This window comes from Ignavibacteriales bacterium (genome assembly GCA_016709765.1).
GTDB lineage: Bacteria > Bacteroidota > Ignavibacteria > Ignavibacteriales > Ignavibacteriaceae > IGN3.
On the sequence record JADJMD010000009.1, the window covers coordinates 1 to 230,686 of the forward strand.

Annotated in this window: 209 protein-coding genes, 5 tRNA genes and 3 pseudogenes (1 of these 217 cut by a window edge); 108 read left to right on the forward strand and 109 right to left on the reverse strand. The window is 32.5% G+C overall.

Annotated features, from left to right (window positions below; translation table 11 throughout):
* Positions 1-155 precede the first annotated feature (155 nt).
* The 24 genes from IPJ23_03885 to IPJ23_04000 all read right to left on the reverse strand — a co-directional run bounded on the left by IPJ23_03885 (position 156) and on the right by IPJ23_04000 (position 18,042).
* Positions 156-833, reverse strand: a complete 678-nt coding sequence (locus IPJ23_03885; GenBank protein ID MBK7629838.1) for a hypothetical protein — start codon at positions 831-833, stop codon at positions 156-158.
* Between the two features lie 458 nt (positions 834-1,291).
* A complete protein-coding gene (locus IPJ23_03890; GenBank protein ID MBK7629839.1) occupies positions 1,292-1,654 on the reverse strand; it encodes a hypothetical protein in 363 nt (120 codons plus the stop codon).
* Between the two features lie 95 nt (positions 1,655-1,749).
* The gene (locus IPJ23_03895) at positions 1,750-2,100 is read right to left on the reverse strand and encodes a hypothetical protein (protein MBK7629840.1); all 351 of its coding nucleotides are present in this window, start codon (positions 2,098-2,100) and stop codon (positions 1,750-1,752) included.
* Between the two features lie 287 nt (positions 2,101-2,387).
* Entirely contained in the window at positions 2,388-2,675 is a 288-nt protein-coding gene (locus IPJ23_03900; protein MBK7629841.1) for a glycosyltransferase family 2 protein, read from the reverse strand.
* Between the two features lie 12 nt (positions 2,676-2,687).
* Positions 2,688-2,837, reverse strand: coding sequence for an acyltransferase (locus IPJ23_03905; protein MBK7629842.1), 150 nt, complete (start codon positions 2,835-2,837; stop codon positions 2,688-2,690).
* Between the two features lie 95 nt (positions 2,838-2,932).
* Positions 2,933-3,172 (reverse strand): hypothetical protein, encoded by a 240-nt coding sequence (locus IPJ23_03910; GenBank protein ID MBK7629843.1) that lies wholly within the window; start codon positions 3,170-3,172, stop codon positions 2,933-2,935.
* Between the two features lie 262 nt (positions 3,173-3,434).
* Positions 3,435-3,707 carry a glycosyltransferase gene (locus IPJ23_03915; protein MBK7629844.1) on the reverse strand — a complete coding sequence of 91 codons (273 nt, stop codon included), beginning with the start codon at positions 3,705-3,707 and terminating at the stop codon, positions 3,435-3,437.
* Positions 3,682-4,398, reverse strand: a complete 717-nt coding sequence (locus IPJ23_03920) for a glycosyltransferase (protein MBK7629845.1) — start codon at positions 4,396-4,398, stop codon at positions 3,682-3,684. Before IPJ23_03920 ends, IPJ23_03915 begins: the two co-directional genes overlap by 26 nt.
* Positions 4,395-4,622, reverse strand: coding sequence for a hypothetical protein (locus IPJ23_03925; protein ID MBK7629846.1), 228 nt, complete (start codon positions 4,620-4,622; stop codon positions 4,395-4,397). The genes IPJ23_03920 and IPJ23_03925 overlap by 4 nt, the downstream gene beginning before the upstream one ends.
* 95 nt (positions 4,623-4,717) lie before the next feature.
* Positions 4,718-5,005 (reverse strand): hypothetical protein, encoded by a 288-nt coding sequence (locus IPJ23_03930; GenBank protein MBK7629847.1) that lies wholly within the window; start codon positions 5,003-5,005, stop codon positions 4,718-4,720.
* On the reverse strand, positions 4,990-5,175 hold the full coding sequence (locus tag IPJ23_03935; protein ID MBK7629848.1) for a class I SAM-dependent methyltransferase: 186 nt from the start codon (positions 5,173-5,175) through the stop codon (positions 4,990-4,992). The genes IPJ23_03930 and IPJ23_03935 overlap by 16 nt, the downstream gene beginning before the upstream one ends.
* Entirely contained in the window at positions 5,169-5,348 is a 180-nt protein-coding gene (locus tag IPJ23_03940) for a class I SAM-dependent methyltransferase (protein MBK7629849.1), read from the reverse strand. Before IPJ23_03940 ends, IPJ23_03935 begins: the two co-directional genes overlap by 7 nt.
* A gap of 466 nt (positions 5,349-5,814) precedes the next feature.
* Complete coding sequence (locus tag IPJ23_03945; protein ID MBK7629850.1) at positions 5,815-6,177, reverse strand: glycosyltransferase; 363 nt, start codon at positions 6,175-6,177, stop codon at positions 5,815-5,817.
* A 267-nt stretch (positions 6,178-6,444) separates the two neighbouring features.
* On the reverse strand, positions 6,445-6,639 hold the full coding sequence (locus tag IPJ23_03950) for a hypothetical protein (GenBank protein ID MBK7629851.1): 195 nt from the start codon (positions 6,637-6,639) through the stop codon (positions 6,445-6,447).
* A 123-nt stretch (positions 6,640-6,762) separates the two neighbouring features.
* Positions 6,763-7,035: a hypothetical protein gene (locus IPJ23_03955; protein ID MBK7629852.1), complete on the reverse strand. Its 273-nt coding sequence runs from the start codon at positions 7,033-7,035 to the stop codon at positions 6,763-6,765.
* A complete protein-coding gene (locus IPJ23_03960) occupies positions 6,954-7,643 on the reverse strand; it encodes an asparagine synthase (protein MBK7629853.1) in 690 nt (229 codons plus the stop codon). Before IPJ23_03960 ends, IPJ23_03955 begins: the two co-directional genes overlap by 82 nt.
* Positions 7,616-8,110, reverse strand: a complete 495-nt coding sequence (locus IPJ23_03965) for a hypothetical protein (protein MBK7629854.1) — start codon at positions 8,108-8,110, stop codon at positions 7,616-7,618. Before IPJ23_03965 ends, IPJ23_03960 begins: the two co-directional genes overlap by 28 nt.
* A 3-nt stretch (positions 8,111-8,113) precedes the next feature.
* Positions 8,114-8,629: a hypothetical protein gene (locus IPJ23_03970; protein ID MBK7629855.1), complete on the reverse strand. Its 516-nt coding sequence runs from the start codon at positions 8,627-8,629 to the stop codon at positions 8,114-8,116.
* Positions 8,630-8,653: 24 nt separating this feature from the next.
* The gene (locus tag IPJ23_03975) at positions 8,654-9,892 is read right to left on the reverse strand and encodes an O-antigen ligase family protein (GenBank protein MBK7629856.1); all 1,239 of its coding nucleotides are present in this window, start codon (positions 9,890-9,892) and stop codon (positions 8,654-8,656) included.
* Positions 9,892-11,103 carry a hypothetical protein gene (locus IPJ23_03980; GenBank protein ID MBK7629857.1) on the reverse strand — a complete coding sequence of 404 codons (1,212 nt, stop codon included), beginning with the start codon at positions 11,101-11,103 and terminating at the stop codon, positions 9,892-9,894. The genes IPJ23_03975 and IPJ23_03980 overlap by 1 nt, the downstream gene beginning before the upstream one ends.
* A 221-nt stretch (positions 11,104-11,324) precedes the next feature.
* Positions 11,325-12,374 (reverse strand): hypothetical protein, encoded by a 1,050-nt coding sequence (locus tag IPJ23_03985; GenBank protein ID MBK7629858.1) that lies wholly within the window; start codon positions 12,372-12,374, stop codon positions 11,325-11,327.
* A gap of 251 nt (positions 12,375-12,625) precedes the next feature.
* Positions 12,626-15,340 carry an SLBB domain-containing protein gene (locus tag IPJ23_03990; protein MBK7629859.1) on the reverse strand — a complete coding sequence of 905 codons (2,715 nt, stop codon included), beginning with the start codon at positions 15,338-15,340 and terminating at the stop codon, positions 12,626-12,628.
* 384 nt (positions 15,341-15,724) lie between these two features.
* Positions 15,725-16,909 carry a hypothetical protein gene (locus IPJ23_03995; GenBank protein ID MBK7629860.1) on the reverse strand — a complete coding sequence of 395 codons (1,185 nt, stop codon included), beginning with the start codon at positions 16,907-16,909 and terminating at the stop codon, positions 15,725-15,727.
* A 188-nt stretch (positions 16,910-17,097) separates the two neighbouring features.
* Positions 17,098-18,042: an SDR family oxidoreductase gene (locus IPJ23_04000; protein MBK7629861.1), complete on the reverse strand. Its 945-nt coding sequence runs from the start codon at positions 18,040-18,042 to the stop codon at positions 17,098-17,100.
* A 439-nt stretch (positions 18,043-18,481) separates the two neighbouring features.
* On the opposite strand from IPJ23_04000, the gene IPJ23_04005 reads away from it, so the two are divergent.
* Positions 18,482-19,813, forward strand: a complete 1,332-nt coding sequence (locus tag IPJ23_04005) for a pyridoxal phosphate-dependent aminotransferase (protein ID MBK7629862.1) — start codon at positions 18,482-18,484, stop codon at positions 19,811-19,813.
* 69 nt (positions 19,814-19,882) lie between these two features.
* Here IPJ23_04005 and IPJ23_04010 read toward each other — a convergent pair whose 3' ends face one another.
* The 5 genes and pseudogenes from IPJ23_04010 to mce all read right to left on the reverse strand — a co-directional run bounded on the left by IPJ23_04010 (position 19,883) and on the right by mce (position 24,041).
* Complete coding sequence (locus IPJ23_04010) at positions 19,883-21,025, reverse strand: sodium ion-translocating decarboxylase subunit beta (protein ID MBK7629863.1); 1,143 nt, start codon at positions 21,023-21,025, stop codon at positions 19,883-19,885.
* 24 nt (positions 21,026-21,049) lie between these two features.
* Positions 21,050-21,493 (reverse strand): biotin/lipoyl-binding protein, encoded by a 444-nt coding sequence (locus tag IPJ23_04015; GenBank protein ID MBK7629864.1) that lies wholly within the window; start codon positions 21,491-21,493, stop codon positions 21,050-21,052.
* Between the two features lie 10 nt (positions 21,494-21,503).
* On the reverse strand, positions 21,504-21,812 hold the full coding sequence (locus IPJ23_04020; GenBank protein MBK7629865.1) for an OadG family protein: 309 nt from the start codon (positions 21,810-21,812) through the stop codon (positions 21,504-21,506).
* A 116-nt stretch (positions 21,813-21,928) separates the two neighbouring features.
* Positions 21,929-23,489, reverse strand: a pseudogene (locus IPJ23_04025) (acyl-CoA carboxylase subunit beta).
* Between the two features lie 144 nt (positions 23,490-23,633).
* Positions 23,634-24,041, reverse strand: coding sequence for a methylmalonyl-CoA epimerase (mce, locus tag IPJ23_04030; GenBank protein MBK7629866.1), 408 nt, complete (start codon positions 24,039-24,041; stop codon positions 23,634-23,636).
* A 338-nt stretch (positions 24,042-24,379) separates the two neighbouring features.
* On the opposite strand from mce, the gene IPJ23_04035 reads away from it, so the two are divergent.
* The 22 genes and pseudogenes from IPJ23_04035 (at position 24,380) to IPJ23_04140 (ending at position 45,316) form a co-directional block, all read left to right on the forward strand.
* Positions 24,380-24,465: transfer RNA gene (locus IPJ23_04035), tRNA-Leu, on the forward strand.
* Positions 24,466-24,536: 71 nt separating this feature from the next.
* A tRNA-Val gene (locus IPJ23_04040) sits at positions 24,537-24,610 on the forward strand.
* A 138-nt stretch (positions 24,611-24,748) separates the two neighbouring features.
* Positions 24,749-26,670, forward strand: a pseudogene (thrS, locus tag IPJ23_04045) (threonine--tRNA ligase).
* Between the two features lie 45 nt (positions 26,671-26,715).
* The gene (locus IPJ23_04050) at positions 26,716-27,231 is read left to right on the forward strand and encodes a translation initiation factor IF-3 (protein MBK7629867.1); all 516 of its coding nucleotides are present in this window, start codon (positions 26,716-26,718) and stop codon (positions 27,229-27,231) included.
* A 7-nt stretch (positions 27,232-27,238) separates the two neighbouring features.
* The gene (gene rpmI / locus IPJ23_04055; protein MBK7629868.1) at positions 27,239-27,430 is read left to right on the forward strand and encodes a 50S ribosomal protein L35; all 192 of its coding nucleotides are present in this window, start codon (positions 27,239-27,241) and stop codon (positions 27,428-27,430) included.
* Between the two features lie 16 nt (positions 27,431-27,446).
* Complete coding sequence (gene rplT, locus IPJ23_04060; GenBank protein ID MBK7629869.1) at positions 27,447-27,794, forward strand: 50S ribosomal protein L20; 348 nt, start codon at positions 27,447-27,449, stop codon at positions 27,792-27,794.
* Positions 27,795-27,863: 69 nt separating this feature from the next.
* Positions 27,864-28,877, forward strand: coding sequence for a phenylalanine--tRNA ligase subunit alpha (gene pheS / locus IPJ23_04065; protein MBK7629870.1), 1,014 nt, complete (start codon positions 27,864-27,866; stop codon positions 28,875-28,877).
* Between the two features lie 15 nt (positions 28,878-28,892).
* On the forward strand, positions 28,893-31,295 hold the full coding sequence (locus IPJ23_04070) for a phenylalanine--tRNA ligase subunit beta (GenBank protein MBK7629871.1): 2,403 nt from the start codon (positions 28,893-28,895) through the stop codon (positions 31,293-31,295).
* A 3-nt stretch (positions 31,296-31,298) separates the two neighbouring features.
* The gene (locus tag IPJ23_04075; protein ID MBK7629872.1) at positions 31,299-31,610 is read left to right on the forward strand and encodes a hypothetical protein; all 312 of its coding nucleotides are present in this window, start codon (positions 31,299-31,301) and stop codon (positions 31,608-31,610) included.
* 48 nt (positions 31,611-31,658) lie between these two features.
* The gene (locus IPJ23_04080) at positions 31,659-31,955 is read left to right on the forward strand and encodes a cell division protein ZapA (protein ID MBK7629873.1); all 297 of its coding nucleotides are present in this window, start codon (positions 31,659-31,661) and stop codon (positions 31,953-31,955) included.
* 225 nt (positions 31,956-32,180) lie between these two features.
* Positions 32,181-33,743 carry a ribonuclease Y gene (gene rny, locus IPJ23_04085; GenBank protein MBK7629874.1) on the forward strand — a complete coding sequence of 521 codons (1,563 nt, stop codon included), beginning with the start codon at positions 32,181-32,183 and terminating at the stop codon, positions 33,741-33,743.
* 49 nt (positions 33,744-33,792) lie between these two features.
* A complete protein-coding gene (locus tag IPJ23_04090; GenBank protein ID MBK7629875.1) occupies positions 33,793-34,377 on the forward strand; it encodes a dephospho-CoA kinase in 585 nt (194 codons plus the stop codon).
* A gap of 248 nt (positions 34,378-34,625) precedes the next feature.
* Positions 34,626-35,531 carry a proline dehydrogenase family protein gene (locus tag IPJ23_04095; protein ID MBK7629876.1) on the forward strand — a complete coding sequence of 302 codons (906 nt, stop codon included), beginning with the start codon at positions 34,626-34,628 and terminating at the stop codon, positions 35,529-35,531.
* Positions 35,528-36,550: a tRNA (adenosine(37)-N6)-threonylcarbamoyltransferase complex transferase subunit TsaD gene (gene tsaD / locus IPJ23_04100; GenBank protein MBK7629877.1), complete on the forward strand. Its 1,023-nt coding sequence runs from the start codon at positions 35,528-35,530 to the stop codon at positions 36,548-36,550. The genes IPJ23_04095 and tsaD overlap by 4 nt, the downstream gene beginning before the upstream one ends.
* Positions 36,551-36,717: 167 nt before the next feature.
* Positions 36,718-37,446: an NYN domain-containing protein gene (locus tag IPJ23_04105; GenBank protein MBK7629878.1), complete on the forward strand. Its 729-nt coding sequence runs from the start codon at positions 36,718-36,720 to the stop codon at positions 37,444-37,446.
* A 30-nt stretch (positions 37,447-37,476) separates the two neighbouring features.
* Positions 37,477-38,154: a hypothetical protein gene (locus IPJ23_04110; GenBank protein MBK7629879.1), complete on the forward strand. Its 678-nt coding sequence runs from the start codon at positions 37,477-37,479 to the stop codon at positions 38,152-38,154.
* A gap of 331 nt (positions 38,155-38,485) precedes the next feature.
* Positions 38,486-39,889 (forward strand): DUF342 domain-containing protein, encoded by a 1,404-nt coding sequence (locus tag IPJ23_04115; GenBank protein MBK7629880.1) that lies wholly within the window; start codon positions 38,486-38,488, stop codon positions 39,887-39,889.
* Positions 39,890-40,286: 397 nt separating this feature from the next.
* Positions 40,287-40,958 (forward strand): class I SAM-dependent methyltransferase, encoded by a 672-nt coding sequence (locus IPJ23_04120; protein ID MBK7629881.1) that lies wholly within the window; start codon positions 40,287-40,289, stop codon positions 40,956-40,958.
* 132 nt (positions 40,959-41,090) lie between these two features.
* Positions 41,091-41,687 carry a dihydrofolate reductase family protein gene (locus IPJ23_04125; protein ID MBK7629882.1) on the forward strand — a complete coding sequence of 199 codons (597 nt, stop codon included), beginning with the start codon at positions 41,091-41,093 and terminating at the stop codon, positions 41,685-41,687.
* A gap of 99 nt (positions 41,688-41,786) precedes the next feature.
* Entirely contained in the window at positions 41,787-42,389 is a 603-nt protein-coding gene (locus IPJ23_04130; protein MBK7629883.1) for a class I SAM-dependent methyltransferase, read from the forward strand.
* Between the two features lie 124 nt (positions 42,390-42,513).
* Positions 42,514-43,545: an endolytic transglycosylase MltG gene (gene mltG, locus IPJ23_04135; GenBank protein ID MBK7629884.1), complete on the forward strand. Its 1,032-nt coding sequence runs from the start codon at positions 42,514-42,516 to the stop codon at positions 43,543-43,545.
* Positions 43,546-43,618: 73 nt separating this feature from the next.
* Positions 43,619-45,316 carry an Ig-like domain-containing protein gene (locus tag IPJ23_04140; protein MBK7629885.1) on the forward strand — a complete coding sequence of 566 codons (1,698 nt, stop codon included), beginning with the start codon at positions 43,619-43,621 and terminating at the stop codon, positions 45,314-45,316.
* A 55-nt stretch (positions 45,317-45,371) separates the two neighbouring features.
* Here the strand turns inward: IPJ23_04140 and IPJ23_04145 are convergent, their stop codons facing one another.
* Positions 45,372-46,610 carry an imidazolonepropionase gene (locus tag IPJ23_04145; protein MBK7629886.1) on the reverse strand — a complete coding sequence of 413 codons (1,239 nt, stop codon included), beginning with the start codon at positions 46,608-46,610 and terminating at the stop codon, positions 45,372-45,374.
* Entirely contained in the window at positions 46,610-47,167 is a 558-nt protein-coding gene (locus IPJ23_04150; GenBank protein MBK7629887.1) for an SPOR domain-containing protein, read from the reverse strand. Before IPJ23_04150 ends, IPJ23_04145 begins: the two co-directional genes overlap by 1 nt.
* Before the next feature lie 172 nt (positions 47,168-47,339).
* Here IPJ23_04150 and glgA point away from each other — a divergent pair, with 172 nt between their 5' ends.
* The 8 genes from glgA (at position 47,340) to IPJ23_04190 (ending at position 56,257) form a co-directional block, all read left to right on the forward strand.
* Positions 47,340-48,836, forward strand: a complete 1,497-nt coding sequence (glgA, locus tag IPJ23_04155; GenBank protein MBK7629888.1) for a glycogen synthase GlgA — start codon at positions 47,340-47,342, stop codon at positions 48,834-48,836.
* A 3-nt stretch (positions 48,837-48,839) separates the two neighbouring features.
* On the forward strand, positions 48,840-49,424 hold the full coding sequence (locus tag IPJ23_04160; GenBank protein MBK7629889.1) for an HAD family hydrolase: 585 nt from the start codon (positions 48,840-48,842) through the stop codon (positions 49,422-49,424).
* Positions 49,417-50,595, forward strand: coding sequence for a hypothetical protein (locus IPJ23_04165; protein ID MBK7629890.1), 1,179 nt, complete (start codon positions 49,417-49,419; stop codon positions 50,593-50,595). The genes IPJ23_04160 and IPJ23_04165 overlap by 8 nt, the downstream gene beginning before the upstream one ends.
* A gap of 7 nt (positions 50,596-50,602) precedes the next feature.
* Complete coding sequence (locus IPJ23_04170) at positions 50,603-51,853, forward strand: hypothetical protein (GenBank protein MBK7629891.1); 1,251 nt, start codon at positions 50,603-50,605, stop codon at positions 51,851-51,853.
* Between the two features lie 28 nt (positions 51,854-51,881).
* Positions 51,882-53,114 (forward strand): hypothetical protein, encoded by a 1,233-nt coding sequence (locus IPJ23_04175; protein ID MBK7629892.1) that lies wholly within the window; start codon positions 51,882-51,884, stop codon positions 53,112-53,114.
* Between the two features lie 96 nt (positions 53,115-53,210).
* A complete protein-coding gene (locus IPJ23_04180) occupies positions 53,211-54,503 on the forward strand; it encodes a serine hydroxymethyltransferase (GenBank protein ID MBK7629893.1) in 1,293 nt (430 codons plus the stop codon).
* 75 nt (positions 54,504-54,578) lie between these two features.
* Positions 54,579-55,280: a twin-arginine translocase subunit TatC gene (gene tatC / locus IPJ23_04185; protein MBK7629894.1), complete on the forward strand. Its 702-nt coding sequence runs from the start codon at positions 54,579-54,581 to the stop codon at positions 55,278-55,280.
* Positions 55,277-56,257 (forward strand): polyprenyl synthetase family protein, encoded by a 981-nt coding sequence (locus IPJ23_04190; protein ID MBK7629895.1) that lies wholly within the window; start codon positions 55,277-55,279, stop codon positions 56,255-56,257. The genes tatC and IPJ23_04190 overlap by 4 nt, the downstream gene beginning before the upstream one ends.
* Position 56,258: 1 nt before the next feature.
* Here IPJ23_04190 and IPJ23_04195 read toward each other — a convergent pair whose 3' ends face one another.
* From IPJ23_04195 to IPJ23_04210, 4 genes are all read right to left on the reverse strand, one after another.
* Positions 56,259-56,744: a universal stress protein gene (locus tag IPJ23_04195; protein MBK7629896.1), complete on the reverse strand. Its 486-nt coding sequence runs from the start codon at positions 56,742-56,744 to the stop codon at positions 56,259-56,261.
* Complete coding sequence (locus IPJ23_04200; protein MBK7629897.1) at positions 56,728-57,285, reverse strand: cyclic nucleotide-binding domain-containing protein; 558 nt, start codon at positions 57,283-57,285, stop codon at positions 56,728-56,730. The genes IPJ23_04195 and IPJ23_04200 overlap by 17 nt, the downstream gene beginning before the upstream one ends.
* An 8-nt stretch (positions 57,286-57,293) precedes the next feature.
* On the reverse strand, positions 57,294-58,058 hold the full coding sequence (locus IPJ23_04205) for a 1-(5-phosphoribosyl)-5-[(5-phosphoribosylamino)methylideneamino] imidazole-4-carboxamide isomerase (protein ID MBK7629898.1): 765 nt from the start codon (positions 58,056-58,058) through the stop codon (positions 57,294-57,296).
* A 136-nt stretch (positions 58,059-58,194) separates the two neighbouring features.
* A complete protein-coding gene (locus IPJ23_04210) occupies positions 58,195-59,346 on the reverse strand; it encodes an acyl-CoA dehydrogenase family protein (protein MBK7629899.1) in 1,152 nt (383 codons plus the stop codon).
* Positions 59,347-59,497: 151 nt separating this feature from the next.
* Between IPJ23_04210 and IPJ23_04215 the strand changes: the two genes are divergently transcribed.
* From IPJ23_04215 to atpC, 18 genes are all read left to right on the forward strand, one after another.
* Positions 59,498-60,334: a prolyl oligopeptidase family serine peptidase gene (locus IPJ23_04215; protein MBK7629900.1), complete on the forward strand. Its 837-nt coding sequence runs from the start codon at positions 59,498-59,500 to the stop codon at positions 60,332-60,334.
* Positions 60,335-60,353: 19 nt separating this feature from the next.
* The gene (locus tag IPJ23_04220; protein MBK7629901.1) at positions 60,354-62,354 is read left to right on the forward strand and encodes a 4Fe-4S dicluster domain-containing protein; all 2,001 of its coding nucleotides are present in this window, start codon (positions 60,354-60,356) and stop codon (positions 62,352-62,354) included.
* A 28-nt stretch (positions 62,355-62,382) separates the two neighbouring features.
* Positions 62,383-62,574: a histone H1 gene (locus tag IPJ23_04225; GenBank protein MBK7629902.1), complete on the forward strand. Its 192-nt coding sequence runs from the start codon at positions 62,383-62,385 to the stop codon at positions 62,572-62,574.
* A 64-nt stretch (positions 62,575-62,638) separates the two neighbouring features.
* A complete protein-coding gene (locus IPJ23_04230) occupies positions 62,639-63,805 on the forward strand; it encodes a CapA family protein (protein ID MBK7629903.1) in 1,167 nt (388 codons plus the stop codon).
* The gene (locus IPJ23_04235; GenBank protein ID MBK7629904.1) at positions 63,802-64,995 is read left to right on the forward strand and encodes an MFS transporter; all 1,194 of its coding nucleotides are present in this window, start codon (positions 63,802-63,804) and stop codon (positions 64,993-64,995) included. Before IPJ23_04230 ends, IPJ23_04235 begins: the two co-directional genes overlap by 4 nt.
* Before the next feature lie 18 nt (positions 64,996-65,013).
* A complete protein-coding gene (gene dusB, locus IPJ23_04240; GenBank protein ID MBK7629905.1) occupies positions 65,014-66,000 on the forward strand; it encodes a tRNA dihydrouridine synthase DusB in 987 nt (328 codons plus the stop codon).
* A gap of 27 nt (positions 66,001-66,027) precedes the next feature.
* Positions 66,028-66,633: a PAP2 family protein gene (locus tag IPJ23_04245; protein MBK7629906.1), complete on the forward strand. Its 606-nt coding sequence runs from the start codon at positions 66,028-66,030 to the stop codon at positions 66,631-66,633.
* A 34-nt stretch (positions 66,634-66,667) separates the two neighbouring features.
* On the forward strand, positions 66,668-67,579 hold the full coding sequence (gene lipA, locus IPJ23_04250) for a lipoyl synthase (GenBank protein MBK7629907.1): 912 nt from the start codon (positions 66,668-66,670) through the stop codon (positions 67,577-67,579).
* 106 nt (positions 67,580-67,685) lie between these two features.
* Positions 67,686-69,836: a hypothetical protein gene (locus IPJ23_04255; protein MBK7629908.1), complete on the forward strand. Its 2,151-nt coding sequence runs from the start codon at positions 67,686-67,688 to the stop codon at positions 69,834-69,836.
* Between the two features lie 13 nt (positions 69,837-69,849).
* Positions 69,850-71,010: a hypothetical protein gene (locus IPJ23_04260; protein ID MBK7629909.1), complete on the forward strand. Its 1,161-nt coding sequence runs from the start codon at positions 69,850-69,852 to the stop codon at positions 71,008-71,010.
* Between the two features lie 115 nt (positions 71,011-71,125).
* A complete protein-coding gene (locus IPJ23_04265) occupies positions 71,126-71,953 on the forward strand; it encodes a T9SS type A sorting domain-containing protein (protein ID MBK7629910.1) in 828 nt (275 codons plus the stop codon).
* Between the two features lie 99 nt (positions 71,954-72,052).
* Positions 72,053-73,582: a hypothetical protein gene (locus IPJ23_04270; protein ID MBK7629911.1), complete on the forward strand. Its 1,530-nt coding sequence runs from the start codon at positions 72,053-72,055 to the stop codon at positions 73,580-73,582.
* On the forward strand, positions 73,579-76,389 hold the full coding sequence (locus IPJ23_04275; GenBank protein MBK7629912.1) for a TonB-dependent receptor: 2,811 nt from the start codon (positions 73,579-73,581) through the stop codon (positions 76,387-76,389). The genes IPJ23_04270 and IPJ23_04275 overlap by 4 nt, the downstream gene beginning before the upstream one ends.
* A 1-nt stretch (position 76,390) precedes the next feature.
* Positions 76,391-77,368 (forward strand): PorV/PorQ family protein, encoded by a 978-nt coding sequence (locus IPJ23_04280; protein MBK7629913.1) that lies wholly within the window; start codon positions 76,391-76,393, stop codon positions 77,366-77,368.
* Positions 77,365-78,450 carry a hypothetical protein gene (locus IPJ23_04285; protein MBK7629914.1) on the forward strand — a complete coding sequence of 362 codons (1,086 nt, stop codon included), beginning with the start codon at positions 77,365-77,367 and terminating at the stop codon, positions 78,448-78,450. The genes IPJ23_04280 and IPJ23_04285 overlap by 4 nt, the downstream gene beginning before the upstream one ends.
* Positions 78,447-81,713 (forward strand): T9SS type A sorting domain-containing protein, encoded by a 3,267-nt coding sequence (locus tag IPJ23_04290; GenBank protein ID MBK7629915.1) that lies wholly within the window; start codon positions 78,447-78,449, stop codon positions 81,711-81,713. The genes IPJ23_04285 and IPJ23_04290 overlap by 4 nt, the downstream gene beginning before the upstream one ends.
* Before the next feature lie 76 nt (positions 81,714-81,789).
* Positions 81,790-83,199: a F0F1 ATP synthase subunit beta gene (atpD, locus tag IPJ23_04295; protein MBK7629916.1), complete on the forward strand. Its 1,410-nt coding sequence runs from the start codon at positions 81,790-81,792 to the stop codon at positions 83,197-83,199.
* Positions 83,200-83,201: 2 nt separating this feature from the next.
* On the forward strand, positions 83,202-83,609 hold the full coding sequence (gene atpC, locus IPJ23_04300; GenBank protein MBK7629917.1) for an ATP synthase F1 subunit epsilon: 408 nt from the start codon (positions 83,202-83,204) through the stop codon (positions 83,607-83,609).
* A gap of 51 nt (positions 83,610-83,660) precedes the next feature.
* Here the strand turns inward: atpC and IPJ23_04305 are convergent, their stop codons facing one another.
* The 17 genes from IPJ23_04305 to IPJ23_04385 all read right to left on the reverse strand — a co-directional run bounded on the left by IPJ23_04305 (position 83,661) and on the right by IPJ23_04385 (position 97,717).
* Positions 83,661-84,278, reverse strand: a complete 618-nt coding sequence (locus IPJ23_04305; GenBank protein MBK7629918.1) for an LON peptidase substrate-binding domain-containing protein — start codon at positions 84,276-84,278, stop codon at positions 83,661-83,663.
* 61 nt (positions 84,279-84,339) lie between these two features.
* Entirely contained in the window at positions 84,340-84,945 is a 606-nt protein-coding gene (locus tag IPJ23_04310; protein ID MBK7629919.1) for a superoxide dismutase, read from the reverse strand.
* Between the two features lie 131 nt (positions 84,946-85,076).
* A complete protein-coding gene (erpA, locus tag IPJ23_04315) occupies positions 85,077-85,427 on the reverse strand; it encodes an iron-sulfur cluster insertion protein ErpA (GenBank protein MBK7629920.1) in 351 nt (116 codons plus the stop codon).
* A gap of 24 nt (positions 85,428-85,451) precedes the next feature.
* Positions 85,452-85,766, reverse strand: a complete 315-nt coding sequence (locus IPJ23_04320; protein ID MBK7629921.1) for a hypothetical protein — start codon at positions 85,764-85,766, stop codon at positions 85,452-85,454.
* A complete protein-coding gene (locus tag IPJ23_04325) occupies positions 85,766-86,959 on the reverse strand; it encodes a cysteine desulfurase (protein MBK7629922.1) in 1,194 nt (397 codons plus the stop codon). The genes IPJ23_04320 and IPJ23_04325 overlap by 1 nt, the downstream gene beginning before the upstream one ends.
* Before the next feature lie 2 nt (positions 86,960-86,961).
* On the reverse strand, positions 86,962-87,369 hold the full coding sequence (locus IPJ23_04330) for an Rrf2 family transcriptional regulator (protein MBK7629923.1): 408 nt from the start codon (positions 87,367-87,369) through the stop codon (positions 86,962-86,964).
* A 66-nt stretch (positions 87,370-87,435) separates the two neighbouring features.
* Positions 87,436-88,935: an NADH-quinone oxidoreductase subunit N gene (locus IPJ23_04335; GenBank protein MBK7629924.1), complete on the reverse strand. Its 1,500-nt coding sequence runs from the start codon at positions 88,933-88,935 to the stop codon at positions 87,436-87,438.
* A 21-nt stretch (positions 88,936-88,956) separates the two neighbouring features.
* Positions 88,957-90,561 carry an NADH-quinone oxidoreductase subunit M gene (locus IPJ23_04340; GenBank protein MBK7629925.1) on the reverse strand — a complete coding sequence of 535 codons (1,605 nt, stop codon included), beginning with the start codon at positions 90,559-90,561 and terminating at the stop codon, positions 88,957-88,959.
* Positions 90,562-90,592: 31 nt separating this feature from the next.
* Positions 90,593-92,689 (reverse strand): NADH-quinone oxidoreductase subunit L, encoded by a 2,097-nt coding sequence (gene nuoL / locus IPJ23_04345; GenBank protein MBK7629926.1) that lies wholly within the window; start codon positions 92,687-92,689, stop codon positions 90,593-90,595.
* 3 nt (positions 92,690-92,692) lie between these two features.
* On the reverse strand, positions 92,693-93,004 hold the full coding sequence (gene nuoK, locus IPJ23_04350; protein ID MBK7629927.1) for an NADH-quinone oxidoreductase subunit NuoK: 312 nt from the start codon (positions 93,002-93,004) through the stop codon (positions 92,693-92,695).
* Positions 93,001-93,495, reverse strand: a complete 495-nt coding sequence (locus tag IPJ23_04355) for an NADH-quinone oxidoreductase subunit J (GenBank protein MBK7629928.1) — start codon at positions 93,493-93,495, stop codon at positions 93,001-93,003. The genes nuoK and IPJ23_04355 overlap by 4 nt, the downstream gene beginning before the upstream one ends.
* Before the next feature lies 1 nt (position 93,496).
* The gene (locus IPJ23_04360) at positions 93,497-94,072 is read right to left on the reverse strand and encodes an NADH-quinone oxidoreductase subunit I (GenBank protein MBK7629929.1); all 576 of its coding nucleotides are present in this window, start codon (positions 94,070-94,072) and stop codon (positions 93,497-93,499) included.
* Positions 94,072-95,157 (reverse strand): NADH-quinone oxidoreductase subunit NuoH, encoded by a 1,086-nt coding sequence (gene nuoH, locus IPJ23_04365; protein MBK7629930.1) that lies wholly within the window; start codon positions 95,155-95,157, stop codon positions 94,072-94,074. Before nuoH ends, IPJ23_04360 begins: the two co-directional genes overlap by 1 nt.
* A complete protein-coding gene (locus IPJ23_04370; GenBank protein ID MBK7629931.1) occupies positions 95,154-96,302 on the reverse strand; it encodes an NADH-quinone oxidoreductase subunit D in 1,149 nt (382 codons plus the stop codon). The genes nuoH and IPJ23_04370 overlap by 4 nt, the downstream gene beginning before the upstream one ends.
* A gap of 1 nt (position 96,303) precedes the next feature.
* Positions 96,304-96,792 (reverse strand): NADH-quinone oxidoreductase subunit C, encoded by a 489-nt coding sequence (locus IPJ23_04375; GenBank protein ID MBK7629932.1) that lies wholly within the window; start codon positions 96,790-96,792, stop codon positions 96,304-96,306.
* The gene (gene nuoB, locus IPJ23_04380) at positions 96,789-97,280 is read right to left on the reverse strand and encodes an NADH-quinone oxidoreductase subunit NuoB (GenBank protein ID MBK7629933.1); all 492 of its coding nucleotides are present in this window, start codon (positions 97,278-97,280) and stop codon (positions 96,789-96,791) included. Before nuoB ends, IPJ23_04375 begins: the two co-directional genes overlap by 4 nt.
* 5 nt (positions 97,281-97,285) lie before the next feature.
* Positions 97,286-97,717, reverse strand: a complete 432-nt coding sequence (locus tag IPJ23_04385) for an NADH-quinone oxidoreductase subunit A (protein MBK7629934.1) — start codon at positions 97,715-97,717, stop codon at positions 97,286-97,288.
* Between the two features lie 281 nt (positions 97,718-97,998).
* Between IPJ23_04385 and alr the strand changes: the two genes are divergently transcribed.
* From alr to IPJ23_04440, 11 genes are all read left to right on the forward strand, one after another.
* Positions 97,999-99,120: an alanine racemase gene (gene alr / locus IPJ23_04390; GenBank protein MBK7629935.1), complete on the forward strand. Its 1,122-nt coding sequence runs from the start codon at positions 97,999-98,001 to the stop codon at positions 99,118-99,120.
* A complete protein-coding gene (locus tag IPJ23_04395) occupies positions 99,120-99,983 on the forward strand; it encodes a hypothetical protein (protein MBK7629936.1) in 864 nt (287 codons plus the stop codon). Before alr ends, IPJ23_04395 begins: the two co-directional genes overlap by 1 nt.
* A complete protein-coding gene (locus IPJ23_04400; GenBank protein ID MBK7629937.1) occupies positions 99,983-101,050 on the forward strand; it encodes a mannose-1-phosphate guanylyltransferase in 1,068 nt (355 codons plus the stop codon). Before IPJ23_04395 ends, IPJ23_04400 begins: the two co-directional genes overlap by 1 nt.
* Positions 101,051-101,107: 57 nt before the next feature.
* Entirely contained in the window at positions 101,108-101,869 is a 762-nt protein-coding gene (locus IPJ23_04405; GenBank protein ID MBK7629938.1) for a dihydroorotate dehydrogenase electron transfer subunit, read from the forward strand.
* Positions 101,866-102,783 (forward strand): dihydroorotate dehydrogenase, encoded by a 918-nt coding sequence (locus tag IPJ23_04410; protein ID MBK7629939.1) that lies wholly within the window; start codon positions 101,866-101,868, stop codon positions 102,781-102,783. The genes IPJ23_04405 and IPJ23_04410 overlap by 4 nt, the downstream gene beginning before the upstream one ends.
* Positions 102,784-104,046 carry a bifunctional folylpolyglutamate synthase/dihydrofolate synthase gene (locus tag IPJ23_04415; protein MBK7629940.1) on the forward strand — a complete coding sequence of 421 codons (1,263 nt, stop codon included), beginning with the start codon at positions 102,784-102,786 and terminating at the stop codon, positions 104,044-104,046.
* Between the two features lie 155 nt (positions 104,047-104,201).
* Positions 104,202-105,449 (forward strand): transcription termination factor Rho, encoded by a 1,248-nt coding sequence (rho, locus tag IPJ23_04420; protein MBK7629941.1) that lies wholly within the window; start codon positions 104,202-104,204, stop codon positions 105,447-105,449.
* 100 nt (positions 105,450-105,549) lie between these two features.
* Complete coding sequence (locus IPJ23_04425) at positions 105,550-106,830, forward strand: GWxTD domain-containing protein (GenBank protein ID MBK7629942.1); 1,281 nt, start codon at positions 105,550-105,552, stop codon at positions 106,828-106,830.
* The gene (pdxA, locus tag IPJ23_04430) at positions 106,827-107,831 is read left to right on the forward strand and encodes a 4-hydroxythreonine-4-phosphate dehydrogenase PdxA (GenBank protein ID MBK7629943.1); all 1,005 of its coding nucleotides are present in this window, start codon (positions 106,827-106,829) and stop codon (positions 107,829-107,831) included. The genes IPJ23_04425 and pdxA overlap by 4 nt, the downstream gene beginning before the upstream one ends.
* Complete coding sequence (locus IPJ23_04435) at positions 107,809-108,543, forward strand: class I SAM-dependent methyltransferase (protein ID MBK7629944.1); 735 nt, start codon at positions 107,809-107,811, stop codon at positions 108,541-108,543. The genes pdxA and IPJ23_04435 overlap by 23 nt, the downstream gene beginning before the upstream one ends.
* Positions 108,543-109,217: an ATP-binding cassette domain-containing protein gene (locus tag IPJ23_04440; GenBank protein ID MBK7629945.1), complete on the forward strand. Its 675-nt coding sequence runs from the start codon at positions 108,543-108,545 to the stop codon at positions 109,215-109,217. Before IPJ23_04435 ends, IPJ23_04440 begins: the two co-directional genes overlap by 1 nt.
* Here the strand turns inward: IPJ23_04440 and IPJ23_04445 are convergent.
* The 3 genes from IPJ23_04445 to IPJ23_04455 all read right to left on the reverse strand — a co-directional run bounded on the left by IPJ23_04445 (position 109,211) and on the right by IPJ23_04455 (position 110,561).
* Positions 109,211-109,870, reverse strand: coding sequence for an adenylate kinase (locus tag IPJ23_04445; protein ID MBK7629946.1), 660 nt, complete (start codon positions 109,868-109,870; stop codon positions 109,211-109,213). The genes IPJ23_04440 and IPJ23_04445 overlap by 7 nt on opposite strands.
* 72 nt (positions 109,871-109,942) lie before the next feature.
* Positions 109,943-110,416, reverse strand: coding sequence for a nucleoside deaminase (locus IPJ23_04450; protein MBK7629947.1), 474 nt, complete (start codon positions 110,414-110,416; stop codon positions 109,943-109,945).
* Between the two features lie 71 nt (positions 110,417-110,487).
* Positions 110,488-110,561, reverse strand: a tRNA-Arg gene (locus tag IPJ23_04455).
* Between the two features lie 545 nt (positions 110,562-111,106).
* Between IPJ23_04455 and IPJ23_04460 the strand changes: the two genes are divergently transcribed.
* From IPJ23_04460 to IPJ23_04480, 5 genes are all read left to right on the forward strand, one after another.
* Positions 111,107-114,358: a T9SS type A sorting domain-containing protein gene (locus IPJ23_04460; GenBank protein ID MBK7629948.1), complete on the forward strand. Its 3,252-nt coding sequence runs from the start codon at positions 111,107-111,109 to the stop codon at positions 114,356-114,358.
* A gap of 212 nt (positions 114,359-114,570) precedes the next feature.
* Positions 114,571-116,589, forward strand: a complete 2,019-nt coding sequence (locus IPJ23_04465; protein ID MBK7629949.1) for a bifunctional 3-deoxy-7-phosphoheptulonate synthase/chorismate mutase — start codon at positions 114,571-114,573, stop codon at positions 116,587-116,589.
* Entirely contained in the window at positions 116,586-117,665 is a 1,080-nt protein-coding gene (locus IPJ23_04470; protein MBK7629950.1) for a prephenate dehydrogenase/arogenate dehydrogenase family protein, read from the forward strand. Before IPJ23_04465 ends, IPJ23_04470 begins: the two co-directional genes overlap by 4 nt.
* 78 nt (positions 117,666-117,743) lie before the next feature.
* A complete protein-coding gene (locus IPJ23_04475; protein ID MBK7629951.1) occupies positions 117,744-120,164 on the forward strand; it encodes a TonB-dependent receptor in 2,421 nt (806 codons plus the stop codon).
* Between the two features lie 105 nt (positions 120,165-120,269).
* Entirely contained in the window at positions 120,270-121,565 is a 1,296-nt protein-coding gene (locus IPJ23_04480) for a DEAD/DEAH box helicase (GenBank protein MBK7629952.1), read from the forward strand.
* Between the two features lie 42 nt (positions 121,566-121,607).
* Here IPJ23_04480 and IPJ23_04485 read toward each other — a convergent pair whose 3' ends face one another.
* Positions 121,608-122,486: an EamA family transporter gene (locus IPJ23_04485; GenBank protein ID MBK7629953.1), complete on the reverse strand. Its 879-nt coding sequence runs from the start codon at positions 122,484-122,486 to the stop codon at positions 121,608-121,610.
* 29 nt (positions 122,487-122,515) lie between these two features.
* Positions 122,516-124,885 carry a TonB-dependent receptor gene (locus IPJ23_04490; GenBank protein MBK7629954.1) on the reverse strand — a complete coding sequence of 790 codons (2,370 nt, stop codon included), beginning with the start codon at positions 124,883-124,885 and terminating at the stop codon, positions 122,516-122,518.
* Between the two features lie 260 nt (positions 124,886-125,145).
* Between IPJ23_04490 and IPJ23_04495 the strand changes: the two genes are divergently transcribed.
* From IPJ23_04495 to IPJ23_04530, 8 genes are all read left to right on the forward strand, one after another.
* Entirely contained in the window at positions 125,146-129,336 is a 4,191-nt protein-coding gene (locus tag IPJ23_04495) for a response regulator (GenBank protein ID MBK7629955.1), read from the forward strand.
* Positions 129,337-132,243: 2,907 nt separating this feature from the next.
* Positions 132,244-132,834, forward strand: coding sequence for a T9SS type A sorting domain-containing protein (locus tag IPJ23_04500; GenBank protein MBK7629956.1), 591 nt, complete (start codon positions 132,244-132,246; stop codon positions 132,832-132,834).
* 417 nt (positions 132,835-133,251) lie between these two features.
* Positions 133,252-134,211, forward strand: coding sequence for a T9SS type A sorting domain-containing protein (locus IPJ23_04505; GenBank protein ID MBK7629957.1), 960 nt, complete (start codon positions 133,252-133,254; stop codon positions 134,209-134,211).
* A gap of 27 nt (positions 134,212-134,238) precedes the next feature.
* Positions 134,239-135,486, forward strand: a complete 1,248-nt coding sequence (locus IPJ23_04510) for a tail fiber domain-containing protein (GenBank protein MBK7629958.1) — start codon at positions 134,239-134,241, stop codon at positions 135,484-135,486.
* A 38-nt stretch (positions 135,487-135,524) separates the two neighbouring features.
* Positions 135,525-135,995: a T9SS type A sorting domain-containing protein gene (locus IPJ23_04515; GenBank protein ID MBK7629959.1), complete on the forward strand. Its 471-nt coding sequence runs from the start codon at positions 135,525-135,527 to the stop codon at positions 135,993-135,995.
* A 129-nt stretch (positions 135,996-136,124) separates the two neighbouring features.
* The gene (locus tag IPJ23_04520) at positions 136,125-138,512 is read left to right on the forward strand and encodes a T9SS type A sorting domain-containing protein (GenBank protein MBK7629960.1); all 2,388 of its coding nucleotides are present in this window, start codon (positions 136,125-136,127) and stop codon (positions 138,510-138,512) included.
* Between the two features lie 176 nt (positions 138,513-138,688).
* Positions 138,689-139,195, forward strand: a complete 507-nt coding sequence (locus IPJ23_04525) for a hypothetical protein (protein ID MBK7629961.1) — start codon at positions 138,689-138,691, stop codon at positions 139,193-139,195.
* Between the two features lie 356 nt (positions 139,196-139,551).
* Positions 139,552-140,739 carry a class I SAM-dependent RNA methyltransferase gene (locus IPJ23_04530; GenBank protein MBK7629962.1) on the forward strand — a complete coding sequence of 396 codons (1,188 nt, stop codon included), beginning with the start codon at positions 139,552-139,554 and terminating at the stop codon, positions 140,737-140,739.
* 39 nt (positions 140,740-140,778) lie between these two features.
* On the opposite strand, the gene IPJ23_04535 is transcribed toward IPJ23_04530, so the two are convergent.
* The 4 genes from IPJ23_04535 to IPJ23_04550 all read right to left on the reverse strand — a co-directional run bounded on the left by IPJ23_04535 (position 140,779) and on the right by IPJ23_04550 (position 144,268).
* Positions 140,779-140,852, reverse strand: a tRNA-Arg gene (locus tag IPJ23_04535).
* A 98-nt stretch (positions 140,853-140,950) separates the two neighbouring features.
* On the reverse strand, positions 140,951-142,525 hold the full coding sequence (locus tag IPJ23_04540) for an OmpA family protein (protein MBK7629963.1): 1,575 nt from the start codon (positions 142,523-142,525) through the stop codon (positions 140,951-140,953).
* Positions 142,526-142,658: 133 nt separating this feature from the next.
* Positions 142,659-143,732: a DUF814 domain-containing protein gene (locus IPJ23_04545; GenBank protein ID MBK7629964.1), complete on the reverse strand. Its 1,074-nt coding sequence runs from the start codon at positions 143,730-143,732 to the stop codon at positions 142,659-142,661.
* The gene (locus IPJ23_04550; GenBank protein MBK7629965.1) at positions 143,729-144,268 is read right to left on the reverse strand and encodes a hypothetical protein; all 540 of its coding nucleotides are present in this window, start codon (positions 144,266-144,268) and stop codon (positions 143,729-143,731) included. Before IPJ23_04550 ends, IPJ23_04545 begins: the two co-directional genes overlap by 4 nt.
* A 110-nt stretch (positions 144,269-144,378) precedes the next feature.
* On the opposite strand from IPJ23_04550, the gene IPJ23_04555 reads away from it, so the two are divergent.
* The 22 genes and pseudogenes from IPJ23_04555 to IPJ23_04660 all read left to right on the forward strand — a co-directional run bounded on the left by IPJ23_04555 (position 144,379) and on the right by IPJ23_04660 (position 164,978).
* Positions 144,379-145,146: a PASTA domain-containing protein gene (locus tag IPJ23_04555; GenBank protein ID MBK7629966.1), complete on the forward strand. Its 768-nt coding sequence runs from the start codon at positions 144,379-144,381 to the stop codon at positions 145,144-145,146.
* Positions 145,147-145,803: a ribulose-phosphate 3-epimerase gene (locus IPJ23_04560; protein ID MBK7629967.1), complete on the forward strand. Its 657-nt coding sequence runs from the start codon at positions 145,147-145,149 to the stop codon at positions 145,801-145,803. It begins immediately after the preceding gene.
* 76 nt (positions 145,804-145,879) lie between these two features.
* Positions 145,880-146,710, forward strand: a complete 831-nt coding sequence (gene folP, locus IPJ23_04565) for a dihydropteroate synthase (GenBank protein MBK7629968.1) — start codon at positions 145,880-145,882, stop codon at positions 146,708-146,710.
* 6 nt (positions 146,711-146,716) lie between these two features.
* On the forward strand, positions 146,717-147,535 hold the full coding sequence (locus IPJ23_04570) for a TIGR00159 family protein (protein ID MBK7629969.1): 819 nt from the start codon (positions 146,717-146,719) through the stop codon (positions 147,533-147,535).
* Complete coding sequence (locus IPJ23_04575) at positions 147,510-148,049, forward strand: glycosyltransferase family 2 protein (protein MBK7629970.1); 540 nt, start codon at positions 147,510-147,512, stop codon at positions 148,047-148,049. Before IPJ23_04570 ends, IPJ23_04575 begins: the two co-directional genes overlap by 26 nt.
* 136 nt (positions 148,050-148,185) lie before the next feature.
* Positions 148,186-148,641 carry a CHAD domain-containing protein gene (locus IPJ23_04580; protein MBK7629971.1) on the forward strand — a complete coding sequence of 152 codons (456 nt, stop codon included), beginning with the start codon at positions 148,186-148,188 and terminating at the stop codon, positions 148,639-148,641.
* An 18-nt stretch (positions 148,642-148,659) separates the two neighbouring features.
* The gene (locus tag IPJ23_04585) at positions 148,660-149,337 is read left to right on the forward strand and encodes a metal-dependent hydrolase (protein MBK7629972.1); all 678 of its coding nucleotides are present in this window, start codon (positions 148,660-148,662) and stop codon (positions 149,335-149,337) included.
* Between the two features lie 68 nt (positions 149,338-149,405).
* A pseudogene (locus IPJ23_04590) lies at positions 149,406-150,178 on the forward strand (ParA family protein).
* Positions 150,179-150,191: 13 nt separating this feature from the next.
* Complete coding sequence (locus IPJ23_04595) at positions 150,192-151,130, forward strand: ParB/RepB/Spo0J family partition protein (protein MBK7629973.1); 939 nt, start codon at positions 150,192-150,194, stop codon at positions 151,128-151,130.
* Complete coding sequence (locus IPJ23_04600) at positions 151,111-151,599, forward strand: hypothetical protein (GenBank protein MBK7629974.1); 489 nt, start codon at positions 151,111-151,113, stop codon at positions 151,597-151,599. The genes IPJ23_04595 and IPJ23_04600 overlap by 20 nt, the downstream gene beginning before the upstream one ends.
* Positions 151,600-151,611: 12 nt before the next feature.
* Positions 151,612-152,325: a hypothetical protein gene (locus tag IPJ23_04605; GenBank protein MBK7629975.1), complete on the forward strand. Its 714-nt coding sequence runs from the start codon at positions 151,612-151,614 to the stop codon at positions 152,323-152,325.
* A 62-nt stretch (positions 152,326-152,387) separates the two neighbouring features.
* Positions 152,388-154,019: an L-aspartate oxidase gene (gene nadB, locus IPJ23_04610; protein MBK7629976.1), complete on the forward strand. Its 1,632-nt coding sequence runs from the start codon at positions 152,388-152,390 to the stop codon at positions 154,017-154,019.
* A gap of 336 nt (positions 154,020-154,355) precedes the next feature.
* Positions 154,356-154,871, forward strand: a complete 516-nt coding sequence (locus IPJ23_04615; protein MBK7629977.1) for a hypothetical protein — start codon at positions 154,356-154,358, stop codon at positions 154,869-154,871.
* 12 nt (positions 154,872-154,883) lie between these two features.
* Positions 154,884-155,156: a hypothetical protein gene (locus tag IPJ23_04620; protein MBK7629978.1), complete on the forward strand. Its 273-nt coding sequence runs from the start codon at positions 154,884-154,886 to the stop codon at positions 155,154-155,156.
* Positions 155,153-155,578 (forward strand): 3-dehydroquinate dehydratase, encoded by a 426-nt coding sequence (locus IPJ23_04625; GenBank protein ID MBK7629979.1) that lies wholly within the window; start codon positions 155,153-155,155, stop codon positions 155,576-155,578. The genes IPJ23_04620 and IPJ23_04625 overlap by 4 nt, the downstream gene beginning before the upstream one ends.
* A gap of 167 nt (positions 155,579-155,745) precedes the next feature.
* Complete coding sequence (locus tag IPJ23_04630) at positions 155,746-156,138, forward strand: MerR family transcriptional regulator (protein MBK7629980.1); 393 nt, start codon at positions 155,746-155,748, stop codon at positions 156,136-156,138.
* Between the two features lie 4 nt (positions 156,139-156,142).
* A tRNA-Pro gene (locus IPJ23_04635) sits at positions 156,143-156,216 on the forward strand.
* Between the two features lie 256 nt (positions 156,217-156,472).
* Positions 156,473-156,874, forward strand: a complete 402-nt coding sequence (locus IPJ23_04640) for a PEGA domain-containing protein (protein ID MBK7629981.1) — start codon at positions 156,473-156,475, stop codon at positions 156,872-156,874.
* Between the two features lie 23 nt (positions 156,875-156,897).
* Positions 156,898-157,308 (forward strand): hemerythrin family protein, encoded by a 411-nt coding sequence (locus IPJ23_04645; GenBank protein ID MBK7629982.1) that lies wholly within the window; start codon positions 156,898-156,900, stop codon positions 157,306-157,308.
* A gap of 168 nt (positions 157,309-157,476) precedes the next feature.
* Entirely contained in the window at positions 157,477-160,317 is a 2,841-nt protein-coding gene (locus IPJ23_04650) for an insulinase family protein (protein MBK7629983.1), read from the forward strand.
* 223 nt (positions 160,318-160,540) lie between these two features.
* Positions 160,541-162,364 carry a protein-disulfide reductase DsbD gene (gene dsbD, locus IPJ23_04655; GenBank protein ID MBK7629984.1) on the forward strand — a complete coding sequence of 608 codons (1,824 nt, stop codon included), beginning with the start codon at positions 160,541-160,543 and terminating at the stop codon, positions 162,362-162,364.
* A gap of 178 nt (positions 162,365-162,542) precedes the next feature.
* Positions 162,543-164,978: a sigma 54-interacting transcriptional regulator gene (locus IPJ23_04660; protein MBK7629985.1), complete on the forward strand. Its 2,436-nt coding sequence runs from the start codon at positions 162,543-162,545 to the stop codon at positions 164,976-164,978.
* Between the two features lie 2 nt (positions 164,979-164,980).
* Here IPJ23_04660 and IPJ23_04665 read toward each other — a convergent pair whose 3' ends face one another.
* From IPJ23_04665 to IPJ23_04685, 5 genes are all read right to left on the reverse strand, one after another.
* Positions 164,981-165,664, reverse strand: coding sequence for a hypothetical protein (locus IPJ23_04665; protein MBK7629986.1), 684 nt, complete (start codon positions 165,662-165,664; stop codon positions 164,981-164,983).
* A gap of 17 nt (positions 165,665-165,681) precedes the next feature.
* Positions 165,682-167,634 (reverse strand): transglutaminase domain-containing protein, encoded by a 1,953-nt coding sequence (locus tag IPJ23_04670; GenBank protein MBK7629987.1) that lies wholly within the window; start codon positions 167,632-167,634, stop codon positions 165,682-165,684.
* 29 nt (positions 167,635-167,663) lie between these two features.
* Positions 167,664-168,575 (reverse strand): hypothetical protein, encoded by a 912-nt coding sequence (locus tag IPJ23_04675; GenBank protein MBK7629988.1) that lies wholly within the window; start codon positions 168,573-168,575, stop codon positions 167,664-167,666.
* 120 nt (positions 168,576-168,695) lie between these two features.
* On the reverse strand, positions 168,696-169,649 hold the full coding sequence (locus IPJ23_04680; protein MBK7629989.1) for a hypothetical protein: 954 nt from the start codon (positions 169,647-169,649) through the stop codon (positions 168,696-168,698).
* A gap of 250 nt (positions 169,650-169,899) precedes the next feature.
* The gene (locus IPJ23_04685; GenBank protein ID MBK7629990.1) at positions 169,900-171,786 is read right to left on the reverse strand and encodes an ATP-binding cassette domain-containing protein; all 1,887 of its coding nucleotides are present in this window, start codon (positions 171,784-171,786) and stop codon (positions 169,900-169,902) included.
* 153 nt (positions 171,787-171,939) lie between these two features.
* Between IPJ23_04685 and IPJ23_04690 the strand changes: the two genes are divergently transcribed.
* Positions 171,940-173,097, forward strand: coding sequence for a phosphodiester glycosidase family protein (locus IPJ23_04690; GenBank protein MBK7629991.1), 1,158 nt, complete (start codon positions 171,940-171,942; stop codon positions 173,095-173,097).
* Here the strand turns inward: IPJ23_04690 and IPJ23_04695 are convergent, their stop codons facing one another.
* Entirely contained in the window at positions 173,098-174,024 is a 927-nt protein-coding gene (locus IPJ23_04695; protein MBK7629992.1) for an SMP-30/gluconolactonase/LRE family protein, read from the reverse strand.
* 99 nt (positions 174,025-174,123) lie between these two features.
* Between IPJ23_04695 and IPJ23_04700 the strand changes: the two genes are divergently transcribed.
* Positions 174,124-175,143, forward strand: a complete 1,020-nt coding sequence (locus IPJ23_04700; protein ID MBK7629993.1) for an alpha/beta fold hydrolase — start codon at positions 174,124-174,126, stop codon at positions 175,141-175,143.
* Positions 175,144-175,172: 29 nt separating this feature from the next.
* Here the strand turns inward: IPJ23_04700 and IPJ23_04705 are convergent, their stop codons facing one another.
* On the reverse strand, positions 175,173-175,625 hold the full coding sequence (locus IPJ23_04705; GenBank protein MBK7629994.1) for a CoA-binding protein: 453 nt from the start codon (positions 175,623-175,625) through the stop codon (positions 175,173-175,175).
* Between the two features lie 165 nt (positions 175,626-175,790).
* Here IPJ23_04705 and IPJ23_04710 point away from each other — a divergent pair, with 165 nt between their 5' ends.
* Genes IPJ23_04710 through IPJ23_04730 form a run of 5 tightly spaced genes read left to right on the forward strand, consistent with a single transcriptional unit; the run spans position 175,791 to position 183,155 of the window.
* Positions 175,791-177,272 carry an amidophosphoribosyltransferase gene (locus IPJ23_04710; GenBank protein ID MBK7629995.1) on the forward strand — a complete coding sequence of 494 codons (1,482 nt, stop codon included), beginning with the start codon at positions 175,791-175,793 and terminating at the stop codon, positions 177,270-177,272.
* On the forward strand, positions 177,262-181,458 hold the full coding sequence (locus IPJ23_04715; protein MBK7629996.1) for a S8 family serine peptidase: 4,197 nt from the start codon (positions 177,262-177,264) through the stop codon (positions 181,456-181,458). Before IPJ23_04710 ends, IPJ23_04715 begins: the two co-directional genes overlap by 11 nt.
* Entirely contained in the window at positions 181,455-182,024 is a 570-nt protein-coding gene (locus IPJ23_04720) for a CDP-alcohol phosphatidyltransferase family protein (protein MBK7629997.1), read from the forward strand. Before IPJ23_04715 ends, IPJ23_04720 begins: the two co-directional genes overlap by 4 nt.
* The gene (gene ftsY / locus IPJ23_04725; protein ID MBK7629998.1) at positions 182,011-182,940 is read left to right on the forward strand and encodes a signal recognition particle-docking protein FtsY; all 930 of its coding nucleotides are present in this window, start codon (positions 182,011-182,013) and stop codon (positions 182,938-182,940) included. Before IPJ23_04720 ends, ftsY begins: the two co-directional genes overlap by 14 nt.
* An 8-nt stretch (positions 182,941-182,948) precedes the next feature.
* Positions 182,949-183,155: a hypothetical protein gene (locus tag IPJ23_04730; GenBank protein ID MBK7629999.1), complete on the forward strand. Its 207-nt coding sequence runs from the start codon at positions 182,949-182,951 to the stop codon at positions 183,153-183,155.
* Between the two features lie 54 nt (positions 183,156-183,209).
* Here the strand turns inward: IPJ23_04730 and IPJ23_04735 are convergent, their stop codons facing one another.
* The 26 genes from IPJ23_04735 to ssb form a co-directional block, all read right to left on the reverse strand.
* The gene (locus IPJ23_04735; GenBank protein MBK7630000.1) at positions 183,210-185,243 is read right to left on the reverse strand and encodes a chloride channel protein; all 2,034 of its coding nucleotides are present in this window, start codon (positions 185,241-185,243) and stop codon (positions 183,210-183,212) included.
* A gap of 64 nt (positions 185,244-185,307) precedes the next feature.
* The gene (locus IPJ23_04740; GenBank protein MBK7630001.1) at positions 185,308-186,156 is read right to left on the reverse strand and encodes a 3-hydroxybutyryl-CoA dehydrogenase; all 849 of its coding nucleotides are present in this window, start codon (positions 186,154-186,156) and stop codon (positions 185,308-185,310) included.
* Between the two features lie 14 nt (positions 186,157-186,170).
* Positions 186,171-187,349, reverse strand: coding sequence for a thiolase family protein (locus tag IPJ23_04745; GenBank protein ID MBK7630002.1), 1,179 nt, complete (start codon positions 187,347-187,349; stop codon positions 186,171-186,173).
* Positions 187,350-187,410: 61 nt separating this feature from the next.
* Positions 187,411-188,547: a hypothetical protein gene (locus tag IPJ23_04750; GenBank protein ID MBK7630003.1), complete on the reverse strand. Its 1,137-nt coding sequence runs from the start codon at positions 188,545-188,547 to the stop codon at positions 187,411-187,413.
* A gap of 27 nt (positions 188,548-188,574) precedes the next feature.
* A complete protein-coding gene (locus IPJ23_04755) occupies positions 188,575-188,796 on the reverse strand; it encodes a DUF2795 domain-containing protein (GenBank protein ID MBK7630004.1) in 222 nt (73 codons plus the stop codon).
* A 24-nt stretch (positions 188,797-188,820) separates the two neighbouring features.
* The gene (locus IPJ23_04760) at positions 188,821-189,741 is read right to left on the reverse strand and encodes a M23 family metallopeptidase (protein ID MBK7630005.1); all 921 of its coding nucleotides are present in this window, start codon (positions 189,739-189,741) and stop codon (positions 188,821-188,823) included.
* A gap of 61 nt (positions 189,742-189,802) precedes the next feature.
* A complete protein-coding gene (locus IPJ23_04765) occupies positions 189,803-190,816 on the reverse strand; it encodes an HPr kinase/phosphorylase (GenBank protein MBK7630006.1) in 1,014 nt (337 codons plus the stop codon).
* On the reverse strand, positions 190,813-191,115 hold the full coding sequence (raiA, locus tag IPJ23_04770) for a ribosome-associated translation inhibitor RaiA (protein ID MBK7630007.1): 303 nt from the start codon (positions 191,113-191,115) through the stop codon (positions 190,813-190,815). Before raiA ends, IPJ23_04765 begins: the two co-directional genes overlap by 4 nt.
* Before the next feature lie 15 nt (positions 191,116-191,130).
* A complete protein-coding gene (locus tag IPJ23_04775; protein ID MBK7630008.1) occupies positions 191,131-192,012 on the reverse strand; it encodes a tyrosine-type recombinase/integrase in 882 nt (293 codons plus the stop codon).
* A gap of 128 nt (positions 192,013-192,140) precedes the next feature.
* Positions 192,141-192,566 carry an rRNA maturation RNase YbeY gene (gene ybeY / locus IPJ23_04780; protein MBK7630009.1) on the reverse strand — a complete coding sequence of 142 codons (426 nt, stop codon included), beginning with the start codon at positions 192,564-192,566 and terminating at the stop codon, positions 192,141-192,143.
* A 10-nt stretch (positions 192,567-192,576) separates the two neighbouring features.
* Positions 192,577-193,155: a gamma carbonic anhydrase family protein gene (locus tag IPJ23_04785; protein MBK7630010.1), complete on the reverse strand. Its 579-nt coding sequence runs from the start codon at positions 193,153-193,155 to the stop codon at positions 192,577-192,579.
* Positions 193,128-193,940, reverse strand: a complete 813-nt coding sequence (locus tag IPJ23_04790; GenBank protein MBK7630011.1) for a DUF3108 domain-containing protein — start codon at positions 193,938-193,940, stop codon at positions 193,128-193,130. The genes IPJ23_04785 and IPJ23_04790 overlap by 28 nt, the downstream gene beginning before the upstream one ends.
* Complete coding sequence (locus IPJ23_04795) at positions 193,937-195,547, reverse strand: S41 family peptidase (GenBank protein ID MBK7630012.1); 1,611 nt, start codon at positions 195,545-195,547, stop codon at positions 193,937-193,939. Before IPJ23_04795 ends, IPJ23_04790 begins: the two co-directional genes overlap by 4 nt.
* Positions 195,548-195,630: 83 nt before the next feature.
* Complete coding sequence (lysS, locus tag IPJ23_04800) at positions 195,631-197,142, reverse strand: lysine--tRNA ligase (GenBank protein MBK7630013.1); 1,512 nt, start codon at positions 197,140-197,142, stop codon at positions 195,631-195,633.
* A 2-nt stretch (positions 197,143-197,144) separates the two neighbouring features.
* Complete coding sequence (gene dacB, locus IPJ23_04805; GenBank protein MBK7630014.1) at positions 197,145-198,674, reverse strand: D-alanyl-D-alanine carboxypeptidase/D-alanyl-D-alanine-endopeptidase; 1,530 nt, start codon at positions 198,672-198,674, stop codon at positions 197,145-197,147.
* Positions 198,649-199,344: an rRNA pseudouridine synthase gene (locus IPJ23_04810; protein ID MBK7630015.1), complete on the reverse strand. Its 696-nt coding sequence runs from the start codon at positions 199,342-199,344 to the stop codon at positions 198,649-198,651. The genes dacB and IPJ23_04810 overlap by 26 nt, the downstream gene beginning before the upstream one ends.
* Entirely contained in the window at positions 199,328-199,981 is a 654-nt protein-coding gene (gene scpB / locus IPJ23_04815) for an SMC-Scp complex subunit ScpB (GenBank protein MBK7630016.1), read from the reverse strand. Before scpB ends, IPJ23_04810 begins: the two co-directional genes overlap by 17 nt.
* Complete coding sequence (locus IPJ23_04820; GenBank protein ID MBK7630017.1) at positions 199,974-200,693, reverse strand: segregation/condensation protein A; 720 nt, start codon at positions 200,691-200,693, stop codon at positions 199,974-199,976. The genes scpB and IPJ23_04820 overlap by 8 nt, the downstream gene beginning before the upstream one ends.
* On the reverse strand, positions 200,693-201,673 hold the full coding sequence (gene trpS / locus IPJ23_04825) for a tryptophan--tRNA ligase (GenBank protein ID MBK7630018.1): 981 nt from the start codon (positions 201,671-201,673) through the stop codon (positions 200,693-200,695). The genes IPJ23_04820 and trpS overlap by 1 nt, the downstream gene beginning before the upstream one ends.
* A 57-nt stretch (positions 201,674-201,730) precedes the next feature.
* On the reverse strand, positions 201,731-202,252 hold the full coding sequence (locus tag IPJ23_04830; GenBank protein ID MBK7630019.1) for an HNH endonuclease: 522 nt from the start codon (positions 202,250-202,252) through the stop codon (positions 201,731-201,733).
* Between the two features lie 22 nt (positions 202,253-202,274).
* Positions 202,275-202,490 (reverse strand): hypothetical protein, encoded by a 216-nt coding sequence (locus tag IPJ23_04835; protein MBK7630020.1) that lies wholly within the window; start codon positions 202,488-202,490, stop codon positions 202,275-202,277.
* Positions 202,491-202,564: 74 nt separating this feature from the next.
* Positions 202,565-202,942, reverse strand: a complete 378-nt coding sequence (gene acpS, locus IPJ23_04840) for a holo-ACP synthase (GenBank protein ID MBK7630021.1) — start codon at positions 202,940-202,942, stop codon at positions 202,565-202,567.
* Positions 202,943-202,954: 12 nt separating this feature from the next.
* The gene (gene ggt, locus IPJ23_04845; protein MBK7630022.1) at positions 202,955-204,652 is read right to left on the reverse strand and encodes a gamma-glutamyltransferase; all 1,698 of its coding nucleotides are present in this window, start codon (positions 204,650-204,652) and stop codon (positions 202,955-202,957) included.
* Positions 204,636-205,544 (reverse strand): MCE family protein, encoded by a 909-nt coding sequence (locus tag IPJ23_04850; GenBank protein MBK7630023.1) that lies wholly within the window; start codon positions 205,542-205,544, stop codon positions 204,636-204,638. The genes ggt and IPJ23_04850 overlap by 17 nt, the downstream gene beginning before the upstream one ends.
* A 48-nt stretch (positions 205,545-205,592) precedes the next feature.
* Positions 205,593-206,885, reverse strand: a complete 1,293-nt coding sequence (locus IPJ23_04855; protein MBK7630024.1) for an HlyC/CorC family transporter — start codon at positions 206,883-206,885, stop codon at positions 205,593-205,595.
* A 28-nt stretch (positions 206,886-206,913) separates the two neighbouring features.
* Entirely contained in the window at positions 206,914-207,339 is a 426-nt protein-coding gene (gene ssb, locus IPJ23_04860; protein MBK7630025.1) for a single-stranded DNA-binding protein, read from the reverse strand.
* Between the two features lie 368 nt (positions 207,340-207,707).
* Between ssb and IPJ23_04865 the strand changes: the two genes are divergently transcribed.
* From IPJ23_04865 to IPJ23_04875, 3 genes are read left to right on the forward strand one after another with little or no spacing between them, the layout of a single operon-like run.
* Positions 207,708-208,226, forward strand: coding sequence for a hypothetical protein (locus IPJ23_04865; GenBank protein ID MBK7630026.1), 519 nt, complete (start codon positions 207,708-207,710; stop codon positions 208,224-208,226).
* Positions 208,227-208,243: 17 nt separating this feature from the next.
* Positions 208,244-208,840, forward strand: a complete 597-nt coding sequence (locus IPJ23_04870) for a hypothetical protein (GenBank protein MBK7630027.1) — start codon at positions 208,244-208,246, stop codon at positions 208,838-208,840.
* Between the two features lie 11 nt (positions 208,841-208,851).
* On the forward strand, positions 208,852-210,096 hold the full coding sequence (locus tag IPJ23_04875; GenBank protein ID MBK7630028.1) for a hypothetical protein: 1,245 nt from the start codon (positions 208,852-208,854) through the stop codon (positions 210,094-210,096).
* Between the two features lie 58 nt (positions 210,097-210,154).
* Here IPJ23_04875 and IPJ23_04880 read toward each other — a convergent pair whose 3' ends face one another.
* The 14 genes from IPJ23_04880 to IPJ23_04945 form a co-directional block, all read right to left on the reverse strand.
* Complete coding sequence (locus IPJ23_04880) at positions 210,155-210,571, reverse strand: SPOR domain-containing protein (GenBank protein ID MBK7630029.1); 417 nt, start codon at positions 210,569-210,571, stop codon at positions 210,155-210,157.
* Between the two features lie 81 nt (positions 210,572-210,652).
* Positions 210,653-212,089, reverse strand: a complete 1,437-nt coding sequence (locus tag IPJ23_04885; GenBank protein MBK7630030.1) for a hypothetical protein — start codon at positions 212,087-212,089, stop codon at positions 210,653-210,655.
* Positions 212,090-212,110: 21 nt separating this feature from the next.
* On the reverse strand, positions 212,111-213,370 hold the full coding sequence (locus IPJ23_04890) for an outer membrane protein transport protein (GenBank protein MBK7630031.1): 1,260 nt from the start codon (positions 213,368-213,370) through the stop codon (positions 212,111-212,113).
* 70 nt (positions 213,371-213,440) lie between these two features.
* The gene (locus tag IPJ23_04895; protein MBK7630032.1) at positions 213,441-213,944 is read right to left on the reverse strand and encodes a hypothetical protein; all 504 of its coding nucleotides are present in this window, start codon (positions 213,942-213,944) and stop codon (positions 213,441-213,443) included.
* On the reverse strand, positions 213,937-215,430 hold the full coding sequence (locus IPJ23_04900; protein ID MBK7630033.1) for an acetyl-CoA carboxylase biotin carboxylase subunit: 1,494 nt from the start codon (positions 215,428-215,430) through the stop codon (positions 213,937-213,939). The genes IPJ23_04895 and IPJ23_04900 overlap by 8 nt, the downstream gene beginning before the upstream one ends.
* 8 nt (positions 215,431-215,438) lie before the next feature.
* Positions 215,439-217,784 (reverse strand): endonuclease MutS2, encoded by a 2,346-nt coding sequence (locus IPJ23_04905; GenBank protein MBK7630034.1) that lies wholly within the window; start codon positions 217,782-217,784, stop codon positions 215,439-215,441.
* Positions 217,781-218,302 carry a CvpA family protein gene (locus IPJ23_04910; protein ID MBK7630035.1) on the reverse strand — a complete coding sequence of 174 codons (522 nt, stop codon included), beginning with the start codon at positions 218,300-218,302 and terminating at the stop codon, positions 217,781-217,783. Before IPJ23_04910 ends, IPJ23_04905 begins: the two co-directional genes overlap by 4 nt.
* Before the next feature lie 2 nt (positions 218,303-218,304).
* Positions 218,305-218,751 (reverse strand): GatB/YqeY domain-containing protein, encoded by a 447-nt coding sequence (locus IPJ23_04915; protein MBK7630036.1) that lies wholly within the window; start codon positions 218,749-218,751, stop codon positions 218,305-218,307.
* A gap of 75 nt (positions 218,752-218,826) precedes the next feature.
* Positions 218,827-219,240: a biopolymer transporter ExbD gene (locus IPJ23_04920; GenBank protein ID MBK7630037.1), complete on the reverse strand. Its 414-nt coding sequence runs from the start codon at positions 219,238-219,240 to the stop codon at positions 218,827-218,829.
* Positions 219,241-219,255: 15 nt separating this feature from the next.
* Positions 219,256-219,783: a biopolymer transporter ExbD gene (locus tag IPJ23_04925; GenBank protein ID MBK7630038.1), complete on the reverse strand. Its 528-nt coding sequence runs from the start codon at positions 219,781-219,783 to the stop codon at positions 219,256-219,258.
* A gap of 33 nt (positions 219,784-219,816) precedes the next feature.
* The gene (locus IPJ23_04930) at positions 219,817-220,509 is read right to left on the reverse strand and encodes a MotA/TolQ/ExbB proton channel family protein (protein ID MBK7630039.1); all 693 of its coding nucleotides are present in this window, start codon (positions 220,507-220,509) and stop codon (positions 219,817-219,819) included.
* 149 nt (positions 220,510-220,658) lie between these two features.
* Positions 220,659-221,348, reverse strand: coding sequence for an SDR family oxidoreductase (locus IPJ23_04935; GenBank protein MBK7630040.1), 690 nt, complete (start codon positions 221,346-221,348; stop codon positions 220,659-220,661).
* Positions 221,349-221,350: 2 nt separating this feature from the next.
* Entirely contained in the window at positions 221,351-222,394 is a 1,044-nt protein-coding gene (locus IPJ23_04940) for a hypothetical protein (GenBank protein MBK7630041.1), read from the reverse strand.
* Between the two features lie 28 nt (positions 222,395-222,422).
* A complete protein-coding gene (locus tag IPJ23_04945; GenBank protein ID MBK7630042.1) occupies positions 222,423-224,240 on the reverse strand; it encodes a KUP/HAK/KT family potassium transporter in 1,818 nt (605 codons plus the stop codon).
* 201 nt (positions 224,241-224,441) lie between these two features.
* Between IPJ23_04945 and polA the strand changes: the two genes are divergently transcribed.
* Both polA and IPJ23_04955 read left to right on the forward strand, forming a co-directional pair.
* Positions 224,442-227,228, forward strand: coding sequence for a DNA polymerase I (gene polA / locus IPJ23_04950; GenBank protein MBK7630043.1), 2,787 nt, complete (start codon positions 224,442-224,444; stop codon positions 227,226-227,228).
* Positions 227,229-227,298: 70 nt separating this feature from the next.
* The gene (locus IPJ23_04955; GenBank protein MBK7630044.1) at positions 227,299-228,315 is read left to right on the forward strand and encodes a glycosyltransferase family 9 protein; all 1,017 of its coding nucleotides are present in this window, start codon (positions 227,299-227,301) and stop codon (positions 228,313-228,315) included.
* Positions 228,316-228,330: 15 nt separating this feature from the next.
* On the opposite strand, the gene IPJ23_04960 is transcribed toward IPJ23_04955, so the two are convergent.
* Positions 228,331-229,413, reverse strand: coding sequence for a glycosyltransferase (locus IPJ23_04960; GenBank protein MBK7630045.1), 1,083 nt, complete (start codon positions 229,411-229,413; stop codon positions 228,331-228,333).
* Between the two features lie 126 nt (positions 229,414-229,539).
* Between IPJ23_04960 and IPJ23_04965 the strand changes: the two genes are divergently transcribed.
* On the forward strand, positions 229,540-230,686 hold the 5' portion of the coding sequence (locus IPJ23_04965; GenBank protein ID MBK7630046.1) for a homocysteine S-methyltransferase family protein. It continues 860 nt past the right edge of the window; the window shows 1,147 of its 2,007 coding nt (coding positions 1-1,147); the start codon lies at positions 229,540-229,542; its stop codon lies beyond the right edge, outside the window.

Sequence of the window (230,686 nt, forward strand, 5' to 3'; positions counted from 1 at the left end):
AAATATTGATACTTTACACCGGTACCATACATCATCTCTGGGACATTATGTTATCAAATTATTAAATACCATTTAACTACAAATCTTCATTTCAATTTATGGCCTATCTAAGTTATTTATATTCAACAAAATATTTTATTTTCTTATTATTATATCTAAAATAAATTTCGGAGCAAGTTGATAGATCGTTCTTTGACTTCTTTATCCAAAATTGACCAATTAAAAATGTAAGTAAGAATAACTAATGACAATGCTATTCCCCAAATATAATAACTGAATTCAATCCCGAATAGTACAGAGGATGTAAAAATCAGTATGATCAATGGTGCCGCTGTTGCAGTCAAACTTGCTTTGATATCTAAACTTCCGTTAAAAGTATTTAGAATTTTTTGCACATAAAAATAGGGTAATACAATTGAAGAAAATATTTCACTAATTAGAACTGCAACACCAATACCCGTTAAGCCCATAAGACCGGCTAAATAATATGAAAATCCAAATAAAGTAATCACTGTGATCGCACGGAGATTATTTATTCCATAGAGATAATTATAAAGCCCCGCACCGAAATTAATCACTGAGATACTTGCAGCTAGACTAATAAAAAGTTTAAAATCAAAATTTATTATTCCTTTTGTCCAGATTCTAAATATTATTTCAGCAAAAGGGATCACCAATATAATTCCTATATTAACAACTACACCGCTAAAAAACCAATTTGCAATAAACACGGAATTAAGTTTTTCCTTTTCTTTTGTAGTATGGTATCTAACAAAATCAGGTAATATAGAATTTATCAAAAGATTTGTGATTGAAAGGGCGGTATTAGTCATTGTCCTTATCGTAGTAAATGCAGGCAAAACCACAGATGAAAATAGATTAGATATAAGTAGTATGAGCCCATTATTATTTAATTGCAGGAATAAAACTATTTAGCGTGAGTACTAACGAATGCTTAAAAATTTTTAAAGCTGTTTTTAGGTTAGCACCTTGCCACCAAGGATAGAACTCCGGAATTTTTTCTTTATGTAAAGTAAAACCATAAACAATAATTTGTATCAATACAAAAGATGCTGGCTTCTAAAATACTACCGCTAATATAGTTACTATTAAAATTGAAAAGAATTGGCAAAATCTATATAAAACACCCCACCACTGAGCTTGAAAGTGGGAAAAACCACTTGGCACCATAAGTTTGTGTAAAATACCACCAATGCTACCTGAAATAAACCAAAAAGTTATTAGAATAAGTAAACTTGAAGGGACCGCATATTTTGTTAGTACAACTGAATTAATACCATAAAAGCCGGAGGTAATTAAATAGAACTAATAAAATAACCAATAATATTTGTACTACCCCTATGATAACCGCCATATAAAAACTGGATGCAAGAGTATTTTTTAATTCATTTTTATCGACGTGATAAGTAATATTCATTTTATTACCTATAAAATTTATGTGGCCTGAATCCAGGGATTGAAGTAAAGAAAAACCAGCATATAATGCTAACCAAACACCATATTTTTCGTTGCCCCAGTATTTTAATAAAATCGGTACTAGTATTATAGTCTGAGCGAACGAAAAAATAAATGAGATGAATCCAACAAAGGAATTTCTGAATGCGCGGTGTTGTACACTTGAGTTCTTAGACATTATAATAGATTTTATTTTCTATTTAAAGAATAAATTATATTTCAGAATAGTTCTATTAATAAAACCGTTATAGATAGCGTCAATCTTCAAACTAGTTAAACAAAATCTGACAATACTAATAATGAATTTACATAAAATAATTCCAATTTAATGCCACCAGCAGGATAGCATTTTCGTATGTCTTTTATTCTTATAAAAAGAATACCTATACCATTTACTATTTCAAAGCTTACCTTATTTCTAAATACAAACCTCTTTAATTTGTATTGTAAATAATTTGGATAATTATTTCTATTAATATTATTCGAATGTATATCAAATAAGAGAAAAATCCTGTCCCAGGAAAAAGTCGTATAATCTTTTGGATAATCTGTTGGTCTTTCCACCCTAACTTTAATGAGCGGTTCATTTACATATCCGACATCCCATTTTGCGCTTAATCTCATCCAAGGTCGACATCTGCGAGCATTCCAAATTTTTCATCCATTCCACCAATCTCATCATAAAACTTTTTCTAATTAAAGCTGTGCCTCTAACAGGGCAACCCCAATATTTGAGTAAATATTTATTTTAAAAATAAATCACCATTCATAATTTCATTGAATTGATAATTCATTTTTCTATGATAAATGATGTTATTCCCAAGATTATATTCGTTAAATACAAACGCAATATTATTAGATTTATTAATTACATTCATCCACTTTCCAGTAATCTGCTTTCGACCGAATCATCATAGGTGCAATAAAGCTATAAAATCACCTTTTGATTGTGAGATCGCATAATTTGCATTGCCAGCCATTCCAAGGTTTATTGGTGTCTTAATTGCCTTAATATTTTTATGAATAACAGCATACTTTTGAATAATATCCCGGGAATAATCTGTGGAATTATCATCACTTATAATAAATTCAAAATCATTATATGTCTGGGCTAAAATGTATTCGATTATCTCTGCAAGTATATGACCATGGTTATATACTAAAAGACAGACACTTATTCTAACATTGTCATTATACATTAGAAAAATCTATCATCCTCTAAATTCAATTTCTGCTTTTATAATTTTTGCAGGATTACCCCCAACCAATGATCTGGCTGGAACATCTTTTGTGACAACTGAATGAGCAGCTATAACAGCGCCGTCGCCAATTGTTACTCCTTTAAGAATGGTGGCATTCATACCTATCCAGACATTATTACCTATTATCACAGGTGCTGTTTCAATCTGTTGCACTCCTTCTATATATAATTTGTGAAAGTCATGATCACAAATTGTTACACCCCAGGCAATTGCACAATCTTTACCAATTTTAACACTCTCTTTGAGATTATCTTAGAATTTCCGGCGGTGAAGGTATTCCCTTCAAAACTAATTTTACCACCTTCTAATATCCAAATCAGGGAACCACGCCCTATATGATTATATCCATAGATGTTAAGTTCACCACCCATTCTAATGTACATTGAAATACGACCAGCCCAACCTCTAAAACTGCTTCTCTCAGTTCCAAACACAAGAAATCCATTATCATAAAAATTTACTACAGCATTTTTCTCAAATGTAAAATTTGCTTTCCAATTGATATAAGCACATAATCGTAAAAAAGATTTTGAAACTGAATATTTTGATATGAGGTGAAAAATGAAAAATTAAACTACGCAAATTGTATTGGTGCTTCTATTTTAATATGAGCAAACGGATGTTTCATATTTTATTAAATAATATTTTAATAAGGTTAAAAAAAAACACATTTTATAATAAGAACTTTTTAAACTCTTAAAAATATAGTGTTCTCAAAGAATTTATTATTGATGAATAACTATAATTTTCAATTATTTTAAGAGATTCCTTACCAAAACTATCTCTCATATTTTTGTCAAACAATAAAATCTGCATCTTTGTTTTTAAGTCATCAACATTTGAACACTCAAATTGAAAACCATTTTGCCCGTCTCTCAATAAATCATTAGCGCAGCCAATTTGATCTGATAAAACAAGTGGCAGGCTAAAATTCATTGCTTCATTAACTACTAACTCCGCAGGTTTCACCTGCACCAGATGGAAGTACAAAGATATCAGCACAAGCAAAATATTTTCCAATTTCAGTTTGATTTTTAAAGCCTGTTAGATAAACACCTTTTATTACATTTGCTTTAATATACTCTTCCATTTCACTTCTAAGTTCGCCATCGCCTAAGAAAATTAATGCTGAATTTTCATCGCTTAACAAATGATAAGATTTTAATAAATCCATTGGTCTCTTTTTGTATATGTACTTACCTGAAGTGAGGATAATCTTTTGATCAATAGGCAACCCAAGCTCTTTTCTTATTATGCGTTTTTTGTCTTTATTTTCTTCGTATTCATTTTTAAATCTGTCATTATCGACTGCATGAGGTGTGAAAACAAATTTACGTTCAGGTACTCCATAATATTTATAGTATTCTTTATTTTGTTTTCCTACATACAAAAAATAGTCAATGAAACTAAATAATAATTTTCCAAGCAGTATTCTTTTAAATGAAAGAAATATTTTATTCTTTAATATTTCCTGATTGTAAGGGTTGTCACCTCTGATACAGACTTTTAATCCATACATTTTACCAAGAACAATTGAAATCATATTTGTGAAATTATTCCAACCGTGTACAACTAAAAAATTTCCTCTTTCTTTCTTTAGAATTTGGAATATTTCAAAGTTAATTAATCCAAAAAAACCATTAAAGATAGAAGGTTTCAAGAATTATTCTTCAGAAATTTGTAATTGTACTCTTCTAGCAGTGGAACATCCCACTTAACCTCAACACCAAAACCATTATCAATGTGTCCTTTGACATTCTCATCAGAACAATATAGAACAATTAAATCGATATCAGGTTGTTCAGCAATTTTAACAAACAGTGGGGAAAAATACTGTATGGGGTGGCTTAAAAGAAAAATAAATCGTTTGTTGTTATTTGCCATTATTTTTAGCAATTAAGTTGTAAAACTAAAATAATCGAACAACATATTTCCTAATTAATTTTTTTAATAATTTTATTAACAAAAAAGTTCCTTGTTTACGATGTATTTGTTAAAAATCGTGTAATTGAGTTCGGCGTAATATCCATAATTTTATTTTTCAATCTTCCAGCGGGGATCGGAAATAGTTCAGATTTAGAACCAAATATTTTTACATAATTAATTTCAAAAAGATCCTTTACACCATCTTTCCACTCTTTTATAGAGTAATGCCTCGCTGTAAACCCATCTGTTAGATTTTGGACTAAATTTTTTAATGAACCGTATTTGAAGAGCTTTCCTAAAATAATTCCTTGTATAAATCCACTGGCTATGTAATAACCCATATACTCCTATGGTAAACCATAATTATCGCTTCGCCGCCCGGTTTCAAAACTCTTTGTATTTCTTCTAAGATTTTTCTTGTATTAGAAGAATGATGAATAACACCCCAGGACCAAACAAAATCAAACGAATTATCTTCAAATTGTAAAGCTTCAGCATCCATTTTTAATATTTTACCATTAAGTTCAAAAACTTTAAATCTGTTTGAAGCCTTGTAATTGCATAGTCTGTTAGATCAATGCCGGTAAAATCTTTAGCGTATTTTGCTAATAATGCGGCGTGACTTCCATTTCCAACCCCTATTTCAAGAACCTTCTTATTTTTTAAGGATTCAAAATCAATCAATTTTCAAACGGAATTTTTTATAAGGTAAAAATTCAATTGCATTAGAAAAAAACCTCTTCTATCTATTTCCTTATAAAATTCTTTACTGAATTCTTTGTATTGTAATTCTTCATTCCAATCATAACGCATTGGGTGGGTTTCCCACCAGTTTTTATTTTGTTCCTGCCATTTCTTTTCATCTTCCTTATCAAATGGTAAAGCAGTAGGTGAATTTAAGCTTTCTGGCTTTTTTATTAAAATCTTTCATTATCTCTTAACTTTTCGAAATTAACAATTGGGTAATTCCTAATAATATTATTAGTTACTATTTAAAACTTTTGAATATAATATACCATATTGCTCAGCGATATCATTTAGGTTAAATCTTTTAGCATTCTTATAGCCATTATGGATTAAATTGTTTCTAAAAATGTCATCATTAATGATTTTAAGAATACCGCCTCTAATTTCTTCAACGTTAAAAGGATTAACAATTAATCGCATCACCCGCAACTTCGGGCATTGATAGTAAATTAGAAGTAATAACAGGTCTGCCAACAGTGTTTGCTTCAACTATCGGCATTCCAAAACCTTCGTAAGTAGAAACGAATGCCAGCATATCGCAGGCAATATATTGTTCAAATACTTCTTCATCTGACAAGTATGTAAAGTTTGCATAATCAATATTATTTTCATTTAACTCATTTATTACTTCACTCCTAAGCACACCTATGATATGTAGTTTACAGTTTAACCCTGATATAGATTTTATGAGTCTAATAAGATTTTTGTTAGTATCTGTACCTATATGAAGTATTATCGGCTTCTCTTTATTAAATTCTTTATCCACACGATGAAAAACAGGGGATATTGAAACGTGAATTACTTTTATTTTATCCGGATCACATTTTACATATTTAAGAATCTCATCCTTAGTTGCCTGTGAAATTGCTACAACAAACTTAGCCCTTGCAATAGGAATTGAATACCAGAATAATTTTGCTATTTGCAGCTTTATACCAGTTAATCTGTCCAGTAATACACAATCTAGGATTGTTACAATATTTTTATTTTCCTAAAAAATAAATTAAGATAATTTACATCACCTGTAATATGATTAACGTCCATTTGTTTTAAATGCGGCTTCAATCGTGTTGTATAGCCTTTTGAATAGTCCATTGCTATAATAACTGCACTCATTATATTCAATATCAAACTTATCACTTAGTGCATTTCGGACATTTTTATAAAATCCTTCAATACTATAATGGCTGCTTTTTATTACTTTTCTGTGAAAATGAACAACTTGCATTACTAACTATATCTTAATTTCTAAATAAATTTTGAGAGTACATAAAGCGCCCAGAGTCGTGACCAATGAAGCTTGTTAATGTTGAGTGCTGAATGTTTAATCAAGGGGGTTCAGTTTAGAATCTTAGATTTGAATTATTAATTCTTTAAGTTTACCGTTGCTCATCCAATCTGCAAAAGGAAAAGTAAAGCCCATTTTTGGTCTGTTAATCAGTTCTAAAGGAATATCCCCAACTGCATCAACTAACATTTTTTGGATAATTTTATCAAAGGCATTATCAATATAAGGAAGAACAGTTTTATATAGAAGATGGTCTACAAAAGGCACACGAAGTTCCAGGGAATGCGCCATACTAAAACATCGCTGTCGCGCAGTAACTGGTTGCGCATATAGCATGTTGTTTCCATCATAGAGACATATTGAAGGGCGCTTAAATCATTAAGTGGTGCTTGCCGCGCTTCTCCCGCAATGACGGACGTTGATCCCGAAACAAGTTCGGGATGACAAGACCAACCAAGGGTTTTCAGTTCGGCATTTGTGAACAATCCACGCATAAGTTTGTATTCAGCATTTGGCGCATCTGGGTTGTTAAAATACTCAATTGCTTTAGCCGGTAATTTATTTTTAAGCAGTGGCGCAGCAGCTTTCATTAAAATTTTTGCAAAAGGGATATTTTTAATTCTTTGGTATTTTGGAATATTAATAAAAGAAGGATAACCACCGAAAAGTTCGTCTCCTCCTAAGCCGGAAAGCACTACTTTAAGTCCAGCCTGCTTAGCTGCTTTAGAAACAAAGTACGTATTTATGCCGTCGATAGTGGGCTGATCCATTGAAGCCATTATGTTTTCAAAGTCATCAAGCAGATCTTTTTCATAAAAGGGGATTTCAATATGCTCGGTGTTGTATTTTTTGGCTGCGATTCTGGCGTATTTAGATTCATCAAGTTTATTACCGGGAAAAACCATAGAAACGGTTTTTATTTTTTCCTGTCCAACCTGCCGCATAAGCGATACAATTGCAGTGGAATCAATTCCGCCGGATAAAAAGCACCAACTTCAACATCGGATACTAAATGAGAACGAACGGAATCAAGCAGCGCGGTTCTTATTTTTTTCTTTGCATCGTTGTCATACTTTTGTTCAGTGATGAGTGATGAGTGATCAGTGATGAGTGATGAGGAATCAGTGATGAGTGATGAGTGAGCAGGAAACAGTGATGAGGGATCAGTGATGAGTGATGAGTTTTCCGTAAATAAATTATTAAAACTCCAATATTCACTGATCTCTAATTTCTGATCTCTGATTACTAAATAATGTCCCGGAAGAAGGGAAGATACTTCGTTATAAATGGTAAGAGGCGCAGGAACCGAACCTGTTTCTAAAAACGCATCAATACCTTTGCTGGAGATTGTAAGATTATTTTTATAATGCTTTATTGCTTTAAGCTCGAGGAAAAATAAATTCGTTGTCATTATTCAAATAATAAAAAGGTTTGATGCCAAAGCGGTCCCGCGCAGCAAAAGAGTTTTTTCTTTATCATCCCATATAGCAAAAGCAAACATACCGCGCAGCATATTCAGACAGTCTTTGCCGTACTTAATATATAGTTTGAGTATAACTTCCGTATCGCTGTTAGAAAGTAGTGATGAGTGATCAGTGATGGGTGATGAGTGATCAGTGATCAGTAAAGAATTTGATTCGTTCGACTGTTTACTGTTTACTATTAACTGCTTACTAAGCTCTTTGTAGTTGTAAATTTCTCCATTGTAAACAATTGTATATCTGCCATCTTGTGTTGTCATCGGCTGATGAGCAGAAGGGGAAAGATCGATAATTGAGAGTCGGAGGTGAGCTAATGCAACATTGGCATCTTTAGAAATGTAGATCCCTTTATCATCAGGTCCGCGATGAGCAAGAATATCCCTTGCGGCAAGCACTCTGCCTTCATCAATCTTATCTTTAGTATTAATTACACCGAATATGCCGCACATTTTAATCCGCCTCTGTATTGCTTTTTAAGAAAATGTTGATGATAAAGCCATAAACAAAAATATTAAAAAAAGAGGAAATGGTACACTTCCAACACCAACCCACCAGCCTTCAAATTGAGAATGAATGAGCATAGCTGCTAAGGCAGCAGTGAGGAGTGAGCAGTGAGGAGTGAGCAGTTTAAAACGTTTGAAAAGTAATTTTAAGGTAATATAAAATATCGGTAACAAGAAAAGTAGTAATCCTATCAATCCGGTTTCTTCAATTAAGGCTAAAACGGAGTTTCCTTTTTCGCGTATATATCTTCCATCTTCATAGTGGCTTCCGGTTGATATTGGAGTTTTAATGTTAGGAGCACTTACTCCATAACCCAAACCAAAAATACCTCCTAGTTTAGCTGCTTCTAAAGATGGTTCCCATAATATCATTCGCCTGTCAAGTATTCTTCCTCCGTCCTTATTTAATACTTCACTGATTGAATTATGAATTTGGGAAACGCTGAAGTACAAGACAAGTATTACAGTAAAAATCGAAAATAATACTGCAAATATTTTTTTTGATTTTGCAATTAACAGGTATGTAATAATTCCAACAAATAGAGCTAAAATAGCTGCACGGGAATAGGTGAGCAGGAGAAGTAATAGGTTAGAAGTAAGGAGTAAGAAAATAGACACAAAAATAAAATAATGCTTTTTGGAATTCTCTATGCGCTTGGCACTTTGCTCAATGCCCAAAGCAATTATCCCCGGAAGTGTAAAAAGAAGTGCAGCTGCAAGTGCGTTCTGATGCCCGGCAAAGCCCATAAAACCCAAACTGTTGCCGCCACTCCAATTTTCTGTAAGGGTGTTTGTAATTAATGCAGTAACCGAAATAATAATGATAAAGATATTTGCAGGTATTAAGAAACTAATACTTCCATTTGAAGAATTTCTTTTGAATAGGAGCACAGCAGCTAAAATTCCGGTGTACATAAAAATCAGAAAAACTGATCTCTGAAAAGTAATTATAGGATATAAAGACCAGATTGATGCAGCAAGTGTATAAAACGGAAATGCAAATATTATTATTGCCGATCTTAAATTAAGATATTTATATAGCTTAAAGTATATACCTAAGATTATACTAATTAAAAGCACAACGGGCACGATGTAATAAAGTGAACTTAATGCAGGGAAAGCACGGCTGACAATTCCAATGACAGCAAGAGTAAGAAGGTAATAGGTGCATTGCTTAATAAACGTTTTTTTACCGGGTAAATTATTCATCAGGGTAATTCCTGAATCTCTTTAGAAATGATTTCATCGGAAGCAATTAATTCTGCACTTTTATCTTTGAAAATTATAAATGCTTTTACAATCAATAAAATAAAAATGTAAGACCATACTGCTGTCAGGAGCGTACGATAATTGAATTCAGCAGCATAATTTTTTATAAAATAAAAAAGTACAAGAAAAATTAATATAATAACACTATAGTATATTGAAATAATTTTTTGTTTAGATGTATCCACCACTTTAAATAAGTAAGTATTAAGAGGAAAATGAAAAATTACATACAATGAGTAGCCTGTAATCATAAATGTAAAGATACTTGCAAATATTTCTCTTGAAATAGAAGACGGCAGCAGGGAAGGGAATACTTTTACTAATGTAATTATTCCAAAAGTGTATAAAGATATCAGCAGAACAGAAAATAAAAATCCTTTTTTCAAGATACGATTTTTATCCGGTTTAGGTTCTGCGAAGAGATATTTTTCTACGATGTTGCCTATATAGAAAATGGGTACGGTTAAACTCCAGGCAAATGTATATGCATTTGCAATATCCGCAGCAAAAAAATGATTAACGATAAATTTATCCCCTGCTAACGCAAGTGAAACCGCGGAATTAATAATGAATGCTGAAAAGCCTATTTTGTAATATTGAGCAAAACTATATTCATTTGTAAACTCTTTATCAAAAAGTCTATAGACCACAACAAACCAGATTATTATAAGTACCGACAGAACAATAAAAATACTGATATGAAAAAAAATAACTAACGGTATTATCATAAAATGAAAGACCGCAAACAAAAACATTACCCAAAAGTAGGTCTTGTATTTTCCGATAAATAATAATTTAAAGTTCAATACGCCGCCAAGAGCAGTAAAGATGCTATAAACTATAACCGGAATAATCTCACTAATATCGGAAAAGGGGTTTGAAATTAACTGCAGGATTATATATGTAATTACAATGTTAATTATTATAAATATCAGTAGTCGAAAAGTTTTAACAGGTATGCGGGTCTGAGCTATGTCAAATCCCATTGAACCGAAAAGTATAAGCAATGAAGCCGTATAATAAGATTGATTGAAAAGATTATACTGTTCTTTTGTAAATACATAAGCATATACAATTAAGACTGATTTAAACAGGAAAAGGGATAAACCGATAAGAGTAAATTTTTTGATTGTTTCGGGTATTGTTTTCAATTTTTACATACTGCTAATTTACATTTTACAGAATCGTAAGTATTAAATTATATAAAAATCTATAGAGATATTAATGATTAAGAAAGTAAGGGAAAAAAAATAAAGCGGGGCAAAATATTTTATTCCGTACAGGATTTATCATTTCATCCCAAATGACATGGAGGCAATTAAAATTAATCAGAATTTCAATGAGTTAGAATTTTATAATAAATAAAGTGAGTTTAGCCCTTGATCAATTTATAATATTTCAGAAAATCATCCTTGAATAAAAAATAAATACAGCTTAACAGTAAAGAAAAAAACATTATTGTAATTAGTGAAGAAGCTCTTCTTGGACCGGCTTTTATAACCGGATTTTTTGAATACTCTTTGACATTAACTACAGGCGCATCTTTAATCTCATCAATTTTTGCAACCTCAAGCTGTTTAGTCAATTCAATAAATACAGTCTGCAGTATTTCTACATTGCGCATTAAACGACCCTGATCCAATAATAAATTAGGAGATTGTGAAGTCATTCTATTCTGGGCTCTAAAATCCTTTAAGGCATTTTCTGCTGTGATTAATGAATCTTTAATTTGAGCTGTTCGCTTTGCAATATAATAACTCTGTTCCGTAGCGTAAGATTTGCGCTGTGTACGTATGTAAAGATCAAGCGATTTAACAATGTTATTGGCAACATCTGAAGAGAGCTGAGCCTCAGGCATAGTAACCTTAATGTTTAATATTTTCGTCATGCGGTCAACATCAGTGGAGATTATACCTGTTTGAAGAGTTTTAAATAGGCTTAGAAATTTTTTTCGTTTTTCAAGCGCTGAATTATCCTCAGATTTGTCCAACTCAAAATATTTAATCAGGTCAACAGAATCAGAAAACTTTTCGGTTTTATATTTAGCATAAATAACATTCTGTAGAACAGATTCGCTGGATATAAGGTTCTGATAAATCTCTGTGGGTGCTGATTCACCTACTTTTACCCCTGCAATAGATGCTAAGCCGCTAAGCTGACTGAGTATAGAAGATGATTTGCTGCCATACTCAGGTAATATAGTTATGGTACTCTCAAAATAAGGTTTGGTTAAGAATAAAAGATAAGCCAGTGTTAGGATTAAAACTGCGAAGTTAACAATTGCAAAATATTTTCGGTTAGACCATAACTTTGTAAAATATGGTCGTACCTTTTGAATAAAAGATGTAAACTTTTCTTCAAAAGTTCTGGTGTCTTCTTGTTCTTCTTCTTCTGTTTTAGGGTCTTGTATATTTTCTGACATTGTAATGAAATTATAAAATTGAAATATTAAATTATTTAAAGATTAATTTTAAGTACAAAAGATTTTTTCAGCTGCCACGGTCGCACCGTGGTATTATACATTTCTGCCACGGAATAGTCCGCGTCAGCTGGTCTTTCAGATTCCTCTCTTTGTTCTGAATGAGAAAACAGATTCTTCATTTTATTCAGAATGACAAAACAAGATCCCGAAACCAGCCTGCCTGCAAAGCAGATTCGGGATGACAATCTATTTTACTTAAGCTGATTTGCCAGTACAATAATAGTTACGGCGCTTGCAACAATAGCAAAAATATCTTTTATATTACTCCAAAGTGCTGGTCCCTCTTTTTCGGGCGGCGGCGGCGGTTCTTTGGTAACAATAATAACAGAGCCGTCATAAGCAGTCGGGTTACCGGAAAACCATCCGAAGCCAACTTTATTTGTTTCGCCGTTTGCCTTAGTATATAAAATATAATTAGAGCTGTCAGTCTCGCCGCCGGCTTTATCAATATAATCTTTTACATTATCACCAGGTATATATTTATATAAGCCGGGGTTATTAACTTCACCGGTTACAAAAACAGTATTTGGTTGTCTAGGCACAAATATTTCATCAGCATTATTTAAAATTACATCCTGGTCCTCATCTTCACCGTCAAATAATTTTTCCAAATCAATCATTAATCTTTTCCCATCACGCGTGAATGTAGAGCCGAAAAGGAATGCTTCAGTTGTTGGTCCGCCTGCTTTACGTACTAATTCCAGTAAATTTTCTGATTTTCTTTCAAGCACATAAGTGCCGGGGTAATTAACTTCACCCATAATCCTAACAACTCTTTGGGGCGTGTAGTTTGGATTTTTTCTAACCACCACAATGTCTTTATACTGTAATTTAAAATCTGTTTTGGATGTATCACCAAGCTCGCCTGATGATTTAGTAAAAAACAGAGGCAATTGAACGGTATATGTTTCTGAAATTTTGTCACCGGAATATCCGCCGGGTCTAATTCGGTTTACATATACTTCGTTTCTTAAGGATTGTTCATTAAATCCGCCCGCCTGCAGTATCAGATCCATTACTGTCATATTAGAATTTAAAGGAAATTTACCGGGATTGTTTACTTCGCCTTCAATTGTAACATATTTATCCAGAACCTTTTCTACACTTGCGCTGTAAATATAAATCTTATCACCGGGCTGCAGCTGCATATTAAAAGATTGATCGTGTAGAAGTTTTTCCAGATCAAATGGGATGATTCTGGTTGTTACACCATCAGGGTTAACTCTTATCAGGTCACCTCTCAAAGTAAAAGCTCTGCCTCTAAAAAATGGATCCTGCAAACCGCCTGCTCTAAATACCATATCAAATAATGTCAGGCTGTCGGCATAGGGAAGAGTTACACTTTGCTTTACATACCCTGATATTGAAACATTTTTTCTGTCAACAAGTTCATAAATGGAATAGATTTTTACTTTGTCGCGCGGCTGTAGGGTAATATTATTATCAGGATCGCCCTGCAGCGCTTGCGCTAAGTCCACAGATATAAATTCATTACTTTCATCAGGTCTTGTCCTAATAATGTCAACTTTTCCATAATAGGTTTCAGGAAGTTCACCGCCGGCTTTTTTAATCAACTCTTTTAACGATTTAACGGTATTTGATTCGTATGTACCCGGTCTGTAAACAGAGCCTTCAATTGTAACAAAATTTTCCAATTTATTTAGTATGGGAAAAACTGTTATAATATCTTTATCATATAAAGGGATGTCTGCACTTTTATTTATTACAGATGAAATATCCGCATCAATATATTCTCTGTCTATCTGTGTATTTTGTCTTTTTTCAAAAGGAATAATTCTATTTATCTGAACTCTTCCTGTATAAGCCGTTGCATTTAATCCGCCTGCAAACTCAATCATCTTTTGCAGGTTTTCGCCTTCCTTAAGTTCATAAATAGCCGGTCTGAATATTTCACCTGTTATTGAAACTGATTTCTTTCTAGGAGGAATAAAAATCATATCATTATTCTGAAGTCTTACATCACCAATCAGCTGACCTTTTAATATGTAATCGTAAATATCTACAGTAGTAAGCACTTTGTTATTACGTATTACTCTTATTTCTCTAAGACTTCCGGAGGTAAGCGGTCCTCCAACGGAATAAAGTGCGTTAAAGACTGTTGCAAAACTGCTTATATTATATCCGCCCGGCTGCCCAATTTCGCCCGTAACAAATATCTTAATCGGTTTAAGTTTACTAAGAGATATATCCAGAAATATAGTTGGCGGCTCAGATGTTAATCCTTCATAAAATTTAGATAGGTACGCCGTAAGTTTATTCTGCAGGGATTCATAAGTAGTTCCGGAAACAAAAAATTGACCCGCTGTTGGAATAAAAATATTTCCTTGCGGATCGACTGTTAATTGATATTGAAGTTCTGCTGCACCCCATATTGATAAACGAAGATTATCACCGGGCCCAATTATATAACCCGGATCGATAGGCCCTATTTCAGAGGGCTCAAATGAAGATGGTATATTTTTGAAAAGATTATAACCAAAATACTCCAAACCTCCTTCGGTCGGGGCAGGGGATCTATCAACTTTTATTTCTTCAACCGGCGGGTTGTTTTGTTCACCTGAAGTTACGATTACATTAGTAACATTTTTAGTTGAGCTATCAGGTGAATTTGTAATATTGGTAACTGCCGGAGGTAAGGGTGTTGTACTTCCACCCATTATATAAGTAGCAATAAAGGAGTCGTAATCCATTCCATATTGTTTAGCAAGACGTCGTGCATCATCTTCAGTCATATTCCTTTTTTTCAGTTCTTCAACAACATCCTTTTTAGTTGAGATGCCTTCCTGATTAAGTTTCTGCTGTATCTGTTGAGAAGTCTGCGCGGGTAATACAGTAAGAAAACCTAAGAATATAAATACTAATAAAATATTTTTTAAGATGGACATATTTTACTCTTGATGAATTAAAATAATAGACTTTTCTTTGATTTATTTAAAATTAAAGAAATTTTAGTTAAAAATTGAATTTATTTTAAGGGATGTATTTAGAATTTATTGGCTCTTCAGTTGACGCAATTGTAGGATATTTACATGTAGCTAATTATCATATCTAAATATGACTTATATTCGTCTTCTAATGTAGGGATCGATCTCCCGATCGATCCGATAAACGCAAAATGACAATACAAAATGTCGTCATCTCGAAAGCATGTGAAAGATCTTTAAAAAGTTTCTGCAGGTCCAAAGGCCTCCCTCTGAGGATGCCTACGGCAGAAATGACAAGATTCCTCTTATTCACTTGGAATGACAAATAGCAAATTAAAAATTCAATTAAAGCGAACTACCAATCTTAACTCTTAAATTCATAAATATAGAAGTTAAACCTATGCCACCGCTTGAAACCCTACCGACTACAGCACTAGGACCTATTGATATTGTGCTGTACGCCCAGTAATCAAATATCTTCTGAACACTAATATCAATAACAAATTGATTAGGTCTGACAGCACTGTTAAACATATAATCCATTCTCAAATCAAATACACTTCCGCCAAGGGTCATTTCTCTTCCCATAAATCCAGCGTGCATTTCGTCAATAAAGTCAGCTACATAAAACTTGCTCCTTAATGCTCCCATAAATTTAACAGGATACCTGAGTTCCCAATTTAAAAAACCGCCTGTTAGCAAATAAGGCTGGTATTTAATAGAACTATCGGGGTTGAGAATAATATTACCTTTATTTACAGTATTCTTAGTATACCGATCAATTAAAGATTTGTCAAATTCATCCGGGGCACTTAAGTAACCAATTTCAAAGAAATTACCGAAAGGAATCGTATATGATACTTGAAGACCACTAGTTACAAACAGGTTATTATGATTATTTGAACTTTTAAGTTCGGTCATAGCATCTATAGATGTAAAAGCACCTGCTTTAACGCCAAGTATATGAAAATTTACTTCAGCATAATTAGTTTCAAGCGCTCCGGAGTATGGAGTTCCAAATCCTATAGAAATTCCAATATCTTTCTTTAACGGTATTCCGAATCTTTCGCCGCCCATTATTTGAATATAAGGGTTTATATATCCTAAAGTAGGAGAAATCTGAAAAACTGTAGGCGGATTAAGAATATTATTAAATCTTAATTTATCCAAAACTCTGGTAAAGAGACTGCCGTAATTAATAGTTTCTTCTAAATTAAGTTTAAAAGGGTAAGTTATTATTCTAGCACGTATTTCAGGTTTTAGTGCAAGTAAAGGGTATAGACTTCCTTTTACAGAAATTGTTTGGTCAGTCGACTGACGCAAATCAACTACAATCTCAGCCTTAGGATCAGGCGGATCTATAAAAAGCTGCTCCTGTATTTGAATAAACAAACTGTCATCCAGCGGTTCCATCTGGTAATATAATATTTGTTCCTCTTCATCTTGTGCATAAACCAGGTTAAAACCCGGCGCCAAAATGAAGGATAATAGTAAGAAAAAAAACGAAGTGTAAATTTTAATAGATCTCATTTGCCTCTTTTATAAAAATTATTTTAAAATATTACAATTATTTAACCAAAATAAAAACTGATTTATTATCTCATTTTACAGATAAATTATTCAAGATTAGACAGATATTGTAAAAATTATCTACAGGAAGTAAAACTTTACCAATATGATAAAAGTAAGGTGTAAAACCCGGACACAATTAAATTGAATTATTCCGTTATTTTTAATCTTTCCTTAAAATATTCCATCGTTCTTCTAAGTCCTTCAATTCTATCAATTACGGGTTCCCAGTTCAATTTTATCTTTGCCTTAGATATATCCGGCTGCCTTACTTTAGGGTCATCAACGGGCAGCTCCTTGTATATAATTTTGCTGCTTGAATTTGTTATTTGAATAATTTCTTCCGCTATCTGTTTAACTGTAATCTCTTCAGGGTTACCAATATTAACCGGCTCATTTTCATCAGAGAATAGTAACGTTAAAATACCATTAATCTCGTCATCAACATATATAAAACTTCTGGTCTGTTTTCCATCTCCAAATACAGTAATGGGTTCATTAGCCAGGGCTTGAGAAAAAAAAGCAGGAATTGCTCTTCCGTCATTGAGGCGCATACGTGGCCCAAATGTATTAAAGATTCGTACTATTCGAGTACTTAGTTTATGGTATCTCTGATAAGCCATAGTTAATGCTTCGGCAAACCTTTTTGCTTCGTCATAAACTCCGCGAGGACCAACAGGATTTACATTACCCCAATAGTCTTCCATTTGAGGATTTATTAATGGATCTCCGTAAACTTCAGAAGTAGAAGCAAGTAAAAAACGAGCTCCTTTTTCTTTAGCTAATCCTAATGCTTTATGAGTGCCTAATGATCCAACCTTTAACGTTTGTATTGGAAGCTGATGATAATCAATCGGACTAGCAGGAGAAGCAAAATGAAGTATGTAATCAACCTTACCGGGTACGTGTATATAATTTGTAACATCATGATTAATAAAATGAAAATTAGAATTACCAAAAAGGTGCTGAATATTATCCAAACTTCCGGTTAACAAATTATCTATGCATATTACCTGCATACCTTCATTTAATAACTTATCACAAAGATGTGATCCTAAAAAACCCGAGCCTCCGGTGATAACTGCAGTAGGCATTTTATTTCTTATTTTATTTGAAAATGTTTTCAGCTTTATATCAAAATATAATTATTTTCCATGAATGTTCATTGTTTAGTTTTGATATGTGTGATTTGTGGATTCGTGACGCATATTAAATAGGTTTATTTCAATGGTATGGATCGGATAAAATTAATTAGAGACTTTAGATTTTTTTTAAAGTATTACTTAAGCTACCTGAGCGGTGCACGCTTTCATTCCAGGATCAAATAATTATATTCAAAATAATTCCACCGAGTAGAAATGAATAACAATAATTAGTTAATTTATTTTTCATAAGTGTAAATAATTTAATGCTGTGTATATAACTATCATTATTGTTAATAACTAAACTGATTTCTTGACTTTTACTTGTTTCCACAATCATTGCTTGTTAATTTTGATTAAAGAATATTTAACAATTTTTATTGGCAATTCTATGAATTTACTTAATAAAAACACACCGATTGACTATCAAATTGTAACACAAAAAGTAAAAGACAGCAAACTTGAAAGTCCCGGCAAAGCATCCATTCGTGAGGTAAAAAAACTAGTTGATGAAATTGAAAAAGCTAGCGGAGAAAGATTTGTAAGGATGGAAATGGGGATTCCCGGGTTGCCTCCAACAAAAGTAGGAGTTGAAGCTGAAATTGAAGCATTAAAAAATGGTGTTGCCGCTGTCTATCCCGATATTTATGGAGTTCATTCTCTTAAATTTGAAACATCTAAATTTGTAAAACTTTTCATGGATATTGATGTTAGTCCAGAGGGATGTGTTCCCACCTGCGGATCAATGATGGGGAGCTTTGCAGCATTTATGACTTTGAACAGATGTAATCCTGAAAAAGATACTACTCTTCTAATTGATCCCGGTTTTCCAGTTCATCGCCAACAACTAAGGGTACTTAATCAAAAAATGGAAGCATTTGATGTTTATAATTATCGAGGTGAAAAATTACTTAATAAACTGGAATCAATTTTAAGCAAAGGAAATATTTCCTGTATGCTTTACTCAAATCCAAATAATCCTTCCTGGATTTGTTTTACTGAAAAGGAATTAAAGATAATTGGGGATATGTGTAATAAATATGATGTTATTGCCATTGAAGATCTTGCTTACTTTGCTATGGATTTTAGACGTGATATGTCTAAACCGGGTGTACCACCTTATCAACCAACAGTTGCAAATTATACTAATAATTTTATTCTGACAATTTCAAGTTCAAAAGCATTTAGTTATGCAGGACAGAGGGTTGGTATGATGATAATTTCAGATGAGTTGTACGAAAGAAATTATCCCAACCTAAAAAAATATTACACAAAAGACCAATTCGGACACTCAATGATTTATGGAAGTATTTATGCAATTAGTGCCGGAATATCACACTCAGCACAGTACGCTCTTGCGGCAATATTTAAAGCTGCAAATGAAGGTAAACTTAATTTTGTTGAAGAAGTAAAAGAGTACGGTGAAAAAGCAAAGATTATGAAAAAACTTTTTATTGATAACGGCTTTATTATCGTTTATGATAAAGATGAAGATGAACCTATTGCGGATGGTTTTTATTTTACATTTTCGTATCCCGGTTATACAGGAGAAGATTTATTGAATGAACTTTTGTACTACGGTATAAGCGCAATTTCACTGGCGATTACAGGTAGTGAAAGATTAGAAGGAATTCGTGCTTGTGTATCACTTGTAAAAAGAGATCAGTTTAAAGACTTAGAATTTAGGTTGAAGAAATTTAACGAGGATCATTTTAAAAAGTAAGTTGTATATAGTTAGTAGCAGGTGGAAAAACAGAAATCCTACCTACTACTAACTTCAAACTTTTCACATCTATCCCATAAAGAAACTTAACAGAATACCAGCTGCAACTGCACTGCCTATAACACCCGCAACATTTGGTGCCATAGCATGCATAAGCAAATGATTTGTTTTATCATACTCTAATCCAACAACTTGTGAAACCCTTGCACTATCGGGTACAGCAGAAACACCTGCATTTCCTATTAGAGGATTAATTTTATTGCCTTCTTTAAGGAATAAATTCATAAACTTCACGAAGAGAATTCCACCTGTTGTGGCTATTATAAAAGAGAAAGCGCCTAATCCAAATATTCCAACTGATTGAGTAGTTAAAAAAGTTGTTGCTTGAGTTGAAGCACCAACAGTTAAACCAATAAGGATTGTTACAATATCTATCAGGGATCCTTTAGCAGTGTCAGCTAATCTTTTAGTTACGCCGCTTTCCTTTAAAAGATTTCCAAAAAACAACATACCTAACAAAGGCATTGCACTAGGGACAATTAAAGTAGTGAGAATTAAGCCGACGATAGGGAAGAGGACTTTTTCGGTTCTAGAAACTGCACGAGGTGGTTTCATTCTAATTAGTCGTTCTTTGTCTGTTGTTAATAATCTCATTATCGGCGGTTGGATTACAGGTACAAGTGCCATATATGAATATGCTGATATTGCGATTGCTCCAACTAATTCTGGTGCTAATTTAGATGAAAGAAAAATTGCAGTCGGTCCATCTGCTCCGCCAATTATACCAATTGCTGCGGCTTGTTGTGGAAGAAAATCTAAAAAAAGTGCAATCATATAGGCCCCAAAAATACCAACTTGCGCAGCCGCGCCCAGCAGCATTAATTTAGGATTCGAAAGCAATGCAGAAAAATCTGTCATCGCGCCAATTCCTAAAAATATTAATGGCGGATAAATACCTTTGAGCACACCAAAGTATAAATAACCCATAACACTTCCGGGTTCGTAAATACCGATTTGAAGATTTGCCCCTTGTAGATAAGGTATGTTCCCAACGAGTATTCCAAAACCTATAGGTACTAATAAAAGCGGCTCGTATTCTTTTGCGATTGCAAGATAAATAAAAATGAGTCCTACGGTTAACATTACTATATGACCGACTGTGAAATTGGGAAAAGCAGTGTATCTAAAAAACTGATTGAAACCATTTGCCATAAATTGAAAAAAACTGTTCCATAATCAGGCTCCAATTTCGATAAGTACATCACCTTCAAGCACAGAATCACCGGTTTTAAATTTAATGGATTTAACAACACCTTCTTTATCTGCATTGATATTGTTTTCCATTTTCATAGCTTCCAGCATAAGTAGTTTTGTTCCGACCTTTACATTATCACCCTCTTTTACATAAACCTGAAGAATTACACCCGGAAGCGGAGATTTAATAAAACCTGCTCCTTTGGGAGATGCTGGTGCACTGGTTCTTTGTTCAGTTTTACGAGATTCTGTTGAAGGAACTGCATGAGATCTAACAAGTTTTGGGGTTTTGCTTTGTGAAATTATTTTATCAACTTCAACATTGTAAACTGCTCCATTGACTTCAACTTCTGCAACATTATCTTCAACGTTAACAATATGAACATCGTACTTGTTACCTTGTATAGTAAATTTAAACTTTTTCATTTTTTTACCTCTATAGTCTGGGATGTTGTCTTAATCCGTAAATTTTAGAACTCCACGGTGAGTAAGTTTTTGATACTTTATCAATAGTTAGAACCGTATTTTCTTTATCATGCACTTCTGCGTAGTAAAGATGAATTGCCATTGCAATTGCAGCATTAACTTCACCTGAAATTTCCAAATCTTCTTTACTTATTTCTATTTTACCCTCACGTCTTAATAATCTTTTAACATTAATATTTAATACTTTTGTAAGATTTGAAAAGATAATATATAAGAAAAGCAGGGCTACAAAAACTACTACATATCCAATAACTGTCATTCCTATTCCCCAGGGATCAATCTGTTGAAACAGATGAGAGTTTTTATTTATAGTAACATTAGTTGTATCAATTGTAATTTGTTGTATTAATCCTAAAAAACTTTTTTAACCTTTCTTTATAATGGTAGATTAGAATGTTTTTTAGGCGGATTTACATCCTTTTTTGTTGCAAGTGACTGCAACGCACGAATTACTCTGAATCTTGTATTTCTTGGTTCGATAACATCATCGATATAACCATACTTTGCAGCCACATAAGGTGTTGCAAATTTCTTACGGTAATCATCTTCGCGTTCTTTTACAAAATTTATTCTTTCTTCCGGATTAGTAATCAATTGTAAATCTTTTTGATGAAGAACTTCAATAGCACCTTTTGGACCCATAACAGCAATCTCGGCACCCGGCCAGGCGTAGTTAATATCACCGCGTAAATGTTTTGAACTCATTACATCGTAAGCGCCGCCGTATGCTTTACGAAGGATTACAGTTACCTTTGGAACAGTAGCTTCTCCATATGCAAATAACAGTTTTGCACCATGAATTATTATTCCGCCGTACTCTTGCGTAGTTCCGGGTAAAAATCCAGGTACATCAACAAAAGTTACAATAGGAATATTAAAAGCATCGCAAAATCTTACAAATCGTGCAGCTTTACGTGAGGAATTTATATCTAAAACACCAGCAAGATAATTAGGTTGATTTGCAACTATACCTACAGGCATTCCATTAAATCTTGCAAAACCAGTTACAATGTTTGGTGCATAGTGTCTTTGGATTTCCAAAAACTCATGTTGATCTACAACTAAATTTATTACATCAATTACATCATAAGGTTTGTTAGTAGCTTCTGGTATAACTGAATTAAGTGCATCTTCTAATCTGTCAATCGGATCATCACATGGTAAAATAGGTGGATCTTCTAAATTATTTTGCGGAAGATAACTTAATAGTTTTCTGATTAATGAGATTCCTTCTTCTTCATCATCAGACACCATATGCGCAACACCTGATTTTGAGGTGATGAACCATCGCTCCGCCTAATTCCTCTTCTGTTACTGTTTCTCCGGTTACAGTTTTTACAACTTTTGGACCGGTTACAAACATATAGCTTGCACTTTTATTCATAACAATAAAGTCTGTTAAAGCAGGGGAATAAACAGCACCACCGGCACACGGACCAAAGATCGCTGATATTTGTGGTATAACTCCTGAAGCTAAAATATTTCTCTGAAAAATATCTGCATATCCACCAAGTGATTTTACACCTTCTTGAATTCTAGCACCACCGCTGTCGTTTATTCCAATTACAGGGGCTCCAACTTTAAGTGCTTTATCCATAACCTTACATATTTTTTGAGCGAACATTTCGGATAATGATCCGCCAAAAACAGTAAAGTCCTGTGAGAACACATATACTAATCTTCCATCGATGGTTCCGTAACCAGTAACAACTCCATCAGATAAGTAAGATTCTTTATCCAGCCCAAAATCAATACTGCGATGGCAAACAAACATATCAAATTCTTCAAAGCTACCCTCATCAAGTAAAAGTTCTAGTCTTTCTCTAGCGGTAAGTTTGCCTTTTTTATGTTGGGATTCGATACGCTTTTCTCCGCCGCCAAGTTTAGCTTGCTGACGAAGCGCCATCAATTCTTTTATTTTATCTTCCATTGCCATTGTGTTTACCTGTATTTTATTTTTTTGTTGTTATGCTGAACATGTATCAGCATCTCTAAGTCATATTTGATCTTCTAAAATAGATGCAGATCCTGAAATATATTCAGGATGACTTTCAGTTAATCCGAGATAATTGTTAATCATTTACTCTGGTTTTTCACACAGTTCAGTTAAAACACCAAACGTTGATTTTGGATGAAGGAACGCGATGTTCAATCCTTCTGCACCTTTTCTTTCTTTTTCATCAATCAATAAAATGTTTTTTGATTTAGCTTCATCTAGGGAGTTTTGCAATCCTTTCACTGCAAAAGCAAGGTGATGAATTCCTTCCCCTTTCTTTTCTATAAACTTTCCGATTGGTCCTTCAGGGGAAGTAGACTCAAGTAGTTCAATTTTGGTTTGCCCAACCATAAAAAATGCAGTTTTAACTTTCTGATCAGCAACTTCTTCTACCGCATAACATTTTAAGCCAAGTACATTTTCATAATACTTAATTGCTTCATCTATATTTTTAACTGCAATACCAATATGTTCTATGTGCGAAATGTTCATTGTATTTAATCTTAATTGTTAGTTAATATGAAAAAAAATGAGATCGCATCACTTTGGCAAAGTTGATGCCATCATCAATTATTTTATAGAAATTGAGTTTAGTGTTAATAGATCAATTTGACAATTGTTAATCAATTCTTAAATAATACAATAGAAAAATTTATTTCTTAGTTGTGAGAAATAACAGATTTATTTAAAGTTAATCATTCTTTATTGTGTGTTAAAAGTATAGAAAAAAAGTTATTACCAGCTTGTTGCAATAAAATATCATTTTCTCTATTTTTACACGCTAATTTTAGAAGAATTCAACTAATAGTTTCGTTCTTACTTTGAATTATGCCGGGATGGCGGAATTGGTAGACGCACAGGACTTAAAATCCTGTGTTCCGTTTGGGACGTGCCGGTTCGACTCCGGCTCTCGGTACTTTAATAGTCTTAGCCTACAATCCCAAATTAAATTTTGGGATTGATGTTAGGAAATATTGTTTTAGTACTGGGCTCTTAGCTCAGTTGGTTAGAGCGTCTGCTTGACGTGCAGAAGGTCAAAGGTTCGACTCCTTTAGAGCCCACATTAAAATGATTTTGGTTTTCTGCTTTAAAGAAATTAATAGGATCTCCCATTGTGATTCCTTCGGAAGACTCCTTTAGAGCATACGAATCGAATCAAACTTCGGAGTTTTCTCCGATTTTTTTTATTAAAAGTTATTATGAGTAAAATTAAAATTACATTTCCTGATGGAGCAGTAAAAGAGTTTGATAACGGAGCAACCGGTTATCAGATTGCTCAATCAATTTCTTCTCGTTTAGCTGATGAAGTTTTAGCCGTTAAATTTAATGATGCTGTTAAAGACTTACATAAAGGGATTACAGAAGATGGAACTGTTAAATTTTTAACATTTGATGATACTGAAGGAAAAGAAGTTTATTGGCACTCATCATCACATTTGATGGCCCATGCAGTGCAGGATATTTTTCCGGAAGCAAAGTTTGGTGTTGGTCCTGCAATAGATGCTGGATTTTATTATGATATTGATATAAATACTCAGCTTTCAGAAGATCATTTAAAGCTGATTGAAGATAAAATGATTGAACTCTCAAAAACCGATACCAGGTTTGAAAGGGAAGAATTATCACAAAAGGAAGCGATTGAATTTTTCAAGAAAAAAGGAGATCAATATAAAGTTGAGCTTCTTTCTGAATTGGATGAGACAAAAGAAAAGATAAGTATTTATAAAGAAGGTTCGTTTACTGACCTTTGCCGTGGGCCTCACTTACCAAATTCTGGTAAAATAAAATTTGTTAAGTTGCTCAACATTTCAGGCTCATACTGGCGCGGAGATGAAAAAAATAAACAGCTTCAAAGAATTTACGGTATAACTTTTCCTAAAAAGAAAATGCTTGATGAATATCTTTTTATGCTTGAAGAGGCTAAGAAAAGAGATCATCGTAAACTTGGCAAATCCTTGGATCTATTTAGCGTTCATGAAGAAGCCGGTGCAGGTCTTATTTATTGGCATCCAAAAGGTGCAAGAATAAGATTAGAAGTTGAAGACTTTTGGCGTAAAGCTCATTTAGAAAATGGATACGAGTTATTATATTCGCCGCATATGGGAAAAAGCTGGTTGTGGGAAACTAGCGGACATTTAGGCTTTTATAAAGATAGTATGTATACTGGAATGAAAGTAGATGATCAGGATTACTACATCAAACCGATGAACTGTCCATTTCATATTATGATCTATAAAACTCATTTAAGAAGTTATCGAGATCTTCCATTACGATGGGCTGAATTAGGTACTGTTTATCGTTATGAAAAAGCGGAGCACTTCATGGTTTACTACGTGTAAGAGGATTTACACAAGATGATGCTCATATATTCTGTACCGATGATCAAATAGAATCTGAGATTATAGAAGTTATAAGATTTGCTAAATATGTTCTTGGTACATTCGGTTTTACGGTAATGAATTATTATCTCTCAACTAAACCAGAAAAATCTGTTGGAGAAGTTGAATTATGGCATAAAGCTGAAGATTCATTAAAGAAAGCCTTAGAAAAAGAAAATTTATCTTATGAAGTTGATGAAGGCGGCGGGGCATTTTATGGACCTAAAATCGATATTAAAATTAAAGATGCATTAGGACGCGAATGGCAATTGAGTACCATCCAGTTTGATTTTAATCTACCGGAACGTTTTGAGATGACTTATATTGGTGAAGATGGAAAAGAACATAGACCATTTATGGTGCATCGTGCTTTATTGGGTTCAATCGAGCGATTTTTTGGAATTTTGATTGAGCATTATGCTGGTGAATTTCCCTTATGGTTAGCCCCAATTCAGGTAGCTATCGTTCCTGTTTCACAAAATTATATTGATTATGCTAATTCTGTTGCTAAAGAGTTAAGAAAAGCTGGAATTAGGTATGAAGTTGATGAAAGAAATGAAAAGATAGGTTATAAAATTCGTGATTGGGAAATGCGTAAAGTTTCTTACATGTTGATTGTTGGCGAAAAGGAAAAAGAAGTAAATGCTGTTTCTGTAAGAAAACACAAAGAAGGTGATAAAGGCTCTTTGGCTTTATCAGAATTTATTGATAAAATTGCATCAGAAATTAAAAACAAAGTTTAATCATAATAAGAGAGGTTTCGCATCGCTGGTAAACAAACTGTTCGCATAAATGAAGAGATTAGGGCTGCTAAAGTTAGAGTAATTGATGTTGATGGTGCTCAATTAGGTGTTTACACTGTTAAAGATGCAATTAGATTATCTGAAGAAAGGGGACAAGATCTTGTTGAAATAGCCCCGCAAGCAGAACCTCCTGTTTGTAAGATTATCGATTTTGGCAAGTTCAAATACGAACAACAAAAACGAGATAAGATTCAGAAAAAAAATCAGGTTGTTTCTATTCTCAAAGAAATTAGAATGCATCCTAATACTGATGTTCACGATTTTGATTTTAAAGTAAAGCACACAATAAATTTTCTTGAAGAAGGAAATAAAGTTAAAGTGAGCGTTATGTTTAAGGGTCGTGAGATGGCATATACAGATCAAGGTGAAGAATTACTAAAAAGGTTTATTGAAAAATTGGAAGATATAGCAAAAGTTGAATCTCCAATAAAATTGGAAGGACGAAATATGGCAACCATATTAGTTCCGCAATCGAAGAAAATAAAGAAAACAAATAAGTAGGAATATCATGCCAAAAATGAAAAGTAATCGTGGTGCTTCTAAAACATTTAAGAAGACCGCATCCGGAAGTTTTAAAAGGAAGAAAGCTTATAAAAGCCATATCCTTACTTCTAAAACTACAAAGCGCAAAAGAAGCTTGAGAAAAGGCACATTAGTTAGTGATGCCGAACAAAAACGTGTACGGATAATGGTACAATAATTTAAAAGGATAAAAAATGCCAAGATCAAAAAATAAAGTTGCTTCGCATAGAAGAAGAAGAAATAGATTAAAACTTGCTAAAGGTTATTGGGGTAATCAAGGAAACGTGCTTACCGCAGCAAAAAATGCTATTGATAAAGGTTTAGGACACGCTTATAGAGATAGAAAACTTAAAAAAAGAGTTTACAGATCACTTTGGATTGTTAGAATTAATGCTGCTGCAAGAATGAATGGTACAACTTATTCCAGATTGATTGATGCACTAAATAAAAAAGGTGTTGACATCAACAGAAAAGTTCTTGCTAGTTTAGCTGCTGAAAATCCAACAGCTTTTACTGAAGTAGTTAAATTTTCTATCAACTAATTTTATACCCTCTTAGGATTTATCGAATATTTTTATCCTGCGAGGGTATTTTTTATTTAAAGAATATCTATGCTGGACAAAAACATATCTGAAATAAAAGAAAGTTTTTACACAGATATAAAATCTGTTTCTTCATTAAAAGATGTTGAAGAAATAAGACTGAAATATTTTAGTAGAAACGGGCTTGTATCACAACTTTTTGAAGATTTAAAAGATGTTGTTAAAGAAGAAAAACCAATACTGGGTAAAAAATTAAATCTTCTTCGTAACGAAGTTTCATCGTACTTTGAAGAAGTTAAAGAAAGAATTTCCTCTACTCAATCAGGTAAAGAAAATCAAATCGATCTAACTTTGCCCGGCAATGAATATATTGTTGGAAGCAAACATATTCTTACTCAAACGCTCGATGAAATAAAATCAATCTTTAAGGGTTTGGGATTTTCAGTTGCAAATGGACCTGAGCTGGAATCTGATTATTATAATTTTGAAACATTAAATTTTCCTGCTGATCATCCTGCACGCGATATGCAGGACACTTTTTTTGTTAGTAAGGATTTTTTACTTCGCACACACACAACTCCGGTGCAAATCCGAATTATGGAAAAACAAGCTCCGCCTGTTAGAGCAATTATGCCTGGTCGTGTTTATAGAAATGAAGCTGTTAGTGCAAGAAGTTATTGTATGTTTCACCAGGTTGATGGAATTTATGTTGATACTGATGTAACATTTGCAGAACTGAAAGGAACATTAGTTTCATTTGCTAAGCAGTTTTATGGATCGGATTTGAAATACAGATTTCGCCCAAGTTTCTTTCCGTTTACAGAGCCCAGTGCTGAAATGGACATTACTTGCTATCTCTGCAATGGCAAAGGTTGCAAGATTTGTAAAAACTCCGGTTGGTTAGAAATTCTTGGCTGCGGAATGGTTGACCCAAATGTTTTTAAATTTGTTAATTATGATTCAGAAAAATATACAGGCTACGCTTTTGGTATGGGTATAGAAAGAATCGCTTTACTAAAATATGGCATAACAGATATAAGAATTTTCTTTGATAATGATTTGAGATTCTTAAAACAGTTTTAATGTGGAAAAAAAATAATGAAAATCTCACTTAGTTGGATAACAGAATTTGTTGATTTAAATGGTATCAGCACTGAAGAAATTGTTGAAAAACTAACAATGTCTGGTTTAGAAGTTGAAGATGTTATAAATCAAAAAAAACTTTATAAAAATTTTGTTGTTGGGTTAGTTAAAGAATCTGAAAAACATCCAAATGCTGATAAACTTTCAATATGTAAAGTCTTTGATGGTGCCGCAGATTTGCAAGTTATTTGTGGTGCTCCAAATGTTGCTGCAGGACAAAAAGTAGTTTTTGCTCCAATAGGAACAATTATCCCTAATGGAAATTTTGAAATAAAAAAAGCTAAGATTCGTGGTACGGAATCAAATGGAATGATTTGCGCTGAAGATGAATTGTTATTAAGTGATAACCACGATGGAATTATGGTTTTAGATGAATCGCTTGAGGCAGGGAAATCAATATCCGAAGCCCTAAATCTTAACGATGTAATTTTGGAAATTGCAATCACTCCAAATCGTCCTGATGCATTATCGCATATAGGAGTTGCTCGTGATCTAGCAGCTTTATTTGATAGAGCTTTAAATATTCCCGAAATCAAACTAAATGAAACAGAAGAAGATATTAAAAAATTAGCCTCTGTGGTGATTGAAGATAATATTAACTGTCCCCGATACATCGCAAAAATTGTTAAAGACGTTCAGATTAACGAATCACCAAAGTGGTTAAAAGATCGATTAGAAAAAATTGGATTGCGTCCACGCAATAATATTGTTGATATTACGAATTTAGTATTACACGAATGTGGCCAACCGCTGCACGCATTTGACCTTGATAAATTGAATAGTAAAAAAATTGTTGTAAAAAGCACTGGTTCTGAAACAGCTTTTACAACGCTCGATTCTAAAGAAAGAAAACTACCACAAAATACTTTAATGATTTGCGATGGTAAAAATGAAGTTGCAATTGCCGGAGTAATGGGTGGTGAAAATTCTGAAATCACCCAATCAACAAAAAATATTTTAATTGAAAGCGCTTACTTCAATCCATCAAGCATAAGAAAAACTTCAAAAACTTTAGGATTAAGTACCGATGCGTCTTATCGTTTTGAAAGAGGAACTGACCCAAATATTACCAAATATGCTGCTGAACGATGTGCACAATTAGTTTCAGAATTAGCGGATGGGAAAATTGCAAAAGGAATTCTTGATGTTTATCCAAATGTAATTTTTCCAAAAGAAATTGAGTTAAGATTTTCTCGTACAACAAGAATTTTAGGCTACGTTGTTCCTTCGGAAAAAATAAAAAATATTCTTTCAAGATTAGGATTAGCAATTAGAGTATTAGATGAAGACAAATTATTAGTCTCTGTTCCAACATTCCGACCAGATATTGAGCGTGAAATAGATCTGATCGAAGAGATTGCAAGAATAAACGGGTACGATAATATTCCGACGGTTTCTAAAATAAATATCACACTCGAAAAGAAGACAGATGAAACAGAAATTGATGAAAAGATAAGACAAGCAGCAACAGCACTCGGATTTTTTGAGATGATTAATAATCCACTTCAATCAGAAAACCAGGCTAAGCTTACAGGTAATCCGGTTCATATTTCCAATCCACTTAGTGCTGATATGGAATGTTTAAGAACATCTTTATTATCTGGAGCATTAATAACGGTATCTAAGAATATAAAACAAGGTGTAAAAGATTTAAAGCTATTTGAATTAGGTAATTCTTTTAATAGAATAAATGAGGGCGATATAAAATCGTTTTCTGATTTTAAAGAAACACAAAATCTTTTGTTTGTTGTAAGTGGAAATGAAATGATTAAGGGGTGGAATATTGAGGAAAAAGCATCAGATTTCTATCATTTAAAAAGTTTAGTTGATTCGTTTTTAAGTAAAATATCCCTTGACAATGTTTTAATTGATTCATATTATTCGACCGTAAATGTTAATTACGCCTATCACTTAACAAAAAGCTTTAAAGATGTTGAGATAGGAAGAGGCGGAAAAGTAAATAGTGACGTTCTTAAACAATTTGATATCAGTCAGGATGTTTATTGTTTTGAGTTTGATTTATCGGCTTTAAAAGCGATTCAATCAAATCCAAAAACTTATACTGATCCATTAAAATATCCTAAAATAATTAGAGATTTTGCTTTTATTTTGGATAAATCAGTTAAATATCTTGATGTAAAAGATTTTATAAAAAGGAAAAGTTCTCAACTTCTTAAAGAAGTTTCTTTGTTTGATGTTTTTGAAAGTGATTCTATGGGAGCAGATAAGAAAAGTTTAGCGTTTTCTCTTGAATATTATGATGTAAAAAGAACTCTTAAAGAAGATGAAGTTGAAAAAGATTTTAACAATTTAATTGCACTCATAACCAAAGAGTTTAACGCTCAATTAAGAGGATAATAATTGGTTGATTTAGCAAAATATGACTCAATTATTCAGGATCTTTCAGGGATTGAATCTGAAATTGCCACAATTGGCAACAAACTTAAAGATACTGAAGAAAGAAAAACTGAATTAGAAATACAAGTTGCAAAACTGCGACAGGATAATTCCATTTTGCAAAAAAAGATTATTGAGTTAGAACAAGAAATTTTGTTGTCAAAACAAGATGAAGAGGGTAATATATTCAATACATTAAATACCAAGGAGAAGGAAAATTTAAAGTTAAAGTTACAGGATATAATTTCTAAAATTGATTTTCACTTAAGTTCATAAAAATAGTTCTTAATAATAAAATGATTGTTTGATGGTGTAGATAATTCAATGACTGATAAAAAGAAGCTAAAAATAAAAATCTTTGATAAAGAGTATTCTCTACTAGTAGAAAATGAAGAAATAGCAAAAGAGCTTGCCATTTATGTTAATAAAGTTATGGAAGAGACTAAAGATGAGTTGCCCGATCAACCGGCTCAAACTATTGCTATAATTGCTTGTTTAAATATTGCCTACGATTTATTTATTGAAAAAAATAAAAACCGTGAGTTTCTAATACAAGCCACTGATAAAATAAAGAGAATAAAGCTTCTGCTTAAAGAACCTGAATTATCTGACCCATCTTAACGTTTACCGCACTGCCGTTTTTTAATGAAAAACTAACAGTTCAATTAATAGGGAGTGTGATCTTCGGCGCGTATTACAGGCCTCAACTCAACTAGTTTGAGTTTCCGACTTGTCGGAACAGTGGAAGTAAAAAGCTTTCGAGCGCGTTCCCACCGTGCATAAATAGGGTTTTTCCTATTAGCCGCGGCAGTGTCGGTATTTAATAATATACAGTACGGAGGAAATATGGATTTGATTATAATAATACCAATAGTGGCTGTTCTTGTACCGTTCTTTGTCTGGCTAGGATGGTTTTTTAATTCTAAGTTTGGAAAAAATAGCATTAGCGCTGCAACAGAAAAAGCAGAAACAATAATTCAGGATGCTAAAAAAGAGGCAGCAAATACTAAAAGAGAAAAGCTTCTTGAAGTTAAAGATGAGTGGTATAAAAAGAAAATAGAGTTTGATACAGAGGTAAATCAGAAAAAACAAAAACTTTCTAACCTAGAAAAACAAATTCAACAAAGAGAAGAAAACAGCGAAAAGAAATTTGATCTGGTTCTTCAAAAAGAAAAAGAGTTAAGAAAACTCGAAAAACAATTGCAAGATTTAAAAGTAAATCTTGATGAAAAATCTGTTGAGATTAAAAATCTTGAAATACAACAGAATGATAAACTTGAAAAAATATCGGGTTTAACTTCTGAAGAAGCTAAAAAGATGCTTGCCGAAAATATGATTAATCAGGCCAAGATAGATGCCTCACAAACCATAAAAGAAATTCACGATCACGCTAAGATAGATGCTAAAAAAGAAGCCCAAAAAATAATTGTACAGGCTATCCAGAGAACAGCGGCTGATTATTCTATTGAAACAACAGTTTCAGTTGTACAGATTCAAAATGATGAAATGAAAGGTAGAATAATTGGTAAAGAAGGACGTAACATTCGTGCATTTGAATCAGCAACCGGTGTTGATGTTATAGTAGATGATACACCTGAGGCAGTTATCCTTTCTTCATTCGATCAGTTCAGAAGAGAAATTGCACGAATATCTTTAGAAAGATTAATTTCTGATGGAAGAATTCATCCGGCAAGAATAGAAGAAGTTGTAGAAAAAGTTACTCAGGAACTCGAAGAGGAAATCCAACGAGAAGGTGAGAATACAATTTTGCAGCTTGGATTGCACAATATGCATGCGGAATTAATTAAGCACATTGGTAAAATGAAATATCGATCAAGCTATGGACAAAATCTCTTACAACACAGTGTTGAAGTTGCTTACTTAACAGGAATAATGGCATCTGAATTAGGACTTGATCCTGTAATGGCTAAAAGATCCGGTTTGCTGCATGACGTTGGTAAGACCGTTGATAAAAGTATTGAAGGCCCCCATGCCTTGCTTGGATATGATTTGACCAAAAGATTTAAAGAACATCCTATTGTTGTTAATGCTGTTGGGTCTCACCATGAAGATATCGAAATGGAACATCCCATTGCAGCACTTGTTCAATCCGCAGATGCAATAAGCGGCGCAAGACCGGGCGCAAGACGTGAACCACTAGAAAGTTATGTTAAACGATTAGAGAATCTTGAACTACTTGCTAAATCATTTGAGGGTGTTGCAAAAACTTATGCTATACAGGCTGGCAGAGAAGTAAGAGTTGTTGTTGAACATGATAAGATAGATGATGCTGCAGCTGATAGATTAGCCAGAGAAATAGCACAAAAGATTGAAGAGGAAATGGATTATCCAGGTCAGATAAAAGTTGTTGTTATTCGTGAAGTTAGAAAAATAGGTTACGCAAAATAAAAATTTGGAAAGGGCTTTTAGCCCTTTCTTTTTTTAAGGATAAGCAACAATGAAAATTGCAATAACAGGAAATATCGGATCAGGGAAAAGCACATTTACTAATTTTGTTGAAGAAGCTGGTTTTAATGTTTTACGTGCAGATGATATATCCAAGAGTATTTTAGAAGCTGATGAAAAAGTTAAAAGTTTAGTTAGTAAAGAATTTGGTGATAAATCATTTAAAGATGGTAAACCAAATAAAAGTTTTTTAGCAAATGAAATATTTTGTAATCCAGTAAAACTGCAAAAGTTAGAATCGATTCTGCATCCGCGGGTAATAAAATCCATAGAAAAATCTTTTTCTGAATTGTTAAAATCCAATAAAGTTGTTTTTGTTGAGGCTGCATTAATTTATGAAGCTGATATGGAGGCGATGTTTGATTATGTAGTATTAATTACTGCTCAAAGAGATTTAAGGCTTGCAAGAAAAATTGCTTCCGGATTTACTGAAGGAGATTTTGTAAACAGGGAATTAAATCAAATCTTAGAAGACGAAAAAAAGAAACGAGCTGATTTTATTTTTTCAAATGATGGTAGTATTAAAGATTTGAAAATGAAATTTAATTTGCTGCTTATTACCATGGGAATAAAATAATATCGCCTCTTGATGTCATTCCCACTGCCGTAGGCATCCCTTTGGGAGAAAGCGGGAATCTATCTGTATATAATGTGGATTTCCGTTTTTTAAAGAGTGACAAGACAAAATATCTACTGTAATGATTCTCATATCAGATATTAAAATAGATTGCTTCGTTCGAAAACTCATTCGCAATACTTTCACAATATTTTTATTCCATCAATAAAAAACACTAAATTTGAAAAGCAATTTTATAGGAGTTTGTTGTGGACGCTTTCAATAATCTTATCGTTCGTATTGTTCAATTAATGCCCAAACCAGTAGTTGGATTCTTTTCTAAAAAATATATCGCGGGTGAAACACTTCAAGAAGCAGTTGACTTCGTAAAAAAACTTAATGAAAAAGGAATTTATGCAACAATGGATGTTCTTGGTGAATCTGTTGCAAATAAAAGCGAAGCAATCAATTGTAAAAACGAAGCACTAGACGTTTTAGAAGCTATCAAAAAAAATAAATTGAATGCTAATCTTTCAATCAAACCAACTCAAATGGGCTTAGCAATTGATGAACAGTTTGCTTACGAGCAAATACTCGAGCTTGTAAAAAAAGCAGCTGAGTATAAAAACTTTGTTCGCATTGATATGGAAGACTCTCCGTTTACAGATAAAACTTTTAATCTTTACAAAAGAATTTATACTGATTATAAAAATGTAGGTGTAGTTATCCAATCTTATATGAGGCGTTCTTTTGACGATGTAGTTTCTCTTAATAAAATCGGGACTAACTACCGATTGTGTAAAGGTATCTACGTTGAGCCTGCAGCAATTGCATACAAAGACAAGCAAGAAGTTCGCGATAATTACTTAAAACTTCTTGATCAAATGTTTAAGGATGGTAATTATGTTGGAATTGCGACACACGATAAACCATTGATCGATGCCGCTTATACTCGTATTAAAAAACAAAATATTGCAAAAGATAAATTTGAATTTCAAATGCTTCTTGGTGTGCGTGAAGATTTAAGAGACAAAATTAATAGTGACGGATATAAAATTAGAATCTATGTTCCTTATGGTAAAGATTGGTATGCATATTCCGTTAGACGATTAAAGGAAAACCCTTCGATGGCATGGCATATCGTAAAAAGCTTTTTAACTTTTGGAAGAAGATGATTGTATTAGGAATTGAAAGTTCTTGTGATGAAACTTCTGTTGCGGTAATAAAGAATGATGAGTTAACCTCTAACTTAATTGCATCGCAGGATTTTCATAAAAACTATGGAGGTGTTGTTCCTGAGTTATCAAGCCGCGCACATCTTCAAATAGTAAATCCGCTTGTAAAGTCTGCATTAGAAAAATCTAGCATAGAATTAAAGGATGTTGATCTTATCTCGGCAACGGCTGGTCCAGGTTTAATTGGGGCATTACTTGTTGGATTAACCTATGCAAAAGGTTTAGCCTTCGGATTAAACAAACCATTTATTGGTGTTAACCATATTGAAGGTCATATCTTTTCAGGTTTCTTGATGCCGCAAAAACCTGAATTTCCATTTTTAAGTTTAGTTGTTTCCGGAGGACATACACTTCTGCTCCTTGTGAAAGGTTTTACAGAAATTTATAAACTTGGCAGTACGGTTGATGATGCGTCAGGTGAAGCGTTTGATAAAGTTGCAAAGCTTTTGGGGTTGGGTTATCCGGGCGGACCTAAAATTCAAATCGCAGCTAATCAAGGTGATGGAAACAGAATTGATTTTCCTGTTTCCGATTTAAAACAAAAATTAAATTTTTCTTTCAGCGGATTAAAAACAGCTGTGCTTCGTTATGTGCAATCACAGGGTGGAGTTGATAAATTATCATTTCAGAATAAAAATGATATTGCTGCTTGTTTTCAATCAGCAGCGGTTAAAGCTTTAACAAGAAATGTTAAACGTGCTTTAGAATTATACGATGTCAAATGCATTTCTGTTGTTGGCGGCGTTGCTGCAAACTCCTATCTAAAATCTGAAGTGATACAATTGGCCAATGAATTTGGTAAATCAATTGTTATTCCGGATTTACAATTTTGTGGTGATAATGCTGCGATGATCGCATTCCGCGGTAAATCACTTTATGAAAATGGAATGAGAGATACACTATCCTGCAAACCTTTTCCTTCATTGAGTGAGAATCATTTTTTGGAGTTTAATCAGTAAGTTAAAAGATTCTGTTTTTAGTTAATAAATTATTTATCGTCTCATTTATTAGAGACTTCTAAAAAAATAATCAGTTCCTATTTCAGTGTTTTAATATTTTTGATGTAATATAATTATTTTCAAAATATGTTATTATCTTGTAGAAAAAAGAGTGATAGGAGAATGTTATGGATTTAAAACTTGCAGTGTTAGTAGATGGTGACAATATACCTTCGGCAAATGTTAAGGAGATGATGGAAGAAATTGCTAAGTATGGCAATCCTACTATAAAAAGAATTTATGGTGATTGGACAAAACCAAGCTTGTCAAAGTGGAAGAATGTTCTTTTGGAAAATGCGATAACACCGATCCAACAATATGGATATACAGCCGGAAAAAATTCGACTGATTCTGCAATGATTATAGATGCTATGGATATTCTGTATTCGCAAAAGGTTGATGGTTTTTGTTTAGTTTCGAGTGATAGTGATTTTACTCGTTTAGCTACAAGGCTGCGTGAAGCTGGTATGAAAGTTATTGGGATTGGGGAAAAGAAAACACCTGTACCATTTATTGTGGCCTGTGATAAATTTATTTATATCGAAATCCTTAACTCTGAGGAAAGTGAATCTGAAATTGCCAAAAATAAACCTGCAGTAAAAAACGAAGTTGATAAAATAACTCCAAAAGTTATTAAACTAATTTCATCTACTATTTCTGATTTAGCAGATGATGATGGATGGGCTTTTCTCGGAGATGTGGGTAATCTTCTACAAAAAAAACAACCAAATTTTGATTCCAGAAATTATGGTTTCCAAAAATTGACACCGTTGATAAAATCAATTAATAAATTTGAAATTGAAAACCGTGATAACCCTAAAGGACGATTTAAGTTGATCTATATAAAGAATAAGTAAATAATTGAATAATTTTAGAAGGGGATTAGAATGAAATTCTATAGAATTATTACGCTCACAATTTTATTTTTATATGGTTGTGGCGGATCCGGCAAAGTTATAATTGATGAACTTTTACACAACTCAACTTTTAACTCTAATGATTTTTTGATCAGTAAGGTTTCAGTTTACTCACCTTACATTGTTTCATTTCCAGGTTATAAATATCCAAAAATCTCAGAAACAGAATTCATCAAAGTTGTTCTAAATAAGGCAAAAGAAAAATTGGCAGATGTAACAAATAATTCTGATATTAAAATCGAAAACAGAAAGGCTCCTGATTTCTTTAGAGGAATAAAAATAATTAAGGGTGAAGGCGAGCAATTATTAAAGGTCTCTAAATCTGATTATCTGTTAATAATTCAATCAGTTACTATTGGGAATGAGATTACAACAAAAACACAAAATATTGATCCTTATCCATTGCCACCAGGAATAAAAGATGCAAGACCGAATCCAAATAGGTCAATGGAAAATAAAAATTCTACAAAAAACACTACCCAAACTTCAATTGTTTACGATATCTGGGATGTTAAAAAAGGTGCTTCAGTACTTACAGTTGAAGCAAGTGTGGTTTTGGTTGATGGAATTAATCATAAAGATCCTTATCTATCCATTGAAAAAGTTACTGAGGCTTTTATAAATCATATTAAAGGTTCTGAGGAATAAATTAGATTTGAATTAACCTCACCCTTAATCCTTCCTTCCTTGTAAAGGAAAGGGAATTTGAACTCCTTCTCCTTAATTTCCTCTTGCATCAATACTGGTTTCCCTAAAAGGTACGTAGATATTGTTGATTTGGATTCAAATTAGCCTTATTTGTTTCTTTTCCTGATAATTCATTCCCAAAGATCATCTAGATTAAAAAAAACATAGAAACATTCGATTATATGTTGGAGTTCTCCCAATTGAATATGTGATCACCCAAAAATCTATATCGTGACAGTATAGAATGTCTTTAAAAAATTTGATTTATTAGTTTTATAAAATGGAGCTGAAAATGGCTGACAGTCCGCAGACTGAAAAAGGTTTGAGAGTTAATGTTAATATTATCGACGAAAGAATGAGAGCAAACGTTATAATTAATGCTCCTGTAAATGCTGAAGAGCCGCAGTTAGCTCTGCAGGACGTTCTTGATGCACTAAATAAATCAGGTGTTAAATTCGGAATAAATGAATCAATAATTAGTCGGTATTTGGAAGAGAAAAAATGGGACGAATCATTTGTTGCCGCTGAAGGCATTTATCCTGGAATTGGTGATGATTCGAATTTTGATTATCATTTTTTAACCAGAAAATCACTTAAGCCTCGCATCAGCGAAAATGGACATATTGATTATAAAGAAATTGATGTTATTTGCAGTGCAAGTAAAGATGACCTTCTGTTAAAGAAAATACCTGCAACACAAGGATCGAATGGTAAAGATGTTTTTGGAAATGAAGTGCCCGGAAAATTCGGTAAAGATATTGTTATTGTGCCTGGTTCCGGTACTTACAAAGATCCTACAGATTCAATGATTATTAAAGCTGCTTCAGACGGTATAATTGCATTTAATCCCAAAACACTAATAGTTGAAGTTCAGAAACTTTATTCAATTCCAGGCTCTGTGGATTTTTCCACTGGCAATGTGCACGTAAAAAGCTCTGTTGATATTGGTGGTGATGTAAAAACGGGATTTTCTATTGCTACTCCTTACAATATCAATGTAAAAGGCAGAATAGAACATGCTACAATTAATTGTGATGGAAATTTAAATGTTAAAGGTGGAATTGTTGGTGATGGTAAACAGATTATTACTGTCGGTGGAGACATACACACAGGTTATATCAGAGATCAGCATATAATATGCGCTGGCGGAGTGTATGCAGCAACAGAAATATCAAGTTCTATTATTGAATGTGGAGATGATGTTACCTTTGTAAAGCCGGATGGTAAAATTGTTGGAGGTAAGATAATTGCAAGTAGTAAAATAGTTGCGGGCAGTGTTGGCAATAAGTACGATGTACCTACATTACTTGAGGTTGGAGTTAATTTTGAGCACAGAGAAAAATATCTTAAAAAATTTGAATTAATTAATGAAACACATAAACAAGCTGAAACCATCAAAAAGAAAATTGATCTTATTGATTCCATGCCGGCTGATCCTGGAATGAATACAGCTTATAAGGCTATTAAAGATCAGCATAAGGCTGCGGTGGAGCAATGGGAAAGAATGTGCGCCGATTTAAAAGAAATAGAAAAGGATTACTTTAACGTTGAGAACCCGGTTGTAATGATTTTAAAAAATGTTTATAACGGTGTTACCATTAAGATTAAACACGCTATTTATGAAGTAAAGCAGGATATGACTCACGTTATGTTCAGGTTAAACGACGATAAGATTGAGTGTGGACTGATTAAGTAAAATATAATAAATAACTGACTTCGGATTTATCTGCATAGATTCTCCTCTCCATTTTTGGAATTAACCCCCAGAATGTTAACCAACCTATTCTGGATTTTACGAATACGACCCTGAAAATGCAGAGCCCTCTTCTGATTTTTTACGAATGAAATTTTGAAGATTTTTGACACTTTGAATGAATTTTGGAAGGGTATTTGTTGCCATTTGTAAAACAATAACATTTGAAGTTGATTACTCTAAAACTTAAGTTGCAGGCGGGACGATGCTTAAATCTTGATTTACACATTTTTACTTACCCCCTTTACTTCTTTTTGGCTGATGCTGCCAAGATGGTTTAGTTCAGAGTTTTAATTAATTTTGTAGAAAGAATAGCTGTAACATAAAATTTGAGAGATTTGTGGATCGATCGAAAATATATGATTATTCAGATGGAAGAAGATTTCTTAACAAAACTGCTAAAGAAGTTTTTACAGAAATTGAAAAAGTTAATGTATGGCAAGAAGAAGAATCAGTATCCGGATTTGGGTCCTCCTTAGCTCAAACCAAAACAGTAATTGAAGAAATCCCAAAGATTATTAAAGAATTGGAGATTAAAACTATTTTTGATATTCCGTGTGGTGACTTTAATTGGTTCAAAGAAATTAATCTTTCAAATAATTTCTATTTGGGGGGTGATATAGTGGAAGACATAGTTCATCGGAATAATGAGAAATATAAGAGTAATAATATAAAATTCGTACAATTCAATATACTTGAAGACATTCAGGAAAAGATGGACTTGATTTTTTGCCGTGACTGTTTAGTTCATTTTTCAATTGTGGATATATGGAAAGCCTTAACAAATATCAAAAAAAGTAATTCCACATATTTGATGACTACCACATTTACTGAAGAAGAAAAAAACAATGATACTTTAACTGGTGGATGGCGACCTATAAACCTTATGAAATCACCTTTTAATTTTCCGGAACCAAAATTACTTATAAATGAAAATTGTACAGAAAAAGATGGACTTTTTAGTGACAAATCTGTTGGAGTGTGGGCGATAAAAGATTTAGTAATAAAATAAATTATGGGATAACCAAATCTTAAATCCGGTTTTACCCTCTAATTTTGTCGCAATTTCACTTGTACATTTCCATATGTTAATACTAGTTTACCTTATAATAGTTTACTAAAATTATTCTTTTAGAGAAACATCTTGAGAAAAATTATTGCACTCGAATTCATTACACTTGATGGTGTAATACAAGCTGGTGGTGGACCAGGTGAAGATATAAGCGGCGGCTTTAAATACGTTGGTTGGCAAGCCCCATATTCTGATGATATAATTGGAACTATTATAAATAATCAGATGAACTTTCCGTTTGATTTGTTATTAGGACGTAAAACTTTTGATATTTGTGCTCCGTATTGGCCCAAACATTCAGATTTTTGGCCAGGTGTTATGACAGCGACTAAGTACGTAGCGTCGAATACTATAAATGCTCACGAATGGCAACACACCGTTTTTCTAAGTGGAGACATTGCGGAAAAAATCACCAAACTTAAGCAGCAGCCAGGACCGGATTTGCACGTTTACGGAAGCGCAAATCTTCTTCAGACACTTTTCAAATACGATTTAGTTGATGAATTATGGCTAAAGATATGTCCGTTAACATTGGGTAGTGAAAAACGATTATTTGTTGATGGTACAATTCCTGCGGCATTCAAAGTAACAGAAAGTACAGTCGGTTCAAGCGGGATAATTGCCGTTAATTACGCTCGAGGACGCGAAGTAAAAACCGGGAGTTATTGAATGAAAAATTTGCATTCTGCTTTTAACAGTAAGAAGAGAATTGAAAAACTAAAAATTCTTGATGTTTATTTTTTATAAAAAATATTAAGGTAACGCAATTTGACTAAAGATTATTTTGAACTAAAAGCTGAAAGCTATGATATGGATGCAAAAAGAGTTAGTAATGTAGATAACATTGCTAACTCTATTTTAAGTAGCGTACAATTCAATAAAAATATGCACATAATGGATTTTGGTTCCGGTACAGGCTTGTTGTTAGAAAGAGTTGCCCTTTATGTAAAAAAAATAACTGCGGTTGATGTATCAGAAGCAATGTGCAAACAATTAAATGAAAAAATAAAAAATTTAGATTGTGAAGTAGAAATTCTTCAACTGGACTTAACGAAAACAAAATTGGATATGAAGTTTGATGGTATAATCTCATCAATGACAATGCATCATATAAAAGATACCCAGACAATATTCAACGATTTTTTTTCAATGTTAAATGATAATGGAGCAATTGCAATTTCTGATCTGGACATTGAAGATGGAACTTTTCACACAGAGGACACAGGTGTTTTTCATTTTGGATTTGATAGAAAAGAATTCCAAGATAACGCAATTGCCGCAGGATTTAAGAATGTTAAAGTTATAACCGCAAGTATTGATGAAAAGCCACACGGTAAATATTCTGTATTTTTGCTCACAGGGAATAAGTAAAATAATTAAGAAACATTTATGTAACATTTTAATTCCCCATAAAACATTGGATAAATAATTTCCTTTAACTGCTTTATATTGCAAGCCGTAAATTAAAGCACTCATAAAAAAACATAAATAGTATTTGCCGATCAAAATATTAAACATATTCAGTAAACTTCAGATAGCTATAATTATAGCAGTATTTATTGCAATAGTTTTAGCAGGAAATTTTACTTTCTTCACCCCTAACCATTTTGATAAAACTGCACCTTATACTTTTGAAGTTAAAGATGGCGAATCTTTTACCAGCGTTACGGAAAGGCTCTACAAGCAATCTATTATACCAAACAAGTTTAATTTTAAATTGGCAGCATTTATTTACGGTGCAGAAAAAAAAATAAAAGCCGCTAGATTCTACATCCCAAATGATCTAAGCTATTTAGATTTACTTGATTTATTTGTAAACGGTCCCGCAGATTATTTAAAACCAATCAAAATAAACGATGGACAAACATTAAAATGGCTTGGAGCAAAAGTAAAACGTGATGTTAATATTGATTCTGCTGCGTTCGTAAATCTTGCAACAGATAAGGGGTTTATTAAATCATTAGGATTAAGCGTCTCTACTTTAGAAGGTTATTTATTTAGCAAAAAGTATAAGGTTTATGAAAATTCATCACCTGAGGAAGCAGTAAAAATATTCTACAAAGGCTTTACAGATTTTTTCATAGATTCTTTAAAGCAAAGAGCAAAAAAAATCGGATTATCAGTTCATCAGGTATTAACACTTGCATCAATAATAAAAGGTGAAACAAATCTTTCAGAAGAAATGCCAATAATATCAGGGGTATATCATAATAGGTTAAGAATTGGGATGAGGCTTCAAGCTGATCCAACAATACAATATTTGTTACCAGGTGGATGGCGAAGGTTAACTTATGCTGATTTGAAAATAGAATCAAAGTATAATACTTACAAATATTCAGGTTTACCGCCTGGTCCAATAAACAACCCAGGTGCTAATGCAATTATGGCTGCGCTTTATCCGGATAAGAATAATTATTTGTATTTTGTAGCCAACGGAATAGGCGGACATAAATTTGCCAAGTCATATTCAGATCATTTAAAGAATGTTGCACAGTTTAGAAAATGGCTAAAAGGACAGAACAATTAATTGAAAAAGTTTACAAAATGTTTTTAATAGTTGTATGAGATTTCCTGGTCGAAAACTCCTTCGAAATGAGAGAATGAAAAAATCTAAAAATTCAATGGTTGTGGTAAAACTATATTTGATTGTCCTTTTATTTTCAATGACACTATTATTCTTATCCGGTTGTGCAAATCAATTGCCGCCGGGCGGGGGAGAAGTTGATAAAATTCCGCCTGGAATTATTTATTCTTATCCTGAAAATGGGACTACAAACTTTGATGATGATTATATAGAATTTGAATTTTCTGAATACGTTGATAAAAGATCTTTTAAAGATGCTTTATTTATTTCTCCTGCTTTAGATGAACAACCGGAAATAAGTTGGAGTGGGACATCAGTAGAAATAGGTTTTCCCGATGGATTAAAAGATAGCATAACTTACGTTATAACAATCGGTACTGATGTTGTTGACGTGAATAATAAAAATAGAATGGAGAATTCTTTTTCATTTTCATTTGCAACAGGAGATAAAATAGATACTCGCACTATTGCGGGCAAAGTTTATGGAAATGAAATAGAGGGTTCATTAATTTTTGCTTATAAATATTCTGAGGATACTACAAAATATCTTTCTAAAAAACCGGATTATCTTTCGCAGATTGGAAAAGATGGAAGTTACAAACTGAATGGCTTAGCTGAATCAGAGTATCTTGTGTTTGCAGTAAAAGATCAGTTTAGAGATTATTTGTATCAGGCTGATCAAGATTTAATAGGAATAGCAAGTAAAAGTATTTCGTTAACTGGAATTGATTCTACTTATTCAGGTTTAGATTTTTTTATGATGAAAGTTGATACAATCCCGCCACGTTTGCTTACTACTGTAATGACGGATGAAAATCATATTATTATTACACTAAGTGAAGAGTGTGATTCTGCAAGTTATCTTGCTGATAATTTTCAGATAATTGATTCAACATCAAATTCAACTCTTCCACTTGCTTTTTCATATCATAATAAATCTAAAAAGGCAGAGTTTGTACTAGTAAATAAAAATAAACTTATTGCAGATAACACCTATTATTTGCTTGCAAAAAAAATACGTGATTTAGAAGGCAATGTTTTTGAAAATGAATTAAGCAATTTTGTTATTTCGGATAAACCGGATACGACCGTTCCAAAACTATTAAGAACAGATCCTAATAGAAACGGATCAATAGATTTTAAGGACCCAAAAATTCTATTATTTTTTGATGATGCAATTGATAATAGTGCTTTAAAATCATCGATTGAATTAATGGATACTTCAAAAAACAAAATTGGTTTTACAGTAACCCGCATTGATGATGCAACTATCTCAATTAATCCCGACTTGGATTTAAAACCTGAAAAGAATTTTGAAGTTGTAATAAATTTCAATGATTTCCAGGATGCGGCAGGCAATAAAGTTGATTCATTCTACACCCTTAAATTTCAAACGATAACAGGAATTGAGTTTACCGGTATTTCGGGAAAAGTAAATTCTACAAATAATAATATTGTAGTTGTGCTTCAAGATCCAAAAGATCCTAAAAAGTTTTATACAGCTGTTCCGGATAAAACTATGGCTTACTCTTTCGAAAGAATAAACGCGGGAGTATATTCTATGTGGTTGTATTCTGATACAGATAGAAGCAATACATTTGATTACGGTTATCCCGAACCATTAAGGAAATCCGAAGATTTCTATGTTGTGCCGGATACAATAAAACTTCGTCCACGCTGGGGTGTTACAGATTATAATATTGAATTTAAATAATAGTTAAAGATGTGATTAAGATTAGTTTAAGACGAAGAAATCTTTGAGGTGCAAGCTACTTTTGAAAAATAATCTCACCATTTTTAATTGTGTGCGATAACAAATTTCTACCAACATTATAAATTATTTCTGAATAATCATCTGTATTAAATATTGCAAAATCTGCTTTCTTCCCAATCTCAATGCTTCCAATTAATTTTTCTCTTTCAAGAGCTTTTGCTGCATTGATTGTTACAGCATTAATGATTTCTTCAATCTTCATCTTCATTTTAATTGCAGCAAGGCTCATTATTAAGTGCAAATTTAATATATGCGATGAACCGGGGTTATAATCTGTAGCAAGTGCAACGATAGCATTATTTTCAATCAGTTTTCTTGCAGGTGCAAATTGATAATCGAGAAAAAAGGAAACTCCCGGAAGTAAAACAGTAACAGTGTCTGAGTTTTGGAATTTAGAGAAATCACTTTCACTTAAAACTTCTAAATGATCTACACTTGTTGCATTATGTTTTAGAGCCACATCTAACCCACCAACATTATTAAATTGTTCGGTGTGTAGCTTAATTTTTAATCCGGCAGTAACAGCAGCAGTAAATATTCTATCAATCTGCCTGGAAGTAAAGGCAGTTGATTCACAAAATCCATCACAAAACTCTGCAAGATTGTTTTTTGCAACGTGTGGAATCATCTTCTCAACAATCAATTCAACATAACCAGAATGATCATCTTTAAATTCGGTTGGAAAAGTGTGAGCACCTAGAAATGTAGATGTAATATCGATAGGAAAAATTTCATTAATAATTTTTATAGCGTGCAGAAGTTTTATCTCATTATCAAAATCTAAACCATAACCGCTTTTAATTTCTAAAGTAGTAACACCTTGAGAGATAAACTCTTTTATTCTCGGTTTCATCAACTCAACAAGATCAGTTACTGAAGAATTTCGAACCGCAGTAACGGTGCTGTTTATTCCACCGCCTCGCCTGGCAATTTCCTCGTAATGAACTCCAGCAATCTTTTCCTTAAATTCATTCGCGCGAGATCCTGCAAATGCAGTATGTGTGTGGCAATCAATTAATCCAGGTAAAATAACCTTGCCTGATAAGTTAATTTTTTTATCGTGGGGAATTTTTATTGAGTAGTCTGGAATGATATCCTTGATAACACCATTTTCACAAAGAATAGAATGATTTTCTAGTATGTTAATTTGAGATAAGTCTTTGCCGCGTTTATAGTTATTATTATCTGTATTGCAAGTGATTATTTGAGCAGCATTTGTAAAAAGAGTTCTCATTACTTATAAATATTAATTTTATCAGTAATAACTTTTGCTTCTTTATAGCCAAGCTGATTTAATTTAAATCGTAAATCATCTGCAGTTTTCTGAGAATCAAAATCGCCAGTTTTAACTTTATAGAACGGCGGTTCAAAATCTATATATACTTCGTAAGTACTCTGGATAAAATAAACATCGGCTTTTACTTGATTTGCTTCCTCAATATTATCAGTTGTAAGAACTAAAACTCTATAACCATTCGCTGTACCAATAAGTGATTTTGTTTTAGTATCAATTTCGGGTGAACCATAGTCAAACCAAACATTTTTATTGCTGCTTTTTAGAGTGGGTTTATTTTCTGGAATTACAATTTCCGTTTTGTATGGTGTAATATCAAAATCCTCTTTAAGGTTTGCATTTTTGATATTTTTATTTTCATCAACGGAAGTATTGGCTGATGCTTTATTCTCATCTTTATCATATCTGCTGCCTGTAGAAGCAGAACAACCATAAACAATTATAATTGATAAAAAGTAGAAGGGCAGAAGTTTTTTATTAAAAATTGATTTTAGCATAGTAATTCTCTTATTTGAACTGCTTCAAATATAACCTTTTTTGATAAAGCTAAGAAATAGCATAAAATGTTGTTATTATCATCTCGATAGGCTGAATATTATATCCGTCATTTTTTGAGAACTAGCGCAATTATTCGTATTTTTGCAACATCATTAAAAAAAGAATAACCAAATGGCTGCAAAAAAACTTAAAATATTATTTGTTTCATCTGAAGTAGTACCTTTTGTAAAAACAGGAGGACTCGCGGATGTTTCTTCTGCATTACCACAAATGTTATCTGAATTAGGTCACGAAGTTAGAATAGTAATTCCCAAATATGGCGCCGTTGACGATAGAAAATTTAAAATTCACGAAATTGTTAGATTAAAGGATTTAGTTGTTAAGATTGGTGATAAAGATGTAATGTTTTCCTTAAAATCTTGTTTCTTGCCCGGACCACGTGTTAGGGTTCAAATTTACTTTTTGGATAATCAAGAATATTTTGGAAGTCGTAACAGCCTCTATGTTGATCCAAAAACCGGAAAAGATTATCCGGATAACGATGAAAGATTTATTCTTTTAAGTCGATCTGTTATGGAATTAATTATTAAGCTTGGTTGGATTCCTGATGTCATCCACTTAAATGATTGGCAATGTGGATTGATACCTGCTTATTTAAAAACTGTCTATAAAGATCAAGAATCTTTTGATAAGTTTAAAACTTTGTTTACAATTCATAACTTAGCATATCAAGGTGAGTTTCCTGCATCATCTTTTAAGAAAACAGGTTTACCAAAAGAATTGGAATCAGTTTCTAAAGGAATAATGCATGGCGGCAAAGTTAACTTTATGAAAAGCGGGTTGATGTTTGCAGATGTGATTAACACTGTTAGTCAAACTTATGCCAATGAGATTAGAACAAAAGAAGAATTTGGCGAAGGTTTAAAAGATGTTTTGGCTAAAAGAAAAGATTCATCGTATGGAATTGTAAACGGAATAGATAAAAATGTTTGGAATCCTGAAAAAGATAAACAAATACCAAAAACTTTTTCTGCAAAAAATATTGAAGACAAATTAGTAAACAAAAAAGAGCTTGCTGAAAGATTCGGTTTACCGTATAGTGAAAAAGTACCAATCATTGGTTTGATATCTAGATTGTTTGACTCAAAAGGTTTTGATCTTATACAAAAAGCCTTTAATGATCTGATGAAATTGGACGTTCAGATAATCCTTTTAGGAACAGGCGAACAAAAGCATCACGCCTTTTTTGATAAGATGAGTTCAAAAAATCCCAAAAAATTTGCAAGTTATCTTGGCTTTAATGATGAGTTAGCGCATTTAATTGAAGCTGGTTCCGATATGTTTTTAATGCCTTCAAAATATGAACCTTGCGGGTTAAACCAAATGTACAGCCTTGTTTACGGTACTGTTCCGATTGTAAGAGAAACAGGCGGATTAGCTGATACGGTTATTAAGTTTAACGATAAAACTGAAGAAGGAAATGGATTTGTATTTAAGAAATATGATGCCGCAGATATGCTTAAAGAAATAAATAGAGCAATAAAAACTTTTGGTGATAATAAAACCTGGCAAAAAATAATGCGAGCAGGAATGAAATCAGACTTTAGCTGGGATTCATCAGCCAAAAAATATATTGAACTTTATAAGACAATGTTATCTTCTGATTAGTTGATGTTAAGTAAAGCTGTTTTTTTAGACCGCGATGGAACTTTGAATTTTGATCCGGGCTATTTGGGTGATCCAAATGATCTTAAATTATATCCGGATACAGGGCAAGTTCTTTCTGATCTTAAGAACAAATATCATTTCAAACTTATAGTCATATCAAATCAATCGGGTGTTGCAAGAGGTTTAATAACCGAAGAACAGGTAATCTCTGTAAATAATGCGCTAAATAAAGAGCTATCAAAATTTGATGTACAAATTGATGCATTTTATTATTGCCCATTTCATCCCGATTTTAGTGTTATAGATGATTGTCTTTGCAGAAAACCATCACCCAAAATGATTTTTGATTCTGCAAAAGATTTTAGTATCGATCTTTCAAAATCCTATTTTATAGGTGATTCTGTTGTTGATATTAAAGCGGGAGCAGAAGCAAATCTAAAAACAATTTTAGTAAAAACTGGATATGGCGCAGAAAGTATTTCTATCTTGCAAAATGACAATTATTTTCCAAGCTTTGTAGCCGAAAATTTAACTGAAGCTTTTAATTTTATAATTAATGATTCTACTGGAGTACCACTTAGTGATTAAAAAGATTTTTCTCTCTTCCACTTTAGCACTTATTGTATTTCTGTTAATTGGATGTAATGATTCGCCAACGGATTTGGGTGTAGGTTTTCTAAATCAGGATGGCATCGGAGTTTATAAATTTGATTCTGCTGTTGATTCAATTCCACAGCAGTCAAACTATTTTAAAAAAGTTATCAACTTGGGTTCATCTGATATTTTACTTGTTGGTAAAGCAGAAAATGTGACTGCAAAAACACTATTAAGATTTGCATTGATAATCCCAGATTCTATTAAAACTGAATTTGCAGCACAAAACTTGACTGTATTGGATGCTTATGTTGAACTTACTAAAAATTATTCTTTCGGTGATTCAAGTGCTGTGTTTGATTATGAGGTTTATAAAATAAACAACAGTTGGTCAGCGTCTACTTTTACAGCTGATTCTAGTTTAGCTTTTGATCAGATTGATTTGAGTTCAAACCGGACGAGTAGTGAAAATGATTCAATTTATTCTTTCCATTTAGATGTATCACTTGCTGCTTCCTGGCTCCAAAATTATGTTGATACATCTTCTGCCTCCAATAATGGAATTGTTTTAAGTCCAACTCTAAATTCCCTAAAAGTTATCGGTTTTACCGCATTTAATTTAAATGGAATTAATGATCCAAGGCTTAGAATTGTGGTGCAGAAGCCCGGTTCTTACATTGATACTTTATCAGGTTTCATTTCAGCAGATATTAGTGCAGTTTATGGTGAAGCTATAAATAATGTTACAGAAAATTTATACATTCAATCAAGTTTAACATCCGATGCAAAATTATCTTTCGATTTGTCAGTTTTGCCAAAAGATATTACGATTAGCTCTGCAAATTTGACTCTTACAATCGATACTCTTGAAACTAAAACCGGTAGCAGTTTTAGTAATTCACTAATAGTTTTTCTGCTTACCGATTCAGTGGAAAATGTCACAAGTACAAGTTATTTCCCTTCACTTAGCAGAGAAGGATCGACCTTTAAAGGCGATGTTACGAGTATTTTTAGGGCATGGAGTAATGGTTTAGAAAACCAAGGAATGTTAATTAAAGCATCAAGTGACTTAAGAGGTGTTGAAATATTTGCTGTTAAGGGAAGCAGCGCCGCTGATCTATTGCAGAGACCAAAATTAGAAATTGTATATACAAGGAAGAAGTAATTTATAAATGAAAAATAATCTCTTATTAAGTTTAATTTTACTTTTTAGTATCCATAATCTTAATGCTCAGAGCAGTTCAGTTTATTCAAGATTTGGTGTTGGTGATATTGAGTTGGGTTACTCACCTAAAATGATTGCAATTGGTGAGCTTGGAATTACTCAATTGGATCCCGATCATTTAGTTGTTTCAAATCCTGCAAGTTGGTCTGCATTAACTAAAACAAGAATTGAATTTAGTTTTGGTTACAGAGGGGTTTTAATATCTGATGCAAATCAATCCAACTATACAAGTGAAACTGATTTTAAAGGATTTACAATTGGATTTCCTGTGAGCAAGGCTAATGGCATTGGTGTTGTTGCAGGTTTGGTTCCTTACTCCAGAGTTAGTTATAAAGCTCTTGAATACAATAAATTTGAAGATGAATCATTCCCATCATACAAAGTTATGTATGAGGGTAAAGGTGGAATTTCAAAAATATTTCTTGGCTCATCTGTTAATTTGCCTTTAGGTTTATCCGCCGGTGCAACTTTGGATTATTACTTTGGAAATCAAAATTATCTTTCAACCGTTGAATTTGATGACTCAAAATTAAATATCAATACAATTTATGAAAACAACAGAAGAGCAACAGGCTTTGGAACAACACTGGGATTAATTTCTTCAAATCTTGCTACAGACTTAAAATTAGATTTTTTTAGTGACCTTAGATTTGGTGTATCATTCAATTATTTAGGAAAATTGAATACTGACAGTATTTACACTGCAACATCGCAGTTTTTATTAGACACTATTGCAATTGCTGAGACAGAAATGAGAATTCCTGCAAGATTTAATGGCGGCATAAGTTTTGCTTTTGCAGAGTCGTACAATGTTAGTCTAGATTTTATGTTTCAACCAATGAGTAAATTTAGTTTTAATAATCAGTCAGAAGCTAATTTAAGAGACGCGAATAAATTTAGTGCAGCTTTTGAATATAGACCAAAGAGAACTATTGGAATGACAACGTGGGAACAAATTGTTTGGCGTTTTGGTTTAAGCTATGAACAAACTCAGTACATATTTAATAGGCAAGGTATCAACCAGTATTCGGTTTTTGGAGGAATGTCTTATCCTCTGGGTGTTGATAACTCAATTGATTTAGCTGTACAATATTTGGCTAAAGGTACAACAGAAAATAATTTAATTAATGAAAATTCAATTAGAGTTTATTTAGGTGTTAGTTTTGGTGAGCTCTGGTTTTTAAATTTTGAAAAATAGTTCTTGTTAAATCATAAAGGTTAAAAAAGTGAAAACATTATTACAAACAATCGTTATCGCGTTAGTTCTGTTCGCATCTTCAAATATCGCTCAAACAAGCGATTCTATGAAAGTGTTAACAGATTATAGTTTGTTTTCAGAATATCATAAAAATAAAGACTTTGTAAGTGCTTTACCATACGGATGGAGAGTGATTGAAGCTCAACCTACAAGGTTTAGTAAATGGATTTATTACAAAATGGAAGAATGTTTCTGGGCTCTGCATGATTCTGGAAGCACTGAGACTGAAATTGTGCAATCCGTGCAAGATACCATTCTATATTTTTATGATCTTGCTATAAAATATCGACCAGAAGATAAAGGTTACTTTCAGGCACGAAAAGCTTATGTTTCTGAATTATGGTTATCGAAACCTGCTGAAGAAACAATTCCAATTTATGAACAGGCAATGGTATGGCAGCCTGAACTATCTTCATTTTACTACAATAGATTGGGTCAATTGTATATTAATAATGATGATGGTAATAATGGATATAAAGTAAAAGCTATTGATTTATATGGGATTTTAGCTGAACGTGAGCCTGAGAATCCAGTTTGGACTGAAATACCACAAGGTCTATTTGATAATATTGATGAACTATTAAGATATTTAAAGGAAACTTGGGAAAAAGATCCAGAGAATTTGAAAAAAGCAAAAGCATACGCATCCGCAGCAATTCAAGCTAGCGAATGGGATCAAGCAATTGCCCCGTTAGAGTTTCTAGTAAATAAAGAACCTGAAAATGTTGGATATTTAACTCAGCTTGGTAATGTTTATAATAAATTAGAAAATTCAACAAAATCAGAAGAAACATTTGCACGATTAATAAAATTAGAACCAGATAATAAAGATCACTATTTCTATTTTGGTAAAGCGTTAATGGATGCTGGAAAATATTCGCAAGCAAGAACTCAGTTCTTAAAAGCAAGTGAAGTGGGCAACGGTTGGGCTCTCCCAATATTTTACGAGGGATTTTTATATGAACAATCAGCCGGTGGTTGTGTGGATTTTGATCGTAAAGTGGTTTATTTATTAGCACAAAATACTTACAGAAGAGCATTGAATATGGATCCAAATCTTGGTGAAGCTAGAGATAGAATCAATGCTTTATCTGGCGCAGTTCCAACTAAAGAAGATTATTTCTTTAGAGGAATAAAACCAGGTCAATCAATGCCTATAACTTGTGTTGGCTGGATAGGCAAAAGTGTTACTGCTCCATAACTTTAATTCATAATTTTTTATTTGAAAAGGTTTCTTGAGATTTCAGGAAACCTTTTCTAATTTTGTCTAATTCATTCACTTAAATAAGCGGTTAATATGGAATCATATCTAAAAAAAGATGCTGAAATTTTTAGTGTTCTTCAATCCGAAATAGGACGACAAACCAACAAGTTAGAATTAATTGCTTCAGAAAATTTTGTAAGTCCTGCAGTTTTAGAAGCTGCCGGATCTGTTTTAACAAATAAATATGCAGAGGGTTATCCAGGAAAAAGATATTACGGTGGGTGCGAATTTGTCGATCAGGCAGAAGATATTGCTCGCGATAGATTAAAAAAATTATTTGGTGCTGAATATGTAAACGTTCAACCACACAGTGGCTCACAAGCTAATATGGCCGTTTTGATGACTTTTCTAAAACCAGGTGATAAGTTTTTAGGATTAAGTTTAGCACACGGAGGGCATTTAACTCATGGTTCACCAGTTAACTTTTCCGGAAAACTTTATGAAGCAGTTGGATATGAACTTGATGAAGAAACTGGTTTACTTGATTATGATAAAATTGCTGATCTTGCAAAAAAGGAACAGCCAAAATTAATTATCACAGGCGCAAGTGCATATTCCCGTGATTGGGATTATAAAAAATTTAGAGAAATTGCTGATTCTGTTGGTGCATTTTTAATGTGTGATATGGCGCATCCTGCAGGATTGATCGCCAAAGGATTATTAAATAATCCTTTAGAGAAATGTGATATTGTAACCTCAACCACTCATAAAACTTTACGTGGTCCTCGTGGTGGAATTATTCTGATCGGTAAGGATAAAGAAAATCCTTGGGGATTAACCACACCAAAAGGCGATAGAGTAAAAATGCTTTCTGAATTGATTGATAGCATGGTTATGCCAGGAATTCAAGGCGGGCCGCTAATGCACATCATAATGGCCAAGGCTGTTGCCTTTGGTGAGTGTTTAACTGATTCGTTTCAAGAATATGTTTTACAGGTCAGAAAAAATGCTCAATCATTATCTGCTAAATTAATGGAAAATAATTTTAATGTTGTTTCCGGTGGTACTGACAATCATTTAATGTTGATTGATTTATCAAATAAAAATATTACTGGTAAACAAGCTGAAATTGCATTAGAACATGCCGGAATTACTGTAAATAAAAATATGGTTCCGTTTGATAAACGCAGTCCATTTGTAACAAGTGGAATTAGAATTGGGACACCTGCACTTACAACTCGTGGAATGAAAGAAAAGGAAATGGAAGCAATAGCTTCTATAATCCATAAAGCAATTTCTAATTTTGAAAATGAAAAAGTCTTAAATGATCTTCAAGAAGATGTTAAAAAGTTCACCGGATCATTTCCATTATTTGCAGGAAAGTAGTTAAAAATAATTATTGTGGCTGAAGAAATATTAAAAGAAGATTTGGATGATGGGGAAATTGAACTTGAAAAGGAAATGTCTTTTCTCGAACATCTTGAGGAATTGAGATGGAGAATTATTTATTCTATTATTGGAATCGTTGTTGGAACAATTATAGCCTGGATATTTATTGATTTTCTTGTTGATGTCGTGTTATTAAAACCCGCAAAAGATTCTGGGGCTGTACTTCAAAACTTGCGACCCTTCGGACAGCTATTTTTGTTTATGCAGATTGCCATTATGGTGGGAATGATAATTAGTATTCCAAATATTTTTTATCAATTTTGGCAATTCATTTCACCCGCACTACAAACCAAAGAAAAGAAATACATCTTCTGGATTGTTGTTTTTTCATCTGTTTGTTTCTTAGGTGGAATTGCTTTTGCTTATTTTGCTATGCTTCCACTTACTTTGCAGTTTGCTACTCAGTTTGGATCAGAATCGATAAAGAATGAATTTGCTATTGATGAGTACATGTCCATTATTATAAGTGTTATGCTTGCAGCAGGATTAGTATTTGAACTCCCCATGATTTCATTTTTCTTATCAAAACTTGGTATTCTTAAACCAAGTTTTATGAAAAAATATAGAAGACATTCGATAGTAATAATTATGATACTCGCTGCATTTCTAACTCCTGGTGCTGATCCGGTTTCACAACTTGTCTTAGCCGTTCCGTTGGTGGTTTTGTATGAGATAAGTATTATAATTTCAAAAATATCGCAGAAAAAATCTTGAGTAAACTTTCACTAAAAGAAATAAGCCATCCAATTAAATCTGAGATAGATCGTTTTGATGATATATTTAAAGCAGCATTGCGTTCAAATGTTGGATTGGTCGATCTTGTTGCGCGGTATATTATTCGCCAAAAAGGCAAAAAGATACGTCCACTTTTAGTTTTGTTGTCTGCAAAAATATCAGGAGGAGTTACTGAAAGAACTTATCGTGGTGCAACTTTAGTAGAACTTTTACATACCGCTACTTTAATTCACGATGATGTTGTTGATGATGCTGATAAGAGAAGGGGAATGTGGTCTATAAACGCTTTGTTTAAAAATAAAGTTGCTGTTCTGATGGGTGATTATTTGTTATCTCGTGGACTTATGATTTCTGTGGATGGAAAAGATTATGATTTTCTTGGTGTTACAACTAATGCTGTAAAGAGAATGTCTGAAGGTGAACTTCTTCAGATTCAAAAAACAAGAAAATTAGACATTGATGAAGAAACTTATTTTAAAGTAATTTCTGATAAAACAGCCTCACTTTTAGAAACCTGCTGCGCAATTGGCGCAATGAGCACAACTGAAAATAAAGAACAAATTGAAGCAATGAGAAATTTTGGTCATTCACTTGGAATGTCTTTTCAAATTCGTGATGATATTCTTGATTACGAAGGTAAATCAAATCTGATTGGTAAACCTGTTGGCGGTGATATTAAAGAAAAGAAAATTACTTTGCCGCTTATTTATTCCCTAAATAATGTTTCAAAAACTGAAGCTTCAAGAATCAGAAAATTATTGAAGAATGGAAATGATAATCTAAAAGTAAAAGAAATAATGAAGTTTGTTAAAGATAATAATGGAATTGAGTACGCCCTTAAAGTTGCGCAAAAATATTCTGATCAGGCGAAAAACGCATTAAATATATTTCCGGATTCAGAAACAAAAATTTCAATGCAGGTTCTAGTTGATTTTGTAACATCGAGAAAAAACTAGACTAACTTTTTTTAGTCCCTTCCTTATAATCAAAACCTTTTATCGGTTCACGTAAAGTTAGAACAGGGCAAGGAGCTTTTCTTACAACTTTTTCTGCTGTACTCCCAAACAAAATATGTTCAACTCCACTATGCCCGTGTGTTGCAATAATTATCAGATCAACATTTTCTTCTTTGGCCGTTTCGATTATCTCTACAAAAGGTTTACCTGTTTTGAGTATAGTCTTAACCTTATTTGGTCCTGTAATTTCGTTCTTAGCAAGTTTATCCAACTCTTCTTTTGCACGATTATCCCAATCAGTATTTATAGAAGGCATTGCAATTTGTCCCATACTAAAATCAGGTGGATAGATTATCGGTTCAACAACATACACCAGAATTACTTCTGCATTAAAAGATTTTGCAAAATTTACAGCATACTTTAATGCGCTTTTTGAGTAATCAGAAAAATCGATTGGTACAAGTACTTTATTAATTGTTGTTTCCATCTTGCTTTCCTTTCTTATCCGTTAAACTAAACTTAATATCAAAATAATCTTCATTTAATTTTCTTAATCGCAACGCAATAACCGTTGATATACCTGTTAAAATCTTAATACCTTTTCTTGGATATTTTTCAATAAACTCATCAAGATCCGGTTTAAATATTACAGAAACCTTGCTCGGTATTTTTGCGATAGCAGAAGCTGATCTTTTTTCACCATCAACCAATGCTAACTCGCCAAAAAAATCTCCTTTGGAAAAAGTAGCTAAAACTTTTTTGTCATTATCGTCTATTTCTCTTTCAATCTCAACTTCACCTTCTCTTATAATATATAATCCAATTCCCGGATCGCCTTGATTAAAGATCATCTCTCCTGTTACAAAAGTTCTATTATGCATTATACTTATCAAAGATGATAAATCTCTTTTTGTTAAATCCTTAAAGAGGGGGATTGATTTCAGTGAATTTTTTAAATCAGTTTCTTCAGTGGGTGAATTAAAAAAATTAACCCAAAAACTGCTATGAGCTGTTTTTTCTTTTTCCATTATATCCTCTAATTAAATAAACCAGATTCTGCAACGCGCCAAAGTTTTTGGCATGGAAATCTGTTTTCGTAAAATGCTGTTCCAATTATTACAGAATCAACTCCAATTGCTAGTAACAGTTGCAAATCCAATAGTTCGTCTTTATTTCTCACTCCACCTGAGTGTGTAACTTTAATTTTACTATGTTCCGCAATCTCTTTTGATAGTGCAATATTAGGGCCTTGCATAACACCGTTACGGCTAACATCTGTAACAATACACCTATCAATTCCAAGATCGACCATTTCTTTTGTAAAAGATAAATAATTAAAACCTGATTTCTTCTGTCGTCCGCGAGTTACTAATTCGCCGTTTAATATATCGATTGAAAGAACAATTTTAGTTGGACCAAATTTATCAAATAGTTTTAAAAATTCTGTTCGATTTTCTAATGCCATTGTATTGATAGCGATTCTGTGAACACCCAAATCAAAAACTGCTTCAGCATCTTCAATGCTACGTATTCCTCCAGCAAATTCTATTGGAATTATTACAGAACTGCAAAGGTTTTTAATTATATCGTGGTTTACTTTTGAATGATCAAATGCACCGTTAAAATCTACAACGTGTAACATCTTTGCATTTTCTGCACGCCAAATCATTGCCATTTCAACTGGATCATCACCGTATTCTTTGCAATCAAGTTCAGGGATTCCCTGAACAACTCTTACAGTCTTACGGTTGTGAATATCAATAGAAGGAATTACTAATAGATGTTTTTTTATTGCGCTCATTTTGTGTCTATTGAGAGATGACTTCTTTTAAAATAATGTTATCTATTTTATAGTTAATAAACATTAACCTGTTAAAAAATAACTAAATAGAGCGAGAAAGTAAAAGATGTAATAAAACGAAAACTCTTTAATTATTTTACTCATCCACCTTCCACTCGCCATTATCTTTAATTGCGTATCTGCCGATAATCATTTTTTGTATTTCGTTTGTTCCTTCAAATATTTTTAGAATGCGTGCATCGCGGTAATATCTTTCTAAGGGCAGTTCACGACTAAATCCCATTCCGCCGTGAATTTGCACAGCTTTATCCGCAATCTCAGTCATAGATTCTGAGCAAAATAGTTTAACAATTGCAGCTTCGTTTGCAATATCTTTTTTAAGATCGTAATTATTTGCAGTACGGTAAACAATGCTTTCCATTGGATAAATTTTTGCTGAAATTTCTGCAAGCATAAACTGTACTGCCTGAAATTTTGAAATAGCTGATCCAAATTGTTTACGTTGTTTAGCAAAGACAGTGGAAAGCTCAAGCAATTCTTTTGAAGCACCAAGACATCCTGCTCCAAGTCCAATTCTTCCGGCATCAAGAGTTTTCATCGCAATCAAAAAACCTTTTCCATCCAGCCCGAGTAAGTTTTCTTTTGGAACTTCAACATTTTCAAAAGTTATTGTGTTTGTTACGCTGCCTCTAATTCCAAGTTTCTTTTCTTTCAATCCAATGATAATCCCTGGAGTATCAGCATCGACAACAAACCCGCTTATTCCTTTATCAGTTCTTGCAAAAACAGAAAATACATTTGCAATTCCTGCATTTGTAATCCAAACTTTACTTCCGTTAATAATCCATTTATCTCCTTTAAGTTCTGCTTTAGTTGAAAGATTAAAAGTATCGGAACCGGCACCGGGTTCTGTAAGCACAAATGCAGCTATTTTTTCACCAGAAGTAAGTTGGGGAAGATATTTTCTTTTTATTTCTTCAGATCCACCAATATAAATTGCATTAGTACCAATTGATTGATGCGCACCAATAAATGTTGCTGTTGAGTTACACGCTCTTGTCATTTCTTCCTGTAAAAGACAATAACCAAATTCACCAAAACCGCCGCCGCCATATTTTTCAGGAAAAGCAATGCCAAGAAAACCCATTTCTGCAATCTTTTTAATCAGATGGTTTGGAATTTCTTCATCTTCATCAATTTTTTGGGCAAGGGGTCTAACTTCTCCATCAACAAACTCCTTCACTAATCCTTTTAACATTTTCTGGTCATCTGTTAAATTAAAGTCCATTTAATCCTCTAAAGCTTAAATTTCTAATAAATCTTATTTGCCAAATGTGAAAATAAGTTAAAAATCAAACAATATTTAGCCTAAAATTATATTTATGCAAAATCTTTAAAAATATTGACTTTTCTAACATAATTGCTCATATTTCAAATCGATGAACAAAGATTTTAGGCTAAAAACGAAAGAAGGGGATTTTCTTAACATAAGTGTATATGGTATTGAAAATATTAAATCATCACCATGCTTAATTTTTGTTCATGGATTTAAGGGTTTTAAGGATTGGGGTTTCTTTCCATACGCTGCAAAACGCTTTGCAGACAAAGGTTTTTTTGTTCTTTCTTTTAATTTTTCGCATAATGGTGTTGATCACCACGGTTTTGATTTTAATTGTTTAGATAAATTTGCGAAAAACACTGTATCTCTTGAAGTATCAGAACTTGTTCAGGTAATTAAAGCTTATCATAAAGGTTTTTTTGCTAAAAATATTTTTGGTAAAGTAGGTTTGATTGGGCACAGTCGTGGTGGCGGAGTTGTGCTTTTAAGCAGTTTGATTGATGAGGTTGATGCTTATGTTGTTTGGTCATCTGTTGCAAAATTTGATAGATATACTGAGCGACAAAAAAAAGAATGGAGTAAGGCTGGATTTTATGAAGCTTTGAATTCAAGAACAAATCAAATGATGCGAATGAATGTCGATTTACTTGAAGATATTGAAAAAAATAAAAATAGTTCATTAAGTATTGAAAATGCTGTTAAAGATTTGCACAAACCTTTGTTAATTGTTCATGGTGAGCAGGACTTAACAGTTCCGTTTGAGGAAGGTGAACAAATTTTTAATTGGAGTGATAAATCAATATCAAAATTTGAGTTGATAACTGCAGCAGGGCATACATTTGATATTGTTCATCCTTTTGCAGGAAGTAACAATAAATTTGATATGGTGGTTTCTAAAACACAAGATTTTTTAGATAAAGCATTTACTTTTAATTGATTTTAATAAATAGCGTTATATGCAGTTAAAGAATATCATTTTTATTATAGTTTTTTTAGCAACATTTGGATTTTTTGCTTATAGCGTAAATAATCTAATAAAATATCTTAAAGTTGCTAAAAAGAAGGATGATAGATTTGATAATGTTCCTGCAAGATTAAAACGGGTTTGGAATATTGCATTTGCACAAACCAAATTGTTGCGCGATCCTGTTGCAGGCACACTGCACTTTTTGATTTTTTGGGGATTTGTTCTTTTTATTTTTGCGGTTTTAGAAACAATTATTCAAGGATTTTATTCACAGTTTTCACTTTCGATACTCGGTCCTGTTTATGCTCTAATAACTGTCGTACAAGATTTATTTGGTTTATTAGTAATCCTTTCAATTATATTTTCTCTTTATAGAAGATTTATACTAAAAATACCAAGATTAGATGTCGACAAACACGGAAAATTTGATGCAGCATTCATTCTGCTTTTAATTATGTTTATTGTTGTTGCGATGTATGGACAAAACGCCGCCGGAATTGCAAATAATGGAATGAGTTATCATGCATCAGAATTAAGACCTGTTTCAGCATTTATAAGTGGATTGTTTTTTTCCGGGCAAACTTCAACAACAGTTTTGCTTTATGAGTTTTTCTGGTGGATGCATATAATTTTGATTTTTGCGTTCTTAAATTATTTACCATACTCAAAACATTTACACGTTTTAAGTTCAATACCAAATGTGTTCTTTGCAAATTTGGATCCTGTTAGAAATACAATTAAAAAGCTAAATCTTGATGATGAAAATGCTGATACTTTTGGTGTTGCTGATATTGACCAATTTAGCTGGAAACAAATATTAGACGGGTATTCTTGCACAGAATGTGGTAGATGTACATCAGTTTGTCCGGCAAACACAGTTGGAAAATTATTATCGCCAAGAGAAATTATTGTTGATATCAGAAAACGAACTTTAGATAAAGCTCCATTTCTTGTTGAAGGTAAAACAGAGGGTGAGCTTTTCGAAAAAACACTAGTTCATAATTACATACCTGATTCTGTTCTTTGGGAATGTACAACTTGTATGGCTTGCGTTCAGGAATGTCCTGTAATGATTGAACATGTTGATTCAATTGTTGATATGAGAAGAAATTTAGTTTTAACGGAATCTGAATTTCCGGCAGGATTAAATCCTGTTTTTAAAAGTTTGGAAACTAACTTCAGTCCTTGGGCGTTTAATCCTGCAGATAGAGCAGAATGGGCTGAAGGAATGAACATCAAATCAATGGCAGATGATAAAGATGGCGAGATTTTATTTTGGGTTGGATGTGCAGGTTCTTTTGATGATAGATATAAAAAAGTATCAAAGGCATTTGCAACGATAATGCAAAAGGCTGGTGTTAATTTTAGAATTCTAGGAACCGAAGAAAAATGCAACGGCGATACAGCGAGAAGACTAGGAAATGAATATCTTGCACAGATGATGATGCAGGAAAATGTTGAAGTTCTAAATAACTATGGAGTTAAAAAGATTGTTACTGCTTGTCCACATTGTTTTCACTCATTAAAAAATGAGTACCCGCAATTCGGTGGTAATTTTGAAGTAAAACATCATACACAATTTATTGAAGAATTATTGTCTGATGGAAAAATTCAACTAAAGAAAGAGACTGAAAAACATAAAGTTACTTATCACGATTCCTGTTATCTTGGCAGGTATAATGAAGTTTATGATTCACCAAGAAAATCTTTAACTGAAGTTGCGGGAATAGATTTAGTTGAAATGGAACGCAACAAGAGTCGTGGTTTCTGCTGTGGTGCCGGCGGCGGAAGAATGTTTTTAGAAGACGAATCCGGCGGAAGAATAAACGAAGAACGCGCAAAAGAAGCATTAAGTACAAACGCTGATACAATCGCATCAGCCTGTCCGTTTTGTATGACTATGATGACGGACGGAGTAAAACATTTTGAAAAATCGGAAGAGGTTGCAGTAAAAGATATTGCAGAAATAATACTGGAAAACATTAATTAATTCATTCACACATTCATAGGAGGTTCTCATGGAAAAATTCGATCAACTAGTTCAATTCGTTCAAAGTTTGGAAGGTGATTTCCAAAAATTTTATGTGAAAGAACAAGCTGCTGCAGGTACACGTGTGCGCAAAGGCCTAAGCGATCTCAGAAAATTATGTCAGGAAATCAGAAATGACGTTCAAGACGTTAAAGCTGCAAGAAAAGCTCCTAAAGCATAGGAGCATTCTTTAGCAAAACTTAAAAAGGCTGGGTTAGTGATAGCCCAGCCTTATTTTGTATAATATGAAAATCGTAATAATTACATTCTCAATTTTATCCTTTTTTATTTTTAATTCTCCTTCATCTTTTAGATTTGAAGAGAGTAAGAGAACTATAATTTCTCAAGATAGTTCTGTTACTATCAGCATTTCTGTTATTGGAGATTTGATGTGTCATTCTCCGCAGTTTCAATACGCTCAAGTTGAAAAGGATAGTTTTGATTTTTCACCCGTTTACAGAAACGTAAAAAAATATTTATCCGCTTCTGATTTAACTTTTGGAAATTTAGAAACTGTTACTGCTGGAAAAGAAAATGGCGGGTATACAGGTTATCCCTTCTTCAATACACCAAGTTCTTATATAACTGCTTTAAAAGAAGTAGGATTTGATTTGCTAATTACTGCTAATAATCATTCTTTGGACAGAAATGAAAAAGGAATATTAAAAACGATTGATGAAATTAATTCAAGAAATCTTAAATACCTTGGAACATACACATCACAAGGTGACAGGGATTCTATCCGTATTTTTGATGTAAGGGGTATAAAGATTGCAATACTCGCATATTCTTATGGTACAAACGGAAATCCTATCCCAATAGGAAAAGATTATCTTATAAATCTTATAGATTATAAATTGTTAGAGAAAGATATTCTATCCGCAAAATCAAATGGGGCAGATTTAGTTCTTGTTCATTATCATTTTGGAGAAGAGTACAAGCGCGAGCCTGTTCAATTTCAAAAAGAAGTTGTAAATAAAACTATTGAACTTGGTGCAGATATAATTATTGGGGGCCATCCACACGTTTTACAACCAGTAAACTTCTTTAAAACAAATAATGCAAAACTTGATTCGGGATTTGTTGCTTACTCAATGGGAAATTTTTTCTCAAATCAGCAAGCCAGATACAAAGATGCTGGAATAATACTTACAATTAAAATTATAAAAAATATAGTTAAGAATAAATTTGAGATAAACGAAGTTAGCTACTTGCCAACGTGGGTGTTTAAAGGGAATACTTCTAACGGTAACGAATATGTTCTTATTCCAGCAACAAGCGTTTATGATACAACAATTAATTTATCAAAATCAGAAAATGTAAAAATGAATCAGGCATTTGATGATACACGTTACATAATTACAAAGTACACAAAAAATTCTAAACTAAGAGAGTTCAGAGATCCTAATTGAAAAATAAATCGGCACTTGGATTAATATTTTTAACTGTGTTTATTGATTTACTTGGTTTTGGAATTCTCATCCCGATTCTTCCATCATTTTCAGTTAAAGAACTTCATATAGATGAAGCTGCAATCGGAATAGCAATAGCAATTTATTCGTTTGTACAATTTTTATTTAATCCGGTATTGGGTAAAATATCTGATAAATATGGTAGAAAACCTGTGATTGTGGGTTGTTTACTTTTAAATGCACTGGGTTATATTGTTTTTTCATTTACCCATTCCTACGCAATGCTTTTAGCTTCTAGAATTATAGCTGGAATTGGTGGAAGTAGCATCGGAGTTGCACAAGCTTACATTGCTGATGTAACAACAAGATCAGAAAGATCAAAAGGTATGGGGTTAATTGGCGCAGCGTTTGGTCTTGGATTTGTATTTGGACCATTAATGGGTGGATTGTTATCTCCATACGGTTATGCTGTAACTGGCTATGTTGCTGCAGGATTTTCTTCTTTGGCATTTCTATCTACTATCTTTTTTCTACCTGAATCATTAAAAAAGAATGTCACAAATGAATCATCACAGCCGTTCCGAAAAAGAAAATTGTTTGATTTTGCTGCGATGAAAAAAATATTACAAAAACCAGATCTTGCAGTATTAATTTTATTGTTTTTTATTCTCACTTTTTCATTTGCAAATATTTACGGCACGTTTGCTCTGCTCGGATTAAAAGTTTATGGCTTTACAGATATGCAGAATGGTTATATGTTTGGCATTGTTGGACTAACTTCAGCAATTGTTCAGGGTGGATTGATTGGAAGAATAAACAAACTAATGTCTAAAAAAATGATACTTATTATAGGTTCTTTTGTAATAATGGTTGCACTTGCAATGGTGCCTTATGCAGGAACATTTTTGGGACTAGCCATTGTATCGATTATTTTATCCTATGGAACCGGAACATTTCAGCCCACTGTGTTAAGTTTAATTTCTGAAGTAACATCTGAAGCAGAGCAGGGAATTACACTCGGATTGAACCAATCGCTTGCATCTTTTGCAAGAGTTTTAGGTCCACTTTGGGGTGGTTTTGCATTTGAATATTTAGGTTATCCTTTTCCATTTTTAACAGGTGCTGCATTTACAGGAGTTATTTTTTTATTAGCGGTTTTTTATTTACCAAAAAAGATTAAGTTAGATTAGAAAAAATTATTTGATAGTATGTTCAAAGTAGGAAAAGTTGAAATAGATAAAGCAATACTTCTTGCACCAATGGAAGACGTAACAGATATTTCTTTTCGTTTGGTGTGTAGGGAATTAGGTGCCGATGTCGTTTACACAGAATTTGTAAACTCCGAAGGATTAGTTCGTTCAAATCAAAAGACACACAATAAACTAAAAATAATTGAGAAAGAACGACCGGTTGGAATTCAGATTTATGGCGGCAGTATTGAATCAATGGTTGCCGCAGCTAAAATTGCAGAAGCTGAAAATCCTGATATGATAGATATTAATGCTGGCTGCTGGGTAAAAAATGTTGTTGGGTGCGGTGCCGGTTCAGCATTATTAAAAGATATTCCATACCTAACACAACTTGTAAAATCAGTTGTTGATTCAGTTGATCTTCCTGTTACCGTTAAAACTAGAATTGGCTGGGATAATAGTTCAATTCAAATTGTGGAGGTTGCAAAACGTCTTGAGGATGTTGGAATAAAAGCATTAACAGTTCATTGTAGAACACGCGTTATGGGACACAGCGGCAATGCCGATTGGAGCTGGATTCCAAAAGTTAAAGAGGCTGTTTCTATTCCGATTGCTTTAAACGGAAATGTTATGGACGCGAGCGACGTTAAACAAGCTTTTAATGAAACCAATGCTGATGCCGTTATGATCGCTCGTGGTGCGATTGGAAATCCATGGATTTTTCTTGAGGCAAAACAACTTTTAGAAAAAGGATACATCACAACAAAGATTGATGATGAAATGAAAATAAATACTTGTTTACGTCATCTGGATTTAGCAATTGGTATTAAAGGTGAACGCAGAGCCGTGATTGAACATAGAAAATTTTATTCGGGTTATTTAAAAGGAATGCATCACGCTTCAAAAATTAGAAATGAATTAATGCAGCATCTTGAATACAATCCTGTGCGGGATGTTTTATTAAGATATTCAGATGAACTAAAAAAACTTGAGTACTCACTTTAAAACTCTTCTCCATTTTTGAGAATAAATTTGTCTAAAGAAACCACAAATAAATTTGCAAGAATTATTTCTACACTTTTTGTTCCACCGGCGTTTACAATAATTTATTTTTCCATATTTGCATTTGAGTTTGAAATTGAATCAACTAAACGAATTGCGACAATTTTAGTCGCACTTGTATTTGGATTTATAGCGCCAATTGTACTTTTCTTAATCCTTCGAAATAAAGGTAAACTTGCTGATCAAGATGCATCTATTAAAGAAGAACGAACGTTTCCATTTTTAATTGCGATTGTATTCTATCTCACCGGATTGTTTTTTATGATAAAATTTGGGCTCAATATCATTTCAATCGCTTTTTGGTTTTGTTATATTTCAAACACAATAATTACAATTTTTATTAACAAATATTGGAAAATTAGCGCTCATGCAATGGGTGCAACAGGACCATTTGCTGCTATAGTTTTTACCTTTGGATGGATTGGAATTTTAATGTTACCAATTGTAATACTTGTTGGATGGTCGAGAATTAAATTAAAATGTCATACTTTGCCTCAAGTTTTAGCAGGAAGTTTGCTCGCATTTTTTTCAGTATATGTTCAAATGAGTATGATTGTTAATTATTTGTTTAAATAAAATCGTGACAAGAGATTAGAACAAAAGAAATATTATGATAAATCAACATCAACGTACTTTTAAAGAAGAAGCAGAAAAAGCAAATAAAGATTTAGGCAAAAGACCCGATTGGTTAAAAGTTAGATTACCAATTGGTGAAAATTATTCTGATGTAAAAAATCTTATGCGCAAACAAAAACTTAATACAGTTTGCGAAGAAGCTAAATGTCCAAATATTTCAGAATGCTGGAATCATCGCACTGCAACTTTTATGATTCTTGGTGATACTTGCACTCGAAGCTGTGGTTTTTGCAATATTAAAGTTGGAATTCCAAATGAGCTTGATATTGAGGAACCAAAACGTGTTGTGGATTCTGTTGTGGAATTGAATTTACGCCACGTTGTAATAACATCTGTTAATAGAGATGAACTAAAAGACGGTGGTGCAAATATTTTCAAAGAATGTGTTAGATTAATTCGTGAACAAAAACCCGATTGTACTATTGAAATTCTAATTCCCGATTTTAAAGGTGAAACAGAATCCTTTGAGATAATCATGCAAAATCCACCGGATATTTTAAATCATAATATGGAAACTGTTCCAAGACTTTATCACGCTGTTCGCCCCCAAGCGAAGTATGAAAGAAGTTTGGACTTGATAAAATGGTTTAAATCTAAAAATCTCAAAACAAAAAGCGGAATTATGGTTGGTATTGGTGAAAAACCGGAAGAAATTTTAGATTTGATGAGAGATTTAGTTAAAAGTGGATGCGATATTTTAACAATTGGACAATATTTACAGCCAACCAAATTGCATTTACCTGTGGATAGATTTGTTAATCCGGATGAATTTAAAATTTATAAAGAAGAGGGATTAAAAATAGGCTTTAAAATTGTAGAATCATCACCCTTAGTTAGAAGTTCATATCATGCTGACGAACATGCAAGAGCTATTTTTAATGTATGATTAATAACGATTTATTTATACGAATTTTAATTTATTCTTAAGATAAATCTGCGTATTTTAACGCTTCAAAATTCACTCAAGTTTACTATTTAAATTATTTTACTTAATGAAATTAAAATCTACTTTTTCAATTATTCTGCTGCTCTTATCTTTTTCAATTCCTTCAATTGCACAAGAAAATCAGTACAATCTTAACAAAATATTGGATGATGATAATTCCAAATTTACTAATGTTGGAAATATTGCATTAACACTTACTAATTTTGGAATGTATGGCAACGGTTTTGCACTTTGGCCTAATCAGCCAAGCTGCGAGTACCCAATTGGAAGTGGAATTGAACATCTTTTTGGAGGAGGATTGTGGATTGGTGGTATTATAAGAGGTAATACTGAACCTTATGTTACAACAGCCTCAATTGATGCTGCATCAATTTCTGCATCAAGAGGCGGAGGCTTTGAATACACAAATGGAGTTGGGCAAAAAATCATTGAACGTTCCTCATTATTTGATTCACCTTATTACAGCCCATCTGCAATTTCACATCAAGATTTTATTGCCGATTATACGGATACAAATATTGTTTATCTGAATGGTGAGCCTATTACAGATCATCATCCGCTTGGAATTGTTGTTCATCAAGAATCTTATGCATGGGATTTTGCTTTTGCTAACTTTTTTGTGATTATGAATTACACAATCAAGAATGCTTCCGATAAATATATTGATAGCGTATTTATTGGTTTGTGGACAGACACAGTTGTTAGAAATACAAAAATTACTGGGAGACCATCCGGAAGTGCGTTTTACTCACACGGTGGAAATGGTTATAATGATTCTATTAAAATCGCTTATGAGTATGATTCCGATGGAGATCCAGGTTATACGGACAGTTATGTTGGAATTCAATTTCTTGGCTCTGAACCTAAATTGGATGATAAAATTTTAGTTAATAATGATTCTTTATTTACTGTTAATTTTGTTAGCTGGAATCATAGCAGTTCCGATCCATCATTCTTTACGCCTTCAGATGATTTACAAAGATTTAATAAGATGCTAGGCTATTTCGATGCTGGTAATAGTCAAAGATGGAATGACCCAATAAACCCAGTATCATTTAAAGTACCTTCAAACAGATCAATGTTATTATCTGCAGGAAATTTTAGAAGTCTGGCTCCTAAAAGAGATTCGATAGGAATTGCGGGCGATACAATTAAAGTATTGGATTCCATAAATGTTGTGTTTGCAATTGTTTGTGCTAAAAAATTTGGTAATGAACTTGCAGCCTTAGATAATGATGAACAAAAAACTAATCTTTACACAAATGCGGATTGGGCGCTTCGTGCCTATTTTGGCGAAGATAGAAACAGAAACGGTGTTCTTGATATTAACGAAGATTTAGATGGTGATGGAAAAATTACAAGATATATTCTACCAACCCCACCCACCACGCCAAAAGTAAAAGTAATTCCGGAAAGCCAAAAAGCAACCATTTATTGGGATCGGAGAGCCGAATTTTCAATCGATCCGATTTCCGGTAAGCAGGATTTTGAAGGCTACAAACTTTACAGAACACAAGCTGGATTTGATTTAACTCAATCCCAAAATCTTCAAAACTCATTAGTAATTCTGGCTGAGTTTGACAGCACAGGAAATAATGTTGGATTTAATACCGGGTTTTCTGCAGTTAGATTGGATGAGCCTGTTATATTTCCAAATGATCCAACAGAATACTATTACAAATTTGAGATACCAAATCTTTTAAATGGCTGGCAGTATGTTTTTTCTGTTACGGCTTTTGATGAAGGCGATCCTGCAAATGAACTTGAGGTTTTAGAATCAAGTGCTTTAGCTAATTATGAAAGAGTTATTCCTGGAACCCCTGCTGTTGAAGAAGAGAACGCCGAAATTGGAGTTTATCCAAATCCATATTACGGAAACGCAATTTGGGACGGTAGTGCTGAAAGATTAAGAAAAATTTATTTTTATAATCTACCTGCTGAATGCGAAATAACAATTTACACACTTGCCGGAGATATTGTTAAAAAGATATATCATGATGCAACAAGCAATGGGTCTGATATACGATGGTTTCAAAATTATGCAAGCGATGATAAACAAAAATTTGCTGGCGGTGAACATGCATGGGATCTTGTTACAGATAATGATCAGGCAATTGCTACAGGATTATATTTATTTACCGTGAAGAACGGTAAAACTGGTAATATCAAAACTGGAAAATTTTTAATTGTTAAATAAATAGGAGAATGAAATGAAAATTAAATTATTTACACTTTTTGCTGCTTTGTTCATCCTTTCGATGAACATTTTTGCGCAGGAATATCCACTTGTAACTTTACAGGATATTCAAGGCGTTCCAGATTCTTTACTTGGAACTGATCCTCCATCACTATTAAATGGTGATACGGTTAGAGTAAGAGGAATTGCACTTGTAAGTACTGTTATTGACCCGGATACTAATCGCGGTGTTATAATTTCTGCAGGTGCAAGATGGGCCGGTTATATTCAGGACCCTGAAAGTAATTTATGGGGTGGATTAAATATCATTCAAAATGATACTTCCGTAGCAGCACAAGGCACATTTTATGATTTAGTAGATAGTGCAGACATTGTTGAATTTACAGGCATTGTAACTGAGTACAACACAACTACAGAATTAATATTAATTACAGCTCCTCAACCTATTCCAGTTCAAATATTGGAATCACGTCCAAATCGGCCAGCACCAATTGAACTGGAACTTTCAGATTTATTTACTACAACTGGCGGATACAATTTTGATGCTGAAAAATATGAAGGGATGTTGGTTAACTTTCGGAACGTTATTGTGTCAGATAGAAATACAAATGGAAATTTTAAGATAAATGATTTTGACGGACATTCGGCATTCATATATAATCAATCAAGATATTTCAAAACTTCGGGTGGAATTATTCCTGGTTATCAACCGCCATTAAACGGTTCTTATCTTGAGTATTTAACTGGAATAGTTACAACGAGAACGGATGGATATTATATAGTTCCTGTTTATCCTGGTGATATTGGTCCGGTATTACAAAGCCCGCCGATTACAACAAATATAAGAAGAGATATTGTTGAAGTTACACCAAATCAACCAGTAGAAATCTCAGCATCCATTTCAGATTTAGATGGAACAGTTGCCGAAGCAAGAGTTTATTACTCTGTTAATCAAGGTGCAAAAGATTCAGTTCAAATGACATTTTCTGCAACTGATCAATTATATAAAGCTACTATACCTGCTGTAACACTTGATTCCGCTTTAGTAGATTTTTACATCTGGGCAAAAGACAATGAAGATTTAGTAAGTCTTACTCCGGTTGATACTGTTAAACAAAAATATTTTTATTTAGTGCTTAACAGACCATCTAAAAATTCAAGATGCCCAGTATAGCCCTTTCGGTGGCGGATACAGCGCTTACAATAATTATCGTATCAGTATAACAGGTGTTGTAACATCAGATTCTTCGGATATTAAGGGATTTGGTTCTGCTGCTTTAAGAATATATATGCAAAATGGAGAAGGACCTTGGAGCGGAATCCAAATAGCTACAAACGGTACAATGGGTACACAAGTTCTTAATTTACAAAGAGGAAATAAAGTTACTGTTACCGGCGTTATAAGAGAAGTATTTGATGTAACTGTGATAGATAGTTTATCTGCAATTACAGTTGTATCTCCCATAAATCCATTACCAGCTCCGCATGTTTTAACAACAAGCGTTATTGGTACTGCCGGTAACAATGCAATCGGTAAAGAAGAGTGGGAAAGTGTTCTTGTTCAATATAACAATGTTTCAATAACTGCATTAAGTGCAGACGGTACATCCAATTTTGGTGAAATATACGTTAGTGATGGCTCTGGGAATACTCGCGTAGAGTTGGAAGAAGGGAACCATCCTTACCAAAATGGAACTATACCTGCAAGACCTATATTGGTTGGACTGAATGATACTTTTGACGCTCTAAAAGGTGTGCTTTACTATTCATTTAGTAATTACAAATTAGTTCCAAGAAAAAATGATGATTTTGTAAATTATGTAACTGATGTAAATACAGAAAATGGATTGCTGACGGATTACTCAATTTCGCAAAACTATCCCAATCCCTTTAACCCTTCTACTACTATTTCCTACGCTCTTCCAAAGGAAGAAATGGTTACGATTAGAGTTTATGATATTTTGGGACAGGTTGTTAAAACACTCGTAAACCAAAGTCAATCAGCAGGGACACACACAGTATCATTTAAAGCAAATGAATTAACTTCTGGAATTTATTTTTACAGCATTCAAGCTGGTAATTTCAATCAAGTTAAAAAAATGATGCTGCTTAAATAGTTTTGTTTTAGTTCCTCCTCAAATATTTTGAGGAGGAACTGATTTTTAATGTAAACAGAATTTAGAATTATTTACTAATTATAGTTCGCCTTTATATAAATGAAAAAAGTTTTACTCCTATCAACCATTATTTTTTTATTAGGCATTTTAATTTCCTGCGGAGAAGATTTTATAGATAATCCTGCAGATAATAAACCACCTGATACTAGCATTTCATTGTTTCCTGATTCTACAATTGCACCACAGCCGAGCAGATTAAAAGTTGCATGGTGGGGCGATGATTCTGATGGATTAATTGTTGGCTTTTATTACTCATGGGATGGAGCCGCTTGGACATTTACGGATAAAAACGAAATTTTATTTTCGCTTCAAATCGGTGCTTCAGATACAACTTATGCATTCAAAGTTTCTTCTGTGGATAATGGCGGTAATGGAATCTATGATGATCGTGTTTTCCAGAATGGAATTGATTATGGACCTGAGCCATTTGTTGATGCCAATAACGATGGTGTTTATAATAATAGAGAAAAGTTTTTTGATATAGGATTAATTGATCCAACTCCGGCCACTTTAAACTTTCCACTTAAAAATACAGCGCCAACAATTAAATGGAATTTATTAAGTACACTTCCGTCTGTTTCATTTCCAGTAATGTCTTTTGGCTGGGATGCCGATGATCTGGATGGCGCAGGAACAATTCTTAATATCAATATTGCATTAAATGATACAAATGATGTAAATAGTATTGTATCATTAGATGGAAGTGTTAGAACTATCACTCTAAGAACTAATGATTTTACATCCATAAATCCTTTGATGGACATATTGATCGAAGGAATCGAAACAAATATCTCGCCTGAAAAATTACCAGGTATTAAGTTTGATGACTATAATAAATTCTATGTTCAAGCCGTTGATATTTCGGGTGCAAAAACTCCGTTCATTTCCTTACCCGATACTGGGAAAACCTGGAATGTTAAAAAACCTAAAGGTGATATTTTAATACTTGATGATTATGCAACAATAGATGGTGCAGGCGCATTTTATGATGCAATGATGGATAGTTTGGGATTAAGTAGTCAATATGATGTTTATGATTATTTCAATCAAAAGCCACCCTACACAAATGTAACATTTTTACAAACACTTAAATTATTTAAATATGTTTTATGGTACACAGATAATAGCCCATCATTGGATTTAGCATCTGCCTCAGTACCAAAATTTATAGATGCTGGCGGAAAAATTTTCTTTTCGATGCAGTTTCCGCAAACAGTTGATCCTGTTTTAGTGCAGGGATTTTTACCAATCAATTCGGATAGTTTGTATTCGAGAAATTCTATTTCACAAAATACTATTGTTTCTGCCGATAGCACTAATCCGTCTTATCCTATTTTAACAACAACCGGAACAATCTTTAGAGCAAAATCATTTTATCTAAATCCAAATGGTGCAATTCCAATTTATTATTTCCCAAATAGTGAATTAAATGGATTTATCGGATTTTTCAATAATACAAAATCAATATTCTTTTATGGGTTGCCTCTTAGCAAATCAAATGGCGGTGCAGCAAATGTTAAAAATCTTATGAGTAAAATCTTTTTTGAAGATTTTGGAGTAACACCATGAAAAAGATTTTTACAGTTTTACTGATATTCTTAAACTCGCTATTAATTTATTCTCAAGGTGTTGGAAATCTAACAGGCACTATTAAGGATGCAGAATCCGGTGAAACCCTGCCTGGTGTAAATGTGATTATAAAAGGGACTTATTACGGTGCTGCAACAGATATAAATGGAAAGTTTAAAATAAATAATATTTCTGTTGGAAGTTATAACATCGATATTTCTTTAATCGGTTATAAAACTGTTCAATACACTGGAATTCAAATTGATGCAGACAAAACTAAAGAGCTGACGGTTAAACTTGAAGAAACGGTTCTAACTTTGGGACAGGATGTTGTAGTCATTGGTGAAAAACCTTTGATGGACGTTGAGGAAACTCAAAGTAAAAGAACTATTACGAAAGAAGATTTAGACGTTGCCGTAATTGAAAATATTTCTGATATAGTTACACAGCAATCCGGTGTGGTAAAATCTGATAATGCAATCCACATACGCGGCGGCAGATCTTATGAGAATGCTTTTTTGTTAGACGGAGTTTCTGTACAAGATCCATTGGCTGGTACAGGTTTTGGGTTGCAGCTTTCTGCAAATGCAATTGAAGAGGTTGAAGTTATTACCGGCGGATTTAATGCTGAATTTGGGCAAGCTACATCCGGAATTGTAAATGTTAAAACAAGGGAAGGCGGTGAAAGGTATTCAGGCTCAGTTTCTTACAAACGTGATAATCTTGGCGACAGAACATCTTATCACATTTTTAACATTGATATTATTGAGGGGAATTTAAGTGGACCAGAACCAATCACTACATTTATTCTCCCTGCAATGGGATTAAAAATTCCAGGTGAAATTATTTTCTTCGGAAGTTTTTATACAGGTTTAACAGATGGTATAACTCAGGGTTATTATAAACCAACTGCAAATCAATTGAGTTCTTCTACATTTTACGGAACAAAGTTTGCACCAAAAGCTGAAAACAATTGGTTCTGGCTTGGTAAAATTACTTACAAATATTCTCCAACGTTAAAGTTTTATTATTCATTTAATCAATCCGTAAACATAAATCAAAATTCACAATCGCTGCAATCAAATCTTGAATATGTTGAACCAAGTCCGGGCTATCAGTACAACTACCAAAATATTTTAGATGAAGCAAATACCTTTACGCATAATAATAAGTATCATTCATTTGGTATTACTCAGACATTAAGTCCTAAAATGTTCTATGAATTTAAGATAAATAGTTTTTACACTAATCTGCGTGCAGATGCTAATGGTAAAGATTGGTATTTATATAACGAACCAAAGGATATCGTAAACTTTCCAATCGAATATTATAATATTAATGGAGATACTATTGGTGTTATACCCGGTGACGGATTTTGGGATGTTGGAAATCCTTCAACCTGGAGAGACCACTATGTTCAGGAGTGGTCTGTTCGTGGTGATCTTACAAACTTTTTTGATGAGAAGAATAAATTTAAGGCTGGATTCAATTTTCAATTTCAAGAAATGCAGGTTATTGATATATATAAACCCTGGATTGGTGAACTTGGTTTGAATAATGATATTTATAAAGTTTATCCTGCACTTGGTTCTTTTTATGCTCAGGATAATATCAACTTTAGTGGAATGATATTAAACTTTGGATTACGTTTAGACTATTGGTTTCCAGGTAAATATGTTGATGACGCTGTTAAAAATCCAGACGTAGTAACTATCCCTGATGAGATTAGAACGAGATATGAGGAAGATACTTTTGCATGGTTTGGAGGTAGAAGATTTAAAGCAAGATTAAGTCCACGACTTGGAATTTCTCATCCTGTTTCCGATAATCAAACATTATTTTTTTCGTACGGGCATTTTAGTAAATGGCCAAAGCCCCAATTTATTTATGCAAAGTTAGATCCGCTTAACGCGCAATCATCATTTCAGAAGTTTGGTAATCCAAATTTAAATCCTGAAACAACAGTTGCTTACGAGCTTGGATTAAAAACTCAATTTTCTAATGACGATGTTTTAACGGTAACTGCCTATTACAAAGATATTTTTGATTACGTAAATACAAGAACTGCTAAAATTGTTTCTGCAAGATTTTCAACACAAAGTTTTATTACTTATGTAAATTCTGATTATGCGCGTTCACGCGGGATTGAATTTGATTACCGCAAACGAATCGGTAAATGGTTTAATGGAAGCGCATCTTTTACTTACGCGATTGTTACGGGTAAAAGTTCATCCGCAGATGAGGGCGTTTTAGTTTTGCAAGGTGATCTTAAAGAATCTATTAAAGAAGAATTTGTTCCATGGGATAGACCTTTAACCGCATCACTTTCTACAAGTTTTTATGTAGAACGAGATGATCCGCTCTTTGGATTTGCACCCGGAATTTTGGACGATTACAATTTATACTTAAGATTCTTTTTTCAATCAGGCAAAAGATATACACCTGCTGTTTATACAGGTTTTGTGGATGAACGTGGAAGACCTCAGTATGAGTATGTTACTGATTCCCGTTACAACAAAGTTGGTGATAACTGGTTTTGGGTTGATTTAAATTTTGAAAAATATTTTCGTCTGATGAATCTTAAATTCTCAGTTTTTGTAGAAGTTAATAATCTTTTAGATACAAAAAATTCTGCGATTATAAACCCTGTTACAGGCAAGGCATACGAATATGGCGATGATATACCGGCAAGCTGGAATGATCCACGTTATCCCGATTTACAGGCTCCAATATCGGCTTATCCGTTTAATCCGGCAAGATATTTAACTCGTAGAAATATAAAATTTGGCGTGAGTTTGAGATTTTAATATGAAGTATATAATTACCTTTTTATTTATTGTAATAAGTTTTTCTGATATTAAACCGCAGTTGTTTCCGGTGCTCGGCGGGCAGCGTGCAGGTATATCAACCGCACAGTTTTTAAAGATCGGAGTTGGGGGCAGAGCAACAGCAATGGGCGACGCATTTATAGCAGTTGCAAATGATGTATCAGCACTTTACTGGAATCCTGCAGGCTTAACACAATTTTCAGAAAATCAAGTTATGTTTTCTCACAATCAATGGGTTGTAGATATAAATCATGATTTCCTCGGCGCTGTTTATCATCTTGATGAAACTAATACTTTTGGTGTATCGCTGACTTCACTTTCTATGGATGAAATGAAAGTAACAACTGAATACGCTCCATTTGGAACAGGCGAATATTTTGGATTTAGTGATATTGGTTTTTCAATTTCTTATTCCAGAAAGATGACTGAGCAATTTAGTTTTGGCGGAACTGTAAGATACATTGAGGAATCATTGGACAAACTTAAGATGCGCGGAATTATGATTGACCTTGGAACATATTACTGGACAGGTTTAGGTACTTCACGTTTTGCAGTTACAGTTACAAACTTTGGTAACGATCTTGCACCTGATGGCGAAGTTATTCTTGTTGGAAATAGAACAAAATCAGATTGGCAATCATTTTCACCACCTACAATGTTCCGAATTGGTTTTGCATTTGAACCATATGAAGATGATCAAAATAAAATAACAACTTCAATCCAGCTCAATCATCCAAACGATAACAGTGAAAATTTATCATTAGGATTTGAGTATGTGTGGAATAAAATGTTTTTTGCAAGGGGCGGATATAAAATAAATGTTGATGAGCAAAATTATTCATTCGGGGCTGGAGTAAATGTTCCAGTTAGCATTACAAATGTAAGTGTAGATTATGCATACGCAAACTTTACACGATTAGGATCAGCACACAGATTTTCAATTATACTTGGCTTATGATAAATATTAAACAGCTAAAATATTTTGCAGTTCTATCATTGCTATTAATAATAACATCCTGCAATAATAAATTTGATATTACGCAATTTGATGAAAATAAAAATCCCGGTAACATTGCAGGTGATACAGTTTATATAAAACTCAGTCCGGATTGGGAAGGATTTAATCATCCCGAAGATATGATTATCGGCAAGGAACCTTTAGTATATGTTGCAGATACCGATAATGATCAAATTGTTATGCTAAATATTGATGGAGAGAGATTAGGTTCAAAAACTATCAAACATCCTATTGCAATTGCCCAGGATTATAGATTAAATCTTATCGTCTGTGCACAGTTTGATACACTTGGACAGACATTTAGCGCTATTTACAAGATTGATCTTGTTGCATCAAATCATAATCTTGACACTGCACCAATCCGCCGCTTATTGCCAAAAGCTGATGATTTTAATAAACCGTTAAGAAAATACACAGCAGTTTGTACTTTTTATGATAACTCATTCTATGTTGCAAGAACAGGTCCAAACAATTCAAGTATTTATGATCCAGATAATTCTATTTTGATGTTCAAACCTATCAATAGTTTAAACTTTAGTTCCGGTGATAGTTTAATTGGCAGAGTACCAAATATTTCACCAACAAGCGGTGGAATTGTTTCGGCTAATGAAATAAGTTCACTTGCCTCATTCAATAAAAGAAGTATAGATATTGTTGTAACCTTAACAGGACTAAACAGTTTTAAAGCACAATGGTGGGAGTATGTAATTTCACCAATTGATGAGAGATACAAAAGCAAATTTTCAGATCGTGATGAGGTTGCTTTTGCTAAACCTAATAATTTTATACGACCTGAAGGTTGTACAATTGACCCATCAGGAAATATTTATATTGCTGATGCTGGTATAAATAAAGACAGTGTTTACAAATTTAATTCGTTTGGTGAAAAACTTATTGGATTTGGAGGACCCAATGTATTTAATCAACCTTATTCGGTAGCTTATTTTGATAGAATACTTTATGTGGTTGACAGAGGAAATAGTAAGATTCAAAGATTCATTTTATCAACGGATGTACAATGACAACACTAAAATATTTTTTCTTTACATTAATTCTTGCCGCTAGTATTAATGCACAATCTGTAATTATTAACGAAGTTTATAATTCAAGTGCAAGTGATGAGTGGATTGAATTATTAGTTGTACAAGACAGTGTTGATTTAAGAAACTGGGATATTAGAGATTTTAGCAGCAGTGGTTCAGCACAGCAGCCGCTTGTTTTTTCTAATCAATCACTCTGGAGTAATGTTAAAAAAGGAACAGTAATAATTGTTGCAAAAGCAGAAAATAGTTTTTCAGAAGACTTAGACCCAAGTGATTATTTATTAATTGTAAAAGCTAATAATGCACTTTATTTTACAGGTACGGCCTTTTCTATAGCTGGAAGTTCAGAAGCCGTTCAAATTAGAAATAGTTCTGCATTGCATGTTTTTGGTGTATCCTGGGGTGCAGCAAATGCTGGAAGTATACCTAGCCCGAAGGTTCATTTTAGTGGTTCATCTTCTAGTAATACTTCAGTGTTTTTTAATGAAGATTCTACTCCCGAACTAACAATCACATCAAATTGGACTGTAAACGGCAGTGCATCTATGGGTGTTGGAAATACTTCTTTAAACATTGCATGGATTCTTTCATTGCGAGCACGAGTTGAAGGTTCTGGCATAGTGAGTTTAACTCCGCTCGTTGTAAGCGGTGATTCTGTAATTAATCTATCATTTAATTATATAAGAGAACCTCAGTATAACATTAACGCATTAAAAATAGTTTTTCCTCAGGGTTTTACCTGGTCTCAAAATTCTGCTCAGGTTTCAATCGATAATTTTACGGCAGTAACAACTGTTTCTGCTGATACAATATTGTTTTCAAACGTAAGTTTTGCTTCTGATTCCATTCTAATCACAATTGCAGATGTAACTACACCTATTTTTACAGGTAATTATAAATTTATTTTTCAATCTGGAATCGATGCTTTATTCGGTGATGTAAGTCCAGCCCCAATTTTAACAGTTTACGGCGCACCAATACCTATTTCAGAAGCTAAAATTAATGATGCAAATGGAATTGGAATAAACTTGGGTGATTTGGTTACATTAAGAGGAATTGTAACAGTAAGCAATCAATTCGGTAGTCCAAGTTATATACAAGATAACAGCGGCGGCATTTCGATATACGGAACAACTTTTTCGAGCTTAGTTCAGCCTGGTGATGAAGTTTTAGTCTCAGGGACTATCACACAATTTAACGGTTTAAATCAACTTGAATTTCCAATTCTTCACTCAATTATTTCAAGTGGAAATGAAGTTGAACCCGTTTTAACAACTCCTTCTATGTTAAGTAACGACGGTGTTGCGGGAATAGAAAATTATGAAGGAAGATTGGTTAGAGTTAATGGTGTTTTAGTAACAGAGCTTAATGGAACTACTTTTAGTAATTGGGCTTATAAAAATTATATGTTAACTGGATCAAGTTCATCAGATACAGTTCAAATAAGAATTGATAACGATACACAAATTATTGGTATGGTTGCGCCGGCTGGCAGATTTGATGTGGTAGGAGTCTTAAGTCAATTTAAAACATCGCTTCCATTTATTGGCGGCTATCAATTAATGTCTCGTATTCCATCTGATATAATATCAAATGGACCGATTATAGAAAAATATCCGGAAGAAGTTGAGTTAACTTCTAATTCAATTACGCTTGATTGGAGTACAATAAATCCCGGAACTTCAAGAATCAGATATGGATTTACAACTAATTATGAGCTTGGTGTTATCGAACCGGATAATGATTTTAGAATAACACATAATGTTACTGTACCCGGACTTGATGTTGCTACGATTTACAACTTACAGGCTTTTTCCGTAGCAAATTCGGACACAAGTTTTTCAAGTAATATTATTTCAAGTACAACATCAGCGTTTCCTACAACAGGCGAAATTAATGTTTATTTCAACAATTCTGTAAATACAAGTGTTTCATCTGGTGTAAATGCGAATGCTGATGCAAACTTTACAGATTTATTGATTCAAAAATTAAATAATGCAAAACGCTCTATTGATGTTGCACTTTATAGTTTAAGTGGAACAGTCGGCGCAAATATCGCAACTGCATTGGTAAACGCTAAAAATCGTGGTGTAAAAGTTAGAGTGATTGGCGAATATGATAATAGAACCACAGCACCTTGGACAACACTTTCAAGTAATGGTATTCCTGTAATTGACGATGCTTATGGTAGCAATGATGGAAGCGGTTTACATCATAATAAATTTTTTGTTATTGATTACCGCGGCGGTGCTGCAGACAGCGTTTGGGTGATTATGGGTTCCTGGAATCCAACTGATCCCGGAACAAATGATGACAGGCAAAATCTAGTTATGTTTCAAGATGTTGCTTTAGCTGGTGCATACACAGTTGAGTTTCAGGAAGAATGGGGAAGCAATACTGCGACACCGAATGCTCTGAACTCAAGATTTGGCTCAAGAAAATTTAACAACACTCCGCACAATTTCGTAATTGGTGGTGTAAAAGTACAAAGCTATTTTAGTCCTAGTGATGGGACAACAGCAAGAATTGCTAAGACACTCAGCAAGGCTGAAAAATCTATAAACGGTTCTATAATGACTCTTACACGTAGAGATTTAGCGGATACTATTATTGCAGTTAAAAACCACGGTAGTAAAACTCGTTTAGTTTTAAGTAACAATACAGATTCAGGAACTCAATTTTCTTATCTGCAATCCAATGGTGTTGATATTCGTTTGAAAGGTTTTTCAAATGGTTTACTTCATCATAAATATGCTGTTGTTGATGCTGAACCGTTTGGTTACACACCTTATTTAATTACAGGTTCGCATAATTGGTCTTCATCTGCAGAAAACAGTAATGATGAAAACACAGTTATCATTCAAGATGATCAGATAGCAAATTTTTATCTACAAGAATTTGCTGCAAGATATTATGAAGCCGGCGGTACAGATTCAATAAATACAATTACTAGTATTAACCATAGTACAGATATCCCAACAGCCTTTTCATTATTACAGAACTATCCAAATCCATTTAATCCTTCAACAAAAATTCAATTTGAAGTTCCGCAATCTCAAAAAGTAGAACTGATTGTTTTTGATATTCTTGGCCGAAAAGTAAAAGAATTATATAATGATATTGCACTTGCTGGAATAATATCAATAGAATTTAAAGCTGATGATTTGGCCACTGGAATGTACATTTATCAGCTAAAAACAAAAGAATTATCAATCTCTAAAAAGATGGTACTTCTAAAGTAATTATCTTAAATATTTGTAAAAAAAAGGCTCTTTGGCTAATTTTGCATCTTAAAATTTTATAATAGAAGGTAACAGAATGAGTGAGTTAAAAGGTAAAATTATTCAAATCATCGGTCCTGTAGTGGATATTCAATTTGAAGGTGGACATCTTCCTAAAATATATAACGCAGTCAGTATTCCAAGGACTTCAACAGAAGGTAAAAAAGAAGATTTGATTGTCGAAATTCAACAGCATTTGGGTGAAGATAGAGTGAGAGCGGTTGCAATGGATTCCACTGACGGTTTGGTTAGAGGTATGGATGTTTACGATACTGGAAAACCTATTACAGTGCCAGTTGGCCCTGCTACGCTTGGTAGATTGATAAATGTTATCGGGGACGGAATAGATGGACTTGGAGAAATTAAATCTGAAAAAAGATATCCAATTCATCGACCTGCACCTCTATTTAAAAACCTTTCTACCCAATCTCAAATGTTTGAAACAGGTGTTAAAGTTATCGATTTAATGGAACCATACAGTCGTGGCGGAAAAACTGGATTGTTTGGCGGTGCCGGTGTTGGTAAAACAGTTATTATTCAGGAATTGATTAATAATATTGCTAAACAGCATGGTGGATATTCTGTATTTGCAGGCGTTGGTGAAAGAACGCGTGAAGGAAACGATCTTTGGCTAGAAATGAAAGAATCAGGTGTTATTGATAAAACGGCACTTGTGTTTGGACAGATGAATGAGCCACCGGGAGCAAGGTTACGTGTTGCTCTTACAGGTTTAACTATTGCAGAATATTTTAGAGACGAAGAGGGAAGAGACGTACTTTTATTTATTGATAACATTTTCCGATTTACACAAGCTGGTTCAGAAGTTTCCGCACTTTTGGGTAGAATGCCTTCTGCAGTTGGATATCAACCAAACCTAGCAACTGAAATGGGTGCTCTTCAAGAAAGAATTACATCTACAGATAAAGGTTCAATTACTTCTGTACAAGCCATTTACGTGCCTGCAGATGACTTAACAGATCCTGCTCCTGCAGCTGCTTTTGCGCATCTAGATGCAACAACTGTTTTAAGTCGTCAGATATCTGAACTTGGCATTTATCCTGCCGTTGATCCTCTTGAATCATCTTCAAGAATTCTTGAGCCTGGAGTACTTGGACAGGAGCACTATGATGTTGCTAAAAATTGCAAAGAAATTCTCCAACACTACAAAGATCTACAGGATATTATTAACATTCTTGGAATGGATGAGTTATCGGATGATGATAAGATTGTTGTTAGGCGTGCAAGAAGAATCCAGAGATTTTTTAGCCAGCCTTTCCACGTTGCAGAAGCCTTTACTGGCAAAGCTGGTAAGTATGTTAAATTAGAAGATACAATTCGCGGTTTTAAAGGTATCATTGATGGTAAATATGATGATATACCTGAATCTGCATTTATGTATGTTGGTGGAATTGAAGAAGTAGTTGAAAATGCAAAGAAGATGGCGTAACAATGGCTGAGTTAAACTTAGAAATAGTCACTCCATCTAAATCTGCTTTTAGCGGTGAGATTAAAGCAATAACTGTTCCAGGAACTAAAGGTCGTTTTCAGGTTTTAGTAAATCACGCACCAATTATAAGCACATTTGATATTGGAATTATTAAAGTAGATTTGCTTAACGGCAAATTTAATTATTACTCAACTGCGGGCGGAACAATTGAAGTGCTTGATAATAAAGTTTTGGTTCTTGCTGATTCGATTGAGTTAGTTTCAGAAATTGATGAAGAGAGAGCTTTAGAAGCCAAACGACGAGCTGAAGAAAGATTAGCAGAAAAGAATAGCGGAATAAACATCACAAGAGCTGAAGTCGCATTAGCAAGAGCTAACAATAGAATTCATACAATAGAAAAGTATAAATAGTATTAGAATGTTGTAAGCGATAAAAAAGCGAATCGAATTGATTCGCTTTTATTAATTTAAATACCCATCATTCATAATTATCTTTTTAACTGCTGCTGCACTATCAACTTTGTTTTTAATTGATTTAAAATAATTAATAAGATAATTTAATCTTTCATTTTCATTTTTAAGTACTAGTAATTCTTGCTGCTGTTCATTAGTTAAACCTGATTTTTCAGCAACCTTATACGATTTAAGTTTTGTCGTTCTAAGATTATTCCAAAACGCTTCTTCTAATTTATAGTTTGCTAATTCAACTATTTCTTCAAACTCCGAATGCAGTTCATCAATCAAATCACTATCAATTTCAACAATATCATCATCATATTTTTCAACTTCCGCAAGATAATAACCATCTGGATGTTGAGAAGTATTATTTATTACAAATCGTTCAATTCCAGCTACAACTATATCTAATTCTCCATTATCATATTGCTTAGCTACAGAATCAATAATCACATATACACCAACATCTGAAATCTTTCGGTCAAAGGATATTACTATCCCAAATCCGGAGTTTTCTCTTAAGCATTTTTCACTAAGGATTTTGTATCTCATTTCAAAAATATGAAGTGGATATTTAGCTCCAGGAAATACAACTAGGTTTAATGGGAATATTGGAATTGTCATATTCAAAATAATAAAAAAAGGAAGCAAATTTCTTCACTTCCCTAAATAAAAAAAATATTAACTAAGCTTTAGAAAACAATTCGTTAACTTTATCCCAATTAACAACATTCCACCAGTTTTCTATGTAGTCAGGTCGTTTGTTCTGATATTTGAGATAATATGCGTGCTCCCAAACATCTAATCCAAGAATCGGAGTTCCTTTTACTTCAGCAACATCCATCAAAGGATTATCCTGATTTGGTGTTGAACTAACGACCAGTTTACCATCTTGAACTAATAACCAAGCCCAACCGGAACCGAATCTTGTTGCGCCGGCAGCGCTAAACTTTGCTTTAAACTCTTCAAAGGAACCGAAAGCTGAGTTTATTGCATCGGCAACTTTACCATCTGGTTTTCCGCCGCCGTTTTGTTTCATTAAAGTCCAGAATAATGAGTGATTCCAATGTCCACCGCCATTATTTCTGATTGCAGCAGGAAGTTTAGAAATCATTCCAAACATATCGTACAAAGATCTTCCTTCGCTCTCAGTCCCTTCAACCGCTTTATTAAGGTTAGTAACATAACCGTTGTGATGTTTAGTGTAGTGGATCTCCATAGTCATTTTATCGATGTATGGTTCCAATGCATCGTATGAATATGGTAATTGGGGCAATTCAAATTTTGCCATAGTATCTGTACTCCTTATATGATTTTTAATTGTATTTAACTTATTTTCTGCTTTCCCAAGTGCTTGAACAAGAGGGATTGTACCCAATGCATAAATGAACTTACGTCTTTGCATAAAATTATCCTTTCTAATTAAACACCAAAAGACTCACCACAACCGCAACTTTTAGTTGCGTTCGGATTATTAAAAATAAACCCTTTTCCATTTAATCCGTCTGAAAAATCTAATTGAGTTCCGGATAAATAAAAAAGACTCTTACCATCAACAAAAAGTTTTACACCATCTTGTTCAATTATTGAATCACCTTCGCGATTTTCTGGATCAAAACCTAATGTATAAGTTAATCCGGAACATCCACCGCCCTTAACACCGATTCTTAATCCAAATTCTTGTGTTATTTTATTCTCATCCATTATGCGTTTAATTTCTTTAACCGCTTTATCTGTTATACTTATTTCAGATTCAATTTGTGTGTTGCTCATTGCATACCTCTAATTAATTAATAGTTAAAATGAAAATGGATCGCCGGGTTTTGTGGTAACAAACTCAGGGTAATTAATTTTCCATCCCTGACTGCTTGTTTTTACAAATATCCCTTCAGTCTCATAATACTCAGAAAATTGTTTTGCTAAACTTGCGAGATTATTATCCGATAAAGTTGTCCCTTTTTTCTCAAGAAACCCTTTTAATCCATATTGAAAATCTCTAAAGAAAAAATTTGAATTATGAAAAATTGGAAATTTTGCTTTTAAATAGTTCAAAAATATCTGATTCTCATTTTTCAAATCATTGTAAAGACCTGTTGTGTTTTTATTGCTCATTATGATATTACAGTTTGTTTATAATTCTGCGATTTAGTTTTTTTCAAAGCCCTTAGTTTATTAATTGCTTCCACGACCTTTTGCGAAGCATAGTCAATCTCTTCTTTTGTGTTCAATCTTCCAAATCCAAATCTGACCGAACTTAGTGCCTGTTCATCAGTTAAACCAATTGCTTTAAGTATTCTGCTTGGTTTTGATGAACCAGACGCACAAGCTGAAGAATTTGAAAAAGCTAACTCTCTTAATTCAAGCATAAGTTTATCTGCACGAACATCATTAATACATAAATTCAAATTATTAGGTAGTCTTTGTTTCATAGATCCGTTGATAGATATACCATCAAGATTTGAAATGATGTGTTTATAAAATCTATCTTTTAAGTCTAAAGTATGATCAAAATCTTTATTCAACTCTTCATCGCAAATTTCGATTGCTTTTCCAAATCCAACAATTGCAGGAACATTTAAAGTTCCCGGTTTTATAACACCTTCCTGCGCGCCCCCGAATAATCTTGGAGTCAATTTTGTCATTGGATTCTTAGAATTGATATAAAGCGCTCCTATCCCTTTAGGTCCGTAAAGTTTATGCGCTGTAAAAGACATAAAATCTAAATTTATTTCGGATAGATCAAACTTTAGCTTTCCTACTGCTTGGGTTGCATCAACATGAAAAAGAATATTTTTTTCTTTACAGATATTCCCAATAGTTTTAATGTCGTTAACAGTTCCGATTTCATTATTTGCAAATATGAGTGAAATAAATTTAGTATTAACTGTAATTGCTTCTGAAATTTTAGCAGGATCAACAATTCCAGATTTTTCAACGGCCAAAACAGTAACATCAAAGCCCTTGCGTGATAAATAATTAAGCGATTCACTAGTTGCGCTGTGCTCAATGTTTGATGTAATTATATGCCATTCAGATGGATTAACATTTTCAGTTAAACCAAGGTGAACAAGATTTATAGACTCAGTTGCACCACTGGTAAAATAAATATCCTTTGAAGAGACTTTTAGAAAATTAGATATTATGTCCCTGGAATTTTCTACAGCGCTTTTTGCCATCCAACCAAAACTATGATTGCTAGAGGAGTTTCCAAATCGATCCTGTAAATAGGGAAGCATAACTTCCAAGACTCTTGGATCAATCTGAGTTGTGGAATTGTTATCTAAATAAATAGGTGTTTTTATCATCATTATATAATATGAGCTAACTTAGTTTCATAAAATACTTTATCAATCTTTTTCTGAACTTCAATCAATGGATCACGAATTTTACAGCAGTCCAAATATGAACAATCATCTTTTTCAGAATTAATAATTAAACACTCGGTAATTTGATAGTTGGGTTCAACAGCTTTTATTAAATCAATTAAAGAAATTTCAAATGGATTTTTCTTAAGCGTATAACCACCTTTAACGCCTTGGTAAGATATTGCAATATTATTTTTGGCTAAATTCTGCAAAACTTTGGCGACTAATTCAAACGAAATTTTGTAATTATCCGCAATTTCTTTTGCAGTAACAGCACTTCCATGGTTTTTAATTGCCATATATCTAGCTGCCATTAGTGCATATTCTGATTTTTTTGATAGTTTAAGCATAAATAAGACTAATTTAGTCTGGTATAAACTTATAAGAAAAAGTTTTTAATTGCAAATTTGGTGTGATTAAAATCCTAGGAGTTGAACTGATTCTTTGGCAATATTTACAAGTGGTGTAAAGTAAATACCAAGAACTAAAACCGGAACAGAAAGAATCGTTAGTACGAAATAATTTAATGGTGATAGATTTATTTCAACTTGTTTATCAGCTTTTACTAGAAACATTGCTTTTAGTACTCGTATATAATAATAAAGTGATATAACAGTATTTAACAAAGCTATAATTGCTACAGTAATCATATTTGCATCAACTAAAGCAATAAAGAGATAAAGTTTACCGATGAATCCTGCTGTTGGTGGCAGACCAGTTAATGATACTAAGAAAATACCTAAAGCAGTTCCAAGCAAGGGAAGAGAATATCCCAAACCTTTGTAGTCATCAATTTCTTCTGAATTAATTTTATTTGCAATTAACATCACAACGTAAAAAGCGCCAAGGTTCATAAATAAATAAATTGCAAAGTAAATTAACACAGCCATCAAGCCTTGGTCTGAAAGAACAGCAACACCTAACATCAAATATCCAGCGTGAGCGATACTTGAATAGGCTAACATTCTTTTAATATTATCTTGCCATAAAGCGGCAAAATTTCCAAAAGTCATTGTGATCACTGAGAAAACAATTAATAACATTTGCCAATTTAAGGAAGGTATCATTTGCCAGTAACCTGATTTATCAAGTTCTTGTGTAAATGTAACTTGTAGGAATCGAATGAGAACAGCAAAACCGGCAGCTTTACTTGCAACTGATAAGAATGCAGTAATCGAAATCGGTGCACCTTCATAAACATCTGGTGTCCAGAAATGGAATGGAACAATTGAAATTTTAAATCCAATTCCGGTAAAGATCATAAGTATTGAAATTAAAAATGTTAAATGATCAGTTGTAAGGGTTGGAAGTATTGTACTTATTTCGTGTAGATTTGTGCTTCCAGTAATTCCGTACAAAATAGAAATCCCAAATAACATTATTCCCGATGATGCAGATCCATAGATTATGTATTTAAGAGAGGCTTCACTATTTCTAACTGAAGTTTTAACAAATCCAGCAAGAACATAAGATGATAATGAAAGTAATTCCAAAGAAAGATATATGAGAATTAAATCATTAGCAGAAACCATAAAGAACATTCCAATTACCATTCCTAATATCAAAGCATAATACTCACCATGGCGATTTGGACAAGAATTTATTTCTTTCGATGATATTGAAAATAAGACAATAAAAGCTGTTGTAATCAGTATTAAAATCTTAAAGAATGATGAAAAATTATCCAGTGATAAGAGAGAGAAACTTTCAGAAACTGAAAAAGCAGATTTTGGATGACCAAACTGAACAACAACAAAACTAAAAGTAACAATCAATCCAACTAATGAAATAAAAGGTAAAAACTTTTTACTTTTTATAAATATTAAATCAAATACAACTATTGCTACTAATGTCAGAGCTAAAGAAATTTCAGGTAATATAGCCTGAAGATTTGCTGATAAGTTTGGTAAAATCAATGTTATCACTTTATAATAAAATTAAAACGCATTTATTGAACTATAAATTCCTTGAGCGTCACTAATAAACTTAACCATTGCATTTGCGGATGCATTCATAAGATTAAGCATAGGTGATGGATTAACACCAAGATAAATCACAATTAAAGTCAAAGGAACAAGCATAAAATATTCGCGTGTTGTTAGATCTGTTAAATCTTTCCATTTTTCATTTAATGATCCTAGATATACTCTTTGTAATGTCCACAACATATAAGCTGCACCCAATAAAATACCGAGAGTTGAAATAACAGCTATAATTCTTGTAGTTTCGTTTCCAAATCCACCTAAGAAAACTAATGCTTCAGAGATGAATCCGCTTAAACCGGGCAAACCGATAGCTGCAAAGAAAGCAACTGTAACAAATCCTGTGTAAATTGGCATTTGTTTTCCTAATCCACCGAATGAATCTAAATCTCTTGTATGAGCACGATCATAGATAACTCCAACTATAAGGAAGAGCATTGCAGTGATTGTACCGTGATTAAACATCTGAAGTATAGCACCGGATATTCCCATAGTATTTAATGATGCCATACCAAGCATTACAAATCCCATATGCGAAACGGAAGAATAAGCAATAAGTTTTTTAAAGTCTTTTTGGGCCATTGCTGCAAGTGCGCCGTATATAATATTTATCATACCAAAGAGAGCAATGTACCAGCTTAATTGATATGTTAGTTCCGGAAATATCGGATAGGAAACTCTAAGTATTCCGTAAGTTCCCATCTTCAATAATACACCGGCAAGGATAACGCTTATTGCCGTTGGAGCTTCAACGTGTGCGTCAGGTAACCAAGTGTGAAAAGGGAACATTGGTATCTTAATAGCGAAGCCGATAAACAATCCAATGTATGCTATAAACCTTAAATTGTTTGGATTTAAGGGTGATAGTATTCCAGTAGTCGTGTAGTTAGAATGATTCATCAATTCTAACAAGTTAAATGTAAACACTCTTGTTCCATCTGCAAGTGTTTCCATAGAACTGAAGTACAATCCAATCATAACTAAAAGAATAAAAATACTTCCGAGTAATGTATATAAGAAAAATTTAATTGCTGCGTATTCTCTCCTTGGTCCGCCCCAAATACCAATTAAAAAGTACATTGGAAGTAACATCAATTCCCAAAAAATATAAAACAGGAAGAAATCAAGTGAAACAAAAACTCCCATCATTCCAGTATTCAAAAGCAAGAACATTGCAAAATAACCTTTAACCGATTTGTTAATGGTCCAGGAAGATAAAGTTGCAATGAAAGTTACAATGGCAGTTAAAAGTACAAGTGGAGTGCTTAAACCATCTACACCTAGAAAATAATCTATTTTAATTTTTCCAATCCAGGCAAAGCCGGGAATATCAATCCATCTAAATTTTTCTATAAATTGAAAAGAACTTGCATCGTTTATTCCTCCGGCAGCATAATTAAAATTCATCAACAATATTATTGATAAAACAATTTGTATTACCGTTACAATGAGTGTGGTAACCTTGATTGACAGCTCTTGCTTTTTAGGAAGAGCTAAAACGATTATCATTCCCAATATTGGAAGGAATGTTAATAATGATAGTATAGGAAAATTATTCATTGTTATGTTACCTGTTTTTCAAACTTTATACTTAGAATAAAAAGAGCAAAATAATTAACGAAAATATTACGAGTACAATGTATGTCTGAACTTTTCCGGTTTGTACTCTTCGCAAAATCAAACCAATAAAACCACTAATGTAAGCCATTAAATTTACAAGACCATCAACTATGTATTTGTCAAACCCACCTATAAATGTGGAAACTGCTCTTGTTACAGTTGCAGATCCATTAACAATTCCATCTATAATAGTAGAATCAAACCAGTAAATGATTTTACTTAATCCAAGTAGACCAGCAACAAATGTTTTATGATATAATTCATCAAAGTACCATTTGTTAAGAGAAAAATTATAAAGAGGCTTAATAGACTCAGTTAGTTTATCTACGTTTACTTTTTTCCATTGATAGAAAACGAAAGCAGTAAATATTCCTGCAACTGCTACAAATAAGGACAAGAACATTGCAGGGTAATGAGCTGAGTGCATTGCTTTAGTATATTTTTCGGAATATGTAATCTCCCCGTGAGATGATTCAGATGAATTATGTTCAACAACACCATGAGTTTCTTCGTCAATTTCAGAACGCATAAAATCAAAACGTGTTGCATTTGGAGAATGTAATTGGGGACTATTTATCCACTTATTAAAAAACCAACCTTGATCAGCACTGAACGGATTAGGTGTATAAAAAATAAATATGGACAACATTGCTAAAACAGCTAAAGGCATTGCCATTACAAATGGAGATTCATGTGCATGTTCAAATTTGTGATGATCTCTTGGTTCACCGTGGAATGTAATTATAATTAATCGGAACATATAGAAGGCGGTCATCAGAGCAACTAAAAATCCAACAATAGCAAAAATCCAATAACCAGTAAGTGACCCGAATGCAAATGAGCTAGCTAAAATTCCATCTTTACTTAAAAATCCTGATGTTAATGGAATTCCTGAAATAGCAAGTGAAGCAATTAAAAATGTTGCATAAGTAAGTGGTAGCTTCTTTCTCAATCCACCCATATTTCTAATATCTTGCTCGTGGTGCATTGCATGGATAACAGAACCCGAACCAAGGAATAAACAAGCTTTAAAAAATGCGTGAGTTACAAGATGGAAAAAAGCAAATTTGTAAGCGCCAACTCCGAGTGCCATAACCATATAACCCAACTGAGAAACGGTTGAGTATGCTAACACCTTTTTAATATCATTTTGTGTTAGTGCTATAGTTGCTGGAATAAACGACGATAACATTCCAATTATTGCTATAAACATCATTGCATCAGCCGTTAGCAACCCAAAAATCCTTATTGTAAGATAAACACCCGCAGCAACCATTGTAGCAGCATGGATCAATGCGCTGACTGGTGTCGGACCTTCCATCGCATCTGGTAACCAAACATGAAGAGGGAACTGAGCAGATTTTCCGATTGCGCCCATGAATAATAAAATGCCTGTTACAGATAACCAGAAATCAGAATTGAATGGAAGTTTACCTGCACTGATTGATTGAAAAATTGTATCAAAAGAAAATGTGTTGTAAGTAAGGAATAAAATTAATATTCCAGCGAACATTCCAAGATCACCAACTCTATTTACTAGGAAAGCTTTTTTTCCGGCATCAGCAGCAGATTTTTTCTCAAACCAAAATCCAATTAAAAGATAAGAAGATAATCCAACTAACTCCCAGAAAATATACATCATTAAAATGTTATTGGTAAGTACAATTCCGTTCATCGAGAAAGTGAATATTCCAAGATAGGCGAAGTAACGATTATATCTTTCATCGCCCTTCATATATGCGATTGAGAAATAATGTACAAGTGCACTTATCAATGCTACAACAAATAGCATCAAAACAGTTATGTTGTCTAAAAGAAATCCAAGTTTAATTATAATTGAATCGCTCAGTCTGAACCATTCTAATTCAGAAACAATTTTATCATCAATAAAATATGATAACTTGTTAAATGCAAGTACAATCGAGGCTATAAGAACAGCAGAGATAATAAATACTTCAAACAAATAAATTGATTTAACTTTTTTACCAAGAAGTAAAGTAACAACAAAACCAAGCAATGGTAAAAATAAAATTGCTAGAGAAATATTTATTATACTATTTTCTGTCATTTACTAATCTTTCAAACTATCAATTTCGTCTATGTTTACAGTTGATAGAGTTTTATATATATTCAAAACTATGGCTAATGCTATAGCGGCTTCTGCTGCAGCAAGTACAATTACAAAAAGTGCAATTAAATGTCCTTGCAATCCAAAATTGCCAAAACGTGAAAATGCTATAAAATTTATATTTGCGGAATTAAGAATTAACTCAACGCCCATTAAAACCATAATTGCATTTTTTCTTGTAACGATAGCGTAAATTCCCATTGAAAAAAGAAATGTGCTTACAACCAAAAAGTGATTTAATCCAACTTCAATCATGTTTCTCTTCTCGCAATCGATGCTGCACCTATCAGTGCAATCAAAAGAATAATTCCTAATAATTCAAATACAAGAGCGTATTGTTGTAAAAGAATTGTGCCTAATGAGGCTGTTGTGGGTAAGGGAGCTTCTGTAGGAAATGTTTTCCATTTTGAAGTTATCAAAGCTGCCAATAATGATCCTGAAAGTAATCCGACACCAATTACAGCAGGATAAATATTTATTGTCCCAGTTTTAATTTCAACATTAGTAATCTTGTTAGTTAACATCACACCAAAAAGTAATAAAATTAATATTCCACCCACATAAACAATAAGTTGAACAATTGCTACAAAATCAGCACCGAGCAAAACATAAATTCCAGCAACACCAAAAAAAGTAAACAACAAGAAAAATGCAGAGTAAACAATGTTTCTGTTTGTAACTACAAAGAATGCCGATACAACCGTTATAGCAGCGAACAAGTAAAATATTAAATCGTAAAGGTTCACTTTATTTTTCCTCTTGCTGATCTTTTTTGATTTCAGATTTTGGTTCTTTTGGCTCGGACGCTGCCTTCAATTTTTCAGCTTCTTTTTCTGCATTAAATTTTGCAAGATTATCTCTTTTTTCCTGTCTTTCGTCTGGAGTAAGAGTAGCAAAATCATAAATCAATTTATCTCTATCCCATTCAGAAAATTCATAAACATCTGTCATATAAATACAATCTGTAGGGCAGGGGAAAACGCACAATTGGCAGTAACAGCATTTTGCAAAATCAATTGTAAAGTTTGTAACCCAAAGGGCTTTCTTTTTTCCGTTTGATGTTTTACCAAGATCCTCACCAGGAATGGATTTCGTTGTTTCAATTTCGATACAACTAACAGGACAAGCTCTTGAACATTGATCACAGCCAATACAATCATCCATATTTACATATAGTCTGTTACGTTCTCTTTCCGGTAATTGAGGTTTCACTTCCGGGTATTGAATTGTAACCGATGGAACGAACATATGTTTAAATGTAATCTTCATTCCAATAAAGATTGTTGCAAGTGCCGAGTATATATTTCCGAAATATTCTTTCATTATAAAAGTGTAATCAATCCGATTATTATAAGATTAACAAATGCAATTGGAATTAAATACTTCCAACAAATTGTCATTAACTGGTCAACGCGTACTCTTGGTAAAGTCCATCTTAACCACATCTGAACAAAAACAAAAAATACACCTTTTATGGTAAACCAAGAAAATTGTTCGATAGGTATCATCCAATGTGCGCCAATCAAATCACCCAAATATCCTATAGGGGATTGGTATCCGCCTAAAAACAATGCAACTACAATTGCAGAAACCGCAAACATATTTGCATACTCTGCTAAAAAGAACATTGCGAATTTCATTCCTGAATATTCTGTATGGTAACCTGAAACAAGTTCAGATTCTGCTTCAGGAATATCAAAAGGTGTTCTGTTTACTTCCGCAAGTGTGCTTATATAAATAATTAAAAAACCAATGAACATAAATGGTATTAATAAAAACTTTGATAATGCAGATCCAGGTCCGCCAAAGATATACCAGTTCCAGGCATATCCGGTTTGCTGTTCACTTAATGTGTGTAAGCTCATTGATCCACTAATCATAACTAAGCTTAAAAGCACTAACATTGTTGGAATTTCGTAACTAACAATCTGCGCAACTGATCGCATTGAACCTAGCAGGGAATATTTATTATTTGATGCCCAGCCAGCCATTAAAATTCCTGCCACAACAATTCCAGTTACGGCAACTATATAAAAAATACCAAGATCAATCTCAGTTCCTATAAAAATGCTCGTGAACGGAATTGCAGCAAAAGCGGCATAACTACCAGCAAAGACTATTATCGGAGCAAGATTAAATAACAACTTGTCATTATCTTTTGCTACAATATCTTCTTTTTGAATAAGCTTTAAAATATCTGCAATTGTTTGTTTCCATCCGTGCCAGCCGACTCGCATTGGTCCAAGTCTATCCTGCATATGTGCAGAAACTTTTCTTTCAAGATAAACTGCGAATAATGCGAAAGGTAAAATGAATGCAAATAAAGGAAGTAAACTTTGTATTGTTCCTGCAATTATATCTGCAATCACTGAGTTGCCAAAAAGATCAACTAAGAAATCATACATCATCTGTCAATCTCTCCTAAAACTATATCGATGCTTCCAAGAATTGTAACAACATCAGCTACCATATAACCTTTGCATAACTCATTTAATATTTGCATGCTTACAAATGATGGTGCTCTAACTTTAACACGATAAGGGCTTGTTGAACCATCACTGATAATAAAATAACCCAAATCTCCTCGGGGATTTTCAACTCGAGCATAAACATGGCCAACAGGCGGTTTAATTCTTTTAGGAACCGCTGATTGAACATCACCTTCAGGTAGTTGATCCAATGCTTGTTCAATGATCCTGCAACTTTCTTCCATCTCTAAAACGCGAACGTAATATCTATCCCAGCTATCACCAATAGTTCCATACTTTCCATTGCCAACAGGAATCTCATAATCAAATTTGTGATACACAGAATATGGATCTTCTTTTCTCACATCCCATTTAATTCCTGAAGCACGTAAGTTTGGTCCGGTTACTCCATAATTAATTGCAGTGTCAATTGGTAAAATTCCAACATTAGCAGTACGATCAATAAAAATTCTATTATGGCTTAAAAGATCATTTACTTCTTTAAGATTCGGTCTAAACTCTTTAATAAACTCACGTGACTTTCTAACAAAATCTGGGTGAAGATCATGTGAGAGTCCGCCAATCCATATATAATTGTAAAGTAATCTAGCTCCACAAGTCATTTCAAAAAGGCTAAGGATTCTTTCACGATCTCTAAAGCAATATAAAAATGGAGTGAAAGCGCCGATATCAGCACCATAAGTTCCAAGTGCAACAAGATGCGAAGAAATACGCTGTAATTCAGCCATTATTACTCTAATGTATTCAACTCTTTCAGGTAATTCTATTCCAAGAAGTTTTTCCATTGCAATTGTATAACCAAATTCATTGCCCATCGGAGCTAAATAATCCATACGATCTGTATAAGGAACTATTTGGGGATAAGTCATTGCCTCACAATGCTTTTCAAAACATCTGTGCAAGTAACCTATATGTGGAATAACATTAGTAATGATTTCGCCTTCCAAGGCAAGTTCGAGTCGAAGCACACCATGGGTTGATGGGTGCTGAGGACCCATATTCAAAACCATTTCCTCGGTCCGCACTAAAGAGCTTTTAGTATTTATTTTTGAATCTTGAACCATTTTAGTATGGTACTTTCATTCCCTGATAGAACTCAGGATTTTCGTAATCTTTTCTCAGCGGATAACCTGCATCCCAATCATATGGCATAAGAATTCTCCGTAAGTCAGGATGATTTAAGAAGATTATACCAAATAAATCATAAGCTTCTCGTTCGTGCCAATCAGCAGCTTTCCAAACTTCTGATACCGTTGGAATTTCAGGTTTATTTCTATCTGTAGAAACTTTAATTGTTATCTTATGTTTTAAAGTCGTTGATTCTAAATGATAGTAAACACTTAATAAAGAATTTTTTGGTTCATCAACACCGGATAAGTTCATTAAAGAATCAAACAATAAATCTGATGTATCACGTAAGAATAAACTTAATTTATCAATCTCTAATGCAGATGCTATTACCAATGCTTCTGTAGGTTGATCTGTTTTTAATTCCAGATTAAAATCAGGAAAATTTTCTTTTAAGATTTGTAATATTTCTTCAGGGTTTTTCATGCAGATTTCTTTATCATGCTTTCATTACGGATTTTTTCTTGAAGCTTTAATAATCCCTCAAGCAAAGCTTCAGGTCTTGGCGGGCAGCCTGGAACGTAAACATCAACAGGAATGACTCGATCAACACCTTTTAATACGTGATAACCGTGCTCCCAATATGGTCCACCACAATTGGAGCAACTTCCCATAGATATAATATACTTTGGATCGGGCATTTGCTCATAAAGACGTTTAATTCTTGTTGCCATCTTTAAAGTAACGGTTCCGGATATAATGATAATATCAGCTTGTCTTGGTGAGGGGCGAGGAATAACACCAAATCTGTCAAAATCATAATGCGATGCGGATGTTGCCATCATTTCAATTGCACAGCAGGCTAATCCAAAACTAACTTGCCAGAGTGAAGATAATCTTGCCCAGTTGAGCAAATCTTCTGCTTTTGCTATAACTATATTTCCATCGGTAAATTCTTTATCTAAAAATCCCATTTAAATCAAACCTCAACCAATTCTTTTTCAACTTTTGGTGCTTCTTTTGTTTTATTAAAAGTTGGAGAAACAACTTTTGGTTTTTCCCACTCAAGATCACCTTTTCGCCATTCGTAAGCCATTCCTAAACCCAAAAGGACTAAAAATATTCCACCGATTAAAAATCCGGTCATTCCAAAATCTTTATAAACCAAAGCCCACGGAATCAGTAAAACAACTTCAACATCAAAAATTAAAAAGATGAGTGCAACAACATAAAATCTTATGTTGAATTTAATCCAAGGAGAACCTTCCGGATTTTCGCCGCATTCGTATGTGGTTAATTTTTCATGGGTTGGTCTTGCCGGGCGAATGAGTTTTGCTAGATAAACGATACCAACGACAAACACGCCTGCGGTCAATATGAAGATTAGAGCTTTTCCGAATTCTGTCAGCATTATCTTTAAAAAATTTTGAACCAAAATTACCACAGCATTTGTGGAATGTCAAGAATTCCTAAATAAAAACATTTGAGATACTTAATTCAGAAAAATATTTTAAAATATGATAATCAAATTTAAATTTGTAAATAAAAAAGATTTTTACTTTCAGGATTTTTTACCAGCTTATTGATGTTCAAATCTCTCAAAACTCGTAATAGTAATATTTTTGATTATTAGTTAACTTTCAGCCACAGTTTTAACCATTTTTCTAATAATTTGAACTCATAATTATTTTTATGCGTCTTACTAAAGCGATTATCAATACTTGCAATCTCAAAAAAAACTTTCTGAATATCAGAAAAAAAGTTGGTAAATCTAAAATTATGGTAGTGGTTAAAGCAGATGCTTATGGACACGGAGTTAAAACTGCTGTAGATGCTCTTAATTCTCTTGGTAGACAAAAGCCGGAATATTTTGCTGTTGCAACTCCTGATGAAGGCGCTGAGTTGCGACAATTAAAAATCAAACAACCCATTTTAATATTTGATCCGTTGGATAAATTTCAGGTTAAGAAGTTTTTTGAATTTAATTTAATTCCATCAGTTTTTACACAAGAACATCTTAACATTCTTTTAAAGGAGAAGAAAAGATTAAAATCAAACAAGAGGATTTTAATTCAAGTTAAAATTGATACAGGAATGAATAGATTGGGTGTTGATTACAAAGAAGCTTATAAGTTTATTAAAAAATTATCTTTGGATGATAATTTTATTATAGATGGAATATTTACACACTTTGCTACGTCTGATGAAGTTGGAAGTAAATATGCAAAACTTCAAATTAAAAGATTTGATGAAGTTATAAAATCACTTAAAGAGGATAATATAAATTACGGTTTAGCCCACGCTTCAAACAGCGGAGCTATAATTGATTTTCCTGAAGCATATTATGATATGGTTCGTCCAGGAATCTCACTTTATGGTTATTATCCTTCGCTTCAAACCTCAGAATCCATTAAATTGTACCCAGTGATGTCATTAGTTTCTAAAGTTTCAACAGTTAGAAAAACAAAACGAGGAGAATCTGTTAGTTATAGTAGAAGATATTTTACGAGAGAAGAAACTAAAATTATTTCTGTACCAATTGGTTATGCGGATGGGTTTAGTAGAGCACTAACAAATAAAGCTCAAGCCATTATAAAAAATAAAATATATAACCAGGTTGGAACTGTAACAATGGATAGAATTATGTTTGATGTTGGAAACGATAAAATAAAAATTAATGACGATGTAATCCTTATCGGTGAAAAAGGTAAAATAAAAATAGATGCGTGGGATTGGTCAAAAAAAATAAATACAATCCCTTATGAAGTTACTTGCGGGATAAGTAAACGTGTACCCAGAGTTATAAAAAATTAATGGATTTAATTAAACATTACATAAATCAAAGTATAACCATTGCAGCAAATAATCTGCGATTAAATAATCAGCAGATTGAAGTAGTTGCATTATTGAAAGAAGCGATTAATAAATCAGATAGTCTTAGTGATGATTTAATAAATATGAAACGGATTACTGAACTATCAACTCTTGCAATTAGATTAAATGAGATTTATAATTCATTAACTCAAAATCAAATAGATTTTCTAAAAATATCTGACCAGTTTAAAGAGCATAGCAGATATTTGATAAAAGATTTAGGACATATGCTGGATATTTCAACTCCGCCTACTTTTAAAGCTGCAATTGAAAAATTAAAGGGTGCTATAGTTTTTCCAAAAGAGGAAATTAAAGTTGATTTATCAAAACGGATCCCAGATGAAGAACCATTTGTACAAGTTACTTCTGATGAAATTAAAGAAGAAATAATTTTTAACGAAGATTTTAAAAATGATGACGAAGAAATCATTCAAAATTTTGAGCCGACAATTCTCAGTCCTATAAAACCATTAGATAATATCTTAAAAAAGATTTCTGACAACAAAATTGATTACGAGGAACTAATTAAGTTTTCAAAAATTATGGATGAAAATGCTGCATTGTCCAGAAAAATTGGATTTGAAATATTATCAGGAATGCATCGCATAATTTCTAAAGCATTAATTCTTATAAAAAATAGAGAGTTAATGCCAGGTAAAGATGTCATCGAAAGTTTACGCGCTTGTTTAATAGTAATAGTTGCCGTTGTGCGTGGTAAAGATGTTGATATAAATAATTATTTAAACAAAGCAGAAGAATTTGGAAATAAATTAGCAACAATAATAAGTAAGGAAAACATTTAATGAAGCTATACGCTGTTATTATGGCTGGTGGGGTTGGCTCACGTTTTTGGCCGCGAAGTAAAAAGAAACTGCCTAAACAATTGTTACAAATATTTGGAGATGACACTATGATTCAGGCTACGGTAAATCGTTTAGCCGGATTAGTAGAAAAAGAAAATATTTATGTGATAACGAATGAGTTGCAAAGACCTGAAGTTATAAAACAATTAAATGATGTGCCTGCTGCAAATATAATTGAAGAACCATTTGGCAGAAACACTGCTGCTTGCATTGGATTAGCTTCTGTTATCATAAAATCAAAAGAACCTGATGCAATTACTGTGGTTCTTCCTGCAGACCATATAATAAAAGATGTAGAAAAATTTAAGCAAACATTAGAGAATGCAGCAAAGTTTGCAAATGATTCAAAAGGATTAGTTACAATTGGAATTGAACCTACTCGCCCTGAAACAGGTTATGGTTATATCCAAATAAATGATAAACCGGTTGCAGGAAATATATTTAAAGTTTTAACTTTCGCAGAAAAACCAAATTACGCAACTGCAGTTAGGTTTGTTGATAGCGGTGATTTTTTGTGGAATAGTGGAATGTTTATTTGGCGTGCTGATACAATTCTTGATGAAATAAAAAATCTTATGCCTGATTTATATGAAGGTTTGATTTCAATTGAGAAAAGTTTAACAAGTCCTAACTTTAAAGAAGAACTTAAGTCAGTTTACGCGCAACTAAAGAAAATTTCCATTGATTACGGTATCATGGAAAAATCTTCTAAAGTATTTTTAACAAAAGGCTCATTTAATTGGAGTGATGTTGGTAGCTGGGAAGAAGTTTACCAGTTAAGTGATAAAAATGAAAACGGCAATGCAACTATTGGAAATGTATACACAAATATGGTTAACGATTCATATGTTTACTCGCCTGAAAAAGTTACAGCGGTAATTGGGCTTGATAACATAATCGTGATAAATCATAATGATAATCTTTTGATTTGCAGAAGAGATAAAGCTCAAGATGTTAAAGAAATTGTTGAGTATCTTAAAATTAATAAGATGGATGAGCATTTATAATTAATCATAATAAAATTCTACCACTAATAAATTAAATCGTTTTATAAAGGAAAAAGATTGTTTATAGTTAATTCTCCTATTGTAGAAACCAAACAAGTCCACGAAAATATTTTTATTCAAAAAATTCATTCTCCTGAGGTTGCTCAAAGTGCAAAACCTGGACAGTTTTTAAATATTCGTGTTTCCGAAAATACTTTTCCATTGCTTAGAAGACCTTTTAGTGTTTGCGATGTTGAAGGTGAGAACATTTATCTGATGTTTAACATCTTAGGTGAAGGCACTAAAATGTTAGCTCGAAAAAATAATGGTGAGACGATAGATATTCTTGGTCCTCTTGGTAATGGATTTAATCTTGATGGTAAATATGAAACCGCAATAATTATTGCAGGCGGATTAGGTGCGGCACCGTTTCCGTTTGTTACTCGTGCAATAAAAAATAAAAAAAATATTTTAACGTTTGTTGGTGGCAGAACAGAACAAGATGTTGTTACTTATGGATTAGAAAATTACGTTTTATCTTCCGATGATGGATCTGTTGGATTTAAAGGCAATGTGGTTCAATCTTTAGAACAGGATTTAGAAAGAATTAATATTTCTAAATCGAAAGTTTTTGCTTGTGGCCCAAATGCAATGCTTAGAGCGTTAAAAGATTTTTGCATCAAAAATGATTTGGATTGCGAAGTTTCTACAGAATGTGCAATGGCTTGTGGATTTGGAATTTGCCAGGGTTGTCCAATTGAATCAACACAGCAATCTGATAAATATCTTTTAGTTTGTAAAGACGGTCCTGTCTTTAATGTAAAGGATATTGTGATATGAGCAAAGTGGACTTATCCGTTAATATTGGCTCATTAAAATTACGCAATCCAATTTTGCTTGCATCTGGAACAGTTGGATATGGAAATGAAATTTCAGAATTTTCAGATTTGAATAAACTCGGTGCGATCGTAACAAAATCATTAAGCCTAAAACCGAGAAAAGGAAATCCACCACAAAGAATAGTAGAAACTCCTGCAGGAATGTTAAACGCAATTGGTTTAGCAAATGTTGGAGTTGATGAATTTCTGAAAGAAAAAATTCCTTTTCTGAAAAAATATGACGTACCATTAATTTGTAACATTGCAGCAAGTTCTGTTGAAGAATATGTTGAATGTACCAGAATCTTAACAAGTGAAGAAACTATTAAAGCTTTTGAAATAAATGTTTCTTGTCCAAATGTTAAAGATGGTGGATTGCAATTTGGTAACGATATTAAAGCAGTGGGCAATGTAACGGCAAAAGTACGTGCAGTTACGAATAAACCCGTAATTATTAAATTATCGCCAAACGTTTCTTACATTTTTGAATTTGCACAAGTTGTAAAAGATAGTGGAGGAGATGCGGTTTCGGCAATAAATACTTTAGTTGGTACTTCCTTTAATATTTTTACAAAAAAACCAAAAATATTTAATATTAACGGAGGACTTTCTGGTCCTGCAATCAAACCGGTTGCACTTGCTAAAGTTTTAGAGATTTCTAGAAAAGTTGATATTCCAATTATTGGCATTGGCGGAATTATGAATTGGAAAGATGTTATTGAGTTTATGATTGTAGGCGCTTCTGCTGTGCAAATTGGAACACTAAATTTTATTGATCCAACTGCTCCAGAAAAAATTATTAAAGAATTAGAAGATTATTGCATCGCAAATAAAGTTGAAAAATTATCAAACTTAACCGCATCATATATTATTTAAATGGATATTCAAGAATCGTTAAATAAATTGTTTGCGCTCCACACATTTGGAGTAAAACTTGGATTAGAAAATATCCGGAAGTTTTTAGATATAATTGAAAATCCACAGAATAATTTAAAAACTGTACACATAGCAGGATCAAACGGAAAGGGAAGCACCGCATCTTTTATTGCTAGCATTTTGATGGAAAGCGGATATAAAGTAGGACTTTACACATCACCACATTTTGTAAAGTTTAACGAACGTATTTCTATTAACGGTAAATATATTCATGATGATTTTATAGCAAATTTCATAGACAAGTATCAAAAATACATTGATGAATTGTCGCTGACGTTTTTTGAAGTTACAACTGCGATGGCATTTGAATACTTTTTTGATAAAGAAGTTGATTTTGCTGTGATTGAAACCGGTTTAGGTGGCAGACTTGATGCTACAAATGTTCTCGACCCACTCGCCTGTGTTATTACTTCTATTAGTCTGGAGCACACTGATATCCTTGGTGATAGGATAGAGCAAATTGCATTTGAGAAAAGTGAGATAATTAAAAAAGATGCTAAAACATTTATTGGTTTGCTGCCTGAAGTAGCTATTAATGTTATCGAAAAAAAATGTTCTGATGTTAAATCCCCTTTGTTTTGTTTAGAAGAATATATAAGCGAAAAAGATGAGCGTATTGATTTATACACCGAAGAATTAGAATTTGATGAATGGAAAACCCCATTGATTGGTAAACATCAAAAATATAATGCTGCACTTGCCTCACTTTGCGTAACAAAAACATTTGATATTAATGATCCATCCATAATAACAGATGGAATAAAAAATGTAATTAAGAATACTAAATTGCAGGGCAGATATGAAATCGTATCAGATAATCCAAGAATCATTTTAGATTCTGCTCATAATCCTGAAGGCATTAATTGTTTAGTCAATGAGTTCTCAAAAGAAAAAAAATATCTCAAAGAAACTTCTTTACTTTTCGGTGCGATGAAAGACAAAAATATTGAGGAGATGCTATATTTAGTTAAGCCATTGTTTGATAATATCTATTTTTATGAAATCAATTACGAAAGAACCGCATCAATAAAAATATTAGCTGAAAAAGCTGAAAAATTGAATATCAAGTATTCAATCGTTAAAGATCTAGAGGCGTTTTTTAAAGAAAAATTAAGTGGAGACAAGAAAAGTTCTCTGGTTGTTGCCGGAAGTATGTACTTATTAGGTGAAATAAAGTCAATTTTAAGCAATATAAAATCTTGACAATATAAGTCTAAGTATGTAAGTTTGGTTAAGACCTCGAGATCCTTTCATACATATTAAGAAATACCACGAGAGCTTATCAGGATTTAACCAATTTGAAAACAATTTTAATCAAAACAATTCAACAAACAAAATAATAGGTACCGCAAATGCCGATGGACATTTCTGAACTCAAATCCAAGAAGATAGTAGAATTAAACGAACTTGCTAAAGAACTTAATATCGCAGGTTACAGTGATCTTAGAAAACAAGAATTAATCTTCAAGATTCTAGAGGCTCAGAGCGTTAAAGATGGTTTAACATTTTCTAAGGGAGTATTAGAAGTGCTTCCTGATGGATACGGATTTTTACGATCATCAGATTATAATTATTTACCTTCGCCCGACGATATTTACGTTTCCCCTTCACAAATTAAAAAGTTTAGCCTTAGAACTGGCGACTTTGTGAGTGGACAAGTTAGACCGCCAAAAGATGGTGAAAGATTTTTTGCGTTACTGCGTGTTGAGGCGGTTAATGGTCTCTCACCTGAACACATAAGAAACCGTACGTTATTTGATAACCTTACTCCAGTTTATCCAACTAAAAAATTACAGTTAGAATCTGTTCCCGGAGAATATTCAACACGAATAATGGATATGCTTGCCCCAATTGGTAAAGGACAAAGAGGTTTAATTGTATCACCGCCAAAAAGTGGTAAAACTGTTTTGCTCCAAAAAATTGCAAACTCAATTACGCGTAACCACCCAGAAATTAAATTGATTATTCTGCTTATTGATGAGAGGCCTGAAGAAGTTACAGATATGGAACGCTCTGTAAAAGCTGAAGTTATTAGCTCTACTTTTGATGAACCAGCAGACAGACACGTTCAGGTTGCTGATATGGTTATAGAAAAAGCAAAAAGACTAGTAGAGGCTAAAGAAGATGTGGTGATTTTGTTGGATAGTATTACAAGATTAGCCCGCGCTCATAATATTGTTGTACCACATAGTGGTAGAATTCTTTCGGGCGGTGTGGATTCAAACGCACTACACAAACCAAAAAGATTTTTTGGTGCAGCTAGAAACACAGAGGATGGCGGAAGTTTAACTATTATTGCTACTGCTTTAATTGATACAGGTAGCCGTATGGATGATGTTATCTTTGAAGAATTTAAAGGTACCGGTAATATGGAATTAGTTCTTAATCGTGATCTTAGTGATAGAAGAATGTTTCCTGCAATTGATGTGAATCGCTCTGGAACAAGAAGAGAAGATTTACTTATGAAAGAAGATGATCTAGCAAAAGTATGGATTCTTAGAAAAATATTAAGCGACTATAGTCCGGTTGAAGCTATGGACTTTTTGCTTGATAAAGTTAGAGGTACAAGAAACAATAAAGAATTCTTAAATAACATGAACAGCTAATTAGGTGGTTCGTACTACTATAATTTAGGGCAAATCTTTTTCCGGTTACATTTAACCGATTGAATTTTATTAAAACTATTAAAAAGTTTGAGCTAAAAAATTGAAGAAAACATTTTTACTATCGTTCATTTTTATCTGTCAATTATTTGCTCAACCTGATTTTGTGGTTGAACGTGATAAAATACAGTCAGGAAAGTTTTTTAATTCTGAAGTTCATTTCTTTCCAGCTGACCAAAATTATTTAGTTTACTATTCTTACAAAATTTCTTATTCCCAATTATTTTTTGAAAAAAAAGATGATTCATTTACTGCTGGTTTCAATGTAAAAATTGAGATAAAAGATTCGGCAGGTCATATTGTCGAAAGAGCATTTGATGACAGAAACATTACGGTTAAGGATTTTGATATCACAAATTCTAACCAAACTTATTTGCAAGGTGTTATTAATTTTAAACTACCAGAAGGCAAATATGCTTTAACAGCAATCATTTCAGATGAGATTTCCAAAAGGGAACGAAGAATTCCCCCTATCGCTTTACCGATAAAAAAAACTGATATGATTCTTACCCCAATTGTTTTTGAACCTGATAAAAGATTATGTGATAAACTTGATTCATACATTCTTTCAAATAATTCTTCATCAATTCAATTTAACGAACCAACAAACGATCTAGTGATTCCGGTTACGGATCAACAAATAAATAACCTTACAATTACGGTACACAGGGGCGACACAGTTTTTGTTTTGGATGAAAAAATAACTGATTTTTTCCCCGCAAATCCGGAAATAAAACTATGTGATAGTAAAATTATGATTACTCAAAGTACTGATACTGCAAATGTAAAAGTATTTGTTGTGCGTGATTTTTCTTCAAAACTTACTGAAGGACCGATACAAATAGATATTTATCCAAACGAGATGTCCACAGAAAAACAATCTTTTGATTTAAATGTTATCTGGATTGGAAAACCATTTTCTTTGTCTGATCCTGAAGAAGCAATAAAGTTTCTTGAAATAATTGAAACTAAGGATGTTGTTTCAAATATTCTAAGTGGTAGTGGCTCTGATATTGAAAACTTAAATAATTATTGGCGTAAACAAGATCCAACTCCTGAGACTGAATTTAACGAACTGATGAATGAGTTCTATACACGAGTGGATTATTGTGAGATAAATTTTAAACCACTTTCTGGTAACGGTGGCGCAAAATCAGATCGTGGCAGAACTTATATTAAGTTTGGACCTCCTGAAACAGTTGATCGATACACTGATAATAATGATAAAGTTCTTGAAAGCTGGACTTATAAAAAGAATCAACGAAAATTTGTTTTTGTTGATAAGGATGGAACAGGTAAATTTACTTTAGCGAACGGACAATGATTCGAGTTGTTTTTACTTGCGGTGATGTAAACGGTATCGGGCCTGAGATAGCATTAAAAGTATTCAATAAAATCTTAAAGAAAAAACAAACTAACCAAATTATTTTTATTTGCCCAAATAATGTTTTTGAACATTATTATCATCTTACAAAATCTTCATTCCAATTTCGCATTGTTCAGAATAATTTATATTCTAATACACATCTAAATTTAGTTCCTCTAAAAGATGCTAGATTAAAAATTGGTTATCCAACAAAAACTTCCGGAAATATTTCATTTCAATCAATATTAAAATCTTTGGATTTGATCAATAAAAATTATGCAGATGTTTTAGTTACATCTCCATTATCTAAGGAAGCATTTAAGCTTGCTAATATTGATTTTCCTGGACATACTGAGTTATTAGCTAATCACGAAAAAAATAAAAATAAATTTATGATGCTTTTTCTTTCAGAAAAAGTTAAAGCTGGTTTGTTAACAATTCATAAACCCATCTCAAAAGTGCCATATCTGATTACAATAGAAAAAGTTGTGAGAGCAATTGATTTATTAAATCAGACAGCAAAACAGGATCTTAAAATTACTAGTCCTAAAATAGCTGTGTTGGGATTAAATCCACACGCGGGTGAAAACGGATTAATTGGTGATGAAGAAATAAAAATCATCAAGCCTGCAATCAAATCGTTACAAAATAAAATAAATGTAGTTGGTCCTTTTGTTCCAGATGCATTTTGGGGAGATAAATCGTACTTGAAATACGACTTAATTTTAGGAATGTATCACGACCAAATATTAATTCCATTTAAGTTACTTAACTTTAATTGTGGTGTTAACTACACTGCCGGTTTAAAGTTAATTCGTACTTCGCCTGATCACGGAACTGCTTATGATATAGCCGGATTAAATAAAGCCTATGAATCAAGTATCCTGGAAGCTTATAAATATGCCATCAAGATATTTCAAAACAGGAATCAATTCTTTGCATCCTCAAATACAAACTGATCCATATCTGCATGTAGCAAAAATCTATCCTCATCTTATGAGCTTTGTAAGTTACAAATGGTGGGCAAAGTATATTTATTCGATCACAAAGAACTCAATTGTTAAAAATCCATTTGTACTTGAACTTTCTGCCGGTAATTGTGAGTTGGCTAAACACCTTTCTAAACTTTACAAGAATTATTTGGCTACCGATATTTCAAAAAATATGCTAACCAATTCAAATTATAATTTGAATAAAGTATGCTGTGATATGACCGCAATTCCCTTCAATAAAAAATTTGATTTAATTTTAAGTTCATTCGATAGTGTAAACTATTTATTAAGTAAAAAACGATTGCTCAAGTTCTTTAAAGAAGTTGAAAATCATCTTTCACCGGATGGAGTTTTAACTTTTGACGTTGCACTTGAAAGCAATAGTTACAAGCATCAAAAGACTGCTACAACAAAGGGAATCTCAAAAGGCATACATTATCTCAGACAAAGTATTTTTATGCCAGCAAGTAAAATCCATAAAAATATTTTTACTATTAAATATCCAAATGGGGAAAAATATTTTGAAATCCACAAGCAAAAAATTTATTCTTACGATACTTTTTTTGAGATGGCTGAAAAATCCGAATTATATGTTGTAAATTGCTATAAAGCTTTTTCATATCAGAAAGGAAGAGCTAAATCTGATCGTGTTCAGTTTATTATGAAAAGGAAATCTTAATGTTATCTGTTCAGAACATAAGTTTTAATTACGATAATCAAATTCTATTTGATAACGCAAATTTGGAACTAGGTGCTGGTGAGTTTGCTTTTCTTATCGGTAAGAGCGGTTCAGGCAAAACATCGCTTTTACAAATGATTTATATGAACTTACTTCCACAATCTGGAATTATTAATGTTGGTAATTTTAGTTCCAAAACAATCAAGAAAAGTGAACTGCCGCTTCTAAGACGTAAAATCGGAATTGTATTCCAGGACTTTAAATTACTTACTGATAGAAATGTTTTTGATAATCTTGCTTTTGTTTTAGAAGTTATAGCAACACCTAAAAAGGAGATCAAGAAAAAAGTAAATGCAGTATTAAATGAAGTTGGATTATCACTTAAAAGATTAAATAATCCGGAAAATCTTTCCGGTGGCGAAAAACAACGTGTTGCAATTGCAAGAGCAATATTAAATGATCCGCTGATTATTCTTGCCGATGAACCAACAGGTAATCTTGATCCTGAAACATCTGGTGAGATTTTAGATTTACTGCAAAAAATTAATAAACGTGGGACAGCAGTTTTGTTTGCAACTCACAATTATGATATGGTAAGAAAAGGGAATACCCGAATATTTAAAATTGAAGATAAAAAAATCCTTAAAGGATTTTTAAAACAAAAAGATCAGTGATACAGGTTTCTTTCTTTCAACGAATCAACAATTTTTTTATTAACATTCTCAATAGTATCAAATCCGTTTACTTCTATTACTCGATCTTTCTTTTCATAATATCCAAGCACCGGCATTGTTGATGAATTAAATATATCCAGCCTGTTTTTAATAACATCTTCTTTGTCATCATTTCTTAAGTAAAAACTGTTTTTAGCGCCGCAATTTGGGCATGCATCCAAACCTTCAATATCTTTGAGCTTAAATATATTGCCGCACTCTTTGCAGGCTCTTCTGTTATTTAACCGTTTAATAATTTCTTTTTCATCCGCGGTAATATGAACCAGAATTGAATTATTTATTCCAATCTGTGTAAACAATCTATCTAAAGCTTCAGCTTGAATTGTTGTCCGAGGAAATCCATCAAGAATAAAACCGTTTTTGCATTCATCAGAGGTAAGCTCTTCTTTAATCATTCCAATCATTAAATCATCCGGAACAAGTTCACCTTTTGCCATTATTTCACCGGCTTTTATACCAAGATCTGTCTGCTCTTTTACAGCTTTTCTTAAAATATCACCGGTTGAGATATGAGGAATCTTTAAATTGTTTGATATTATTTTTGCCTGGGTACCTTTGCCAACCCCTGGAGAGCCGAATAGAATTAAATGCATATAATCTTCATTTTTTTATTGCAAATTAGAAGTAATTCGATTCTTAAACAAGAAATTAAGAGTTCAATGAAATTATTTTTTTGACTCAAGTCGCTTTTTTGCAAAGAATGATTTTAACAGATCTTCACTCTCTTGTGCAAGAATACCTGAATAGACTTTTATTTTATGATTTGTTTTCGAATTCTCCGCTAAATTATGAAGACTCCCGCAAGCACCAAACTTAGAATCACTTGCCGCAAAATATAGATTCTCAATTCTTGATGATAAAAGTGCGCCTGTACACATTATACAAGGTTCAAGTGTTACATAAATTGAACACTCATTTAATCGCCAACTTTTTAGATGATTTGATGCTGAAGTTAATGCTATCATTTCTGCATGAGCAGTAGCATCATTAAGTTTTTCAATTTGATTGTAGCCGCGACCAATTATTTTGTTGTTGTGGACAGCAACTGCTCCAACGGGAACTTCATCTTCTTCAAAAGCCTGTTCAGCTTCCTGGAGAGCAGCATACATAAAGCGATATATATTTTCAGAGAAAAGCATAAACAAAAATGTACAATCAAGTCTAAATTCTTAATTGTACATTGTTAATTATAAATTGTTAATTGAAAAAGTACGCCCGGAAGGATTCGAACCCTCAACCCTTTGATCCGAAGTCAAATGCTCTATCCAGTTGAGCTACGGGCGCAAATACTAAACAAAATTTCTAAGACAAATATAATATTTTGTTTTTAAGAAAGCATAGAAAAATTTGATGACATTTTCGTGGGCTGTCACATTCGTGAGTATGTCCGAATACTTATGAATTATCATCCTGAATTTTATTCAGGTACTCAATTTCAAATGATACCGAAACAAGATGGGAACGACGTTTCTCGGACAGACTCCGTTTCGAGACAGCAAATGAATACAATCTTTTTTATTTAAAGTTTTAAAAATCTTTTAGACCTATTATAACATGAATTTATGAATTTGAATGTAAGAATAATTTCAAAGTTGTAATTTGCTAATCAACTACTCTTGTTAAGAGTCAAATATTATTTTACTTGACAATGCAATGTATTTATTGCTAATTGCAATATGAATTTAATTCTACTCCGAGAATGGTAGATTTCCAAAGTAAGACCCCTAATATCCGGATGGGGATGGCCTACCACGGAGAACACCCCAAATATTCTCCCGAAGCAGAAAATCTTCAAATATTCTTTTTCAATTTTCAGAGGGAGTACTGCAATGAACAAAACATACTTTATACTCGCATCCTTATTTTTTGTCTCCCAAATTTTCGCGCAGGATCAATTCACAGAAATGACCTCAATATCTTTAACAGGAGTTGCAACTAGCAGCGTAGCCTGGGGAGATTATGATAATGATGGTGATCTTGACATTTTGCTCACTGGAGATACAGGTAGTGAACCAGTATCCAAAATATACCGGAACAACGGGGATAACACATTCACAGAACAAACATCAATTGCATTACATGGCGTTGGATCTAGTTCAGTAGCCTGGGGAGATTATGATAATGATGGTGATCTTGACATATTGTTGACTGGATCGTCAAGCTCCGGTTATGTATCTAAAATATATCGCAATAACGGGGAAAACACATTCACAGAACAAACTGGAATATCTTTAACAGGAGTTCATAATGGTAGTGCCGCGTGGGGAGATTATGATAATGACGGTGATCTTGACATTTTGCTGACTGGAAATACTGTTGATTTGGAAGAATCTAAAATATACCGCAATAATGGAGATAACACATTCACAAAACAAACATCAATATTTCTGAGAGGAGTTTCTAATAGTAGCGTAGCGTGGGGAGATTATGATAATGATGGTAATCTTGACATATTGCTGACTGGTATTTCAAATAGCGTAAGTAAATTTACAAGTTTATATCGTAATAACGTAAATAACACATTCACAATAGTGCCAGCATATCTTTTTCCAGTTGGTAACAGTTCAGTAGCCTGGGGTGATTATGATAATGACGGAGATCTTGACATATTGATGACTGGAACTTCGATTGATAATGATCCAGAATCTAAAATATACAGCAATAACGGAGATAACACATTCACAGAGCAAGCTGGAATATCTTTAACAGGAGTTGCAACTAGCAGCGTAGCCTGGGGAGATTATGATAATGATGGCGATCTTGACATAATTTTAACTGGAAATACAGGGTGGGTTAATCAAACTTTACCGATATCTATAATTTATTGCAACAATGGAGATAACACTTTCACAGAACAAACTACAACTCTAACAGGAGTTCAGAATAGTTCAGTAGCATGGGGCGATTATGATAATGATGGCGATCTTGACATTTTACTGACTGGATTCTCAAGCTCTGGTCCAGTATCCAAAATATATCGTAACAATAATCTCACACTAAACACATTGCCTACTGCCCCAACTAACTTGTCATCAATAGCCACCTTAGACAGCGTTACTTTAAGCTGGGATAAAAGTACAGATAACGAAACACCGCAAAACGGTTTAAGATATAATTTAGTAATTGGCACATCACCTGAAGCAGTAAATACTCTCTCACCAATGTCAGATAGAAATACAGGATACAGACGTGTAATAAATCTTGGAAATACTAACCATAGAAATAGCTGGACTATAAAAAGATTAGAAGTAGGAACTTTTTACTGGAGTGTTCAAGCAATAGATAATAACTTTGCAGGTTCTAACTTTGCACCTACAAAAAGCTTTATATTTTGGGAACCATTCACCGAAATGACTTCAATACCTCTAGCAGGAGTATTTAGAAGCAGCGTAGCCTGGGGAGATTATGATAATGATGGTGATTTGGATATTTTGTTGACTGGAGATAAATTTAATGAATTTATATCCAAAATATACCGCAATAATGGAGATAACACATTCACAGAACAAACATCAATATCTTTACCATTAGTTTATTGGGGCAGTGTAGCCTGGGGAGATTATGATAATGATGGTGATCTTGACATTTTGTTGACTGGAAATAAGGGTGGTCCTTTAGTATCAAAAATATACCGCAATAATGGGGATAACACATTCACAGAGCAAGTTGGAATATCTTTAACAGGAGTTTATCAGAGCAGTATAGCCTGGGGAGATTATGATAATGATGGTGATCTAGACATATTATTAACTGGAATGACAGAGTCTCACAATCCAGTATCTAAAATATATCGCAATAACGGAGATAACTCTTTCACAGAGCAGGATGGAATTTCTTTAACAGGAGTTTTCTATAGTAGCGTAGCGTGGGGAGATTATGATAATGATGGTGATCTTGACATTTTGCTGACTGGAGGTTCAGGGTATGCTTATGTATCCAAAATATATCGCAATAACGGAGATAACACATTTTCAGAACAGACTGGAATATCTTTAATAGGAGTTTCTGATGGTAGTGCAGCCTGGGGAGATTATGATAATGATGGAGATCTAGACATATTATTAACTGGAATTCCAGAGTCTCACGTTCCAGTATCTAAAATATACCGCAACGACGGAACCAACTCATTCGTAGAACAAACATCAATATACCTAACAGGAGTTTCTGATGGCAGCTCGGCAGCCTGGGGAGATTATGACAATGATGGTGATCTCGACATTTTGTTGACTGGATCTTCAAGTGCAGATACCGTATTCCAAATATACCGCAATAATGGGGACAACACATTCTCAGAACAAACTGGAATATCTTTTACAGGAGTTTATGCCAGCAGTACAGCTTGGGGAGATTATGATAATGATGGTGATCTGGACATTTTGCTTACTGGAGATACTGGTGGTTTTGCTTCTATATCTAAAATATACCGCAACAATAATCTTACACAAAACACTTTACCCGCTGTCCCCTCAAACTTGTCAGCAGTAATTAACGGAGACGATGTTACTCTAAGTTGGGATAAAAGCACAGACAACGAAACGCCGCAGAATGGTTTAAGATATAATTTAGTAATTGGCACTGCACCAAATGCAGTTAATACATTATCACCAATGTCGGACAGATCAACAGGCTACAGGAGGGTGATAGAACTTGGCAATACAAATCACAACAATAGCTGGACGATTAAGGGACTGGATTCAGTACAAACTTATTACTGGAGTGTACAGGCATTAGACAACTGTTTTGCTGCCTCCGGATTTGCGCAGGAACACTCTTTAAATATTACATCAATTGAAGAAGAACAGTTCAATGGGTTACCAACAGAGTATAAGTTAAATCAAAATTATCCAAATCCATTTAATCCAATTACTGTAATTAGTTGGCAGTCACCGGTGAGCAGCTGGCAAACTATGAAAGTATACGATGTGTTAGGAAATGAAGTTGCAACCCTGGTTAATGAATATAAACCTGCAGGAAGATATGAAGTTTATTTTAATGGTTCTGGTTTAACAAGTGGAATTTATTTTTATAAAATTTCGTCTGGTAGTTTTGTTGAAACGAAGAAGATGATTTTGTTAAAATAATGTTATGAAGCACGAATCCTCTCAGGCTGCTTGTAAAGAATTTTCAGAATAGGAAAGGGTTCTAGCGTTAGATCTAAACTTTGGGTACGAGCAATCGTGCCCTTTTATTTTTACACCAAGTTTATAATGCTGTTATAAACTGTATCTTGATTGCCAATCAAAATAAGTCGATATTCGAAGCCAAAATTATAATATTAATCACAGTTAAGACAATGAAAGAAATCAGAGAAAAAATAAATTCTATTGATGATAAAATGCTTCAACTTCTAGCAGAAAGAAGAGAATTAAGTGTTGAGATCATCAAACTTAAAAATGAAGATAAATCTGCAATACGAGATCGTGACAGAGAAAAGCAATTATTAACAAGATTAATTGAAGCCGGAAGAAACTATGGTTTGGATACTCATTATGTTTCCAAAATATTTCAGGAAATTATAAGTGATTCCATCCGTATACAAAATAGATTTGTGCTTAATAGTTCAAACGAATCTGAAAAAGATGATTTAATTAAAGTTGCAATACAAGGAATTGAAGGCTCTTACAGTTACTTAACGTCCAAGCAGTTTTTCAGTGATTCAGGAAAAGATATTCACTTTAAAAAGTATAATACTTTTGATGAAGTAGTTGAATCTGTCGAAGATTCAAGTTCGGATTATGCCATTCTTCCAATTGAAAATACAACAAGCGGAAGTATAAATGACGTTTATGATGCATTGCAAAGCAGTAATCTTAATATAGTCGGTGAAGAAATTTTTCCTGTAAAACATTGTTTGCTCACAATTGAAGACGTTCCATTAAATAGTATTAAAAAGATTTTTACACACTATCAGGCTGCAAGGCAATGCAGTAAGTTTATAAAATCAATTCCTAATGCAGAAGTTGAGTTGCTACCTGATACCGCGAAATCAGTTGAATACATCAAAGAAAAAGGTGATAAAACTTTTGCTGCAATTGCAAGCAGGGAAGCAGCGGAAATATTTAATGTGGTAGTGCTTCGTGAAAATATTGCAAACCAGCAAGGCAATTTTACAAGATTTTTAATTTGTTCCCGATCTCCACTTACAGTTGATGAAAGAATTCCTGCAAAAACATCTTTAATACTTGCAACAGCACATAAGCCGGGTTCGCTTGTAGATGCACTTTCAGTTTTTCGCGATTATGAGATTAACATGACAAAACTTGAATCGCGTCCGATAATCGGAAATCCATGGGAAGAAATGTTCTATCTTGATTTTCAAGGAAACATTCAAAATCAAAAAGTAAAATCTTTATTAGATGAAGTTGGAAAACATACTCGCTACTTAAAAATTCTTGGCTGCTATCCTGCAAAAGATGTTGAAAAAACAAAGGTTGAAAGCATATCAATCAAGACTGAAGACGTTAAAGAAACATTTTCTCCGCCTGAGATAATCACAACAAAAAAATCTTCGTCAAAAATTTCCTATAAACTTGCAAGTAGAGATTATAAAAGCGACGATACTATAATTTCTGTTCGCGATGTAAAAATCGGGGGCGGTAAATTTGTAATTATTGCCGGACCATGTTCTGTTGAATCTTACAATCAAATACTTGATTGTGCAAAAGAAGTTAAGGATGGATTTGCACACATCTTGCGTGGTGGTTGTTTTAAACCGAGAACATCACCGTATGCTTTTCAGGGTTTGGGATTTGAGGCGTTGGATTATTTAAAATCAGCGGGTGATGATTATGATTTACCGATAATTACAGAAGTATTGTCTGTTGATCAAGTTGAAATGGTTGCCGAGAAATCTGATATATTACAAGTTGGCGCAAGAAACATGCAAAATTTTTCTTTATTATCTGAAGTCGGTAAATCTTTCAGACCCGTTATGTTAAAACGCGGATTGATGGCTTCAATTGATGAACTACTTAATGCTGCTGAATATATTCTTGCACGAGGAAACAGACAGGTAATTTTATGTGAACGCGGTATTAGAACCTTTGAAACTGCAACTCGCAATACTTTGGATTTAAGTGCGATACCAATTCTTAAAGAATTAACGCATCTTCCAGTAATTGTTGATCCATCACACGCAGTAGGTAAGCGTGATAAAGTTCTTCCAATGGCTAAGGCTGCCAAGGCTGTTGGTGCTGATGGAATTATGGTAGAAATTCATCCTGACCCTGATAAAGCTCTAAGTGATGGTGAACAATCAATGCGATTTGATCAATTCCGTTTAATGACACAAGAACTTGAGAAAATGAATTGATCATTAGCAGAATTGCCATTATAGGTTTAGGATTAATTGGCGGATCTTTTGCAAAAGCCATTAAGCATTCGGATGCAAGTATTTTTATCTCCGCATATGATAAACCTGATATTCTAAACATAGCATTGAATGAAAAAGTTATTGATGAGGGATTAAAAAGTATCAATGATTCTCTAAATTCTGATTTAATAATATTAGCTTTACCCATTGAACAAAGTTTAAAAGTCTTCAAAGAACTTTCTCCAAGATTAAAACCTAACCAAATAATTTCTGATCTTTGCAGCGTAAAAGGAATATTTGCAGATGAATGGAAATTGATTTCCAGTGCCGGCAGATATTTTGGTGCCCATCCAATGACAGGAAAAGAAAAGAGCGGTTATGACAATTCTGACCTATTGCTTTATGAAAACTCAGTCTTTATTATTTGTTCTGAAAATGAAAACGATGAAATATTAAATTCATACATTGATTTTATTAAACTTACGGGCGCAAGAATTGTTTTATTGGATGCTCATCTTCACGATAGAATAATTGCTAATGTTTCTCATCTACCACAATTACTTTCCGTTTTATTGATGAATCAGGCTGATAATACAATGGAAAATGTTAATCTACTTGATTTTGCTGCAGGCGGTTTTCGTGACATGACTCGAATAGCTTCGAGTGATTTTAAAATCTGGGAATCGATTATACAATACAACAAAGTTGATATTTTAAAATCCTTAAATTCCTTTCAAGATCAAATATTTATTTTGCAAAAATTAATTGAAGATGAAGATTATAAATCAATTGAAAATCAATTTGAAAGAGCTCGACTTGCAAGAAATGAAATTCCGATTAACACAAAGGGATTTATAGATCGGCTTTTTGAAATAACAGTTTTTGTAAAAGATGAACCTGGAATGATTAGTAAAATATCCACGATACTTTTTAAAAATAGCATCAACATTAAAGACATTGAGTTGCTAAAGATTCGTGAGGGTACAGGCGGTAACTTTAAATTTTATTTTGAATCGGAATCTGATGCTGATAAAGCAAAGTTACTTATTGTTAAGGCTGGATTCAATATTCAGTAGTACACCACTAAAAAAAACACTTAATAAAAAAAAGAAAATAACATATACTCACAATTAGAATTAAGAATCTTTATCAATATGAAAAAATATATTATAATTTTATTAGCAATCATTAATGTTCAATTTTATTCTCAGAGAAATCCTAGTGGAATAAATGGCGGAAATGTTTCGGGAACAGTTTTAGATTTTGAATCAAAACATACTATTGAATACGCAAACATTGTTTTGCTATCTGACAAGGATTCGTCTTTAATTACTGGAACGGTATCAGATATAAATGGGGTGTTCAGTTTATCAAAAATACAACAGGGGAAATATCTGCTTGAAGTAAGATTTATCGGGTACAAAAATGAAAATTATGATATTGAGATCACTCCAAATAACAAAATGATCAATCTTGGAGAAATATATATAAAACCGAATGCTTTAGAACTTAATGATGTTGTTGTGCAAGGCGATCGATCTCCCGTTTCATATCAAATAGATAAAAAAGTAATTGATGTTGATAAAATACAAACTGTAATATCGGGAAATGCGGCAGATGTTCTACAGAATGTTCCTTCTATTACTGTTGATATTGAGGGAAACGTAAACCTGCGAGGCAGTAGTAATTTTACAGTTTTGATTGACGGCCGACCTTCAATAATGAGTGCACAGGATGCACTACAGCAAATCCCGGCAAGTTCAATTCAGAATATTGAGATTATTACAAATCCATCAGCTAAATACGATCCTGAAGGTACAGCTGGAATTATCAATATCTTACTAAAGAAAAATGAAAATCAAGGATTAAGTGGTGTGATAAATGCGAATGCTGGATTAAAAGAAAAATATGGTGGAGATTTTCTTTTTCAATATCGTACTAGCGATCTAATTTATATTTTTGGCTTAGATTATAATAAAAGAATATTTCCCGGTAATTCGGTTTCTGAGAATCAATACATATCACAAAACTCAACTTCGTTCATAAATTCCAATGGTAATGCTGAATGGGGAAGAACGGGATTTGGAGTAAGAGCAGGAATAGAATATACTATTGGCGAAAATGATTTTTTTAATTTTACTGTACGTTATGGTACACGAGAAGGAAAACAAAACTCCATATCTAATTATAGTGAATGGTCCTCTAATTCTCCATCGGTTTTGTTTTATAAAAACTTAAGCGATAGAAGCAGAGATGGAAAATATGGCGGATCAAATCTTACTTACATTCATAACTTTGGAAGCAAGGGACATGAAATTAAAAGTGAGCTAAATTTTAGATATAATGATGGAGATGAATCCACACTAACTCAATCTTTAAATGGTGATTTAATTTTAGAAGGCAAAAAAACTACTGAGTTTGGTCCATCAAGAGATTTTGAAGCAAAATTGGATTATACACTCCCATTTTCTGATGAAAGAAAATTGGAAGCAGGTTATGAAGCAGAAATAGAAAATTCCGATGACAATAATGCATTATATTTATTTGATTCCTTGAGCACTCAATATCAAATTCAAAATCAATTTAGTAATTCTGTAAAGTACTTGAATAATGATCAGGCTTTATATGCAACTTACTCGGATCAATTTGGTGATTTTGGAATTCAGGGTGGTTTTAGAACAGAATATACTTTCAGAACGATTTCTTTGTTAAGCCTAAATAAAGAATCAAAGATTGATAGGCTGGATTATTTTCCATCACTGCATACTTCTTATAAATTTTCTGAGGGCACACAGATGATGGCAAGTTACTCACGCCGAATTCAAAGACCACACGGTTGGGAACTTGAGCCATTTTTAACTTGGATTGATGCAAATAATGTCCGTATTGGTAATCCCGATCTTTTATCTGAATTAATTGACTCATACGAAGCTGGAATTCAAACCTACTTCGGTAAAGTTTCTTTATCATTTGAACTTTATCATCGCCTAACAAATAATAAGATCGATCGTATTCGTTCAGTGTATCCTGAAACGGAAAATGTAAGTTTAAATTCTGTAATAAATATTGGAAAAGATTTTGCTACAGGTACTGAATTAATGATGATATTTGATCCAATTGAATTTTGGAATGTAAATCTTATGGCTAATCTGTACAACTACAGAATTGAAGGTGTTTTATATGACAAAAAGTTTGATAGACATAGTTTCAACTGGAATGCAAGGATGAATAATATGTTTAAGATAACTACAAGTACACAATTCCAAGTAAATCTTAACTACAATAGTCCTGGTGTTTCATCACAAGGAACCTGGAAAGGGTTTTTTACAACCGATGTTTCAGTAAAGCAAGATTTGCTTGAAAAACTACTTTCTCTAACTTTACAGGTAAGAGATTTGTTTGGAACTGCTAAACATGAATTTAGTTCATCCGGTCCGGATTTTTATTCTTACAATTATTTTGAACGTGAATCACCTATGGTAATGTTAAATGCAAAAATAAATTTTAATAATTATAAACCTAAACGGGATCCAAACGATATGGATAATCAAAATGGCGGTGGGGAAGAATTTTAATTTTTAAAATTGGTTTTAATAGTTAATAAATTGAAAATATATGTTATTATTCATCACAAAATATCTGAAAACATAGAGTTATTCAGTTAGTCAATCAGGAAAATTATGTCATTCGAAAAATTAAAACTTATTAAACAAATCCAGACTGCAGTTAATGAAGAAGGATATAAAATTCCTACGCCAATTCAGAAAGAAGCAATTCCGGTTATTTTAGATAAAAGAGATTTATTGGGTTGTGCACAAACGGGTACCGGAAAAACTGCGGCATTTGCTATTCCGATTTTACAAATTCTAACTGAGGAAAAAGACGACCATAAATCTAAAAGAGTTATTAAATCATTAATTGTAACTCCAACTAGAGAACTTGCCATACAGATTGGTGAAAGTTTTAGTGCTTACGGTAGACACACTGGACTTAGAAACGCGGTCATCTACGGCGGTGTATCACAAAAAGCTCAAACTGATAAACTATCAAACGGTGTTGATATTCTTATTGCTACTCCAGGAAGATTGCTCGATTTAATGCAGCAAAAATTTGTAAATCTTCATCATATAAAATTGTTCGTGTTGGATGAAGCGGATAGAATGCTAGACATGGGATTTATTCATGATGTTCACATGATTATTGCAAAGCTTCCTGTAAAAAGACAATCATTATTTTTCTCGGCAACAATGCCTCCTGAAATAGTTAAACTTGCAAATTCAATATTAACTAAGCCTGTTAGCATTGATATTACACCTGAATTCAAAACTGTTGAGGCGATTAAACAAGCTGTTTATTTTGTTTCTAAGTCGGATAAGAAAAAATTGTTATATCATATTCTAAGAAATGAAAAAATATCTTCCGCACTTGTATTTACTCGAACAAAGCATGGTGCAAATACGGTTTGTAAATATTTAACAACTTCGGGAGTTTCTGCTGAAGTAATTCACAGCGGTAAATCTCAAAACGCAAGACAGCGTGCATTAAATAATTTTAAATCATTACATACAAAGGTTCTAGTTGCAACTGATATTGCTGCGCGAGGAATCGATATTGAAAAACTTTCACATGTTTTTAATTATGATATTCCAAATGTTCCTGAAACTTATGTTCATAGAATTGGCAGAACAGGAAGAGCAGGATTAGGGGGCATTGCACTTTCTTTTTGTGAAGATGAGGAACGAGCTTACTTAAAGGACATTATTAAGCTTATAAAAATACAAATTCCGATAATTCATGATCATCCATATAAAGTTAAAAATGACGGAACTCCAAAGACAGAACAAAATAAACAAAAATCACAAGCAAAAGAAAAAAGTGAAACAAAAAAGAAATCAGGATCGACTGGATATTTTAAGAATAAGAAAAAGCGGTGGGGAAGAAATCGAAATTCAAACAAACCTAAATTAAATAATTAATTATTTATTGGTCTCTTTATTCCTAAGTGTTTCTAAGTAAAACTATTCTCTGAGAATAAGAATTGTTCCAATAATAATTAATACTGCGGCAATACTTCGTTTCACAAGATCTTTGTCATTAAATAATTTTCCACCAATAACAGTCGCCCAAAAAACAGATGTTCGTTTTATGGCAAGAACTAAGGCAACTGAGGCAAGACTAACTGCAGCAATTTGTGTATAGCGATATCCAATAGTTAAAACTGATATTAATGCTATCCAACCTAATTGATCTTTCTTAACATTAACAGAAGAAACTTCTTCTTTCCTTTTGAAAACTAAAAATGTTATTGAAAAGAGTAAAGCAAAGAATATGTGTTGAAAAGCAGTAATCGAAACTGGAGAAAGATTTAATTTGATCAGCAATACTTTATCTAAAATTGAAGATGCAGTAAAAAGAAATAATGCCAGGATAATGAATTTATGATACTTCGATTTTTTGAAGAGCTGAGAAGGGCTTAGAATTTCCTTAATGTTTTTACTTTCAAGGATAAAAGTTCCAGCAATCAAAAATAGAAGTCCTAATACCTCAATGCTTTTTAATGATTCACTAAGAAATATAAAAGCAAAAAAAGCTACCAGTCCGGGTGTTAGTGCAAGCAATGGAAGTGCATTACTAATTTCTAAATTTTTTAATGAAATCATTACACACAAGAATGCTGCAACCCCAATTATCGATTTTACAAAAAGTATAGAAAGATTTATCGAGTTAATAGTTGAGTAATCAATAAAAAAGAAAAAAGGTATAGAGAAAATAAAATTTACCAGCGATAGTAAAAATGAAAACTCTAAAGCACCAAGATTAAACAACACTTTTTTTTGGGTGATCGCCGCAAATGCTGAAAGTAAAGCGGAAATCATTGCAACTAAAAACCACATCATAAAATTATACCATTTAGAATTTATTTAACTTAAAAAGTAAGATTAACTCGTACAAAAATATTTCTTCCAGGCTCACTAACTATTAAACCTCTATTAGTTGAAAGATGATTTCTATATTCTTTATCGAAAATATTTTCCACACCAACAACAACACCGGTTTTAATGTTTCCAAGTTCAATGCTCGCAAAATTTAATTTTAAGTTGAATGTTGCATACCCGGGTGTTGCAATTTCACCAGGTGCTACTTTGTTTTGCTCAGCAAAAAGTGCAGCGTATAAATCTACATTCAAGCAATTAAACGGAGAATACTCAAATCCTAAAATTGAATTTAAAGGAGATATTTGCGGTAAATCTTGATCATCTTTCTTATTTAATCCACGCACATATGATAAAGTATTATAGAAATTGAACTTATTTAATAATTTAAAATAGATTGAATACTCAAAACCATATAAAAGTGCCTCGCCAATATTTGTTTTAATTAAGGCACTTCTACTTTCATAAGTTCCGGAAATTTCCGTGACAAGATCGGTTAGCGAATTAAAAAAAACACTTGCAGTAAGATTAAAATTATCAGGGAACAATCTAAAGCCAAAATCAAAGAAATAGCCTTGTTCTGGTTTTAAATTTGGATCACCAACTCGTATTACACTTCCCAAATCAATGTATTGGTATCTTTCTTCCAAAGATGGAGAACGGAATGAACGAGCAGCATTAAGGCTAATATTAGAGTTATCGTTTAATGAGTAAAGCAAGCCAAGATTGAATACATAAGATTTATTATTTGCTGATTCGGCATTCCAAATTACTTTTTGTCCAGCAGGCGTATTATTAACAACACCATCATTAGTTTCATATAAAGGATTGAGAGTTTCTGAATTACTTAACGAAATAAAATCATAACGACCCCCAATAGTCAAATAAAGATATTTCAGTAAATTCATCTCATCTTGTAGATATATTCCCGCACTGCTAAAGTCAGCATCTGGCAAAGGTTTTTCGTAAGTTGTTTTATAGATAGTCTTAACAACTGATGAATCAATAGCATTCAGAATTTCAATTTTTTGATCGCGAGTTCTTAGTCCATCATAATTTCTTTTCCAAAAATCAATTCCGGCAATTATGTAGTGACTTGAAAACTTAAAATCCGCCTGTGTTTGAAAACCATCCGTATTATGATCTGCGCCCGGACTAATCTTTAAAACAGTTAGACGACGAAAGGGCTGACCATTACCAGCAGGAGCATATTGAACAATGCCTGGAATATTTTCAACATCTCTTGAAATAAACTGATGAAAATACTTTGCTGATAACTTGACTAATGAACGGTTAAGATTATTTATTTTATATTCTGCACTTAACAATCTTCTAAGTTCTTCCGGATAGCTAACTTTTGCATTATTTGGAAATAAAGGTGCGCCACCGGGAATTCCAACGTCATATGCGTAAAATTGCTGGTAATTGAATTTTATTTCTTGATCCTCAAAAGGTTTTAACTGAATTAATACATTGAAACTATTATCTTCAAATTGACTATTGCTTAATTCTCCGGACGGTGTTTTTGTATTACTAGCTTTTCTAAAAGAACCACTTAACTTTGCTATCCATTCATTACCGGATGCTAATAAATTTATTCCGTTTGAGATATAATTATTTACAGAGTTGTATCCCAAAGAGTAATTTCCATTTAACATCAATCGATCGCTGTAACTTCCTGATTTTGAGATAATATTTATCGCTCCACCTGTGGCACCTGAGCCGTATAAAGATGATGCCGAACCTTTAATTACTTCGATTCTTTCAACATCATTTAAATCAAACATTGATAAACGTGCACTCAAATCTGTTGAAGTTTCAATTCTATTTCCATCTATTAAAGTAGCAACGTTTGCGCGACTTAATCCTCGAATGCTAACTTCAGTTCCCCAAATACCATCTCTTACAAGTGAAATACCTGATTCTCTATTTAACAGCTCTGAAATCGTAACTGATGAACTATTTTGTATTTCCTTCTGATCCACTACAGAGACAGAATATGGCAACAATTGAATATTTTGTTCATACTTACCTGATGTTACTACTACTTCGCCAAGTTTTATATTGCCCGGTATAAGTTGAATCGTTATTGTTGTATCAGCATAATTGGAGATATTACTTTCAAAAGTTTTATAACTTATATGTGATACTTTTAGTTTATAATTTCCGTTAGGAATATTTTCAAAAACGAATTGTCCTGAATTATTCGTTGTACCAAAATAATTTCCTGATAATTCTAAATTTGCATCAGTAATGGGTAAATTATTTTCTGAGTTTAATACAATTAGTTTAAGATTGTGCGTTTGTGCTAAAGTTATGAATTGAACTGAAAATAATGTAATTAAACAGATTATTGATTTCATAAAGATTTGTGCCGCTGGTTGATGAAGAATCCACAAGTAGTTAAAAAATATTTAGAATTCATTTATCAAATATAATTATAATTGCTGCTGGCGAACAAAAAATTAGTGGAGCCATTTATTTCATGCTATCAAATAGTTTAATTTAATATATCCTAAAATCATTACTATAGAAATATTAAAAGTTATTTATGCTAAAAATATTATGCAATTTGTTGCGATTGTCTTACATAATATTTTTTTATAAAACAAAAAAAAGGTAAATGAAATTTTTTCTTAAAATAATATCCCTTGTGTTGATTGTTGCTTCTTTTCAATATACACAAAATGAAATATTTAAATCGTTTACAGCTGAAGATGGATTGTCTAGCAGTGATATAAATTGTTTACTTCAAGATAAATCAGGATTTATCTGGATTGGAACTGATAACGGTTTAAACAGATATGATGGCGCAGAATTTAAAATCTTTAGGAATAAACAAAAAAATCTAAACAGTATTTCTGATAATAGTATTTGGTCTTTGTGCGAAGACAGAAATGGAAATATTTGGATTGGAACAAAAGGAGGCACTCTAAATAAGTATTCACCCAAATCAGAATTATTTGAACAAATTAATCTTGATGAAAATAAATTATCTGAAAACAGCGTTACAACAATACTTGAAGATGAAAACGGATTTATCTGGATTGGAACTTATTCACAGGGATTATACAGATATGATCCAAAATCTGGTGAAATAAAAAACTGGAAATATGGTCCAGGATTAATGAATATATTAAGTAACAACTACATTACATCTTTACTGCAGGATGTGGACGGGTTTATCTGGATAAGCACATATAATGGATTAAATAAAATTAATCCAAAAAAACTTTCCGATGGTTTCCAAGTATTCACTTCAAATGAATTAAACCCAAATTCTATCAGTAATAATCTTGTTTGGCGCATTAATCAATCTATCTTTGATAAAAATATATTATGGATCGGAACGGCAAATGGGCTTTGTAAATTTGATATCAAAAATCAGCGATTTTCAAGATTTCCCATAACTGCAAAAGTACCCTTACAATTTAGTAATAGTTATGCATCCATAACCGAACAAAAAATTAACGATAAAAATATTCTTTGGGCTGCTACTTATGGTGGATTATTTCGTATAGATCTAAATAATAATATATCAGAACAATTTGTAACTGATAAGAAAAACTCTAATGGATTATTGGGTAATCAGATTGATGAGTTATTAGTTGATAATTCCGGTGTTTTATGGATCGCAACTGATAAGGGTTTAAATTATCATTCTTTAAAAACACAAAAATTTAATAGCATATTTACAAGTAATATTAATTCTGCAGCATATCAAGAATTGTTATCATCAGATGTAAAGGCCATAATTAGCGAAAAAAAAGATGAATATTACTTAGCCGCTTCCGAAGGATTATTTCAACTCAAGCTTGCAAATCAAAAACCCGAATTAAGAAAATATGATGCTCTAAATAATTTAAACTTGTGGTCTTTAGAAAAAGGGGAGAACAGTGATTTGTGGATTGGTACTTATGGTAATGGATTAATTCATTTTGATCTAACAACAAAAAAATTGGAATTTATCAAAATTGAAAGTCCTACCTTTAAAACTTCGGCATTTAATTATATCAAATCATTACATATAAATAAAAATGGATTTCTTTGGATAGGATTTTGGGGTGGCGGATTAGCTTCTTTAAATACTACATCAGGTGAGTACAAAATATGGATAAAAGACGAAGACGTTAAAAACAGTTTAAGTTTTAACGATGTTTGGGCTTTGCATGAAGACAAACTTGGAAGATTGTGGATCGGTACAAATGGGGGCGGTTTAAATCTTTTTATCCCTAAAAATGGTGGTGAATTTATTTATTGGAAATCAAGTCCAGAAAAATCCAACACATTAATTAATAATTCGATTTTATCTATAAGTGAAATAGATTCCAAAATCAGTTCTGAAACAATTCTTTTGTTAGGTACAGAAAATGGATTGAGCAAGGTTATCATCAATAATGAAAATGATGATAAATATAATCCAAATTTAATTTTTGATAATTTTCCAGAAACTGATCTCTTAACTGATATACCAATAAATGGTCTATTACAAGATGAGAAGGGTTATTTATGGTTAGCTGGTAATAGTGGTTTAATGCGTTTCGATCCACAGACTAAGGCTACAACTAAGTTTGGAAGCGCTGATGGATTAGCGAGTAATATTTTTAATTCCGGTTCATTTTATAAATCACAAAAAGGACTAATGTTATTTGGATCAGCAAAAGGTCCATTAATTTTTAATCCATCGGAAATAGGTCTTTCAAATTATCAACCAAAAATTATTTTCACAGATTTTCTATTACTTAATCAAAGTGTAATTCCGGGAAATAACTCTCCAATAAAAACTAGTATTGCTTTTGCAAAAGAAATTAATCTATCCTACGACCAAAACGTTGTTACATTAAAATTCGCATCAACCGATTATAATGCATCGGAGCAGATTCAATTTTTATACAAGCTTGAAGGGTTTGATAAGGATTGGGTAACTGCAGGTGTTAATAGATCAGCAACTTATACAAATCTAAATCCGGGTTCTTACACATTCAAAGTAAAAGGTACAAACAGCGATGGAATATGGAGTAATCAAGAAGCAGAGTTATATATTGAAATATCTCCACCAATGTGGAAAACAAATTGGGCGTACTTATTATACATTATTTTGATTTTTATTGGCCTATATGTTATTAGAACATTTGAAATGAGCAGAACAAAATTACGAAATGAACTCAGGGTAAAAGATTTAGAAGCAAAAAAGATTCGTGAAATAGAGATTATGAAATCCAGATTTTTCGCAAATCTTTCTCATGAGTTTAGAACTCCATTGATGTTGATTAAAGGTCCAGTGGAACAGCTTTTAAGTGGAAGAATAGTAAATCAAAAAGAGCAGATAAAACTAATTCAGAGAAATAGCGAGCAATTGCAACATCTTATTGACCAGTTATTAGAGCTCTCACAGCTTGAGGCTGCATCAATTCCATTAAAAGCTAAGAAAGGAAATTTGGTTTCCATTGTGCGTGGAATTTCTTTTTCATTCTCTAGTTTAGCAGAAAACAAAAATATTACTTTAAAGTTTCACTCTGTTAAAGATGAAATTATTACCTGGATTGATTCTGACAAAATTGAAAAGATTTTAAATAATATATTATCTAACGCTTTTAAATTTACACCAGATAACGGAACAATAAATATAGAAATTGTAAACACATCAATTGATAATCTTGATTATACTACTGTTTCGATAAAAGATTCTGGAATTGGGATTCCTGAAGATAAAATTGATAAAATATTTGATAGATTTTATCAGGTTGATGATTCATCTAAACGCGCCTACAGTGGTTCCGGAATTGGTTTATCATTAGTTAAAGAACTTGTCGATCTGCACGAATGGAAAATATATGTACATAGCAGATTAGGATCGGGAACAGAATTTATTATTCAAATTCCATTGGATGACAATTATTTGAATGATTTTCAAAAATTTATGGATGTTAATAAATCCAACGACGTAAATAGCACAAAATCATCGGAAGAACATTTTGTTGAAATAATCGAATCAAATATTAATGAAATTCAAAAGTCAGAAAAGGTAAGCAATAAAAAGTTAGAACATCTCGAAAATTCAACAATATTAATCGTAGAAGATTCTGAAGATGTGAGAATTTTTTTGAAAGATATTTTAAAGGAAGATTATAATCTAATCATCTCTGAAAACGGCGAAAGAGGATTAACTGAAGCAATTGAAAATCTTCCTGACTTGATTATTAGTGATGTGATGATGCCGATAATGGATGGAATAGAATTCTGTAAAAACATTAAATCCGATTGGCGAACCGCTCATATTCCAGTTGTTTTGCTAACAGCTAAAGCATCAATTGATAGTAAGATTGAAGGATTAGAAACCGGCGCCGATGATTATGTGACAAAACCTTTTAGTTTGAGGGAATTATCTGTAAGGATTAAAAATCTTTTAGAACAAAGGAAGCAATTGCGAGAAAAGTTTGGTAAAGATGTAAACTTTAAACCAGAAAATATTACTCCAAATAAAGCAGATCAAGAATTTTTACAAAATGTAATGAGCATTGTAGAAAAAAATATCTCAAATCCCGATTTTGATTCTGAGGAATTTGCAAAACAAATATTTTTAAGTCGTAGCCAATTACATAGAAAAATACAATCAATTTCAGGGCAGTCTACCGGAGAATTTATTCGTGCAATAAGACTTAAAAAAGCTGCTGGATTGATACTAGAAAAGACATTTTCAGTAACCCAAATCGCATTTGAAGTTGGATTTAATAGTCCATCGCACTTCACAAAAGCGTTCAAACAGATGTTTGAATGCTTGCCATCCGAATTTATAGATAAACACAACTCTTAGCATAATCAATTTTATAAAAATTACTTTTCATTACATTTTGCTACATATCCGCTATTCATTGACACACTAACGACATTTCTCGCTCTTCAGTAAAAATATATTTGCACCTGATAATAGAGAAATCATAAAAAATAACTAACTGATTCATTCTATAATAAAAAGGAGCAAAAAATGAAAAGAGTTCTTTCAATGTTTTTTCTGATAATTTTGTTTATCAGCGGAATAATTATACCACAAAGAAATGGAAACGACTCGCCTAACGGAGTTCAAGTTACTTTCCCATTCTTTGATAATGTTGAAGACACAACAGCATCATCTTCTTACTGGCAAAGAGATGCTTCAGTTTGGAAAATGCAACAGGCTACTGCTTATAGTGGCACCCGTATTTGGTCTATGCTTCCAACTTCAGGAAGTTATTATTATTTAACACTTGCATCTTCAATAGATTTATCGACAACCTCAAATCCATATATGTCCTTGTGGGTTAGAAAGGCAGATGGCGGTGGCGGGTATTTGAAAATAGAAGTTTCAACAAATTCTGGTTCAAGCTGGGTATCATTATTAGAACCTTCTTTTAGCGGTGCACAATATACAAGATTTCAAGTGCCATTATTTAACTATAAACAAGCCAACGTACTTGTAAGAATTGGCGGCTATGCACCTTCTGGAGGAACATATTATTTAGATGATATAAGAATTGATAATGCACCAGCACCGCAGCCGATTTTACTATCAAGTCCAACTGATAATGGAATGAATGTTACCTGGGTTCAATCCACAGCAACTGATTTTTATAAATACAGAGTTATTATATCAACTAGTACAAGTGATGTTAATAATTATTTTGTTGCTCCATCAGTTAGTGGAAGATCTGAAACTAAAGTTTTAGATTTTTTTGTTAGAACAAAACTTGATACTCTTCTTACAGATTTGACATTTGCAAATACATTGTACTACGCAAAAGTTTATGAAGAAGATACTCAAGGATTTGTCAATCAAGGCTCTGATCGATCAGATTTATCAACTGCATTTAATTTAACTCCTCAAACTGCTCCATTTGTGCAAAATTTTGAAGGTTCTGTTAATTGGGTTGCCGATTTGCCCTGGGCAATTACAACAGATGATGCTGGCGATCCAGGGCATAGTCCAACGCACGCTTATGAAGACAGCCCGCAAGGTAATTATCCTGCCAACGCTGATAGAAGATTAACAATGCAGATAAATCTGACAGGAGTTTCTAGGCCTGTTTTAAAATTCAATCATAAATATTCATTCGAAACAAGTACTGATTATGGTTCGGTAGAGATTTCTCAGGATAATATTAACTGGATAACTCTAAATGGATTTACTGGAAATACCGGCAGCGAATGGGAAAGCAGAACTTATGATGTAGGAATTCTTAAAAACCAAACTAATGGATATATTAGATTTAAAACAACTTCTAATTCAGCAAATCAGCAAAATGGCTGGAGTTTGGATGATGTAGAAATATTTAACAATCCAAGGACTCAAACATTTCCATTCTTTGACGATGTTGAAACCGACACATCTTCACTTAATGCATGGATAGCTGGCAGTTTTGATTTAAAACTTGCAAATGCACACAGTGGTGCACAAGTCTGGTCGGTAAAACCATCAGGTGGTAGTTATAATTATCTTACCTTATCCGGAAAACTTAATCTTTCAGGTGCACCTAATCCATACGTCTCTTTATGGGTAAAAAAGGCTGATGGGGGAAGTGGATATATAAAAATTGAAGCTTCAGGTGATGGAGGTTTGACCTGGACATCATTGCTCGAACCAAATTTCAATGGAACACAGTACACCTGGTTTCAAGCATCATTAGCAAACTTTAGACAAAATAATGTTGTGGTAAGAATCGGATGCTACAATCCTTCAGGTGGAACATACTATATTGATGATATTCTATTTGACAATGCTCCAACTCCAAAAGCATTAACACTCTTAACGCCAACTAACAATGGAATGAAAGTTAGATGGGGTATTTCAACTGCGGCAGATTTTGGCAACTATAGAGTCGTACTGTCAACTGACCAAAATCAGGTTAACAATTATTTTACAACTGAAGCTTTACAAAACAGAACAGAAACAAGAGTATTTGATATTTTTAATCAAGCAACAATTGAAACAACACTTACTGATCTTACATTTATGAACGCAATGTATTATGCTAAGATTTATGAACGTGATACTCAGCTATTAATTAATCAAGGTTCAGATAGAGCTGATCTTTCTACTGCTTTTACAGTTATTCCTCAGACAGCACCGTTTGTTCAAACATTTGAAAGCACTTTTGGCTGGGCCTCCGATTTACCCTGGGCAGTTACTCAAGAAGATTCCAGCGATCCTGGTCATAGCGGAACGCATGCAATGGAAGATAGTCCTGGATCAAATTATCAAACAAACGCAGATAGAAGAATAGTATTTCAGGTTAATACTCAGTCCGTTGCAAGACCGGTTTTACGATTCAATCATAGATATGCATTTGAGCCTGCAGTAGATTATGGCAGCATTGAATATTCTCTTGATAATGTGAACTGGATTTATTTATCTGGATTTACAGGTAATACAAATACACTGTGGAAATCAAATGAATTTGATATCACTCCGATAAAACAATTAAATGCTTCTTATATTAGATTTAAAACCACTTCTAACAGTTCAACAAATTTAGATGGTTGGCATCTTGATGATGTTGAAATATATAACAACACTAAAACTCTAGGAATCCCATTATTTGATGATGTTGAAGTTGATTCTATTTCAAATAAATATTGGATTGCAGGACAAATGGAAATTAAATCTGCAAACGCATACAGCGGTGCTCAGGTTTGGTCGCTTCCTCCTTCAGGCGGATCGTACAATTACCTTACTCTTTCAGGTTTAATGAATCTTTCAAACGCACCAAATCCTTTTATTTCTGTATGGGTAAAAAAAGCGAATAGTGGAAGCGGTTACATTGCAATAGAGGCCTCCAACGATGGCGGATCAACCTGGACTAGATTAAAAGAACCTAATTTTAATGGTGCAAATTATACAAATGTTGTTGCATCCTTATCAAACTATCGTCAGGCAAACATATCCATAAGAATAGGTGGATACTCCCCATCTGGTGATACATATTATTTTGATGATATTACTATAGCAGATTCCACAGGCTGGACCGGAATTGAAGACTTTGCTGGTATAACACCAACTGATTTTGAATTAAGTCAGAATTATCCAAATCCATTCAATCCAAGTACAACTATTCGTTATGCCGTACCTAATGAAAGCAAAGTCTCTATTTCTGTATTTAATTTATTAGGTCAAGAAGTTGCAACATTAGTAAATGATATTCAATCAGCAGGATATCATGAAGTTGAATTCAATGCATCTGAATTGTCTTCAGGTGTGTATCTATACAGAATTAATGCTGTTTCATCTGTTGGTTCAAAAGAATTTACAAGCACTAAAAAGTTTGTGCTTCTCAAATAATTACAAGACTTACATTTCGGAAGACCGTCTCTGAGGCGGTCTTCTGACTATTATAAGTAAGCAATTTCCTATAATATTTTTTAACTGATTGCTAAATGATCAATCACAGATAGGAACCAAATGAAATTATTTACATTTCTCTTTTTATGGTCGAACATTTTATTATTTCAAAACTTAAATGCCCAATGGACAAACACTGATGTAACTCTAACCGGTAGGCAGATTCAGTGCTTTGCTATTTCAAATTCAGCAGTACTCGCCGGTACTAATGGTGGACTAGTGCAATCAACAAATAATGGATTAAATTGGACAAACGTTGGAGGTGGATTACCATATAGTAATATTCGAGCTCTTTTAAATGTAGGCACATCGCATCCATATAATTTTTTAGCCGGTATGATTTCTGGAAGAATTTCGATGTCCTCAAATTATGGTGCGGATTGGACAGCTTTCCCCGCTGAATCGGAGCAACTCCCATTTTTGGCTGATGTTAATTGTATTCTTGAACGAAGCAATAGTACAAATTATTTTGTCGGAACTGAACGAGGCGTGTTCGTGCTTCCACAATTTTACCCTCTATCTACCTGGATTGCTAGAAACACTGGATTGCCTTCAGCAGAAACAAAAGTTAGAGCTATTGTTGAGAATAATGGTGAAATATTTATTGGAACAAATAGCGGAGTATTTCAACTGAATGGTTTTGATTGGACTGAAAAAAGTTCAGGACTAACGAATACAAATATTACTGCTCTTAACACTATTGATACTCTTTTAATCGCAGGTACAAGCCAGGGTTCAGTTGGAGGTGTATACATTTCATCTGACAACGGAAATAACTGGACACTTTCGCTAAATGATCCTTGGGTTACTTCAATTTTAGTTATCGGCTCAAATATTTTTGTTGGAAGTTTTGGCAACGGTGTTTTGCGCTCCACAAATAGAGGTAATACCTGGACTCAGATTAATGATGGGTTAGCCAGCGGTGCATATTATGTACTGTCATTAGGGAATGATAGCCAGTACTTGTTTGCTGGCACAAATGGTTCCAATATCTGGCGCCGTTTTTTATCCCAGGTTGTAACTGATATCAGTGAAGAAAATAATACACAACCTTCAGAATTTTCACTAAAACAAAACTATCCTAATCCGTTTAATCCAAGTACAAAAATACGCTACTCAATTCTCCAACAAGGTAATGTAACATTAAAAGTTTACGATGCGCTTGGTAACGAAGTTGCAAAAATTGTTGACGAATTCAAATCTGCAGGAAGTTATGAGATTGATTTTAACGCATCAAATCTAACTAGCGGTGTATATTTCTATAAAATTCAGGTTGGCGATTTTGTATCAACAAAAAAAATGATATTAATAAAATAATTACTTAACAAATTAAAAGAGCAAACAATGAAATCAATTAAACTATTTATATTCGCATTTTTATTATTAGTAATTAATATTTTACCCCAGAACATTGAAGCAAAACTTGGTGCTGCTGGAGTATTCAGCATCAAAAGCAATGGCAATGCTCCTGTATTTCAAGTTTCCGGTGACGAAGGTAATGTGAATATTGGTTATTCAATAAATTTAGCCAATACAACTAATTATAATACAGGAGTAATATATAAGGGTGCAAATAGATTTATACACGATAAAGGTACGGACAATATTTTTATTGGTAATAATTCCGGAAATTTCTTTTTTAATACTTTCCTTTCAAAAGGAAACACAGCAGTTGGTTCAAACACTCTATTAGAGCTTACTACTGGAACTGAAAATTCATCCTTTGGATTAAACTCCCTACAGAGTAATACAGACGGGGGATTTAATTGTGCATTTGGTTCACATACATTAACGCCAAATACTACCGGTTCATTTAATTCCGCATTTGGTTACAGTGCTTTAAGAAGCAATACAACATCCAGTTTTAATTCTGCTTTTGGTTTAGGATCATTATTTAGTAACTCAACAGGCATATCAAATTCAGCGTTTGGCACTCACTCTTTATTTTCTAATACTAGTGGAAATAGAAACACTGCTATTGGAGATTCTGCTGGGCGTAACATGTTTTCAGGTTCAAATAATATATTTATAGGATACAATTCTCAACCAAGTTCAAGTTCTGTATCAAATGAAATAACTTTGGGTAATAATCTAATTACAACAATTCGCGCAAATGTTACTTCAATAACTTCACTATCTGATGTTCGTGATAAAAAGAATATAAAAGATTTATCACTCGGATTAGAATTTTTGATGAAAATTCACCCACGAGAATTTAATTGGGATAAAAGAGAATGGTATTCAGACGGAAAATCTGATGGAAGTAAAATGCAAGATTTACCTACCGCTGGATTCATTGCGCAAGAACTTGATATGGTTCAAACGGAATCAGAGGCTGAATGGTTAAAGCTAGTATTAAAAGAAAATCCAGATAGGATTGAAGCATCTGCTGGAAATTTATTTCCTATAGTTGTTAAAGCTGTGCAAGAATTGAAAAAAGAAAAAGATTCTGAAATCGCTCAATTAAAATCTGAAAATGTTTTATTAAAAAAAGAATTAGAAACATTAAAAGAGCTACAATTACGGTTAGCAAAACTAGAACAGGTGTTAACTAATTCGGATGCGAAATTTTCCAGTAACATTACTGAATAACTAATTAATAACCATTCAATAATGAAAGCCGAATTATTATGAAAATAAAACTATTAATATTAATGCTACTAAGCATAATAACTATAGAAGCTCAAAGCATCCTGATTGTTGGTTCCGAAGCCATTCTAAATATTTCTGCTACTGCAGATATTTGTTCGGATAGTTTATCTGGTAATATTACAGGAGACGGATCATTTTGTGGAAATCCTACAGCTGTTAAAAGTGAATTGATGGAAAATATCCCGACAATATTTTCACTCGAACAAAATTATCCAAATCCTTTTAACCCAAGTACAAAGATCAGCTGGCAATCACCTGTAAACCTTTATCAGACTTTGAAAGTTTATGATATGCTTGGTAATGAAGTAGCAACACTAATTAACGAAGAAAAACCTGCAGGAATTTATGAAATTGATTTTAATGCATCACAGTTATCGAGTGGAGTTTATCTGTATAAGCTTCAAGCTGGTGAATTTAAATCAACTAAAAAAATGATTTTAATGAAATAAAAATTTAAAAAATTCCTACAAGGAAAGGGAAGCATCGATCAAAATCTCCTTGTGTACAAGCCGCATTTGGTAAAACATTTGCGGCTGATATTTAAGTGAGTAAGATTTATTAACCAATAAGACAGTCATATGAAAAATAAAATAATAATACTTTTAGTATCATTGATGTTATGGGAATCAAATTTCGCCCAGTTTGAAAATTTTCATTGGAATAATCCAAAGCCGCAGGGCAATGATCTTAATGTTGTTCATTATTCAGCAGGATCAAATGTTTTTGCTGCCGGTGATTATGGTTCAATCTTAAATTCAACAAATGGTGGAACTCAGTGGGAACTTACCACAAATTATTTACCAAAAAATATAAATGGAAAATATTTTGTTACGAGTACTTTAGGTTTTTTAGTCGGCGATAGAGGATTAATCTTAAAAACGACAGATGGTGGAACTACTTGGGAACAACAAAGCTCACCAATAGATACAACCTTAAATAGCGCTTACTTCTTTGATCAAAATAATGGCTTTATTGTAGGAGATGATGGATTACTGCTGAATACAACTAATGGCGGCGTAAATTGGAATAATGTTTCTTTCACAAATTATTATTCACTTAAAGATATTCAATTTGCTGATGCAAATAACGGGTTTATAGTTAGAAATTCTGGTGGTGTGTATAGATCGACAGATACCGGATTAACTTGGTCGCTTTATACATCCTTACCCACTCCCTGGTTATTAACAGATGTAACATTTGTCAATAGTAATATTGGATTTATCACTTCTGTTTATACTAATAAGATATTTAGAACAAGTGATGGCGGAAATAGTTGGAATGAAATTGTACTTACTGGAGCTAATGGTTGTAATAAAATCGTTTTTTCTGATGCTAATTCTGGTTATGTATTTGGTACCCTAGGTAAAATATTTAAATCAACTGATGTAGGTTTAAATTGGATCGAATTAACAACTGGAACTACAGCTAGCATAAATGATGCTTACTTCATTACACCATTTGTTGGAATTGCTGTTGGTGCAGGGGGGATAATTTTATATACAATAAATAGTGGTACAACATGGTCTAAGTTATCAGAAAATGATTGCGAGTATTTGTTCTCAATATTTTTTCAAAATTCAAATGTTGGTCTCGTCACTGGATCAAAAGGTAAAATACTAAAAACCACTGACGGTGGTGAAACTTGGGTGGATAAGAGCGTATCTAATAGTCTTTATCCAATTGATGTTGTATTGTTCAATTCTGGTTTAGGCTATTTTATTGACTATTACGGCCTTGGTATATATAAAACTACTGATACTGGCGAAAATTGGAATTATCATACTTTTAGTGGTTTCAATGGTAATCCTGCCAAAATAAAATTTTTAGATGATAATATAGGATTTATTGTTGGTATTAATGGTGGAATATCAAGATCAACAAATTCTGGTGATAGTTGGAATGTAATTGCGTCTGGTACCACATCCAGTTTATGGGGAGTCGATTTTCTAAATTCAAATACTGGGATTGCTGTTGGTGCAGATGGAATAATTTTAAAAACTATTGATGGAGGTTCTACTTGGAATTCAATTGTTAGTGGCTCAACTGCATTCTTAAGGGATATTGCGTATAGAAATGCAAGTACACTTTTTGTAATTGGTGATAATGGAGAATTCTTAAAATCTACAAATGGTGGAGATAGTTGGAATACTGTAATACTTCCAACAAATGAAAGTCTGACAAGAATAAAATTCTTAAATACAAACGAGGGAATAATTATTGGCTATGCTGGTACACTATTAACTTCATCTGATGGCGGAGAAACCTGGGTCGTTAAGCAAACGAATACAAATAAATCATTTAGTGATTTTGTAATAAAAGACACAACAGGAATATTTGTGACAGGCGAATTGGGAGTGATAATAAGTTTTTCTCCTTCTATAATTCCTGTAGAGTTATTATCATTTAATGCTTCCGTTGATGGTGATAATGTCAATCTAGATTGGCAAACTGCAACAGAGTTAAATAATTTCGGGTTTAGCATAGAAAGAAAACAAGTCTTCAGTCCACAGTCTGCCGTAAGTAATGATGAGTGGAAACAAATTGTTTTTGTAAACGGCTATGGAACAACAACGGAATCTAAATCATATACTTTTTTAGATGAAAAATTAACTTCTAGCAAATATCAGTACCGACTAAAACAAATTGATTTCGATGGGACATTTGAGTATTCAAATATAATTGAAATTGAGATTGGAATTCCAGTTAAATATTTTTTAGAACAAAACTATCCAAATCCATTTAATCCAAGTACAAAAATAAGTTGGCGATCACCAGTGAGTGGTTATCAAACATTAAAAGTTTACGATGTACTTGGAAACGAAGTTGTTACTCTTGTAAATGAATTTAAACCATCTGGAAATTATGAAGTGGAGTTTAATGCTTCTAAACTTTCAAGCGGCGTTTATTTTTACAAATTGCAGGTAGGCGATTTCACGTCAACAAAAAAAATGCAGCTAATTAAATAATTAGAAAGATGTTAATGAAAGACAATTATGAAAGAAGTAGGAGAAGAGTTAAACGATTAACGATTGTTATTAACATCACAATTATTCTAGTAGCTATTTCAATAATTGCAATAATATTAAGCCTTATATGATAACAAAAAAGTTCAATTTCATTCACAATTAAAAGGAAAAGTAAAATGAAAAAACTAAAATCTCCATTGTTTACGGTTATGATCTTAACGATTCTAACTCTTGCGATTGGCTGTTCTAAAAAGTCGGATAACCCTGTTGATCCAGGAAACATAGTACAAGCTCAAGCAACTTTAACATTAAATGGTGCCGGCTACGTAAATAAATCTGTTACACTCAGTAATGGTATAGCCGAATTCTCACTTTCAGATACGGTCACTGCAATTCAGTTTTCAGGGATAGTAGATAATGACTCACTTTATTTTGCTATAATATTTAAGGGAAATCAAACAGGCACAATAAACTGGAATGATGATAATGGAGCACTACTTTTAAAGAATGCTTCAAGTTTTTATATAGGTGCAAGTCAGGGAACAACAACAATTAGCAGCTATGGTGCTATTAGTGGAAAAATTGAGGGGAATATCAACGGTAAATTGATAGAGCAAATTTCACAGGCTGAATTGAATATAAGCGGTTCATTTTCTGCTGTTAGAATTCCTGACGTTCAATAGTCAAAACAAAATATTTATTGGCTGTTTTATTATTTGATAATACATTATTTGATTTGAAACAGCCTTTTAATTAAAAATCTTACTTAATTAAGGTCATAAAAATCAACAACGTTATTGAGAAATGTATCATATCAATGCTCACTTTAAAAAATATTTTTTAGATTTTATTTACCTAATCATCATTCTGCTAATATTGATACTAATTAAATAAAAAATCTACTACTCGTTCTTACCTCATATCATATAAAATATTCAAAAAAGTCAAATAATGTATTTTGTTGGGTAAGACATCAACCTAATAGTTATATTTAATTTAATAATAATATTTTATTTACCTATTAGGTTGGATTATTACAATGTACGATTATCAAAAAAATAGCATTTATTTTGCACAAGTTCCCGGGATGATGGAAGAATTATGTGAACAGGAATTAATTGAGCTTGGTGCGAAAAATACAAAAGTCTCATATCGTGGAATATATTTTGAAGCTGATCATTTTACTTTGTATAAAATAAATTACACTGCTAGAACAATCTCGCGAGTATTAGCGCCGCTAAAATCATTTTATTGCAATAACGCTAACGCGATTATGAAAACTGCTGAACTAATTGAATGGGAAAAGATATTTTCATTAGATCAAACATTTTCAATAACATCATCTGTTTCAAAAAGCACAATCAACAATTCATTGTACGCATCACAAGTGTTAAAAGATGGAATTGCCGATTACTTCCGTGCAAAGTTTGATAAAAGACCAAATGTTGACACAGGTAGTCCGGATGTAAGGTTTAATTTATTTATTGAAAAAGATAAAGCAATTTTAAGTCTGGATACTTCAGGTGAGTCTTTACATAAAAGGGGATACAGACTCCTTGCAGGTGAAGCTCCGATGCAAGAGACTCTTGCTGCCGCAATTATTAGATTAAGTAAATGGGATGGCGAAAAGCCACTGCTTGATTGTATGTGTGGTTCAGGTACAATTATTTGCGAAGCACTAATGCTCTACTGTAAAATTCCAGCACAAAAACTTAGAAAGAATTTTGGGTTTTTCCATTTGCCTGATTTTGATGAATCTATATGGATTCAAGTTAGAAATGAAGCTGATAGTAAAATAATACCTCTGCCAAAAGAACTAATTTATGGCAGTGATAAATCACAGATTACTCTTAAAGTTGCACAAGAAAATTTGTCACGACTTCCATATTCGGATTCAATTGAAATAGCGGCGCAGCCGTTCCAGCACATTAATCAATTTGAAAATGGTGTTCTGATTACTAATCCACCGTATGGAATTAGGCTTGGTGAAAGAAGTGAAGTTGAGATCCTGTATAGAGAGCTCGGTGATTTTATAAAGACAAAATGTAAAGGCACAACTGCTTTTATTTATACCGGCGAGCCAACTTTAAGAAAATATATCGGTCTAAAAACTTCAAAAAGAATTCCTTTGGTAAATGGAAAATTGGAAGGCGTACTTTTACAGATTGATAGTTATGAGGGAAGTAAAAAAGCAAAGTATCAGAAGAAAGAAGATGAATCCAAGTAAAAGAAAAAAGCTCAGTTTTTAAGCTGAGCTTTTTTTTTGTACACCCGACAGGATTCGAACCTGTAACCTTCTGATTCGTAGTCAGATGCTCTATCCAGTTGGGCGACGGGTGCATTTTATATTTACCACACAAATATAAAACATTTTATCTAAGCTTTAAAATAAAAAAGGGTGTCTCTAGAGACACCCTTTAAATTAATTTAGACTAGAATTATTTAGTTCTTGTGAACTCAATTCTTCTATTCTTTTGCTTGCCTTCTTTTGTTTTGTTATCAGCAATTGGTTTGTCTTCGCCATAGCCCATTGTGGTAATTCTATTAGCATCGATACCTTTTGCAACTAACCAAGCTTTAACTGATTCAGCTCTAGCAAGAGAAAGTTTTTGATTGCTCTTTGCACTTCCATCACTATCAGTATGTCCGCTTATTTCAACAGATATATCTTGATAAGTAGTAAGTGTTTTTAGAGCTTTCATTAGTTTGTCTTCTGATTCTGGTCTGATTGTAGCTTTAGCTACATCGAACATGATTCCTTCTAATACGATTGGAACACCAATTTTAACAACGTCATCTTCTGCGTTTAATGGATCTGTACCGCGTTTAACTTCGGTATAATCATCAACGGAACCATCATCAGTATCTTTTGCTAATGGATTTGTTTTGTGTTTTAGTACTTCTTCAGAATCACTTAGGCCTTCGCCATCAGTATCAGCTTTTAATGGATCTGTTTTGTATTTCATAACTTCATCACCATCAGTTAAGCCTTCACCGTCTGTATCAGCTTTAACAGGATTGGTTTTGTATTTCATAACTTCATCACTGTCTTTTAAGCCGTCTTTATCAGTATCAACAACCAAAGGATCGGTTTTGTATTTCATGACTTCGTCACCATCAGCTAAACCATCACCATCAGTATCAACAACTAAAGGATCAGTTTTGTATTTCATAACTTCATCGCCGTCGGTTAAGCCATCACCGTCAGTATCAACTTTTAAAGGATCGGTTTTCAAATTCAAGAATTCTTCACCGTCATTTAGTCCGTCGCCATCTGTATCAGCATTTAATGGGTCTGTACCGATTTTCTTTTCATCACATTTACCTAAGCCGTCCATATCTTTGTCTGCTTTGCAGTTTTCACCAGTAAATGTTAAACCTAAAGAAGCATTCAAATAAGCATCCCAAATATCATCAGGACCTGATCGATATGAATCAAGATCATATGTAGAAGAGAGAGCTCCGCCAAGAGCAAAATCTAATAATACTCTTTCACCAAGAGCAAATTCAGCACCAATACCAGCTGGAACAATAGCAACCCAACCATCCTCTTCGGTAGTTTTTCCACCAACATTAGCTGGTTTTGTATCAGCACTAAAATTCATAACTCCACCACCGATGTAGAAATAAGGGTTCCAACCTTTTACATCAAAAGGAGCAACTTTAAATCTTAAATGGATTGGAATTATTGTGGTTTCGTATGATTCACCAACATCAGTTCCTTCACCAAACATAGCTACTCCGGAATATTTTCCGTAACCGCCATTAATGGAAAGTTCTAATGCTTTTGTTAATTCGAAACCAAAAAATGCTTCACCTAGCCAGGAAGCTTTGAACCAGTCGAATGATGTGTTATCATTACCACTGAACCCTAAATTTGCAAATTCATTTTCAGGGAATAAAATACTTCCGCGAATACCGAATTTTGTTCCCCAATCTTTAAACTGTGCGTAGTTTTGTTGGCTCATTGCAACCAATCCTACGATTACGAACAAATAGACTAGTTTTTTCATATTTTTCCTCATTTGTTGATGATATACTGTACTAATTTAGACCCAAATTTTTTGTGATTATACGAACTAATTAAGATATGCTGCGAAAAGATAGAATTTTTCTTTTTAAAGACAAAATACTACTAAAAATATTTTACTCTGTTAAATATTCTACATCCAACGGAATTTCTGGTTTTACTAACAAAACCTCTTCTTTAAGTAATGAAACTTGACCTGCAGGCGATCCTTTTCGTTTTGATACGTATTTTTTCAGAGTGTAAGACACAGGAACGATTCCCGCACTTTTAGCTTTGCTGTGATATGCCGCAAGGGATGCTGCTTTTTTAAGAATGTTTTTAGGAATAGCTTCCTTTGTATTTTCGACTATCAGAACAACATGTGATCCCGAAACAGATCTAGCATGAAACCAAAAATCATTTTGTTTAGCAAACTTTGTAGTTAACAAATCGTTATTTAATGAATCCTTGCCAACGTAAACGTGATACTTATTTTCTATAAGATAATGTTTGAATTTTGCTCCTATATCTTCAAAAAAATTTGATTTTTCTTCATCTTTAATTTTTAATTCATTCATTACTTGATTTATATCCTCTAATATTGGATTATTTTCTATTTTTTGTTGATAAGATATCAATCTTTCAAATTCTTTTTTAGAACTTAAATATAATTTGCTCGATTTTTCAAAATTAATTTTACTATCTCGTGCCTTTTCAAAATATCTATCAACATTTCTTTTTGCTGATAGTTTACTATCCAACTTAATATGAATTCTGCTGCCTGGATTATATATATCATCAACCTCAATTTCAGAGAGTCCCGAATGAATATTATTCAAATTAATCAAAAGCAGATTTGCCATTCTTGCGTAAAGATCATCTTGCGGACCTTTTTCTAAAACCGCAGTCAGATTATTTAAACGTGAAGAATATTTCTTCAGTTCTCTATCCAGATATAAAATTATCCTTTTTAACTTTTTATTCTTTTCTTCGTACTGATATTTTTTAATCAAAAAGAGGTTAAAAGCTTGAACAATACTTTCAAATAATTGTTTATCCAGTTTCGAAAATATTTTTAGTGAATCAAATCCAATATGTATTTCAGCAGTAACTTCATCAGTATAGATTGCAGGAGGTTTAGTAAAAATATCCTGCAAAACATTTAATAGTATTTCAGAATCTCTTACAATATCAGATCTTCGAACCTTCACTTCATATTCAATTTCACGCCCAATAAACTGATATTTTTTCTAATCTCTTCAATACTTAGCCCATCTATCAAATCAGCATCAATCATACTTAAAAGGTTATAGTAAAACTTGTTTTCAAATTCCTGATTAATCTGATTTAATATTTCTTCACTTTCATTTTTAAACGATGTTAGCATATCTGATTTGTAGAATAGATTTGTGTACTTACCACGAATTGCAAAAAATAAGTCTCCACCATCAGTTTTAATTCTAATGATCCGATCATCAGAAGCAATTAAAACTTCTTTAATTGTTTTGTTTATCAGCTTACTAAAAATCTCAATAGTATTTTTCTTCGCTCTAGAAAATCTGTTTCTGATATTAATGAATGGCACTGAATGATTTACTGAAACCTCAATAAATAATTCATCGATTCCATCCAGCTGAATGATCAATTTATCTTTTTCCTGCGAAAAGATGCTAACAATTCTTTTCCCAGCTAGAAGATTATTAAGCTCAATTGTTAACCTGTTTAAATAATAGTAGCTTTTATACATAAAATATATTTCTTAACCGCATGCAATCTAATTATTTTATTGATATAATTTGATTGATCTAATACAAAAGTTGTTTGTTAAAAATTTTGGTTAATGATATATTTGAACTAATGAAAAAACTACTCGAATATCCAATAGTACAAAAACTTCTAATCGGATTAGCTATTCTAATCGCAATGATACTTGTATTTGATTTTATTTTACTACCTCTTTATGTAAGTGGTTCTGAGATCAACGTTCCAAATGTTGTTGGAATGACTGAAGAGGAAGCATTTAAAACTTTAGAGGATGCTGATTTCAATCCTTCAATTGCTGATACTTCTTTTGGGGTATCACTTCCACCGGGAAGAATATTTTTACAAAAACCAGAAAGAGGAAAACTTGTAAAAGAGGGAAGAACAATTTATTTATTTGTTAGCGGCGGAGATCAAATAATTTCTGTTCCCTTATTAAAAGGAAAATCTGTTAGAGATGCTCGATTATTTTTAGAAAGAATCGGATTGAAACTTGGTTCGATTGAGGAAGTAGCTTCCACACAACCAAAAGATATGGTTTTTGATCAACAGTTTGCCGAAGGTACTACAATTAGAAAAGGGCAGAGTGTTGGAATTTCCGTCAGCATCGGAAAAGGTGCGGGAGAAATAATTGTTCCGGATTTAATTGGAAAATCTTTAACTGAAGCACAAAGAGTTTTATCAGACAGCACACTCAAAGTTGGAAAAGTTAATTATCAAATTTCAAGTACCTTGCTACCAAATACTGTTCTCGACCAGTATCCAGCACCCGGAAATAAATTAAACAGCGGAAACACGGTTGATCTCTTTATCACAAAAGAAGGAAAGATTCAGGAACTAGTAGAATTTCCTGAGGAGAATTAAATGAAACTATTAGCTCCGTCAATTTTATCAGCCGATCTTTCAAATCTTGCTCAACAAATTAGATTGGTTGAAATGAGCGGTGCAGACTGGATTCATTGTGATATTATGGATGGACATTTTGTTCCTAATATTACTTTTGGACCTGTTATTGTTAAAGCTGCAAAAAAATCTACTAGGCTACCACTTGATGTTCATTTGATGATTAAAAATCCTGATAATTATTTAGAAGATTTTCGAAATGCAGGCGCAGATATTATTTCAGTCCATTTTGAAGAAGTTGTTCATCTGAACAGAACAGTAAATCGTATAAAAGAATTAGGCGCAAAAGCAGGCGTTGTAATAAATCCATCTACTCCTGTTGCATCTTTAAAAGATATCGCTGAATACATAGATTTGCTTTTAATTATGACTGTTAATCCGGGATTTGGCGGACAAAGTTTTATTTCAAATTCTGAACGTCGAATAGCAGAAGCAGTAGAGTTAAAAAAATCTTTAAGTGCAAATTTCTTGATTGAAGTTGATGGCGGAATAAATAGACATACCATAAAGTCAGTTTCAAAGGCTGGTTGCGATGTATTTGTTGCAGGTTCATCCATCTTTCATTCGGATAATATTTCAGCGTCAACAACTGAGTTGAAGAATTTAATTAATTCATAATAAGAACTAAAAAGATCTTATTAAGAGCGGCTTTGAACCGCTTTTTTTATTTAATTTTAGTGAAAGAAATTTGTAGATGATCAATCCTAAATACAAATTCAGAAATAAAGAACTAGATTTTGATCTTCCCAAGATAATGGGAATAGTTAATGTTACACCTGATTCATTTTCTGATGGTGGAAAATATTTTTCATTAGATAAAGCGATTGACCATGCATTAAAGTTAATTGATGATGGTGCAGATATAATAGATATTGGCGGCGAATCCACCCGCCCGGGTTCTAATCCTGTTTCTATTAATGAAGAATTAGACAGAACGATTCCTGTTATAAAAAAAATATTTGAATTAAGAAAAGATAGCTTAATCTCTATTGACACAACTAAAAGTGAAGTAGCAAAACAAAGTCTAGATTCTGGTGCTCAAATTGTAAATGACATAAGCGGTTTAACCTTTGATGAAAACATGATAGGCACTGCAAAAAAATTTGATGCTTGCGTTGTAATTATGCACATCAAAGGCAACCCTAAAACGATGCAAGAGAATCCAGAATATGAAAATGTAGTAAAAGATGTTTATGATTTTTTACTTGTACAAAGTATTAAATCAAAACAAAATGGTGTTGAAAAAATAATTGTTGATCCTGGAATTGGATTTGGAAAAACTGTTGAAAATAATTTTACACTAATTAAGAATTTAGATTACTTCCAATCGCTAAGCTATCCGATAATGATTGGCCTATCAAAAAAGTCTTTTATTGGTAAAACTTTAAATCTGGATCTCGATCAAAGAGAAATTGGGACTGTAATTTTAGAAACAATTTCAGTTTTAAAATCAGCAAGAATAATTCGTACGCACAATGTAGAATATTGTAATCAAATAGTTAAATTAGTCTCACACATTCTCTAATATTTAATGATTGATCTTTTTAAAATAGGTTTTCTTACAATAACGCTTTCGGATGTAATTGATATTGCTATTGTTTCATTTATTTTTTACAAATTATATACGATTTTGCGCGGAACAGTTGCAGCACAAATTGTAATTGGACTATTAGTAATTATTTTAGTTTCATTCCTATCACAACTTCTTAATTTTAGAGCCGTAAGCAGACTCTTAACTTTAATAACTGATATTTGGGTAATTGCATTTGTAATTTTATTTCAACCTGAAATTAGAAGACTATTGGTTTTATTGGCTCGAAATCGTTTCTTTAGAGTCTTTGCAAAAACAGAATCTCACGAAGTTTCTGATGTTATAGTTGATGCGGCGTTTCAGTTATCGCAGCATCAGCACGGTGCATTAATTGTTTTAATAAAATCATCAGGAATAAGGGGTTTTGCGGAAACGGGCGAAATAATAAATGCACGATTGAGTGCCCCATTACTTACTTCAATTTTTTATCCACGCTCTGCGCTACACGATGGAGCTGTAATTGTTAATAAAAGCTTTATTGAAGCCGCCAGATGTACACTACCTCTTTCTCAATCAACTTCCATCAAAGGCGAAGCGTTGGGAATGAGACACCGCGCTGGACTAGGAATTTCTGAACAAGCAGATGTGATTAGCGTAATAGTTTCAGAAGAAACAGGAAGCATTTCGGTTGCTGAAAATGGTGAACTTGTGAAAGGATTATCAAAAGAAGCTCTTAGACGAAGGATAAATAGGGGATTAAGAGCACCGGAGAAAAAAGGATGGAAAGGATTTATTGACCAGCTTAAATCAAAAAGTTAAAGTTTGTGCAGTTATTCCTTTTTATAATGAAAAAGATTTTTTATCGGATGTAATTTCTGAAACACTGAAATTTGTTGATATTATTATTGCTGTAAATGATGGGTCAACTGATAATTCAGAAAAAACAATTGTTGATAATGATGATGTCCGAATAATTTCTTTAGATCGGAATTATGGTAAGGGCTATGCGTTGCAAAAAGGTTTTGATAAGTGTGTCAAGGAAAACTTCGATTATATAATTACTCTCGATGCTGATAAGCAGCATAACCCGGCATTTATTCCCGATTTTATTTCTCATCTTAATAAATTTGATATTGTCATTGGAAATAGGCTTAATGATACTGAAGATATGCCGTTTCAGAGAATTCTTAGTAATAAAATTACCTCAATATTTCTATCTTTAAAAACTGGACAAAGGATTTTAGACAGCCAATGCGGATATCGTGCATATAAGATTGATGTTCTAAAAAAGTTAAATCATTTTCTTTTGGATATGAAGCGGAAAGTGAAATGATTATCTATGCAGCCAGAGCTGGTTATAAAATTGGATCTGTTGATATTTCTACAATTTATGGAAATGAAAAAAGTAAAATGAATCCTATTAAAGCTATTCTTGGTTTTATTAAAATATTATTCAAGTAAAGAAAATTATGAAGCGTAAATGGGAAATTGACAAGCTTAAAGTCTCAAAACAGTTTAAGAGAACAGCAAATACGATTTTAGAAAGCCGCATTAAAAGTCTACTTATTTATGTTGATAAATATTTCAAGGATTTATCTGTCAAGAGTCTGCACGATGTTAGAATTGCGTTACGTAGAGTTAGATATTCAATGGAGTTATTTATTGTTTGTTATGATAAGAAAAAGTATTTAAAGTTATACAATATCATTCAGAAGCTACAGGATTCTTCCGGTAATGTTAGAGATGTTGATATTTCTTTAGAAAACATAAACACTTTAACGATCGAAAATCAAATTGAAATTGATTCTAAAATCATTACTAAAGCAAATGAAAAAAAAGTATCTTTAGAAGAAATATTTAGAGTTGAATTGGCGAAGTTTGCCTCGAGTAATGTTCTTAAGGATTTTCTAAAACAATTATCTTAACAGAGGAGAAGTAAAACCGTGAAACTTAAATATTATAGTCACTCAGCTTTTCAGATCACAACAAATGTTGGTATAAAAATATTAATTGATCCATTTTTAGATGATAATCCTTTTAGCCCAGTAAAATCCAAAGATGTAGCTGCAGAGTACATAATTCTTACTCACGGACACGGAGACCATGTTGGTGATGGATTAAAAATTGGTAAACGATGTAACTCCCTATTTATTTGTGTTAATGAATTGGCTGAATGGGTTAAATCTAAAGGACTTAACGCACATAATATGCATATTGGCGGAGCGCATAATTTTGAGTTTGGACGAGTAAAATTTACAATTGCCCATCACGGATCACTTTCACCAGATAATAAATATACTGGCGAAGCTTCTGGAGTTTTAATAACAATTGATGGAAAAACTGTTTATCACACAGGTGATACAGGATTGTTTTATGATATGAAACTAATTGGTGAAATGAATCCCATAGATTATATGTTGCTCCCGATTGGTGATAATTATACGATGGGAATTACAGATGCAGTAAAAGCTGTTGAACTTGCAAATCCCAAAATAGCAATACCTATGCACTACAATACTTTTCCTATAATAAATTCTGATCCTAACGAATTTAAAAAACTTGTTGAAGCAAAAGGCACAAAATGCAATGTTTTAACTTTTGGTGAAGAAATAGAATTATGATTTTAAGTGTTTATATATAACTTTCATTCGATTATCTTTGAACTCAATTTTTTAACAATTCTATTTAGATGGCAAAAATAATTTCTATAGCAAATCAGAAAGGTGGAGTGGGTAAAACAACCACAACCATCAATTTATCCTCATTGCTGGCTGCTGCCGAAAAGCGTACTTTATTAGTTGATATCGATCCTCAAGCAAATTCTTCATCCGGATTAAGCGTAATAAATCAAAATCCATCTGTATATGAAGTGTTAGTTGGGACAAGAAATATTAGCGAAGTGATTATAAATACTTTTATGCCGTTTTTAGATATGCTTCCATCAAACATAAATCTGGTTGGAGCAGAAATTGAAATGGTAGATTTGGAGAACCGGGAAACACTTTTACAAAAAGCACTTGTAGAAGTAAATGATAAATACGATTATATCTTGATTGATTGCCCGCCATCGCTTGGTTTGCTTACATTAAACTCACTCACTGCATCAGATTCTGTTTTGATTCCAGTTCAATGTGAATACTTTGCATTGGAAGGATTAGGACAACTATTAAATACAATTAACATCGTAAAAAACATTTTAATAAAGAGTTGGCAATTGAAGGCGTTCTACTTACAATGTTTGATACAAGGCTAAGATTATCACATCAGGTTGCGGAAGAAGTTAGAAAATATTTTGGCGATAAAGTTTATAACACAGTAATCAACAGGAATGTAAGAATTTCTGAAGCACCAAGTTACGGTAAACCAATAATTCTTTATGATGCGATCTCCAGCGGTGCGCAAAATTATATGGCTTTGGCGTCTGAGTTTCTGGAAAATAATTCAGATATTTTAAAAAACTAATGATATGAGTAAAATGAAATCGAGTTTAGGAAGAGGATTGGATGCGTTAATCAATCCAAATAGATTTACTGAAACAGATGAACAGAAAAATCCGGATTACTCAAATGTAAAATTTGATGACGGCAAACAGGTTGATGTACTTGCTAAGATTGCAGTTGATTTCATTTCACCAAACCCGTTCCAACCACGATTAAATTTTGATCCACTTGCACTAGAAGAATTAAAAAAATCTATAATCGCAAATGGATTGATTCAGCCAATAACTGTTAGACGAGTTGCCGGCAACCAGTATCAGTTAGTCTCCGGTGAAAGACGTTTACGCGCTTATTCTGATATCGGTTACAAAGAAATTCCGGCCTATATCATCAAGGTTGATTCTGATGAAATAATGCTTGCCCTAGCATTGATTGAGAATATTCAGAGAGAAACCTTAAATCCAATAGAAGTTAGTAAAGCTTACAAAAGATTGATGGATGAATGTCATTTAACGCAGGAGCAAATTGCAGATAAAGTTGGAAAAGACAGAACCACTATTGCAAACTCAATTAGATTATTAAAACTTCCTGAAAAAATTCAACAATGTTTGGTTGATGAAAGTATTTCCGCGGGACACGCAAGAGCATTAATCAATCTACCGAGTGAAGATTTTCAGCTATATGCACTTGATAGAATTTTAATAGATAATTTATCTGTTAGAAAAGTAGAGTATCTTACTAAAAAACTAATTAGCGAAGGTATTCCGAGTAAAAAATCTTTTACCGTAAAAACAAAGCAAACTGTTAATTCAAATCTCAACGATGTTGAAGATAAGCTTAGAAAAATATTCGGTACAAAAGTTAAATGTAAACAAGATAAAAGTGGCAGCGGTGAAATTATTATAGAATTTTTCTCTAACGATGAATTAGAAAGATTGTTTGAACTTTTTGAAATTATTGACAGCAAATATAATTAAGATTATTTCACTCGTTTTTATTCTTAATCTTAGTTTATTCTCACAACAGGATACAACCACAATTCAAGACACAACAAAAATCAGTTCTGATATTTTTGTAATGCAAAAATCTCCTTGGGGAGCAGTTGCTAGAAGTGCAATTATTCCGGGTTTAGGACAGATTTATAATGAATCATATTGGAAAGCTCCTGTTGTTTGGGGTGTAATGGGCTGGTTTGTTTATGCGTGGGTTGATAATAACAATAATTACCTCGATTATAAAAATCTTTATACACAAACTGGAAATTCTATATATTTAAGTTATCGTGATTTTTACAGAGATCAACGTGATGAGTTTGCGATTTATATGGTCTTAACTTATTTTTTAAATCTTGTTGATGCTTATGTTGATGCACATATGTTTGATTTTAGTGTTGGCGAAAACTATATGACCAAAACTAAAATGCTAAATGTTAGAGTAAACTTTTAATGAGATTCCTTTATGCTTTTTGAACATACAAGATGTAAAAAATGCAATCATATTAATCCTGCCTATAAAAATATTTGCACAAAATGTAAATCGTATTTAAGAGAAAGAATTGTTAACATTGATTTATGGGATACAATTAGTTTATTATTTGAAGAACCTATAAAAGCCTTTAAACAAATTATTTTTGCAGAACACAAGAATTTTATATTATTCATTTCCTTTTTTATAGCAATAAAAAATTTAATTATTGCACGTTTTTTTTCAGTACCAGCATTGGGTCTAAATGGTGTAACAACATCATTGCTGTTCAATATCCTCTTGATGATTTTAATTTCAGTTTCTATACTATTTTTATTTACGTACCTGCTTAAAATATTTTATAGTTTTAGGAAGATTGATTTAAGATTTAAGGATATTTATGCCGTTAATGTTTACTCATTTGTTCCATATTTGTTTGGATTGATATTTATTTTCCCGGTTGAGCTAATTGTTCTCGGCGGTGATATTTTTTCAAATAACCCATACTCATTTCAAATAAAGCCACTTGTCACTTACATTCTTATTGGTTTTGAACTCATAACAATCATTTGGTCTTTTTACTTGATCCATAAAAGCATTTTTGCGACTACTTTAAAAAGATTATATGCTATTTTTATTACTCTATCATTCTTTTTAATCTGGAATGTTACTTTATATCTCTCATCCAAAATAATCTTTACCATTTAATAGTATTTATTATTCCTCATTATTTTTTATCTTAAACTGTTATTTCATTATAAATAATTGGAATGAAAATGTCCATAAAAACAGATGTATTAATAATTGGAAGCGGGATTGCAGGTTTATTTGCTGCATTAAAAATATCTGAATACGCTGATGTTATTCTTGTAACTAAAAAGAACAAAGCAGAATCAAATACTAACTACGCACAAGGCGGTATTGCTTCCGTTATAGATCCAAGTGATTCTTTTGACATACATGTTGAAGATACACTTATTGCAGGCGCAGGTTTATGTGATAAAAAAGCTGTTGAATCAATGGTTAAAGAAGGTCCTGAAAGGATTAAAGACCTAATCGAAATTGGAACAATGTTTACAAAAAATGGGAATGAGTTTGATCTTGCGAGAGAAGGGGGGCATTCAATGTCTAGAATTCTACATTCTAAAGATCTAACCGGAAAGGAAATTGAGCGAGCATTAATTCATGCAGTCGAGGGAAAAGAAAATATAAAGATTTATGAAAATGCAACCGCAATAGATTTACTTACTGAACATAATATTTCAGGTAAAAACACTTCACTCATCCAGAATCAAAATTGCTGGGGAGCATACATTCTGGATTCCACTGAAGATGAAGTGCTTAAAATTACGGCAAAAGCAACTGTCCTTGCAACCGGTGGACTAGGTCAAGTTTATCTCCATACAACTAATCCGCAAATTGCTACAGGTGACGGATTTGCAATGGCTTACAGAGCCGGAGTTGAAATTGGAAATATGGAGTTTATTCAATTTCATCCAACCTCATTTTATACAAATCAAGCCAATTCAGAAATTGATAGTCATTCTTTTTTAATTTCGGAAGCGGTGCGTGGATTTGGTGGATTGCTCCGCACAAAAGATGGAAATATATTTATGGAAAATTATGATCCACGAAAAGAATTGGCACCAAGAGATATTGTTGCAAGGGCAATCGATAATGAATTAAAAAAACGTGGTGATGCTTTTGTTTATTTAGATTTAACTAATAAAAATTCAAGAGAAATTATTGATCACTTTCCAAATATCTATTCAACCTGTTTAAAATATGGGATAGATATTACAAAACAATTTATTCCAGTTGTACCTGCCGCGCATTATGCATGCGGCGGAATTGTTGTTGATTTGAATGGCCATACTTCATTAAAAGGATTGTATGCGAGTGGGGAAGTAACGATGACAGGAGTTCATGGGGCTAATAGACTTGCTAGTAACTCACTTTTAGAGGCACTTGTTTATGCTTACAGGTGTGCTAATTCAATAAAAGAGTTTCTAAAAAATTACGATATAAAGATTCCTAATTTAATGGATTGGGATGATTCTGGTACTTTAACTCCAGATGAAAAAGTGCTTATTACACATTGTGTTAATGAAGTAAAACAAACTATGTGGGATTATGTAGGAATAGTTCGTTCAGATTTAAGGTTAGAACGAGCCGGAAACAGAATCCATAATATCTACAAAGAAACTGAGGATCTGTATAAAAAGACAAAGGTATTTCAGGAAATATTAGAATTAAGGAATTTAGTAGCTTGCTCCCACTTGATAATTAAATCTGCAAAAGTAAGAAAAGAAAGCAGGGGATTGCACTATACAATTGATTATCCAGACTCGTTTCCGCTTGATAAAATTAAAAATACTATTATTAAAAATAGGATTTCTTAAGCATATAATCTTAAGTAAGTAATAATTATAATCTCAATGATTACAAATAATTATCTAAAAGAATTGTTAAAAAATAGCTTTATTTAATATACTATCATATATGATTATTCTATTAGATATTATTTATATCCAAATTGGTTGTACTCACTTTTACATAAAGCTTGCTATCAAATACTTGCTCCCTCATTACTTCAAAGAACTAGTTTCTTAGTTAAAAACCTGAATACAATATTTTAGAACTATAGACGATCAAAATTTAATCGCCACAACGAGAGAACTACCCAAAGCAAGTATCAACTTTTTTATTTATTTTCGTTGCAACTTAATAAGTTAATTATGAAAAATATTTCTACAATCTCTAAAATATTTGCGGTCTTATCGCTAATGTCTGCTGCCATTTGGGTTGGCTCATATACATCCCGATTGTTTTTAATTTACCAATTATTTGAAGGCCCCGAGTTAGTCCTTAGAAGTTACATAAATAGTGAAAATATAAACGGGATACTAGCTTCAATTGTTCCTTCGATTGTGGTTCATTTTATATCATTTATTGTGATGTTTCTTTCTACACTTCTCTTTTATTTTACTTCAAAAATTAAACTTAGATTTAACGGCTGGTTATTTATAATTCTTATTGCCATTCTATTTACTACACCACTCGAAATTTACTTGATGTTGATTGATTATAAAACCATTATCATGATCAACGGTGGATCATTCAATCCAGACATTGTAATTGCATTACTCAGAGAGAGAATCAAAGACTTAAGCAGCTATTCAATTGTGGCAATTTTAACATATCTTTCATTCTATTATTTTATAGTGTTTCAACCGCTTACAAAGGAAGATTAATTTTACAGAAAGATGAAATTAAAAGAGAAAGAATTTGAAGAGATTATTCAGGATTTAAAATCTGTCGCAAGTCAGCTTGGTGCAACAATCAGATTTGAAAAAGGTGATTTTAAAGGCGGATATTGTTTACTGAAAGAAAGCAAAGTAGTAGTTATAAACAAAAACGCTAACTTACAGCGTAAAGCAATGATACTATCCGTTGCATTAAAAGAACTCGGTGTAGATGAGATATATTTAAATCCAAAACTCCGTGAAATGATAGAGGAAATGGGAGACCAAAAATGAAAGTACTTATTATCAACGGACCGAATTTAAATATGCTTTCTAAAAGAGATGAATTAACTTACTCTTCATTTAATCTCGAACAAATAATTGAACTACTCAAAAAAGAGTTTTCTAAAATCAAGTTTGCATCCTTCCAATCCAATATTGAAGGTGAGCTTGTTAATGTAATTCAAGCCGCTGACTCGAAGTATGACGGAATAATAGTAAATCCTGGTGCTTACTCACATACATCAATCGCAATTATGGATGCCCTGGAAATATGTAAAATCCCTAAAGTTGAGGTTCATCTTTCACATCTTGCGAATAGAGAAGACTACAGGCAAAATCTTCTAACTGCTAAAAATACAAATGGTTATATATCTGGCTTCAAAGAAAATAGCTATCTAGCTGCTGCATATCTGCTTACAAAAATTATAAAATAGTTTCAGTAGCATTTTTAGATTGTTTAACTCATTTTAGATGTAAAATATGGTAAGCATGTCTATTATAAGGGTTAGTAAGTTCCTCTAAGATTAAAATTAAATGAGTCTATAAAGTTGATATTAATAAGCAGATTAGTTATTTTTTATTAAACAATTTTAAGAAGCCTATGAAGGATTTGTCCATTAAAAAACTTTACTATTCTATAAGTGAAGTAAGTAAAATTACAAACATAGAGCAATATGTTCTTAGATACTGGGAAACTGAGTTCGATCAGCTAAAACCACAAAAGAACAGAGCGGGAAACAGGATATACACAAATAAAGATATCCAGTTAATAATGCATATTAAAACGCTTTTAAGGGAGCGTAAATACACAATTGAGGGTGCAAAAAAAATAATGGAAAATTATGCACCTGAAAAAGTTCTTCAGACTAGTGAACCAGAAGATGGAACAGTTGAAATTAATGAACCTCAGGTTTCAAGAAATGATAAATCTGCTTTGCAAAAGGACCTTGAAGAAGTAAAAAGTCTGCTAGAATTATTAGTATCAAAATTATAAATTTCGGAACGTGGCGCAGTCCGGTAGCGTACTTGAATGGGGTTCAAGGGGTCGCGGGTTCAAATCCCGCCGTTCCGACTAAATTGTTTGGTTTGTACCCGATAAGATTTGTTATTTCTGTACGTTTACATTTAATCTGTTATATTTCCCAAATTATCCCTTTCATATAACCCACTCAATACTAACTAATTTCATAATTTAGTTGAAGTTAAGACTACAATTTATTAGTTAAAAGTGACTGTTAATTAATAAAATATGAATTCAGATTTTAATTACTAAATCCTCAACAATATCCAATAAAACTCGATAATTGTTATAGACATTAGGAATTATTATGAAAAAATCATTTATTATTTTATCAATTGGCATACTTCTCTTAGGGTTCAACGCCTGTTCTACAATAATGCATTCCACTACGCAGGAAGTTGAATTTATTTCAAATCCACCCAATGCAAATATTTCGATTGATGGAATGAAGTTTGGGACATCACCACAAAAAGTAAATATAGAACGAGGGGCAAATCATGTTGTAACTTTTGAACTGGAAGGTTATGAAGTTTATGAAACGCAGGTAACAAGAAAAATATCTTTCTGGTTTTGGGGTAATGTATTAAACGGATTTATTCCCGGAATGACGATAGATATGTTCACCGGTGCTATGTATAATTTATTACCTGAAAAAATGGAAGTTGAATTAAGCCCTGCAAAAGTAGAAACAACAAAAAAGAAAAGATAGATACCCTAAAGCGGGATTTTAATATGGAAACAATAACGTGGTCTAAAAATTATGAAACAGGTCATCCAATTGTGGATGGACAGCATAAAAAATTGTTCGTACTTATCAATAATATTAATGCGGGCATTTCTGAGAAAAAATCAAAAGATATGCTACTTGAGATAATTGATGGATTATCAGCATATGTAGAAACTCATTTTAAAACTGAAGAAGACCTGATGATTTCCGCAAATTATCCGGATTATCCAACTCACAAGCAAGAACACGATAGCCTTCGTGATCAAGCAGGAAAACTTATTCAATTATTTAAGCTTGATAAAGTCGATTTAACAGCAACCATCTCCAAGTTCCTTTCCGATTGGTTAAAACATCACATAAATGAAATTGATATTAAGATGATTAAGTGGGTTCAGGAACAGGAAAAAAAGAATTGAATATTCTTTACGCTACTAAATTCCACTTCTATTTTATACCTTGCCTCCAATATTCTGTCCAATTATTTTAACGTCTCATTGAGATTTGCTAAAAATCTTAAATAATTTTCTTATATACATTTGTATATTTGGCCTGCTATTTTATTAATAATCTTCCGGAGTGCTTCAATGAAATCAAATATCTTTAAGAAAGCATTTTTACTTTTTTCCATTTTATGCATTACTGCAATTAATGCTCAATCTGATTTTAAATTGGATTATGAGAAATATGTACTGTCGAATGGACTACAAGTAATTCTACACCAAGACAAATCAGATCCTATTACCGCTGTTTCGATTCAATATCACGTTGGATCAAATAGAGAAATACCTGGTAAAACCGGATTTGCGCATTTGTTTGAACACATAATGTTCCAGGAATCACAGCACGTTCCACAAGATCAATTTTTTAAGCTTATTCAGGGTAATGGCGGGACATTAAACGGCGGAACCTGGCAGGATGGAACAATGTATTTTGAAATCGTTCCTAATAGCGCTCTTGAGTTAGCACTTTGGCTAGAATCCGATAGAATGGGATATATGCTGCCAACCGTTACTTATGATGCTTTCTTAAATCAACAACAGGTAGTGCAGAATGAAAAAAGACAGAATTATGATAATAGACCATACGGGCAAACAAGTTTTGTTATCGGCAAATTACTTTATCCGGAAGGTCATCCATATAATTGGACAACAATTGGCTCACTTGAAGATTTACAAAATGCTTCCTTAAAGGATGTTCATGATTTTTATACCAAATGGTACGGACCAAATAATGCAACGCTTGTGGTTGCAGGTGATTTTGATGTTGAACAAACAAAACAATGGATTGAAAAATATTTTGGTGAAATAAAACCATCAAAACCGGTTGAACCATTAAAACCACAGCTTGTAAAATTGGATGCCTTTAAACGCGCTTCTTACGAGGATAATTTTGCACAATCTCCGGAACTTACAATGCTTTTTCCTACAGTTGAACAATTTACAGATGATAGTTATGCATTAGATGTATTATCAGATTTGATTGGACGAGGAAAAAAATCACCCCTCTATAAAATTGTAGTTGAAGATAAAAAACTTGCACCATCTGTTATGGCTTATAATAACAGTAGTGAAGTTGCAGGTGATTTTAGAATTCGCATTAGAACCTTTCCAAACAAAAATTTAACTGATGTTGAAAACGCAATCAAAGAAGCATTTGCAAAATTTGAAAAAGATGGTTTTACAGAAAAAGATCTGGCAAGAACTAAGGCCGGAATTGAAACTAAATTTTATAATGGAATCTCAAGCGTGCTTGGAAAATCAAGACAGTTAGCAAGTTACAATGTTTTTGCAGGTTCTCCGGATTTTCTTAATAAAGATTTAAGTAGCAGCCTTGCCGTTACATCTAAAGATGTTTGGCGCGTTTATAACAAATACATAAAAGATCAAAAGTATGTTCTAGTAAGTTTTGTACCGAAAGGTAAAATAGAACTTGTAGCAGAAAATTCAACTCCATTTCAGATTGCAGGTGATAATATAAAATCTTATTCGGATGATGAAAAAGTAGCAATCAAAAATAAACCGGAAAATTTAGTTAAGGTTGATAAAATCGAATCAAAGTATGATCGCTCCAATCAACCTGTTAATGGTGCTGATCCTTTGCTTAAAGAACAGAATATCTGGAGTGATGATTTATCAAACGGAATAAAAGTTTTTGGAATTGAGCAGACTGAATTACCGTTAGTTGATTTTCAAATTACGATTGACGGCGGTTTGCTTTTAGATGATATTAATAAAGTTGGAGCTGCAAATTTAGTAAGTGGTATGTTGATGCAAGGCACAAAAAATAAAAATCCACTCGAATTAGAACAGGCGATAGAAGATTTAGGATCAAATATAAATTTATACACAACAGATGATGCAATTGTAGTTCGTGGTAACTGTCTATCCACAAAATTTGCAGAAACAGTTAATCTTGTTGAAGAGATAATGTTTGACCCGCGCTGGGATGAAAAAGAGTTTGCAAGATTAAAAGATGAGACAATTGAAGGCATAAAAAGAAATAAAACTTCAGCAAGCGCAACTGCATCATTAGTATTTTCAAAACTTATTTATGGTGATGATAATATTTTATCAAAAAATACTGCAGGTACTGAAGAATCAGTTACTTTATTAACTTTAGATGATCTTAAAAACTATTACACAAAAAGTTTTGCTCCACAAAACTCAAACATTACAATCGCTGGTAATGTTGGTAAAGATGATGTTATGAAAGTTTTTAAGGATTTAGAAAACAAATGGATAAAAACTGATGTAACAGTTCCAACGCCTAAAACCTTTAATGAAATTGGTGCATCTAAAGTTTACTTTGCTGATTTTCCTGGTGCTAAACAATCAGAGATCAGAATTGGTAATTTAGGATTGGCCTATACTGATCCCGATTATTTTAAAGTGACTGTTATGAATTACAAACTTGGTGGTAGCTTTAACGGAATTGTTAACTTGATTTTAAGAGAAGAAAAAGGATACACTTACGGTGCAAGAACCGGTTTTACGGGTTCAGAATATCCTGGTTACTTTGTTGCTTCTGCAGGCGTTCAATCAAATGCAACTTTAGAATCAGTACAAATATTTAAAGATGAGATCACAAAGTACAGAGAAGGAATTTCTACAGAAGATTTGCAATTCACAAAAGATGCACTTATCAAATCAAATGCACTCCGTTTTGAAACTATTGGAGCATTACGTGGAATGTTAGGACAAATTGCAAAGTATAATCTGCCTTACGATTATGTTAAAGATCAAGAAAAACAAATTGCTAACATGAGTCAGGATGAATTAAAAAATCTTTCTCAAAAATATCTACATCCTGATAAAATGATTTATTTAATCGTTGGTGATAAAGAAACACAAATGGAAAATCTAAAACAACTCGGCTTCGGCGTTCCAATACTTTTGGATAAGGATGGAAATAAGATTATTAATTAATTATTTATTTATTTATTTGTGTCTTAATATTATAGTTTTCTAAAAAATTATATACGAGAAATTATCATTCCAACGAAAGTGGAAATCCACTTTGTTTATATGTACTCGTTTCCCGTTTTCACAGGAATGATATAATAATTTCATTTTTTGAGAAAGTCTTTCGTGACTTAAAATGTGTTTAATATTTTAGTATAATATTCTCAAAATTATTTAGGATAATAAAATGGTTTTACTGCATAGATTAAAAAGAACTCCTGTAGTTTTAATTCTGGTTACAATTTTATTGTTTACTCAGAGTTACTTTGCACAGAATCAAGATGTTGCAAAGATTTCAGTAAAAGATAATTCAATTAAAATAAAACAGGGTGAACAGGTTTCAGTTGAAATCTTATTAACAATTAATTCAGGCTGGCATATAAACTCCAACAAACCTAATGATGAATTTTTAATCCCTAGCGTAATAACTACAAAAAGTGATGGTTTAAAATTAGTAGAAGTTAAATATCCAAAAGCACACGAATTAAAATTATCTTTTTCTGATGAACCGGTTTCAGTTTATGAAGCAACAACTACTGCAATTCTAACTTTGAAGCCAAACAAAGATGCAACGATTGGAAAACACAAATTAGTTATTACACTTGAATATCAGGCTTGTAATGACATTTCCTGTATGCCGCTAAATGAAACATCAGTTGAAATTGAGATTGAAATTTTAGAAAACAATAAATTAACTGATAATGACACTTCTAAATCTCAGTCGAACATAATTGAAACTAATGATTCAGTTAGCAGTTTTGATCAGCTAGTTAATAACACAAAAAATGAAATATCAACAAATGATAAAAGCGATAGTGGATCCATTGCATCCACATTAGAAAACAGTGGAATATTTTTAAGTTTGATTTTTGTTTTTCTAGCAGGATTGGCATTAAATCTTACACCTTGTGTTTATCCACTAATCCCAATAACAATAGGATATTTTGGCGGACAGTCAGAAGGGAAGACAAGTAGATTAGTAATGCTTGGATTACTTTATATGCTTGGAATGGCGCTAACTTATTCAGTAGTTGGAGTTGTAACTTCCTTAAGTGGAGCTGTATTTGGAACGTTGCTTCAAAATCCCATTGTGATCACAGGTATCGCAATACTATTTGTTGTATTAGCTTTAAGTCAATTCGGTGTTTATGAATTTAAACTCCCAGATTCCTGGGTAATGAAAGCTGGCGGCGCAAAAGGTGGCGCGTTTGGTGCTTTTTTTATGGGATTAACAATGGGTATTGTTGCGGCACCTTGTATTGGTCCTTTTGTGCTTGGATTAGTTACATACGTTGCAGCAAAAGGTGATCCGCTTTATGGATTTTTAATGTTCTTTGTTCTAGCTCTTGGATTAGGATTTCCATATTTACTGCTAGCAATATTTTCTGGTAAGATTAAAAGTCTACCACGCGCCGGTTTATGGATGGAAGGTGTAAAACATATTTTTGGTTTTCTCTTAATTGGAATGGCGATTTATTTTATAGATCCTATTTTACCAAAAGGAATTCAAGGTTACTTGCTTCCGATATTCGGAATTATTGCTGCAATCATTTTGCTATTTTTTGATAAAACCGCAAATGATGCAAAGGGATTTAGAATGTTTAAAACGACTTTCTCTGTAATAGTTTTATCTGTTTCAACTTACGCATTAATTCCAAGTGAAAATTTGGAACCGGAATGGAAAAAATTCAACATAAAAAATTATGAAGCGTCTTTAACTAACAATGAAAGGATGGTTATAGATTTTTATGCTGATTGGTGTATTCCGTGTAAAGAATTAGACGCTTTGACTTTTTCGGATAAAAGAGTTTTAAAAGAATTTGAACGCTTTACTGTATATAAATCTGATCAAACTAAAAATGATGATACAAACGAACAGTTACGAAAAAGATTTAATATAATTGGTATGCCCACTGTAATAATAATTGATTCTAAAGGAAATGAAATAAAAAGACTTACCGGTTTTGTAAATGCAGATGAATTTTTAACCTATGTAGAAAAAGTGAAATAATGATAGGAATTTATTGTCTCACTAATAAAGGGAGCTTTTGCTCCCTTTATTTTTACTTTTTAAGAACTAATGTTGTCTAAAAGTCGTAATTAAAAAGAACTGTTAGGTATCGATTAATTAATAATGTTATTACTATGGATTAGATTTGTCTTTATTTGTTCAATTAATTTATCATTAAATGAATAAAAAAATATTTATAAAAATATTAATTACGTTTGTAATAGTAACAATACTTTTTGTATTCCAAACAATTCCCTATAATATTGATACTTTCTTGTTTTCTAATTTTAATAGAATTTCCGGTGAAAAGCAGCCTGATACATCTATTGTAATTATTCACATAAATTCCCAGGATATTGAACAGTTAGGCCCCTGGCCACTTAAAAGAAGTTACTATGCCTTATTAATCAACAATCTATCCAAATACGGAGTTAAAAAAATTGGACTTGAAGTTTTCTTGAGTTCAAAGTTTGTTTCACAGGCTGTCTATGACAATGTTCTTCAACGAGAGATTAGCAAAGCAAATAATGTTGTTATTAGCTCAATTGCGGGAAATTTGAAAAGAGAGAATGATGTATATACTACTGATTCTTTAAGTTTCCCGAGTCCTAAACTAATAAATGAACAAATTCCAACAGGGCATCTCAACTACTTTCAAGATGGTGGAATTGAAATCCCTTTGCAAATATTAAATCAGAATAAAATTGAGAAAGCTTTTTGTCTAAGTCTTCTAAGTGAACAAACAGAATATCCAAATAAAATAAAAGTTAATTTTATATCCTCCTGGAATAAATTTACGAATTATTCTCTGGTAGAATTTATACAAATGCTGCAATCGAATAGTGAAATGCTACTTCGACTTAGAGATAAGATTATACTAATCGGAATAAGTGATCCACAATTAGCTGCTTCATTTACTACAACATTTGATGAACAATTACCCGGAGTTGCACTGCACGCTTTTGCTTTGGATAATCTTTTAAATAAAAGATATATAATTGATTCTTATTATAACTGGTCAAAGTATTTATTAATCTTAATCGCATTTTTATTTGTAATATTTCAACTGAACAGCAAAAAGTTTTTAAGTCATAATGTTATTTTAATTTTTTTCTCTTTGTTAATAACATTTATGTTTTACAGATTATTCTTTATAGAAATTGCTTATTCATTTTTATTGATACCCTTAGTATTTGTCTTAGCTTCTGACATCTATTTCTATATCATTGAAAAGAAAAATCAATTAGCAGGATTTTATGATGAATCTGAGTTATTAAAAAATCTTCTTACTGAAAAAGAAAGAAAACTTTCAACTTTAGAAAGAGAATTAAATTATGCATCTGAACAAAAAACAGGAAAGTTGTTAGAGAAAATTGAAGGATTGAAAGGAGATATTGATAAGCTAAAAGAAAATGAAAACGATCAGAAGGAAGCAGAGTTAAGTGAAATAAATAATTCGGAAAACTTTTTAGGTCTGATTTATAGATCAACAAAGATGAAAAATGTTGTCGATTTAGTTAAGAAATCGGCACCAACAGATGCGACAATACTTATAACAGGTGAAAGTGGAACGGGAAAAGAATTAGTGGCAAAAGCCCTTCATACATTAAGCAATCGAAAAGATAAAAAGTTCATCGCAATAAATTGTGCAGCACTCACTGAATCTCTATTGGAAAGTGAATTGTTCGGTCATGTGAGGGGAGCTTTTACAGGAGCCATTTCAGATAAAGAGGGAAAATTTGAATCAGCGAATAAAGGCACAATATTTTTGGATGAGATTGGTGAAACATCAGAAAATTTTCAGGTTAAGCTTTTGAGAGTTCTTCAATCAGGTGAATATGATAAAGTGGGGTCTGTTGATGTTGCTATAACAGATGTGCGTGTTATTTCTGCTACAAATAAAGACCTTAAACAATTGATTAAAGAAAAGAAGTTTAGGGAGGATCTATATTATCGGCTAAACGTTATTAATATCAATTTACCAGCATTACGAGAAAGAAAAGAAGATATAGAAACAATAGCAGCATATTTCTGTGAAAGTAGCGATAAAAAATATAAACTTTCTTTGGCTGTATTAAAATCTTTTAATGAATATGATTGGCCGGGAAATGTAAGAGAATTGGAATCAGCCATTAGCAGAGCAAAAGTTTTTTGCGATGCAAGCAACAGAAATCTAATTCAACTAAATGATTTACCTGTTGAGATGGTGAAAAGTGCTAGATTAAATTTTGAAGATCTTGTTATTGAATCATTAAGAAATAAATATTTTTCACACTCTTCTATAAACGAAACTGCAAAAGAGTTAGGAAATGTTAGCAGAACTCTTGTTGCTGAAAATTTTAGAGGACTTTCTCTAAAAATTTTATGTGAAAATAATTTTAATGAACAGAAAGCTATTTTATCAATCGCCGCAAGCAATAATGAAGAAGTATTAGTTCGTGTAAAATCTAAATTGGATACCTGGTTAGTAAATATTAGAAAAGATGTTGAAGTGAATCGAAATTTCTCGTTTGATGAATTAAAATTAAAATTAAACTCTAAGTATAAAAACCTTCCGCAAAAATATCATAAATATCTTGATGAAGTAATTAAACATTTCCTAAATCAGATTTAATATTATTTATTAATTAATTTTTTATTTATTTGATCAATCTTATCAATAACTCTATTCTTTTGCTCAGCATTTAACTGAAGTGATTTTATTTCAACATACTCATCCAAAGATTCTTCATATAAACCATGTTCAAACAAAAGATCAGCAAAATAAATTCTGGTGTCTGCGTCTTTTTTTGTATCCGGATATTTTCTATAAACTTCTTTTGCAGTGATAATAGCAGATTCCTTCATTCCATTTTCTGCAAGTTGCCTTGCTCCATTTATTCTTTTTATTCCAAAATCGTTGGACTTTAGTACCGTGAGAGTTTCGTTAGATAGTTTACTACCATAAACTGCGGTGTTATCTGATTTATTGTTTTCTTTTTTTCTAGGTGTGTCCATAACACTTTCCATTGCCAAAGCCAGTACCAATTCATCCAAACTCATTTTTCTGATATTAGAAACAGTAATAGCTGAAGATTCTTTCAGAGTAAATGATATTCCCTCACTTCTAACAGTAAATGATGAATTTTTATCTGTGCTGATTATTGTATTTTCATTCAATTGCATTTTTGCTTTAACTGGTTGCCATGTTTCGCTACCACTGGTCAGCATTTTTACAGTCCCCATAATTTTTTCAATCTGAAAAGATTGAGAGTAACTTATTGTTACACTAATCAAATAAATCAAAATAAACTTTTTCATAGAATTACTTTCAAGAATTAATTCACATCAATTATTTCAACTTTACCATTAACTAACCCGAATTGATTAATTGCTTCAGTTTGAAATTTCTCTGACGCAATGTTCCAGGCATTTTCAAAATTGGAAAGGGAAGTTGTCTCGACCGGAACCCAAACTTCATCATTTCCGGATTCATTTTTTCTTATAAAATATTTTGTATCATTTTCTGAAATAAGTAAAGCTTGTTGAGGTGTAAGCTTTGTATTAAACATTAAATTTACGTGTCTGCTAGCGTCAGTAGTTTTATAATCAACCAGAGCTGTTTCGATTCCAATACTTTCTAATAAGGAGCTATAGCATACACTTAGATCGTCACAATCACCGCCTTTTAATTCCAATGTTTGCTTTGGATATTGCACATATTCAGCAGAAGCTCTAGGATCTGATGTATATGTTAAATTTTCAATAAACGAATTAAAAATTATTTTAGCCTTATAAAAATCAGATGTAACATTAAGCAGTGTATCAATTTCTGCTTTATGTTTTGCTAGAATAGCTTTAGCATATTTTACGGAAAAATCCATATCTCGATTAATGAAATATCTTAAGTTATGTACATTACCATCCCAGGCATTTACGCCATTAACAAGTACAGGCTTTTGATATTCATCATCAAAATCATCATTAGCAGAAGTTAAATAAAAATCAGCATAAATTATTTCTGGATTCACATTGGAATAGTTTTCCGGAAATGATAAATAATAATTTATTTCACTTGTATCATTTGGCATTATTGACACTATAGGCGATTGAAACTTTTCCGAACTTACGCCCGCCATACTCATTAAAGGTTTAACCTCTATTTGTTCACTGGTTAAGTTTAGAACCTTAGCAGTTGCTACTGGAGTGTCTAAATATTTATAACTAAGTGATGGATAAATATTATGATTAATATTAATGTCCAAAATTATTACTCTCTGCTCAACAAGGGTGTTTAACTTAAAATTTGTTGTCAATAATATTTTATCATAACTGTATTTGTTATTAATAATGTTTGAGATTCCATTTTCTTTAAAATCAGAATAACTGCCGGTTGTCTTTCTATCACTAAAATACTTTATGTACGAAAGAGAAATATCAAAATATTTTGAAGTGAAAATTGCTGAGGGACTAATTCCTGCTATAAATGGCTTTTGATCAACATCGTGATAGCCTGAAATTGCAAACCCAATTTTATTTTTGTTGATTGGAAACAAAGAAGAAGTTCCAATGACAAAAGAATTATCACTTTCATAAATTAGATTTAAATTCAAATCATTTACAGGAGTATAATAAATTCCTGTTATAATAGATTTATCAGTCTTAATTTCAAATTGGTTATTATTTTGATTTTGCAACTTATTTTTAAGTAACAATAAATTTCTGGAACCAATATTTACAATCAAATTATTAATTGGATTCCAAACTAAACCGAAATCAATTTTCCAAAAATCAGAGTTATCGAGTTCAGTTTCTTTTACTAAGTAAAGCGTATCAGAAAATATTGCGGTAATAATTTCTTCAGTAAAATCTTGTTTGAAGTATCTTGCATTAAATCCTAGACTGAGGGTGTTATTAATTTTATATGAATAACCCAGACCAAATAGTTCTTTGTATAAATATTTTGATTCAAGATTAATTTGTCCGTTTGAACTATCATTTGTAGTTGAAGAGGATCTGAAAATAAATTCCTTTTGAAATCCGGGAGTATATCTCAATGATATAAAATTAGAACCAAATGTTTTTGCCGCTGTTACCTGATATAAATTACTGGAAACTGTAGTACCAAACTCACTACCGAATGTAAATGAAAAACCCCAATCTTTAATTACAGAATAATTTGATGGATTATACTCAAAGGAATTCAATGTGGTAAATGATTCAGTTGAAATTCCAACCATCCCATTTAATCCAAATGAGGATTGTGCGTTTAATGAAGCAAATGATATCATAACAATGCCTGTTATAAAAAAAATAAATCTCAAGGAAGATCCACTATTATTGTGTGAATACTTTGAGATACAACGTACAGATCAGTGTTTTGTAATCTACTAAGCATATCATATTTTCTAACCAAGCTGAATGAAAGCTTATTAAATCTATCTTTTGGTATATTTTTTAAAATTGAATTTGGAATTATCAGACTGCCATCATCCTGTGTTTTAATTCTAAAAAATGGCACAACTTGCTGGTTTGAATTTCTAACCCCTCCAAGAATTATAAAAAATTTATTTGCATTTTCACCATCCCATGTAAGCTTAGCACTAATTTTATTCTGATTCTGTAAATTTAATAACTTAATATTCCCCGTAATTTCTTTTGGAGTTACTATATTAAAACCCGATGATTGACCTATAAACGGATTAAAATAAAATGCAACTGTTGAGTTATATGGAAAAGTAAATGGATCATTAAAAGCTCTTCCATTTATACTAAACAACTCATACTTTTTTCCTAAAACAGTATCAATTAAAACACCACCCTCTAAATATCGGACTCGATAATTGGTTAGTCGTGCCGGTGTATCATTAAATTTTACAATTCCCGGAGTTAAAGTATTATACCCAAGAACTATACCTCTAGGAGATAAGAATGGTTTTGTTTTATCAAGCAGCATAGTTAGGGCTGAGGAAATGTTATCTGTTTGACCATTACGTGTAAGTTTAATACCGTTTATAGAAATGATACTTGCATAATTTCTGATATCTTCAGTAACGCCACTTGTATCAAATCCATTTGAATAAAATTCATTATCAAAATCTTTGGCAATTATCTCTACATCAAGATTTTCTGATACATTTGGATCATTAATCAATTCTGTTGGACCAGGTTTATCACATCCAGAATAAATAAATGAAATTACAATTAGAATGTATAAAAAATATTTTTTCATCGTTTTTAACTTACTATTACTTGTTGTTTTCTTAAATCTAGATTTTTAATTACTAAAAATAAAATAATCAAACCCAATATCGTTAAGAAATTGGGTTTGAAGAATAATTATTTTATTTATTTAACGAACAAAGTAGGGAATACCCCATGATTCCATTTCCACCGGAGTAGAGTCATCATAAACAACTTGCTTTGGCATTCCATTTATTATTGCATGAAAGAATCCTGGAAATTGACGAGTTGCAAAAGTTTGTTCGTAAACTTTCTCGTACATATTTCCGTTAGGTGTGGAAGAGACTAATTCAAATTTTCTCTTTAATCTGTTCAATCCAAATCTATCGGCACCAAAAGTTAAAGTCACAAAATCAGAGTCGGCGTATGCGCTGTTTAACTCAACTCTTAAAAGGATATCAGAATTAAGTGGGATTACAGGAATATTATGCCATCTCCACCACTGATTCCAATTTCTAATAAGGTAATAGTCATTGGGAGAATTAATTACTAGTGTATCTCCATTAGGTAAAAATGCGGTCAACCTTGTGATATCCATATTCGGGCTTTGCGTACCACCTTCTGGTAATGATATCGCCTCAATTTTCCAATTTCTTCTAGGAAATTCTGTGTTTGCTATTTTTACAAATACAACATTTCTTGTGACAACTGATGTAAATGGTTTAGTTATTAAAGTATCAGGATTTGTTGCATTTGGATCATATGAACCTTTGATAAATAAAACGCCTTCAAAAGTTCTCGTCACTAAACCGTAAGCAGTATCGCCGTCAAAAGTAACCGAAACTGTTCTGTTAACCAATCTCATTTTATGGCCAACTCTAAATGGATAGATCTCTGTATTAATCTTTCCAAGAATTCCCATATCACCATCTTCATTATAATTCGACTCAAAGGAGGTAAGAACAGAATCTTCATCAACCAGCTTTTCAAGCGCCTGCTGATTTGTACTTATTTCCTCAGTAGTTTGAACCGTCATATCGTCTTGACAACCGACGAAAAAAGATATTATTACCAAGAGTACCATTGGAAGAAAGTTTTTCTTCACGAATACAGTGGTTTTCATTTTAGATCTCCTATTTGATTGTGATAATTTATTTGCAATTATTTACATTTATCACTTAAAGAATTGTGCCAGTAGAATTTTGGCTAATTTCTTTTATTTTTTAACAGTAATTGAATGTTTCATGCAATTATAAATGCATGGAAATACGGTAGTTTTGCATGGAATATCTTTTTCAGGCAGATATAAAGTATTATTGAATAATAATTGAAAAAAAGTTATCCAAAATAGATTGCAGGAATTACTGAAATTACTAAGATAAGCTGTTTTTCAAACTCTCCAATTCCTCCCAGCGATCGTAAAGTTTTCTTACTTTTTGTTTTGCTGTTTCTAAATTTTGATTTAACTCATTAGTATTAGTAGCGTGTTTTTCAAAATAATCCGGGGAACTAAAAATCTTTTCAATTGTCTCAACTTCTGATTCAGCAAGTAAGATATTTTCTTCAATTTTCTCAAGTTCAAGTGCATCTTTATAGCTTAATTTTTTTTGCTTGTTTTTAGTCCTTGTGTCTTCAGTAATTTCCTTCAGTTTTGATTCTTTAAAATCTTTCTCACGTTTTTTCTTCTTTTCAATATAAAAATCATAACCGCCTTCACTGTAATAAATATCTTCATATCCTTCTAATGCTAAAATTCCATCGCAGATACGATTAAGGAAATATCTATCGTGACTAACTACAACTACACACCCTTCAAATGCTAACAAAGCTTCTTCAAGAATTCTTAGAGTTGGAAGGTCAAGATCATTTGTCGGCTCATCAAGCATAAGGAAATTGCCGCCATTGCATAAAATCTTTGCGAGTGTTAGCCTACTTTTTTCTCCACCGGATAATCTTTCAACAAGCGTATTTATCCGATCATCGGTAAATAAAAATCTTCTCAGATAAGTCCAGATACTTAATTGCTGTTTTCCAAATCTAACAGTTTCACTTCCATCGCCGATAGCTTTGATAACAGTATCATTATCATTTAATAATAGTCTTGCTTGATCCACATAATTAAACAAAGTTGTTTCACCAACTTCTATTTTCCCCATTGTTGGTGGAAACTGTCCAAGAATCATTTTTAGTAATGTAGTTTTACCGACTCCGTTTTGCCCAACAACTCCAATTTTTCTTCCGGGTTCAAAAATGAAGTTAAAATTTTGGAATAATAACTTATCACCAAGTTTTATCCCAACATCCTTAAACTCTAATACTTTTTTGCCAAGTCTATCTGAAGGAGGAATAATTAAATCAACATCAAGCTCAACTTCATAATCATTTTGTGAAGCAACTTCATTGTAATTATCCAATCGGCTTTTAGCTTTAGTTCTGCGGGCTTTTGGACCGCGTCTAACCCAATCAAGTTCACGACGCAAAAACATTTGCCGCTTTCGCTCTTCAACTTCTTTATTAGCCTGCCGTTCAGCTTTGTTAATTAAGTATTCTGTGTAGTTGCCTTGATGAGAATAAAAGGTACCAGAAGCAAGTTCAACAATCCTGTTTGCAATTCTATCAAGGAAATAACGATCGTGAGTAACAAAAATGCAGGTACCATTATAACTGGATAGAAAATCTTCAAGCCATTCAATTGATTTCGTATCAAGATGGTTTGTTGGTTCATCAAGAATTAAGAGATCGGGTTTTGAAATTAAAGCTCTGCAAAGTGCAACTCTTCTTTTTTCTCCGCCTGAAAGTGTTGATATTTGTCGATCAGCATTTGGAGCATCTAAAGAATCTATAAGAATATTAATACGTTTTTCTAAATTCCAGGAATCAAGCTGTAATATTTTTTCTTCAAGCTGATGTTTGTTTGAGGCATCAAACGGAGTATCATCATACTGTTTTATAAGATTAAGCTCTAGTAAAGCACCATCAAGAATATTATCGTAAACATTCTTATACTCATCTAAAGTAAATTCCTGTGAAAGAAATCCAACAACTAAATCTTTTTTCTTTGCAACTTCACCGGAATCCGGGGGCATCAATCCAGAGATAATTTTGAGAAATGTTGATTTGCCGGCACCGTTTCTTCCAACCAATCCAATGCGATCACCTTCGTGAACGCTTAATGAAGATTTATCAAGAATTATTTGTTCACCAAAATGAACTTCAAGTTCCAAAGCTGATAAAATTACAGGAGTAACATTATTTGGCATATTGTAAAATTTATAATACTATTTATGATAGATGTAAATATACATCAATGTGCTTAATATTTTTGATTTAGAGAATTTGAATATGATTCGTGGCGCTTTGTAATATTATGAGTATTTTTTAATTAAGGTTTTAAAATATTTTTAGGATCCTTTATGCAAACCAAAATCATTCTCCTTTCAATATTGTTAGTCACAAATTTATATTCACAAATATACAGCAAAGAAGAGATCATTTGTGATGGAGTTATTTATAATAAAATAATCAACTCTGTTGATACACTTTCAATTGATATTCTAAAAATTGATATTTCAAAAGGTAATTTTAGATTAAGAACTGTTAAAGCCAATAAACTGTTAAATGAAAAAGCAACAACAAGTGAAATGGTAAGGGAATTAACTGATTCGGGATACAATGTTATTGCAGCTATTAATGCAGATTTTTTTGAAGCAGATGGTGAAATTATTAACAATATGATTTCTGAAGGAGAAATTGTAAAAGCTGTAAAGTTCACAGACTCGCCATTTAATAATTTTGTGAATACACAGTTTGCAGTTACAGATAAAAATAAAATTATTATAGATCAATTTGTTTTTAAAGGTCAGCTCATTTTACCTAATGGCTTTTCTGAACCAATCAATAGAATAAACTCAAAAGCAGATAGTAATTCTATTATACTTTATAATCATTATCAGGGTAAATATACTCCTTCTGATTCAAGTAATTGGTACAAATGTGAAACTGCGCTAAGCATCATAAAAAGAAATTATGACACTTTGTTTTGTATTGTTACAGATACTTTTAATCACGGTGGCAACTACAAAATAGATTCGGATTTTGTGTTATCAGTAAATAATAAATATGCACATTATCTTGAAAGAGAGATTAGGTTAGACGATACACTAAAAATTATTCTAGGTTTTAATCCAAACCTAAAAAATATTAATTCACTAGTTGGTGGCTGGCCAAGACTTGTAAGGTATGGAATTAATCTAATTAAATCTGATAGCACTATTGAAGGGGTATTTAATAATTTTTCAAAGGTAAAGCATCCTAGAACCGGAATTGGAATTACAAAAGATAGTTCCACAGTTATCTTTATAACAGTTGATGGAAGACAGGAATCCAGCAGTGGATTGGCGTTAGATGAATTTGCTGACTTAATGATTGAGCAGGGAATTTACCAAGGATTAAATCTTGACGGCGGTGGTTCAACAACAATGGTTATTAATAATAAAGTTGTAAACAATCCATCAGATCAAACAGGGGAGAGGAAAGTGGGTAATTGTATAATGCTAATTAAAAGTAACTAATCAAAATTTTAATATGCTCTGCTTGCCTTTATATTTTGTTCTGATTTTGTAAATAGAATTTGTTTCAACTTCAGTTAAGTATAATGTTTGATAATCATCATCTCCAAATTCAAGGTTTGTAGGTTTAGCTCCAGGGGTTACTATTTTTTGTAATAGTTTTCCTACAGGTGAAAAAATATAAATTGCTTTACCGCCATAATGAGCTACATAAAGATTCCCATTGATATCAAACTCAATTCCATCAGGATCACCGCCTGGCAACTCAACAAAATCTTCTTTTTCAACTACTTTATTTTCTTGTGTGATTTTGTAGCGTACTATTTTTTGTTTAGCTGATTCACATACGTAAAGTTTTCCATCAATCGGTGAAATATTAATCCCATTTGGAAATGCAAGACTATCATCAAGTAAAATCACATCTTTTGTATTAACATCAACAAAAAATAATCTTCCATCCAATATATTCTTATCATAGCTATTCGGATCTGTAAAAAATAAATTTCCGGTTGCATCTATTGTAATATCATTTGGACGATTAAATTTTTTGTTTTCATAACCCGCAGCATAAACTTCAACTTGGGCATCTTTACTTATTCTTAGAATTTGACCCTTTCCATATTCGCAAACATACAAACTGCCGTCAACACCAAAGGCTATTCCATTTGTTTTTTCTAATAATAAAGAATCCTTTGATCTTGATACAAGGGTATCAACAATTCCATTTGAAAATTTACCAATCCATCCACCATAACAATTAGAAAAATAAAGAGATGTTTTTCCATCATAAGCTGGACCTTCAGGAAAATTTAAGTTCTCCGCAACTTTTATCCACTTTTCATTCTCATCTATTACTTGGGCAAATAGATTGATATTTAAAATTAAAAATAAAACATTAACTGAGGACACTGTCTTAAAAAATCTATTCATAATAAATCTACATTTAATTTATTAATTTCTTCTTAATTCTAGTTCAAATTTATAAATTTTAAGTACAATTTTATTGTCATTTAAAATAAATATGGAATTATGAAAAATATATTTTTTAAGTTAATTGTTTTAGAGATGTTGCTAGTATCAAGTGTCTCTGCTCAATCATTACAAAGGTTTGCAAATATAGGTGATTTAAAATTGCAATCCGGTAAAACACTTTATAATTGCCAAATCGGATATCGAACTTTTGGATCTATTAATGTTGATTCATCAAACATTATAATCTACCCAAGCTGGTTTGGCGGAACTTCTGAAGCTATTGGTACTTTAATTCAAAAGTATAACTTTATCGATACGACCAAGTATTTTATCATAGCTGTGGATGCTTTAGGTAACGGAATATCAACTTCTATTTCTAATTCAGATAACCCTGATTCAGTATTTTATAATTTGACAATTGATGATATGGTTAATGCAAACTATCTTTTATTGTTAAATCATTTTAATATTAAAAAGATATTTGCTGCAGTTGGAGGATCAATGGGCAGCATGCAAGTTTTCCTGATGGCAGTAATGTATCCGGATTTAGTAAATAAAATTGTTGCATACGTAGCCACTCCCAAAATGACAACTTCAGACTTATTATGGATGAATACGCAGCTAAACATTATCGAATCAACTTTAAACTGTGGCATGTCAGAAAGAGAAGTAAAAAGATTATCAGATATGCTTGCGGCTAACTTTGCAAGAACACCGGACTATGTAGCAACACATACTGACCTGTCAGAATTTCCGGAATATCTAAAATCATTTGATAAAGAACCTGGTAAGATATTTACATTACAAAATTACTTAACTCAGCTTAAAGCTATGATGAAATATGATATATCAAAGTATTCAAATGGTTTGATGGAAGAGGCAGCAAAAATAATAAAAGCTAAAATGTTTATAATTGTAAGTAAATCCGATTTGATGGTAAATCCAATTGAAGCAATCAATCTTGCACAATTAACTAATTCAAAACTTATGATACTCGATAATAATTGTGGTCATCTTGCTGTTAGTTGTGAAATTGAACGATGCAGAAAAGAAATAGAAAACTTTTTAAACGAATGAGCTTCTATAAAGATCTTTTGAACAGCAAATTAAAAACTTGGATACTTACCGGTAAGCCTATTTACCCAACGATGAAATTTATGAATTGATTTAACGGGTTCAGCAAACATCAAAATACATTCATTTGCCACATAGTTGATTTTATTTAGTTCGCAAAATTCGATTGCACTTTTAGAATCAGAACCTTGCTGCATCCAAATATTATTAATTCCCAAATCTTTTGCTTGTTGAACAACAAGTTCAGTTTCACCGGGAGGAATGATAGTTACTATACCATCAATTCGTTGTTCAATCTTAAATAATGATTCATACAACTTTGTAGTATTTGAAAATCCACCTTTTCGATTTACCGCATAAACAGTATAACCGTTATGCTTTAAATGATCATAAACTGATACTCCAAATCCTTTTGTAGATCTGGAAACTCCAACCACAGCAATATTTTTTAATTTTAGAAATGATTGAATTGACTCACTTTTCATAAAACTTATTCCTCTAAAATGCACGCATAAAATTACAATTTTTTGTATTAAATTTTTAGTGAATTAGACCAATAGAACAAAAATATTTCATTTCAAATTTCATAAAATATTTGCAAATACTTAACTTTGATTACAATTTATAAACAACTAAATCACCTGAAAAATATGAATTACGAAGAAGACAAACCGATTTCTTATTGTGGAATTTTTGGAATTTATGGATCTGAAACTGCTTCGGCACAAGCTTATTATGGATTGCATGCTTTACAGCACCGTGGACAAGAAGCAAGCGGTATTGTAACACGATCATTTAATGGAGATAATCGAACTCATTTTAATATTGTAAAAGGTGAAGGATTAGTATCGGAAGTTTTTGCTGATCACGATCTTCTTACATCCGTATTATATGGCAGTTCGGCTATTGGGCATAATCGATATTCAACAACAGGTGCCGCAAAATCCAGAAAAAATATTCAGCCTTTTATGGTTAACTACCGAATGGGAAATCTTGCAATCGGACATAACGGAAATCTTACAAATGCAAAAGAACTAAGAAATGAGCTTGTAAATGAGGGTGCCATATTTCAAACTACAAGCGATACTGAAGTTATTTTACATTTAATTGCAAGAAGTAAGTTGGATAATCAAATCGATCAAATACTTGAAGCACTAAGGAAAATAGAAGGTGCATATTGTGTAGTTATTTTAACAGATGATAAACTTATTGCTGCTCGTGATCCACTTGGATTTAGACCACTAGCTTTGGGGAAACTAGATAATTCTTTTCTGATTGCTTCAGAAACTTGTGCTTTTGATATTCAACACGCTGAATTTATACGTGAAGTTAATCCTGGTGAATTAATTGTGATTGATGATGAATCAATTAGGACAAATGAAATCAAATCATTTCGCATTAATGGAAATCCTGAACCCAAAAAACATTGCGTGTTTGAGTACATATATTTTTCAAGACCTGATAGTTTTATTTTTGGTCATAATGTAGATAAAATGCGCCGAAGATTAGGCAAAGAACTTGCTCGCTCACATCCTGTTACAGATCCTGATGGAGAAAGAGTTTATGTAATCAGTGTTCCTGATAGTTCTAACACTACCGCTCTGGGTTATGCAAGAGAATTGGAGAAACAGGGAATTGATGCACGTTTAGAAATTGGTTTGATAAGAAGTCACTACATAGGCAGAACATTTATTCAGCCCGGTCAATCAAATCGAGAAACGGGCGTTAGAATAAAATTTAATATTGTAAAAGGCGTTCTTGAAGGAAGAACTATTGTAGTTGTTGATGATTCAATTGTTCGTGGTACAACCTCAAAACAATTAGTACATTTATTACGAGAAGCAAATCCAAAGGCAATACATTTAAGAATTTCATCCCCACCAATTATGTATCCTTGTTTTTATGGAATGGATTTTCCTAGTAAGCAAGAATTAATAGCAGCTAGATTAAATGGGGACATAAAAGAGATAAAAAATTATCTTGAAGTTGATAGCGTGGAATACCTAACTATCGATGAGATGTTGGAAGCAGTTTCTGAAGCAGGCAAAGATAATTTTTGCACAGCTTGTTTTTCAGGAAAATATCCGACAGATATAGACACTAACTTCAAGAAGGAGATGTATGAAGTTTAATCCGATTTTATTCCTTGCCTCAATTATTTTTATAGCCATCCCAACACTTGCTCAAACAACATACTTTATTAAGTATAAAAGTAATGTGCCTATAAGTGTTGTTGAATCAAATGTTTTACAGAAGATTTTATCCAACAATCTCGGCGATGCTCCATTAGCGCTGCCAACGTATGATGTGAATTATCTTGCAAAAGGTTTGGGCAGGGGAGATGAAGTTCTTGGTAGAATTGTTAAAGTGCAATTCTCTGAAATCGTGCAAGAAGCAAATTTTAATACGATTTTATCTTCTGAACCCGATATTGAGTACATACAAAAATCAAATACATACCGATTAGATTTTGTACCAAACGATAGTTTGTTATCAGAGCAATGGGCATTAGAAAAAATAAAAGCTTTTGATGCATGGGATATTACACAAGGTTCGGACACAGTTTTACTTGCAATTATAGATACTGGAATAGATTACCTACATCCCGATTTAATGAATAAGATTTATAAGAATCCTGGTGAAAGCGGCATAAAAAGTAATAACGGTATTGATGATGACGACAACGGATTTATTGATGATTATATGGGTTGGGATTTTGTTGATAGAGTTGGCTTTCCATTTGACTCAACAGGTGGTGATTATCTAACCTGGGATAACATTCCATTAGATGAACATGGTCATGGTACACTGGTTTCCGGAACATTTGCCGCTGAAACAAATAATATTTCAGGAATCGCTGGTGTTGCACCAAAAATTAATATATTAAATTTAAGATCATTTGATCCAGGAGGATATGGTGAAGAAGATGATGCCGCAGCAGCTATTCTATATGCTGTTAAGATGGGCGCTAAAGTTATAAATATGAGTTGGGGAGATTATTCGTTTTCCTATGTTTTAAGAGATGTTATTCGTTATGCTTATTCACAAAATGTTGTTTTAGTGGCATCCTCCGGTAATAATGGAAGCAATGTTCCACATTATCCTTCTGGTTATTCAGAGGTTATAAGTATTGGTAATTCAACAGAACAGGATTTCGTTGCAGGGTCATCAAACTGGGGCTCAACATTAGATTTGGTTGCTCCGGGTTCAGGGATTACCTCAACTGCATTGAATTCAGATTATTCTTCTTTTAGTGGAACATCCGCTTCTGCTCCTTTCGTATCAGCTGCGGCAGCATTAATATTATCAAAACAGAGCTTCACAAATGAAGAAGTTAAACAGATATTAAAATCAACATCTGATGATATTGGCGAAGCTGGATGGGATTTAAGAAGTGGAGCTGGACGATTAAATTTATTTAAAGCTTTAACAGTAACTGCACCTGCAATTGTAAAATTTAATTATCCAACACAAGATTATGCAACTTTTAATAATGATCTTCCGATTTCGGTAACTGTTCTTTCTCCATATTTTATAAGTTTTAATCTTGAGTTTGGAATTGGATTGAACCCAGATGCATGGACGACTTTAATAGAAGAAAGAAAATCACAAGCTTTTAATGAAGAGGTTTTTAATCTTAACTTAGCAAATTTTATAGACACATCTTATACAATACGATTAATTGTATTTCAAAATAATGGTAGAACCGCAGAAGAGAGAGTTAATTTCCATATTGATAGAACTCCACCAATCACTGATTTAGTTAATTTAATTCCAGCTTTTTATGGAAATAAGTCGGTCCCACTTGCTGCAATTTATACAGATGACCCAAGCACAGTTAGAATGTTTTACAGAAAAACCGGAGATTCAAATTTTAATTTTGTAACATTAGATGGTTTTTCAACTAACAACCAATTTGTAAAACAATTGCACTACGGTTTTATTCCCAAAGATTTGGTTATTCAGAATACTTTTTACGAAATTTATTTTGAAGCAGAAAATCTTGCAGGTTTAATAACTACTAAAAATAATATTGGAAGTAACTATTTTGTTTCAACATCATTTAACTCAGATTTATCACCAGAATATATCTTACCATATACCTTACCAGCAGGCGATTTGTATGAGGATCCGATGAATATTACTTCAAATCAATTTTCTGATGTTTCACTTAGGCAAGGGAAAGATTCTCATTTGTTTAATTTTAGCAATGATTCTTTTATCTTAATCGACACTTTAGACTCGAAATATGTAAAAGGTTTTGGCGACTTTAATAATAATGGATTAGCAGATTTACTTACATATTTTACATATGATGGTTTTATTGATGAACAGTCATATCAATTCTCTTCAACTTTTATTCAGAAATACTCAGTAATCTCTCAAGATGGAGGAGTTAGATTCTGGCCAATAATGGCTAAAGATGTAGATTCTGATGGAACTGTTGAAGTTTTTTCTATCCGAGATTTGAACAGAGTGGAGGTTTGGGATGTTCAACCCAATCTGAGTCTTCTACTTGTTGATAGTTTAATGAACTTTACTCCTCTCGATTTTGGGAATAATAGAATAAATTCACCTGGTGCTGCAATTGCAGATATGGATGGTGATGGAATTAATGAATTTTGGATGGTTGATGAAGATGGAGATATTTTCAGTTATGATATTAACACAAATAATAATTTTACAACAAATAGTGTTATTAGGACAGGCTTTTTAGGCTCATCCTCATACATAACAAGTGGAGATTATGATGGAGATGGCAAAACTGAGCTTGCAGTTTTACTTCACTCTATAAATCAGTTAGATATTGTACCTTTTTATAGATTAATTGTTTTTAATATTTCTGATAGCACGACAAATATTCTGTATGATCAGGCTTTTTTTGATGCTTCAACCGAATTTAGCGGTGCTTTTAGAAAAACTGCAAATAGTTTAAGATTTGCTGATATTAATAATGATAATAAAGACGAACTTTTACTTTATGTTTTTCCTTATGCGTACATCTTTAAAAATGATTTATCAGAAAATAAAATTATTGCTTATAAAGAGAACATTAACTCAAACTCAGTTTTTGTCGGTGATCTCAATCAAAATGGTGTTCTCGAAGTAGGTTTTCCTTATTCAAATAAAATTGAATTTTCTGAATTCGCAACATCAAATTATCTAAGTACCCCAAATAATTTTTCAGGTTTTAGTATCAATTCATCAACAATCCAACTTAATTGGAATTCAAACGCACCTAAGTTTTATATTTATAAAGGTTTAAGCATTAGTAGTTTGGAACTAATCGATTCAACTTCCATTCCTAACTATTTTGATTCAAATATCAATTTAGATTCAACTTATTATTATGCAGTAAAGGCTTTTGATGCTAGTAAACCGGAGTCGCTTTCGGGAATGAGCAGTATTGTTGATGTTTTTGCCCACACTCCGGCAAAACCAGATTCAGCTTACAGCAATAGTAATCGAAGCGTTATTGTAACATTTTCAGAAAAGATGAAAAACACAATTGAAAATTTGCAGGCTTTTAATATATTGGGTGTGGGTTATCCGAATTCAGTAACAGCTAATGATCAGTATTCTTATCTCTTATCATATACAACAAACTTACCAGCAGGGAATCAGAAACTTATTATTCAGGACATAAAAGATTTATTTAATTCGCCGATAGAAACTGACTCATTAAATTTTACAGTCACTCCCAAACCTGAGGAAGAAACATTTTACGTTACATCTTTCGAAATTATTAATGCGTATAAAATTAAACTAGTTTTTAATTTTAATGTTGATGTAACATCCGCACTAAATCCAAATAATTATACATTTGAACCATCAAATAAAGTTTCACTTGTAAGTATTGATCCCAATGATTCTAAAATAATCTATTTAGATTTAACTAGTCAAAAACCTGTTGGTTCGATAGGAAAAGAATATGTCCTTAGAATTAATAATCTTGTTTCTAATACAGCAACAGGATCCATCGCTATAAATACAGGCTCCGGAAGCTATGTAGTTTTATCTACATATGCCAAAGATCTTTCTGATGTTTACGTTTATCCAAATCCAACTAAGGAATCCACTGAGAAAGTTACTTTTGCAAATCTGCCGCAACGTGCTAAAATTACTATTTGGACCATTGATGGAACCATGATAAATGAAATTGAAGAAACCGACGGTAACGGTGGAGTTGATTTTAATTTAGTTGATTTTAGCGGTAATAAAATTGCAACGGGAGTTTATATTTACCGTGTTGTTCAATTAGACTCAGCAAATAATGAAGGTGAAGAAAAACTTGGTAAGTTTGCAATAGTAAGATGAAATACAGCAGTAAAGAAATATTTACAATCTCAAACGGAATTAGTTTTCTAAGATTTCTGTTAACAATTCCATTATGGTTTCTGTTAGATAGTTTTGAAATCCAATCTGTTCGCTATATAACGTTTGCCTTATGTATAGTTATTGCTGCAACAGATATGCTAGATGGTTATCTTGCAAGAAAACTAAATCAGGTTACAGAAGTAGGTAAAATTATCGATCCGCTTGCGGATAAAGCCGCCATGGCTGTTGTTGTTGTAAAGCTATACATGATAGATGAAATTTCTGCTTTTTTCTTTTTTACAATAATTTCACGTGACCTAATTATTTTTATTGGCGGATTGTTAGTTTCAAATATTCTCGGCAGAGTTCTTCCATCAAATAAGCTTGGAAAGATTACTGTATTGTTTATCGGTTCAGTCATACTTTTAATTTTACTGGGCATCGATAGAACGAATTATTTTTATTTATTTTTTTATTACTCTGCAATAATTTTAATGTTCATTTCACTAATTGCTTACATTTATAGAGCAATGGAATTTATAAAGAAAAAAAATGAGTCTGTTTAAAAATTTTAATCTAAACAAATTAAAGGACGGTTTAAGCAAAACACGCGAAAAGATTATTAATTCAATTACTGAAACCGTTACAGGTAAAGCTGTAATTGATGATATGAGCATAGATAAGATTGAAGAGATTCTTTTAAGTTCTGATATTGGATTTGACACAACAGAACAAATTATTGAGTCATTAAAAAGAAATCTTAAATCAGAAAAAGATCGAAGCGGTGAAATGATAATTGAAGTTGTTAAAAGAGAATTAACAACTGTTTTATCTGTTGCAGTTTTAAATGGAAAAGATGTTTCATCGATAAAACCTTATATTATATTAATTGTTGGCGTAAATGGAGTAGGGAAGACAACAACTATTGGAAAATTGGCTAACAATTATAAAAAGATTGGCAAAAAAGTAATTGTTGGTGCAGCTGATACTTTTCGTGCTGCTGCAAATGAACAATTAGCTATTTGGGCAAAACGAGCAGATGTTGACATAATCCAAAGCACAAAAGGTACTGATCCTTCTTCAGTGGTATTTGAGACGATTAGAAAATCCATTGATGAGCGATATGACGTTGTTTTAATTGATACTGCCGGTAGATTGCACAATAAAACTAATTTAATGAGCGAGTTAGATAAAATTGGTCGTGTGATTAAAAAGCTGCTCCCAGATGCTCCGCATGAAACTCTTTTGATTGTTGATGGAAATACCGGACAAAATGCTCTTTTACAAGCAGAAGAATTTTCTAAGGTAGTAAATCTTACTGGTTTAGTTATCACTAAGTTAGATGGCACTGCCAAAGGCGGAGTAGTTTTTCAGATCGTTGCTAAACAAAGGGTTCCTATTAAATTTATTGGTATTGGCGAAAGCATTGATGATTTACAAGAGTTTGATTCAAAATCATTTGTTGAGGCACTATTTAATTAGGTTAAATTATGTTAATGAAAAAACCGCGACATAGAATTTTTGAATATCCATCAAGATTCTATAAACCTGAAAATGATCCGCAAGAAAAATTTAGAAAAAGATTAGGTTTTCAGAGTTATCGAAAGTTCAGACAAAAAAAGAAGAGTCCTATAATCTGGATAGTATTTATTCTTGCTGTGATTTTTATAATTATTAAATTAGGTAGTAAGGGATAAAACAGGAAAGTTCTTAGTTTACATAATATACATTATCGGACATTTCCATTATTCTTACCATTCAGACGTTTTTGCGATCTTTTCTTCAGTTCCAAATAAGACTAATATATCACTCTCTTCAATTTTATAATTATGAACCGGCATAATTATTTTTGATTCTTTCTCGGTCTCATTAAAAAGCTCTTTGGATTTTTTAATCATTAAAACTTCTAATCCGTAAGTGTTTCTTAATTTTAGCTGTGCTAAAGTTTTGCCAACAAATAGATTACTTGGTTTGCATTCTATAATTGCATAACCATCAGCAATCCTGGATATTTTAGTCTCTCGTAACGTATTTATCTCTCTGGACAGTCCATCTGCTAGATCGCTTTTAAGACTTTCCTTATTATAACTTGATAATATATCATGCCTGGAAACGATTCCAATTATTTGTTTGTCATTTTCTATTGAGACGACCGGAACTTCATCAATGTCTAATCGTGTTAAAATCTTTAGTACATGATCTAGATCGTGATTTACGTAAACTGTTGTGATTCGATTAGATGCAATATCACTAGCAATTATTGATTCTCTAAGTGTCTCAAATTCCATTATAAGAGGTCTTATCTGAGTCTCAGAAATTGCTCCTGTTAAATTATCCTCATCATCAATTGTATATATTATATGATGCTCAGCTTCCATCAATTTAGCAACAACTTTTTCTAAAGAAGCGTTTTGGTGAACCAAAACTGGATTAATCTGCATAACTTCTTCCACACTTATCGATTTTAATATACTAGCTTCTTTTCCACCAGTTAATCTGAATCCTTGTTTTTCCAATTTCTTAATGTGATAAGAGCCTTTATTGACGATTTGTACCATTGTGGAACTTACAATAACGGAAAGCATCAAGGGTAAAATAAAAGAATACTCACGTGTCATTTCAAATAACATTAGAATTGCAGTAATCGGTATTGAATTTATACCTGCAAGGCTTGCTCCCATTCCAACTAGTATATATGTTGTTGGGTCTGCTGGAATGCCTAAAAACTTTTGTACTCCAAATGAGAATAGATAGCCTGCGCAAGCACCCATAAATAAAGAAGGTGCAAATGTTCCTCCAAAACCGCCGGAGTTAAGTGTTAATGGAACGAGAATAAACTTGAGAACTAATAAAACTGCTACAACTTGCCACGTACTTGAGTTGCTTAAAATTTGGTTAATTCCAGAATATCCAACACCAAAAATATCTTTATAAAAATAGCCGCTAACTCCGACTAACAATCCAACAGATACCATTGTTACCCATTGAGGTATTTTTTTTAGAAAGCCTTTTTTGAATTGGTTTGCAGTATAATCATCATACTTTAAAAACAGAACTGAAAGCACACCACAGAAAAGTCCTAATAAAATAAAAAGATAGAAATACTGATACTCCCCAATATGTGGAATGTCAAAGGTAAAAACAGATTCATTACCCAAGAAAATTCTAGAGATCGCACTTGCTGTTACGGAAGCTAAAATTAGTGCTGAAAAAGTAGGCGTTTGAAAATCATTAAGTAAAATAATTTCTAACGCAAAAAATACTCCGCCTAACGGAGTGTTGAAAATTGCTGCAATTGCGGCTCCTGAACCTGCTGCAGTAAAAATTCTTCTACGTTGATCTGAGACTTTAAAGATTGTAGCTAGCTTGCTTGCAACACCTCCTCCAATTTGTGCAGCAGGACCTTCTGGTCCAACAGTTCCACCGGAACCAATAGAAATTACTGGTGCGAGAAAATGAAATAAAGTTGTTCGGAGTGGGATATAGCCCCCTGTAAATGCTACTGATTTAATTATCTCAAGCACTCCCCTTTTTTTAGCGATATCCGGAGCAGTTCTTATCATCAAATATTGAATGAACATTCCAATCGCGGGCAAAAGAATAACAGCTGCTGTTCCTAAAAAGTAAAGCCCTTCTTTTGTCTTTTCAAAAAATACATTATTAAAAAATTCAATCGATAAATGGAAAAAAACTGCTGCTAATCCAGCCGCAGCTCCAATCAAAATAGCATAAAAACTGAAAAAAGTATATTCCGGAAAAGCAATCTTCTCTAAATAGATTTTCATTCTATCTACAAAAGGAATAATATTTTTAACTTCTTTTAGCAATAAAATTCATTTCGCTTATTCATCAGTAATTGTAAAATCCCTCTCCAGATTTACGACCAAGCTTATTAGCAGCAACCATTTTTTTTAGTAATGGGCACGGGCGATATTTTGGATCATTAAAGCCCTCATATAAAACATTCATAATTGCAAGACAAACATCCAATCCAATAAAATCTGCGAGTGTCAAAGGTCCCATTGGATGCGCCATTCCAAGTTTCATAACAGAGTCAATCGCTTCTTTGGACGCTACGCCTTCCATTAAAGAAAAAATCGCTTCGTTAATCATAGGCATTAAAATTCTATTGGATATAAATCCAGGATAATCAAAAACTTCAACCGGTTCTTTATCGAGTTTTGTTGTCAACTCTTTAATTATTTCATAGGTTTCATCAGAGGTGGAATAGCCTCTAATTATTTCCACGAGTTTCATTACAGGAACCGGATTCATAAAGTGCATCCCGATAAATTTATCGGGGCGACAATCGGCAGAAAGTTCTGTAATCGAGATTGATGACGTATTCGAAGCAAATACACAATCAGTATTTAATCGATCTTGTAAACTCTTAAATATAGATATTTTAGCATCTTTATTCTCATAAATTGCTTCTATAACTAAATTCATATCTTCGGGAATATTTTCTATCCCAATTGTTTTTGTTATTTTAGATAGAGCCTGTTTTTTCTCATCCTCCGAAATTACTTGTTTTTTGATTTGTCTATCAAGATTTCCTGAAATTGTTTTTAGCGCTCGTTGATATAGATCTTCGTTCATTTCAGTTAAAAAGACATCAAATCCATTCATTGCAAAAACGTGGGCAATTCCATTTCCCATCGTTCCCCCACCAATTACAGCAACTTTATTAATATTCATTAAAATCTCTCCTGTTATTTATAATTTTTAACAATTAGTGCAGAAGCTTCTCCGCCTCCGATACAAAGCGAAGCTAATCCATATTCTAAATCTCGCTTTTTCATTTCGTGGATAAGGGTTACTAAAATTCTTGCTCCGCTTGCGCCGATTGGATGACCGAGCGCGACTGCACCACCATTTACATTTACATTGTCAGAATTTAATCCAAGCAATTTGTTAACGACCAAAGACACAACAGCAAATGCTTCATTAATTTCGTAAAGGTTAATGTCTTTGGTTGTCAATCCAGATTTCTTTAAAACTTTATTTATTGCATCAGCCGGAGCGGTTGTAAATTCTATTGGCGCTTTTGCTGCTGAACTTTGAGCCACAATTTCTACAAGAGGTTTTAAACCAAGTGATTTTGCTTTTTCTTCGGTCATAATTAATAATGCTGCCGCACCATCGTTTATACTTGAAGCATTAGCTGCGGTTACAACACCATTCTTATCGAATACCGGTCTGAGAGTAGGGATTTTATCAAATTTTACTTTGCCAGGCTCTTCATCCTTATCAACAATTGATTCTCCTGTTTTTGATGAAATTTTAACTGGATAAATTTCATCTTTGAATCTACCCGATTTATTAGCCTCAATAGCTCTTTTGTAGGATTCAATTGCAAAATTATCTAACTGTTCACGCGTAAAAGAAAAATCCTTTGCACAAGATTCTGCACAATTACCCATGTGCATATTATTATAAGAATCCCATAATCCATCCAAAACAATGGAATCTTTAACTTCTCCGTGTCCTAACCTGTAACCATTGCGCGCATTCTGCAAAAGATAAGGCGCATTAGACATACTTTCCTGTCCCCCGGCAATAATAACTTCTGCGTCTCCAAGTGCAATTGCTTGTTGAGCAAGCATTACAGCTTTTAATCCGCTACCACACATTTTATTAATTGTCATACATTCGGTTTTGTTTGGAAGTCCTGCGAAAATAGCGGATTGCCTCGCAGGTGCTTGACCTTGTCCAGCCATCAAAACATTGCCCATAATAACTTCGTCAATTAAATTAGGATCAATTTTAGAATCCTCTAAAACTGCATTTATGGCAAAGCTGCCAAGTTGCCCTGAGCTAAATGATGCAAGTGCGCCATTAAAAGATCCAATTGCGGTTCTTTTTGCAGAAACTATTACTACTTTTTTCATAATAACCTTTAGTAAAATTGTTTTTGATTTTAGACTAAAATAAAGAAATTATATTAAAGATTCAGGTTGAAGTTTTGTTAACTGAAGCTGTTAGATTTGATAATTGAAATATGATATTACTTACGGCGAGGTTAAGATTTAAATTGCTCCTAAAACTTGATGCGATGCGATCAAGACTGTTTGTTACCGCGGCAACATTTACATCCGGAAACTTAGAATTAAATTTTTCAAGAGTTTCGATTTGTTTTGAAAAGAAGAACTTATTGTGATTATGTAATCTAAATTTTTGAAAATCATTTAGCCAGATTATTATCATTGTTATAATTAACTTTATTCTGGTAACATCTGATTCGTTCACCATTTCTTCAAACTCCATAAAAGCAGAATTATACTTTTTGCCAAATGAGTATCGCAATATTTTTATGGTTTTATCCAGCAGATCTTCAAAATCATTTTCAATTAATGATGTGGCAGCTTGAGTTGAACCTCCTGAAAATGGAACAACTTCGATTGCAATTGATGAATCAATTTTAAACTTATTTATTAAAATATTTTCCAATTCAATATTTTCTAATGGTTGAAAATGGACTTTCCAACATCTTGATCGAATGGTTTCTCTTAACTTCTCAGGTGCTGAAGTGCAAAGAATAAATATTACACCTTCCGGCGGTTCTTCTAAATTCTTGAGAAGTGCATTCTGCGCTTCTTCATTCATTAAGTGAGCCTGAGATAAAAGAATTATCCGATACTTTACATCGTCATAACTAAAAGAAAGAAATTTTTTAATATCTCTTATACTGCTTATTTTTATAAAGTTAGCTCTTGGTATTTCAATCTTATAATAGTGGTTAAGAGCTTTTTTTTTGAATTCAGAATTTATTTGTTCTATTTCATCTTCTGTTAGTTTTTCGTACGGATCATTTTGTTCAGTTTCGGTTTTACCTCTAGGCAAAGGCAAAATATATTTTATGTAAGGTTCAGAAAGGTTGTCAATCTGAGTAAATATTTTTTCTGATATTTCTGTTGGAAGAAGTGATTGATTTAATGCTTTTGAAAAACTTAATGCTGCGTTTTCTTTTCCAATTCCTTCTGTACCTGTAAATAATAATGCATTTGGTATGTTACCCTTTACTAAGATATTTGATAAAATAAACTTTACTTTATCATTCCCGGTTATTTCATCAAGAAAATTAATCATAAAAAAAGGCGCTCAAGGCGCCAAAGATTATTCATCCTCATCGTTATAGAAAAAATCCTCATCAGAAGGGTAATCAGGCCAAATATCCTCAATGGTTTCATATGGTTCATCTGAATCCTCTAGTTCTTTAAGGTTTTCCATTACTTCATAAGGTGCGCCGATACGTTCGGCATATTCTATTAGTTCTTCTTTAGTAGCTGGCCAAGGAGCATCATCTAAATAAGCCGCAAGTTCCACTGTCCAAATCATTTATTCTAATTCCTCCGAAAAAAATTAATTGCTGTGATTAGATTCAAAATAGCTGTACTCATCAAAGAAAAACTCAGATGGATTTAGATTTTGCCCATTGTGTAATACTTCGTAATGTAAATGCGGGCCTGAAGATAAACCTGAATTACCAGATTTAGCTATAACCTGATTACGCTTTACGATTGTTCCCTCTTTAACATTTACAGATGAAAGATGTGCGTAGATTGTTTGATAACCGAAGCCGTGATCAATCTCAACTGCAAGACCATATCCGCCTCTAACTCCTACAAAAATTATTTTACCTTTTCCTGCCGCTTTTACTGGAGTTCCAATATCAGTTATAATATCAATACCGGTATGCATTTTATTAATGTGCAAAATTGGATGCATTCGCATTCCAAAACTTTCACTACTATATTCTCCTTCAGAAGGTACAATAGCAGGAATTGATTCAAACAAATTTTTATTGGTCTGAAGTTTGTTGATAATTTCATCATACTGAATTTTCTCAAATTCAAATTTTCTGGTAACTCTATCCGCCACAGAAATTGCATCAGAAATATCAGTGCCTAATTCATAATAAAGTTTTGAAATTGGAGTACTTCCACCAACTCCTAATTCTCTTTGCTCAACACTAATTGGAGTTAGATTAACGGCCAAGCGCAAATCATTGCTTATTTCATTTAAAGACTTCAGTTCTGATTCAAGGCTAACATACTGATCATTAAGTTTTAAAAATTGACCTTTTAACAATTCGTTTTCTTTTTTTAATGACTGTAGATATTCATCCTTGCTGGAAAGATTTGAAATAAGGTAAAAAACCCCAAATAAAATAGAGCTAAACAGCAATACCGAAACGATAAATACTGTAGCAGCTTTTTCCTTGAAGTGCTTTATTTCAAGGAAGTTAAGGCTTTTTTCAGAGAAATAGTAAAACTTCTTCATAATTGGTGGGGCAACTTAAAGATTTTGGGCTGTTTTGTCAACATCTATTTTGAGCAAAAAATTACTCGAAATCGTGCTCAAAATAGTCAACTCCCCTATCATCCAAACCGGTTTTATTCTTTATTCTCTCATTAAGCCTTTCTTGAAATATTTTTGCAGCATCATGACCATAATGTTTAAGCAGATAGTTTAAGCTAATCACTTCAGAAATAACTGTAATGTTTTTACCAGGAATAATTGGAAGTTTTATATAAGGAATTTCAACATCCATTATTGTTATAAACTTATCATCTAATCCGGTCCTGGTATATTCAGTATTTTCATCCCACGATTCAAGTTCAACAACAATTTCAAGTCTTTTTTGAAATCTGATTGCTCTAACACCAAACATACTTTGAATATCAATAATACCTAATCCACGAATTTCCATAAACTTATGACCAAGTTCTGAACCCGAGCCCATCAAAATATTTTCGCCTTTTTTAGTAAGGATAATGACATCATCCGCAACCAAACGATGACCACGTTCAATCAAGTCAAGCGCAACTTCACTTTTTCCGATGCCGGATTTTCCACCGAATAAAACTCCAACTCCATAAACATCTACAAAAGCACCGTGTAAAGTTATTCTGGGTGAAAATTGATCATCGAGAAAATCACTTAATAAGTATACCAGTTTGGTTGTCGAATAACTTGTGGTAAACAAAGGAACTTTTTTTTCGTTTGATTTTTCAATCAGCAGTTTAGAAGGAGTATTATTATCAGTAAGAATGATGCAAGGAATATTAAATTTAAATATCCTGTCCAAAGATTCTATTTTTTGTTCATCACTAAGCTGCTCAAGATAACGCATTTCAGTATTACCAAACACTTGAACACGTGTGTATGAAAACAAATCAACAAAACCAGCCAGGGCTAACCCTGGCCGATGAAGATTTTGATCTACAATTTTTTTTTCGAAATCATTATTTGAAGTTTTTAGAGTAAGTCTACAAATGCTTTGAGCATGTTTGAAAAGAAAACCAACAGTAATACATTCTTTACGACTTATTGAATTCTGATCAATTTTAATCATCTTACTTTAGCAACTCTTTTTGATTTTACAGTTTTTAGCTGTCTGCTCAACTTTTCGGTTACAGAAGATACAGCAGTTTTATAATCTTCAGTTTGATCTGCTGCATTAAGCGTTTGGCCTGGAATACTTAAAACAACTTCAACTTTTTTAATACTATTTGAATTGTTTTGATAACTGAGTATAACATCTGCGCTAATTATCTCATCGTTAAATTTTTCTAAAGATGAAAGTTCATCTTTTATATACTCTTTTAATGTGTCGTGAGCTTTGAATTTTCTGGCAGTTATCTGGATATTCATATTATTCTCCGTTGTTTAAGATTTAGGATGTGATTTTTTATAAGTGGATTTAAGCCTTTCTATACTAATATGAGTATAGATTTGCGTTGTTGATAAGTTTTCGTGCCCCAGAATCTCCTTTACTGCCCTTAAATCTGCACCATTATCTAGCATATGTGTTGCTGCACTATGGCGAAGAATATGTGGGCTTTTCTTTTTTATATCAGAAACTTTTGATAAGTACTTGTTTATCATTCTATGAACTAATCTTGGGTAAAGTTTATCATTTTTTTTTGTGCGAATCAAGTAATCATTTGAATTTTTAACAGGATATTTATTTAAATAATTATTTAGGATTAGCACTGATTTTTCCCCGACAGGAACAATTCTCATTTTACTTCCTTTTCCTAAAATGCGAACCTGTGCTCTATTTAAATCAATACTGGATAATTTTAAATCACAAAGCTCACTAACACGCATTGCGCAACCATAAAGTAGTTCAAATACCACTTTAATGAGGTCAGGATTTTCATCAAATTCATCAGCAAGTTTATAAATTTGAAGGATTAAATTAGTTGAAACAACTTCCGGTAGTTTTCTGAATGATTTAGGGTTAGATATAAATGATAATGGATTTTCAGTGATTATATCATTTTGAAAAGCATATTTAAATGTACTTCTAATTGCCGCTAATTTTCTGGCAATGGATTTCTTATCTAAATCCTTTTCGCTCAAAACCATCAGGTATGATTTGATAAAACGTTCGGTAATTTTTGTTAAATCAGTTTTATCCTTATCAGAACAAAATCTATTAAACTCTTCTAAATCAGTTCGATAAGATTTAATAGTGTTATCTGAATAACGTCTGATGTTTCCAATTTCATCTAAATATTTTTTTATTAGGTCATCAATCTTCATTAATTATTCCTATAGAAATATTAAAGAAATAAACTGATGTAAATTTGTGCGAGAAATAATCTGAAAAGTTAAGATATTTTTTTTGTCGGGAATCAAAATAATCTTTTGCTAACAATGTTTAATTCTAACTACAATAAAACAAATTTAAACTTAGAAAGCAATATATTTTCAAGTCGTTTCATAATTATTTTATCGGAGATCACAATATCATCATAACCTAAAAGATGAAGAGTTCCATGAATCACCAATCGATTCAACTCGTTTGAAAGGGAAACTTTATATTTTTTAGAATTAAACAATGCATCTTCTATCGAAATGAATATTTCACCATCAATATTCTTATCAGACTCAGAGTAATCAAATGTAATGATGTCCGTTGTATAATCGTGTTTTAAGTAAGATTTGTTAATACTTAAAATCGACTTTGCTGAAATAAAATTTATTTCGAGATTGGATACTTCAAATTGTAGATCAGTAGACAATGATTTTACTAAATCGTGGATCTTTTTTTTCTTCAGTTCTTTTAAGACAGAATAAACGCGCAAGTTTTTCAAAACAAAACTCTTATTTATTTTTCATTTTGTTTAATGAATCAGCTGTAATTTCAGTGTATTTTTTATATCGTCTTGCAGAGGCTTCTAAATCATTTATCTCTTCTTGTGTAAGATCACGAACCACTCTTGCAGGTACACCAGCAACCAATTTTCCAGATGGAACAACATAATTCGGTTTTACAACTGCACCTGCAGCAACCATAGAAATTGATTCTATTAAAGCTCCATCTAAAATTATTGAACCAATTCCTATTAAACATAAATCCTGCAAAGTACAGCCGTGCAACTTTACTGAATGCCCAATTGTTACTTTATTGCCGATGTTTAATGGATATCTACCATTGGTTACGTGAAGCATAGAACAATCTTGGATATTTGTCATTTCTCCAATCTTAACGTAATGAACATCACCTCGAATAACAGTGTTATACCAAATGCTAGAATCTTTACCAATCTTTACATCACCAACAATTTTTACACCCGAAGCAAGAAAAACAGATTCATGTAAATCAGGAAATAAATCCTGATAAGGAAAAAGTTTTAATTCATTTTCATAGTTTTTTAATCTTGATACTTCGGAGGCATCCATCCTTTTTTCTTCCATTCTTTTAATTCCAAAGTAATGCTGCCAATTAGAACTTGCATCTTAGCAACAATCGGAACAGCGTACAGATCATTTGAAAACCATCCTTCAAAGTAACCAGTCAAACCAAAGATTCCTCTAAACTCTGTTTCGCCATCTAACCTAACACAAGATATATCGTAGTCAACAGCGTCAATATCCATATCCTCAACATCACTATAGAAGTTTATGTAAGTTTTTTCATGCTTTTCATTAATAAAGACAGGAACATTCACTTTTTTTTGCTGTCCGGTTCTCAACCTTGCAAAATAAAATAAAGAAAGTCCATCTTGATAATTGCGTTCATAATTTATTATTGAGTCAGCCCAAATATCATTTGTTCTTTCTCTTCCTTTAATAATGCGGATATTATTTTTATCCTTGTTGAAGAAATATTTTGTATAAGTTGTATCTTCAGAAAGAATTGAGCCTTTGAAGTAATGCGATATTTGTTTTGTATCAAATCTTGTTTCATAAATTTGATGCAAATCTACAAATGGAATCCCTTCATACGAATTAATATATGCGATGGCGTTGTAGAGAGTATCATTACCTTCAATTTGCTCTTTTTGAACAATTAGTTTTATTTCCCCAATTTCAAAAGCAAGATATTTAACAACGTAAGTTATTTCCTCCCCAACCTCTATCTTTTTTGGATTGAATTCTAAAACTAAGTGATCTTTTGATACTGAAAATCCAAAAAGAAAAAATAAAAAAACTACTAAAATCAAAATTGATAAATACCTTATCATTTTAATTTTGCTAAATCTTTTGCTTCATTAAAAAGTGTAAGTGCTTTATTTAGTTGGTTGTCCTGATTCAAGAGTACTGAATACCAGCCTTCATTCTTCCAAAAATTTCTGGCCACCTGGGCTTTCAATCTAGATGATATATAATCTTTATCTTTTAAATAATCTTCTTCATTAAAAGCAACGTCTTTATTCTTTGCAAACTCAATAAAGTTCTTAAGTATATCATCGCTTATTTTATAATTATTTCTAAACGATACTAAATCATTATTAAACTTATTTTTTATAGATGCAGAATTCTTATCTAAATAAGAAAGAATAAAAGTGTAAAATAAATTATTTCTTAAAAGATTTTGCGTATAAGATGTAACCATTTCTGATTTAACAATATAATCCGGAGTTATACCTCCGCCGCCATATACGATTCTTCCCTTTCCCGTTTTGTATTCAGGTCTAACAGAATCCTGTTCAACAGTATGGTTGATGTTGTCACCTTCTTCTTCCGTAGTGTCTCTTTCCGAATAATAATCTTCTTTATTTTTTTTGCTTTTATAATCACGTTGGATAAGTCTTCCGCTTGGAGTAAAATATTGTGAAATCGTTAAACGTAATGCAGAATTATCAGATAAATCAAATTGTCTTTGAACGAGTCCTTTTCCAAATGATGTTTCGCCTACAATTAAACCACGATCCCAATCCTGCACGGCACCAGAAACAATTTCACTAGCAGAAGCACTTCCACGATTAATCAGAACTATTAAAGGAATTTCTTCAAACGGAGAAGATTGTGATGCATAATAAACTTCATCAAATTCTTTTCTTCTGCCTTCAGTATAAACAATTTTCTTTTTTCCACTTATAAAAAGATCACTGATCTTAACTGCTTGATTTAAATAACCTCCAGGGTTACCACGTAAATCAACAACAACCCGTTGCATACCATTTTTATTTAAATCATTCAACGCATCAACTAATTCATCATAAGTTGTTTCAGAAAATCTAGAAACACTCACGTATCCGGTATTATTTTCCATCATAAAATGAGTATCAACCGAATACAATGGAATTTTATCTCTTACGATATTGTAATCAATGAGTTTTGCAACACCAACTCTGCCAATAGAAACTTTAACTTCTGAACCTGCTTTACCTCTAAGTTTATTTCGTACATCATCATTTGTAATTCCAATTACATCCTGATCATCAATTTTAACAATTCTATCACCTGATAATATTCCTAATGCTTCACTCGGTCCACCAGAAATTGCAGACACAACTGTAAGGGTATCATTTACAATCTGGAATTCAATTCCTATCCCCTCAAAATCACCACGAAATGATTCTTCAACCTGGGTAAACTGTGCTGGTGGTATATAAACTGAGTGTGGATCTAATTCGTTTAACATTCCGTTTATTGCGGATTCAACTAACTTTTGAGTATCAACTTCTTCTACATAATATTTTTCAGTAAAGGTTAATACATCGTTAAATTTTCTGATGCTATCACGCAGGTTATCTTCAGAAAATGCTTTTTCTAAAAACACTCCAAGGACAATTCCAACTACAGCAGTAAATAACAGATAAGGAAACTTTACAGATTTAAATGACATTAGTTTGCTCCAAATACTTCAAATATTATGTAATTAATTAAACAATATTAAATTATTATATAAGTCAATAAACAATTCCAGAATTAACTTTTAACTTCCGGTTTCATCTGTGGAAAAAATACTACATCACGAATTGAAGGTTGATCTGTAAACAACATTACTAATCTATCAATTCCAACTCCTAAACCAGCAGTTGGAGGCATACCAAACTCTAGAGCGCGTATAAAATCCTCATCAATTTGATGCGCTTCATCATCGCCTTCTTCTCTCATTTTTACTTGATCTTCAAACCTGTTTCGCTGATCTATCGGGTCATTCAATTCAGAGAAAGCGTTACAAATTTCTCTTCTAAAAACATACCCTTCAAATCTTTCAACAACCCCTTCTTTCGTACGATGTTTTTTTGCAAGTGGAGATAATTCAAGCGGATAATCAATGATAAAAGTAGGTTGTATCAATTCTGGTTCCACTGTAGCGCTAAATAACTCATCAATATATTTTGCTCGGGAATGAATTGTACTAACATCAATTCCAACTTTCTTGGAAGCTGATTTTAAATCATCCATAGAGCAATCTAAAACGTTCAACTCAGTTTTATTTTTAATTGCTTCAATCATCGATAATCTTTTCCAAGGAGCTTTAAAATTTATCTCGGTTCCATCAACATTAAATAATAAAGTATTAAAAACGTTGTTGCAAACATGTTCAATCATTTTTTCAACATATTCCATCATCCAATTGTAATCTTTATATGGCACATAAAGTTCCATCATTGTAAATTCCGGATTATGTGAACGATCCATTCCTTCATTTCTAAAATCTTTAGAAATTTCATATACGCCATTGAAACCGCCAACAATCAGTCGCTTAAGATAAAGTTCATCTGCAATTCTTAAATACAATTCTGTGTCCAGCGCGTTGTGATGAGTTACAAATGGGCGTGCTGCTGCACCTCCATAAAGTGGCTGTAAAATTGGTGTTTCAACTTCCAAATATCCACTTGAATCAAGAAAACTTCTGATAGCAGAAATAATTTTACTTCTTTTTATAAAAACGTCTTTTATATCTGGATTAACAATCAAATCTACATATCTTCTTCTGTACCTTAATTCTTTGTCCGCAAATTGATCGAAGATAATTTTTTCACCTTGTTCATTTATAATTTCTTTTGCTATTGGTAGAGGCTGCAATGATTTCGATAATAATTTCAATTCTCTTGTATGAACAGAAGTTTCCCCAGTCTTAGTTATAAAGACAAAACCTTCGACACCAACTATATCTCCAATATCCATCAACTTGAATGCATCGTATGATTCTACTATTTCATCTCTTTTAAGATAGACTTGTATTCTGCCGGTATGATCTTGAATGTGAGCGAAAGATGCTTTACCCATTCTTCTGATTGCCATTATTCTACCGGCAATCCTAACATTCATTTCTGATCCCACAACAAATGAGTCTTTAATTTTTTTTGAATCAGAATCCACATCAAAAGAGTAAGCAAATGTTTCAAATCCTTTTAAAGTTAATTCTTCAAGCTCTTCGTATCTTCTTTTAATTAATTCATTAACTGTAGGTTGAGCACTATTTTCCAAAGTTATTTTCTCCTAAAATTTGTTAATCGTAAGCAGACAAGATCCTGAATATTATCTGCAAGTTTTACAGGTACGCTAAAATTATTCGCGATCATTGAAAACACAATTGGTTCATTATCCCCTGTTACTGCATAACCGGACAGGCTCCGCACGTGACCTATATACCCAGTTTTTGCCCGAACTACATTTTCAGCTGTAGTATTTTTCATTCTATTACCAAGTGTACCATCAACACCTGCGATTGGTAAAGAGTTATAAAAATCGAAATAGGCCCTTTTATTTGAGTACATATATTTTAACAATTCAACAACTTGCCTTGGCGTAACCATATTTAGATGAGATAAACCACTCCCATCAACCATAATAATATTTTCCGGATTAAGTCCGATTTCCGCAAATATTTCTTTTGCAGCATTAATACCATTTATGATCGAACCAAATCCAAGTTTTTCCAATCCAATTGTTTTTAATAACTGCTCAGCAAAAAAATTCTGGCTTCCTTTATTAATCACTTTAATAATTTCACTAATATTTTCTGAATAGCTTACAAATAATAATTCAAGGTCGTCATAATCAATTACTCTTTCGTAATCATCAATATCAATCGCATAACCATTTACTCTTATTCCTCTTTTTTCTAACCGATTTTTAAAAACAATCATCGCAAATTGAGTCGGATTTAAAACAGTGGCATAGGTAACAAAATCATTTGCGTCTTTTCTAAATTTGCCTGAAACAGTAATTACATTCGTCCCGCGTTCCCTGTTTACTTCTATATTAGTTTTTTCATTACCTGCTGCTGCAATTACATGATTTAATATCACTATGCTTCTTAAGCTAGGATTTGATGTAACGATGACAGAATCATACTTTGAATCATAATGAATTGTGATATCAACACAGTTGTCGTTAAAAGAAATGGCACTTGATTGAGCTGAATACCAGTCAGTTTCATAATCCCAAGACCAGCCATTACCCAATCCAATATCATCAAATAAATTATCATCACCCACTATGTTCCCATTGATATTTGTAACTCCTAAATCAACTAAAGAATCGATCCAGGTATCATAAACAAAATTTATATCATTATTGTAAAATCTTCCGGATATTGTTGGATCTCCTCTGCCTTGAACAATTAAATCGCCATATATTGTTGAGCCAGATTGATGACCATTAATAAAAATATTTGTAGAAAATCTATAATCACTACCTAGTAATAATAATCCAGCGGCACTTGTAAATAATTTTAGATTAGAGGCAGGTACAACAAATTTATCTTCATTTCTTTTATAAAAATATTCGCCGTTTTCAAGTGATTGAATAACAACACCCCAATTTGCATTTCTAAAACTATTGTCATTAAAAATATCATCTAGCTGTTGACTTAATTCTGAAATTGTTGAATATGAAAAAAGCGGCAAAGAATCTTGTTTAATCCTTGTTGAATCCTGTGCAGAAATAATTGTTGCAAGAAAACACGAAGTTACAAAAATATAAAAAGTGTTATTTAGATAATCTTTTAATTTCATCTTGTGTTAACTTTCTGTATGATCCAATTGGAATGTCAGGAACAATTCCTGCAAAACTGCTTCTGTGTAATTTTTCTACTGTGTAATTAATAGTCGTAAACATTTTTTTTACAAAATGATTTCTACCTTCAGTGCATTGCACAAGTATGTTTTTTCTATCTTTTTTCTTTCCATATTTGATAGCAATAAATTTTCCGCGTGTACCATCTATAAAAACGCCTTTTAACAATGCCGTTTCGTGCTCCGGTGCAAGTTCTTTATCAAGTTTAACTTCATACTCACGTATAATATTATTTTTTGGATGGATCAATTTCTGCGTAAACTCACCATCGTTTGTTAAAATTAAAACGCCGGTTGTATTATAATCTAATCTACCAATAGGAAATATTTTTTGTTTGGATTTTATAAGATCCGTTACAGTCATTCTCTTCTTTTCATCATCAGTTGTTGTTACAACACCTTTTGGTTTATTAAGAAGATAATAAACGTGATCGGCAGGTTTAATTTTTTCTCCATCGACTGTTACTTCGTCAATTTCCACATCTATATTAAAAGCAAGCTTATCAATTACTTTTTTATTTACTGTAACTCTTCCTTGTAAAATTAATTCTTCTGCTTTTCTACGGGAAGTTATGCCACTATCAGCAATAAATTTATTCAGTCTCGTCATTATTTTCTTCTGAGCTTTCCAATTCCTTTTCGAGGGTTTCTTCAACTAAGTTCATCATTATTTTATTTTTTTGTTCAATAAAATCTTCATCCTTCATAATCTCTTCTATCTCACGTGGCTTTGGAAGATCACTTAAATTAAACAATCCAAAATACTTTAAGAATTCTGTTGTTGTTCCATAAAGTAACGGTCTGCCAATTGTTTCTGCCCTACCTGTAATTGTAATTAGATTTTTCTCTAAAAGTGTGTTTAAGATGTAATCAGAATTAACTCCGCGTATTTGTTCTAATTCCGGTTTTGTAATAGGTTGTTTATACGCAATGATAGCAAGAGTTTCCAACGCAGCCTGGCTTAATCTTCTTTTGGATTTTTCGGATGATAGAAAACCAACATACTTTGCGTTTATCTCTGTTGTTGCAAAAATAAACCCATTAGCAATTTTCTTTATCTTAAACGAATTTTCATTTGCCTCATATTTATTGTTCAGTTCTTCTACAGCTAAATGAATATCTGAAGAATTGATTTCAATTTCTTCGCCGTCAATTCCTTTTATAGCACGGATAATTTCATTTTCAGAAATTGGTTCATCTGAAGAAAATATTAAAGCTTCAATAATTGATGTATATGTTTTATCCATTTGAAATACCATAAATTACAAAATCATTAAATTCAGGTGATTCTTTAATCCCTATTTGCTCCATTTTGGTTAATTCAAGTAATGCAACAAAAGTTATAACGATTCTTATTTTTTCCTGCATACCATGAATTAAACTTAGAAAATGTATTTCACCTTTTTCAAGAACACGGCTTAATATATATTTTATTTGCTCGTCTATAGAGACATTTATCTTTCTTATTTCGTGAACAACTTGAGGTTTGATTCCTTCAATAGCTTTTTTAAAAGCTTTTGCCAAATCGAATACCGAAATATTTTTTAAGAGTATTTCAAACTCAGGTGGAGCTTCCATAGAATCTTCAGAAAAATCTCCTCTAAAACTTATTTTTCTTTGGCTCGATTCAAAATATGTAAGATCTTCTGCCACTTCTTTGTACTTTTTATATTCCAACAGTGCCTTGATCAAATCAGCACGAGGATCTATTTCTTCACCACGCTCATCAACTTCACGTGGTAAAAGCATTCTAACTTTTATGTGCATCAGTGTAGAAGCCATCAAAATAAAATCACCAGCAACTTCAAGATCCATTAACTTAATAAGATTTACGTATTCTAAAAACTCTCCAGTTATTCTTGAAATAGGAATATCATAAATATTCAGCTCGTCTCTCTTTATAAAAAAGAGAAGTAAATCCAGCGGACCTTCAAACTGATCTAATTTTATTTTATACATTAGCCTAACTTCATATTTAAATGCACTTCATTCATCGTTTCCTCGGCAACTTTTCTTCCCTTCAATTCACCATCTTGAAGAATATCTTTTACTTTATCAATCCTACTTTCATAATACTGTCTTTTTTCAATAATAGGTTCAAGAAAATTAGAAATCTTTGCAGCACATTTCATCTTGCAATCAAAACAACCAATTGCACCATTTCTACAATCTGATTCAATCTCATTTATATTTTCTGCGTTAAATTTTTTATGATAAGAGAATACAGTACAAACATCTGGATTTCCAGGTGTTTCCTTTTTTAGCTTGTTAGGATCAATTGATGCTTTCTTCATTCTTTGTTTAACTGTTTCAACATCATCAGAAAGAAGAATAGTATTCTTTAAAGATTTACTCATTTTTGCATTTCCATCTAGACCGGCTAATCGAGAAAATTTTGTCAATAACGGTTCGGGCTCTGGAAATACTTCGCCATACTGATTATTAAATCTTCGAGCAATTTCTCTTGATATTTCAATATGCGGAACTTGATCCTCACCAACCGGTACAGCGTTTCCTTTATACAATAAAATATCTGCAGTTTGTAAAACGGGATATCCTAAATGACCGTAAATTACATTCTCAATCTTCAAATCTCTAATCTGATCTTTTACAGTCGGATTGCGCTCAAGTCTGTTAGTTGTTATCAACATACTAAAAATCAAATGTAATTCGGCATGTTGTTTAATTTGTGATTGTCGAAACATCGGGCTTTTTGTTGGATCTAAACCACAAGCTAACCAATCAATTAACATATCAATCGAATTCTGATAAATATCATTTGTATCTAAATTTGTAGTTAGAACATGATAATCTGCGATAAGGTGAAAATTTTGATATTCATCTTGAAGCTTAACCCAATTTTCTAATGCACCAACATAATGACCGATGTGTAATTTACCTGTTGGTCGCATTCCACTTAGAATTCGTTTTTTAGCCATTTAACAAAAATATTGTGAATAATTTACCACGAAAGATAATAATAAAGAGTGTAATTTTCAGGAAAGATAAAGATAAGGTTTCCAACGCTCATCAAGCCTGCCAACAACATTTTTAATGAATAAAATATGGCTTGGTTTAAAAGGTCTAAATAACATTTTCATATTTGCCTCTTCAGGTGTTCTATCGCCTTTACGATTATTACAATGAGTACAGGCTGTGATAAGATTTTCCCATGATTCATCTCCGCCCCGGCCTCTTGGAAAAACGTGATCTACGGTAAGCGCAATATCTGCTCTGCCGCAATAAGCGCATTTATAAGCATCTCTTCTGAGAATATTTTTTCTTGTTAATACAACTTTTTTATAAGGCAGTTTAATGAATTTGCTAATACGGATAACACTCGGCCAGGGATAATTTTTATCAACTGAGTGTAAAGATTTTCTTTCATCATTTAAAACAGTTTCTGCTTTGCCTAAATAAATAAGTACAACGGCTTTTCGAATATTGCAGACAGATAGTGGCTCGTAGCTTTGATTTAAAACCAGAACTTTAGAATTGAGTTTTCCATTTGTGGGTATCGATCGTTCGAAGACATACACCTCAATTAGTTTGCTTTTTAGAATTTTGTACTAAATAATATCTGATAACAATTCGTAAAACAAAAATCACCCCTACAACGACTAATATTGGGTAATAATATGATCTTGGAATCATTTCGTAAGTTCCTCTAACCATATCTATTAAAAGTAATCCTGCTAATATGAATGCAATTGCAATTGTGCCGTAATTAAATATTTTGTACCAGGTTTTTTCCATTATACGCTTATTTTATAGGTATTAAACTACGAATTAGATTTCTGTTTTTCAATAATTAAAATGATGGGAAGAGATTATTTTTTGTTAAAAACTATTGCTACACAAGTTACATAATTATCAGAGTGGCTCAGTGATATCTTTATATCTTTATCATCAGAAAAAAACTCTTTTAACTTACCAAAAAATTTAACAACGGGTAAACCGTTTGGTTCATTAGTTATTTCCATACTTTTCCAGGTTGCTGCCTTTTCCCAACCCGTAGCAAGCGCCTTATAAATAGCTTCTTTAGCCGCAAATCTTGCTGCAAGATGTTGATACTTATTATACTTTGCAAGACAATAATCCAACTCATTCTGTGTATAAATTTTGTTTAGGAATGATTCACCGAAGCGGTCAATGCTACTTTTGATTCTTTCAATTTCGATTATGTCAATTCCAATTCCGATTACCATTTAATTCTCTGATTAATAACCAATTGCTGCCCCATAACCACGTGGATCGGTAGCACCATAAAACACTTTATTTTCATAATCGATTACAATTCCTTCACATCTGCCAAGAGTTCTATTTTCACCAACAATATGTCCCTTGTTTTTTAGTGATTGAATCACATCTAAACTTAAACCAAATCTTTCATAATTAATTACATCCGGCAGCCATTGATGATGAATGCGAGGCATATCAATAGCTTGCTGAATATCCATTCCAAAATCTAAAACGTTAAGAATAACTTGAAGTACAACTGTTGATATTGTTGAACCGCCGGGCGATCCAACTACCATAAATGGTTTATCATCTTTCAATATTATTGTTGGAGACATTGAACTGAGCATTCTTTTATTTGGCTCGATTTTGTTTGCTTCACTTCCAATCAATCCAAACTGATTTGGTTCGCCTAATTTTGAACTAAAATCATCCATTTCGTTATTCAACAAGAATCCCGCACCTTCAACAACGATTTTAGAGCCGAAAGAAGAATTAATTGTTGTTGTTGTACTAACAGCGTTTCCAAACTTATCAACTATAGAGTAGTGAGTGGTCTCTTCACTTTCTGAATAAGAATTTTCATCACCTGGTAAAATCTCTGACGATGGGATGGCATAAATTTTTATCTTATCACTAATATATTTTGCGTATTTTTTAGATACCAACCAATTTATTGGCACATTATAAAAGTCAGGATCACCAACATGTTTGGAACGGTCTGCAAAAGAAAACTTCATCACTTCAATAAGTTTATGAAAATATTCGCTACTACCCCATTCAACTTTTTCAAATGAATAGTTTTCCAAAATATTAAGCATTTGAATAAGAGTAACACCACCGCCGCTAGGTGGGCCCATTGTGATTATTTTATAACCTTTGTAATCAGTTAAAATCGGGTTTCGTTCAATAGGCTTATAATTATTTAAATCATCAAGTGTTATAACTCCCTCAAGTTGTTTTATTTGACTTATTATTAATTCAGCAGTTTTACCGGAATAAAATCCTGAAGTACCGTTTTTTTTAATCCTTTCTAAAGTGTTAGATAAGTCATTTTGAAAAAATAAATCTCCCTCAACAAATGCATTTCCATCTTTACTAAATATTTTTTTTGATGATTCGTATTGATTAAAATATTCAAGTTCATACTCTATAGATTTTGCAAGTCTATACTCCAGCTCAAATCCATTTCTTGCTAAGTCAATTGCAGGCTGAATAACTTCAGCCAATGTTAACGACCCATATTTTTCAAGAGCATATATTAAACCTGCAACACTTCCAGGCACACCGGATGAAGTTACACCAAATTGACTTTTATCAGGCAAGAAATTTCCTAAAGAATCTTGAAAAATAAATTCATTTGCACCCGACGGAGCTTTTTCTCGGTAATCTATCGCTGTGTTTTTTCCATCATTTAAATGTATAACCATAAATCCACCGCCGCCAATATTTCCTGCAGATGGATAGGTAACTGCAAGTGCAAACCCAACTGCGACTGCAGCATCAATCGCATTACCGCCTTTCTGCAAAATTTCCACACCAACTTTAGTGGCTAATTCACTTGCTGAGACAACCATTCCATTTTTTCCACGAACAGGATCTTTTGATTCAGAAAATAAACTTGAAGAAAGAAGTATATTTACAAATAATACAAGAATAATTTTAGAAAATGTTTGCATCTACATTTATACCATCATTTTTAAGCTGTTCAATAAGAATGGATGTGAGATCATTAACTTGCTTAAGAGTTTTTTTAAGATCATTAATTAAATTCTCATCATACAAAAGTTTTCCAACATTGTTTTGTTGATTCGTGGTTTCTTTTGTTAGATTATTCAGATCGGTAAGTAATGTATCACTTTTTTGAAAAACATTTTTTAGATCAACGAAAAGCTGATCTATGTTTTCTTTGTTACTTGAAAGAAGTTTATTACTGGTTTCAGTTAGTTCCATAGCGTTTTTAGATAATGATCTTATATCATTTCTATTTTCGGAAAGCATTATATTTAACTTTTCAGTTAGCTGGCTCAGATTTGATAATGATGTTTTAACATCCGAATTCATTTTTTCATCAGTAACATATTTGTTTAAAGAGTGAAGAGAAACTTTAACATCTTTTAGGATTGCAACTAAATCATCCTGTACGGACCCAAACAATGACATAACTGAAGGAATATCTGCATAAAAAGTTCCAATACTAATATTGTTTTTATTAAAAGATGTTGATGAAGTTCCAGGAAAAACTTCAATTTTTTTTCCACCCATTAAATCCAACATCGATATCGCAAAAGATGCATCCTCTTTTAATTGTATATCATTTGCAACAGAAAGCTCAACAACCACATTATTTGGTTCAACTAACATTTCTTTAACATAACCTTTTCGCAAACCATTAACAGTTACTTGATCTCCAATTTCAAGACCCGAAACGTTGGTGAATCTGACTTTTATTAACTGTTCATTTGATTGTAAAGAGAAATTTTTTGCCCAACCTAAAATCCAAATAAAAACTAAAATCCCCGCAAGAACCGTAAGTCCCACTCTTATTTCAGTTTTTCTTTCATCTTTCATAAAATTCTTTCAGCACTTATTTATTATTATTTTTACTCTGCTAAAATACTAATTATCTGCGGCAGTATTTAATTTTTCTAGTATAACTTTTTTTATTCTTTTGTTTTGAACTTCATTAACAACGAACTTTATTCCATAATCAATAAATGTAAAATTGTCTTTAGGGATACTGCCCGCTTTGCTAAGAATAAACCCACCAAGTGTATCATAATCATCGTCTTTAACTAAAATATTAACACCAAGTGTTTCATTTATTTCTTCAAGTTTTGTTTTACCGAGTGCCATAAATCTATTGTCATCAATTTTTATGAGATGATTTTCTTCTTTATCAAACTCATCCCAAATATCACCAACAACTTCTTCAATAATATCTTCTAATGTAATCAATCCGGCAGTTCCACCGTACTCATCTACAACAATGGCAAGATGTACTTTCTTTTCTTGAAATTCTTTTAGCAACTCATTAATTAATTTGGTTTCGGGAATGAACAAGGGTTTTTTTATCAACGATTTCAGCGAGAAGTTTTTAACTAACTCAGGTGATTTTATAAATAGAAGCAAATCTTTTGCAAAAATAACTCCAACAATCTCATCAATACTATCCATATAAACCGGTATCCTGCTGTGTCCGGATTTGGTAATTACGGTTACAATTTTATCATAATCATCATCAACTGAAACAGCTTTAATATCAACCCTGGGAGTCATAACTTCATTAACGCTTAGTCCCGCAAATGAAACCAAACTGCTTATTAGTGAATGTTCATCATCTTCAATAGTGCCCTTTTCTTTTCCGATATTGGCAAGATCGATCAACTCTTCTTTTGTTAAAGCAGATTTACTTTTATCAAAGCTGAGTTTGGATGAAGAGATTTTTATTATTTCAGTTATTGATTCTGCAATAGGATAGATCATGATACTGCAAAGATTTAATGGAACGGCAATAAATTTTGCAAATGCAAAAGGATTTTTTGAAGCAATGACTTTTGGGAACAATTCACCAAATAGTAATATCAAAATTGTAATTACAACTATCTGTATTACTAAAATAATATCCATGGACATATTAAAATAAGCAGCAACATCCATAGCTAAAGAAACAGCAACAATTGAAACCGCAACGTTAACTAGTGTATTACCAATCAGAATTGTAACAAGAAGTCTTCGGGGAAAATTTATAAGATTTGTTAAGTAGCGATAGATGAAACCTGATTTATCCAAACCAGATTCAAGCTGCTTTCTATCCAATGAAAATAAGGCTACTTCTGAGCCGGAAAAAAAAGCCGAGCTCAGAAGTAGAAAAAAAATCAAAACAAGTTTAATACTCCAATCAAGATCCAAATATTATCAAATCCTATTTTTAGAACATTTAAAACGGAAGATCATCATTTGATTCAATTGGAGGCATTTCATTTACTGCACCTTGATCAGAAGCATTATTTTCCGAATAATTGCTGCCGTCACTGGAACTATCTAAAGGAATTATTTTTTCTGAAATCACATCTGTTGAGTAACGTTTGATGCCCTCTTTATCAGTGTAATCACGTTTGGTCAATCTTCCCTCAACGTATACCTTACGACCTTTTTTTAAGTTTTCTTTCATATAATCCGACATATTAAAAACCGTTATGTTATGCCAGGTTGTTTCATTAACCCAGTTCCCATCTTTTCCTTTATATCCATTTGTAGTAGCCATAGAAAAATTAGAGATAGAAACATTACCAGTAGTAAAACGGGTTTCAACATCACGCCCAAGGTTACCAATAAGCATAATTTTATTTAATGAAAAAGCCATATAAGCCTCCAATTTATTTTAAAGTTGATGTATTTAATTATTTTTAAATATTGAATCATTTCTAATTCTAATTTAGGATTTGTTTGTCTAAAATTCCATAGTATATATCATCATAAGTTTTTATAAGTAAAGAAGTTATGTAAAAATTACCGCCTCATTTGGGATTAATCTTGTCAGTGATTCACTACTTGTCAGAAAAAAAACAAACATCCAAAATAATCTGTAATCAAATCTTTGAAAGCACCAATTTTCTCAAATTCATACATAAAATAAATCTCATCTAATTTAATAAGACAAGAATTATCAATGTTTCTTGGCTTGAAACTTGAAACTATCTCTCTAATTATTTAAAAAATTGGTTTAATAGAATGAATACGGGACAGACAATGCTTGCAATGGGTGCAATGATGTTGCTATCATTTTTAGTTTTAAGATTTAATAGCATTCATTTGACTTCAGCTCAAGCATCATATAACTCAAAATTTGGAATTGTTGCCACATCCTTGGCAAATTCGCTAATAGAAGAAGCTAAGGATAAAGCATTTGATGCTGTAGCATTAGATACTACCAAAACAATAACTAGTGCGTCGGATTTCTCAACAACCCTTGGCAAAGAAACTGGTGAAGTTTATCCTGATTTTAATGATTTTGATGACTATAACAATTTGTATTATCCGGACTCACTCTCATTAAAAAATCCACAGACTGGTGCCGCAACAATTTTTGAAATACGTTCGAAGGTTGTTTATGTATCTGATGCAAACCCGGATGTTACTTCAGGTATAAAGACTTATCATAAAAAAATGACGGTTTCTGTAATTAGTTCGGCTATGATGGATACAGTTAAACTTACAACCGTTTTTAGTTTTTGGACATTATTAGAATAAAGAAGTAAAGGATTGTAATGGGTTACACAACAATATTAGATATAGTAGGCGCAACAATTATCGGGGGTATACTATTACTAAATCTATTAAAATTAAATGAAAATGTTTATGCTGTAGATAATGCAACAGGCCATGACGTGAATCTTCAAGTTGAAGTAGTTAACGTTGCAAATATCGTTGATGGTGACTTTAATAAAATTGGATATTGCGCTAATCCAATGAATATGAATGATGATCCAAAAGTTACACTTGCAGACACTTCTTCAATAAAAATAGTTTTTGATGTTGATAGAGATGGTGATTATGATACTGTATATTATTTTGTGAGTGCTACTAGTGTTTTAAACAACACTCCGAATCCGAGAGATAGGATTTTATATAGAAAAGTTAACTCTGATTTACCATATATAGTTAGTAATAATATTACAGAATTTAAGTTTCAATATCTTGGTGCTTTATATGATTCACTAGCAACGCCCCTTGCCTCACCGGGATTGGCGACTTATATAAAAATATCCTTCAGAGTAGAAGATCCATTTGCTTTTGATGAAAAATACACTGAAGCGTTCTGGCGTAGATTAACTGTGACATCAAAAAATTTAAAAAGAAACTAGAGGTACACACAATGGGCGGCAAAATATCCGTAATACTTGTAATGTTATTTAGTGCTTTATTTGCATTATTTGGAAGAAACATTCTAAATAATAGTGTAACCATAACAGAAAATTTTTCTGATTATTATAGCGTTACAAGAGCTCAAAGTATTGCGATTAGCGGAGCTAATATGGCAATAAATAAACTTTATCTTAACAAAACCTGGATGGCTGGATTTTCCAATATTTCCTTTGCGGATGGGTCATACGATGTTGATATAGACACTGTTGGTTGGGATAGCCGAAGAATAACATCAGTTGGAACTTACAATGGTGTTTCTAAAAAGGTTGAGATACTGTTAGAACCAGAAAATTTTGCTCTTTTTGGAAACTTCTACAATGTATTTGGAAGTGTTTGGGCAGCAACTGGTGATACTTTTTCAGGAAGGTTTCATGCAAATGATTGGGTAAACTGTTATTACAATCCAGTCTTTTTAGGTCCAGTTACCACTTCAAAAGGAATTAAACTTTATAACGCAAGTTCCCATCCTGAATTTTTTGGTGGTACTAAAATTACTGAACCAGTTCCGCTTACTTTTGATACTTCTGTAATTAGGACGGCGGCTTATGATAATGGTAAGATTTTCAGAGATTCAACTAATTCTGGTAAAGTCACTACTGTTGATTTAAATTTTTTGGCAGATGGTAATGTAAAGTATAGACTCAAACTTGGATCAGGTGCTTATACTGGATATAGTACTGTTCCCCTAACAACATTAGCACCAAATGGTGTAATTTATGTTGAAAAAGGGAATTTAAATGTTCAAGGAACCTTAAATGGTAGAGCTACAATAGTTGCATCGCAAAAAGGAGATGCGAGTGCTGGTCAGATTTTTATTACTAACAGTATTACCTATGAAAAAGATCCATTAACCAATCCAGCCTGTGATGACATGCTTGGTATGGTTGCTGAAAACAAGGTAACTGTAACAAAGGATATTACCCGAGGTGATATCACAATACATAGCTCGATATTTTCACAAAAAGATGGACTTGTTATTCAGGATTATGCTTCGTACCCCGCAGCTTACAAAATGAATTTGGTTGGTGGAATAATTGGACAGAATGTACAAGCTACGGCAAAATACAATAGTTCCGGTATCCCTACCAACGGTTATAGTTACGTTCATAAATATGACCAAAGATTTACGAAAGTTAGACCACCATTTTTTCCTAGCACAAAATACTTTAGAGTCGTAAGCTGGTACGAAGAATAAAGTATTTTTATAAATATTTATTTAAAAGGCTGTTAATATTAACAGCCTTTTTTTATAACTATTTATTAACCGTTATAATCCAAGCATCAACAAATTCTTGCAGTTTCCACAAGTTATTTCGTACTTCTTCTGCTTCTGATCTTGATTTGAAAAAAGGAACAACTTGAACTAAATACAGTTTAGTACTCTCACCGTAAACAACACTATACTTATAATTTGTCTTATTTCTACTCAATTGAGCAAAATCTAAAGCGTTATCTTCAGTTGTAAACGCTCCAATTTGAACAACATAATAGGCTTCTTTTAGAGTTGGATACTCCCCTGTCTTAGGAACTTCAATTGTTTTTTCTTCGGGAACTTCATCAAAAATATAAATTTGCTTTTCGTCCTCAGAATTTTGTTGTGAAGTTGAACATCCTGCAATAAAATAACAAGCTGAAATTATTAGTAATGACTGGATAAAATATATTTTCATTAAATGTGCCTCATTTTTTTTTCAAAAACTACAAAAAAAGGGATGGCAATACCATCCCTTAATAAGAACTATTAATTATTTTTAGAATAATAAATGATCAAATACTTCACTTGGTATTATTGGATAACCATTTTTATAACTAATCTTTCCCGAAAAATAAATGCTACCTGGAATTGTTGAAACATCTACAAAGGGAATATTAGCGCCAAACTTTGCATTGATTACTTTTATAAATTCGTTAGCCACAATACCGTGAGCTTGATTTGAAGGATGAACTCCATCTAAACTGAATAAGCCGCCCGTAATAAAAAATGTTTTAAATTTGATACCATTTACAATTGTTCCGTTTGCAAAATCTCCAGCTCTAAACTCATTGAATTTTGTATTTATATCTACTAAACCAAATCCAAAATTTTGAGCTAAGGTTGCTATTGTTGTATTATAAGCTGAAACAGCATTATTAGCAACAGTAATTTCATCTGGATCTAAAACGAATGCATTTGGAAAAGGATTCTGCGGATGGAAACCAAATGGTTTTGTTGTATCAATTCCGGCTGGTAATCCTGGGAAATTATTATCCTTATAAAACTTGCCAGTAGCCTGTCCTAAAAGAGGGGCGTATGTACTGCCTTTTAAGGTTACTAAAACATTACCAACAAGTAAATTTTGTTGTGTTGCTGAACCACTTCCTACTCCAGTTTCACCGGCTTTTTGATAGACAAATCCTAAAGGTAAAGTACTCCAAGGAATATTTGTATTAATTGCCATTTGTGCACCAACAGTGGTAAAGAAAGGTATTGCCGTAACACTTGGAATATTTGCAACAACAACTTTAGCACCAGTTTGGGTAGCGTATTGATTTAATCCTTGAGAAATACCACCAAATAATTGTCCAAACTGTGTTGAAGAAGTTGGAGCCGCAGGCGACGTTCCACCACTTGTTGCGTAACCAAGTACATCATTATTTCCTATCCATAATGTAATAAAAGTAGGTGCTAATGATAACGCTTGCTCTAATTGTGTACCTTTATTTAAGGCGCTATTTCTTAAAATCACATCAAAGTATGGATTTGGTGCGTTAGCAAATAATGCTGAAGCACAATTTGTAGAATTTGTCGCAAATAAAACATCATAGGTTAAAGCCCCTGGAACACCAAGATTATTATATGGTGCTGGATAGTTTGCATTTAATAATGATCCGTTTGAGGGATTGTAATAAATAGTTGGCGCTAAGTTTAAGAGTTCCATTCTTCCGCCTAATCCAGGATCAGAGACGTAAGGTATTGCATAAGGCGTACCAACCTGTTGAGCAATTAAATTACCATAGCTATACATTTGACCACTTTGATAAATAGTTCCGCTTTGGTAACCAGCAGTAATACTGTTACCAATCGAAACAAAACGTGCAAAGTTAGCATTTCCACTAACGGCATTTTGTACAGGAGAATCTAACTCTGTGTAGTCATCACAACTAATAATTAGAAGAGCAGTTAATATTAAAATTGATAATAATTTCATTTTCATTTTCTTTATTTCTCCTTATAAACTAAGATTAAAGCTTAGTCCAAAAATATTTGCATAAGTATTATATGTGCCATTAAACTTGCCTCCACCAGGCGTATAAATTTCTTCACTATCATTTATAGTCAATTGTTTTCCTCGAATAAATAAATATGAACCTTGAACACTTAAATTCTCAAATATTTGTGCTTCAATTCCAAAACTCAATCCAATTCTGTTAGCTTCTGGTAATGTGGGATTTAAATATTGAGATGACACAGGATTTTTATCATAATAAACACCGCCCATAAAAGTAGTTTGATCACTAAACTTATAAGCTCCGCCTAATCTGACGATGTATGAGTCATCATATAATCTTGGACTTGAAGAAACATAGTTAAGATCAGTATAAGTAACTTCCAACTTTTCATAACTTGACCAGCCAACATATTGAAAATCAGCACTTAACTTAACTTTTTCTGAAACATCTACGGCAATACCACCAGCAATATTTTGTGGCGTAGTTAATTCTGCGACTATGTTGCCTTGTGGAATTCTGCTTAACACTTGTTCCGGTGCAGTTGCAGTTCCAGTTCCTTCAAAATTATATTTTACTTCGCTATGATAAGATGCACCAATAGTTAAATATTTGCTAGGTTTATACATTATACCTGCATTAAATCCCCAGGCAAACATATCATCTCCTTCAAGGTGAACGAAAGCATCTGAATTTATGAATACAGGGTCACCGGGATTTAATCCAATCGCACTTTTTCTTGTTATCTTTACATCAGCAAAACTATAAACAAAACCAGCACTTATTGAAAGTGACTCAACAGGCTTGTAAGCAATTACCGGTGTAACTATAAAAGTTTGCAGAGATGTTTCAACTGCAAGATATTTACCTATCCAATTCTCATCCCACTCTGTTCCTAATCCAAATGGAGTAGTAAAACCAAGTCCAACTGTAAACTTATCACTTAATTGATGTGAAGCAAAAAAATGGACAGGATAAAAAAGTAAATTCTTTCCTCGATATTCAGTAACATCAGGAGTAACACCTCTAAATTTACTGTTTGGAGCAATCAAAGATGTACCAAAAACAATATTTGTACCTTTAACAAATGATAAGCCTGCACCATTCCAGTATACTGCAGACGGATCATTTGCAACGGCTGTAAATGCACCGCCCATTGCTAGAGCTCTGGCTCCATGCTCATTTAGTTGAAATCCACCTGCATATATATTGGTAGAAATCAAAAATGCAGAAACGATCAAAAGAAATAGTCGAGATTTCAATTCTCTCCTCCTGACAATAGTGAATGATAAATAGTTAAGCGAAAATTAGCAATTTTTTGTAAATAACAAATTATTTAAGACTAAACAGTGAAATATATTTTTCTACCGGTTTTCCCTCAGCAACAAATATCTCTGCAATTGTTCCATCAATATTAGATTTTATTTCATTTTCCATCTTCATTGCTTCTAAAATCATTACAGTTTCGCCTTTTTTGATTTTTTCACCAACTTTTTTTAAGATTTTCAAAACTAATCCTGGCATTGGCGATTTGATCGATTTTACATTTGTGTCATTTTTTTTTGAGGCTGAAAGTAATTGAAATGCTTTTTCCTGTAATGTTGTCCGAATATTTACATCAAAGTTTTGATTGTTTATTTGAATTGATAGTTCATCATTTGAATTGTTCCAGTAAGATGTTTCATAAACATTATTATCAATCTTCAATACAAATTTTGAATGATTCAACTGTATTAGCTTATACTCGACTCTATCATTATCTACTTCAACAAATTTTTCATCAATTATTTTTATTTCTCTTTGACTATCGTTTATTCTAACAATAAAATCACTCATTGTTTTGCTCCCACCATTTATTATTTTTTATAGAAGTGATTTTTTTGGATGTAGTTTTTTGTTTTGATTTAATTAGTGTGGCAAAAACACTTGCAGCAATTTCATTTCCAGTATTAGATTTATCTATTCTTTTCACTGATGAATCTGAATGATTTAGATTATCGATAAAATTAATATCATACTTTCCAGTTCTAAACTCTTTAGTATTTAAGATATAACTTAAGAAATTTGTATTTACTATAATGCCGGCTATCTGAAATTCATTCAAAGCCCGATTCATCCTACTGATCGCTTTACTTCTATCACTATCCCAAGAAATTAGTTTTGCAATCATTGGGTCATAATGAATTGATATTTCTGAATCTGCTGCAAAGCCTGAATCAACTCTAACTCCAATTCCATTTGGTTCTTGGTAATGTAATATTTTCCCAGTAGATGGAAGAAAATTATTAGCTGGATCCTCCGCATAAATTCTACATTCCAACGCAAAACCATTAATCTTTATTTCATTCTGCTCGAACGAAATTTTATTACCGTCTGCAATAGATATTTGTTCTTTTACAAGATCGATTCCCGAAATCAATTCAGTAACGGGATGCTCAACCTGAATTCTGGTATTCATTTCGAGGAAATAAAAGTCTTTGTTAGAATCCATTAAAAATTCAATTGTTCCAGCATTAAAATATCCACAGGCTTTTGCTGCTTGTATCGCTGCCTCCGTAATCTTATCACGTGTAGTTTGATCCACAAATGCTGATGGTGCTTCTTCAATAATTTTTTGATGTCTGCGTTGTATTGAACACTCGCGCTCAAATACGTGTCTATAGTTTCCATGTTTATCTGCAATGATCTGAACTTCAATATGCTTTGGATTTTCAATAAACTTTTCAATGTAAACTTCATCATTTGCAAAAGATTTTAGAGCTTCGCGTTTCGTTGATTCAAATGCAGATTGAAATTCATCTTTGTTAGAAACTTTTCGCATACCCTTTCCACCACCACCGGCAGATGCTTTTAATAAAATTGGAAATCCAATTTTGGCCGAAAACTTAATACCCTCTTCAGCATCTTTAATAGCTTCTAAAGTACCGGGAACAACAGGAACATTATGTTTACTCATTAAAGTTCGTGCTGCTGTTTTGCTTCCCATCATTTTTACGGATTTAGAGGACGGCCCGATAAATGAAATTCCGCTTTGCTCCACATCTTCAATAAATGAAGCGTTTTCAGAAAAGAAACCGTATCCAGGATGAATCGCATCTGCTCCAATTGATCTAGCAAGTTCTATAATTTTATTTTTATTTAGATAAGACTCGGAAGCGGTAGCTGCACCAATATGATAGGCTTCATCAGCCATTCTTGTGTGAAGAGAAGTTAAATCAACATCAGAATAAATTGCAGCAGATTTAATTCCTAGTTCTTGGCATGCTTTAATTATTCTAACAGCAATCTCCCCTCTGTTAGCGATAAGAATTTTATTGAACAAATAAACTCCTATTTTAATTCTGCAATAGTAATACCAGCGCCGCCAAATTCAATAGCGGCAAAATAATAATTTTTAACTTTTTCATGATGTTTCAAAATATCCCAAACAGTTTTTTTAAGAACACCTGTTCCCTTTCCATGCAGAATCTCTACGCGCTCTAATGAAGTTTGATATGCTTCATCCAAAAATTTAACGACAGTAAACTCTGCCACTTCAGGTTTTTCACCACGAATATCTAATCTGTAATTTACATCAGAAATCTTATAAGATGAAAAATTATTTTCTACAACTGTTTTATTTTCTTTAGTTTCAAAAAGCTCGGATAGCTTAACTTGCATCTTAATTGCACCAGATAAAATTGTTGCTTTTTCTTTTGTTTTATTTATTTCAATAATTTTTCCAGTTGTAGCAGAATTATTTATTCCAACAAAATCACCAATTACAAAATTCTTTTTATCGCTTATTATTTCAACATTTTCTTTAAAAAGCTCTTTATTCTCAATTTTAATTTCTTGAATAATATTTTTCGATTCTTTAATCACTTCTTTACTTGCACCGGATTCTTTTATATCCTTAATTACCTTTTCAATCTTCTTATTTACACTTTCAAGATAAATTTCACCTTCAGCTTTTACTTTTTTAAGTATCTCCTTTTTTTCCTTCTCTATCTTTTCGTAACTCTTTTTGTAAAGCTCGGATAAGCCAGTCAATCTTGAATTTTCAATTTCAAGTTCGTTCAGTTTTTTATTTAACTTATTTGACTTTTCTTCAAGTTCTGATAAGAACATTTCTAGATTGTGTTTATCAGAATCAATGTATTGTTTCGCTTTATCCAAAACATCATCACTTAATCCGGTTCTCTTAGCAATTTCAAATGCATAACTTGATCCCGGAACGCCTAGATTAAATTTATACGTTGGTGAAAGATTTAAATGATCAAACTCCATTGCGCCATTTTGCATTCCATTAATATTGTACGCAAATACTTTCAAACTGCCATGATGTGTCGAGGCAAAAACAGTTGATCCTTTTTCAAGTAAAGTAGATAATATCGCTGCAGCAAGTGAAGAACCTTCTGCTGGATCTGTACCGGTTCCAATTTCATCAAGTAGAACTAAAGAATCTGAACCAGAATTTTCAAGAATACTTTTTAAATTTTTAAGATGAGAACTAAAAGTTGATAAATCATCTTCGATTGATTGTTGATCACCGATATCAAGTAAAATATTTTCAAAAATGTGAAAGTTAGAATTTGAATTTGCAGGAATATGAATTCCTGATTGCAGCATTAGATTTAATATGCCTATAGTTTTTAGAACAACAGTTTTTCCACCAGCATTTGGACCAGTAATAATAACAACCTTATCATCATTCAGTTCAAAACTGAGCGGAACTGTTAACTGCCTGTTTAATTTCTTAACCAGAATTGGGTGACGTGCCTCTGAAATAAATATTGGTTTTGAACCATCAATCTGAGGAAAAGCTCCAATAATTTCGATTGAATATTTAGCGCGTGCAAAAATGGAATCGATATAAGCCAAAGTATTTAAAGATTTTTTAAGCAGCTCACTTGAAAGTCCAATCATCTTTGTGAGTTCGCGTAGAATTCTTTCAATCTCTCTACGTTCCGCAAACGATAAAGAAATTACATCATTATTCAGATCAAGCGTTTCTTCTGGCTCTATATAAACTGTTTGGCCGGTTGCTGATTCAGAATGTATAAACCCACGTATATGTCGTTTATGTTCAGCCTTAATCGGAATTACCATTCGGCCATCACGTAAAGTAAGATAATCTTCACGAACAATATCGTCATCTTTTAGAGATTTGATTATACGATTTATTGATTTTACAAGTTCATTTCTTCTGGAGTTTATATCTTTTCTAATCTGTGAAAGTACTAAACTTGCGTTCTCTTTAACTTCGCCTAATTCAGTTATTATTTTTTCTATTTGATGTTCAAATAGTTTATCTGAAAATAAACTATTCAGTTCATCTTTTAGTTTTGATTCATCTTTTAATTCTGATTTCAAAAACTGAATTAATAATCTTGAAGATTTAGCGAGCTTAAGAATTTCTAAAACTTTACTGCTTGATAAGGTAGCACCTTCAATTCTACTTTCTGATAGAACAATATTCAAATCTGACAAATAATCAATAGGAGGATAACCGGTCTTAATAAGGATATCTTTCGCTTCTTCGATTAACATTCCTTCATTTGTTATAAGAGATAAATCTGACGAAGGATAAAGATTGAGGATTAGTTTTTTTCCGGTTTCTGTTATAGAATATTTTGAGATGTGATTAAGAATTTTTTTAAATTCTAATTTTTCAAGAACAATCTGATCTATCATTGGATAGAATCTTTTTGATTAATGTAACTTTTAATTACATCTTCTGTGCTTGGAGTATAGTCTTTAAGAAAATCAATTGACGTTGGAATTGCTCCATAAGCATATTTATATAACATTGATGATTGCTGAGTTTTTTTATCTGGAAAATCAAATATATTAAGTAGTAAGAATAATGCACTTATAAAAAAAAGTAATTGGATAACGCCAACAAATCCGCCAATTAACTGATTTATAAGATTATTAACTTTATCAAAAGGATGAATAACTCGCTTAAGAATTGTTGTAATAATCATCAATGCAACAAAAAGGAGAATTGCCGCCATTATTTCGGCTAAGTAAAATTCTATATCAAATGCTGATTCTATAAGCTTTCCAACGTTGGACGAAAATAATATTGCAATCGTTACCGCGACTATAAAGCCAAAAATACCAACAAGCTTTCGTACAAAGCCATCTTTAAAACCAAGTATAAAACCAATCGCAAGAGCGACAATAATAATTATATCTATAAAATTCACTACTAAACCAAAATGTTTTCAACTATTGATTTCACAATTTTACCATCTGCTTTGCCTTTTAATTCTTTCATAACGAGAGGCATAAGCTTAGGAAAATCAGCCTTACTTTTAGCTCCGATTTCATTGGCTAGTCTTATCACTTCACTTCTTACTTCCGATTCATCCATTTGTTTTGGAAGATAGTCCATAAGAATCTTAAGCTCAGCCTCTTCGCTGTCCGCGAGTTCATTTCTGCCGGCGTTGCGGAATTGTTCAATAGAATCCTTTCGCTTTTTTGCAGCAGTTGTAAGCATTTTTAATTCCTCATCAGGAGTTAATTCTTTTGCTGATCCGCTCTTTTCAAATTCCAAAATTAACGCACGAATAGATCGTACAACGCTAAGTCTTATTTTATCACCCGACTTCATTGCGTCTTTTAAGTCTTGATTTATTTTATCTTTTAAATTCATAAGCCCTCGTTAAATTGAAAAAGGCAGGCGAATAAAATTCAAACCTGCCTTAAATAATTAGATACAATCTTAAAACTAAACTTTTATCATAGCCGAATAGTTAATTCTTAAGCAAGAAGCTTTTCTTAGCTCCTGCTGTATATCTGTTACAAAACCCATATCAGTATTCTGGTCAACTCTTAAAGAGACGATAACATTTGGCATTTCAACAGCTTTGTTATACATAATATTTTGTATTTCTTCAAGTTTGACTAAAGAATCATTAATCTGAACTCTTTTGTCTTTTCCAACCCAGATGTATTGAACCAACCGTTTATTCTCAATTTTTTCAATAGCTTTTGCTTCAGGTAGTTTGAAACTTACAAGAACTTCAACTTCTCTCATAGTTGTAGTAACCATGAAAAACAACAGAAGCATAAAAATGATATCCGGCATAGAAGAAGTTGGAATTTCTGTCTTTGAGTTAGCTCTTCTTTTTTCAAAATGCATTTCTTAATTCCTCTGCTATTTTTTTACTAATTCAGGTTCAGCAATAGAAATAATAATTGGAACAACTTCTTTTACCTCTTTTTGTTGTTCCTCATTTAAATCACCGTATTTTTTTCCGTACTTACCATTAGCGTACTCATCTCTAACTTCAAAATAAGCTAATTTAATCTGATCTAACGCAGCTATATAAATATTATATACAGTTTTTCTATCTGTCTTCAGTGAAACAATCATTTTCTTATTCTTTGGCAAATCGTTCTTGCTTGCTATTCTTACTTTCAATAGATCTTTTATCTGAAAAACCGGAACAACATTTCCATCGATCAGAACATCACCATTTTCATTCACAAGAACAGCAGCCATTCGATTTGGGTCAACTTTTACTTCCTCTTGATTTTCAACGATTTCTGGTAATGTTAATCCAAGACCTGTATCAACATCAATTACAGTTGCAACAAGAAAGAAAATCAATAGGAGGAATGCGATATCAGCCATTGATGAAGATGGAATTGAGGCTTCGCGTATTTTTTTCTTTTTTATCATTTTGATTCTCAGTATTTAAATATTAACTGAAACTTATTTTTTAACTTTTATTTCATAAAGAGCATCAATCAATTCGATTGAGCTTTGTTCCATATCACCAACTAATCTATCAATTCTGGAAACAAAGTAGTTATAAAAAACTTGGAGAATCATAGCTACAACAAGACCAAATAATGTAGTTAAAAGAGCAACTGAAATACCTTCGGCAACTACTGCTGGAGAAATCTGAGCAGCTTCTTTAATAGCATCAAAAGCTTCAATCATACCTTGCACAGTTCCAGTAAATCCGAGCATAGGTGCAATTGTAATAAATGTAGAAATCCAGATTAATCCTCTTTCAAGGAAACCCATTTCAATACCGCCATAAGCAACGATTGCTTTTTCTGCAGCATCAATACCCTCATCAAATCTTAATAAACCAGCATAGAATACTGAAGCAACAGGACCACTAGTGTTTTCGCATATTTTTTTTGCAGCTTCAACACCGCCTGAATTTAAAGCTTTTTTTACATCAACAATGAATTTTTTAGTATTCGTTCTTGCTTTTGTCAATGTCCATAATCTTTCAAATGAAAAAGCCAATCCGATGATTAGTGATGCAAGAATTGGGTGCATAAATCCACCACCTGCTGTGTATTTTTCGGTAAGGTAATTCAAAACTCCGCCATCACTAGTAGCTTGAGCTAAGACATTGAATATCGACGCGATTGTTGTTGTGAAGTCCATATAAGATAACCTCCTGGTAAATTAGATTTTAGTTCAAAATTGGTAAATGATCAATAATTTTCTTAAAAACGTGTGACTACAATAAGTATTTCAAAAAACAAAGTCAACAAAATAGTTTGGTCTTTATTATTTGGAATTCTCAAGTTTTTTTATTTATTAAACCTCTGTTTAAGCTCAATAATATTACCCGACAAAAAATTAAAATGAGTAAATAGCGAATGTGCAAGTTCTCCTATTTCCTCGGGTTTTATCCATGAAGCAAAATTTGCGTTTTTCATCCATTCACGATTTGCTGAGGTATCGATTATAAAAGGTGCTATCGCATTTACGGATAAATTGATACTATTACCTTCTGCAGAGAGAGTTTTTACAAGATAATTCAGTGCAGATTTAGCTGCACCGTAAGAAAATTTCAGTTCCTCAGGATGATTTGCTGTATAAGCAGAGGTAAAACATATCGATCCGCCCATACTTTTTTTAACTAATGCAGAAAAATGTTTAGCAACAAAATAATTTGTTTTAAGATTCATATTTATCATTCGATCAAAATCTATTTCTTCAGTTTCCCAAACCGAAGTTCCTCCGTAAAATCCACCAATTGTAGAATATAAAAACAATTTAGTTTTTTCAGTTGTTTTCACTTCAAACATTGCAGCCATAACATTTTTTTCAACACTCAAATCTTTTACTACAAATTGTTTTATCCGTGGATCGGAAAATGATTCATCAAATTTGAAATCAAATAAATAGATTTCATCATAGTCTTTTGAGATAAAAGATTTAACAACACCTTTACCTAACTGACCGTTTGAACCAAATATTATTAGTTTATTATCCATTACTATTTTCTGTTAATCAAAAATTTTGCGATAACCGGAAAATGATCGCTATATCCACCAAGATATCTTGATCCGCCATAAGTTGGAAAGGGTGCTCCTTGAAACTTTCCCGCTCTGGTTAGCATTAAATATGGTTTATAAACTTCAAAAGAATTACAGATATATTTAAGATCATCTTCCAACAAAAGTCCTTCTGAGATTATGATTTGATCAAGCATATTAAAATTATCTTGATACTTATAACTTCCCATTCCATCAAACCAGGCTTTATACGATAGATTAAACAAATCGGTTCCCAAATCTTCTGGCAAATTTTCATGGTCTAAAGAATCACAAAAGAAGGGTTGTGCTTTTAAATTTTCTGTTATAGATATGTTTGTTGGCTCATCATTAAAATCGCCAACAATAATTATTTTGTTTTTGCCGTTAAGAGATAATATGGATTCAACCTCGATTCTGAGTCTTTTAGCAGCCCTTATTCTTTTTGGTTCTGATTCTTGCTCGCCTCCTCTTCGTGAGGGCCAATGATTTACAAAAAAGTAAATCGTATCAGTTTTTTCAAATAAAAATATTCCTTCTAATATTAAGCGTGTATTATACCCTTCGCCCATTTCAACAGTTAAACCTTTAGTATCTAACAATTTCAATCTTTTTGAGTTGTAGATAATTCCATTATCTATTCCCCTCCCGTCAGGCGATTCAAGATAAGTAGTTTTATAATATTTATCTGAAAGAAACTTTGTTGCCATTGAATCCAAAAGAAACTGATGCTCAACTTCACAAACACCCAGCAAATCGGGTCCATTATCATTATTCATCGAACGAATAACTCTTGAAAGATTATATAATTTTTTGTCAAGTCTTTCATCTGTCCATTCTTTAGAACCAGTTGGCAAAAATTCCTCATCTTCTGTTTGGGGATCATCAATAGCATCAAACAGATTTTCTAGATTCCAGTGTGCTACAAATAAAGTATCATTGTTTTGCTGTGCACATCCAATGTTAGATATCGAAATGACTATAAATAATAAATAAAGGTTTTTCATAATTAATTATTAGAAATATTTGTTATGATTAAATTTCAATTCGGGTTACAACGCCGTGTAATTTATTGTATGGAAAATCAAAATAACTAACCCAGTTTGGTGCAATTTTCTTTAGCACAATAAAAAACTTGAAAAAGAATTTATCTGTTTTAATCTCTTCAGCGCCGTAAAATATAGCTTTCTCATTAAACTTCCATTCTTTAAATAATGCAGGAAGATCCGGTACTTCCATATATCCATAAGTAATTCTCACAATAAATAAACCAGGACTCACTTCTTCATATTTATCAAGAGTAACTCCGTATGGAACATCTGTATTTTCAACGGAAACTAAAATATTCTTTTCATACATAATGCCTGTTCTAAACATACAATGCAAGATATAAGGTGATACTATATTAACGTTCTTTGTAAAAAACATCGCTTCACCTTTTACATAATTACCTGTTTCATAAATCTGTTTAAAGCTTTCAACAAAAACATCTAAAGTTACAGAGCGTAAGAATTTTCTTAGTCTATTCATTCCAGTAATCCATAAACCCATTACTGATAAAACAAATGCAGCAATAATAATGGACCAATATCCGCCATATGGTATTTTATGTGTAACTGCAACAAGATAGATTGTTGTAATTATCAAAACAAAGATTGCGATAGACATTTTAACATAGTCTTTTCTATTCCATAAAATGGAAACAATAAAGATAGAACTTATAAACATCGTTGCAGTTACTGCTAGTCCGTATGCCGCAGCTAGGTTGGCTGATTCTTTAAATATCATTACCATAAGTAGCACGGCAAATAATAACAGCCAATTAACTGATGGAATATAAATCTGGGATCTCATTTCAGTAGAAGTATACTTAATTCTCATCAGTGGAAAGATTCCAATATTTATTCCCTGAAAGATTAAAGACATTACTGCACTAATCATCGCCTGTGAAGCTATTATCGTTGCAAACAATGTTAAGATCAAAAATGGTATATAGAAAACTTCTGAAAAAGTACTCACCAATTTGAATAGAACTTGATTAGTATCATTATGTTCAAGAATATATGCGCCCTGTCCAAAATAATTTATTATTAAGGCAATGAATACAAAAGTCCAAGCTTGACGAATTGGTTTTCCGCCTAAATGTCCCATATCAGCATAAAGAGCTTCTCCACCTGTTGCACAAAGAATAACTTCGCTTAAAACAAAAAATCCGGGCAAACCGTTGTGGATAAAAAATTTGATGGCATAAATTGGATTAAAGGCTAAAAGTATTCCCGGCATATGAATAAGATAAAAGAATCCGGATAAAAATAAGCTGATAAACCAAAGAAGCATAATTGGCCCAAATGATAATGCAACTTTTGAAGTTCCTTTAAACTGAATTGCAAATAACAATACAGTAATAATTGACGTAACCAAAATAATTGTGCTTAGTCCTGTTGATTCCAACCCGGGAATGAGTTTTAATCCTTCAACAGCGGAAAGAATACTTATTGCTGGTGTTATTACACCATCACCTAATAATAAAGAAACTCCGATGTAACCCAGAAAAGAAACGAAACCTACTTTTCTTCCTTTCTTCAAAGTTGTAATAAGAATTTCTTTAAGTACAATAATTCCTCCTTCACCTTTTGTGCTCATACTCATTGCAAGCCAGGCATACTGAATAGTAACAAGTGTGATGAGTGTCCAAAAAATTAAAGAAAGTACGCCATAAATATTTTCTTGTGATGGAATTGTTAGCGTAAATATTATGGAAAGAGTGTAGATAGGACTTGTCCCAATATCTCCAAAAACTATCCCCATTGCTTTAATTATATCCTTACCAGGACTTGATTGCGCGTTTTTCATTTATAAACTTTTTTACATTCACTAAAACTGCAAAAAGTTTTTTATACCTTCCGAAATTATTGTATGTAAAAATATGCTTTTGCATATTTCAATCACAATTATTATTGAAGATAAGCTAAATTTCTTTTTTACAATAATTTCAATATTGAAAAACTAATCTTTATTTTCTGGCAATAATTTTAATCTCAATAAAACCTCATTATGAAAAACAAGAAATTTGTAATTATTGATGCAATGGCTTTGGCATATCGTGCGTACTTTGCTTTTATTAACAGACCTTTAACGAATAGTAAAGGTGAATCAACATCAGCAGTTTATGGATTTTTAAATCAAATGATAAAGGTTTTTGAAGATCACAAACCGGATTATCTGGCTGTTGCGTTTGATTCCAAAGAAAAAACTTTTAGACACGAAAAATATAAGGCATACAAATCCTCTCGAGATGCCATGCCCGATGATATGATTCCACAATTACAAAGAATAAAGGATATTGTACTTGCACTAAATATTCCTCTTTACATTTTACCTCGTTACGAAGCTGACGATATTGTTGGAACCGCAGTTAAAAAAGCTGAAGAAAAAGGTTTACTTTCCTTTGCGATAACACCTGATAAAGATTACTTTCAATTAATTACAGATAGAGTAAAAGTTGTTAGACCGGGTAAAATGTCGGATGAAGCAATTCTGTACGATAAACAAAAAGTTATTGATGAACTTGGATTCGAACCCAAATACATGATCGATTATCTTGCTTTGATCGGTGATGCCAGCGATGATATCCCAGGTGTTAAAGGAATAGGACCGAAAGGCGCAGTTCCCCTAATTCAAAAGTATGGAACAATAGAAAATATTTATAAGCATCTTAATGAAATTGATAAAGCAGGAATAAAAAAGAAATTAGAAGAAAGCAAAGAAAATGCTTTTCTCTCAAAAGATCTTGCTACAATTTATTGCGAAGTTCCAATCGATTTTAATTTCGATGATGCAAAATTTTCTGATCCCGATTTTGATAAGTTAAAAGAAATTTTATTTGAGTTAGAGTTTAAAACTATTTACGCAAAACTATTAAAATTCTATCAATCTGATTCTAAAAGTCAAATTGAGGAAAAAGCCGAAACAGAATCAAAACAAGAATCAGACGAAGTAATAAAATCTTACGATAATAAAAAAGTAAAGTATCATTTAATCACTTCTGAAAAAGATGCTAAAGAGTTAGCAACAAAACTTATTAAATCTGAGCTGTTCGTATTTGATACTGAAACAGATGGATTGAATACATTCGATATTCGAATAGCTGGAATTGCATTCTGTATCAAACCGGATGAAGCATATTTTATTGCAACAAATCCGTTTGAAGAAGGCGGACTTTTTGATAACACTTATAATAACCGCTTGCCAATTTCCTCTTTTGTAAAATTATTTAAAAAGATTTTTGAAAATGGTGAAATTAAAAAGGTATGCCAGAATGGGAAATACGATATTGCGGTTTTAAGAAGCATTGGTATTGATGTAAATGCATTTTACTTTGATACAATGCTTGCAAGTTATGTCCTTGATGCTGATCAGAAGCATGGAATGGATGATCTTTCAGAAAAGTATCTTAATTATAAACCTATTCCTTTAACTGATTTAATCGGACAGAAAAAAGATCCGACAAAAATATTTGAAACTGATTTGAATGCACTCGCCAATTATTCCGCGGAAGATGCAGACATTACTTACAAACTTTATGAAAATTTAGATGCCGAATTAAAGAAACAAAAGATTGAAAAAATTGCTTATGAAATTGAGTTCCCGCTTGTTCCCGTTTTAGAAGATATGGAAAATGAGGGTATAAAGATTGATACTGCGGCATTAAATCAGTTTAGTAAAGATCTTCAAATATTGTTGGATAATTATACAGGTGAAATCTTTAACGTAGCGGGTACAGAATTCAATATCAATTCACCAAAGCAGCTTCAGGAAATATTATTTACAAAACTTAATCTCGCAACAGGAAGAAAAACTAAAACAGGTTTTTCAACTGATGCTCGTTCTTTAGAAAATTTACGCGGTGAACACGAAATTATAGATATGATTTTGAATTACAGACAAGCCTCAAAATTAAAATCAACTTATGCAGATGCGCTTCCAAATATTATAAACAAAAAAACAGGACGTGTTCATACAAGTTTTAATCAAACCGTAGCTTCAACTGGCAGACTTTCAAGTGTAGATCCAAATTTGCAAAACATCCCTATCCGCACCGAAATGGGAAAAGAGATTCGTAGAGCATTTGTACCACGCGATAAAAATTATAAAATCTTAAGTGCGGATTACAGCCAGATCGAACTAAGAATTATGGCTTCAATCTGTGGTGATGAAGCACTTATAAAAGCTTTTAGCGAAGGTGAAGATATTCATAGAAGTACTGCGGCTTTAGTTTTTAAAGTAAAACCTGAAGATGTTACGCAAGATATGCGAAGAAAAGCCAAAGAAGTTAATTTTGGAATTCTTTACGGTATTGGTCCGTTTGGATTGAAGACACGACTTGGAGTTACTCAATCCCATGCAAAAGAAATTATTGAAACTTACTTTTATACTTTTAAACGAGTTAGAGAATTTATGGATAACTCTGTTAGATTTGCTCAAGAAAAAGGTTACGCAGAAACTTTATCAGGCAGAAGAAGATATTTAAAAAATATTAATAGCAATAACAGAGTTGTAAGACAATTTGAAGAACGAGTTGCTATTAATATGCCGATTCAAGGAACTGCTGCAGATATGATCAAGTTAGCTATGATCAACATTCATAAAGAGTTGACTAAGAGAAAAACTAAGACCAAAATGATTCTGCAAGTACACGATGAATTGGTTTTTGATGCACATAAAGATGAGACTGACAAATTAATACCTGTAATAAAAGAACTAATGGAAACTGCATTGCCATTAAAAGTTCCTGTTGTTGCTGAAACCGGAATTGGCGAAAATTGGCTTGATGCACATTAGAGTTTGAGTGCAAGTTGAGGAATGATTATGGGGCAAGTTAAAGGTTCATTTAAAATCACAATGTTTATAAATGAAAATAAATCCTTCTGAAATAAAAAAGATACTTTGTATTAAACCACGTGGAATTGGCGATATTGTTTTATCAACAATCGTTCTTGATAATCTTCATAATCATTTTCCAAAAGCAAAGATTGATTATTTAACAGAACATTTTGCAAAATATTCTGTTGCAAATAATCCGCTTGTAAATAAAGTTTTAACTATGCACAAGACAGAATTTGTGGCAAAGGTCGCTTGGAGAGTTAGAAAAGAAAAATACAATCTCATAATAGATCTTTGGTCAAATCCAAGAAGTGCACAAATTACTTTTTTATCAGGCGTTAAGTATAGAGTTGGATATGCTTATCGTGGAAGAAAATATGCTTACAATATTTTAGGTACATCTGAAAAAGGCGAACATCATTCCGCCGAGCATAACTTAGAACTCTTGAAACCTCTTGAAATAAATATAATTTCTAAAAAAATACATTTTAATGTTGGAGTGCTGGAAAAGTTCTTTGCAGATGATTTCTTTATTGAAAATAATTTAAACGATAAAAAAGTTTTTGGAATAATTCCCTCCGGCGGATGGGATTCTAAGCGATGCAATAAAGAAAAATGGGTGGAAATATGTAAATCAGCTGTTGATGAATTTAAATGCAAGTTGTTAGTTTTATGGGGCCCAGGCGATGAAAGTGATGCCGAATTTATTAAAGCAAGCTTGGGTAATGATTGTTTGATTGCTCCAAAATCATCTCTGCCGCAAATGGCCGCTTTAATTTCTAAATGCAAGTTGGTAATTGCAAACGATTCCGGTCCAATGCACATTGCAGCAGCGCTTGATGTGCCAACTTTAGGAATTTTTGGACCAACAAATCCAAAAGCGCACGGACCATATTCACCAAATTCTGATTATATAATTAAAGACGATTTAGATTGTATTATTTGTAATAAACTTATCTGCCCATTGCAACACGAGTGTATGAGTGATTTAGCAGTAATAAAGCTAATTCAAAAGTTGAGATTAATGAGTAAAGATTCTTTGTAATTGAAAATGAGTCCATTATGTTGTTATTAGCTTAATAAATTTTGTAAGAGAATCTGTATAATTTTCTAATTGATAATTTTCCATTACAACTGTGTAGGCATTTTGTGATAGTTTTTGACTTAATAGTTTATCGTTGACAAATTTTATAATTGCCTCCTTTAATTCATCTGGATTGCTTGTATTGAATAACAATCCATTCTTACCATGAGTTATAAATTCATTATTACCGGCGATATCTGATGCAATAATAGGCAGATGTGCAGCAGCTGCTTCAAGTAATGCCAATGAAAATCCCTCAGATCTAGATGTTAGCAGAAAAATATCCATAGCCTTGTAATAATCCCAGACATTTTCAACATACCCGGGCATAATGATTTTATCGGCAGAGATCTTAAACTCTGATGCAAAATCAAAAACTTTTTGTTTATCGTTTTCTGGGATGCCAATTAACAACAAAATAAATCTATCATCCAATTCTTTAAACGCATTAAATAGAATGTCAAATCCTTTTCTTTCCTTATGAAACCATGTTGACATTCCAAGCACAACTTTATTGTTTAAATTATATTGATCTTTTATTGCCCTGCCCGTTTTTGTGTTAAGATCTTTTGGAATTGTGATAGAATTTCGAATTACTTTAACTTTTTCAACTTTTATTCCAGATTGAGTTAAACTATCCGCAACGCCCTGACTGCATGCAAGTAAGTTATCGAAATAACGATTATATAAAAAAGCTCCAATAATTGGAAAAGTTTTGCTAATGTTATGCCTATAACCAACATTTATAAAACTACTTTTATATTTTTTTTTAAGTTCAATTCCAATTTTTCGATCTATTGAATGATGAGATATTACAACAATTGGGTTGAACTGATCAAATATTCGATAAATCTTGCTCATTAAGTTTTTAAACTTCTTATCAGTATCAAATGCATAAGTGGGAATTTTAAGTTCAATGGCCCTTTTTTCAGTAAGGGAATCTTTAGAAACAAATAATTGCACATTATTCCCGTTTTGTATTAGTATCTTTGAACTGATCAGAGCAACTTTTGAACTGCCTGCGTATCCATCACCAAAACTGAATTGAAAAATATTCATTAAATTATTTACAGATAATATTTAATTTTATTGTTTGCTATATTTCGATTAGAAAATATTTTTACTAATCTTAAAAATGTTTTATCCATATTTAATAATATTCTTACTGTTAACAAATTTATCTAGATGAATAAAGATATACCATCCTGTAAAAATTTTACCGGTTATAAACCATGCTACCCTGATCACAATTGTTGGGTTGATGGGTGCAAAGACAACAAACCAATCGGGAAAAAAATATTAATAATAAATTTTGACGCAATGGGCGATGTGCTAATGACTACAGCACAACTTCCGGCAATAAAAAAGAAATTTCCTGATTCAACTATTTACTGGATAACACTCAAAATTGCCGCACCTCTGCTTCAACAAAATCAATTTATAGATAAAATATTTATTTACGATGCTGAATCAATTTCTATATTAAATCAAATTGAATTTGATATTGTAATGAATGTTGACAAATCTCAGCGCTCGTGTGCTTTGTTAAATTCTGTAAATGCTAAAACAAAATTGGGATTTGGTTTAGATAAAAATGGTGTAATAGTACCGGTGAATGAAGGCGCGCACTACAATTATAATCTTGGAATGGATGATAATCTTAAATTCAAAGTCAATCAACGAACTGGTCAGGATTATCTTGCTGAGACTTTTGAACTTGAATACATACGCAATGATTATACTTTTAATTTTACGACAGATGAATTGCGGTTTATTGAAGATTACAAAAAGCAAGTTCGCCTGCGTGATACCGATAAAATTATTGGGTTCAATACCGGATGTTCCGAACTTTATCCGAATAAAAAAATGTCTGTTGGACAGCATATATTTCTCATCAATAAATTTTTATCTAAAAGAAAATATAAAATAGTGCTACTCGGTGGGCCTGAAGATACCGAGCGAAATAAAGAAATTGCTGATTATTTTAGAGGAAGAGTAATTAATACTCCAACAAATGAAGGTGTAAGAAAAGGTGCATGTTTTGAATCGATTCCGCAAGTTATAATTACTGGTGATTCCTTTGGAATGCATCTAGCGATTGCTCTTAAAAAATATGTTATTGCTTGGTTTGGTTTGAGTTGTTGGACTGAGATTGATCTTTATGATCGTGGTGTAAAAATTTATCAGGAAGATTTGTTCTGTTCACCTTGCTGGAAAAAAGTCTGTCCTTATGATCTTGAGTGTATAAAAGATCTAGACTTAAACAGGATGATAGTAGAAACTGAAAAATATTTTGAAAGTTTTGACAAAGTAAAAGTTCAAGAACGAGAAA

Bases quoted from the DNA above. Each gene is read 5' to 3' on its own strand.
- IPJ23_03885 (MBK7629838.1), bottom strand. From the start codon at position 833: ATGACTAATACCGCCCTTTCAATCACAAATCTTTTGATAAATTCTATA.
- IPJ23_03890 (MBK7629839.1), bottom strand. From the start codon at position 1,654: ATGTCTAAGAACTCAAGTGTACAACACCGCGCATTCAGAAATTCCTTT.
- IPJ23_03895 (MBK7629840.1), bottom strand. From the start codon at position 2,100: ATGAGATTAAGCGCAAAATGGGATGTCGGATATGTAAATGAACCGCTC.
- IPJ23_03900 (MBK7629841.1), bottom strand. From the start codon at position 2,675: ATGTATAATGACAATGTTAGAATAAGTGTCTGTCTTTTAGTATATAAC.
- IPJ23_03905 (MBK7629842.1), bottom strand. From the start codon at position 2,837: ATGAATGCCACCATTCTTAAAGGAGTAACAATTGGCGACGGCGCTGTT.
- IPJ23_03925 (MBK7629846.1), bottom strand. From the start codon at position 4,622: ATGGCAAATAACAACAAACGATTTATTTTTCTTTTAAGCCACCCCATA.
- IPJ23_03930 (MBK7629847.1), bottom strand. From the start codon at position 5,005: ATGGGTTATTACATAGCCAGTGGATTTATACAAGGAATTATTTTAGGA.
- IPJ23_03950 (MBK7629851.1), bottom strand. From the start codon at position 6,639: ATGCAAGTTGTTCATTTTCACAGAAAAGTAATAAAAAGCAGCCATTAT.
- IPJ23_03955 (MBK7629852.1), bottom strand. From the start codon at position 7,035: ATGCTATATGCGCAACCAGTTACTGCGCGACAGCGATGTTTTAGTATG.
- IPJ23_03960 (MBK7629853.1), bottom strand. From the start codon at position 7,643: ATGCGGCAGGTTGGACAGGAAAAAATAAAAACCGTTTCTATGGTTTTT.
- IPJ23_03965 (MBK7629854.1), bottom strand. From the start codon at position 8,110: ATGACAACGAATTTATTTTTCCTCGAGCTTAAAGCAATAAAGCATTAT.
- IPJ23_03970 (MBK7629855.1), bottom strand. From the start codon at position 8,629: ATGTGCGGCATATTCGGTGTAATTAATACTAAAGATAAGATTGATGAA.
- IPJ23_03975 (MBK7629856.1), bottom strand. From the start codon at position 9,892: ATGAATAATTTACCCGGTAAAAAAACGTTTATTAAGCAATGCACCTAT.
- IPJ23_03985 (MBK7629858.1), bottom strand. From the start codon at position 12,374: ATGTCAGAAAATATACAAGACCCTAAAACAGAAGAAGAAGAACAAGAA.
- IPJ23_03990 (MBK7629859.1), bottom strand. From the start codon at position 15,340: ATGTCCATCTTAAAAAATATTTTATTAGTATTTATATTCTTAGGTTTT.
- IPJ23_03995 (MBK7629860.1), bottom strand. From the start codon at position 16,909: ATGAGATCTATTAAAATTTACACTTCGTTTTTTTTCTTACTATTATCC.
- IPJ23_04000 (MBK7629861.1), bottom strand. From the start codon at position 18,042: ATGCCTACTGCAGTTATCACCGGAGGCTCGGGTTTTTTAGGATCACAT.
- IPJ23_04005 (MBK7629862.1), top strand. From the start codon at position 18,482: ATGAATTTACTTAATAAAAACACACCGATTGACTATCAAATTGTAACA.
- IPJ23_04010 (MBK7629863.1), bottom strand. From the start codon at position 21,025: ATGGCAAATGGTTTCAATCAGTTTTTTAGATACACTGCTTTTCCCAAT.
- IPJ23_04015 (MBK7629864.1), bottom strand. From the start codon at position 21,493: ATGAAAAAGTTTAAATTTACTATACAAGGTAACAAGTACGATGTTCAT.
- IPJ23_04020 (MBK7629865.1), bottom strand. From the start codon at position 21,812: ATGACAGTTATTGGATATGTAGTAGTTTTTGTAGCCCTGCTTTTCTTA.
- mce (MBK7629866.1), bottom strand. From the start codon at position 24,041: ATGAACATTTCGCACATAGAACATATTGGTATTGCAGTTAAAAATATA.
- rpmI (MBK7629868.1), top strand. From the start codon at position 27,239: ATGCCAAAAATGAAAAGTAATCGTGGTGCTTCTAAAACATTTAAGAAG.
- rplT (MBK7629869.1), top strand. From the start codon at position 27,447: ATGCCAAGATCAAAAAATAAAGTTGCTTCGCATAGAAGAAGAAGAAAT.
- pheS (MBK7629870.1), top strand. From the start codon at position 27,864: ATGCTGGACAAAAACATATCTGAAATAAAAGAAAGTTTTTACACAGAT.
- IPJ23_04070 (MBK7629871.1), top strand. From the start codon at position 28,893: ATGAAAATCTCACTTAGTTGGATAACAGAATTTGTTGATTTAAATGGT.
- IPJ23_04080 (MBK7629873.1), top strand. From the start codon at position 31,659: ATGACTGATAAAAAGAAGCTAAAAATAAAAATCTTTGATAAAGAGTAT.
- rny (MBK7629874.1), top strand. From the start codon at position 32,181: ATGGATTTGATTATAATAATACCAATAGTGGCTGTTCTTGTACCGTTC.
- IPJ23_04090 (MBK7629875.1), top strand. From the start codon at position 33,793: ATGAAAATTGCAATAACAGGAAATATCGGATCAGGGAAAAGCACATTT.
- tsaD (MBK7629877.1), top strand. From the start codon at position 35,528: ATGATTGTATTAGGAATTGAAAGTTCTTGTGATGAAACTTCTGTTGCG.
- IPJ23_04105 (MBK7629878.1), top strand. From the start codon at position 36,718: ATGGATTTAAAACTTGCAGTGTTAGTAGATGGTGACAATATACCTTCG.
- IPJ23_04110 (MBK7629879.1), top strand. From the start codon at position 37,477: ATGAAATTCTATAGAATTATTACGCTCACAATTTTATTTTTATATGGT.
- IPJ23_04115 (MBK7629880.1), top strand. From the start codon at position 38,486: ATGGCTGACAGTCCGCAGACTGAAAAAGGTTTGAGAGTTAATGTTAAT.
- IPJ23_04140 (MBK7629885.1), top strand. From the start codon at position 43,619: ATGAAAAAATCTAAAAATTCAATGGTTGTGGTAAAACTATATTTGATT.
- IPJ23_04145 (MBK7629886.1), bottom strand. From the start codon at position 46,610: ATGAGAACTCTTTTTACAAATGCTGCTCAAATAATCACTTGCAATACA.
- IPJ23_04150 (MBK7629887.1), bottom strand. From the start codon at position 47,167: ATGCTAAAATCAATTTTTAATAAAAAACTTCTGCCCTTCTACTTTTTA.
- glgA (MBK7629888.1), top strand. From the start codon at position 47,340: ATGGCTGCAAAAAAACTTAAAATATTATTTGTTTCATCTGAAGTAGTA.
- IPJ23_04160 (MBK7629889.1), top strand. From the start codon at position 48,840: ATGTTAAGTAAAGCTGTTTTTTTAGACCGCGATGGAACTTTGAATTTT.
- IPJ23_04170 (MBK7629891.1), top strand. From the start codon at position 50,603: ATGAAAAATAATCTCTTATTAAGTTTAATTTTACTTTTTAGTATCCAT.
- IPJ23_04180 (MBK7629893.1), top strand. From the start codon at position 53,211: ATGGAATCATATCTAAAAAAAGATGCTGAAATTTTTAGTGTTCTTCAA.
- tatC (MBK7629894.1), top strand. From the start codon at position 54,579: ATGTCTTTTCTCGAACATCTTGAGGAATTGAGATGGAGAATTATTTAT.
- IPJ23_04195 (MBK7629896.1), bottom strand. From the start codon at position 56,744: ATGGAAACAACAATTAATAAAGTACTTGTACCAATCGATTTTTCTGAT.
- IPJ23_04200 (MBK7629897.1), bottom strand. From the start codon at position 57,285: ATGGAAAAAGAAAAAACAGCTCATAGCAGTTTTTGGGTTAATTTTTTT.
- IPJ23_04205 (MBK7629898.1), bottom strand. From the start codon at position 58,058: ATGAGCGCAATAAAAAAACATCTATTAGTAATTCCTTCTATTGATATT.
- IPJ23_04210 (MBK7629899.1), bottom strand. From the start codon at position 59,346: ATGGACTTTAATTTAACAGATGACCAGAAAATGTTAAAAGGATTAGTG.
- IPJ23_04215 (MBK7629900.1), top strand. From the start codon at position 59,498: ATGAACAAAGATTTTAGGCTAAAAACGAAAGAAGGGGATTTTCTTAAC.
- IPJ23_04220 (MBK7629901.1), top strand. From the start codon at position 60,354: ATGCAGTTAAAGAATATCATTTTTATTATAGTTTTTTTAGCAACATTT.
- IPJ23_04225 (MBK7629902.1), top strand. From the start codon at position 62,383: ATGGAAAAATTCGATCAACTAGTTCAATTCGTTCAAAGTTTGGAAGGT.
- IPJ23_04230 (MBK7629903.1), top strand. From the start codon at position 62,639: ATGAAAATCGTAATAATTACATTCTCAATTTTATCCTTTTTTATTTTT.
- dusB (MBK7629905.1), top strand. From the start codon at position 65,014: ATGTTCAAAGTAGGAAAAGTTGAAATAGATAAAGCAATACTTCTTGCA.
- lipA (MBK7629907.1), top strand. From the start codon at position 66,668: ATGATAAATCAACATCAACGTACTTTTAAAGAAGAAGCAGAAAAAGCA.
- IPJ23_04255 (MBK7629908.1), top strand. From the start codon at position 67,686: ATGAAATTAAAATCTACTTTTTCAATTATTCTGCTGCTCTTATCTTTT.
- IPJ23_04260 (MBK7629909.1), top strand. From the start codon at position 69,850: ATGAAAATTAAATTATTTACACTTTTTGCTGCTTTGTTCATCCTTTCG.
- IPJ23_04265 (MBK7629910.1), top strand. From the start codon at position 71,126: ATGCAAAATGGAGAAGGACCTTGGAGCGGAATCCAAATAGCTACAAAC.
- IPJ23_04270 (MBK7629911.1), top strand. From the start codon at position 72,053: ATGAAAAAAGTTTTACTCCTATCAACCATTATTTTTTTATTAGGCATT.
- IPJ23_04275 (MBK7629912.1), top strand. From the start codon at position 73,579: ATGAAAAAGATTTTTACAGTTTTACTGATATTCTTAAACTCGCTATTA.
- IPJ23_04280 (MBK7629913.1), top strand. From the start codon at position 76,391: ATGAAGTATATAATTACCTTTTTATTTATTGTAATAAGTTTTTCTGAT.
- IPJ23_04285 (MBK7629914.1), top strand. From the start codon at position 77,365: ATGATAAATATTAAACAGCTAAAATATTTTGCAGTTCTATCATTGCTA.
- IPJ23_04290 (MBK7629915.1), top strand. From the start codon at position 78,447: ATGACAACACTAAAATATTTTTTCTTTACATTAATTCTTGCCGCTAGT.
- atpD (MBK7629916.1), top strand. From the start codon at position 81,790: ATGAGTGAGTTAAAAGGTAAAATTATTCAAATCATCGGTCCTGTAGTG.
- atpC (MBK7629917.1), top strand. From the start codon at position 83,202: ATGGCTGAGTTAAACTTAGAAATAGTCACTCCATCTAAATCTGCTTTT.
- IPJ23_04305 (MBK7629918.1), bottom strand. From the start codon at position 84,278: ATGACAATTCCAATATTCCCATTAAACCTAGTTGTATTTCCTGGAGCT.
- IPJ23_04310 (MBK7629919.1), bottom strand. From the start codon at position 84,945: ATGGCAAAATTTGAATTGCCCCAATTACCATATTCATACGATGCATTG.
- erpA (MBK7629920.1), bottom strand. From the start codon at position 85,427: ATGAGCAACACACAAATTGAATCTGAAATAAGTATAACAGATAAAGCG.
- IPJ23_04320 (MBK7629921.1), bottom strand. From the start codon at position 85,766: ATGAGCAATAAAAACACAACAGGTCTTTACAATGATTTGAAAAATGAG.
- IPJ23_04325 (MBK7629922.1), bottom strand. From the start codon at position 86,959: ATGATAAAAACACCTATTTATTTAGATAACAATTCCACAACTCAGATT.
- IPJ23_04330 (MBK7629923.1), bottom strand. From the start codon at position 87,369: ATGCTTAAACTATCAAAAAAATCAGAATATGCACTAATGGCAGCTAGA.
- IPJ23_04340 (MBK7629925.1), bottom strand. From the start codon at position 90,561: ATGAATAATTTTCCTATACTATCATTATTAACATTCCTTCCAATATTG.
- nuoL (MBK7629926.1), bottom strand. From the start codon at position 92,689: ATGACAGAAAATAGTATAATAAATATTTCTCTAGCAATTTTATTTTTA.
- nuoK (MBK7629927.1), bottom strand. From the start codon at position 93,004: ATGATTGAAGTTGGATTAAATCACTTTTTGGTTGTAAGCACATTTCTT.
- IPJ23_04360 (MBK7629929.1), bottom strand. From the start codon at position 94,072: ATGAAAGAATATTTCGGAAATATATACTCGGCACTTGCAACAATCTTT.
- nuoH (MBK7629930.1), bottom strand. From the start codon at position 95,157: ATGATGTATGATTTCTTAGTTGATCTTTTTGGCAACTCAGTGATTGCA.
- IPJ23_04370 (MBK7629931.1), bottom strand. From the start codon at position 96,302: ATGGTTCAAGATTCAAAAATAAATACTAAAAGCTCTTTAGTGCGGACC.
- IPJ23_04375 (MBK7629932.1), bottom strand. From the start codon at position 96,792: ATGAAAAACCCTGAAGAAATATTACAAATCTTAAAAGAAAATTTTCCT.
- nuoB (MBK7629933.1), bottom strand. From the start codon at position 97,280: ATGGGATTTTTAGATAAAGAATTTACCGATGGAAATATAGTTATAGCA.
- IPJ23_04385 (MBK7629934.1), bottom strand. From the start codon at position 97,717: ATGCTGACAGAATTCGGAAAAGCTCTAATCTTCATATTGACCGCAGGC.
- alr (MBK7629935.1), top strand. From the start codon at position 97,999: ATGCGTCTTACTAAAGCGATTATCAATACTTGCAATCTCAAAAAAAAC.
- IPJ23_04395 (MBK7629936.1), top strand. From the start codon at position 99,120: ATGGATTTAATTAAACATTACATAAATCAAAGTATAACCATTGCAGCA.
- IPJ23_04400 (MBK7629937.1), top strand. From the start codon at position 99,983: ATGAAGCTATACGCTGTTATTATGGCTGGTGGGGTTGGCTCACGTTTT.
- IPJ23_04410 (MBK7629939.1), top strand. From the start codon at position 101,866: ATGAGCAAAGTGGACTTATCCGTTAATATTGGCTCATTAAAATTACGC.
- IPJ23_04415 (MBK7629940.1), top strand. From the start codon at position 102,784: ATGGATATTCAAGAATCGTTAAATAAATTGTTTGCGCTCCACACATTT.
- rho (MBK7629941.1), top strand. From the start codon at position 104,202: ATGGACATTTCTGAACTCAAATCCAAGAAGATAGTAGAATTAAACGAA.
- pdxA (MBK7629943.1), top strand. From the start codon at position 106,827: ATGATTCGAGTTGTTTTTACTTGCGGTGATGTAAACGGTATCGGGCCT.
- IPJ23_04440 (MBK7629945.1), top strand. From the start codon at position 108,543: ATGTTATCTGTTCAGAACATAAGTTTTAATTACGATAATCAAATTCTA.
- IPJ23_04445 (MBK7629946.1), bottom strand. From the start codon at position 109,870: ATGCATTTAATTCTATTCGGCTCTCCAGGGGTTGGCAAAGGTACCCAG.
- IPJ23_04450 (MBK7629947.1), bottom strand. From the start codon at position 110,416: ATGCTTTTCTCTGAAAATATATATCGCTTTATGTATGCTGCTCTCCAG.
- IPJ23_04460 (MBK7629948.1), top strand. From the start codon at position 111,107: ATGAACAAAACATACTTTATACTCGCATCCTTATTTTTTGTCTCCCAA.
- IPJ23_04465 (MBK7629949.1), top strand. From the start codon at position 114,571: ATGAAAGAAATCAGAGAAAAAATAAATTCTATTGATGATAAAATGCTT.
- IPJ23_04475 (MBK7629951.1), top strand. From the start codon at position 117,744: ATGAAAAAATATATTATAATTTTATTAGCAATCATTAATGTTCAATTT.
- IPJ23_04480 (MBK7629952.1), top strand. From the start codon at position 120,270: ATGTCATTCGAAAAATTAAAACTTATTAAACAAATCCAGACTGCAGTT.
- IPJ23_04485 (MBK7629953.1), bottom strand. From the start codon at position 122,486: ATGATGTGGTTTTTAGTTGCAATGATTTCCGCTTTACTTTCAGCATTT.
- IPJ23_04490 (MBK7629954.1), bottom strand. From the start codon at position 124,885: ATGAAATCAATAATCTGTTTAATTACATTATTTTCAGTTCAATTCATA.
- IPJ23_04495 (MBK7629955.1), top strand. From the start codon at position 125,146: ATGAAATTTTTTCTTAAAATAATATCCCTTGTGTTGATTGTTGCTTCT.
- IPJ23_04500 (MBK7629956.1), top strand. From the start codon at position 132,244: ATGAATCTTTCAAACGCACCAAATCCTTTTATTTCTGTATGGGTAAAA.
- IPJ23_04505 (MBK7629957.1), top strand. From the start codon at position 133,252: ATGTCCTCAAATTATGGTGCGGATTGGACAGCTTTCCCCGCTGAATCG.
- IPJ23_04510 (MBK7629958.1), top strand. From the start codon at position 134,239: ATGAAATCAATTAAACTATTTATATTCGCATTTTTATTATTAGTAATT.
- IPJ23_04515 (MBK7629959.1), top strand. From the start codon at position 135,525: ATGAAAATAAAACTATTAATATTAATGCTACTAAGCATAATAACTATA.
- IPJ23_04520 (MBK7629960.1), top strand. From the start codon at position 136,125: ATGAAAAATAAAATAATAATACTTTTAGTATCATTGATGTTATGGGAA.
- IPJ23_04525 (MBK7629961.1), top strand. From the start codon at position 138,689: ATGAAAAAACTAAAATCTCCATTGTTTACGGTTATGATCTTAACGATT.
- IPJ23_04530 (MBK7629962.1), top strand. From the start codon at position 139,552: ATGTACGATTATCAAAAAAATAGCATTTATTTTGCACAAGTTCCCGGG.
- IPJ23_04540 (MBK7629963.1), bottom strand. From the start codon at position 142,525: ATGAAAAAACTAGTCTATTTGTTCGTAATCGTAGGATTGGTTGCAATG.
- IPJ23_04550 (MBK7629965.1), bottom strand. From the start codon at position 144,268: ATGTATAAAAGCTACTATTATTTAAACAGGTTAACAATTGAGCTTAAT.
- IPJ23_04555 (MBK7629966.1), top strand. From the start codon at position 144,379: ATGAAAAAACTACTCGAATATCCAATAGTACAAAAACTTCTAATCGGA.
- IPJ23_04560 (MBK7629967.1), top strand. From the start codon at position 145,147: ATGAAACTATTAGCTCCGTCAATTTTATCAGCCGATCTTTCAAATCTT.
- folP (MBK7629968.1), top strand. From the start codon at position 145,880: ATGATCAATCCTAAATACAAATTCAGAAATAAAGAACTAGATTTTGAT.
- IPJ23_04570 (MBK7629969.1), top strand. From the start codon at position 146,717: ATGATTGATCTTTTTAAAATAGGTTTTCTTACAATAACGCTTTCGGAT.
- IPJ23_04580 (MBK7629971.1), top strand. From the start codon at position 148,186: ATGAAGCGTAAATGGGAAATTGACAAGCTTAAAGTCTCAAAACAGTTT.
- IPJ23_04595 (MBK7629973.1), top strand. From the start codon at position 150,192: ATGAAATCGAGTTTAGGAAGAGGATTGGATGCGTTAATCAATCCAAAT.
- IPJ23_04605 (MBK7629975.1), top strand. From the start codon at position 151,612: ATGCTTTTTGAACATACAAGATGTAAAAAATGCAATCATATTAATCCT.
- nadB (MBK7629976.1), top strand. From the start codon at position 152,388: ATGAAAATGTCCATAAAAACAGATGTATTAATAATTGGAAGCGGGATT.
- IPJ23_04615 (MBK7629977.1), top strand. From the start codon at position 154,356: ATGAAAAATATTTCTACAATCTCTAAAATATTTGCGGTCTTATCGCTA.
- IPJ23_04620 (MBK7629978.1), top strand. From the start codon at position 154,884: ATGAAATTAAAAGAGAAAGAATTTGAAGAGATTATTCAGGATTTAAAA.
- IPJ23_04625 (MBK7629979.1), top strand. From the start codon at position 155,153: ATGAAAGTACTTATTATCAACGGACCGAATTTAAATATGCTTTCTAAA.
- IPJ23_04630 (MBK7629980.1), top strand. From the start codon at position 155,746: ATGAAGGATTTGTCCATTAAAAAACTTTACTATTCTATAAGTGAAGTA.
- IPJ23_04640 (MBK7629981.1), top strand. From the start codon at position 156,473: ATGAAAAAATCATTTATTATTTTATCAATTGGCATACTTCTCTTAGGG.
- IPJ23_04645 (MBK7629982.1), top strand. From the start codon at position 156,898: ATGGAAACAATAACGTGGTCTAAAAATTATGAAACAGGTCATCCAATT.
- IPJ23_04650 (MBK7629983.1), top strand. From the start codon at position 157,477: ATGAAATCAAATATCTTTAAGAAAGCATTTTTACTTTTTTCCATTTTA.
- dsbD (MBK7629984.1), top strand. From the start codon at position 160,541: ATGGTTTTACTGCATAGATTAAAAAGAACTCCTGTAGTTTTAATTCTG.
- IPJ23_04660 (MBK7629985.1), top strand. From the start codon at position 162,543: ATGAATAAAAAAATATTTATAAAAATATTAATTACGTTTGTAATAGTA.
- IPJ23_04665 (MBK7629986.1), bottom strand. From the start codon at position 165,664: ATGAAAAAGTTTATTTTGATTTATTTGATTAGTGTAACAATAAGTTAC.
- IPJ23_04670 (MBK7629987.1), bottom strand. From the start codon at position 167,634: ATGATATCATTTGCTTCATTAAACGCACAATCCTCATTTGGATTAAAT.
- IPJ23_04675 (MBK7629988.1), bottom strand. From the start codon at position 168,575: ATGAAAAAATATTTTTTATACATTCTAATTGTAATTTCATTTATTTAT.
- IPJ23_04680 (MBK7629989.1), bottom strand. From the start codon at position 169,649: ATGAAAACCACTGTATTCGTGAAGAAAAACTTTCTTCCAATGGTACTC.
- IPJ23_04685 (MBK7629990.1), bottom strand. From the start codon at position 171,786: ATGCCAAATAATGTTACTCCTGTAATTTTATCAGCTTTGGAACTTGAA.
- IPJ23_04690 (MBK7629991.1), top strand. From the start codon at position 171,940: ATGCAAACCAAAATCATTCTCCTTTCAATATTGTTAGTCACAAATTTA.
- IPJ23_04695 (MBK7629992.1), bottom strand. From the start codon at position 174,024: ATGAATAGATTTTTTAAGACAGTGTCCTCAGTTAATGTTTTATTTTTA.
- IPJ23_04700 (MBK7629993.1), top strand. From the start codon at position 174,124: ATGAAAAATATATTTTTTAAGTTAATTGTTTTAGAGATGTTGCTAGTA.
- IPJ23_04705 (MBK7629994.1), bottom strand. From the start codon at position 175,625: ATGAAAAGTGAGTCAATTCAATCATTTCTAAAATTAAAAAATATTGCT.
- IPJ23_04710 (MBK7629995.1), top strand. From the start codon at position 175,791: ATGAATTACGAAGAAGACAAACCGATTTCTTATTGTGGAATTTTTGGA.
- IPJ23_04715 (MBK7629996.1), top strand. From the start codon at position 177,262: ATGAAGTTTAATCCGATTTTATTCCTTGCCTCAATTATTTTTATAGCC.
- IPJ23_04720 (MBK7629997.1), top strand. From the start codon at position 181,455: ATGAAATACAGCAGTAAAGAAATATTTACAATCTCAAACGGAATTAGT.
- ftsY (MBK7629998.1), top strand. From the start codon at position 182,011: ATGAGTCTGTTTAAAAATTTTAATCTAAACAAATTAAAGGACGGTTTA.
- IPJ23_04730 (MBK7629999.1), top strand. From the start codon at position 182,949: ATGTTAATGAAAAAACCGCGACATAGAATTTTTGAATATCCATCAAGA.
- IPJ23_04735 (MBK7630000.1), bottom strand. From the start codon at position 185,243: ATGAAAATCTATTTAGAGAAGATTGCTTTTCCGGAATATACTTTTTTC.
- IPJ23_04740 (MBK7630001.1), bottom strand. From the start codon at position 186,156: ATGAATATTAATAAAGTTGCTGTAATTGGTGGGGGAACGATGGGAAAT.
- IPJ23_04745 (MBK7630002.1), bottom strand. From the start codon at position 187,349: ATGAAAAAAGTAGTAATAGTTTCTGCAAAAAGAACCGCAATTGGATCT.
- IPJ23_04750 (MBK7630003.1), bottom strand. From the start codon at position 188,547: ATGATTAATTTTCTTGATGAAATAACCGGGAATGATAAAGTAAAGTTT.
- IPJ23_04755 (MBK7630004.1), bottom strand. From the start codon at position 188,796: ATGATTTGGACAGTGGAACTTGCGGCTTATTTAGATGATGCTCCTTGG.
- IPJ23_04760 (MBK7630005.1), bottom strand. From the start codon at position 189,741: ATGAAGAAGTTTTACTATTTCTCTGAAAAAAGCCTTAACTTCCTTGAA.
- IPJ23_04765 (MBK7630006.1), bottom strand. From the start codon at position 190,816: ATGATTAAAATTGATCAGAATTCAATAAGTCGTAAAGAATGTATTACT.
- raiA (MBK7630007.1), bottom strand. From the start codon at position 191,115: ATGAATATCCAGATAACTGCCAGAAAATTCAAAGCTCACGACACATTA.
- IPJ23_04775 (MBK7630008.1), bottom strand. From the start codon at position 192,012: ATGAAGATTGATGACCTAATAAAAAAATATTTAGATGAAATTGGAAAC.
- IPJ23_04785 (MBK7630010.1), bottom strand. From the start codon at position 193,155: ATGGATGCCTCCGAAGTATCAAGATTAAAAAACTATGAAAATGAATTA.
- IPJ23_04790 (MBK7630011.1), bottom strand. From the start codon at position 193,940: ATGATAAGGTATTTATCAATTTTGATTTTAGTAGTTTTTTTATTTTTT.
- IPJ23_04795 (MBK7630012.1), bottom strand. From the start codon at position 195,547: ATGTCATTTAAATCTGTAAAGTTTCCTTATCTGTTATTTACTGCTGTA.
- dacB (MBK7630014.1), bottom strand. From the start codon at position 198,674: ATGAAATTAAAAGATTATCTAAATAACACTTTTTATATTTTTGTAACT.
- IPJ23_04810 (MBK7630015.1), bottom strand. From the start codon at position 199,344: ATGACGAGACTGAATAAATTTATTGCTGATAGTGGCATAACTTCCCGT.
- scpB (MBK7630016.1), bottom strand. From the start codon at position 199,981: ATGGATAAAACATATACATCAATTATTGAAGCTTTAATATTTTCTTCA.
- IPJ23_04820 (MBK7630017.1), bottom strand. From the start codon at position 200,693: ATGTATAAAATAAAATTAGATCAGTTTGAAGGTCCGCTGGATTTACTT.
- trpS (MBK7630018.1), bottom strand. From the start codon at position 201,673: ATGGCTAAAAAACGAATTCTAAGTGGAATGCGACCAACAGGTAAATTA.
- IPJ23_04835 (MBK7630020.1), bottom strand. From the start codon at position 202,490: ATGGAAAAAACCTGGTACAAAATATTTAATTACGGCACAATTGCAATT.
- acpS (MBK7630021.1), bottom strand. From the start codon at position 202,942: ATGGTAATCGGAATTGGAATTGACATAATCGAAATTGAAAGAATCAAA.
- ggt (MBK7630022.1), bottom strand. From the start codon at position 204,652: ATGCAAACATTTTCTAAAATTATTCTTGTATTATTTGTAAATATACTT.
- IPJ23_04850 (MBK7630023.1), bottom strand. From the start codon at position 205,544: ATGAAAGATGAAAGAAAAACTGAAATAAGAGTGGGACTTACGGTTCTT.
- ssb (MBK7630025.1), bottom strand. From the start codon at position 207,339: ATGGCTTTTTCATTAAATAAAATTATGCTTATTGGTAACCTTGGGCGT.
- IPJ23_04865 (MBK7630026.1), top strand. From the start codon at position 207,708: ATGAATACGGGACAGACAATGCTTGCAATGGGTGCAATGATGTTGCTA.
- IPJ23_04870 (MBK7630027.1), top strand. From the start codon at position 208,244: ATGGGTTACACAACAATATTAGATATAGTAGGCGCAACAATTATCGGG.
- IPJ23_04875 (MBK7630028.1), top strand. From the start codon at position 208,852: ATGGGCGGCAAAATATCCGTAATACTTGTAATGTTATTTAGTGCTTTA.
- IPJ23_04880 (MBK7630029.1), bottom strand. From the start codon at position 210,571: ATGAAAATATATTTTATCCAGTCATTACTAATAATTTCAGCTTGTTAT.
- IPJ23_04885 (MBK7630030.1), bottom strand. From the start codon at position 212,089: ATGAAATTATTATCAATTTTAATATTAACTGCTCTTCTAATTATTAGT.
- IPJ23_04895 (MBK7630032.1), bottom strand. From the start codon at position 213,944: ATGAGTGATTTTATTGTTAGAATAAACGATAGTCAAAGAGAAATAAAA.
- IPJ23_04905 (MBK7630034.1), bottom strand. From the start codon at position 217,784: ATGATAGATCAGATTGTTCTTGAAAAATTAGAATTTAAAAAAATTCTT.
- IPJ23_04915 (MBK7630036.1), bottom strand. From the start codon at position 218,751: ATGAATTTAAAAGATAAAATAAATCAAGACTTAAAAGACGCAATGAAG.
- IPJ23_04920 (MBK7630037.1), bottom strand. From the start codon at position 219,240: ATGCATTTTGAAAAAAGAAGAGCTAACTCAAAGACAGAAATTCCAACT.
- IPJ23_04925 (MBK7630038.1), bottom strand. From the start codon at position 219,783: ATGATAAAAAAGAAAAAAATACGCGAAGCCTCAATTCCATCTTCATCA.
- IPJ23_04930 (MBK7630039.1), bottom strand. From the start codon at position 220,509: ATGGACTTCACAACAACAATCGCGTCGATATTCAATGTCTTAGCTCAA.
- IPJ23_04935 (MBK7630040.1), bottom strand. From the start codon at position 221,348: ATGGATAATAAACTAATAATATTTGGTTCAAACGGTCAGTTAGGTAAA.
- IPJ23_04940 (MBK7630041.1), bottom strand. From the start codon at position 222,394: ATGAAAAACCTTTATTTATTATTTATAGTCATTTCGATATCTAACATT.
- IPJ23_04945 (MBK7630042.1), bottom strand. From the start codon at position 224,240: ATGAAAAACGCGCAATCAAGTCCTGGTAAGGATATAATTAAAGCAATG.
- polA (MBK7630043.1), top strand. From the start codon at position 224,442: ATGAAAAACAAGAAATTTGTAATTATTGATGCAATGGCTTTGGCATAT.
- IPJ23_04955 (MBK7630044.1), top strand. From the start codon at position 227,299: ATGAAAATAAATCCTTCTGAAATAAAAAAGATACTTTGTATTAAACCA.
- IPJ23_04960 (MBK7630045.1), bottom strand. From the start codon at position 229,413: ATGAATATTTTTCAATTCAGTTTTGGTGATGGATACGCAGGCAGTTCA.